This window comes from Krasilnikovia sp. MM14-A1259 (assembly GCF_047159535.1).
In the GTDB taxonomy this organism is placed as follows: Bacteria; Actinomycetota; Actinomycetes; order Mycobacteriales; family Micromonosporaceae; genus Actinoplanes.
In genome coordinates this window covers 7,529,542-7,760,227 of the sequence record NZ_BAAGAJ010000002.1, presented here as the reverse complement: position 1 = coordinate 7,760,227, position 230,686 = coordinate 7,529,542, and the positions used below count along the sequence as shown (strand labels likewise).

The 230,686-nt window shown below is 70.5% G+C and carries 171 protein-coding genes (2 of these 171 running past the window's edge); 59 read left to right on the top strand and 112 right to left on the bottom strand.

Annotation, left to right across the window (positions count from 1 at the left end; genetic code table 11):
* Positions 1–274, bottom strand: the 5' end (the start) of a protein-coding gene (locus ACMCNK_RS34990) for a PAS domain S-box protein (RefSeq protein WP_412740611.1). The gene continues 1,925 nt to the left of window position 1, outside the view; only the first 274 of its 2,199 coding nucleotides appear in the window; it begins with the start codon at positions 272–274; its stop codon lies off the left edge, out of view.
* Positions 275–790: 516 nt separating this feature from the next.
* On the opposite strand from ACMCNK_RS34990, the gene ACMCNK_RS34985 reads away from it, so the two are divergent.
* The gene (locus ACMCNK_RS34985; RefSeq protein WP_412740610.1) at positions 791–1,750 is read left to right on the top strand and encodes an AraC family transcriptional regulator; all 960 of its coding nucleotides are present in this window, start codon (positions 791–793) and stop codon (positions 1,748–1,750) included.
* 48 nt (positions 1,751–1,798) lie between these two features.
* On the opposite strand, the gene ACMCNK_RS34980 is transcribed toward ACMCNK_RS34985, so the two are convergent.
* Together ACMCNK_RS34980 and ACMCNK_RS34975 are read right to left on the bottom strand one after the other, a co-directional pair.
* Positions 1,799–3,691 (bottom strand): B12-binding domain-containing radical SAM protein, encoded by a 1,893-nt coding sequence (locus ACMCNK_RS34980; RefSeq protein ID WP_412740609.1) that lies wholly within the window; start codon positions 3,689–3,691, stop codon positions 1,799–1,801.
* Between the two features lie 89 nt (positions 3,692–3,780).
* Entirely contained in the window at positions 3,781–4,101 is a 321-nt protein-coding gene (locus tag ACMCNK_RS34975) for a hypothetical protein (protein ID WP_412740608.1), read from the bottom strand.
* A 243-nt stretch (positions 4,102–4,344) separates the two neighbouring features.
* Between ACMCNK_RS34975 and ACMCNK_RS34970 the strand changes: the two genes are divergently transcribed.
* Together ACMCNK_RS34970 and ACMCNK_RS34965 are read left to right on the top strand one after the other, a co-directional pair.
* Positions 4,345–5,079 carry a maleylpyruvate isomerase family mycothiol-dependent enzyme gene (locus ACMCNK_RS34970; RefSeq protein WP_412740607.1) on the top strand — a complete coding sequence of 245 codons (735 nt, stop codon included), beginning with the start codon at positions 4,345–4,347 and terminating at the stop codon, positions 5,077–5,079.
* Between the two features lie 162 nt (positions 5,080–5,241).
* A complete protein-coding gene (locus ACMCNK_RS34965; protein WP_412740606.1) occupies positions 5,242–10,170 on the top strand; it encodes a diguanylate cyclase domain-containing protein in 4,929 nt (1,642 codons plus the stop codon).
* 23 nt (positions 10,171–10,193) lie between these two features.
* Here the strand turns inward: ACMCNK_RS34965 and ACMCNK_RS34960 are convergent, their stop codons facing one another.
* The gene (locus ACMCNK_RS34960; protein ID WP_412740605.1) at positions 10,194–13,235 is read right to left on the bottom strand and encodes a putative bifunctional diguanylate cyclase/phosphodiesterase; all 3,042 of its coding nucleotides are present in this window, start codon (positions 13,233–13,235) and stop codon (positions 10,194–10,196) included.
* 209 nt (positions 13,236–13,444) lie between these two features.
* Between ACMCNK_RS34960 and ACMCNK_RS34955 the strand changes: the two genes are divergently transcribed.
* Both ACMCNK_RS34955 and ACMCNK_RS34950 read left to right on the top strand, forming a co-directional pair.
* Positions 13,445–15,055 (top strand): diguanylate cyclase, encoded by a 1,611-nt coding sequence (locus ACMCNK_RS34955; protein ID WP_412741081.1) that lies wholly within the window; start codon positions 13,445–13,447, stop codon positions 15,053–15,055.
* A gap of 163 nt (positions 15,056–15,218) precedes the next feature.
* Positions 15,219–16,757, top strand: a complete 1,539-nt coding sequence (locus tag ACMCNK_RS34950) for a serine hydrolase domain-containing protein (RefSeq protein ID WP_412740604.1) — start codon at positions 15,219–15,221, stop codon at positions 16,755–16,757.
* Positions 16,758–16,793: 36 nt separating this feature from the next.
* On the opposite strand, the gene ACMCNK_RS34945 is transcribed toward ACMCNK_RS34950, so the two are convergent.
* The 3 genes from ACMCNK_RS34945 to ACMCNK_RS34935 all read right to left on the bottom strand — a co-directional run bounded on the left by ACMCNK_RS34945 (position 16,794) and on the right by ACMCNK_RS34935 (position 18,741).
* Positions 16,794–17,111, bottom strand: a complete 318-nt coding sequence (locus ACMCNK_RS34945; protein WP_412740603.1) for a CopG family transcriptional regulator — start codon at positions 17,109–17,111, stop codon at positions 16,794–16,796.
* Positions 17,104–17,385 carry a hypothetical protein gene (locus ACMCNK_RS34940; protein WP_412740602.1) on the bottom strand — a complete coding sequence of 94 codons (282 nt, stop codon included), beginning with the start codon at positions 17,383–17,385 and terminating at the stop codon, positions 17,104–17,106. Before ACMCNK_RS34940 ends, ACMCNK_RS34945 begins: the two co-directional genes overlap by 8 nt.
* Before the next feature lie 273 nt (positions 17,386–17,658).
* Positions 17,659–18,741 (bottom strand): hypothetical protein, encoded by a 1,083-nt coding sequence (locus tag ACMCNK_RS34935; protein ID WP_412740601.1) that lies wholly within the window; start codon positions 18,739–18,741, stop codon positions 17,659–17,661.
* A gap of 114 nt (positions 18,742–18,855) precedes the next feature.
* On the opposite strand from ACMCNK_RS34935, the gene ACMCNK_RS34930 reads away from it, so the two are divergent.
* On the top strand, positions 18,856–19,956 hold the full coding sequence (locus tag ACMCNK_RS34930) for a glycosyltransferase family 4 protein (RefSeq protein ID WP_412741080.1): 1,101 nt from the start codon (positions 18,856–18,858) through the stop codon (positions 19,954–19,956).
* On the opposite strand, the gene ACMCNK_RS34925 is transcribed toward ACMCNK_RS34930, so the two are convergent.
* The 8 genes from ACMCNK_RS34925 to ACMCNK_RS34890 all read right to left on the bottom strand — a co-directional run bounded on the left by ACMCNK_RS34925 (position 19,957) and on the right by ACMCNK_RS34890 (position 32,209).
* Positions 19,957–20,868 (bottom strand): polysaccharide deacetylase family protein, encoded by a 912-nt coding sequence (locus ACMCNK_RS34925; RefSeq protein ID WP_412740600.1) that lies wholly within the window; start codon positions 20,866–20,868, stop codon positions 19,957–19,959.
* Positions 20,865–22,019, bottom strand: a complete 1,155-nt coding sequence (locus tag ACMCNK_RS34920) for a glycosyltransferase family 4 protein (RefSeq protein WP_412740599.1) — start codon at positions 22,017–22,019, stop codon at positions 20,865–20,867. Before ACMCNK_RS34920 ends, ACMCNK_RS34925 begins: the two co-directional genes overlap by 4 nt.
* A complete protein-coding gene (locus ACMCNK_RS34915; protein WP_412740598.1) occupies positions 22,016–23,284 on the bottom strand; it encodes a lipopolysaccharide biosynthesis protein in 1,269 nt (422 codons plus the stop codon). Before ACMCNK_RS34915 ends, ACMCNK_RS34920 begins: the two co-directional genes overlap by 4 nt.
* Positions 23,281–25,644, bottom strand: a complete 2,364-nt coding sequence (locus ACMCNK_RS34910) for a hypothetical protein (protein ID WP_412740597.1) — start codon at positions 25,642–25,644, stop codon at positions 23,281–23,283. Before ACMCNK_RS34910 ends, ACMCNK_RS34915 begins: the two co-directional genes overlap by 4 nt.
* Positions 25,641–26,756: a glycosyltransferase family 4 protein gene (locus ACMCNK_RS34905; protein ID WP_412740596.1), complete on the bottom strand. Its 1,116-nt coding sequence runs from the start codon at positions 26,754–26,756 to the stop codon at positions 25,641–25,643. The genes ACMCNK_RS34910 and ACMCNK_RS34905 overlap by 4 nt, the downstream gene beginning before the upstream one ends.
* Positions 26,756–27,904, bottom strand: coding sequence for a glycosyltransferase family 4 protein (locus ACMCNK_RS34900; RefSeq protein WP_412740595.1), 1,149 nt, complete (start codon positions 27,902–27,904; stop codon positions 26,756–26,758). Before ACMCNK_RS34900 ends, ACMCNK_RS34905 begins: the two co-directional genes overlap by 1 nt.
* On the bottom strand, positions 27,901–28,674 hold the full coding sequence (locus tag ACMCNK_RS34895; protein WP_412740594.1) for a glycosyltransferase family 2 protein: 774 nt from the start codon (positions 28,672–28,674) through the stop codon (positions 27,901–27,903). Before ACMCNK_RS34895 ends, ACMCNK_RS34900 begins: the two co-directional genes overlap by 4 nt.
* A 499-nt stretch (positions 28,675–29,173) precedes the next feature.
* Positions 29,174–32,209 carry a BTAD domain-containing putative transcriptional regulator gene (locus tag ACMCNK_RS34890; RefSeq protein ID WP_412740593.1) on the bottom strand — a complete coding sequence of 1,012 codons (3,036 nt, stop codon included), beginning with the start codon at positions 32,207–32,209 and terminating at the stop codon, positions 29,174–29,176.
* A 221-nt stretch (positions 32,210–32,430) separates the two neighbouring features.
* Here ACMCNK_RS34890 and ACMCNK_RS34885 point away from each other — a divergent pair, with 221 nt between their 5' ends.
* The 5 genes from ACMCNK_RS34885 (at position 32,431) to ACMCNK_RS34865 (ending at position 36,435) form a co-directional block, all read left to right on the top strand.
* Positions 32,431–32,592, top strand: coding sequence for a hypothetical protein (locus ACMCNK_RS34885; protein ID WP_412740592.1), 162 nt, complete (start codon positions 32,431–32,433; stop codon positions 32,590–32,592).
* Between the two features lie 142 nt (positions 32,593–32,734).
* Positions 32,735–33,436 (top strand): MauE/DoxX family redox-associated membrane protein, encoded by a 702-nt coding sequence (locus ACMCNK_RS34880; protein ID WP_412740591.1) that lies wholly within the window; start codon positions 32,735–32,737, stop codon positions 33,434–33,436.
* Entirely contained in the window at positions 33,336–33,881 is a 546-nt protein-coding gene (locus ACMCNK_RS34875) for a TlpA disulfide reductase family protein (RefSeq protein ID WP_412740590.1), read from the top strand. Before ACMCNK_RS34880 ends, ACMCNK_RS34875 begins: the two co-directional genes overlap by 101 nt.
* Positions 33,878–35,731 carry an ABC transporter ATP-binding protein gene (locus ACMCNK_RS34870; protein WP_412740589.1) on the top strand — a complete coding sequence of 618 codons (1,854 nt, stop codon included), beginning with the start codon at positions 33,878–33,880 and terminating at the stop codon, positions 35,729–35,731. The genes ACMCNK_RS34875 and ACMCNK_RS34870 overlap by 4 nt, the downstream gene beginning before the upstream one ends.
* A complete protein-coding gene (locus ACMCNK_RS34865) occupies positions 35,728–36,435 on the top strand; it encodes a S26 family signal peptidase (RefSeq protein WP_412740588.1) in 708 nt (235 codons plus the stop codon). Before ACMCNK_RS34870 ends, ACMCNK_RS34865 begins: the two co-directional genes overlap by 4 nt.
* A gap of 99 nt (positions 36,436–36,534) precedes the next feature.
* On the opposite strand, the gene ACMCNK_RS34860 is transcribed toward ACMCNK_RS34865, so the two are convergent.
* From ACMCNK_RS34860 to ACMCNK_RS34830, 7 genes are all read right to left on the bottom strand, one after another.
* Complete coding sequence (locus ACMCNK_RS34860; protein ID WP_412740587.1) at positions 36,535–36,816, bottom strand: hypothetical protein; 282 nt, start codon at positions 36,814–36,816, stop codon at positions 36,535–36,537.
* Positions 36,813–37,691 (bottom strand): hypothetical protein, encoded by an 879-nt coding sequence (locus ACMCNK_RS34855; RefSeq protein WP_412740586.1) that lies wholly within the window; start codon positions 37,689–37,691, stop codon positions 36,813–36,815. The genes ACMCNK_RS34860 and ACMCNK_RS34855 overlap by 4 nt, the downstream gene beginning before the upstream one ends.
* A 318-nt stretch (positions 37,692–38,009) precedes the next feature.
* Positions 38,010–38,132, bottom strand: coding sequence for a hypothetical protein (locus ACMCNK_RS34850; RefSeq protein WP_412740585.1), 123 nt, complete (start codon positions 38,130–38,132; stop codon positions 38,010–38,012).
* 1 nt (position 38,133) lies between these two features.
* Positions 38,134–38,466, bottom strand: a complete 333-nt coding sequence (locus ACMCNK_RS34845; protein ID WP_412740584.1) for a hypothetical protein — start codon at positions 38,464–38,466, stop codon at positions 38,134–38,136.
* A gap of 33 nt (positions 38,467–38,499) precedes the next feature.
* Positions 38,500–46,281: an RHS repeat-associated core domain-containing protein gene (locus ACMCNK_RS34840; RefSeq protein WP_412740583.1), complete on the bottom strand. Its 7,782-nt coding sequence runs from the start codon at positions 46,279–46,281 to the stop codon at positions 38,500–38,502.
* A gap of 56 nt (positions 46,282–46,337) precedes the next feature.
* Entirely contained in the window at positions 46,338–47,480 is a 1,143-nt protein-coding gene (locus tag ACMCNK_RS34835) for a Dyp-type peroxidase (protein ID WP_412740582.1), read from the bottom strand.
* A gap of 176 nt (positions 47,481–47,656) precedes the next feature.
* Positions 47,657–48,232, bottom strand: a complete 576-nt coding sequence (locus ACMCNK_RS34830; protein ID WP_412740581.1) for an OST-HTH/LOTUS domain-containing protein — start codon at positions 48,230–48,232, stop codon at positions 47,657–47,659.
* Here ACMCNK_RS34830 and ACMCNK_RS34825 point away from each other — a divergent pair.
* The 15 genes from ACMCNK_RS34825 to ACMCNK_RS34755 all read left to right on the top strand — a co-directional run bounded on the left by ACMCNK_RS34825 (position 48,231) and on the right by ACMCNK_RS34755 (position 62,225).
* On the top strand, positions 48,231–48,425 hold the full coding sequence (locus tag ACMCNK_RS34825; RefSeq protein WP_412740580.1) for a hypothetical protein: 195 nt from the start codon (positions 48,231–48,233) through the stop codon (positions 48,423–48,425). The two genes, ACMCNK_RS34830 and ACMCNK_RS34825, sit on opposite strands and share 2 nt — an antisense overlap.
* Before the next feature lie 381 nt (positions 48,426–48,806).
* Positions 48,807–49,898 (top strand): SGNH/GDSL hydrolase family protein, encoded by a 1,092-nt coding sequence (locus ACMCNK_RS34820; RefSeq protein WP_412740579.1) that lies wholly within the window; start codon positions 48,807–48,809, stop codon positions 49,896–49,898.
* 187 nt (positions 49,899–50,085) lie between these two features.
* A complete protein-coding gene (locus ACMCNK_RS34815) occupies positions 50,086–51,684 on the top strand; it encodes an aminotransferase class I/II-fold pyridoxal phosphate-dependent enzyme (RefSeq protein ID WP_412740578.1) in 1,599 nt (532 codons plus the stop codon).
* A complete protein-coding gene (locus ACMCNK_RS34810; RefSeq protein WP_412740577.1) occupies positions 51,681–52,391 on the top strand; it encodes a hypothetical protein in 711 nt (236 codons plus the stop codon). Before ACMCNK_RS34815 ends, ACMCNK_RS34810 begins: the two co-directional genes overlap by 4 nt.
* Positions 52,388–54,598 (top strand): aminotransferase class I/II-fold pyridoxal phosphate-dependent enzyme, encoded by a 2,211-nt coding sequence (locus tag ACMCNK_RS34805; protein ID WP_412740576.1) that lies wholly within the window; start codon positions 52,388–52,390, stop codon positions 54,596–54,598. Before ACMCNK_RS34810 ends, ACMCNK_RS34805 begins: the two co-directional genes overlap by 4 nt.
* On the top strand, positions 54,588–55,118 hold the full coding sequence (locus ACMCNK_RS34800) for a 3-hydroxyacyl-ACP dehydratase FabZ family protein (protein WP_412740575.1): 531 nt from the start codon (positions 54,588–54,590) through the stop codon (positions 55,116–55,118). Before ACMCNK_RS34805 ends, ACMCNK_RS34800 begins: the two co-directional genes overlap by 11 nt.
* Positions 55,115–56,425 carry a beta-ketoacyl-[acyl-carrier-protein] synthase family protein gene (locus tag ACMCNK_RS34795; RefSeq protein ID WP_412740574.1) on the top strand — a complete coding sequence of 437 codons (1,311 nt, stop codon included), beginning with the start codon at positions 55,115–55,117 and terminating at the stop codon, positions 56,423–56,425. Before ACMCNK_RS34800 ends, ACMCNK_RS34795 begins: the two co-directional genes overlap by 4 nt.
* Complete coding sequence (locus ACMCNK_RS34790; RefSeq protein ID WP_412740573.1) at positions 56,425–57,165, top strand: SDR family oxidoreductase; 741 nt, start codon at positions 56,425–56,427, stop codon at positions 57,163–57,165. The genes ACMCNK_RS34795 and ACMCNK_RS34790 overlap by 1 nt, the downstream gene beginning before the upstream one ends.
* Positions 57,162–58,382 carry a hydroxymethylglutaryl-CoA synthase family protein gene (locus tag ACMCNK_RS34785; protein WP_412740572.1) on the top strand — a complete coding sequence of 407 codons (1,221 nt, stop codon included), beginning with the start codon at positions 57,162–57,164 and terminating at the stop codon, positions 58,380–58,382. The genes ACMCNK_RS34790 and ACMCNK_RS34785 overlap by 4 nt, the downstream gene beginning before the upstream one ends.
* The gene (locus ACMCNK_RS34780) at positions 58,373–59,035 is read left to right on the top strand and encodes an enoyl-CoA hydratase/isomerase family protein (RefSeq protein ID WP_412740571.1); all 663 of its coding nucleotides are present in this window, start codon (positions 58,373–58,375) and stop codon (positions 59,033–59,035) included. Before ACMCNK_RS34785 ends, ACMCNK_RS34780 begins: the two co-directional genes overlap by 10 nt.
* Positions 59,026–59,739, top strand: coding sequence for a polyketide synthase (locus ACMCNK_RS34775; protein WP_412740570.1), 714 nt, complete (start codon positions 59,026–59,028; stop codon positions 59,737–59,739). The genes ACMCNK_RS34780 and ACMCNK_RS34775 overlap by 10 nt, the downstream gene beginning before the upstream one ends.
* The gene (locus tag ACMCNK_RS34770; RefSeq protein WP_412740569.1) at positions 59,729–60,553 is read left to right on the top strand and encodes an SDR family oxidoreductase; all 825 of its coding nucleotides are present in this window, start codon (positions 59,729–59,731) and stop codon (positions 60,551–60,553) included. Before ACMCNK_RS34775 ends, ACMCNK_RS34770 begins: the two co-directional genes overlap by 11 nt.
* Positions 60,531–60,803, top strand: coding sequence for a phosphopantetheine-binding protein (locus tag ACMCNK_RS34765; RefSeq protein WP_412740568.1), 273 nt, complete (start codon positions 60,531–60,533; stop codon positions 60,801–60,803). The genes ACMCNK_RS34770 and ACMCNK_RS34765 overlap by 23 nt, the downstream gene beginning before the upstream one ends.
* Positions 60,800–61,603: an SDR family oxidoreductase gene (locus tag ACMCNK_RS34760; RefSeq protein ID WP_412740567.1), complete on the top strand. Its 804-nt coding sequence runs from the start codon at positions 60,800–60,802 to the stop codon at positions 61,601–61,603. The genes ACMCNK_RS34765 and ACMCNK_RS34760 overlap by 4 nt, the downstream gene beginning before the upstream one ends.
* Before the next feature lie 226 nt (positions 61,604–61,829).
* A complete protein-coding gene (locus ACMCNK_RS34755; protein ID WP_412740566.1) occupies positions 61,830–62,225 on the top strand; it encodes a hypothetical protein in 396 nt (131 codons plus the stop codon).
* 48 nt (positions 62,226–62,273) lie between these two features.
* Here ACMCNK_RS34755 and ACMCNK_RS34750 read toward each other — a convergent pair whose 3' ends face one another.
* From ACMCNK_RS34750 to sbnA, 7 genes are read right to left on the bottom strand one after another with little or no spacing between them, the layout of a single operon-like run.
* Positions 62,274–63,569 carry an MFS transporter gene (locus ACMCNK_RS34750; protein ID WP_412740565.1) on the bottom strand — a complete coding sequence of 432 codons (1,296 nt, stop codon included), beginning with the start codon at positions 63,567–63,569 and terminating at the stop codon, positions 62,274–62,276.
* Entirely contained in the window at positions 63,566–64,903 is a 1,338-nt protein-coding gene (locus ACMCNK_RS34745) for a hypothetical protein (protein WP_412740564.1), read from the bottom strand. Before ACMCNK_RS34745 ends, ACMCNK_RS34750 begins: the two co-directional genes overlap by 4 nt.
* A complete protein-coding gene (gene sbnB / locus ACMCNK_RS34740; protein ID WP_412740563.1) occupies positions 64,900–65,934 on the bottom strand; it encodes a 2,3-diaminopropionate biosynthesis protein SbnB in 1,035 nt (344 codons plus the stop codon). Before sbnB ends, ACMCNK_RS34745 begins: the two co-directional genes overlap by 4 nt.
* Positions 65,934–67,196: an ATP-grasp domain-containing protein gene (locus ACMCNK_RS34735; RefSeq protein WP_412740562.1), complete on the bottom strand. Its 1,263-nt coding sequence runs from the start codon at positions 67,194–67,196 to the stop codon at positions 65,934–65,936. The genes sbnB and ACMCNK_RS34735 overlap by 1 nt, the downstream gene beginning before the upstream one ends.
* The gene (locus tag ACMCNK_RS34730; protein ID WP_412740561.1) at positions 67,193–73,693 is read right to left on the bottom strand and encodes an amino acid adenylation domain-containing protein; all 6,501 of its coding nucleotides are present in this window, start codon (positions 73,691–73,693) and stop codon (positions 67,193–67,195) included. Before ACMCNK_RS34730 ends, ACMCNK_RS34735 begins: the two co-directional genes overlap by 4 nt.
* A gap of 12 nt (positions 73,694–73,705) precedes the next feature.
* Complete coding sequence (locus tag ACMCNK_RS34725; protein ID WP_412740560.1) at positions 73,706–76,792, bottom strand: amino acid adenylation domain-containing protein; 3,087 nt, start codon at positions 76,790–76,792, stop codon at positions 73,706–73,708.
* The gene (sbnA, locus tag ACMCNK_RS34720; RefSeq protein ID WP_412740559.1) at positions 76,789–77,754 is read right to left on the bottom strand and encodes a 2,3-diaminopropionate biosynthesis protein SbnA; all 966 of its coding nucleotides are present in this window, start codon (positions 77,752–77,754) and stop codon (positions 76,789–76,791) included. The genes ACMCNK_RS34725 and sbnA overlap by 4 nt, the downstream gene beginning before the upstream one ends.
* Positions 77,755–78,106: 352 nt before the next feature.
* On the opposite strand from sbnA, the gene ACMCNK_RS34715 reads away from it, so the two are divergent.
* The 3 genes from ACMCNK_RS34715 to ACMCNK_RS34705 all read left to right on the top strand — a co-directional run bounded on the left by ACMCNK_RS34715 (position 78,107) and on the right by ACMCNK_RS34705 (position 79,882).
* On the top strand, positions 78,107–78,268 hold the full coding sequence (locus ACMCNK_RS34715; RefSeq protein ID WP_412740558.1) for a hypothetical protein: 162 nt from the start codon (positions 78,107–78,109) through the stop codon (positions 78,266–78,268).
* Between the two features lie 123 nt (positions 78,269–78,391).
* Positions 78,392–79,264, top strand: coding sequence for a carbon-nitrogen hydrolase family protein (locus tag ACMCNK_RS34710; protein WP_412740557.1), 873 nt, complete (start codon positions 78,392–78,394; stop codon positions 79,262–79,264).
* A gap of 189 nt (positions 79,265–79,453) precedes the next feature.
* Positions 79,454–79,882: a hypothetical protein gene (locus tag ACMCNK_RS34705; RefSeq protein ID WP_412740556.1), complete on the top strand. Its 429-nt coding sequence runs from the start codon at positions 79,454–79,456 to the stop codon at positions 79,880–79,882.
* A 22-nt stretch (positions 79,883–79,904) separates the two neighbouring features.
* On the opposite strand, the gene ACMCNK_RS34700 is transcribed toward ACMCNK_RS34705, so the two are convergent.
* The 11 genes from ACMCNK_RS34700 to ACMCNK_RS34650 are packed head-to-tail and all read right to left on the bottom strand — an operon-like array spanning position 79,905 to position 90,612.
* Positions 79,905–80,474 (bottom strand): TetR/AcrR family transcriptional regulator, encoded by a 570-nt coding sequence (locus ACMCNK_RS34700; RefSeq protein ID WP_412740555.1) that lies wholly within the window; start codon positions 80,472–80,474, stop codon positions 79,905–79,907.
* 49 nt (positions 80,475–80,523) lie between these two features.
* Positions 80,524–81,132 (bottom strand): methyltransferase family protein, encoded by a 609-nt coding sequence (locus ACMCNK_RS34695; RefSeq protein ID WP_412740554.1) that lies wholly within the window; start codon positions 81,130–81,132, stop codon positions 80,524–80,526.
* A gap of 1 nt (position 81,133) precedes the next feature.
* Positions 81,134–83,395: an MMPL family transporter gene (locus tag ACMCNK_RS34690; RefSeq protein WP_412740553.1), complete on the bottom strand. Its 2,262-nt coding sequence runs from the start codon at positions 83,393–83,395 to the stop codon at positions 81,134–81,136.
* Positions 83,392–84,288: a 4'-phosphopantetheinyl transferase superfamily protein gene (locus tag ACMCNK_RS34685; RefSeq protein WP_412740552.1), complete on the bottom strand. Its 897-nt coding sequence runs from the start codon at positions 84,286–84,288 to the stop codon at positions 83,392–83,394. Before ACMCNK_RS34685 ends, ACMCNK_RS34690 begins: the two co-directional genes overlap by 4 nt.
* Positions 84,285–84,920 (bottom strand): ferritin-like domain-containing protein, encoded by a 636-nt coding sequence (locus ACMCNK_RS34680; protein ID WP_412740551.1) that lies wholly within the window; start codon positions 84,918–84,920, stop codon positions 84,285–84,287. The genes ACMCNK_RS34685 and ACMCNK_RS34680 overlap by 4 nt, the downstream gene beginning before the upstream one ends.
* Positions 84,917–86,017, bottom strand: coding sequence for an SDR family oxidoreductase (locus tag ACMCNK_RS34675; protein WP_412740550.1), 1,101 nt, complete (start codon positions 86,015–86,017; stop codon positions 84,917–84,919). The genes ACMCNK_RS34680 and ACMCNK_RS34675 overlap by 4 nt, the downstream gene beginning before the upstream one ends.
* Complete coding sequence (locus ACMCNK_RS34670; RefSeq protein ID WP_412740549.1) at positions 86,014–86,922, bottom strand: hypothetical protein; 909 nt, start codon at positions 86,920–86,922, stop codon at positions 86,014–86,016. Before ACMCNK_RS34670 ends, ACMCNK_RS34675 begins: the two co-directional genes overlap by 4 nt.
* The gene (locus ACMCNK_RS34665) at positions 86,922–87,176 is read right to left on the bottom strand and encodes a hypothetical protein (RefSeq protein ID WP_412740548.1); all 255 of its coding nucleotides are present in this window, start codon (positions 87,174–87,176) and stop codon (positions 86,922–86,924) included. Before ACMCNK_RS34665 ends, ACMCNK_RS34670 begins: the two co-directional genes overlap by 1 nt.
* Positions 87,166–88,044 (bottom strand): diiron oxygenase, encoded by an 879-nt coding sequence (locus ACMCNK_RS34660; protein WP_412740547.1) that lies wholly within the window; start codon positions 88,042–88,044, stop codon positions 87,166–87,168. The genes ACMCNK_RS34665 and ACMCNK_RS34660 overlap by 11 nt, the downstream gene beginning before the upstream one ends.
* Complete coding sequence (locus ACMCNK_RS34655) at positions 88,041–88,988, bottom strand: 3-oxoacyl-[acyl-carrier-protein] synthase III C-terminal domain-containing protein (protein ID WP_412740546.1); 948 nt, start codon at positions 88,986–88,988, stop codon at positions 88,041–88,043. The genes ACMCNK_RS34660 and ACMCNK_RS34655 overlap by 4 nt, the downstream gene beginning before the upstream one ends.
* A gap of 40 nt (positions 88,989–89,028) precedes the next feature.
* A complete protein-coding gene (locus ACMCNK_RS34650) occupies positions 89,029–90,612 on the bottom strand; it encodes an AMP-binding protein (RefSeq protein WP_412740545.1) in 1,584 nt (527 codons plus the stop codon).
* A gap of 126 nt (positions 90,613–90,738) precedes the next feature.
* Here ACMCNK_RS34650 and ACMCNK_RS34645 point away from each other — a divergent pair, with 126 nt between their 5' ends.
* The gene (locus ACMCNK_RS34645; protein WP_412740544.1) at positions 90,739–91,833 is read left to right on the top strand and encodes a helix-turn-helix domain-containing protein; all 1,095 of its coding nucleotides are present in this window, start codon (positions 90,739–90,741) and stop codon (positions 91,831–91,833) included.
* Between the two features lie 57 nt (positions 91,834–91,890).
* Here ACMCNK_RS34645 and ACMCNK_RS34640 read toward each other — a convergent pair whose 3' ends face one another.
* From ACMCNK_RS34640 to ACMCNK_RS34605, 8 genes are all read right to left on the bottom strand, one after another.
* Positions 91,891–93,546: a hypothetical protein gene (locus tag ACMCNK_RS34640; protein WP_412740543.1), complete on the bottom strand. Its 1,656-nt coding sequence runs from the start codon at positions 93,544–93,546 to the stop codon at positions 91,891–91,893.
* Positions 93,547–93,637: 91 nt separating this feature from the next.
* Positions 93,638–96,388, bottom strand: coding sequence for a BTAD domain-containing putative transcriptional regulator (locus ACMCNK_RS34635; protein WP_412740542.1), 2,751 nt, complete (start codon positions 96,386–96,388; stop codon positions 93,638–93,640).
* A 351-nt stretch (positions 96,389–96,739) separates the two neighbouring features.
* Positions 96,740–97,303: a hypothetical protein gene (locus ACMCNK_RS34630; RefSeq protein ID WP_412740541.1), complete on the bottom strand. Its 564-nt coding sequence runs from the start codon at positions 97,301–97,303 to the stop codon at positions 96,740–96,742.
* A gap of 320 nt (positions 97,304–97,623) precedes the next feature.
* Entirely contained in the window at positions 97,624–99,036 is a 1,413-nt protein-coding gene (locus tag ACMCNK_RS34625) for a histidine-type phosphatase (protein ID WP_412740540.1), read from the bottom strand.
* A gap of 159 nt (positions 99,037–99,195) precedes the next feature.
* Positions 99,196–100,170 carry a threonine/serine dehydratase gene (locus tag ACMCNK_RS34620; RefSeq protein WP_412740539.1) on the bottom strand — a complete coding sequence of 325 codons (975 nt, stop codon included), beginning with the start codon at positions 100,168–100,170 and terminating at the stop codon, positions 99,196–99,198.
* Positions 100,164–101,237 (bottom strand): amidoligase family protein, encoded by a 1,074-nt coding sequence (locus tag ACMCNK_RS34615; protein ID WP_412740538.1) that lies wholly within the window; start codon positions 101,235–101,237, stop codon positions 100,164–100,166. The genes ACMCNK_RS34620 and ACMCNK_RS34615 overlap by 7 nt, the downstream gene beginning before the upstream one ends.
* A complete protein-coding gene (locus ACMCNK_RS34610; RefSeq protein ID WP_412740537.1) occupies positions 101,234–101,899 on the bottom strand; it encodes a hypothetical protein in 666 nt (221 codons plus the stop codon). The genes ACMCNK_RS34615 and ACMCNK_RS34610 overlap by 4 nt, the downstream gene beginning before the upstream one ends.
* Complete coding sequence (locus ACMCNK_RS34605) at positions 101,899–102,417, bottom strand: SigE family RNA polymerase sigma factor (protein ID WP_412741079.1); 519 nt, start codon at positions 102,415–102,417, stop codon at positions 101,899–101,901. Before ACMCNK_RS34605 ends, ACMCNK_RS34610 begins: the two co-directional genes overlap by 1 nt.
* Before the next feature lie 282 nt (positions 102,418–102,699).
* Between ACMCNK_RS34605 and ACMCNK_RS34600 the strand changes: the two genes are divergently transcribed.
* Positions 102,700–103,770: an FAD-dependent monooxygenase gene (locus tag ACMCNK_RS34600; protein ID WP_412740536.1), complete on the top strand. Its 1,071-nt coding sequence runs from the start codon at positions 102,700–102,702 to the stop codon at positions 103,768–103,770.
* Positions 103,771–103,798: 28 nt separating this feature from the next.
* Here ACMCNK_RS34600 and ACMCNK_RS34595 read toward each other — a convergent pair whose 3' ends face one another.
* Genes ACMCNK_RS34595 through ACMCNK_RS34565 form a run of 7 tightly spaced genes read right to left on the bottom strand, consistent with a single transcriptional unit; the run spans position 103,799 to position 109,760 of the window.
* Complete coding sequence (locus tag ACMCNK_RS34595; protein ID WP_412740535.1) at positions 103,799–104,305, bottom strand: flavin reductase family protein; 507 nt, start codon at positions 104,303–104,305, stop codon at positions 103,799–103,801.
* Positions 104,302–104,814 (bottom strand): NADPH-dependent FMN reductase, encoded by a 513-nt coding sequence (locus tag ACMCNK_RS34590; protein WP_412740534.1) that lies wholly within the window; start codon positions 104,812–104,814, stop codon positions 104,302–104,304. Before ACMCNK_RS34590 ends, ACMCNK_RS34595 begins: the two co-directional genes overlap by 4 nt.
* Positions 104,811–106,145, bottom strand: coding sequence for an LLM class flavin-dependent oxidoreductase (locus ACMCNK_RS34585; RefSeq protein WP_412740533.1), 1,335 nt, complete (start codon positions 106,143–106,145; stop codon positions 104,811–104,813). The genes ACMCNK_RS34590 and ACMCNK_RS34585 overlap by 4 nt, the downstream gene beginning before the upstream one ends.
* Positions 106,142–107,059 (bottom strand): TauD/TfdA dioxygenase family protein, encoded by a 918-nt coding sequence (locus ACMCNK_RS34580; RefSeq protein ID WP_412740532.1) that lies wholly within the window; start codon positions 107,057–107,059, stop codon positions 106,142–106,144. The genes ACMCNK_RS34585 and ACMCNK_RS34580 overlap by 4 nt, the downstream gene beginning before the upstream one ends.
* Before the next feature lie 13 nt (positions 107,060–107,072).
* The gene (locus ACMCNK_RS34575) at positions 107,073–107,936 is read right to left on the bottom strand and encodes an ABC transporter permease (protein WP_412740531.1); all 864 of its coding nucleotides are present in this window, start codon (positions 107,934–107,936) and stop codon (positions 107,073–107,075) included.
* Positions 107,929–108,732, bottom strand: coding sequence for an ABC transporter ATP-binding protein (locus tag ACMCNK_RS34570; RefSeq protein ID WP_412740530.1), 804 nt, complete (start codon positions 108,730–108,732; stop codon positions 107,929–107,931). Before ACMCNK_RS34570 ends, ACMCNK_RS34575 begins: the two co-directional genes overlap by 8 nt.
* Entirely contained in the window at positions 108,729–109,760 is a 1,032-nt protein-coding gene (locus ACMCNK_RS34565; protein ID WP_412740529.1) for an ABC transporter substrate-binding protein, read from the bottom strand. The genes ACMCNK_RS34570 and ACMCNK_RS34565 overlap by 4 nt, the downstream gene beginning before the upstream one ends.
* A 613-nt stretch (positions 109,761–110,373) precedes the next feature.
* On the opposite strand from ACMCNK_RS34565, the gene ACMCNK_RS34560 reads away from it, so the two are divergent.
* The 3 genes from ACMCNK_RS34560 to ACMCNK_RS34550 all read left to right on the top strand — a co-directional run bounded on the left by ACMCNK_RS34560 (position 110,374) and on the right by ACMCNK_RS34550 (position 112,884).
* A complete protein-coding gene (locus ACMCNK_RS34560) occupies positions 110,374–110,934 on the top strand; it encodes a hypothetical protein (RefSeq protein ID WP_412740528.1) in 561 nt (186 codons plus the stop codon).
* A 215-nt stretch (positions 110,935–111,149) separates the two neighbouring features.
* Complete coding sequence (locus ACMCNK_RS34555) at positions 111,150–111,314, top strand: hypothetical protein (RefSeq protein WP_412740527.1); 165 nt, start codon at positions 111,150–111,152, stop codon at positions 111,312–111,314.
* 97 nt (positions 111,315–111,411) lie between these two features.
* Entirely contained in the window at positions 111,412–112,884 is a 1,473-nt protein-coding gene (locus tag ACMCNK_RS34550; protein WP_412740526.1) for a lactonase family protein, read from the top strand.
* Between the two features lies 1 nt (position 112,885).
* On the opposite strand, the gene ACMCNK_RS34545 is transcribed toward ACMCNK_RS34550, so the two are convergent.
* Positions 112,886–113,128 carry a hypothetical protein gene (locus ACMCNK_RS34545; protein WP_412740525.1) on the bottom strand — a complete coding sequence of 81 codons (243 nt, stop codon included), beginning with the start codon at positions 113,126–113,128 and terminating at the stop codon, positions 112,886–112,888.
* On the opposite strand from ACMCNK_RS34545, the gene ACMCNK_RS34540 reads away from it, so the two are divergent.
* Positions 113,127–113,876: a hypothetical protein gene (locus ACMCNK_RS34540; protein WP_412740524.1), complete on the top strand. Its 750-nt coding sequence runs from the start codon at positions 113,127–113,129 to the stop codon at positions 113,874–113,876. The genes ACMCNK_RS34545 and ACMCNK_RS34540 overlap by 2 nt on opposite strands.
* A gap of 120 nt (positions 113,877–113,996) precedes the next feature.
* Here ACMCNK_RS34540 and ACMCNK_RS34535 read toward each other — a convergent pair whose 3' ends face one another.
* The gene (locus ACMCNK_RS34535; protein WP_412740523.1) at positions 113,997–117,203 is read right to left on the bottom strand and encodes an AfsR/SARP family transcriptional regulator; all 3,207 of its coding nucleotides are present in this window, start codon (positions 117,201–117,203) and stop codon (positions 113,997–113,999) included.
* A 535-nt stretch (positions 117,204–117,738) separates the two neighbouring features.
* On the opposite strand from ACMCNK_RS34535, the gene ACMCNK_RS34530 reads away from it, so the two are divergent.
* The 7 genes from ACMCNK_RS34530 to ACMCNK_RS34500 all read left to right on the top strand — a co-directional run bounded on the left by ACMCNK_RS34530 (position 117,739) and on the right by ACMCNK_RS34500 (position 125,427).
* Positions 117,739–118,752 (top strand): aldo/keto reductase, encoded by a 1,014-nt coding sequence (locus tag ACMCNK_RS34530; RefSeq protein WP_412740522.1) that lies wholly within the window; start codon positions 117,739–117,741, stop codon positions 118,750–118,752.
* Positions 118,753–118,975: 223 nt separating this feature from the next.
* A complete protein-coding gene (locus tag ACMCNK_RS34525; protein ID WP_412740521.1) occupies positions 118,976–119,908 on the top strand; it encodes a UbiA prenyltransferase family protein in 933 nt (310 codons plus the stop codon).
* A gap of 225 nt (positions 119,909–120,133) precedes the next feature.
* Entirely contained in the window at positions 120,134–121,000 is an 867-nt protein-coding gene (locus ACMCNK_RS34520) for a hypothetical protein (RefSeq protein ID WP_412740520.1), read from the top strand.
* A complete protein-coding gene (locus tag ACMCNK_RS34515) occupies positions 120,997–122,121 on the top strand; it encodes a glycosyltransferase family 4 protein (RefSeq protein WP_412740519.1) in 1,125 nt (374 codons plus the stop codon). The genes ACMCNK_RS34520 and ACMCNK_RS34515 overlap by 4 nt, the downstream gene beginning before the upstream one ends.
* Before the next feature lie 90 nt (positions 122,122–122,211).
* Positions 122,212–123,246 carry an NAD-dependent epimerase/dehydratase family protein gene (locus tag ACMCNK_RS34510; RefSeq protein ID WP_412740518.1) on the top strand — a complete coding sequence of 345 codons (1,035 nt, stop codon included), beginning with the start codon at positions 122,212–122,214 and terminating at the stop codon, positions 123,244–123,246.
* A gap of 134 nt (positions 123,247–123,380) precedes the next feature.
* Positions 123,381–124,412, top strand: coding sequence for an endonuclease/exonuclease/phosphatase family protein (locus tag ACMCNK_RS34505; protein WP_412740517.1), 1,032 nt, complete (start codon positions 123,381–123,383; stop codon positions 124,410–124,412).
* A 472-nt stretch (positions 124,413–124,884) separates the two neighbouring features.
* A complete protein-coding gene (locus tag ACMCNK_RS34500; RefSeq protein WP_412740516.1) occupies positions 124,885–125,427 on the top strand; it encodes a DUF1349 domain-containing protein in 543 nt (180 codons plus the stop codon).
* Between the two features lie 499 nt (positions 125,428–125,926).
* Here ACMCNK_RS34500 and ACMCNK_RS34495 read toward each other — a convergent pair whose 3' ends face one another.
* The 11 genes from ACMCNK_RS34495 to ACMCNK_RS34445 all read right to left on the bottom strand — a co-directional run bounded on the left by ACMCNK_RS34495 (position 125,927) and on the right by ACMCNK_RS34445 (position 163,558).
* Complete coding sequence (locus tag ACMCNK_RS34495; RefSeq protein ID WP_412740515.1) at positions 125,927–126,985, bottom strand: NAD(P)/FAD-dependent oxidoreductase; 1,059 nt, start codon at positions 126,983–126,985, stop codon at positions 125,927–125,929.
* Complete coding sequence (locus ACMCNK_RS34490) at positions 126,982–127,851, bottom strand: TauD/TfdA dioxygenase family protein (protein ID WP_412740514.1); 870 nt, start codon at positions 127,849–127,851, stop codon at positions 126,982–126,984. Before ACMCNK_RS34490 ends, ACMCNK_RS34495 begins: the two co-directional genes overlap by 4 nt.
* A 34-nt stretch (positions 127,852–127,885) precedes the next feature.
* Positions 127,886–128,533 carry a hypothetical protein gene (locus ACMCNK_RS34485; RefSeq protein WP_412740513.1) on the bottom strand — a complete coding sequence of 216 codons (648 nt, stop codon included), beginning with the start codon at positions 128,531–128,533 and terminating at the stop codon, positions 127,886–127,888.
* A gap of 19 nt (positions 128,534–128,552) precedes the next feature.
* Positions 128,553–130,319, bottom strand: coding sequence for a GSCFA domain-containing protein (locus ACMCNK_RS34480; RefSeq protein WP_412740512.1), 1,767 nt, complete (start codon positions 130,317–130,319; stop codon positions 128,553–128,555).
* Positions 130,316–139,000 (bottom strand): SDR family NAD(P)-dependent oxidoreductase, encoded by an 8,685-nt coding sequence (locus tag ACMCNK_RS34475; RefSeq protein WP_412740511.1) that lies wholly within the window; start codon positions 138,998–139,000, stop codon positions 130,316–130,318. Before ACMCNK_RS34475 ends, ACMCNK_RS34480 begins: the two co-directional genes overlap by 4 nt.
* A complete protein-coding gene (locus ACMCNK_RS34470; protein WP_412740510.1) occupies positions 138,997–143,010 on the bottom strand; it encodes an amino acid adenylation domain-containing protein in 4,014 nt (1,337 codons plus the stop codon). The genes ACMCNK_RS34475 and ACMCNK_RS34470 overlap by 4 nt, the downstream gene beginning before the upstream one ends.
* Entirely contained in the window at positions 143,007–153,440 is a 10,434-nt protein-coding gene (locus tag ACMCNK_RS34465) for an amino acid adenylation domain-containing protein (RefSeq protein WP_412740509.1), read from the bottom strand. Before ACMCNK_RS34465 ends, ACMCNK_RS34470 begins: the two co-directional genes overlap by 4 nt.
* Positions 153,437–156,523: a non-ribosomal peptide synthetase gene (locus ACMCNK_RS34460; RefSeq protein ID WP_412741078.1), complete on the bottom strand. Its 3,087-nt coding sequence runs from the start codon at positions 156,521–156,523 to the stop codon at positions 153,437–153,439. Before ACMCNK_RS34460 ends, ACMCNK_RS34465 begins: the two co-directional genes overlap by 4 nt.
* 7 nt (positions 156,524–156,530) lie before the next feature.
* Positions 156,531–161,900 (bottom strand): amino acid adenylation domain-containing protein, encoded by a 5,370-nt coding sequence (locus tag ACMCNK_RS34455; RefSeq protein WP_412740508.1) that lies wholly within the window; start codon positions 161,898–161,900, stop codon positions 156,531–156,533.
* 15 nt (positions 161,901–161,915) lie between these two features.
* Positions 161,916–162,134, bottom strand: a complete 219-nt coding sequence (locus ACMCNK_RS34450) for an MbtH family protein (protein ID WP_412740507.1) — start codon at positions 162,132–162,134, stop codon at positions 161,916–161,918.
* A gap of 149 nt (positions 162,135–162,283) precedes the next feature.
* The gene (locus ACMCNK_RS34445) at positions 162,284–163,558 is read right to left on the bottom strand and encodes an MFS transporter (RefSeq protein ID WP_412740506.1); all 1,275 of its coding nucleotides are present in this window, start codon (positions 163,556–163,558) and stop codon (positions 162,284–162,286) included.
* A 343-nt stretch (positions 163,559–163,901) separates the two neighbouring features.
* On the opposite strand from ACMCNK_RS34445, the gene ACMCNK_RS34440 reads away from it, so the two are divergent.
* A complete protein-coding gene (locus ACMCNK_RS34440) occupies positions 163,902–165,749 on the top strand; it encodes a DUF1996 domain-containing protein (protein ID WP_412740505.1) in 1,848 nt (615 codons plus the stop codon).
* Positions 165,750–165,786: 37 nt separating this feature from the next.
* Here ACMCNK_RS34440 and ACMCNK_RS34435 read toward each other — a convergent pair whose 3' ends face one another.
* From ACMCNK_RS34435 to ACMCNK_RS34425, 3 genes are read right to left on the bottom strand one after another with little or no spacing between them, the layout of a single operon-like run.
* Positions 165,787–166,110, bottom strand: a complete 324-nt coding sequence (locus ACMCNK_RS34435; RefSeq protein WP_412740504.1) for a hypothetical protein — start codon at positions 166,108–166,110, stop codon at positions 165,787–165,789.
* A gap of 1 nt (position 166,111) precedes the next feature.
* Positions 166,112–166,816 carry a flavodoxin family protein gene (locus tag ACMCNK_RS34430; protein ID WP_412740503.1) on the bottom strand — a complete coding sequence of 235 codons (705 nt, stop codon included), beginning with the start codon at positions 166,814–166,816 and terminating at the stop codon, positions 166,112–166,114.
* A 38-nt stretch (positions 166,817–166,854) separates the two neighbouring features.
* On the bottom strand, positions 166,855–167,355 hold the full coding sequence (locus ACMCNK_RS34425) for a DUF3224 domain-containing protein (protein WP_412740502.1): 501 nt from the start codon (positions 167,353–167,355) through the stop codon (positions 166,855–166,857).
* A 145-nt stretch (positions 167,356–167,500) separates the two neighbouring features.
* On the opposite strand from ACMCNK_RS34425, the gene ACMCNK_RS34420 reads away from it, so the two are divergent.
* Entirely contained in the window at positions 167,501–170,692 is a 3,192-nt protein-coding gene (locus ACMCNK_RS34420) for an ATP-binding protein (protein WP_412740501.1), read from the top strand.
* Between the two features lie 90 nt (positions 170,693–170,782).
* A complete protein-coding gene (locus ACMCNK_RS34415) occupies positions 170,783–171,706 on the top strand; it encodes a hypothetical protein (RefSeq protein WP_412740500.1) in 924 nt (307 codons plus the stop codon).
* 90 nt (positions 171,707–171,796) lie between these two features.
* On the opposite strand, the gene ACMCNK_RS34410 is transcribed toward ACMCNK_RS34415, so the two are convergent.
* The 8 genes from ACMCNK_RS34410 to ACMCNK_RS34375 form a co-directional block, all read right to left on the bottom strand.
* On the bottom strand, positions 171,797–172,141 hold the full coding sequence (locus tag ACMCNK_RS34410; protein WP_412740499.1) for a hypothetical protein: 345 nt from the start codon (positions 172,139–172,141) through the stop codon (positions 171,797–171,799).
* Positions 172,142–172,201: 60 nt separating this feature from the next.
* Positions 172,202–172,681, bottom strand: a complete 480-nt coding sequence (locus ACMCNK_RS34405) for a universal stress protein (RefSeq protein WP_412740498.1) — start codon at positions 172,679–172,681, stop codon at positions 172,202–172,204.
* On the bottom strand, positions 172,678–173,559 hold the full coding sequence (locus tag ACMCNK_RS34400; protein ID WP_412740497.1) for an ArsB/NhaD family transporter: 882 nt from the start codon (positions 173,557–173,559) through the stop codon (positions 172,678–172,680). The genes ACMCNK_RS34405 and ACMCNK_RS34400 overlap by 4 nt, the downstream gene beginning before the upstream one ends.
* Positions 173,560–173,702: 143 nt before the next feature.
* The gene (atzF, locus tag ACMCNK_RS34395; protein ID WP_412740496.1) at positions 173,703–175,361 is read right to left on the bottom strand and encodes an allophanate hydrolase; all 1,659 of its coding nucleotides are present in this window, start codon (positions 175,359–175,361) and stop codon (positions 173,703–173,705) included.
* Positions 175,358–177,469: a 5-oxoprolinase/urea amidolyase family protein gene (locus ACMCNK_RS34390; RefSeq protein WP_412740495.1), complete on the bottom strand. Its 2,112-nt coding sequence runs from the start codon at positions 177,467–177,469 to the stop codon at positions 175,358–175,360. The genes atzF and ACMCNK_RS34390 overlap by 4 nt, the downstream gene beginning before the upstream one ends.
* Positions 177,466–178,089, bottom strand: a complete 624-nt coding sequence (locus ACMCNK_RS34385) for an urea amidolyase associated protein UAAP2 (RefSeq protein ID WP_412740494.1) — start codon at positions 178,087–178,089, stop codon at positions 177,466–177,468. The genes ACMCNK_RS34390 and ACMCNK_RS34385 overlap by 4 nt, the downstream gene beginning before the upstream one ends.
* Positions 178,086–178,802 (bottom strand): urea amidolyase associated protein UAAP1, encoded by a 717-nt coding sequence (locus tag ACMCNK_RS34380; RefSeq protein WP_412740493.1) that lies wholly within the window; start codon positions 178,800–178,802, stop codon positions 178,086–178,088. Before ACMCNK_RS34380 ends, ACMCNK_RS34385 begins: the two co-directional genes overlap by 4 nt.
* Positions 178,799–180,328, bottom strand: coding sequence for an amino acid permease (locus ACMCNK_RS34375; RefSeq protein WP_412740492.1), 1,530 nt, complete (start codon positions 180,326–180,328; stop codon positions 178,799–178,801). The genes ACMCNK_RS34380 and ACMCNK_RS34375 overlap by 4 nt, the downstream gene beginning before the upstream one ends.
* 440 nt (positions 180,329–180,768) lie before the next feature.
* On the opposite strand from ACMCNK_RS34375, the gene ACMCNK_RS34370 reads away from it, so the two are divergent.
* The 6 genes from ACMCNK_RS34370 to ACMCNK_RS34345 all read left to right on the top strand — a co-directional run bounded on the left by ACMCNK_RS34370 (position 180,769) and on the right by ACMCNK_RS34345 (position 185,904).
* On the top strand, positions 180,769–181,404 hold the full coding sequence (locus ACMCNK_RS34370) for a GntR family transcriptional regulator (protein ID WP_412740491.1): 636 nt from the start codon (positions 180,769–180,771) through the stop codon (positions 181,402–181,404).
* Positions 181,405–181,474: 70 nt separating this feature from the next.
* The gene (locus tag ACMCNK_RS34365) at positions 181,475–182,170 is read left to right on the top strand and encodes a cysteine hydrolase family protein (protein ID WP_412740490.1); all 696 of its coding nucleotides are present in this window, start codon (positions 181,475–181,477) and stop codon (positions 182,168–182,170) included.
* Between the two features lies 1 nt (position 182,171).
* Positions 182,172–182,840, top strand: a complete 669-nt coding sequence (locus tag ACMCNK_RS34360; protein ID WP_412740489.1) for a cysteine hydrolase family protein — start codon at positions 182,172–182,174, stop codon at positions 182,838–182,840.
* Between the two features lie 9 nt (positions 182,841–182,849).
* Positions 182,850–184,469, top strand: a complete 1,620-nt coding sequence (locus ACMCNK_RS34355; RefSeq protein ID WP_412740488.1) for a regulator — start codon at positions 182,850–182,852, stop codon at positions 184,467–184,469.
* Between the two features lie 61 nt (positions 184,470–184,530).
* Positions 184,531–184,905 carry an AtzH-like domain-containing protein gene (locus ACMCNK_RS34350; RefSeq protein WP_412740487.1) on the top strand — a complete coding sequence of 125 codons (375 nt, stop codon included), beginning with the start codon at positions 184,531–184,533 and terminating at the stop codon, positions 184,903–184,905.
* An 81-nt stretch (positions 184,906–184,986) separates the two neighbouring features.
* Positions 184,987–185,904, top strand: a complete 918-nt coding sequence (locus ACMCNK_RS34345; protein ID WP_412740486.1) for an alpha/beta fold hydrolase — start codon at positions 184,987–184,989, stop codon at positions 185,902–185,904.
* 48 nt (positions 185,905–185,952) lie between these two features.
* On the opposite strand, the gene ACMCNK_RS34340 is transcribed toward ACMCNK_RS34345, so the two are convergent.
* A complete protein-coding gene (locus tag ACMCNK_RS34340) occupies positions 185,953–187,425 on the bottom strand; it encodes a diguanylate cyclase domain-containing protein (RefSeq protein ID WP_412740485.1) in 1,473 nt (490 codons plus the stop codon).
* A 158-nt stretch (positions 187,426–187,583) separates the two neighbouring features.
* Positions 187,584–187,976, bottom strand: coding sequence for a DUF1304 domain-containing protein (locus ACMCNK_RS34335; RefSeq protein ID WP_412740484.1), 393 nt, complete (start codon positions 187,974–187,976; stop codon positions 187,584–187,586).
* A 78-nt stretch (positions 187,977–188,054) separates the two neighbouring features.
* Here ACMCNK_RS34335 and ACMCNK_RS34330 point away from each other — a divergent pair, with 78 nt between their 5' ends.
* Both ACMCNK_RS34330 and ACMCNK_RS34325 read left to right on the top strand, forming a co-directional pair.
* The gene (locus tag ACMCNK_RS34330) at positions 188,055–188,708 is read left to right on the top strand and encodes a TetR/AcrR family transcriptional regulator (protein WP_412740483.1); all 654 of its coding nucleotides are present in this window, start codon (positions 188,055–188,057) and stop codon (positions 188,706–188,708) included.
* Positions 188,709–188,911: 203 nt separating this feature from the next.
* Entirely contained in the window at positions 188,912–189,736 is an 825-nt protein-coding gene (locus ACMCNK_RS34325) for a S1 family peptidase (protein WP_412740482.1), read from the top strand.
* A gap of 99 nt (positions 189,737–189,835) precedes the next feature.
* Here ACMCNK_RS34325 and ACMCNK_RS34320 read toward each other — a convergent pair whose 3' ends face one another.
* Positions 189,836–190,312, bottom strand: coding sequence for a winged helix-turn-helix transcriptional regulator (locus ACMCNK_RS34320; protein ID WP_412740481.1), 477 nt, complete (start codon positions 190,310–190,312; stop codon positions 189,836–189,838).
* A 1-nt stretch (position 190,313) separates the two neighbouring features.
* Here ACMCNK_RS34320 and ACMCNK_RS34315 point away from each other — a divergent pair, with 1 nt between their 5' ends.
* Positions 190,314–190,772, top strand: a complete 459-nt coding sequence (locus ACMCNK_RS34315) for an enoyl-CoA hydratase-related protein (RefSeq protein ID WP_412740480.1) — start codon at positions 190,314–190,316, stop codon at positions 190,770–190,772.
* An 82-nt stretch (positions 190,773–190,854) separates the two neighbouring features.
* Here the strand turns inward: ACMCNK_RS34315 and ACMCNK_RS34310 are convergent, their stop codons facing one another.
* Complete coding sequence (locus ACMCNK_RS34310) at positions 190,855–191,355, bottom strand: hypothetical protein (RefSeq protein ID WP_412740479.1); 501 nt, start codon at positions 191,353–191,355, stop codon at positions 190,855–190,857.
* 101 nt (positions 191,356–191,456) lie between these two features.
* On the opposite strand from ACMCNK_RS34310, the gene ACMCNK_RS34305 reads away from it, so the two are divergent.
* Both ACMCNK_RS34305 and ACMCNK_RS34300 read left to right on the top strand, forming a co-directional pair.
* Positions 191,457–191,873, top strand: a complete 417-nt coding sequence (locus ACMCNK_RS34305) for a MarR family winged helix-turn-helix transcriptional regulator (RefSeq protein ID WP_412740478.1) — start codon at positions 191,457–191,459, stop codon at positions 191,871–191,873.
* Positions 191,870–192,367, top strand: coding sequence for a hypothetical protein (locus tag ACMCNK_RS34300; RefSeq protein ID WP_412740477.1), 498 nt, complete (start codon positions 191,870–191,872; stop codon positions 192,365–192,367). The genes ACMCNK_RS34305 and ACMCNK_RS34300 overlap by 4 nt, the downstream gene beginning before the upstream one ends.
* A 132-nt stretch (positions 192,368–192,499) precedes the next feature.
* Here the strand turns inward: ACMCNK_RS34300 and ACMCNK_RS34295 are convergent, their stop codons facing one another.
* The 13 genes from ACMCNK_RS34295 to ACMCNK_RS34235 form a co-directional block, all read right to left on the bottom strand.
* Entirely contained in the window at positions 192,500–193,231 is a 732-nt protein-coding gene (locus tag ACMCNK_RS34295) for a DUF5995 family protein (protein ID WP_412740476.1), read from the bottom strand.
* A complete protein-coding gene (locus tag ACMCNK_RS34290; RefSeq protein WP_412740475.1) occupies positions 193,228–194,040 on the bottom strand; it encodes a hypothetical protein in 813 nt (270 codons plus the stop codon). Before ACMCNK_RS34290 ends, ACMCNK_RS34295 begins: the two co-directional genes overlap by 4 nt.
* Before the next feature lie 24 nt (positions 194,041–194,064).
* Positions 194,065–195,144, bottom strand: a complete 1,080-nt coding sequence (locus ACMCNK_RS34285) for a lactonase family protein (protein ID WP_412740474.1) — start codon at positions 195,142–195,144, stop codon at positions 194,065–194,067.
* Positions 195,145–195,357: 213 nt separating this feature from the next.
* Positions 195,358–195,669 (bottom strand): hypothetical protein, encoded by a 312-nt coding sequence (locus tag ACMCNK_RS34280; RefSeq protein WP_412740473.1) that lies wholly within the window; start codon positions 195,667–195,669, stop codon positions 195,358–195,360.
* 42 nt (positions 195,670–195,711) lie between these two features.
* A complete protein-coding gene (locus ACMCNK_RS34275; protein ID WP_412740472.1) occupies positions 195,712–197,325 on the bottom strand; it encodes an FAD-dependent monooxygenase in 1,614 nt (537 codons plus the stop codon).
* Positions 197,326–197,334: 9 nt separating this feature from the next.
* Complete coding sequence (locus ACMCNK_RS34270) at positions 197,335–198,369, bottom strand: methyltransferase (RefSeq protein ID WP_412740471.1); 1,035 nt, start codon at positions 198,367–198,369, stop codon at positions 197,335–197,337.
* 39 nt (positions 198,370–198,408) lie between these two features.
* Positions 198,409–199,623 carry a cytochrome P450 gene (locus ACMCNK_RS34265; RefSeq protein WP_412740470.1) on the bottom strand — a complete coding sequence of 405 codons (1,215 nt, stop codon included), beginning with the start codon at positions 199,621–199,623 and terminating at the stop codon, positions 198,409–198,411.
* Positions 199,620–202,829 (bottom strand): ferritin-like domain-containing protein, encoded by a 3,210-nt coding sequence (locus ACMCNK_RS34260; RefSeq protein ID WP_412740469.1) that lies wholly within the window; start codon positions 202,827–202,829, stop codon positions 199,620–199,622. Before ACMCNK_RS34260 ends, ACMCNK_RS34265 begins: the two co-directional genes overlap by 4 nt.
* Positions 202,826–204,313, bottom strand: coding sequence for a flavin monoamine oxidase family protein (locus ACMCNK_RS34255; RefSeq protein ID WP_412740468.1), 1,488 nt, complete (start codon positions 204,311–204,313; stop codon positions 202,826–202,828). The genes ACMCNK_RS34260 and ACMCNK_RS34255 overlap by 4 nt, the downstream gene beginning before the upstream one ends.
* Before the next feature lie 746 nt (positions 204,314–205,059).
* A complete protein-coding gene (locus ACMCNK_RS34250; protein WP_412740467.1) occupies positions 205,060–206,187 on the bottom strand; it encodes a nucleotide disphospho-sugar-binding domain-containing protein in 1,128 nt (375 codons plus the stop codon).
* A 451-nt stretch (positions 206,188–206,638) separates the two neighbouring features.
* Positions 206,639–207,846 (bottom strand): IS3 family transposase gene (locus ACMCNK_RS34245; protein ID WP_412740466.1). Its coding sequence is split into 2 segments (ribosomal slippage): positions 206,639–207,553 and positions 207,556–207,846, totalling 1,206 coding nucleotides; the frame shifts between segments, so codons are not numbered across the junction.
* A gap of 186 nt (positions 207,847–208,032) precedes the next feature.
* A complete protein-coding gene (locus tag ACMCNK_RS34240) occupies positions 208,033–209,610 on the bottom strand; it encodes a methyl-accepting chemotaxis protein (RefSeq protein WP_412740465.1) in 1,578 nt (525 codons plus the stop codon).
* A 304-nt stretch (positions 209,611–209,914) separates the two neighbouring features.
* Positions 209,915–212,170 carry an ATP-binding protein gene (locus ACMCNK_RS34235; RefSeq protein ID WP_412740464.1) on the bottom strand — a complete coding sequence of 752 codons (2,256 nt, stop codon included), beginning with the start codon at positions 212,168–212,170 and terminating at the stop codon, positions 209,915–209,917.
* A gap of 508 nt (positions 212,171–212,678) precedes the next feature.
* Between ACMCNK_RS34235 and ACMCNK_RS34230 the strand changes: the two genes are divergently transcribed.
* Positions 212,679–213,758, top strand: a complete 1,080-nt coding sequence (locus tag ACMCNK_RS34230; RefSeq protein ID WP_412740463.1) for an NYN domain-containing protein — start codon at positions 212,679–212,681, stop codon at positions 213,756–213,758.
* 117 nt (positions 213,759–213,875) lie between these two features.
* Here the strand turns inward: ACMCNK_RS34230 and ACMCNK_RS34225 are convergent, their stop codons facing one another.
* The 4 genes from ACMCNK_RS34225 to ACMCNK_RS34210 form a co-directional block, all read right to left on the bottom strand.
* Positions 213,876–214,514, bottom strand: coding sequence for a hypothetical protein (locus tag ACMCNK_RS34225; RefSeq protein ID WP_412740462.1), 639 nt, complete (start codon positions 214,512–214,514; stop codon positions 213,876–213,878).
* 196 nt (positions 214,515–214,710) lie between these two features.
* Positions 214,711–215,541 (bottom strand): hypothetical protein, encoded by an 831-nt coding sequence (locus tag ACMCNK_RS34220; RefSeq protein ID WP_412740461.1) that lies wholly within the window; start codon positions 215,539–215,541, stop codon positions 214,711–214,713.
* Positions 215,538–215,876: a gamma-glutamylcyclotransferase family protein gene (locus ACMCNK_RS34215; RefSeq protein WP_412740460.1), complete on the bottom strand. Its 339-nt coding sequence runs from the start codon at positions 215,874–215,876 to the stop codon at positions 215,538–215,540. Before ACMCNK_RS34215 ends, ACMCNK_RS34220 begins: the two co-directional genes overlap by 4 nt.
* 237 nt (positions 215,877–216,113) lie before the next feature.
* Complete coding sequence (locus ACMCNK_RS34210; protein ID WP_412738557.1) at positions 216,114–217,379, bottom strand: IS256 family transposase; 1,266 nt, start codon at positions 217,377–217,379, stop codon at positions 216,114–216,116.
* Positions 217,380–217,710: 331 nt separating this feature from the next.
* On the opposite strand from ACMCNK_RS34210, the gene ACMCNK_RS34205 reads away from it, so the two are divergent.
* Complete coding sequence (locus ACMCNK_RS34205; protein WP_412740459.1) at positions 217,711–218,139, top strand: TOBE domain-containing protein; 429 nt, start codon at positions 217,711–217,713, stop codon at positions 218,137–218,139.
* Between the two features lie 43 nt (positions 218,140–218,182).
* Here the strand turns inward: ACMCNK_RS34205 and ACMCNK_RS34200 are convergent, their stop codons facing one another.
* The 4 genes from ACMCNK_RS34200 to ACMCNK_RS34185 form a co-directional block, all read right to left on the bottom strand.
* Positions 218,183–219,298 carry an ABC transporter ATP-binding protein gene (locus ACMCNK_RS34200; RefSeq protein ID WP_412740458.1) on the bottom strand — a complete coding sequence of 372 codons (1,116 nt, stop codon included), beginning with the start codon at positions 219,296–219,298 and terminating at the stop codon, positions 218,183–218,185.
* Positions 219,295–220,131 (bottom strand): ABC transporter permease, encoded by an 837-nt coding sequence (locus tag ACMCNK_RS34195; RefSeq protein ID WP_412741077.1) that lies wholly within the window; start codon positions 220,129–220,131, stop codon positions 219,295–219,297. The genes ACMCNK_RS34200 and ACMCNK_RS34195 overlap by 4 nt, the downstream gene beginning before the upstream one ends.
* Positions 220,132–220,145: 14 nt before the next feature.
* Entirely contained in the window at positions 220,146–220,898 is a 753-nt protein-coding gene (modA, locus tag ACMCNK_RS34190) for a molybdate ABC transporter substrate-binding protein (protein ID WP_412741076.1), read from the bottom strand.
* An 82-nt stretch (positions 220,899–220,980) separates the two neighbouring features.
* Positions 220,981–221,406, bottom strand: coding sequence for a TOBE domain-containing protein (locus ACMCNK_RS34185; protein ID WP_412740457.1), 426 nt, complete (start codon positions 221,404–221,406; stop codon positions 220,981–220,983).
* Between the two features lie 330 nt (positions 221,407–221,736).
* Between ACMCNK_RS34185 and ACMCNK_RS34180 the strand changes: the two genes are divergently transcribed.
* Positions 221,737–224,418 (top strand): hypothetical protein, encoded by a 2,682-nt coding sequence (locus ACMCNK_RS34180; RefSeq protein ID WP_412740456.1) that lies wholly within the window; start codon positions 221,737–221,739, stop codon positions 224,416–224,418.
* A 149-nt stretch (positions 224,419–224,567) separates the two neighbouring features.
* Here the strand turns inward: ACMCNK_RS34180 and ACMCNK_RS34175 are convergent, their stop codons facing one another.
* The 8 genes from ACMCNK_RS34175 to ACMCNK_RS34140 all read right to left on the bottom strand — a co-directional run.
* Complete coding sequence (locus ACMCNK_RS34175) at positions 224,568–224,960, bottom strand: hypothetical protein (protein ID WP_412740455.1); 393 nt, start codon at positions 224,958–224,960, stop codon at positions 224,568–224,570.
* A 74-nt stretch (positions 224,961–225,034) separates the two neighbouring features.
* A complete protein-coding gene (locus tag ACMCNK_RS34170; RefSeq protein WP_412740454.1) occupies positions 225,035–225,643 on the bottom strand; it encodes a DUF4360 domain-containing protein in 609 nt (202 codons plus the stop codon).
* Between the two features lie 105 nt (positions 225,644–225,748).
* Positions 225,749–226,855 (bottom strand): DUF4360 domain-containing protein, encoded by a 1,107-nt coding sequence (locus tag ACMCNK_RS34165; RefSeq protein WP_412740453.1) that lies wholly within the window; start codon positions 226,853–226,855, stop codon positions 225,749–225,751.
* Between the two features lie 40 nt (positions 226,856–226,895).
* Complete coding sequence (locus ACMCNK_RS34160; RefSeq protein WP_412740452.1) at positions 226,896–228,026, bottom strand: DUF4185 domain-containing protein; 1,131 nt, start codon at positions 228,024–228,026, stop codon at positions 226,896–226,898.
* A gap of 390 nt (positions 228,027–228,416) precedes the next feature.
* Positions 228,417–228,908, bottom strand: a complete 492-nt coding sequence (locus ACMCNK_RS34155; protein ID WP_412740451.1) for a DUF4395 domain-containing protein — start codon at positions 228,906–228,908, stop codon at positions 228,417–228,419.
* Positions 228,909–229,286: 378 nt separating this feature from the next.
* Positions 229,287–229,721, bottom strand: coding sequence for a hypothetical protein (locus tag ACMCNK_RS34150; RefSeq protein WP_412740450.1), 435 nt, complete (start codon positions 229,719–229,721; stop codon positions 229,287–229,289).
* 158 nt (positions 229,722–229,879) lie between these two features.
* Positions 229,880–230,410, bottom strand: coding sequence for an EXLDI protein (locus ACMCNK_RS34145; RefSeq protein WP_412740449.1), 531 nt, complete (start codon positions 230,408–230,410; stop codon positions 229,880–229,882).
* Between the two features lie 60 nt (positions 230,411–230,470).
* Positions 230,471–230,686, bottom strand: partial view of an RAD55 family ATPase gene (locus ACMCNK_RS34140; RefSeq protein WP_412740448.1) — the 3' end only. Its footprint extends 1,245 nt past the window's final position; the window shows 216 of its 1,461 coding nt (coding positions 1,246–1,461); its start codon lies beyond the right edge, outside the window — the gene reads right to left on this strand; the stop codon is at positions 230,471–230,473.

The window sequence follows — 230,686 nt, the reverse complement described above, 5'->3', positions numbered from 1 at the left end:
GGCGCTGCCCGATGGCATCGTCGGTGGCGTTCGGGACACCCCGGACCGTGTCGAACGCATACCCGGTCTGCCAGCCGTTGATGTCAGCGATGCGGAACTTGGCGGTGAGCGCGTCACGCTGCAGCGCGGCGGACTCGGCGGCCTGCTGGTGGGCGTCGCGCTGCGCGAGAGTGTTGTCGACGGCAATGCCGATCATGACAATCAGGAGCAGTGCGACGAAACCGAAGGCGCCGCCGAGCCGCACGCCGATGCGAACTCGACGCAACGTCTGCATGTCTCAATCTTCCTGAGGAAGTGTCAAACATGAGGCCAGGCACGCGACGCCTCACGGGCAACCGGCGAGTTGCATGTTCAACCGATCTCCGTACCCACATCGTAACGACTCTTCACCGCTGACGCGGCCCGATCACCGCCGTCCCCGCAGTACCCATGACGGCTGGGCGCCACCGGCGCGCTCTCCCGGGGCGCCCTCTTCCAGGGGTCAGGCCTGGCCCGGGCGTATCTGTGGTCTCGTACCCGGTCAGCGACACGCGCGAGCAGGCGTTCGTCGAGGCGATGGGCGGTACGCCGGAGCCGGTCGCGGACCGGCGCGGGTGACCTCGCGTTTCGCCTTCAGACGCTCCTGCACCCGACCGGCCGGCAGCACAGGTCTCGCCGCTGCGGGCCGCACCAAGCACAATGGATCGGTCTCCACATGTTTGTCGACCCGTCACCGCTCCGGCAGGGCCGCGACACCGTCGAGCACTGGCACGCGGCAGACGAGACCGAGATCAGGAAAGGAGGGCAGCCTGTGTCTTCGGCCATCGCCGACGCCAACCAGGTGCACCGCTTCGAGGTGGCGACGGACGACCCGCAAGAAGCCGTCGAGATCGTCCGCAGCATTTACGCCGACACCAAGATGAAGATCTCCGGCGAGGAGTCCACGTTCTTTTACCGGCAGCGCAGCGTCAGCGTCGGGCCGTTGGCGGTCGACGACGTGACCAGCCCGATCGGCGTCGACATGCAGAGCCCGTCCTTCGACTTCCTGTGTTTCATCACGGCGGGACGCGCTCAGGCCAGCATCCACACCCGCGACCTGCACGTGGACATGATCGCCGGAGACACCGTGGTCGCCCCGACGGGTCAGGTCCACAGCTCCTTCGCCCGCGACCTCGACACGGTGGTCATGCGGCTGCCGATCGCGCCGGTGGCGGCCCGTGTCGGGCTCGATCCGCGCCGGTTCCGGTTCACCGCGATGACCCCGATGACGCCCGCCTTGGGTCGCTACTTCCGCGCCGCCATGCAGCATATCCACGCACAGGTGCAGCAGCCGGACACGGCACTCGCCCATCCCCTCGTCCTGGCGGGCGCGATCGACATGATCGCAGGCGCGGCCCTGGCGACATTTCCGTACGCCTGCGGCCAGAGCAGCCGGTCCGGGGCACAGGCCGCCGCGGTCCGCCGCGCCGTCGCGTTCATGGAGGCGAACCCGGCCAGGCCGCTGACCATGGCCGACATCGCCGCTGCGGCCGGGATCAGCGTCCGCGCCCTGCAACAGGGCTTTCAACGCCAATTGGACACCACGCCGCTGCTCTATCTGCGCCGGGTACGGCTCTCCCACGTCCACGAGGACCTCCAGGCCGCCGATCCGGCCAACGGTGACGAGGTGTCCTCCATCGCCCGGCGTTGGGGGTTCGGGCACCTCGGACGGTTCGCCGCCTACTACCGAGCGGCCTACGGCCTTTCGCCGCGGCACACGCTCCGTCGCTGATCTGGCCGCGTTCATCGACCCCACGCGGACAACGACGTGACCGTAGGGTCAGCTGCTGAACGCGCGCACAAGAGTTGGCTCGTGGGTCATCAGCCGTGGCAGGAGCGCCGAATCGAGGGTGTACGCCGCGAAGACGCCGGGCGCTTGCCGCGCCAGGACGACGGTTCCCTCGCGGAGCAGGTCCGCGGCCAGCCGATCCCCCGTCTGCAGGCGCTCGAGTACCGCTGCGATGTCGACATTCGACGTCAACGCCACCCAGCTGGGCCCCCGCGTGAGCGCACTCTTCGCCGGTATGGCTTTGTCCTTGACGAAGGACAAGCGACACGATTCGTAATCGAGCAGGGCACGCAGGACGTGGGACTGCCACTGGGCGAACGAACGTTGCCCGCCGATCCACGCCTCCAGCAGCGGTCGGAGCACCAGCCAGTTGCCGTGCAGATCGCCTTCCTCCCAGTCGAGCTGCTCGCGTGCGATGCCACCGCGATCGACGATCGCGTCGTAGAAGGACGGCACCAACTCCTCACCGCAGAACTGGGCGAACGCACTGATCGTCATGGGCGCCAGCGCGACGGCGTGATGGAAGAACATCTCCACCTGCGCGAGCTGTGCCGGCGTCCCCGTGCCCGTCGCAGGCGTGAAGTAGCCCGAGAAGAAACGTGGGTCCTGGGCGACCGCGGCGATGTCGGTGGCCGGGACGTCGGTGAACGGGTACTCGATCCGCAGCGCGTCGAGATCGAAGTCGCCCGCCGGTCCGGTCTGCGTCAATCGCGACGGCGGGAACAGTCGGAGCCGATGGAATTGAACGGTTTCGGCACCCAACAGCTTCAGTCGCGCTCCCAGGGCGATCGTCCCGGACAACTGCCTGGCCGACTCGGCGGGGAAGCCGATGATGAATGAGCAGGTCGCGGAGATTCCGTGTTCCCTCAGGTTCTGGACCGCGGCTGTTGCCTCGCCCGGGTCCAGGTGCTTGTCTATGGCGTGCTGGACCGACTCGTTCGCGGACTCGACTCCGAAGAAGAGCTTCCAGCAACCCGCGGCCTTCATCTTCGGCAGGATGCCGTCCAGCCGAAGGTCCGTCCGGGAGTTGGCCATCCATTCGACCGGCAACCTCGCGGCCATCATTGCGTCACACAGTTCCGCGACGTACCGCTGGTTGACCGTCAACAGGTCGTGCACCAGTATGAAGCTGCTGTAGCCGAGGCTCTCGTGGAGATGGCGCATCTCGTCGACGATCCGGCCCGCCGGCTTGACCCTGTATCTGCGCTGCCAGAAGGGCGCGGTGGCACAAAATGTGCACGCGAAGGGACATCCACGGCCCGCTTCGATGTACATGATCCTGCGCACGGCGTCCGACGGGACGGTCCGAGCGTAGCGGTGGAGATCGATGCACGAGGTCGGAGTCCGCCACATCGGCGGCAGGTCGGACATGTCGAGAAGGGTGCCCCCGGGGTTGCGGTGAATCGTGCCGTCGGTCCGGTGGCACAGACGTGGGATCCCACGCACGGGATCGCCCTGTTCAAGGGCGTCGAGCAGCTCGGCGAAGGCGAGCTCACCCTCGCCCTCGATGACGAAGTCGAGTTCGTCTATGCGTCCGAGCGCTTCCATGCCCAGCGCGCCGAAATGCGGTCCGCCCGCCACGGTCACGGCCGACGGGGAAAGCGTCTTGGCCAGTCTCAGCAGTCGCTCGGCCTGCAGGCTGTTGCTGTACATCGAGGTGACCGCCACGACACGCGGCTGGATGTGCCGCAGCGCGCCGGCGAAGATCGCGAGGTAGTCGCGCGGGCTCTCGTCCGGCTCGTTCGCCACCTCCAGGTCGAGATCCAGGATCCGGACGTCGTGGCCGAGATGCAGCAGCCATGATGCGAGAGTGCACAGGCCGAGTGGGGGTGTGACCTCGCGGCCGGGCATCAACGGCGGGTGTACGAGCAGGACGTCCGTCACGCGCGCTCCCCCACTCGACTCTCCCGTGTCCGGCCCTCTCGCCCCGGGCACGCGCACGCTGACCGACTCGGTTCCGGAGTCGCAAGGGTTCAGGAAACGATGACTTTCGCCGTGGCGGACGCGATCAACCGGGCCAGTGTCGGATCGTTCAGCCGCGCCAAGCCTTCGACGTCCGCGGTCACGGCGACGACCGTTTCGACCCGGGCGCCCTCGCGCAGGAACAGCTGCACCAATGTTTCGCCCTGCGCCGACGAGCCGACCCGCACTTCCATCACGTCGGCACTGTCGACGCGCATGGCCACGTCCCGGTATCCGCGCTCCGGCCTGATGTCGATCTGACCCGCGCGCTCCGGCAACCCTTCGGCGGCGGCGTCCGGTAGGTATCCCGTGACTGCCAGACGTTCCTCCATCACATCCCCCTATCGGGACGAACGTTACGAACGTGCACGAAATCGGGCGATGCCGCCCACACTCGGCGACTTCCGGCGCCGGGACAGCGGCGAAGACTGCGCTTTCTCCGTCGCAACATACGCGAATGACGGACGCAGACGAGGACGTTTCCGTCACGACTGGTCCGAGCCCGCCCGCTGGACGGCCGGGCCGTACGGAGCCTGTCCGTCGCGCCCGACCGCCTGCGGCGTAGGGTCTCGACCATGCTCGATGTCCTGAATGACCTGGTCGAGGAGCTGGATCGGCTGGAGGCCATCCTGTCCGCGCTGCCCCGCAGCGCCTGGGGGGCAGCCTCCGCCGCACCCGGCTGGACGGTCACCGACGTGGTGCTGCACCTGGCGCAAACCGAAGAGGCGGTGACGGCGAGCGCGGACGGGCGCGACTTCGAGTTCGAGGCCGGGACCGGCGACAGAACTCTCGACGAGGTCATGGACCGGTTGGTCCGCGCCGAACCGGCGGCCCCGGATGCCGTGTTCGCGCGCTGGCGAGCGGCCCGGCGGTCGTCTCTCGCCGCGCTGCGCGACGCCGATCCGCACCGGCCGCTGCGCTGGGCCGCTGCCGCTTTGCGGCCCCAAACCCTCGCCACGACCCGGTTGGCCGAGCATTGGGCTCACGGGCTCGACATCACCGGACCGCTCGGCATCCCGTTTCCCGACACCGACCGGCTACGGCACGTCGCCTGGCTCGCCCACGCCACCCTGCCGTACGCGTTCTCACTCACCGGCCTGACGCCCCGTGACGTGTTCTGCGAGCTGGTGGGGGTGAGCGGGCAGACCTGGCGGTTCGGACCCCCCGATGCCGAGTCGCGGATCACCGGTCCGGCCGGGGCATTCTGCCGGGTCGGTGCCCAGCGCCTGGCCCCGGGCGCTTCCGGGCTGCACACCGACGGCCCGCACGCCGCCGCGGCCCTGCAGGTCCTGCGCACCTACGCCGCCTGATCCGCGGATCATCCGTCAGACGATTTCCGGGGCCACCGGCATGGATCTCTCAGGTTCGCCCGGCCCCGACCGACCGGAATCCCTGGACCGCGTACTCCGAGCGTGGCACCGGCCGCGCGGGTCGTTTCGGAGCGCCGGTGATGGGAGCGCAACGTCATGTCAGTGGCAACGCCGACAGGGTCGTCCTCGGCCGGCCTGCGCCCCTCCGGCGTGCTGTACGACAGCGACCTGACCCGGGTCAGCCGGGTGCGGGCTGCGGACGGCGGCACGGCCGTCCGTAAGGAGATGCTCGGGGCGAACGCCGCGGCACGGGCAAGCCACGAGCACGCGATCCTGGTCCGGCTGGCCGGCGTCGACGCCGTGAGCCGGCTCGCAGGCGACCCCGCGCCCACCGACCGGCACGGGCTGACGCTCGTCGACGTCCCCGGCCGGGCGTTGACGGAGCTGCCGCCGTCCGAGCGTCCGGACATCGCCGGCCTGCCGGCGTTCGCGCTGGCGCTGGCGCGCATCCTCGGCCAGGTGCACCGGGCCGCGGTCGTACACCGCGACATCAACCCTGCCAACATCCTGCTGCGCCACGACGGCCAACCGGTCCTGATCGACTTCGACCTGGCCACCACGTTCGCCGAAGTCCGGCCCGCGTTCACCCGCCCCACCGAGATCCTCGGCCGGCTGCCGTACCTGGCGCCGGAACAGACCGGACGTACCGGGCTGCCCGTCGACTCCCGCGCCGACCTGTACGGCCTCGGCGCATCCCTGTACGAGCTGGCCACCGGGCACGCCCCGTTCGGCGACGGCGACCCGTTGCAGCTGGTACGCGACATCCTCGCCCGAACCCCGCGACCACTGGCAGAGTTCGTACCGGGAGTGTCCCGGGGCCTGTCCGACATCGTGGCCCGGCTGCTGGAGAAGGAACCGGCCCGGCGCTATCAGAGCGCCGAAGGGCTGATCCACGACCTGACCCGCCTGGTCGCCGCACCGGACGCGTCCCTGCGGCTGGGTGAACGGGACTTCCCGAGCCGGTTGTCGCCCCCCTCGACGGTGGTCGGGCGCGACACCGAGAGCGCCACGCTGCGGTCCGCGTTCGACCGGGCGGTCCACGGCCGCCCGACGGGACTGCTCGTCACCGGAGCGCCCGGGGCGGGCAAGTCCGCCCTGCTCTCCCAGCTGCGCCCCATGGTCACCGCCGCCGGGGGCTGGTTCGTCACCGGCAAGGCCGACCAGTACCGCCACGACGCTGCCTCCGGGGTGGCAGTTCAAGCGCTGCACGGCATCGGACGGCTGCTGCTGGCCGAGCCGGAGGACGAACTGGCGCAGCACCGGACGCGGATTCTCGCGGCGCTCGGCCCCAACGCCGGCCTGATCGCCGCGGCCTCGCCCGAGCTCGCCACGCTGCTCGGCGACCATGAGATCGGGGCGGACGACCCGATGGAGCTGCAGGCACGTCTACGGCAGGCAGCACTCGACCTGCTGCGCGCGATCGCGTCGCCGCAGCGGCCGCTCGTCCTTGTCTTCGACGATCTGCAGTGGGCCAGCCCGTCCGCGATCGGCATCGTCGACGCCATTCAGACCGACGATCACGTTCGCGGGCTGCTGTTGGTCGGGGTGTACCGGGACCGGGAGGTCGACGCGGCGCACCCGCTCACCGCGTTGTTCGACCGGTGGCAGCGACTGGGAGTGGCGCCCGAACGACTGCATCTGGACAACCTCGGCCCGGGAGATCTGGGCGATCTGGTCGGGCAGATGCTGCGCCTGTCCGCCGAGCCCGCGGCAGAGCTCGCCGGCGTGCTGCGCGAGCGGACCGGCGGAAACCCGTTCGACACGGTCGAGCTGATCAACGCGCTGCGCGGCGACGGCACGCTGGAACTGGGTGACTCGGGCTGGCGCTGGGACTCCTCGGCGATCCGCCGCTACATCGGGTCAGGCAACGTCGTCGACCTGCTCACCGAACGCATCGGCCGGTTGGCCGAATCCGACCGCGAGCTGCTGCGGGTCATGGCCTGCCTCGGCGGCACCGTACGGCTCGACCTGCTGGCCCGCGCCGGCGGGCTCCGTCCGGAGACCACTCGCGAGCGCCTGGCCGCCGCGCTGGACGACGCCCTGCTGGTCATGGACGACAACGGCGGAGGCACGCCCACGCTGCGTTTCCGGCACGACCGGGTGCAGGAGGCGGCCCGCCACGATCTGGACACGACGGCCCGGCCCGCCACCCACCTGGCGATCGCCCGCCGCCTGGCCGGGGCGAGCGCCTTCCACGCCGAGGCCGCCGAGCAGTACCTCGCGGCCGGGCCGCTGCTGCGCGACGTCGCACCGGCGGAGCGGCGCACGGCGGCGGAGCTGTTGGGCGCGGCCGCCGCCGCGGCGCGGCTGATCAGCAACCACTCGACCGCCGAGCAGTACCTCAGCGCGGCGCTCGGGCTCTGGACGACCCTCGGTGCGGCCGACCATGACCCCCTGCCAATCGTGTGGGAGACGCAGCGGCACGGCGCCCTCTACAGCCTCGGCCGCCTGGACGAGGCAGACGAGGCGTACGGTTCGCTGGAGCATCTCGCGGCCGACCCGCTGGCGTTGGTGGACGCGGCCTGTAACCAGATCTCGAGCCTGAGCAACCGGTACCGGCACGCCGACGCGGTCAGTCTCGGCTTCGCTCTGCTGGACCGGCTCGGCTACGCCCCTCCGGGCGAGGATGCCGGGGCCGAGTTGGAGCGCCGCTTGGACGCGATGTACCGGTGGATCGAGACCGCCTCGGTGACCGAGGATCTGGCCCGTCCGGAGCCGACCGACCCGCGAGCGCTCGGCGCGGCACGTGTTCTGCAGCGACTCGCTCCGGTGGCGTTGTTCTCCGCCGACCCGACAGGGCTGCCGTGGGTGGTCACCGAGGCGCATCGCTTGTGGACGGAGCACGGCGCCTGCGCCGCGCTCGTTCCCACGATCGCCAGTGCCGGCTTTGCCACCATCCAGATCGGTGGGAAGCACAGTGTCGGCGAACGCCTCGTCCAGCACGCTCTCGCCGTGGGTGTCGCGCGTGGCTACGAGACCGAGACCGCTCAGGCCCGGTATGTCAACGCGGTCGGTACCCTGCACTGGTTCCAGCCCCTCGAGGACGAGGTGCGCCAGGCCCGCCTGGCGCGAGAGGGCCTGCTGCGCGGCGGTGACCTGCATTCGGTCTGCATGGCCTACTGGCCGTCGCTGTTCGCGCTGGTCGACACCGGACCGACCCTCGACGACCTCGAGGCCGAGGTGGACGCGGCCTCGGCCTTCGCTGCCCGTACCGGCAACGACAACGCCTCCGCCATCCAGATCATCTACCGGCAGTTCGCGCACGCCATGCGCGGCCGGACCAGCACACCGGGCGGGTTCAGCGACGACACCTTCAACGAGCTGCAGCACTTGGAGGTCAACAAGCGGGTCGCGCTGCACTACTTCATGTACCGGGCGCTGTCCGCGGTCATCTTCGACGACATCGAAGTAGCCCGTTACACCGATCAGGCTGCACGTCTGGCCCCGATGCTGCGCGCCTGCTACACGTACGTTCTGACGCAACTGCTGCAGGCGCTGGCGCTGGCCCGGCAGGTGCGCGACGCGGAGCCGGAGGCGCGGCCCGCGCTGCTGGCGGCGTTCGACGCCTGCCGGGACTTCCTGGCCGAACGCGCCAACGACGCGCCCGAGAATTTCCGCCACCTGTTGCACCTGGTCGAGGCCGAACGGGCCTGGGCGGTCGACGACTTCCGCGCCGCCGCCACCGCGTTCGACGCCGCCCTGTGCGAGGTCGAGCCGCGTCAGCGGCCGTGGCACAAGGCGCTGATCTCCGAGCGGGCCGGCCTGTTCCACCTGGCGCACGGGATGTCACGCACCGGCCGCGGCCTGCTCGCCGAGGCGCGCGAGCACTACCGCGGCTGGGGTGCCGCGGGCAAGGTCCGCCAGCTCGACCGCACCCACCCCGACCTGCCCACCACGGGCGCCGCGCCAGCGCGGCAGGCGCTCAGCACCAGCGTCCGCGTCGACGACATCGACCTGCTGGCCGTCCTGCGGGCGTCGCAGGCGCTCAGCTCGGAAACCGACCTCGACCGGCTGCAGGCCAGCGTCGTGGAGCAGGTGGGCGCCCTCGCCGGAGCCACCGCCATCCGGCTCGCCCTGTTCGACACCGACGCGGGCCGCTGGATGCTGCCCAACCCGGGCCGGCCCGGCGACGCCCCGCTGCCCATCTCTGCGCCAGAAACCGAACGGCTCGTTCCGGTACGGGCGCTGCACTATGTCGAACGCACCCGCGAGCCGCTCCTGGTCGCCGATACTGCCGGCGACGACCGGTTCACCAGCGACCCGTACCTGGCGGATGCGCCGCGCGGTTCACTGCTCGTTGTCCCGGTGCTGCAGCAAGGTGCGCTGCGGGCGGCGCTGGTGTTGGAGAACCGGCTCAGCGTCGACGCGTTCACCACCGACCGGCTCGGCGCCGTCACGCTGCTCGCCGGACAGCTCGCCGTCTCCCTCGACAACGCCCAGCTTTACCGGCGCCTCGAAACCAAGGTCGCCGAGCGCACCAGCGCCCTGCAGGCCGCCAACGAACAACTCGCCGCGCTCAGCCTGACCGACCCGCTGACGGGGCTGGCCAACCGCCGCCGCTTCGACGACGCCCTCGATGCCACCTGGACGCGAGCCGGCAAGTCCGGCACGGCCGTCACGCTCGCCATGATCGACATCGATCACTTCAAGTCGTACAACGACTCGTACGGCCACCAGGGGGGCGACGAGTGTCTGCGTCGGGTCGCCGCCGAGATCGCCGGAACCGTCCGCCAGGGCACCGACATCGTCTGCCGGTACGGGGGCGAAGAGTTCGCCATCGTCTTCACCGGCGCGGACCACGACCGGGCCGCCGCGGTCGCCGAACGGGCTCGCGCCGCCGTGGAGGCCCTGGCGCTACCGCACGAGCGCACCGAAGCCGGCGTCATCACGCTCAGCATCGGCGTCGCTACGCATGTTCCGGCGCGGGGTGGATCCGTGCACGATCTCGTCGAGGCCGCGGACGCGGCGCTGTACCAGGCCAAGGAAGCGGGCCGCAACCGGCTGTGCATGGCGGACCCGGCCGCACACTGACCGGGGCGAACCATCCGCGTAGTTCAGGGGGCCAAGGCCCGGGGAGCCAGCAACGCGGTCAGCCGGTCCGGCGGTTCGGGCCTGGAGAAGTGGTAGCCCTGGCCGTACGGGCAGCCCATCCGGAACAGCAGGTCGTGGTGCTCCCGGTGTTCGATGCCCTCGGCGACGACCCCGAGTTTCAGGATCTTGGCCAGGCCAACGATCGCCTCGACCAGCGCGAACTGCTCGTCGCTGTGCGCGATTTCGTCGATGAAGGACTTGTCGATCTTCAGGATGTCCACCGGCATGTGGCGCAGGTAGCTCAGCGAGCTGTAGCCGGTGCCGAAGTCGTCGATGGCGATCCGGACGCCCCAGTCACGCAGCTCGCGAAGGTCTTCCCAGACGTTCTCGGCGTCGCGAAGCAGGAGGCTCTCGGTGACCTCCAGGAGCAGCCACTCGGGACGGGCGCCGGACTCGGCGAGCGCGTCGCGCACCTGGCCGACGAAGCCGGCGGTGCGGAACTGCCGCGCCGAGACGTTCACGCTCACGTAGCGCAGCGGCCCGTCCGCGGCGGCCGCGCGCAAGCCGGCGAAAGTCCGCAGCGCGTCGCGCAGCACGGCGTTGCCCAGGGACACGATGGAGCCGTTCTCCTCGGCCAGGTCGATGAACCGGTCCGGGCCGAGCAGCCCGAGGGTCGGATGCTGCCAGCGCACCAGCGCCTCGAGACCCACGACGTCCTCGCTGCCCAGCTCGACGATCGGCTGGTAGCGCAGCACGAACTGGCCGTCGGCGACCGCGTCGTTGATCGACGCCCGCAGCTCCAGGCGTTCCACCACGGCGGAGTGCAGCTCACTCCGGTAGCGCTGCCAGGTGTTCTTGCCCTCGCCCTTGGCGAGGTACATGGCGAGGTCGGCCTGACGCCGCAGCTCCGTGCTGCCCGCCGCCTCCACGCTGGTCGCCACGCCGACGCTGGCCTTGGCGCTGACCACGTGCGTGCCGCCGCTGCCGTCGCCGACCTCGACCGGCACGCTCAACGCCGCGACGACGCGGGCGGCGACCTCGTCGACGCCGGACTCGTCGTTCGCGAACCCGACCAGAACGGCGAACTCGTCGCCGCCGGTACGTGCCACGGTGTCCAAGGGGCCGATCGTGCGCGTGATGCGCTCCCCGACCGCGATCAGCAGCTGGTCACCCACGGCGTGCCCGAGGGTGTCGTTGACCTCTTTGAAGTCGTCCAGGTCGAGGAAGAGCACGCCGATCGTGGAACCGTCGTCCGCGGCGCGCACGGCCGCGTGCTCCAGCCGGTCCTGGAACAGCTCGCGGTTGGCCAGCCCGGTCAGGCCGTCGTAGAAGGCCTGATAGGTCAGGTCGCTCTCGAGCTTGCGGCGCTCGGTGACGTCGCGCATCGTGAGCACGAATCCGTTGACGGTCGGGTCGGCGCGTAGGTCCCGGCAGCCGCACTCGACCTGCAGCAGCCCGCCGTCCGCGCGTACGGCCAGCAGGTCGACGCTGTCCTGACGACCGCTTCCGAGCAGGTCGCGCAGGTCGGCGTGGTCGGTACCCGCGAACAGGCCGCTCAACGGGGTATCGACCAGCTGCGGACGCCCGAAGACGTGTTCAGCGGACGGGGACGCGTACCGGATCTGCTCCTCATCGTCGACGATCAGGATCACGTCCGAGGCGCTCTGCACAAGCGTACGGAAATAGTCCGCGCTGCTGCGGCGGCTCACCTCCTCGGTGAGGCTGATCCGGCCGATCGCCATGGCTCCCTGCGCCATGAGCGCTTCGAACGGCTGCCGCAGGGAGTGCAGGGCGCGGGGCGCGGCGGCGAGGTAGGCGTGCATGGCGCGGCCCGGGCCCTCCGCGGTCCGGCCGCTGCCGAGAACCGTCGCGTGCAGGGCGAACGCGTAGCCGGCCAGCTGGGCCGCGATGTTCTCCGGCAACGTCGCGACCTCGGACAGGACGGCCAGGTGACCGGACGGCGGGTCACCGGCGAACTCATCGACGACGAACGTCAGGCGGTACGGTTCGCCGTCCGCGACCAGGTCGGCGACGGCCAGGCGCAGGGCGACCGCGGCCTCCCGCTCGCTGGCGGCCGCGACGAGCCTCGCGCCGGCCTCCCGCAGGACCCGCTCGCGGGCGCCCGCCTCCCGCTGGGCCCGGAGCAGGTCGACCACCCGCGCGATGACCAGCAGGAACATCGAGGTGCAGGCGACGGCGATGACCAGCGCGTCGTGTACCTCGTGACGGAGGGCCTCGACGGCAAGCAGGACCGGCGCGATCAGCGCGGCGACCGACATCAGCGCGATGCGGCGGCCGCCGGTGTGCGCCGCCAGCCGGCTGGGCTGCCGGTCGAGGGTCAGCTGGGTCATCGACGGGTGCAAGGCGCAGAAACCGAGTGCGGTGTAGAAGAAGACCCAGCCCGCGTCGGTCGGGCCGCCGACCGTCCAGGTACCGGCCAGCTGGCGCAGGCCGTACACGACGTCGGTGATCAGCAGGCCGGAGACACCGGCGCCGAGGATCGTGATCGCGAGGTTCCGGCGTCCCGGCGCGATGAGCAGGCGCAGCAGCATGGCGAGCGCGAGCACGTCGCCCAGCGGATAGGCCACCGAGGTGAGCTTTTCCAGCGGATTGAGACCGGCGTCACCCACGTACGGCGCGACCAGGAAGATCCAGGACAGCAGGCCGAGGCCGGCCGTCGGCACGAGGGCGTCGAGCAGCGCCGCCCGGTTGCCGCTGTCGGAACGCGCCCGAATGAAGATCAACAGGGCGGCGGCCAGCATGGGGTACACGGCGAGATAGAAGACATCCGCCATGCCGGGAAACGGGTTCTCCCGGTGCAGGAAGTCGGTGAGGATGTTGTACGTGGTGTCACCGGCGGTGAAGCTGGCCAGGACGCCGGCGAGCAGCCACCAGGGCAGCCGCCGCGAGGGCCGGTGCTTGCGCACCCCGGCCAGGACGGCCACCGCGCCGGAGAGGCCGATCGCGGCCCAGATGTACATGCTGAACGCGGGGAACGCGTAGAAGGCCGCGGTGAGCGCGAGCATCCAGACGACGAAGCGGGCATGTGCGGTACGCGTCAGCATGTGGGCTTCCAATAACCAGGCAGAGGGAATTTGCCGTGTACTGCCCGTATCGGCGCCGGATGCCCTGCTCGAAGGTGTTGTGTCACCAGCGACGTCCTCTCAGTTTCGCCGGATGCGGGCGGCGGCGCGGCATGCACCCGGCTACCACCCCGAAATCGCTCAGCTAGGGGGTTCGCGGGGCCGATCTGGCCTTGGCGGACCTGCGGGGGGTGGATGCGTTGGAGGGCGTCGCACGGAGCGCCGAGGAGCTGTCGGCCGCCCTGCTGGCGATCGAGGACCAGATGATCGTGGAAGTCGAGGCTGCCTACACCACCGCGGTGGAGCTCGAACGCGAGGCCGCCATCGCGGGCGACGAGCACCTGCACATGCGTGCCCGGCTGTGCCGGGCCGGGTTGCTCAGGCGCATGGGTGCGGTCGCGGACGCCGCGCGGGAGTTCTCCGCCATCCACCAATGGGCCGTCGAGCAGGCGGACCGCCGGCTGCAGGCGCGCGTTCACGTGTCCTGGGCGAATTTGGAGCGGATGGCCGGTGACGCCGCCAAGTCCCTGGAGCACGCGCTGAGCGCGGTCGAGCTGCTCGATGAGACCGCCACCGCGTACATGCGGATCATGTACCCGAGCAACCTGGCCGATGCACTGGTGGTCAACGGTGAAGTGGACGCGGCGCGGCCGCGTTACCGTGAGGCCGAGCGGCTCGCCCGGCAGCTGGGACGATGGGACCTGCTCCCCACAGTGCTGAACGACTGGGCCTACGCCGAATACAGTTGCGGGGACTTCCTGCGGGCCCGCGAGGTCGCCCACCGGATGCAGGAGTATGCGGCAGAACGCAACCTCGACCTGCTCCCCTCGTGGCTCGACACGATCGGCGCGATCCAGATCGAGAACGGCGAATTTGCCGACGCTGAGCAGACGATGCAGAGGTGCATCGCCCGGCACAGGGCCGGAGACGCGGGCGACGACGACTATCTGGCCGAGTACCTGCTGACCCTGGCCCGGGCCCAGCGCGGCGTCGGCGCGACCGCCGGGGCCCAGGTCAGCCTGGACGCCTCCCGCGCGCTGTGCACCGAGCGGGAGCTGCAGGAGGTGCTGCTCCGAGTGCACCAGGAACAGGCGGAACTGCACGCCGCCCGCGGAGAACACGCCGAGGCGTTCGAGACACTGAAGGTCTACTTCGCCGCCCAGGAACAACTACGCGCGCGGCAGGAACAGGACAGCGCACTGGCGCGGCATGCGGAGTTCGAGACCGCCGAGGCCCGGGAGGAGGCCGACCGCTTCCGCGAGCAGGCCCGCCGCGACCCCCTCACCGGGCTGCACAACCGCCGGTACGTCGACGAGGAACTTCCCGCCCTGATCGCCGCCGACCCGGACCTGACCGTGGCAATCGCCGACATCGACCATTTCAAGCGAATCAACGACGAGCTGTCCCACGACACCGGCGACCAGGTGCTCGTCAAGGTCGCGAAGCTGCTGGACACCGAACTGGCCACCGCGATCCCGGAAGGGTTCGTCGCGCGGCTCGGCGGGGAAGAGTTCCTCCTCGTCCTGCCCGCCACCCCGGTCGCCCTGGCTGTCCGGCAGCTCGACGAGGTGCGGCGGGCCATCAGTGAGCACGACTGGCACGACACCACCGCAGGACTGCCCGTCACGGTCAGCATCGGGGTCGCCGGAGTCAACGAAACCTCCCCGCGCAGCCAGTCCTCAGCGCTGTCCGCCGCGGACCGCAACCTCTACGCGGCGAAGCACGCCGGACGCAACCGCGTCGTGGCCGGAACGGAGCCCGAGCCCCGCCGGCGCGCGTACCGTGACCGCGACGCGCCCTGAACGTTCATGGGACGGCAGTCAGAACGGGTCGGGCCGCCGCGGAGAACGGCGCTGCGCAACCGATGACCGTGGCTTGCGGCTCCGGAGCGTGCGGGAGGCCGCGACAGCCGCGTATACAGTGGCGACCACAATGGAGAGTGCGCATCAACGACAGGGGAAATTGATGTCCGAGCCGTTGTCACGCCGTACGCTGCTGCGCGCCGCCGCGGGCGGCGCGATGGCCGTGGCCGTGGGGGCCGGGCCCGCCACCACCGCCGCACATGCCGCCACGGGAGTGCCGGCGCCGGTGCGTGAGCTGGAGGAGAAGATCCGCGAGGCCATGACGAAGTACGCCATTCCCGGCGTCGCGTTGGGCCTGTACCACCGGGGCACCGAACACGTGCGTGGCTTCGGCGTGACGCGCGTCGACGACCCGCGGCCGGTGGACGGTGACACCGTCTTCCGGATCGGCTCCACCACGAAGACCTTCACCGGTACCGCGGTGATGCGGCTGGCCGAGCAGCGCCGGCTCGACCTGGACCGGACGGTGCGCAGCTATCTGCCGGACTTCCGTACCGCGGACGCGGCCGCGTCTGCGCGGGTCACGGTGCGGCAGCTGCTGAATCACACTGCGGGGTGGCTCGGCGACTGCTTCCTCGACACGGGCACGGACGATCAGGCCCTGGCCCGGTACGTCGCCGAGATGTCGCGGCTCCCCCAGCTCACCTCGCCGGGCACGGTGTTCGCGTACAACAACGCGGCGCTCGCGGTCGCCGGCCGGCTCGTCGAGGTGGCCGCGGGGGTCACGTACGAGGAGGCGATCCGGCGCCTGATCCTGGAGCCGTTGGCGATGGGCGGCAGCGGCTTCTCCCTCGCCGAGATTCCCGGTGCCGTGCTGGCCGTACCCCACTACATCGGCCCGGACGGTGCGCCGGTCGCCGACCCGGCACTGCTGGACATGCCGCGCAGCATCCACCCCGCCGGCGGGCTGATCGCCAGCGCCCGCGACCAGCTTCGCTGGGCCCGGTTCCAGCTCGGCACCGGCCGACCACTGCTGAGCCGCCGTTCACTGCGCCGGATGCAGACGTGTCCCGGGCCCGGCGGCACCCTGTTCGTCGAGCTCGACGGCATGGGGGTGACCTGGATGATCCGTCCCACCGCCGAAGGGCCGACCGTGATCCAGCACGGCGGCGACTGGGCCGGTCAGCACTCCGGGTTCCTGATGGTCCCGGAACGCGACTTCGCGTTGACCGTGCTGACGAACTCCGAGAGCGGCCCGGCGCTGCTCGGGGAGCTGTTCGCCGACGACTGGGCGTTGAGCCGGTTCGCCGGGGTGCACAACCTGCCGGCGGTGACCCGGGCCCGCAGCGCCGCCGGCCTCGCCCCCTACGAGGGCCGCTACACGGCCGAGCAGATCGGCCTGCAGGGCGATACCACTACGGTGGAACTGGATGTGGTCGCGGACGCCGGGCAGCTCAGCGTGCGCTTCGGCGGGCAGGAGGGGCTGCGGCTGGCGTTCTACCGCGACGACTACGTCCGCGCATTCGACCCGAGCGGCGGCGACACGTACGTCCGCGCCAATTTCGTGCGTGACGGCGGATCCGTCGCCTGGCTGCGCTTCGGCGGCCGGTTGTACCGGCGTGGTCCCGCGGGCGCGCCACGCGCCCTGCGCATGCCACACGCCACGGGGATCCCGACGCCGATGACCCTGCCGTACGCGTAGTCGAGGTGGCCGCGGCGGCACACCGTGTGCGGGGGCTCAGGATGCGACGGGCGGGGTGGTGATCCGCGCGGGGTCGGCAGCGCGTTGAGCCAACGTGTTGATCACACGATGGACGTCGGCCAGTCGGACGGTCGCGGACTCGTCCACGGTGGTCAGCCCGGCTTCGACGAGATCGCGGATCACTTCGCTGGGCGTGACACCACGTCGCTCCGCCTCGGCGAGCAGGCGTTCGGTCAGGTCGCGGGAGAATCGCACCGACTGCACCACGGTGGCGGCGCGGGGCCGGTTGTCGACCTGAGCTCCCGACCAGTCCCGATCTTCCAGAGCGGCGATGGCGTCGTCGTGCTTACTCATTCGCTCGTCCTCCCATCCGACCGACGGCTTCGATCTCCGCCTCGTCCAGGTAGCGCGCGCAGATCACCGTGTACTCGTCATCCTCGCCCTCGATCAGGGCGACTGCCAGCCAGGTGCCGGACCGGTCGCGCCCGGCCACCTGGAACGCGGCGCCGATGTGCCGGCGCACCCGGTGCCGCCCGAACAGGACGTCCGTCACCGACAACGGCCTGATGGCGGCTGCAGCCAGCCGCTGGTAGGTCTGGTCCGTGAAGACATAGACCTCCTCGGGCACCCCAGCAGTGTATACGAGCGTATACACCCTTGCGGTCCGGCCTTCGGCGGACTGCACCTCACCGAACGGGCGAACTGCACCGAAGGTCGCGAAGTGCCTTCGTGGGACGGGACGGTGGTGGCCGCGCCTCGATCGACCCACGCCAGCTGCTCTCCTCGCCTGGATTTCCCGCTCAGACGAGTCCAGATTGTATAGATGCCGGTCACATAGTTCTCAAACATCCGGTTCCATTTGGGTCCCAGACCGCCGCGCACCCGGGGAGGAGGCGCCGCGTCAGCCACCCGCAGGCCGGAACCAGGCTCGCACCGCATGGTAGGCCGGCTTCGGGGAGCCGTCGGCCCGCAGGAGGCCGAAGTGCTCTTCCCGGTCGCGGCCGCTCGTGCCGCTGTCCCGGGCGCAGTACCAGAACAGCGGCCCGGCGTAGGGGTGCGCGTACCAGGAGGTCAGGGCCGGTGCGACGAAGTCGCTTTCCTGCTGCTCACTGACGGAATGCCGGCCCCGCGTGGGGTAGCCGAACTCGGTCGCCCAGATCCGCAGGCCGCCGTCGCCGTGCGACACCATCACGCGGTGCAGGGCGTCCGGGACAGCCGTCAGCTTGTCACTGACCGACGGGGCATCCGTACCGGTGTACGGGTGCAGCGCCACCGCGTCGAAGGCTCCCCGGCCGCCGGACGCGTAGACGTCGCCGAGGAACCGGGCGGGCGCGTTGCGGCCGCCTCGGGGCACGAGCGACCCGAGCACCACGGTGACCCCGCGGCCCGTCTCGGCGGCCGCCCGCCGGACACCCTCGACGCAGGGCAGCAGAAACCTCCGGGTGTACGCCGTGGCGTCCGGCCGCGGGCGCCCGGCGGCCGGCAGGTTCACCTCGTTGCCGATCTCGTACGCGCTCACCCCCCGCGGCAGGTAGTGCCGGACCGTCCGGTAGCAGTACGCCGTCAGCAGCCCGGGATCGGCCGGCGGGGCGTGGTCTCCGGCGCCCCCATTGGCCCAGGCCGGGACGGTGTGCAGAATGCCCAGCGTGTGCAGTCCGGCCGCCGCCGCGTCGCGGACCACCGGGTCGTACAGCGGCCAGTCCCACCGGCCGCGCTGCGCCTCGATGAACCGCCAGTCCAGGTCCGTGCGCAGCCAGGTCAGCCCGGCCGCCCGCATCGCCGCGTAGTCGGCGGGCCGGCGCGGGTTCCACGGCTCCACGCCGCCCGCCGCGACCCCTCCGGCCGCGGCCGCGCCGGGCGTGGCGACCTCGGACGGGGCCGGCCGCGGCGACCGCTGTGGGGACGACGCCGACGCCGCGCCGGCGAGCATCAGACTCGCCGTGGCCGCCACCGCCGCGGCCGTGCGGCGGCCGGAAAGACGCATCGACGCTCCTCACGGACGGACGGCGACCGCCGGGGCGGAATCAGCGGCCTCTGCCGACTATTGTGGGTCGGGTCCCGGATCCGCTGCAGCCGGAGCTGAGAACTCGTGAAGATCATGCTCGCGTCGCCGTACTTCCGGCCCCGCACCGGTGGCCTCGAGACCTATGTCGAGCACCTGGCGACCGGCCTGGCCGGCGAGGGACACAACGTGGTGGTGGTCTGCGGCGACAATGTCGCACGGGTGCGCCGCGAGCGCGACGACGGGCTGACGATCTACCGGCTGCCCATCTGGCGGACGTTGTCGAACACGCCGGTCGACCCGCGCTGGCCGTGGTGGCTGCGCCGGATCATCGCCACGGAGGACCCCGATGTGCTGAACGCGCACGCCCCGGTCGTGTTCATGGTGGACGCCGTGGCGCTCGTCGCCGGGCGCCGCCCGTTCGTGGTCACCTGGCACGCCGCGACGCTGGAGAAGCCCGCCGCGCCGCTGCTCGCGGCCGTCACGCGCGGGTACGGGCTCGCCCAGCGGCTGACCTTCCGGCGCGCCGACCGGATCGTCGCCGTCTCGCCGTACGTGCAGCGGGCGCTGGGGCGGTGGTCGGCCAAGACCCGGGTGGTGTCCAACGCCGTACCGGCGGTCGGGGAACCACGCTCCGGCGCGGGCCAGGGCCTCGCGTTCGTCGCCAGCCTGCGCGCCGCCCACTCCTGGAAGGGCCTCGACCTGCTGCTCGACGCCTTGGCCGCCTGCCGCGCCCGGTTCGGCAGCGCGCCCGCGCTCACGGTGATGGGCGACGGCGACGACCGGCCCCGCTACGAACGCCGCGTCGCCGAGCTGGGGCTGGCGGACGGGACCCGGTTCGCCGGGTACGTGGCCCCGGCCGAACGCGACCGGTTGCTGCGCGGCGCCCGCGCGCTGGTCGCCTGCCCGGTCACCGCGAACGACGCGTTCCCGACCGTGCTGCTGGACGCGTGGGCGCAGGGCGTACCCGTAGTGGCGTCCGCGATCGGGCCGATCCCGTCGCTGGTCGACGACGGCCGCACCGGCCTGCTCGTCGCACCGGGTGACGCGGACGCCCTGGCGGCGGCGCTGCACCGCATCGCCACCGAGGACGAGCTGGCGAGCGAGCTGGGCGAGGCCGGACGCCGCCTGGTCCAGAGCCGCTACACCTGGCCGACGCAGATCGCGCGGATGACGGCCGTACTGGGCGAGCTGTGATCAGCTCGCCCGGCCGGGCAGGTGGAACACCGCTGCGCCGCTGGCCGTGATGTGCGCGAGGACGCGGTCCAGCACCTCGATCCGCCGATGCGTGCCGATGATCCAGTCATGCAGGTTCAGGGTGAAGTGGCCGGCGGCGCGGTCGTACATGGACGTCAGGACTTGTACCGCGTAGTCGATGTCGGCCTCGGCGCTCGGCTCGGCGGGCCGCGGGTACCCGAGCAGATCGCAGTCGAGCGGCGAGGTCAGCGGGTATTCGACAAGTCCCTCCGCGCGCCGGAACGGCTGCTGGCGGCGCAGCAGCCACCGGGCCCCGTCGAGCGGGCGCCGCCCGCCGGTCGGCCGTTCCCGCACGATCAGCGGCACGTTCAGGCCGAGCAGCAGGCCACCGCGGACCGCCGGGCGGTCCAGTATCTGCATGCCGCGGCCGATCCGGTCCGGACGGAAGAGCTCCTCCGGCTGGCGAATCTCCCGGTTGCTGATCCACCGGTAGCCGTCGGCGCGCAACATCGCGTACAGGTCCGGGCGGTAGAAGTCCGGGCCCATCAGGTACGGCATGCGAAAGCCGACCGGCAGATCGCCGGTGTGTTCCCGTACGGCGTGCGCGGCGGCGCGCAGCCGTTCACGCAGCACCGCCACCTCGTGCGGCGGGAGGCGGTGCATGTGCTCGTGGGCGTACCCGTGCAGGCCCACCTCGTGACCGCGACCGTAGATCTCGGCGACGAGCTCGGGGTGCTGCTCCGCCAGCTGCCCGACCGTGAAGAACACGGCCCGGGCGGCGTGCCGGTCCAGCAGCTCCAGCAGCCGCCCGGTGGTGCCGGTCAGGTCGTACGGCACGTCGTGCGGCATGCCCCACGAGCCCTCGTAGTCGAAGGTCATCGTCACCCGGGTCGTCCCGGCCGCGATGCTCACCGCAGCTCACTCACCTTGCGCAACGCGGCGACCAGCGGGGCCGCGCCCACCGCGGGATCGGTGACGTCGCTGCGCCCGCGGGCCGCCGCGGCCATCCGGGTCCGCTGCGCCGGGTCGGCGAGCAGCCTGGCCAGCGCCGTCCGCAACGCGTCGCTGTCGCCGGGTGGCACGAGCAGCCCGGCGCGCCCGTCGGCGACGAGCTCACGCGCGCCGGCCGCCGTGGTGGTGACGACCGGTACGCCGTGGTGCAGTGCCTCGTTCACCACCAGGCCCCAACAATCCACCAGCGTGGGCAGCACGAACACGTCCGCCCAGGCGAACAGGTCGGCGTGCGCGACGCCGGAGACGTGCCCGGGGAAGCTGATCCGGTGATCGCCGGCGGCCAGGGCGCGCAGTCCCGGCTCAGCCGGGCCGCTACCGGCCACGACAAGCCTCAGGTCCGGGTCGGTGAGCCCCCGGAACGCAGTGATCAGAGCATCGACGCCCTTCGTCGGGTTCAGGTAGCACATCGACAGAATCATGCGGCAGCCCGCGAACGGACCATCACCCTTACGGGTGACAGGCGCGGCCAGAAGCCGCGCCGGCTGCACTTGGATGCCGGTGTCGATCCGCTCGGCGGGCACCCCTTCACCGACGAGGAACAGCCGCGCCGCCTCGCTAAGCGCGACAAAGCGGACCGGCTGGCGCAGCAGGACCCGCCGGTATGCGGTGACCGCCGCGGTGAGCAGCGCCCGGGCGGCGCGGGCCGGCACCCCGCGGGAGACCACCATGGACTCGTAGTGGTTCGCCTTGTTGTCGAGCGTCTCGGACCACAGCACCACCGGCCTGCGGCGCAGCTTGGCGACCAGCACGGCGGTGAACGTGGCCGGCATCGTCTCCGGGAAGTCGCCGACCAGGTAGACGTCGTGGCGTTCGCGCAGCAGGCGGCGTAACAGGCCGGGGTTGCGCACGAACGGCCCCAGCCGTCGGGACCGCAGCACCGCGTGACGGAAACCGTACCCGTCCGTGGTCGTGTCCCAGCGGCGCCCGTCGCCGCGTTCGCGGCAGAACAGCACCTCCACGTCGGCGTGCCGATCAAGCTCGGCGAAGACCGGCAGCCGGTACGGCGCCACCTGGTTGTGCAGCAGGCAGACACGCAGCCGTTCGTTCATCGGGGATCCTCCGCGCGGGCCCGGACCATCCTCGCGATGATCGGGGTGTACGTGACGCATTGCACCAGCTCGCCGGCGAGCAGGAAGGCGCCGATCCACAGCAGACCGTGGCCGCCGAACAGGTACGCACCCCCGACGCTGATCAACGCGGCCAGGCCGGTCAGCGCACACATCACCCGCATCCGTCCGGCGATGAGCATCAGCGTGCTACCGACGAAGCTGACCGACGCCAGCGCCGCCCCGACGGCCAGAACCACCAGTAACGGATACGCCTGCGCATAGTCCGGGCCGAAGAGGCGCAGCACGAACGGCCCCGCGCCGACGATCACGAGCAGGGCGGGGATCTGGACCGCGGCGGTGAGCACCACGACCCGGCGCAGCGACCCGGGCAGCCGGCCGGGGTCGGCGGAGGCGTGCGCGAACAGACTGCGGGCGGTCGCCTGCGGGACGAACGTGAGCACGCCGGCGATCAGCGAGGCGATGTAGTAGTACGCGGCCCGCTCCGGTCCGAGACTGTGCGTGATGAGGTTGGGCATGACCAGCGCGGGCAGCAGCAGCAACACGGTCGCCACGTAGTTGCCCGCGGAGTAGCGCCACATCGTGGCGATGCGGGCGGTGTCCAGCCGCAGCCGCGTCGGCAGGCCGAGTTCGCGGTGCAGCAGTACCAGGTAGACGACGAGCGCGAGCGTCGCCGCGCTCTGGTACGCGGTGAACAGCCCGAAAGCGCCCAGCCCTACACACCCGAACGGCAGGATCAGCCGCAACGCCACGGTCGCCGTGTTGCGGCCGGCGACGTGGCCGCTGCGTTGCAAGGCGATGAGGACGTTGTCGTTGAGCAGGGTCAGCGCCAGCGACGCGGTGAAGACCACGAACAGCACGGCGTTTCCCGGCCGGTGCAGCACGGCCAGCTCGGGCGCGAACCAGTCCACGCCGGCGACGAACACCACGGCGCCGGCCACCGACGCGAGCGCGACCACCGTCACCGCGCTGTTCACGGTGGCCGCCCGGTCCTCCCAGTCGTGCAGGAAGCGGATCACCGAGTTCTGCATGCCCAGCAGCGCCAGGTTGGCGATCAGCGCCGACGCCGTGATCAGTGCGCTCGTGCGGCCCACGTCGGCCGGGCTGAACAGCCGCGCCGCAATCTGCCAGAACACGAATCCCCCGGCGGCGACCACCACCGTGGACACCAGCAGCAGCATGGAGTTGCGGACCAGCGTGTCGCGGCGCAGGGCCCGGACCCGGGTGCCGATGATGCCCGCGGTCACGAGGCCGGCCCGTACACGCGATGGCTGCCGGTCTGGAACAGCAGCGGGCGGCCGCGGGTGACGCAGGAGAGCCGGAACGTGTACGTCAGGATCCGGTCGCGGGTGATCGCCACCGCCTCGGCGCGGTCCGGGCCAACCGTGCTGACCTGCAGATACGCCGCGTCGGGGACCATGCCCGGGGCGACGCCCTCAAGCGGGTAGAGCCGGGTGGTGGCGCGCAGGGTGCGAAAGTCGGCACTGTCGGCGGACAGCAGCGCGCCCGCCGGCAGGTGGTCGCCGACCCAGCGAGCGGTCGCGAGGTCGTCCTCGCCGGTGAGGTAAGCCCGGTGATAGGCGCCGGTGTTGGCGAGGTTGAGCTGCGCCGGGAAGTCCCCGGTGAGCCTGGGTACCAGCCCCGACGTGCTGATCAGGCACCCGGTGACCACGAACGCGCCCACCACCGCGGCGGCGCGCGGACCCAGCGGGCGCGCACCCGCGGCGACCGCGAGCATCACCGCGGGCGCCAGGACGACCAGGGACTGCTGGAACAACCGCAGCAGCCCGTAGTCCACCGAGATCTGGGGAAGCACAACCGTGCCGGCCAGCGCGGTCAGCATGCCCGCGCCGATGATCGCCAGTATGCGGGCGGGACCGCCGTCGCGCCGGCTGAACAGCCACAGCAGGACCAGGCCGACGAGCGCGCCGCCCTCGTACAGCACGACGGTCAGTTGCCGCCACCATCGGTTCACCGCCGCCGGCGGCAGACCCGCCTCGGCCAGGGCGGTGCCGGCCGGCGTACGGGTGAGCACGGGTTCGGGTTCGAGGACGACGGGGCAGGTCGCGGCGATCCCGGCCTGCTCGGTCGCATCCGGCTGGGAACCGTGGGTGGTCGTGAACTCGCCGAGCGCCTGCCGGTCGGAGACCGGCGGACCGCTGCGCAGGAAGCTGTAGCCGACCGCGTCCGACTCGGTCCCGCCGGCCGACGCCACGGCGGCCACGGTGTCCCGTACGGTGCCGACCAGGCCGGCGCCGCTGCCGCTGGTCAGGCTCCACACCGCGGCGCAGGCCACCACGATGGCCACCGCGCGCCACGTGAGCAGGCTCGGCCCGTTGCCGCCGCGCGGCTGGACGAGCGGGGACGCGTAAGCCCTCAGCCGGGCCCTGATCGGTGACTCCGGGCGGCGGATCAGCCTGACCGCGGCGGCCAGCAGCCACGCGACGAACAGGACGCCGCCGGCCACGTACGTCGTGCTGTAGTGCGAAACGGTCATCCCGGCCACCATCGCGGCGAAGATCGTGGTGCGCTGCCGCCGGGAGCTGCGCCCGTCCACCAGCGTCAGCACGGCGACGGCGAAGAACAGCAGCGCAATCTCCTGCCGGTTCAGCATCGGCATGTCGTTGACGAACGTCGGGAACGCCACGTACAGCACCGCGGCGAGCGTCGCGGTTGCCATCGGCAGCAGCGTGCGCGCGACCAGCAGCACCGCGACCGGGACGAGCGCGAAGAGTACCTGGTTGCCGACCCGGAACACGTCCAGCGGAGCGATGCCGAGCAGGTGGTGCAGCAGTGTCGGCAGAGTCGTGATGCTCAGGCAGGCGTTGTAGTCGGCGAGCACCACGTCGGGATGCCACTGCCCACTGGTGAGGGTGTCCTGGAAGACGCGGAACTCCGGTTTGATGTCGTGCCCGGTGACCCCGACGCCGCGCAGCGACGTGGCCAGCAGCATCGCGAGCCCGAGCAGGTAGACCACCGCGGCGGCGGCGGGCAGCACGTCGCGGTGCGCGCGTACGCCGGCCGCGATCACCAGCAGCACGACCGCCAGGGTGCCGATCGTGAAGCCCGCCGCCGTGAGCGCGTACGACCCGCCGGCCGTGAGCTGCCGGGCCCCGGTGGCCGCCAGCACCACAGCGAGCGCGGCGAGCACGACGGCGGTCGCCTCCAGCGGTCGAACGGGACGCCGGGGCAAGCGCGGACGGGCGCCCGCGGTGCCGTCCCGCAGCACCGTCGCCACACCCAGCGTGAGCGTGACGGCGTCGAACGCGGCCAGGCACCACACCGGGCGCAGCGCGCCGAGCAGGCCGAGCAGGAAGCTGATACCGATCAGCCACAGCACTCCGAACGCGACCGTGTGCAGCAGCCGGTCCGGCCCCGACGGCCGGTGGATCCGGGCCAGGCGCCGCGTGAGGTGGCCGGGCAGCAGGATCACCAGCGGGAAGACCACCACGGCCCGGATCGGGCTGAGGACACCGACCACGATGACGACGTTGACCACGGCCACCGCGGCGAGCGGCCACCACTGCCCGGCGCCGGGACGCGTGCCCGTCCGCGGGACCGGCGCCGGGACAGCGGCCCGGTGGCGTGCCGGGGCGTACGCGGTCATCCGAGCACCTCCCGGTACAGCGCGTCGACCGTGCGGGCGATGGCCGGCCAGCCGAATGCGGCGGCCCGCACCGGGCCGGCCTCGGCCAGGCGCTGCCGCAGCGCCGTGTCGTCGAGGACCGCGGCCAGCGCGTCGGCGAAGGCGGCCGGGCCGGAGTCCGCGACCGTCAGCACCGCGTCGCCGCCGACCTCGCGGATCTCCCGCAGTGCGGTGGCCACCACCGGCGTGCCGCTGGCCATGGCCTCGAGCAGCACGAGCGGCATGCCCTCGTGGGTCGACGGCATGACCAGCGCGGTGGCCCGCCGGTACGCCCGGCACACCGCGTCCGCGTCCATCCGGCCCTCGAACACGACTGCGGGCAGGTGCAACTGCCGCGTGTACGCCTCCAGCCGGGTCCGGTCCTCGCCGTCACCGACGATCCGTACCCGAACGGCACGGCCCCGGTCGCGCAGCACGCCGACCGCGGCCAGCAGTAATCCCACGTTCTTCTGCGAGGTGAGCCGGCCGATGAACAGCAATTCGTCGGGGCGGCGTTCCACCGGCTCACCGCAGGCGCGGGCCGGATCGACGCCGTTGGGGATGACCGCGATGCGGGCCGGATCAACGCCGTACGTGTGCACGGTGGCGTCGCGCATGGCGGTGGTCAGGCAGATGACCCGGTGCGCGCGGCGCAGGCTGCGCGCGTACAGCAGCCGCTGGTACGCGGGCATGAACACGCGCCCGAGCGGCGTGGACGGCCGCAGCACCAGGTGCTGATGGGCCACGTACCGGATGCCGCGCAGCCTCGCCGCCACCCTGGCGATCTCCAGCAGCATCGCCTGACCGGTGTGCACGTGCAGCACGTCCGGCTTGGGCCGGTGCCGCAGGAGCCGGCCGAGCAACCCGGGCATCACCGGGACGTTGGCGATCAGGGCGCTGCGCTGCCGGACGACCCGCAGGCCCCCGGCAGCGGTGTCGTGTCGTTCCTCGGCAGGCATGCCGGCCGCGCCGAGGTTGGAGGTGTAGACCGTCACCTGGTGCGACTCCGCCTGCCGGGCGGCGAGCTGTTCGACGACGACCTCCTGCCCGCCGAGGTGCGGCGGGTAGAGGCCCACGACTTGCACGATCTCCATCAGGCCCGCACCGCCGCCGGGGCGTAGACGGCTTCGAGGCCGTGCCCGGCGACCACGGCCGGCCAGGCATAACGGCCGACATACGCGGCGATGCGGTCCGCGTCGCCCGGCATCTCGACCGCGCGCCGGATCGCGGCGGCGACCGCGTCGACGGTCGGCTCGACCACCCAGCCGGTCACGTCCTCCTCGATGAGCTCCGCTGCGGCGTTGCCGGGATGCCGCACGGTGATGACCGGGACGCCGCACGCGTTCGCCTCGAGCACCACCATGCCGAACCCTTCCCGTGTGCTCGGCAGCACGAGCACCCGCGCCGCCTTGATCGTCGCCAGGACCTCGTCGCCGCCCGCCAGGGTGCCGGTGAACATCACCCGGTCGGCGAGGTCGTGCCGGGCCGTACGCGCGGTCAGCGCCGACCGTTCCGGACCGTCGCCGACGATGCGGCAGCGCACCGTCACGCCGTCGGCGGCGAGCCGCGCCATCGCGTCGATGAGCAGGTCGACCCGCTTCTCGGCGATGAGCCGGCCGATGAACACGACCTCCGCGTCCGGCTCGGCCCGGCCGGCCCGCCCGACCGCCACCGGGTCGAAGCCGTTGGGCACCACGTGGATCGGCCCGCGATAGCCCAGTTCGTCGCGCAACCGCCGGGCCGTCGTCGCGGACACCGTGATGACCTCGTCCGGCAGCCGGGCCGCGAGCCGCTCCACCGCCCAGCCCACCGCGCCCAACCGGCCCAGGTACGTGCGCCAGTACGCGAGCCCCCAGACCTCGTGCCACGTGGAGATGAGCGGCTTGCGCCGCAGTGTGGCCACGAACCGGCAGGTGAACAGCGAGAAATAGGGGAACCCGCAGCAATCGATGACGTCGAACCGTTTCCACAGCAGCTTGAGGCAGGCCAGCCCGAAGATCACCGCCTGCGGGATGGAGCGGCGGCCCTGCCGCGTGTACAGGGGGCGGGCGCGGCAGAGGCCGTGGACTGGCACGCCGTCCACCATGGTGGATCGGCCGCCGCCGGGCCAGCCCCGCATGCCGTACAGTTCGACGCCGCGGAGGTGGCGGCCGATCTCGTGGAACCGTCGCTCCCCGCCGCCCTTCTGAAAGGGATAGACGGCGTCGTAGACCAGCGCGACCCGCGGTGGTGCGCCCCTCAAGCCTCGGCCCGGCCCGCGTAGTCCTCGGTCGGCCGGACGGGCTGCGCCGGGATCAGGCCCGTCCGCGGCGGGGTGCGGTGCACCTCCGGTCGGCTCCAGCCCGCGCTCAGCCTGCGGCCCACGATGTGGCCGGCCACCAGCGCGCCGTCGCGTACGGCCCGCAATTTCTTCTGTCCCCCGCGGGGCCGGTATTCGATAGGGATCTCGCGGCATGTGAAACCATTTCGGAATGCCGCCAGCTTGATCTCCTGCGAGAACGGCATGCCGCCGGAGAGGACGCGGGAGCGGTTCCACACGTACCGCCGGAAAATCCACATCCCTGATTGTGAATCGCGAAATGGCAGCTTGTCGTGGACAACTCGACACAGACCGGTCAAGGCGCGGTTGGCCCAGATATGTGACGGGGACATGGCCCTCGGATCGACATTGTGCAGCCTATTGGTCGACAAGAAGTCGATCTTCTCTCGGGCCATCAGTTCCAGGGCATCCGGCAGGATCTCGAAGGGATAGGTCAGATCGGCGTCGCCGGTTGCGATGATGTCGCCGGTACTGTTGGCGAAGCCCGCCTTGTACGCGTTGCCGTAGCCGCGAACCGGCTGCACCAGGACGCGGGCGCCGTGCTCACTGGCGATCTCCGAGGTGCGGTCGACGGACCCGTTGTCCACGACCAGCATCTCCACCTGGTAGCCGAGCTGGTTGAGCCGCCGGACGGGGATTGCCGCCAGCGTGGCCGCGATGTTCTCCTCCTCGTCCAGGGCGGGAATGACCACCGAGACGCTAGACATGCGTTCTCCTATGTCATGGGTCAGTAAGGTGTGCGCGAGCCACGGGACAGCTCCGTCGCCGCCAGGCGCAACGCGCCCGAAACATTCCCGGCACAGTGCCGGCGGACGATGTCCACGATGGATCGCAGGCTCACGAGGAAAGACCCTAGGGACGCGGCTGGTATTTGTCAGCGCATGGAGGGTTGCCGATCACGAAACTCTCCACAATGCATACCGGCAGCCGACCTCCACGTGCGCCAACGGGGTGTCCATCCCGGCCGAACGGAGGATTTCGCGTGCCTGTTCTTCAATCGATGTTCGCCAGGCGTCCTACAGGTGAATTCCGCTGGTCTCGCGGCCAAACGAGATCAAAGAAATCAATGTGTATTGCAATAATTTCGCACCTCGTGTGCGGCGTCATGCCAGCGCTCAGCAGCCTCACCTTGCCGGCCCGGTCGGGTGAGCGCCAGGCCCATCACCTCCAGCAACAGCCGCAAGGTCTGTCCTACCGCACGGCGGAGCGGTGCACGAGACGTGGGTTCACGGTGATGCCGCATGCGGTTCGCGAGGTCTGTGCCTCGAGCCGCGCCTCGGCGGCCGCCGTCCGGTCGCCGCCTTGTTCGTGCACCTCGGCCAGCACGTCCAAGGTGTCGGCAGACCAGTAGGGCGACTGGATCCGGCGCCAGGTTGCCAGGGCGGTCAGCGCGCACTCCCGCGCCTGGTCGAGCTCCCAACCGGCCAGGTGGACCCGGGCCAGGGTACGCAGTGTCGACGCCTCGCCGAACCGGTTCCCCAGGGACCGGAAGATCGACAGGCACCACGCCAGCAGCTGCTGCGCGTCGTCCTGCCGCCCCTGGTCGAGCCAGACGTCGGCAAGCCATTCGGCGGCGTGCGCGTCGAACAGGACGTTGTCGAGCTGGTGGGCGACGCTGCGGGCACGTTCGTAGTAGCCGGCCGCCACCCCGCCCTGCCCGCCCAGGCGATGCACGTGGCCGAGGCCGCGCAGTGCGGTGGCCACGCCGGGCAGGTGGTCGATGGCGGTGCTGCGGGCCAGGGACTCCTCGAAGCACAGCCGGGCGATCGAAAGGGTCCCGCGCTCCAGGTACACGGTGCCGCACCCGTTGACGGCGTACGCGACGCCGCGCGGGTTGTCCAGTTTCTCGGCGAGCAGCCGGCCCTGCTCGAAGCAGGACAACGCGCGGTCGTACCGGCCCAGCAGGCGGCTCACGTAGCCGAGTCCGGCGATCGCGGCCGCGCGGTAGGCCGGCTCGTCCGCCTCGGTCAACGCCTCCTCGAAGTAGGTCGCGGCGAGGTCGTACCGGTCCTGGATGGTGTGCAGCTCACCCAGGTTGCGCAGCAGTGCAGCCGTAATGGTGTGCCGGCCGCCGTCTGCGCGCAGAGCGGCAAGAGCCCGTTCGTGGGTGCGCCGCCAGTCGTCGAAGCAGTTGCGTGCCTCGAACAGGGTCGCGAGGGCGGCCGCCAGCTCGCCGGCCAGCTCGGGTTCGCCATGGCTGATCGCCTGGTCGACGACGGAGCCGGCCGCCGTGCGCTCGCCGTCGAACCATGCCAGAGGGTCTGCGGTCAGGGCGGTCGCGGCGTGCTCCGGCAGCGCCCAGCGGCGGCTCGGGTGCTCGACCAGGCCCAGGAAGTCGCTACCGAGCGCCCCGCCGCACCGGCGGGCGAGGTCCAGATATGCGGACGCGGCGCGCCGTACCGCGGTGTCGCGCGGCACGGCGCCGGCCTGTTTCTCGGCCTGCTCCCGGGCGTACAGGCGGACGAGGTCGTGGAACTGGTACCGCGACTCCCCGACGGTCTCCAGCAGGTGCACGTCGACGAGGCTTTCCACGACGCGTTCAGCGTCGTCCACCTCGATGCCGAGAAGCGCGGCGGCCACCCAAGCGGGGAAGCTTTCCAGGTCCAGCAGGCCCAGTCCGCAAAAGGCCTCAGCGCGCGGTTCGTCGAGGCCCTGGTAGCTCAGGCTCAGGCTGGTGCGCACGGCGAGATCTCCGGCGGCCAGCTCGTCGAGCCGGCCGCGCTGGTCATGCAGGCGTTGGGCGAGCCGGGCCAGCCGCCAGTCCGGCCGCACGACCAGCCGGGCCGCAGCGATGTGTACCGCCAGCGGCAGCCGGCCGCAGACCGTGACGATGGCGTCAGCGGCGTCCGGCTCGGCCGCCACCCGCTCGGCCCCGACGCCGCTGCCGAGCAGCGCCAGCGCCTCGTGGCGCGGCAACACGCCCAGCGAGACCCGGTGCCCCGCGAGGCCGGCCAGCCGCTCGCGGCTGGTCACGACGACGGCACACGTGGGGGACGCGGGCAGCAGGGGCCGCACCTGGCCCTCGTCGGCCGCGTCGTCCAACAGCACCAGCACGCGGCGGCGGGCGGTCAACGAGCGGTAGACCATCGCCCGCTCATCGAGTCCCTCCGGAATGGCCAGCGGGGGCACGCCGAGGACCCGCAGAAACGAGCCGAGCACATCGTACGGTTCGGCCGGTCGCGAATGGGCACCACGTAACTCGACGAAAAGCTGCCCGTCCGGATACCTGTCCGCGACGCGATGGGCCACGTGCACCGCGAACGCCGTCTTGCCCACGCCGGCTGTTCCCGAAATGACGCAGATTGCCGGTGTGGTGGACGGCCGGTCGGCTCCGGCCAGCACCGCGTCGAGGCGGGCCAGCTCGTCCGCACGGCCGGCAAAGCAGGACACGTCCAGGGGAAGCATCGCGGGAGCGGTCCGCCCGGGCACGGGTTCCTCCGGCGCAGGGCCCGCAGGTGGGCGCCGGTCGTGCTGCTCCACCGGTTCGCCGCGCAGCAGTGCCTGGTGCAGGGCTTGCAGCTCCGGCCCGGGTTCGACGCCCAGCCCGTCGACCAGCCGTTGCCGGATCCCGAGGTAGTGGTCCAGCGCCTCCGGGGTGCGCCCAGCGGTGTGCAGGGCGCGCATGAGCGTCACGGTCAGCGGTTCCACGGTGGGATAGTCGGGCAGCACGTCGGTCAGCTGGGTGATGACCGTTTCGTGGTTGCCCAGCCGCAGTTCGGCCCGGGCCAAGGCCAGCAGCGCATCCACATGCTGCTGCCGGCAGCCCTCCCGGACCCGGGCCGCCCACGAACCGGGGAGACCGGCCAGCGGGGTACCGCGCCACAATCCGAGTGCCTCGCGCAGCGCCACCACCCGCTCGTCGTCTGACGGCCGACTGTGGTGGGCCTGCTCGGCGAGGCGACGGAACCGGTGCAGGTCGACGGTGTCCCGGTCGATGTCCACCCGGTACCCGCCGGCGCAGCGGGTCAGCTGGACGGTCGTGCCGCCGGCTTTCGTGGCTGCGGCCAGCACCCGCCTGATGTGCAGGATGTGGGCGTACAGCGCGTTGCGCGCCTCGGCCGGTGGCGCCTCGTCCCAGACCCGGTCCACCAGCGTGCCGGTGGACACCGGCCGGCCAGCGTCCACCGCCAGGGCGGCGAACACCGCCCGCCGCTTCGGCGGCCCCAGGTTCATCACCTGACCGGACACCTGTAACTCCACCGGTCCGAGCAGCCGAACGCTGATCACGCTTCCCCCCAAAGCGTCATGGCGGCGGCTCAAGCGCCACATCAGCATGATCGTTTCAAGGATCCTGCCGGTTTGTCCAAAGCGCAGCAAGGTTTTCGTAAGACGGCCGACCAGGTACGACCCGCAGGCTTGGGTGCACACGGGCCGTCGGAGACCGACTCTCGTGGGTACGGCGACCGGCGCCCGATCGGGCCCGGTCGAAGGCAAACCAGGAGGTAACCATGTTCGGCAAGCTCGAAGCGCTGGGGAGCAGGATCCTCAGCCGGTTCGTGCCGCAGATCGATGCGGCGGCGTGCGGTTGGAAGCACTGGGACAGCTGCTGGCAGTGCAAGGGCAAGCCGTGCAGCGTGGACGGCTGCACCGCGAAGCTGTACTGCGGCTGACCTTCCGTCGCACGTCATCGACAGGGGACACCGGCCGACCGGGCGTGTCGCCCCGGCATCCGGTCCGGGCGGTGTCCCCTGTGCTCACGCACCGCACACACCGTCGGCGCACGAGCGGATCTGATCCGAGGAGGAATGTTCGGTGCAGTGTTTCGCGATCGCCGTACGCTGCCTCATCACGGTGGTGTTCCTGGCCGCCGTCGTCGGCAAGGTGGCCACGAGGGCCGGGTTCGCGGCCTTCGTCGAGTCGGTGCACGCCCTGCGGCTGCTGCCGTCCCCGCTGGTCCGGCCGGCAGCGCTGGGCACGATCGCCGCCGAGTTCGCGGTGCTGGTCCTGCTCTGGCTGCCGCGGTTCACCGTGGCCGGTTCGATGCTGGCCACAGCCATGTTGACAGGCCTGGCGGTGGCCATCGTGCTCGCGCTGCGCCGCGGCGTGCGTGCCCCGTGCCGCTGCTTCGGCGCGTCGGTCATCCCGCTCGGCCCCCGGCACGTGGTGCGCAACACCGTCCTCGCCGGCCTGGCGCTCTCCGGCGTAGTGGCCGGCCCGCCGGCCAGCACCACGATGCGCCCGGAGTGGGTGGTGCTCGGTGCGGCGGCCGGAGCCTTGGCCGGCGGTCTCATCGCCGCGCTCGACGGGATCCTCGCGCTGTTCCAACCGCTTGACACCGGCTTCGCGCGGGGGCCGAGCGGCCCCCGGTCAGCAGGCGTGTCGAGCCAGAAGCCGAACCAGAAGGAGCTTTCGGATGTCGTTCGTGATCGTGGCCGTGATGGTGGTGGGCGCGCTGTGCGCGCTGGATCTGGTGCTGACCCTCGGCGTCGTCAAACGGCTGCGCGAACATACTGAACTGCTGGCCGCGGGAGGCCCGGTCGGCCCGTCGACGCTGGGGGTCGGTGCGGAGGTCGGCGCATTCTCCGCCCGCACGGTGGATGGTCAACCGTTGAGCCCGCAGCGGTTGTCCGGCGAGACCCTCGTGGCGTTCTTCTCCCCCACGTGCGAGCCGTGCAAGGCGAAAATGCCGACGTTCGTGGCGTACGCGCGGACCGAACCCGGCGGTCGCGAGCAGGTGCTGGCAGTCGTGGTGGGTGAAGCCGCGACCGCGGACGCGTTCGTCACTGAACTCAGCCCCGTGGCCCGGGTCGTAGTCGAGCCGCCGGGTGGAGCGCTGGCGAGCGCGTTCCAGGCGCAGGCGTTCCCCACGATCCTGCGGATCGCGCGGAACAACGACGAGCGGCTGGTGGTGTCCGACAACCAGGTCCGGCTCGATGCACCGGCCACCGTCGCGGCATGAACACGCCGCGCCGGTCGCTGGTACGCCGGCTCGGGGCGGCCGGCCGGCTCGGCGTCACCGCCGCGCCGGGTGCGCTGGCGGCGTTCGCCACGCTCACGATGCTGGCCGGGCTCCTGCCTGTAGCCGCGGCCTGGCTGATGAAGATGCTGCTGGACTCACTGGTCGGTGGGACCGGGACCCTGGCCGGACCGGGCGCCGGTCTGGTCCTGGCGGGCGTGCTGGGCGCCGCGTTGCCGCACCTGACCCGGTACCTGCAGGCCCATCTCGAACGCGAGGTCGGGCTGTTGGCCCAGGATCGCCTGTTCGCGGCGGTGGAGCGTTTCCTCGGACTGGCGAGGTTCGAGAATCCGCGCTTCCTGGACCGGCTGCGCCTGGCCGAGCAGGCGGGCCGCACGACGGTCGGCCGGGTCCTCGAGGGCGCACTCACCACGGCGCAGGCCGCGATCACCATCACCGGCTACCTCGGCGCATTGCTGCTGATCAGCCCGGCGCTTGCCACACTGGTGCTGGGAGCCGGGGTGCCGACGATGGCCGCCGAACTGGCCTTGTCCCGCCGGCGGGCCCGGATGTTCTGGCGGATCGCGCCGGTGGAGCGCCGGGAGATCTTCTACAGCGACCTACTCACCAGCGTCGAGGCCGCCACCGAGGTACGGCTGTTCGGCATCGGCGGTTTTCTGCGGGCCCGGATGCTGTCCGAGCGACGCACCGCCAACGCCGCGAAACGGGCCGTGGACGGTCGGGAAGCGATGGTCCAGACCGGCCTGGGCCTGCTGGCTGCGCTGGTGGCGGGCGCCGGCCTGCTCTGGGCGGTGACGGGGGCGGGAAGCAATGCCTTGTCGATCGGCGACGTGACGATGTTCATCGCCGCGATCGCCGGCGTCCAGGGCGGGGTGTCGGCCCTGACCGGATCGTTGGCCGGCGTGCATCAGGCGCTGCTTCTTTTCGACCACTACATCGACGTGACCACGGCCGGTTCCGATCTGCGGGTTCCGGCGCGCCCACGTCCGCTGGCCCCGTTGCGCGCGGCCATCGAACTGCGCGACGTGTGGTTCCGGTACTCGGACGAGCATCCGTGGGTGCTGCGCGGAGTCGACCTGCGCATCCCGCACGGCCAGTCGGTTGCGCTGGTCGGGCTCAACGGCGCGGGCAAATCGACGCTGGTGAAGCTGCTGTGCCGGTTCTACGATCCGACCCGCGGCTCCATCACGTGGGACGGGGCAGACCTGCGGGAGGTGGACGTGGCCGAACTGCGCGGGCGCATCGGCGCGGTGTTCCAGGACTACATGCACTACGACCTGACCGCGGCGGAGAACATCGCCCTGGGCGACCTGGACGCGCTGGACGACCGCAGGCGCATCGAGGCAGCCGCGGAACGGGCCGGTGTGCACCCCATGCTGTCGGCCCTTCCGTACGGCTACGACACGCTGCTGTCACGGATGTTCCTCATGGAGTCCGAGAAGGACGACCCGGTGACGGGAGTGATGCTGTCCGGCGGGCAGTGGCAGCGCCTGGCGCTGGCCCGTGCGCTGCTGCGCGAGCGCCGCGACCTGATGATTCTCGACGAGCCGTCCGCCGGCCTGGACGCCGAGGCGGAGAGCGAGATACACGCCTCGCTGAAACGGCACCGCCACGGCGAGACGAGCCTGCTGATCTCGCATCGCCTCGGCGCCGTACGCGACGCCGACCTCATCGTGGTGCTGCGCGACGGCCGGATCGCCGAGCAGGGCGATCACCGTGCGTTGCTGGCCGCCGGCGGCGAATACGCCCGGCTGTTCGCGTTGCAGGCGGCTGGCTACCACGGCGAGCGGGCCGCGACGTTGCCCTGCCCGCAACCGGCGGCGACGCCATGACCGACCGTACGGCGGCGCGCTCGTCCCCGGGCGGCGTCCGGTTGCCGGGACCGTCCGATGCCGACCTCGGTGCGCTGCGGCCTCGCCGGGCGGTTCGGCGGGTGGTGGCGCCGCTCGGCGCGGCCCTGCTGTGGATCGCCGCGGCGGTGTCCTGGGCCTCCGGCGCGCCCCGGCCGGCGGTCGCATGCGGCGTCCCGGCTGTGCTGGTGAGCCTCGCCGCGCTGATGTCCGCGCTGCTGTCCCGGAGGCTGGTGATGGTAACGGTACGCGGCCACAGCATGGAGCCGATGTTCCAGGAAGGCGACCGGGTGCTGGTGCGGCGCCACCAGACCCCGGTACGCGGGCAGGTGGTGGTGATCGAGCAGCCGCGGCACGGACGGCCCGCGGAGCCGCCCGGCCCCACCGTCGGGGCGGCCGAGATATCCGCACGGTGGTGGCTCATCAAACGCGTGGCCGCGGCGCCCGGTGATCCGGTACCACGGGACCGATTCCCCGCGCTGACAGACATTCCTGGAGACCGGGTCCCACCCGGCAAGGTGATCCTGCTCGGCGACAATCCTCAGGCGAGCGTCGACTCCAGGCAGACCGGATACTTCCCGGTCGAGCGGGTCCTGGGTGTCCTCGTCGGCCCCGCGTCCCGAGTGCCGGTGCCTCCGCACATCGTTCGCGGGGAGGGATTCGTCCGCGCGGCGGGATCGGACTGACGCCGGTCCGGATTGTCGTTTGCCGTGGGTGATGGCACTTGATCGGTCGCGGTTCCACGCTGGCCGCCGTCGCGCCCCGCCGAATACGTCGCGCGGGCCTCATTCATTGTGGGGTGGGCGCGGTGGCGTGCAGTTCCGAAGGACGTATTGGCGGCCCGGCGCACCGTGGCTCGCCGGCTCCCCCGGGCGCAGCGGGGCGATCTCCACCCGGACGAGCTCGCCGGTGATCTCGACCGTCAGGCCGGCCAACGTGCCCCAACCGGCTCGGCTCTCGATGTACACCGGCGTGCTTTCGTCGACCACCAACACCGCGCCCAAGGCCGCATCGCCCGCAGTGCCGCGCAACGTCACGCGCTGGCCCACGAGATGGTCGATGGTCACGGGTGAACTCGCGCGAACGTCACCGTGAACACCTGGCGGTCGAAATCCAGCAACGGGCGGGAGTAGTGCCGCAGAGTGCTCTGGTACACCTTCATCCCCGGTTCTGCGTGGTTTGCGTGCCACCAGTTTCCGCTGCCTTCATCCAGCCAACCGTAGTCGAAGTTGACGTATCCCGGCTTCGCCCGGTAGCGGTACTCGGTCATGTCGACCTGATCGGTTGCCGGGTCTGGGCGGAACGCCCGTTCGGCCTGCTCATCCGTCCACGACGGGTCCTGCTTGGAGTAGAAGCGCTTCGAGAAGACGACCGCGGTCCACTGGGAGGTCGGCCCGCCGGGCAGCGAGGCAGTCACGTTGTCGATCTGCCTCAGCAGCGGGTGTTGTGCCACGGCCGCGACGAACTGAGAGCGGGTCGGGTTGGTCGCCAGGATGTCGTTGATGGCGTTCTGGACGTTCCGGGAGGTCTCGAACGTGCCGAAGGACATGTCGAGCGGCGGGTTGATGTTCCCGCGTTCCAGGTTGACCGTGGTGACACCGATGCAGCCCCGCGCCAGGGCGGTCCGTTCCTCCGCGGTCATCGGCCGGCCATATTTCCGCTCGAAGAGTTCGATGAACTGTTCTATCGACCACGTCTTCGTGCTGACTCCGGGAGGCAGCGCCGGAGCCAGCGGCGCCAATTCTGTGGCGGTGGCCGCGTTGGCGTTGGCCAGGGATCTTTCGGCGGGTTGCACCTCGGCGACCGGCGGTTGAGTGGCGGTCAGCGCCGGCGTCGGCGACCGTGGGTCGGATTCAGTGGCCAGTGCAGGAGTCGCTGTCACCGCAGAAAGACTCAGTCCAGTTACAACAATGACAAATGAGCGGAGAAGCCACTTTGGCATCGATACCTCCCTATGCGGACAGAAGGAACCTACACCGTATGTCCAGCCCGTGCGAGGCAGGCCGATCCACCTGGTACTGGAGGTCGCGGAATGGGTAGCCGTGGCGTTGTAATGGCTGCGGCGGGCTTGGCGCCGGGGTGACCGCCAGCAGACGTGTTTGCACTGGAGGCGGCAGACGAGCAGTGCGGCGATGAGGCGCCGGAGCTCGTGCGGTGCATCCGATCATCACCTGGCGCAGGAGCCGGAAATTCGCGTCGCCTGGAGTAGCGGGCCAAGTTTGACGACTACTGTGACTCGAACTTCGACCTGAGCGAGTGGCTAGGGGATCTGGTCGAACTCGGCCGGGTCGATGAAGCGGACGTCGGTCGACTCGTCGCTGATGGTGAGACCTCCGCCGAGGACCTGGCCGTAGCATGTGATGTTGAATTCTCGGCGGACCACTCTATTCGAGACTGTAGTCGCTGAGGCTGGGCTCTACCCAAGCGGCATACCCCAGGATCGGTCGCTGACTAAGTTCTCCCGCCGAGTCATCGATCAGGTCTCGGCGCACCCGCGGCCCATAATGGACGACATATTTGATTCCTTCAATCAAAACCGACCCACACTCAGTGGAATCAGGATTGTCGCGGTAGCTCGATTCCGCCGTCTCCCAACCCGCCTTGCGGATCTTATCTAAAAGAACCTGAAACGCTCTTTCGCTACCGCCGATACCCGGCAGAGTTCCACCAACACGGGCCAGGATCTCGACCGGATCTAGCCGATTCTCGTTTGCCATCTCTGCCTCCGAATACATGCACCCTAGCGCGGCTCATCTCGTACTCTGCCAGACTCGCACCCCAAACTCATGCTCCCAGAAGTAGGTAAAGGTTGAACCGGTGTCCTCCGCCGCGCGATTCATCGCACCTTGACAACTCGAACACGGAGGCCTAGATCCCTGGATCACGACATGCCCACCTTCCGGAACCGGCTTCTCCATAAAGAACTCATCGTCACCAACGATCCGACTTCCGTAACTCGGAACACCACCAGACATTCTCGCCACTCGATTTTCTGTATGACTCAGAGTTTCCCCACCTCGACCAACCGCAGCTTCCGAGGGCCGTTGCGCGCCACTCCGAACGGAGTAATCGTAAATAATGTTCCCCTCAGAATCATGTACCGATACGTCCGCCCAATGGGTTGTGGGAGAAACGGGACACGAATTTAGCGCACCTAGATCAACGTTATGTACCAGCACCGGCGTGGTGCCGGCGAGCACATAGTACGTGTGGAGGTCGTCGACGGTGAGGTTGTAGACCGTGGCGTGCTGACTGTGGGCGTGCGTGCCTGCCACTCGGACAAGGTGGCCGTCTGCCGTCCTCAGCCATTGGCCGCGGCGCAGCTCGCCAGCGTGGACCCATTCGCCCCCCGGGGTGTTCGGATTGCCGTCGCTGTCGACCCAGAACACGTGTCCCGCCGTGGCGGTCAACGCCTTGGACGGTTGAAGCCCGTCCAAGGTGACGTCGATCAGTCGCTTCTCGCCGTCGCCACGGATCAGAGCGGTCACGGGGTGCGCCCCGGACTCGCCTACGTGTGGATCGTTCGACTGGACGCGTTCGCCCAGTTTGATCCGGCTGATCGGCTTGGTGGTGCCGTCGGCCATGAGTACGGGCGTGTCCCCGGTGAAGCTGTTCGGAGACGGGCAAGACTCCGGATCGCCCTGGTTCTCCTCGCCCTCGGGCTTGAGTCCGAACGGGTCGGTCAGGTCGGTCGGTTGGTCGTTCACATACGCGTACGGGTTGGTTCCAGTGAGCTGGCCGAGCGGGTCGGGCGAGAGGAACCGGCCGCTGGACGGGTCGTAGTAGCGGTTGCGGTAGTAGTACAGCCCGGTGCCGTCGTCGGTGCGGCCGGTGAAGCGAGCCGTGTTGCCAGCATCGTTTCCGGTGGCGGTGGTCGCACCGTACGGCTGGTAGGTGTACTCCCCCGCGATCGTCCCGCTGCCCGTGGCCGTGGCCAGCGTGGAGCCGAGACCGTCGGTGAGCAGGGACTGGGAGCTTCCGCTCACCGGGGTGCGCACGAACGTGTCATCCAGGGAACCGGTCAGGAGGTTGGCGCTCGGCGTGGTTCCGGACAGCTCCTGCACCAGGTTGTAGCCGTCCGACAGGTAGCCGGTCGTGGCGCCTCCGGCGGTCCTGCTGGTGCGGGTGCCCACGCCGTCGTAGCCGAAGGTGACGGACAGGCCGGTGCGGTTCAGGGAAGTCAGCTGACCCCGGGCGTTCCAGCCGTAACTGGTGGTGCCGTCCGAGGTCAGATCGCCCGCGTTGTCGTACGTGTAGGTGGCCGAGCCCAGCGTGGCGAGCTGGTTGGCCGCGTCGTAGGTGGCCGGGCCGAAGGCCGCCGGAATGTCGGTGCGGGCGTAGCTGCCGCCCAGCGACACCGGGCGCCCGTCGGCGTCGTACGTGTAGGTCAGGTTTCCGAGAGTGGCCGACCCGTTGGCGTAGGTGATGCTGCTCAGCTGGCCCGCCGCGTCGTACGCGTAGGTCTGGGTGGCGGACGGCAGACCGCGGGTGATGCGCCGCCCGTCGGCGTCGTAACCCAGGGTGACCGCCGTGCTGCCCTGGTTCTCCGAGGTCAGCTCGTCGGCGTTGTCGTAGCCGTAGGTGACCCGGGGCTGCCCGGCGACGGTCATGCTGGTGCGTCGGCCGCCGCTGTCGTACTCGTAGTCGATCTGGCCCTGGGGTGAGACGACGCGGGTGGGGCGGTCGAGGTCGTCCGGGGTGACCGTGGTGGTGCCGCCGGCGCTGTCGACGACCGTGCGGACCCGGTTCCCGGCGTCATACGTGTACGCCGTCTGCGACTCGGCCGCGCCGCCGGTCGTGGCGCCGAACTGGACGAGTGTGAGCCGGTCCAGGTTGTCGTAGGTGTACCGGGTCAGCTTGCCGCGGGCATCGGTGACCGTGGCGGGGTTGCCGTTCGCGTCGTAGGTGTAGCTGGTGGCCCGGCCGAGCGGGTCGGTCACCTTCGTGACCCGGTCCATCGCGTCGTAGGTGTACGCGGTGGCGTTGCCGCGCGGGTCGGTGACCTTGGTCAGGTTGCCGTTGGGGTCGTACGTGTGGCTGGCGACCTGGTCGAGCGGGTCGGTGACGGTCAGGGCGTGCCCCATCGCGTCGTAGGTGGCGCGGGTGGTGCTGCCGGTCGGGTCGGTCGCCGTGATCACCCGTCCGGCCCCGTCAAGTACGCCGGTGGCGACGCGGCCCAGCGAATCGGTCGACCGGACCGGGTCGCCGAGCAGGTACTCGTAGCCGGTTGCCTTGCCGAGCGCGTCCGTGACCTTGGTGACCTGTCCGTCTTCCGCGGCGTCCACTGTGGTCACGTGATCGAGCGGGTCGGTGATGGTCTGAAGGGCGCCGTCGGCCGTGTAGGCGTAGGTGGTGCTGTGTCCCAGCCAGTCGGTCTGCTTGGTGAGCCGGTCGAAGGCGCCGTACGTGAAGGCGGCCGTGCGAGCGCCGGACGTGCCGGCGAGCTGGGTGACGCCGGTCAGGTTGCCGTAGGGGTCGTAGCGGAATTCGGTGCGGCGGTTCAGCGCGTCGGTCACCGCGGTGACCAGGTTGCTGCCGCTGTCCCGGGCCACCGTGGTGGTCTGGGCGCCGGGGGTGCCGTCGGCGGCCGTGTCGGTGACCGGGTAGCCGTCGGCGTTGAAGCTCACCCGGCGGACCTGGCCGCGGCCGTCGGCCAGCCGGGTTTCGGTGATCTTGCCGTCGGCTCCGGTCGTGTACGCCAGCTGGTACGTGCTGCCATCGGCCAGGGTCTGCTTGGCCACCCGGCCGGCCGCGTCGTACGTGTTGGTCAGATAGGCCGTGCCACGCGGGTCCCGGATGCTCGCGATGCGGCCGGAGCCGTCGTAGGCGTACGCGGTGGTTCCGCCGTTGACGTCCGTGACGGTGGTCAGGTGGCCGTTGGCGTCGTACGCGTAGGACACGCTGCGGCCGGTGTTGTCCGTGGCCCTGGTGATCCGGCCTGCCGCGTCGTTGCTGAACGCCACCCAGCGCCCGTTGGGTGAGGTGATCTGCGTGATCGGGCCTTTGGCGCGCACGACGCCGTCGGGGTCGGCAGCCGCCGGTGCGCGGGTGATCGTCGTGGTGTTGCCGAAGCGGTCCCGGATCGCCTGCAGCGGCGCCTCCTCACCGAAGAGGTAGGTGGTGCCGTCGCGCAGGCGGACCTCGAAACCGTTACCGTTGTACGCCATGACGGAACCGTTGAACGCGGTCGGCGTCGGGTCGGCGGCGAAGACCGCATCCAGGTAGTCGTATCCACCCAGGCCGCCGGGGGTGATCCGGTGGTAGTGGACACGGGCGGCGTTCGGCATGATCACGTAGCCGTCCAGCCATTCCCGGTCGGCGTAGAGGTACATGTTGTAGGCGAAGTTCACGCCGACGCCGAAGGCCCGTCGGCCGGTGTCGCTTTGGTCGTACGTGCGGGTCACCGAGATCGGCATGGTGTCCGGCACGGTCAGGTCGGTGTGGGCGTCGAGCAACTGGCCGGTGCCCAGGTCGACCGGGTCGGCGCCGGGCGTGCCGCCGTCGGGGGTGGGCGCGATGTCCGGCGGCGGATCCACCCCGGGCTCGACCAGCATGGCGCCGGTGAACTGGTAGACCACCGTCTTGGCGTCCGGCTGGACCTGCTTGCCGTCCGGGGTTACCTTGCCGTGGCCGTAGACGAACCAGCCGCGCCCGGCCGGGTCGTAGTGCCAGAAGTCGAACGAGGCGCCCGGCTTCGCGTGGGTGTAGTTCGGGTAGACCACGCGCGCGCCGGTCGGGAAGACGTACGAGCTGCCGGGCTGGACCGTGAAGTAGACCGGCACGTGCGAGCTGGGCAACGGGAACGGCGGCCGGTCGATCGGGATCGCGGTGATGCCGAGCTTGGTGACCACGGCGCCGTTGACATCACGTACGGTCGTGCCGGCCGGCAGGTGCACCTCCAGGCCCGGGATCGCCGGGGTGGTGATCACCGTGTCCTTTGAAGTCGGCGATGGGAACGTCACCTCGTGCGCGGTGTCCAGCCGGGTCATCCAGATCGGGTACGGCAACACCGCGGTCGTGCTCGCGGTCACGTCCACGCCGATGTCGTACAGGCCGTACTTGCCGGCGGTGGAGCCGTCGGCGCGCAGCACCCGGTGACCGGCGTGGAGCCCGGAGAGCAAGAACCGGCCGGCCACGTCGGTGGTGGTATGGGTGCTGTCGATACTGACGGCGGCGCCCTTGAGCGGCCGGCCGTCCAGGGTGAGCAGCCGGCCGGCCAGCGCGGTCGCGCCGTGGGCTGCGCGCAGCGGCGGCGGCGTCACGTCGTGCCTGGTCGGGTCGCTGCGGTGGGTCGTCCAGTCCTGACCGGAAAGGTTGCGCGGGTCCGGCGTCCAGGTGTCGGTGGTGGCGGGCTTGGGTGGCGCGGCCGTGCCGCCCAGTTGCGGCGGCTGCTTCAGCGGGCGCAGCGCCTTGGCCGTGGCACTGGCGGCCGGTGTGGGCAACGGCGCGATCGGCTGCGCCTGCGTGGCCGACCGCTTGCCGCCCGTAACCTGTGGCGCGGCCGTAGCCGAGCGGGTGGCCAGCGTGACGGTGACGGCACCGGTCGCCGAGTACGGGCTCAGCGTGACCTCGTACGTCCCGGAGCTGGGCAGCGTGGCCACGTTCACGGTCCCGGCGCCGCCCGAGCTGGTCAGGGTGCTGCCATCCGGCTTCTTGACCAGCACCGACGGGTAGTACGGCGTGGTCACGTTGGTGAAGCCGAGCGCCAGGTTCTGTCCTGCAGTGCCGGCGAACGTCAGGTACTGGCTCTGGCCGGCTCGGGCGAACGTCAGGTTCTTGCTTCCGCCGACCGTGATGGTGCCCGCGTTGACCTGTGCGGACAGCGTGAACGTCTCGGAGCCGGTGCCGAAGCCGTCCGGGGCCACGAGCAGCCGGTAGGTGCCGGCGGCCGGCATGGTCAGGTCGAGCGAGTTGTCGGGGAGCAGGTTGTAGTCGATCAGCACGGTGCCGGCGGCGTCCAGCACCCGTGTCCGCAGCTTGGTGGCGGCCGGGAACGTACGTCCGGTGAATCCGAAGCTGAGGCGCTGCCCCGCGGTCGCGGTGAAGCTGGTCTCGGCGATGCTGCCGGCCGAGCTCATGCTCAGCGTCTTCGCCGCGCCGCCCACCGTGGTGGCGCCCGCGTCGATCCGCTGTTCCAGGGTGAGCTGGGTGGATCCGGTCTGCGCGAGCGGCCCGATGATCACGGTGTAGGTGCCGGCCGTCGGGAGCGCGTCGAGGTCGAGCTGGGTGGTGCTGATGAACGTGTTCGCGAAGACGGTGCCGTCGGGCTTGATCACCAGGACGTCGACCACGCTGGCGTAGGCGTACGCGGTGAAGGTGAGGCTGAGGTGCTGCCCGGCGGTGCCGTTGACGGTGAACCTGGTGCTCTGCCCCGCGCGGGTCGAGGTGACCGTCTTGGTGGCGGCCACGGTGAGCGCGCCGCCGTCGGTCTCGACCGAGGCGGTGAGCGAGACCGCGCCGGTGCTGTGCCCGTCGGTGACCGACATCAGCAGCCGGTAGGTGCCCGTGGCGGTGGGCCGGACCCAGAGCACCCCGTTGGCGCCGATCTGGTTCTGCAGCACGACATTGCCGCTGGGGTCGGAGACGGTCGCGGTCACCGTGGCCGTGCCGGGCAGTGACCAGCCGCCGAGCGCGAAGTCCAGGGTCTGCCCGGCGGTGGCCGCGAACGTGACCGCCTCGGCAGCCCCGGCCTGCGAGAACGGCACGTTAACGGCGGCACCGGTCGGGCTGATGGCGCCCGCGTCGCCGGCGACGGACAGCCGTACCGTGAACGTGCCGGTCTGCGCCTCGGGGCTGACCCGCAGCAGGTAGGTTCCGGTGGCCGGCAGCGCCGGGAAATCCTTGTGCAGCGAGGACATGAAGCCGTGCCAGACCGTGGACCCGTCCGGTGCGGTCAGGGTCACCATCGGGGCGTACGCGAACGTGTAGTTGCCCAGGTCGAGGCCGAGCTGCTGGCCGGCCGTGCCGGTGAAGGTCAGCTGGGCGTCCTGTCCGGGCCGGTTGATCGTGATCGTGCTGGTGGCGCCGATGCTGGTCGCGACCGGGGCCAGCGGATGCGACTCGGTGACCGTGACCGTCCCGGTGTTGGTGCCCTCGACCCCGAAGATCACCGTGTAGGTGCCGGTCTCGGCCGGGGTGAAGTCGAAGTCGCCGCCGCCGTCGGTGGCGAACTCCTGGTACGTGATGCCGTCCTGGCCCCAGAAGACGGTGGTGCCGTGGGGGTCGCGCAGCGCGGCCATCAGCTTGGTGCCGGCCGGCAGGGTGCCGACGGTGAAGCCCAGGTCGACCGCTTGGCCGGCGGTGGCCGGGAACGATGCCTCGGCGAGCTGGCCGAGGCGGCCCAGGGTGAGCGTGGTGCCGGGGCCGGACGGGTCCAGGGTGCCGGTGGGCCGGGTGGACAGCGTGGCCACGACGGAGCCGGTCGCGCCGAGCGGGTCGATCACCACCTGGTAGACGCCGGTGCTGGGCAGCGGCGGCAGTTCCAGCCCGGCGCCGTACAGGTGCTGGTAGTCGATCGGCTTGTCGTAGCCGTAGTAGCCACGGGCGTACGGGGCCCCGTACGGGGAGAACGCGCCCACCGTGAAGTTGGTGGAGATCGTCGAACCGGTCAGGCCCAGGCTCAGCCGCTGGCCTTTGGTGCCGGCGAAGCGCAGCAGCGCGACCGTCCCGGCGCTGCTGATGTTCACCGTGGAGGAGGCGCCGTCGGCGGTCAGCACCGGGGTCGGGCCGATCTTGTCGGCGGTGTAGCCGCGCGGCACCACGATGAAGTCGCCGGCGCTCTGCGCGGAAACGCCGCCCGTGGCCACGGTCACTGCGCCCGAGGAGGCCGCGTCGGGCACGGTGACGGTCAGCCTGGTCGCGGTGGCCGCGGTGATCACGGCCCGGGTCAGCCCGAACGTGACCGTGTTGGCGGCCGGGGTGGTGGCGAAGCCGGTGCCGAAGATGCTGACCGAGGCGCCGGCCGCGCCGATGGCCGGAGTGAGCGCGCCGACCGTCACCGCGGCCGGGGCGGCATCCACGGTGAACGCGTCGTCGCTGGTGGCGGTGCCCGCCGAGGTGGTGACCTTGACCGTGCCGGTGGCGGCGCCACTGGGCACGGTGACGGTGAGCGCGGTCGCCGAGGCGGTCTTGACCGTGGCCGTCGTGCCGTTGAACGCGACGGTGTTGCCGGCGGTTGTGGTGGCGAAGCCGGTGCCGGAGATGGTCACCGTGGCGCCGGGCGCGGCGCGGGCCGGGACCAGGCTGGATATGGCGAGTGTGGACGCCGCGTACCGGTCGATCGAGGTGATGTTGCCGTTGGCGTCGTAGTGGTACCTGGCGGCCGAGGAGCCGCTGTTGTCCTGCGAGGCTCCCGTGAGCCGCCCGGCGGCGTCGTAGGAGTAGTGCGCTGGGTTCGACGGCAGGGCCGCGGACGCCTTGGGGGCGGCCAGCGCCGCCTTGTGACCGGAGACGGGCAGCAGGGCGGCCAGAATCAGCAGCACGGCGGTCAGGGCGAGCGAGCGGACGGGACGGTCGACGATCCGGCAGGTCATGGCGGGCTCCCCGTGTCGGTGGCGATGGCTCAGGCGGCTCGTGCGGCGGCGATGGCTCAGGTGGTGACCAAGCCGCGTCCGAGATGATCCGCGGGATCCGCGGACACACCCGGAAGGGCGAAGAAGTAGCCGCCGCCCACCGGCAGCACGTACCGGTCGAGGGCGGCGCCGGTGAGGCGGCGCTGCACTGTGGCGAAACTGCGTTCCAGGTCCTGCTGGAAGCAGACGAAGACCAGCCCCTGGTCGGCCGGTCCGCGGTCGTAGGTGAAGCCACGGCGCAGCATGGCGCTGTCCGCGGTGTCGGCGGTGCGCGGATTGGCGCGCCGGATGTGGGCGTCCAGGGGGATCAGCCGGCCGCCCTGGTCGGTGCCGTAGTCGATCTGGTCGGTCTCGTAGCGGTGGCCCAGCGGCACGTCTCCGTCCCTGGTGCGGCCGAAGATGGCTTCCTGCCGGGCCGTCGGCTCGGCCGCCCACAGCTGGGTGGCGAACCGGATGAGGCGGATCACCTGGTACGTGCCCCCGGCGGTCCAGGCGGGTTCGTCCGGTCCAGCCCAGAGCACCCGGTCCATTTCGGCCGCATCGGTGACGTCCGGGTTGCCTGCGCCCTCGCGGAAGCCGAACAGGTTGCGTTCCGTGTGTCGGCCGGTGACCGTCTCGGCCCGGTCCCGGTGCGCGCCACTCACCTGCCAGCGCCTCCGGCCCGCCGCCGCGGTCACCCGTTCGGTGACCGCGGTGACCGAGGCCGCGTCCGGGCCCCCGGCCTGCACCAGCAGGTCGCCGTGGCAGAGTGCGGGTTCGAGCGCGTCGTTGGGGAACGACGGCATGGCGCTGAGGCGGCGTGGGCGCACCGCGGCCAGCCCGAAGCGGTGATCGAAGAGGCTGCCGCCGACGGCCACGGTCACCTCCACGTCATCAGCCGTGGCGACGATCTCGGTGATCGCGCGCAGCGCGCCGGTGAGTCCGGCTCGATCGGTGGCGCGCAATTCCACCGCGGTGACCATGGCCGCGGCCGGCGGCGGCGTGAGAATGCCGGGCTGATGCGGTCCTTGCGGCGTCGGCTCGGAGACGGTCGGGGCCACCGGCGCGGCTCGTTCCGTCCCCGCGCAGGCGGCCAGCCCGCCTGTAGTGAGCGCCACAGCACTGGCCAGCACCGTCCGGCGGCTGACCGCCGTCCGGGTGTGGCAAGCATCGATGCCCACTGATCAGCCCCCGATTGCCGGCCGCATCAACACGTCGCCGCCGAACCTACGGAGGCCGGGGGGTCTCCGCACGGATTCCAATCAGGACTGAATATCTTGACAGATACGGGACGGCCGCCGGAAAATCCCGGCCCCTGGACTCGGCTCATCACGGCGGAGTTGCATGAGCGCAGCGCTCAGGCTTCCGTTTCTGCGGTGAGGAGGTAGTCCTCGGTGTCGGAGCTCCACTCCAGCTCGACGGCTCCGCTGGTCGCCGCCGCCTTGCAGAACTGGAGGAAGCTGCGGTAGCCGAGTTTCTTCTCGCTGAAGTCGGGCCGTACCTTGCGCAGCTGATTCTTGAGACCCGACAGCGCCACCGGGCTGCCACCGCAGGCCAGGTCGAGGACCACCGAACGCAGCAGGCCGAACGCTGCTTCCCGGTCGCCGTGCTCGGGCAGTGTCGCGTCCGGGTCGCCCTTGGCCCGTCCCTCGCTCAGCTCGACCACGTTCTTGTCGGCGAGATGGCGCAGGAGTTCACCGAAGGCACGAAATCCGTAATCGGCTTCATTGAAGGTCGGGTCCTTCCGGAGCAGGGTGCGCTTGATCGTCGAGGACGAAACCGCGCCGCTCGCGCCGCGCTGCAGACCGGCCACCGTTTGCGCCACGAGGACCGCGAGCGCGTCCACATCGCGGGCAGACACGTCCGCGGCCGGCTGCGGCTCGGATTCCCACTCGCGCGGCCATGCGCTGCGGGATGTCGATGAGCTCGACATGCGAGCGGGTGAGCATCCGCCGGTCCTCGTCGAAGTACGACCAGTCGGCGTATGCCCGGCGTACGACCACCCGCCCGCGTTCGGCGATCGCATCGGCGATGGGCCGCAGCTCGAACGTCATGCCGCCGAGGTGGTCACGAACACCCAGCGCCAGATTCTCGTAGTCGAGGAACAGGCAATGCGCTCTTCTTGATCCACGCCGTCGAGCGTACGCCTGGCCCTGCCACCGTGGGTCCTTGCTGCCGGACCGGGAACAGCTGATTCACCCAGGGTTGCCGTGCGGGAACAGTTGAGTCGCCGCCGATTGAACTGACGCAGCCCCGGGCAGTTGCCCTCCGCGCGCACCGATAGGCACCCGACGGAACCCGCCGCGCCCGGTTGGCCGGTGATCAATCGAACCTTGATGGGCCAGCAGGCGCGGGTGTGTCTTGGATCACCTACGCCCTCGCATTGATAGCTGTAAATATAGTTCGTAGAGTCGGCTCGCGATCATTTGTCCACAGGGTCCACATCGCGCTCTTCTCCCACACTCCACTCTGCGTCGCGTCAGTGACATCGAATGAGGGAACGTGAGATGACACCACACCATCGTCGCGGTCAACGTTGCCGCCCGCTCGCCGCGCTGGTCGCGGGAGCTTTTGCCATCACCGCGACGGCCGTCTCCCCGACCGCAGCGCATGCCGGGCCGGCACGCCCGACCGCCATCGTCGCGATGGGCGACAGCTTGTCGGCCGGCGAGGGCGGCGGCGACTACGAGCCGGGAAGCAACGACTTCGGCCATTGGTGCCACCGGTCGCCGGCCGCCGAGATCAACCAAGCCGAACCGGCCGGGGTCACCACTGCGGTCAATCTGGCCTGCTCTGCCGCCACCACCGATGACGTACGCCTCGGCGGCACCAGCCGGTACGGTGAACCGCCGCAGGCCGAGCAGCTCAAGACCACCGCCCGCCGATACGACGTCCGCAGCATCCTGCTGACCGTCGGCGCCAACGACATTCCCACGGCGGGGCTGACCATCCAGTGCATCGTGGCCTACCTGAGCCATCAGCGATGCGCGCGATGGTGGGACAAGAGGCTGCCGCAACGGCTCGCGACCATCGAGCAACGCATCATCGATGATCTGTGGGACATCCGCACGGTCATGCGTCAGGCAGGATATCGGGACGACTCCTACCAGTTGATTTTGCAGTCCTATCCGTCGCCGGCGAGCACAACGACGCGCTACCCCGGCGCAGCGCGCGCCCTGAACGGCTGCCCATTCCAGGACTCTGACATCGCGTGGGTGCACGACACCGTATTTCCCATGATTGCCGAGAATCTACGCTCGGCAGCCGTATCCGTGCCAGGGGTGCGGTTCCTCGATCTCACAGCCGCACTGGACGGCCGACAGGTGTGTGCACCGGGAATCGATCACGATCAGGAATGGATGTGGGGAGTCTTCGTGGACCTGTCGGGCCTGAGGGCAGGCGTGGGACCGCAGCTGGTCTCCCAATCCCTGCACCCCAAGGCCGTCGGCTACGGCTATCTCGCGGGATGTCTGCGGGACTTCCAGGCCCTACCCGCGCCCAGCGCCCGCTGCGTACGCGGAACCGACGGACAGGTACGCCTCATCACCGACGACGCCCACGCCCACGCCATCGACGCTCCACGGGTTGACCCGTCGTAACGGCCGCCGGCGAAGTTCGCCACCACAGCGCCGTCCATGGCTGATGCCGGGGTCCTGGACGCCGCTTTCAATCGATCTACACAACCGCAAAAATCGACAGGAAAACAACTCACACGTATATAGATGATTGTCCATTGACCGGGGTTGTGGCTACTGATAGCCTGCCATCGTCCGCAGGATTGGCCCTTTGACGGACGATTACAGCCTGCTTCTGCCCCATCATCATCCCTTCGGGGGAGAGTCGATGACCAGCAGACAATCCAACTTCTCTCAGGGCCCTGCCATCAATGACGACATATTTGCCACATTGAGGCGTCAGTTCGCCGGAGTGCTGGGCGACGCCTTACCGAATGACGCAACGCCCGAGTGCACGCTGGTGGAACTGGGGGTGTCGAGCGTCGACGCGACGACGGCCATCGCAGCAACGCTTCGAGAGTTGAGGGTGCGTATCCCGTTGTCGACCATGCGGATCGACATGCCGCTCGGGCAGCTGGTGCGGATGCTGGAGCAAGCGGTGAGTCGACGCAACCAACTGGCGCTGCTGGAAGCGGCGGCGAAAGCTCCCCCGGACCCGTACGAGCTGACGCTCGATGCGTTCGCTGTCGGAACCGGTGCCGCGCTGTCGGAGGTGGACGCGTTCTCCCGATGGCAGGAGTCCCTGAGAGAGCGGGACACGTATCCGTTCGAGGCGCCGCACGTCGCCGAGTTGCGCTTCTCGACGTACGACTACCTCGGGTATGCACACCACCCGGCTGTCATTGCCCAGGCCAAGACCGCACTCGACGCGTACGGGCTCGGGGCGGCCGCGTCCCCGGTGATCGGTGGAACGCTGCCGGTGCACCAGGCGCTCGAGGCTGCACTGATCACGCACTTCGGCCTGCCGGGCCGCGCCATCAGCCTGTTCTCCTCGGGATACGGGGCGAATCTCGGGACCGTGTCCGCGCTAGTGCGAGCCGGCCACACGGTGGTGTGCGATCGGTCTGCGCACATCTCGATCTTCGACGGCGCCAAGCTGTCCGGGGCCACGATTCGCTATTTTGAGCACAACGATCCTCAGGACCTGGCTCGCGTCCTGCAGTCTCCCGCCTGCAGGGGGACGCGTGTGCTGGTCTGCGTCGAAGGAATCTACAGCGCGGACGGCGATCACGGACGCGTCGCCGACCTGCTCGCCGTAGCGCACCGACACGGCGCGCGACTGCTTGTCGACGAGGCCCACTCGATGCTGGTCGCGGGCGCGGGCGGGCGCGGAGTCTGCGAGGAGCAAGGCGTTCTAGACGAGGTCGACATGATCGTGATGACGCTGTCGAAAGCGTTCGGCGGCGTCGGGGGCGCCTTGTGGGCCCGCGAGCCCATCGCCCGCTACGTGAACTGGTACGCGCGCTGTCGTGCGTTCTCCTGCGCACTGGACCCGGCGGTGGCCGGCGGTCTCGTGTGCACGACGACGCTGGCCGCGGGGGCCGACGGTGCTGGTCGCCGCACACGGGTGAGGGACAACGCCCGGCGGCTGCGAGCCGCTCTCGAAGGCCGCGTGGACGTGGGCACCTCACGCAGCTGGGTCGTCCCGGTCCGGTTCGGTGACGAGCGCAAGGCAATCCCGATCACCGACTGGCTCCAGCGCCGCGGGCTCGACGTCGGGGTGCTGACCTTCCCTGCCGTTCCCAGCGGCGAGGCACGTCTACGCATGTTCGTCACCTCGGAGCACACGCCCGCACAGATCGATGGCGCCGCCGGTCGCGTCATCGAGGCGGCGCGACATTTCGGATTCGGCAGGGAGGCTCTTTCATGACCGACTCCGTGCCCTGGTATGTCGACTCGGACCATGCGTTCGTCTTCGAGATGCCGACCGAACAGCTCGCTCCGCTCGTCCCGCCGCCCTTGCAGGTCGTCGAGCCCCGGCCGGGAGTCGGGCTGCTCTGGGTGAGCCTCCTGCGTTTCGAGGGGGGCAACATCGACGTACTTCCCACTTTTCACGAGATCACATGCGAGGTCGTCGTCCACCCGCGGGTGGCGGACGGGGAAGCGCGTCCGGACGTCGCAGCCTTCGCCGTGCGGACTGCCTCCGACTGCGCGCAGTTCGACGATTGGGCGCGGCGTGTCGACCGTATGCCGGTCGTGAATTGTCCCGGGCTGCGCGCCCGGGTCGATCGCCTGCATGCGTCATGTGCCGTTGCGGACGACCGTGGCCCGATCTTCACCCTGGCCTCATCGGCGTCCGGAGTCGGGTGGCGTGATGGCCTCCTCAGAGTCCAGGTGTTCTCGCACGACAGCGATGGACTCTGGCAGGGGTGGGTCGAGTGGTTCGGGTCCTATGCCGATCATCAGCGACCCCCGCATCCCGACACCCGCCTGGCCCATCACCCGTTTTTCGGCGAACTCGATGTCGGCACGGCCCGCTGTGTACGCCAGATGTACACCGCCCCCTCCGGGACATCGGTGATGAAGTACTACGCGCCCCGCCAAATGCGGCTGACGCCTTCGGGTGGATCTCGATGACCGACGCCACCGACTTCAGCCTTGCCGACTTCCTCGTCGGTTTCTCAGACGACCCCCTCGTCCCGGACGAGGAGTTCGCCCGGTGGCGGCGGGAGACGGCCTGGGCGACAGCTCAGTACGAGCCCGTGATGACGGAGGGCCCGGGTCCACGCACCCGCATTCTTGTTGACGGTGTACCGCGCCAGGTAATCAACCTCGCCTCCTACAACTACCTGGGGCTGGCGCGCCACCCTGAGGTGCTCGACGCGGCGACGGCGGCGCTGCGCCGCTTCGGGCTGGGGACGTGCGGCTCACCGCTGCTGTCGGGCCTCACCCCGTTGCACCGCGCTCTGGAGGCGAGGCTCGCGCACCTGGTCGGAAAGCCGGACGCGATGCTGTTCAACAGCGGTTTCGGTGGGGCGCTCGGCTGCCTTGGCGGCCTGTTGCGGCGTGGCGACATCGCGGTCCTGGACGCAGACGCGCACATCTGCCTGCACGATGGCGCCCGGGTCGCCGGCGCACAGGTCCGGACGTTCGCCCACAACGACCCCGAGGATCTGGATCGGGTGCTCACCCAGACCAGCGACCGCCGCCGTGTCGTCGTTGTCGAGGGCGTCTATTCGGTGTTCGGCGACGTTGTGGCACTGCCCGCGATCGCGGCGGTGGCTCGCGGGCACAAGGTCCAGGTCATGATCGACGAGGCACACTCGATCTTGGTCCTCGGCGAGCGCGGCGGAGGTGTGGTCGACCACTTCGGTCTCGAGGAGGAGACGGGGCTGATCTACGGGACGTTCTCCAAGAGCTTCGCAGCGTTGGGTGGCTTCGCTGCCGGCCCGGTGGAGACGCTGGACTATCTGCGTTGCTATGCGAATCCGTATGCGTTCTCGTGCGCGTTGTCCGCACCGGTCGTGGCGGGGGTGGAAACCGCGCTCCGCATCGCCGTCCGGGAGCCGCAGCGTCGGGCACGGGTTCTCGCCGAAGCCGACTGGTTCCGTGCCCAGCTGCAAAGCATCGGTATCGACACTGGCGCCTCCGCCGCGCAGGTGATCCCGATCATCGTCGGATCGGATCGGCGCCGCCTGTATGAACTCGGACAGGCGTTGCGGCGCGCGGGTCTGTTCCTCGCGCCGTTCGACTACCCCTCCGTGCCCGAGGCCCGCCTCTGTTTCCGGGCCTGCATCACCGCGGCACACCAGCGCGCGGACCTCCAGGAGGCGCTGGACATCCTCGACCGCGTCGTCGTGGGCCGGCCCCCGGCGGTACGGAAGACGCCCAGCGACGCCGGCCGGACCTCGGTCCTGATGTTTCCCGGTCAGAGTTCCTTCGACCCGCACATGCTCCGGGACGCACGGGTAATGTGGCCCGAACTCACACAGGAGGTTCTGGCGACGAGCTCCGCCGCCCTCGGGCGGGACCTCTCGGGGTGGCTGGACGAGGTGCGGCCGCGCGGCAACGAGGATCTGCAGGTGGCGGTGTTCCTCACCACCCATGTGCACCTGCGCGCCCTGCAGCGCGTGCACGGGGACGGCGGACGGTCGCTCGGTTTGAGCCTGGGTGAGTACAACCATCTGGTCCACATCGGCGCCCTCGACTTCGCGGACGGCGTACGGCTCGTGGCCGCCCGTGGCGCCGCTTATGACCGGGGTCCCTCCGGGGCGATGGCCGCGATGTTCCCACTGGAGCTCGGGGAGCTCGAGGAAGCCCTCGACCTCGACGAGCGCACCCGGGCCGTCGAGATAGTCAACCTCAACTCCCCCACCCAGAACGTCATCGCCGGCGAAACGGGCGCGGTGCGGGCGGCGATCGCGCTCATCGAACGCGAGACATTCGCCCGTGTGGTCATCATCGACGCCCTTCATCCCATGCACAGCTCCCTATACCGGCCGGTGGCAGACGCGTTGCGCCCGCATCTCGAAGCGACCCCCTGGCGGCCGGCGCGCCACTCCTATCTGCCCAACGTCACCGCCGAGCCGGTGACCGACCCCGGTCCCGGCCTCCTCACCGACATGCTGTGCCGGCATGTCTGCGAACCGGTGCGCTGGCGTGCATCTGTCGATCGCGCTCTGCGCGAGATTCCCGGCGGCGGCCGGGACGCTCTGTTTGTCGAGGTCGGCCCGGGTACGGTCCTCACCGATCTGTTGCGCGCGCCGTGGCGCGCCGAGCCGCGGGTGTCGACGTCGCACTGGAGCCGCACCGTCGAAGCACTCGAAGGTCTCCATGGACATTGACCACATCGCGCGTCGCCTGCGCCGCGAGCGGCTCATGTCCCCGAACGGCGACAACCTTCGCCTGGGCGTCGAAACCGTGGAGCGCATGATTCCTCATCGTGAACCCATGCGGCTGGTCGACGACATCGTAAGTTTCGACCTGGAGCACAAGACCATCCGCGGTCGACGTCATGTCGCACGCGACGATCCCTTCTTCGGCGGGCACTTCCCAGGTGCGCCGATCTACCCTGGCGTGCTGCTCCTGGAAAGCCTGGGGCAGCTCGGACTGGGTTTGGCCTGGCTCGATGCGCACGGTGGCGACCTCACCACCGGCGTCGGCCCGGTCGATGCGCGACTATTCAAGATCCATCACGCCTGTTTCCTTCGGCCCGTCGGACCCGGCGAGACGATCACGCTCGATGCCTGCGCACTGGAGCAGGACGCGCTCACCGGAGTCATCGCGGGCCAGGTCTGGTGCGACGACGCCCTCTGCGCCACCGGCGTGGTCGAGGTCTATTTCGGGCAGGGTGAGAACCAGTGACCGTGCGCTTTCCAGCTGCCTCGCGGGACGGGACACGCGTTGCCCTCACCGGAATGAGCGTGGTCACTCCGCTCGCCGATACGCTCGACGGGTTTCACGACGCGCTGGTGGCGGGACGCTCCGCGATCGCGCGCTGGCGCAGCATTCCGGTCGCGCGCAGCTATTGCAAGATCGGAGGCGACCTGGGCGACTACGATGTGGCCGCCGCGGTCCGCTGTCTCGAGGGTCTTCTCGATGAACAGACCTGGTGCCGGCTGCGCAACTTCACCGCACGCCTGCCCTGGGGCACCGCGATGGGCATGCTGTGCGCAGCGCGTGCGGCACTGGACGCGCGCTGGTTCGGCTCCACGTCGGCCGACCGGACGGCGCTTGCCGTCGCCGGCCACAACCTCACCAGCGGCCATGTCTATCGGAACGCAAGGGAGTTCGAGACGGAACCCGATTTCATCGACGGCCTGCTGTCGTTGAGCTCGCTCGACACCGATCACGCCGGCTGCGTGTCGGAAGTGTTGAACCTGCGGGGACCTATCTACACGGTCGGCGGGGCGTGCGCGAGCGGCAACCATGCCCTGCGCATGGCGGTCGACGAGATCCGACACCACGGGATGCGCGCCGCGTTCGTCGTGGCTCCGCCCGTCGACTTCTCCCCCGTCGATCTGCACGCGATGGCGCTGATCGGCGCGGTCAGCCACACCTCCTTCAACGACACCCCCGCGCTGGCCAGCCGCCCCTTCGACCGGCGGCGAGAAGGCTTCGTTCCCGCCCACGGCTGCGGCGCGCTCGTTCTTGAGGAGTGGGAACACGCGTCCTCCCGGGGCGCTCGGATCTACGCCGAAGTCGTCGGCGTGGAGGCCAATGCCCACGCACGCCGGGACCCGCAACCCTGCGCCGAGGCGCAGACCGCTCTGACCCGCCGCCTGCTCGACCTGTGTGGTCTCGCCCCCGAGCAGATCGACTACATCAGCGCGCACGCCACCTCGACCCCGCTCGGCGACATCACCGAGATCCGCTCGATCCGCGAGGTGTTCGGGGCACACGCCCCACGGCTGAAGATCAACGCTACGAAGTCGATGATCGGTCACACGACGTGGTCTGCGCCCACGGTCGAGATCGTGGCCGCCGTTCTCCAGATGCGCGCGGGCCGGCTTCACCCCTCCATCAACATCGACGACCTTGACGAGGAGATCGACCTGGATGTCTGCCGAGGCGGCGCGACGAATCATGCGATCGGACACCTCATGAAGAACTCGTTCGGCTTCGGTGGTACCAACTGCGTCGCCATCCTGCGCAACCCCGAGGCGGAGTGATGACACTCTTCGTCACCGGCGGATCCCGCGGGCTCGGGCGCGGCATCGTCCAGGCCGCCCTGGCCGGAGGTGAGCAGGTGGCGTTCACGTATCGACACGGCCGCGACGACGCCGAGGCCGTGCTCGCCTGGTCCGCCGCCGAGACCCCCGGTGTCCGCTGTCGCGCATATCCGCTCGACGTCAGCGACTCCTCAGCCGTCGACCAGGTGGCGGAGCAGGTTCTCGCTGACTTCGACACCGTTCGCGCCGTCGTGAGCAACGCCGGCGTACTGCGCAACGGGCTCGCCGCGACCATGAGCGACCAGGACTGGTCCGTGGTCCTGGACACCAACCTCACCGGCAGCTTCTTCGTCGCGCGCGCATTCCTGCCCGTATTCCTGAGTAGGCGCGCCGGTCGGTTCGTCTTCATCGGATCCGTTGCCCAGCACGGCATGAGCGGACAGGCGAACTACTGTGCCAGCAAGGCCGGCCTTGTCGGCCTTGCGAGAACGCTCGCCAAAGAGTACGGCCGCAGAAACATCACCGCCAACGTGGTCGTGCCGGGATTCTTCGATACCGACATGACCAGGAACGACATGGACGAAGAGCACAAACGCTTCTGGACCACCTACTGCCCGGCCGGGCGGATGGGCGAGCTCGACGAAATCGCCCGGGTCGTGCTCTTCCTCGCCTCGGACGACGCCAGCTTCGTGAACGGTCAGGAGTTGCCCGTGACCGGCGGATTGGATTGGACGGCATGACGTTCGGAATCGAAAGGATCCGCGTCCATCCCTCGACGTTGACCCTTCGCTTCGAGGATCTGTGCGCGGCCCGGGGGCACCACCCGGCCGAAACGCTCGGGCACCTTCTGGTCCGGGAGCGTTCGGTCATGCCTGCCTGGGAGGATCCCGTCACCATGGCGACCAATGCGGCGCGCCCGCTCGTGTCGGAGGAGGACCGATCGGTGATCGGCCTGCTCATCGTCGGCACCGAGACCCCCGTGGACCTGGAGAAGCCGATCAGCACCTGGGTACACCGCTTCCTGGGCCTGCCCACCACGTGCCGGAACTTCGAGATCAAGCACGCCTGCTACAGCGTCACCGCGGCGGTGCAGATGGCCCTCGCGTGGCTGGCCACCAACGTCGGCCGAAATAGGAAGGCGCTCGTCATCGGCACCGACGCAAGCCTGCTGGGACTGGGTACGGCCCACGAATACGTCCTCGGCGCGGGTGCGGCTGCGATCCTGCTCTCGGATCGGCCGGACTTCCTCGCGATCGAGACCGACCGTACGGGCGTGTACGCCGCCGAGGTGACCGACGTGATCCGGCCGGGCCGGAGCATCGAAACCGGCAATTCCACGGAGAGCCTCTTCGCCTATCTGGAGGGGGTCGAGGATGCCTACGACGCCTTCCAGGAGGCCGGTGAGAAGGTGGATTTCGCGGACTTCGCACATGTCGTCTATCACGCGCCGTTCGGCGGGATCACCTTCCGGGCGCACAGACGTCTGCTCGGGCGCGGGCATGCACCCTCGCGCGATGAGGCCTGGGCGGACTTCGAGCGCAGGAGCCTTCCCGGCCTGTGTTACCACCGCCGCACCGGGGGCGTGTACGGATCAAGCACGTTCCTGAGCCTGCTCGCTGCCATCGACATCCGCGACGACCTGCGCCCCGGCGATCCCATTGGGATCTTCAGCTTCGGTTCCGGGTCATGCGCGGAGTTCTACCGCGGCAGGGTCGGCCCGCGCGCCAGGGAAATCGCCGCCGAGGCACGACTCGCCGCCCTGCTCGACGAGCGGCAGACCATCGACGTTGCCGAATACGAGGCCCTCGAACGTACCCGCGACGCCTCGGTCAGCGAACCGGACTTCACCCCGGACCGGGCGATGCCGCCCGGACATTGGGAGCGCAACTGGGCAGGCCGGGGCCGTCTCGCGCTGCGGGGAGTGCGGCAATGGGTTCGGGAGTACGCATGGACGTGACACTCCCCCACGCGTTGACGTCGACGTCGTTGTGCGCTCTCGCCGAAGTCATCGACCAGGCGCAGGAGCCGATCGTGATTCGCGGCGACGAGGTGACGTTCTGCCTCGGGCTCTCTCTCGACGAGGACCATGCCGGGACGGCCGACCTGGGCTCCGCACTCGTCGATTCCTTCGTCCGTTGCGTACGTGCGATCCGTTGCGGACCTCCCGCGGTCGCCTTCGTACAGGGCGCGGCACGTGGGGCCGGGGTCGGATTGGCGGCGGCGTGTGACCGGGTGCTGGCGACGACCACGTCAAGTTTCGCCCTCACCGAGCTGTACCTCGGCCTGACGCCGGCCGCGATCTGGCCCCTGCTCGCCGAGCGCGTACCTGAAGCCAGGCTGCGCTGGCTCGCGCTCACGGCGGAGTGTCTCGGCGCCGAGGATGCCGTAGCCACCGGGCTTGCGGACGCCGTGGCGAGCGCGGAAGATCTGCACGCAGCCCTCCGCCGGTTGCGCAGAACCGACCTGGGCGCCGTCCGGCTCCTCAAGGAATCGACTGCTCCGCTGCTGGCGGTGGCGGAAGGCGCCGAGCGGACCCGGTGGCGCCTCGCCGATGCCGAGGTGCGGAACCGGCTCGCGCGATACCGGAGCGGGGAGCCGCTGTGGCGCTGATCGACATCCGCGACGACCGTGGCGTACGGGTCGTGCACCTGGTGGATTCGGCGGGCGGAAACGCGCTCGACCACGCGATGGTGGAAGCGCTGCGGGATGCGTGCGCCATCGACGACGAGGTTCGGGTGATCGTGCTGCGCGGGCTGACCGGGGTCTTCTCCCGCGGCGCCAGCGACGACGTTCTCCGGGATCTCGTCGGCGGGGTCACCAAGCCCAGCGAGCTCAACCTTCCTCGTGCCCTACTCGGTGTCGAGGTCCCGCTCATCGCCGCCATGGAAGGCCACGCGATCGGGGGTGGGCTGATCCTCGGGTTGTGCGCGGACATCGTGCTGATCGCCAGAGAGAGCCGCTACGGAACGACCTTCGTCAACCACGGCTTCACCCCGGGCATGGGCGCCACCCGACTGCTTGAGCGCGTGATGTCGCCCGTCATGGCGCACGAGATGCTGCTCACCGGCGAGCCCCGCCGGGGTGTGGACCTCGTCGCCCACGGCTTCAACTACGTGCTGCCCAGGTCGGAGGCGTGGCCCCGGGCGCGTGAGATCGCGCTGCGTCTCGCCGACCAGCCCCGTACCCCGCTCACCCTGCTCAAGCGGGAATTGAGCCGGCCTTGGCTGGCCGCGTTCGACGACGCCCACCGGGTCGAGACGGAGATGCACGCGGTCTGCTTCGCACCTTCTCCGGGGGCCCCACGTGCGCAATGAGCTCAAAGACAAGTCCGTACTTGTCACCGGAGGCACTGCCGGTATCGGACTCGCCACCGCCCTCGCGTTCGCATGCCAGCAAGCCGACGTTGTCGTGACGTACCGATGGGGAAGCGCGGATCCCGACGACATCGCGGCCGCCTTCGCTGCTGCCGGTGCCCGCCCTCCGACGATTCTCGAAGCCGACGTGACGTCGCCGGAAGCCACGGCCGAGGTCTTCGACGTCATCGGCCGGACCCATACGGAACTCTTCGCCCTCGTCTCCAACGTCGGCTTTGCGCAACTCGTTCATGGCATCGACGACTACGAGCTGAAGGGGCTGCTGCAAAGCATCGAATACAGCGCTTGGCCGCTGGCAAGCCACCTTCAAGCCGCCCGCCGCCGCTTCTCCCGCTGGCCCCGCTACGCCGTAGCGGTCTCGTCGTGCGGCGTCGACGAGTACCACAGCAACTACGACTTCGCCGCTTCGGCCAAGGCCGTGCTGGAAACGCTCGTACGCTACCTGGCGCACCGCCTCCGCGACGAAGGATGCCTGGTCAACGGCGTTCGTCCGCGCTGGGTCGAGACGGAGTCGCTCACCGCGACCGTCGGTCCGGAGTTCGTGGAGACCGCTCGTCGTTTCCACACCCCGGGACTGCTTCAGCGTACGGACGAGGTGGCGAACGTGATCCTCGCGTTGTGCAGCGGTTACCTCGACGGCATGCGCGGACAGGTCCTCACCGTCGATCACGGAACACGTTTTTACGACAACATCATGCGCCATCATGCAACGCACTCGAGCGATCGGGGAAGTGACCGTGCACAAGATCGATAAGGAACAGATCAGACGCACCGTGCTCCGTTTCCTGGCGCGGGCCGTGGACGGCGTCGATCCGGAGAACGTCGACACCTCGCGGTCGATGAAGGACCTGGGCGCAAACAGCATCGACATCGTCGAGGTCGTCTCGAGCACCATGCGCGAACTACGCATCAAGGTCCCGCGCACGGAGCTGAACGCGCTGACAAACATCGATGAGCTCGTCGATCTGCTGCACGCCCGGGCGCAGGCGACGAGCGGCTCGTGACGCCCGATCTCGACGGGCGAGTGGCACTCATCACCGGCGGGACGCGCGGCATAGGTTTGGCCACCGGACTCGCCCTCGCCGAGCACGGTGCCGGGGTGGTGCTCACGCATGCCTGGGGCAGCGTCCCCGACGAGGAGGTCGCCGCGCGATTTCGTGAGCGCCGGTTGCGTCCGCCGCTCGTCATCCAGGCCGACGTCGGGCGCGCTGAGGACACCGTCGCGTTACTGGGTCAGCTGGCCCGGCAGGTCGAGCACGTCGACGTGTTCGTCAGCAATGCGTCAACGGCTACCGCCCCGCGCTCTCTGCAGGACTACGACGAGCGTGCACTGCTGCAGAGCATCTCCCGCGGCGCCTGGCCGCTGGTGGCCTACGCCCGGGGCCTGCGCGACACCTTTGGCGTGTGGCCCCGTCATCTCGTCGCGATATCGTCGGACGGCCCCGACGCGTTCTCATTCCGGTACGATTTCGCCGCCGCCGCCAAGTCTGTGCTCGAGACACTGGTCCGCTATCTGAGCTGGCACCTTCGCGACGAGAACGTCACCATCAACGCGATCCGCTCGCGAGCGGTTCGCACCGCGTCGTTCGAGGCGCAGTTCGGCGGCCGCCTCGTCGAGACAGCCGCCCGGTACGCGTCTGAGGACCGGTTCGTCGAGGCTGAGGACGTCGCCGATGCGGTGGTCGGTCTCTGTTCCGGACTCATGGACGCCGTCAACGGACAGGTGCTGACTGTTGACCGCGGCACCGCCTTCGACGACAACCTGATGCGCCTATTCGACGCTCGCCGAGTCATTCCCGGGTGATTTGTGTTTGGGCCTGCAGACGTCGCCGACCGGCTGTCGGGCAAGTGGCGCACCTTGGCCCGGCCGCAGGCTAGCACATCGAATGTTGTGCAGGACCTGGTGCGGGAGGGGCCCTTTTGTATCTTGCGGCAACTTATATTGCCTTGAGCGGACCTCTCACCTCGACCATTCTTTCCGGCCGCAAGGCCATTTTCTTCACTGTCCCGGTGGGCTACATTCACTCGCCATGACACGACCGGACTTGCCTCGCCTCGTCGAGCAGACCCGAGCACTGCTGTTGCTGCAGATGTACCTGACGTTGCTCGTTCTGCTCTTCATGACGTTGTTGATGCAGTTTTTGACCCGCGCGATGGGGCCGGATCGTGGCGACAGGTTCGTCATCGTCTACGTGATCCTGCTGTGCGTCCCGTTCGCGCTGGGCACGTCGGCCTGGATGTTCCGCCGGGGCCTGGTGCTCGGCTGGATCCTTGCCGTCGTCGCGGAGGTGGTCAGCCTTTTCATCGCCGTCGGCTCCATCCTCGGCCCCTTCACGGGCATTGCGGCGGTCCTCCTGCTCGTGGTGGCGTCATGCATCATGGTCAACCTCCTCCGTCCAGAGGTCCGCCGGTTCTTCTTCGGATGACCGCCGTCGGACGCATCGCCGCCCCTGATCCTCCGCCGGAGGCGATTCTCAATCGGTCGCGGGTGGCGGCAGCGTCCGCATCGCGCGAAGCGGCGACAGCGCCGCCGGAATCCACGCGACGGCCATCCCGGTCACCCCGACCCAGAGCGCGGTCCTGGGGCTGGTCAGCTCCCCGACGAGCCCGGCCAGTGCGGCGCCCACCGGGATCGTCCCCCACAGCACGAACCGCATGGTGGCGTTCATCCGGCCGAGCAGCCGATGTGGTGTCACCCGCTGCCGGAAACTCACCAGCACGACGTTGTCCGCGGCGCTCTTGAAGCTCATCAGCATGTAGGTCGCCCCGGCGATCCACAGCCACGCGCCCCTGTCGGCGAGCGGGAGCAGGAAATAGAGCGGAGCGATGCAGATCGACAGGAGCCACAGCATCCGCCCGTACCCGAGTCGCTGCGCCATCCGAGGGGCGAGTGTCGACCCGACCACCGCACCGGCGCCTGAACCGGCGAAGAACACCCCGACGGCTGCCGGCGACAGGTGAAGCTCGTCCACGAAGAGCACCGGCAGCATGGTGATGTTGATGCTGACGAACAGGTTCAGCGTCGCACTGGATACCGCTACGGCGCGGAGCACGGGGTGGCGGGTCACGTACCGCAGCCCTTCCACGACCTCCCGGCGCAGGTGGGGCTTGTCCGGCCGCGGGGCGGGCGGCTCCTCCCGATGCCGGATGAACGTGACGCACAGGGCCGACCACAGGGCGGTGAGGCTGTTCACGGCGAACGCGGCCGGGCCGCCGATCCGTGCGATCAGGTAGCCGCCGAGACTGCGTCCGATCAGCCTGGACGCCGAGTTGATGCCGGACAGCTTGGCGTTCGCGTCGACGATCTCCGCCTGCCCCACGATGCTGGGCAGGTAGCTCTGTGCCGCGACGTCGAAGAACACCCGGCAGATGCCGGTGAGGAACGCGGCCCCCACCAGGTGGCCGATCGTGAGGCCGCCCAGCCACCAGGCCACCGGCACGGTGCCCAGGACGATCGCCGTACCGGTGTCGGCCGCGATCATCACACGGCGCCGGCGGTGCCGGTCCACCCAGACGCCCGACGGCAGACCAACGATCAGGAACGCCAGGGTGCCCGCCGCGCCGAGCAGGCCGACCTGGCCGGCGGATGCGTGCAGTGCGAGTACCGCGGTCAGCGGCAGCGCGAGGAACGTGAACTCGGTGCCGGTGTTGTTAACGATGGCTGCGGCCAGCAGCAGCTGGAAGTCGCGTGAGCGCGCGTTCGACCGCGGTTCGGCTTCGGCGGATCCCGGCGCGGCACTGGTGGCGGAGGGCGCGGACGTGGAGGTCATGGTTGGCCGAAGACTCCCGTGATGCGTGCCTGCGGGTTGCCGACGAGGGCGATGACGGCGCCGTGTTCGTGCGGAACCGCCCGGACGTGCGTACCCGCGTAGCCTTCGTCGGTGATGAAGACGCCCAGCACGGCGTTCCACTGTGCCGTCAGCCCGGTGGCCGGGTCCGCGACCGGTTCGGACACGGGCGTCACGCGGCGCTGGGCGATGTAGCCGCGGCCGGCGCAGTCGGTGAGGGCGCTGCGCCACCGGTCGTCGTCGACCTCCCAGCCGACGACCGTGTCGGCGCCGCCGAAGCCGACGGTCGGTTTGATGATCAGCTCGGCGCGGTGTTCGCGGCAGTACGCCAATGTCTCGGTGTGGGCGGGCCCGGTGCCCAGCATCCGGGTCCAGGGCAGGACCCGATCGAGGAGGGCGCGGTCAGCCGGGGAGAAGGAGTCGTGTGCGTGGGCCGCCGAGAGCATGGCGAGCGCGGCCTTGTTCGAGTAGAGGCCACTCTCGAAGGTGGTGAACATCAGTGTCGTGCCGGCGGTGTGTGCCGCGATCAGTGGTGCGACCAGGTCCTCACCGCGTGGGTCGTCGCGGAGGATCTGGTTGGCCGAGAAGTTGCGCAGGATGACGTCGATCGGTGTGCCGTGCAGGGTGATTTTGCCGCGGCTGGTTCTGACGTCCGCCACTTCTCCGATCCGGACATCGAGGCCGTGCGACAGCATCGTCTCGGCGAAGGACCGGCACAGATCGCCGTACTTCGTCAGGCCGCCCGTGCCTTCCAGCAGCGCCACCACCGGCTCGCCACCACCGGTCACCGGGGCTGCCACGGCCCGCAGCGTGCGGGCGATGCGCGCGGCGGTCTCCACGTACGTGAGACCCTGGCGTTCGGCGAAAGCCGCGAACTCCGGCCCGGCGAGGAAGGCACGGTTGACGGTCGCCATGTCCATGGCGCCCAGCTCGCTGCCGAGGTTGAACTCCAGCACCCGGTACGACGTGCCGTCGTCGAACGCGTCCGCCCGGCCGAGTTTCGCTGGCCGTCCGGCGGAACCCAGGCGCAGCAGCGCGGTCCGGCGGTCGTCGAGCCCCAGCGCCGCCGCGTACCGGGCGATGTCTCCGTCGAAAAGGCGATCGGGCAGCGAGGCGAGCAGGTCGAAGAGCCGACCGAGGTCCTCGGCGAAGTCCGCCATCCGCTGCTGGCGGACGAACCAGGGCCGGGACAGCAACTGCGGGCCGTACGCGGCGCGGAACTGCGGCGGTAGCCGGTCAAGGTCCAGCGGGTCGCGCAGGGCCCCCGTGCCGACGTAGTCGGCAGTGAGGTCCGTGGCCGTGGTGGGGACGGTCATGCGCTCGGCGCGTATCGGTCGAGCTCGGTGAAGAAGCCGGGAACGGTCGTGGCCAGACCACGGGCGATGGCTTCGTCGTACACGAACTGGCCGACGGCGAGGTCGAGAACGCCCAGCCCGAACGGGGAGAAGATCAGCGGCCGGTCGGTGGGCGGCGTCAGCCTGCCGCGCAGGACGTCCGCCAGCACGCCGGCGATGAAGTCCCGGGAGCCGGTGCGCTGTTCGGCCAGGTGCGGCGAGGTGTCCGCCTTCAGGCAGTGCTCCACGTCGTCGACGATGTTGGTGGAGGCGAGGATGATCTCCGGGGAGAGGTCTCGCAGGGACACGTGCAGCACGGTCGGGTTGTGCGCGAACCAGGAGGTGTCGTGCACGTGCGGCGTGCCGGCGGTCGTGGCGAACACCACCAGGTCGGCCTCCCGGATGGCCGCCTCGGCGCTGTCGTAAACGACCGTGTGGTCGCCGTCGCCGCTGTCGCGCAGGTAGCCGACGAACGCGGAGGCGTACTCGGGTGCCGTGTCGAACACGCCGACCTGGTCGAACTCCCAGCCGGTGCGCCGCAGGAAGGTGTGGATGTACCGGTTGATCAGGCCGGTGCCGAAGAAGGTGACCCGGCGGGGGCGCGCTCCGGTGCCGTGCATCCGGGTGGCGGCGAGCGCGGCGGACGCGGCGGTGCGGGTCGCGCTGATCACGGAGCTTTCCAGGCAGGCGTACGGGTAGCCCGTCGCAGGGTCGTTGAGGATCAGTACCGCCGACGCGCGGGGCAGCCCGGTACCGATGTTGCCGGGGAAGCTGGAGATCCATTTGAGGCCGTCCACCCCGGTCGTGCCGCCCAGCGATGCGGGCAGCGCGATGATCCGTGAGGTCGGCCGGTCGGGGAAGCGCAGGAAGTAGCTGGGCGGGTTCACCGTGGCGCCGTCGTCGTGCAACAGGTAGGCCTGTTCGACGACGGAGACGACGTCCTGGTGCCGGTCGCGGAGGATCTCTTGGACGCTGTCGCCGCCGATCACGGCGAAATGTGGTGCCGGGGACATCAACTCTCCTGCTGCTCGGGCGTGGGGACCGTGTCGAATCGGATGGCTTTCATGACCTGTTCGCACCGGTGTGCGGCGTCGACGGCGTCCACGCCGGAGGCGATGACGTAACCCATCCGCTTGTCCAGGCTGCTGCGTACGGCGGGTACGACGTCGCCGGGGTTCATCTGAAACTGCACCCCGACCTGCGCGCCGGACAGCTCCTCCAGGCCGGGGATGCCGAAGACCTGCTCGCCGGGCGCGGTGCGGCGGACCGCCACGGCGCCGTCGGGCGGGCCCTCGATCGCGGCGACCGTCCCGGGTGGCGGGATGAGGAACCGGATCGCCGCCGCGCCGGTCGGGCTGACCGCGATCGGCAGCGGTTCCAGGCCCAACGGCACCGACAATGTCATGCGGGAGAAGTTCAGCCCGTACACCCGCCGGACGAGTTCGCGGATGCCGCCGCCGCCCATCCGGTTGTGCGATTCGAGCACTCGTGGGCCATGTGCGGTCAGGACGAACTCGGTGTGTGCCGGCCCCTCCACGATCCCGGCGGCGTCGAGGACCTTCGCGGCCAGCGCGAGTAGTTCCGGATCGCCGGTGGCCGGACCGGGCACGGTGTGCCCGGTCTCGACGAACGTCGCGTTGAGGGTCTTGGCGTTCACCGCGACCAGCAGGTGCCGCCCGTCCAGCGAGAACGACTCGACGCTGACCTCGGGACCCACGAGTTGCTCCTCGGCGAGAGCCCGGTCGTATCCGGCAGCCACCTGCGCGGCCCAGGCCGCCTCGACGTCCGCCGCGTCGGTGACCAGGTGGACGTGCAGGCTCGCGGCCTCGGCAACCGGTTTGAGGATGACCGGGCCGCCGAGGTCGGCCTGGAACCGGCGCAGTTCGTCGGCCGAGCCCACCACCCGGTACCGGACGGCGCCGAGGCCGCGCTCGTTCAGCATCGCCCGGGTCAGCGACTTGTCCTTGAGCAGTCGCGCTGTCCGGGCGCTGTTGCCCGGGATCCCGAGGGCCTCGGCGACCTCCGCGGCGGACACCAGCCCGAGTTCCCCGGGCGAGATGACCCGCTCGAACGGCCGCTGCCGGTGCAGCGGCGCGACGACGTCCACGATGGCCGCGCTGTCGGCGACGGGGGCGTGCAGCACCGTCTCGCAGTAGCGCGCCCAGTCCGGGTCGTAGCGGCCCGGCTCGTTGACCAGCACGATGTCGACGCCCAGTTCGCGGCCGTACAGCAGGGTGTCGCGGCCGCCACCCACCATGAGTACCCGGTGCTTCATGCGAGATCCTCCGTGAGCTGGGCGGCCAGTGCGCCGGCCCGGGTTTCCTGCAGATAGTGCCCGCCGTCGGGGTAGCGGTGGACCCGCAGGTCGCTGCCGAAGCGCCCCCAGATGGCCGCGTTCCTTTCGTGGTCGCCGGCCAGCAGGTCATCCGTCGCGAAGATCGCCGTGACCGGGCAGTCGAGCGGCGGCTCCGAGGGGTCCAACGCGGTGGCGAAGGCGCGGCTCGCCTCGGCGCTGTCGTGGCGGAACGCGTCCGCGAGGTCGTGCCGTTCACCGTGGGTGAGGCCGGCCAGCCCCGCGAAGCCGGTGTTGGCGACGAGCCAGTCGAGTACCTCCGCGGTCGTCGCGGACGCGACATCGTTGCCGGCGTGCGCGTCCGGATCGTCGGACTGGAGCACCTTGGCGACCGCGTACAGGTGGCTCACCGGACGGCCGAGCCGCTGCAGGGCCCGTGCGGTGGACAGCGCTGGACCGGTGCCGGCGCAGTGCCCGAGCAGGGCGACCGGGCCGGCGACGGTGTCGGCGATCTCGGCGGCGAGGTCGCGCGCCAGGTCCGCCACGGGTACGGGGCGGCGGACGTCGGTGCTGGTCCGGCCGGGAAGCTCCACCCCGAGCAGGCGAACCGGTGCACCGGTGTCGCGCAGGGCCCGGGCGAGCGGCAGGTAGCTCACGGCGCTGCCCCCGGCGAACGGGATGCACACGACGGTCGGCGCCCCGCCCGGCACCCGGCCGGCGACGGCCCGGGTGAGGTCGACGAGCAGCGACCGGGGACGGGCGTCCTGTTCCCGGATCCGCCGGGTCAGCGTCCGGACGGTGGGATGGGCCAGCAGGTCGGTGAGGGTGAACCGGCCACCCGAGCGGGCCGCCATGGTCATTGCCGCGATGGAGTGTCCGCCGAGGTCGAAGAAGCTGTCGGTGACGCCGACGGTCGCCTCGGGCAGGCCGAGTGCCGCCGCGAACACCGCGCGCAGGTCCTGCTCGTCACGGTCGGCAGGCGGTTCCGGCTCGGCGTGCGCCGCGGTGGTGGTGAAGTCCAGCGCGGACAGTGACTTCCGGTCGACCTTGCCGTTGGGGGTCAGCGGGAAGTCGGGCACCCGGACCAGGGAGTCGGGGAGCATGTAGACCGGCAGGGTGGCGTCCAGTTGGTGCCGGACCTGGGTGAGGTCCTGTTCGGCGGGTGCCGTGTAGTAGGCGACCAGCAGCTGCTGGTTGCCTCGCTCGCGGACCAGCACCACCGCATAGTCGATCTCCGGCAGGCGGGTCAGGGCCGCCTCGATCTCGGTCAGTTCGATCCGGAAGCCGCGGATCTTCACCTGGTGATCCACCCGGCCGACGCAGTCGAGGACGCCGCCCGGCAGCCACCGGCCGATGTCGCCGGTGCGGTACAGGGTCAGGGAACGCTGGTCGAGCGTGTTGGGCCGGAACACCGCGGCCGTCCGGTCGGGGTCGTTGACGTACCCGAGCCCGACGCCGGGCCCGGTCACGCAGATCTCGCCGAGGCTGCCCACCGGCCGCAGCTGGTCGTCCGCCCCGACCACGTACAGCCCGGTGTTGATGACCGCTCGGCCGATCGGCACCCGGTCGGCCGCCACCGGTGCGGTGATCACGTGGTGGGTGACATCGTCGGCGGCCTCCGTGGGCCCGTACGCGTTGACGATCGGCACGTCGTAACGGGCGAACCACCGCTGCGTCAGGGCCGGCGGCAGCGCCTCCCCGGTCAGCAGGTTCCACCGCAGGTCCGGCAGCGGCACCGGCCGGTGGTCGACCTCCACGAGCAGCGCGTCCAGGTAAGTGGGCACCACTTCCAGCACGGTGATCCGCTCGTCCGCGGTGGTGCGCAGGAAGCGCGGCACGTCAGCGACGGTGGACTGGTCGAACACCACCGTCCGCCCGCCGACGAGCCAGGCGCAGAGCAACTGCCACACGGAGATGTCGAAGCATTGCGTGGCCACCTGCGCGATCCGGTCGTCCGCCGTGAGGCCGAGGTCCACGACCTTGGCGTACAGGTGGTTGAGCATGCCCCGATGGGTGATCACCGCGCCCTTCGGCTCGCCCGTCGAGCCGGAGGTGAAGATCAGGTACGCGGGATCGGCCGGTCCCGGGGCCGTGCCGGGCGGCGCCGACGGCGACCGCGTCTCAGCGTCCTGCACCGTCAGGATCCGGGGTGCCCCGCCGCTCATCCGGTCTCGCAGGGCAGCGGTCAAGGCGTCGGCCCGGCCGGCGTCCGTGAGGACATGACCGCACTCGCTGCGACGCAGCACGGTCACGAGCCGGTCGAGGGGGTGCGCCGGGTCCTGCGGCAGGTAGACCGCGCCGAGTTTGAGGATCCCGAGGACACTCACCGCCCATGCGACACCCCGGTCCAGCAACACGGTCACGGTGCTGCCGGCGGCGGCACCGGCGGCGGCCAGCAGCGCGGCCACCCGGTTCGCGGCCGCGTCCAGATCGGCGTAGGTGAGCCGGGCCGGGCCGTGGGTGAGGGCGACGGCCGACGGGGTACGCCGGGCCCGCTCGGTGACGAGGTCGACGAACGTCGCGTCGGGCAGGTCGAAGGCAGCCCCGGCGTATCCGCCGTCGACGAGCGCGAGTTCCGCCGCCCCCATCAGCGTCCGCGCCCGGCACGGGTCCTCGGTGCGCGTGGTCAGCAGTTCCAGCGCCCGGACGTAGTACCCGGAGATGCGGTCGATCTGCGCCGTGTCGTAAACGTCGGCGTGGTAGTGCAGTGACAGCTGGACCTCGTCGGTCAGCGCGTCCTGGAAGAACTCGGCCCGCAGCGGGAATTCGGTCTGCGCGTTGCCGACGTTGCGGACCAGCTCGAAGCCGCCCCACCGGCTCAGGTCCTTCAGCACCCGGAAGTGGGTGAAGTTGAAGACCGTCTCGAACAGCGACTCGCGGGTCTGCGCCACCCGCTTCATCTCGGCCATCGGGTAGCGCCGGTGCGGCAGCAGTTCCCGTTCCGCCTCGTAGACGCGGCGGACCAGCTCATTCCAGCTGCCGGTGGTGTCGCGGACCCGGAACGGCACAGTGTTGAGGAACAGGCCGGCGATCTGGTCGCCGCCCGGCACCTCCGGTCGCCCGCTGTGCTCGTAGCCGGTGAGGATGTCGTCGGTGCCGGCGAGGAAGGCCAGCACGGCGACGTGAGCGGCCAGCAGCACAGTTTTCACCGGGACCCGGAGCTCGTGGGCGACGCGTTGGATGTGCGCGGAGCGGCCCTCGCCGAGCGCGACGTCGTGCATGACGACGCCCTGCCCGGTGTGCTCGGCGTAGCGCGGGACGACGGTGCCCGCCGCTCCGGCGAGCACGTGCTGCCAGTAGTCGCGCTGCTCCGGCGACTCGATCGCGGCGCGTTCCAGCTCGATGATGTCGCGCGGCCCGACCTGCAGCGGGTCGTCCGCCGGCTGGTCCCCCGGCCGGTCGAGGAGCGTGAAGTACGTCTGGAAGATGTCCCGGTGGATCGTGTGCACGCTCCACCCGTCCAGGGCGGCGTCGTGGTAGCTGAGGGTGTACTGGTAGCCACGCTCGCCCAGCAGGTGCAGATGCACCCGGACCAGGTCGGCGCGCCCGGCGGTGAATCCCTCCGCCAGCTCGGTGTCGATGAACCCGTCCAGCCGCTGCTCCTGCTCGTCCTCCGGCAGCGCCGCCAGATCGTGCACAGTCAACGGGGTCGGCACGTCGTCGTGCACCACCTGCAACGGCCGGCTGAATCCGGTGAGATGGAACGCCGTCCGGAAGATCGGGTGCCGGCGCACGACCGCGGCCACCGCCCGGCGGAACCCGTCGACGTGCACGGTGTCGGCGATCCGGTACGTGAGCACGTCGTGGTAGAGCCCGACCAGGTCGGCGCCCTTGGCCATCTCGAACAGCAGCCCGGCCTGCAACGTCGACAGTGGGTAGGCGTCGACGGCGTCGTCCGGCAGCAGGTCGCGGTCCGCGGGGGTGACCAGGGCGAACGGTTCGACCGGTGCGGGCGCCGGATCCGCCGCCCGGGCGGTCACCTGCGGTGCCAGCCCCGCGACCGTCGGGTGCGCGAAGAGGTCCTGGAACGTGAAATTCATCCCCGCCCGGTGCGCGGCCGCGAGGACACCGATGAAGGTGATGGAGTCGCCGCCGAGGGCGAAGAAGTTGTCGTGAATGCCCACGTCCGGCACGCCGAGGGCGGTCGCCCACAGCCGCGCGAGCGTCCGCTCCGCGGGCGTGCGCGGCGCCTCGTACGTGGCGGCGTCGGTGGCAGGCTTCGGTGCGGGCAGCCGGGAGAGGTCCCGCTTGCCGTGGTGGCTGACCGGGATCTCCGCAACCGGCACCACGAACTGGGGCACCATGTAGGACGGCAGTTCGGCCGCGAGGCCCTGCCGCAACGCCGCTTCGTCGAAGTCCGGCCCGGGCACCACATAAGCGCACAGCGCCCGTTCGCCGCGCTTGTCCGCGGGTGCGGCGACCGCGCAGTCGAGGACGCCCGGCAGCCCGGCCGCCACGTGTTCGATCTCGCTCAGCTCGATCCGGTAACCGCGGATCTTCACCTGGCTGTCGATCCGGCCGAGGAACTCGATCGTGCCGTCGGGAAGCCATCGGGCAAGGTCACCAGTGCGGTACCGGCGGTCCCCGTCCGGCCCGAGAACGAACCGTTCGGCGGTCAGGTCGGCGGCGTTGAGGTAGCCGCGGGCCAGGCCCACGCCGGCGATGTGCAGCTCACCCGGTACGCCGACCGGCGCCGGCGTACCCGCGGCGGACACAACGTGCAGGGCGATGTTGGCGATCGGGCGCCCGATGGGCACCGGGCGGTCCGCCCGTACGTCGGCGGTGTCGTACCAGGTGACGTCGACCGCCGCCTCGGTCGGCCCGTACAGGTTGATCAGTTCCGTGCCGTGCGCTGCGCCGACGAGCTGCCGGAACAGCAGCACCTGGCCGGTGGTGAGGGCCTCCCCGCTGGCGAATACCCGGCGCAGGCTCGCCAGCTCGGTGAGTCCGCCGACCGCGTCGGCGTACGCCAGGAAGGCCTGGAGCATCGAGGGCACGAAGTGCATGACGGTGGCCCGGTGGGCCGAGACGCGGGCGGCGATCCGGGCCGGTTCCTTCTCGTCGCCGGGCGGCAGCGTGCACACCGCGGCACCGGCGAGCGACCACCAGAAGATCTCCCAGACAGACACGTCGAACGTCGTCGGCGTCTTGTGCAGGATCACGTCCTCGGAGCGCAGCGGGAAGGCGCGCTGCATCCAGAGCAGCCGGTTGACGATCGCCCGGTGCTCGATCATCACACCCTTGGGGCGTCCGGTGGATCCGGAGGTGTAGATGACGTAGCACAGGTCGCCGGGGCCGGTCACGGAGTCGAGGTCGGTGCTGTCCAGTCCGGCCGTCCGGGCCTGCTGCTCGATGTCCGCGAGGTCCACGAACGCGGCGGCGTCGACGAGGTCCCGGCTCGCCGCGTCGCCGAGCACGACGCGGACACCGCTGTGCTGCACCAGGTAGTCGACGCGGTTGCGGGGCAGGCCGGGATCGATGGGCAGGTACGCGCCGCCCGCCTTGAGGACACCGTAGATCGCGGCGAGCATGTCGGGCGAGCGCGGCAGGCAGACACCCACCACGTCGCCGGGCCGGACTCCGTGGCCGCGCAGCCATCGCGCGAGGCGGTTGGCGCGGGCGTTGAACTCGCCGTACGTGGTGGTGCCGTCGGTGATCGCGATCCGGTCGGGGAAGGCCGCCGCGGCGCGTTCGAGGTAGCTGTGCAGCAGGACCTCGGGTACGTCGGCGGCGGTGCCGTTCGCCGCGTCGACCACCTGCCGGTCGGCGGGGCCCGCGTCGAGCAGGGCCGACAGCGCGGCGTCGGGCCGGGCCGTGACCGCGGCCAAGACGTCGGCGAAGCAGCCGGCCAGCCGCCGGGCGGTGTCCGGGGCATACAGGCCCGGGTCGTATGCGACCGTGACCGCGGGTGCCGTGCCGAGCTGGACGTCGAAGTGCAGCGTGCAGCCCGCCGCGCGGGCGTCGTCGGTCGTCCGGTCGCCGTCGACCGACAATGCGAAGTCGCCGACGGAGGCCATCGTCTGGCCGATGACCTGCCACACCGGCACCGCGCGGTGGGCGACAGCGGCCTGCCACCCGGTCCGGGCCGCGCCGAGCAGGTCGCGGAACGTCGTCTCGCGCGTGACGGTCAAGGCCAGCGGGAGCACCCGGTGCAGCTCGTCGCCGGCGGGCGCCGGCAGCACCACGGCGACCCGGTCACGGCCGACGGCGCGGGCCGCCACCACGGCGAGCGCCGCACCGGTGACCAGCCGCAACAGGTCCCGGTCGCCCCGCGAGATCCGCTGGGCGGTGTCGGCGGCAGCGCCGTCCAGCTCCACCGTGACCGTTGCGGACGGGCTGGGCTCGCCGGTGGTTTCGGCCCGGAACAGGTCGCGAACGAGCAGGGACGGTTCGGGCACGGACGCCGACCAGGCTGTCCAGTGTGCGACCTGGTCCGGGTGGGCGTGCATCCGGCGGTTCTGGGCGAAGAGCGTGGACATGCGCCGTCCCTCCTAGAAGTCGAAGTCGGCGAGCTCGACGGCGGCGACGGGTGCGACGTCGCGGGTGAACACCGCGGTGGCGGGTTCGGTCGTCAGCTCGGTGAGGGAATCCACGTACTGGTCGAGCAGGTACGCCGCCGAGGCGTGATCGAACAGTTCGGCGGCGAACTGCAGTTCCAGGACCAGACGGTCGGGGTGCTGGTACGCCTGCAGGTTCAGGTCGAAGCGCGACGCCGGTGCCGGGTCGATCCGCACCGCAGCGGTCAGCTCGCCGGTGCCGAGCTCCGCGAAGTCGATGTTCTGCCACGCGAACAGCGCCTCGAAGACGGGATGACGGCCCGGCTGCGCGGCCACGCCGAGGCGGCGTACGAGCCGTTCGAACGGGAAGTCCTGATGGGTCAGCGCCGCGCGGTGCCGTTCGGCGAGCTGCCGGGTCAGGTCTGCCAGGGTCGTCGAGTCGTCGACGACCGAGCGCAGGCACACCGTACTGACGAACATCCCGACCGTGGTCTCCGACTCGGGGTGCACGCGCCCGCTGACCGGCGTGCCCACGATGATGTCGCGCTGGCCGGTCAGCCGGCTCAGGGTCGCGTGGAAGGCCGCCAGCAGCACCGGGAACGGCGTGACAGCGTGCCGGTCGGCGGCGCGTTCGACGAGCGTGAGATGCCCGGTGCCGAGCGTACGGGTGACGGTCGCCGCGGCGGTGGGCCGGCGTCGGCCACGCGGCCGGTCGGTGGGCAGCTCCAGTGCCGCCGGCGGGTCGGCGAGTTCCCGCAGCCAGTACGCCTCGGTCTCGGCCGTCGAGGAGTCCGCGAGCCGGTCGTGGTGCCACTGCGCGAGCGCGGGGTAGTCGCACGTGACCGGTGCCAGCTCGGTGCCGGCGTACGCGGCGAGCAGCTCGGTCAGCAGGACCCGCAGCGAGACCCCGTCGAAGACGATGTGATGCACGTCGATGTGCAGTTCGTGGTGGCCGGGTCCGTGGCACACCAGCAGCGCCCGCAGCAGCGGCGCTTCGTCCAGCGGGAACGGCCGCACGAACGCGGCGACGGCCGCCGGGTCGGGCTCCGCGAGGTAGGCGAAGGGTACGGTCACGCCGTCCACCGGGATCTGGCGAACCGTGTCGCCGTCGAGCAGGAACCTGGTCCGCAACGCGGGGTGCCGCTGCACGAGCGCGTCGAGGGTGGCCCGCAGCCGATCGGCTTCCAGCGGCCCGCGCAGCTCCATCCGGGCGGGAAGATTGTAGGCGAGCGATGCCGGATCGGCCTGCCAGAGTGCGTACAGGCCGAGCTGCTGCGGATGCAGGTCGCTGGCGACACCCGCCGGCACCGGAGCCGGGGTGCTCCATGCGGCGGTGTCGGCGGCGGTGACCTGCTTTGCCATGTCGGCCAGCGACGGAGCCGCCATGGCCGCGCCGAACGACATCTGCACACCGAACCGGCGGGCGATCCGGCCGAGCAGCGTGCCCAGCCGCAGGGAGTTGCCGCCGAGGTCGAGGAAGGAGTCGTCGGCGGCGATCCGGTCCGCCGGCACGTCGAGCACCTCGGCCCACAGCTCGGCGAGGCGGTGTTCCTGCGGGCTGTGCGTCGCGGGGCCCCGGCCCGACACGGCGTCGGGCACGGGCAGCCGCGGGACGTCGACCTTGCCATTGGTGTTCAACGGCAGCTTCGGCAGCACCACGATGCGGTCCGGGCACAGGTACGAGGGAAGCGTCTCCCGCAGCGCCGCCTGGACTGCCGCCTCGTCGAGTCCCGTCGTGACGGCGTATCCGAGGAGTCTCCGGTTCAGCGTCGAGTCGCCGTGCACCCGTACGTACGAGTCCAGCACCCCGTCGACGGCCCGCAGCGCGGCGTTGACGTCGGGCAGGTCGATGCGCTTGCCGCGGATCTTCACCTGGTCGTCGATGCGCCCGTGGAAGTGCAGGTCACCGGCGGCGTCGGCGTGCACGATGTCGCCGGTGCGGTAGTAGCGCACGCCGTCGATGACGGGGAACCGGGCCGCGGTCAGGTCGGCGTTGTGCAGGTAGCCCCGGGCGACGCCGGCGCCGCCGGTGCACAGCTCACCGCTGACCCCGGCCGGGACGGCCCGGTCGTCGGGGCCGAGTACCAGGACGGTACTCCCCCGGATGGCGCGGCCGATCGGGATCGGCTGGTCGTCCACCGTGGTGACGTCGTACGCGGTCGTCAGCGTCGTGTTCTCGGTCGGGCCGTATCCGTTCACGATGCGCAGCGCCGGGTTCGCGGCCCGGACGAGTGCGACGTGCCGGGGGGAGAGCACGTCTCCGGCGACCAGCAGCTCCGTCAGCGGCGCGAAGATCGTGGGGTCTTCCTCGACGATCTGGTGAAACAGCGGCGTCGTGGGGCCGATCGTGGTGATGCCGTGCTCGCGCAGGGCTGCGCCGACCCGCCACGGGACGACCGCGGTCTCCTTGTCGATCACGCAGAGGCGGCCGCCGTTGAGCAACGGTCCCCAGATCTCCAGGGTGGACGCGTCGAATTCGAGGGCGCCGAGTTGCAGGAACCGTACGTCCGGTCCGAATGTGAGGTAGTCGGTGTCCTTGACCAGCCGGACGACCCCGGCGTGTTCCACCATCACGCCTTTGGCGGCACCGGTGCTGCCCGAGGTGTAGAGCACGTACGCCAGGGGCGAGCGGTCGCCGGTCGCCGGGGGCGGGGCGAAGTCCACCGCTGCGGTTTCTCCCTGAGCCGGCAGCTCATCCACGCGGACGACGGTCAGCCCGGGTGTCGCGTGCGCCGCGATGACGGGCTGCGCCGACGCCGAGCACACCAGGACCCGGACGCCGCTGTGCCGCACGAGCTGCGCGATGCGTTGCGGCGGGAACGCGGGGTTGATCGGGACGTACGCCCCGCCCGCGAGGATGATGCCCAGGACCGTGACGACCGCGTCGGTGCCGTGCTCGAAGGCCATCCCGACCAGGGTCTCCCGGCCGACGCCCAGCCGGCGCAGCCCGACGGCAACGGCGACGGCCCGTTCGTGCAGCTCGCGGTACGTGAGCCGGGTGTTGCCGTGGACCAGGGCGATCGCGTCGGGACGGTGCCGTACCTGCTCGAGGAAGTGTTCGTCGATCAGCGTGGGTCTCATGTCGTGGTGCCTGTCGTGAGTAGTCCCGCGGGCGACCAGCGGGAAGGATCGGCGAGGGAGGCCAGCGCGTCGGGGCCGTAGTGCGCCGCGACCCAGGCGTCGTCGTAGACCGTGGTGAGGTACCGCTCACCGAGGTCGGGTGAGATGGCGACGGCCGTCGCTCCGGCGGCATCGGGTTCACTCATCCGGCGTTGCAGGCCGGCGAGGACGGTGCCGGTCGAGCCGCCGAACAGATACCCGCGACGCGCCAGGCGCCGGCACATCGCGATGGTGTCGAGCTCCTCGACGTGCACGACCTCGTCCACATAGGTCTCGTCGACCAGCTCGGGCCGCCGGCTGGTGCCGAGCCCGGGGATGAACCGTGGGCCGGGCTCGCCGCCGAACGTGACCGAGCCGACGGTGTCGACGGCGACGACGCGGGCATGGTGCCCGATGTCGCGCAGGTACCGGGCGCAGCCCATCAGGGTGCCGGTGGTGCCGGCGCCGACGAAGAGGAAGTCCATGTCGGCCGAGTGCTGGACGATCGCCGGGGCGGTCGAGTGGTAGTGCGCCAACCAGTTGTCCGGGTTGGCGTACTGGTTCATCCAGACATAGTGCGGGTTTGCCGCACACAGTTGCCGCACCCGGTCGATCCGGCTGCCCAGGAAGCCGCCCGCGCTGTCCGGCTCGGTGACCACGACGACCTCGCCGCCGGCGGCCTGGATGAGCCGCCGGGAGTGGTCGCTGCTGCGGGGGTCGGTGACGCAGACGAACGCGTAGCCCTTGGCCGCGGCCACGATGGCGAGTGCGATCCCGAGGTTGCCGGACGAGGATTCCACGATGACGGAGCCCGGCCGGAGCCGTCCGTCCCGTTCGGCCCCCTCCACCATGGAGACGGCGGCTTTGAGTTTGATGGACCCTGCGAAGTTGAAAGCCTCGCATTTCAGGGCGACCGCGAATCCGAATGTGTCAGTCAGATCCACGAATGTGTCGTCCGAACCGAAGGCGTAGGCACGCGCGACGTGGCTCACGGATATCTTGCAGTTTCCTTAGGAGAAGGTTGAGTCCTGAATGCACACTGAGACTGGCATGATTAATGCACAGTTAACTCTTTCCCCCCGGTGTCAACCTTTTCGTCACGGGCTGTTTCCGCCCGCTCCAGAACGCGCGCGCCAGCCACCCCGCTGACGGACAAAGGCAACTCTTCATGGTCCACGGTGGATCTGTCAAGCGCGCGTGCGGTGCGCGCGGCCGCTCGTCCCCGGGGCCATTCACCTGCGGATAGCGAAGCGTATCGGCGTCGTGACGGCGGGCTGTCGCGCCGGGCCGTGAGGCGTGCCGAGTCGCCTCTGGACCGCAGCCGCGTCCGCCCCGGTCGCCAGCATCTCCGACCTGCACCCCACCGATGTTGAGCAGCCGATCGGCCTGATCGTCGGGGTGCACCAGGTCGTGCACCGTTCCGCAAACGGGCGAGAAGTTGGCGATCACGACTATTGAGTGATGAATATGCGCGTAATGGGTGACAGGGGGCCCCGGCTCGTTCCACCATGGATGTATCGAAGAACACTGATTCAGCCCTAAAGGGCAGACTTTCACGAGTCCGGGGAGCGTCGGACGCCCGTGGCACAATGGGCCGTGCTCTCGTCCGCCCAGAAGTCCGCGTCGCGGCCGCCGTTACGCGTAGCCGCCGTGCAGGCGACCTCGGTCGCCGGCGACATCGACGCCAACGCTGCCACCGCGGCCGCCTTCGTTCGCCGGGCCGGTGCGGCCGGTGCGCGACTGGCCGTCTTCCCGGAGAAGTTTCTCACTGGATACGAGCCTGAGTTGGTGACGGCGCAGCCCGATCGTCACGCCGTCCACCTCGGCGACCCGAGATACGCGCCGATCGCCGACGCCTGCCGGGAGAACGGCGTGGCCGCCGTCGTGGGCACCGCGCTGCACGATCGCGGGCGGCTGACCATCTCCGCGCTCGTCATCGCGCCGACCGGCGCCCTCGCGGGCCACTATGACAAGCAGTACCTGTTCGGCTCGGAGCGCCGGCATTTCGAGCCGGGCACCGGCGGCTGCACCGTCGTGCTGGACAACTGGCGACTGGGGTTGGGCATCTGCTACGACAGCGGATTCCCGGAACATGCGCGCGCCGCCGCGCAACACGACTGCGACGCCTACCTCGTCGGTGCTCTGTTCAGTGTGGGCAACGGCCATCACGAGTCACGGACCTGGTTCCCGGCGCGAGCGCTGGACAACACCATGTACACACTGATGTCGAATCACGTCGGTGCGATCGGTGGATGGAACGCCTGCGGATCCAGCGCCGTCTGGGGTCCGGACGGTCGGCTCGTCGCCGAGGCCGATACCACGAGTACCACCATGGTCGTGGCCGACCTCGATCCCGGTGTGCTGCGCGATGTCCGGGCCGCACACCCCCAGCTCGCCGACTATCAGGTCACCCAGCGCGCGCGGGCACACCACACTCTCGCGCTGCTCACGTGATCAGCGGGTGACAGGGTCCGCTTGCCGGACGACCGGCATCCAGCGACAATCGTCTATGCAGAACCTTGGGCCGGGCGTGATCTGGTCATTTTCAGCATTCGTCAGAGGACTCGTGTGGTCGTTCTGACAACCGAAGAAGCCATACCTTCCGACAACGTCACCGCCGTCGTAATGTCGAAGGAGGTCCCCGTGGACACATCGGCCGCCAACCACGAGACCGCGTCCCGCAGCCCCGCCCGTACGCTGCTGTTCAGCGTGCTCACTGGCCTGGCGTCGCTGGCGGTCCTGCTGCAAGGTGTGTGGGCAGGCATTTTCCTGGAGCACGACGGCCGACGAGACGACGCAGGCGGCTGGATCGACGTCCATGCCCGCGGCGCCGACGTGGCGTTGGTGCTGGCCATCGCCGCCACGATCGTCGCGGTGTGGCGGCTACGATCGCGCAAGGACCTCTGGATCGGCAGCCTCGTGCTGGTGGTTCTGCTTGCGTTCGAGTCCTACCTCGGCGGCTTGATCCGCGATGACGGCAAGGACGCGCTGACCGCCGTGCACATTCCACTCGCCATGGCCATCATGGCCGTGTCGGTGTGGCTACCCTTGCGGGCACGGATACGGCGCTGAGCGCGAATCACCCACTGGTTCTTCATGGGACGGCAGTCAGGACGGGTCGGGCCGGCGCGGCGGCGAAGGATGCCAATGCGGCGCGGATCTCGGCGTTCGGTCTTGCCAGTTCGAGCTCGGCGAGGGCGGCCTCGGCAACCATTGCGACGTAGAGCCGTGCGGCGGCTGAGCTGCCCTGCATGCCGGCCGCGGCAAGGTCTTCGGCCACCAATGTGGTGAACCGGGCAACGTTACGCCGGATCTCACTGCTGATCGCGAGATCACTGCGGACGTCGAGCAACATGGCCCGGACTCCTCGGGCCGCCAGGCAGCAGCTCAGATACGCATGCGTTCCCCGGTCCAGCCGTTCCAGGCCGGGGGGACACCCGTGGACGCTGCTGGCCACCACCGCGCCGAGCTGCTCGGAGAACCGCCGGTGCAGGGCGGTCAGGAACGCGCGGCGGTCGGTGAAGTGCACATAGAACGTCCCTTTGGAGACGCCCGCGGCACGGACCACCTCGTCCACCGACATGCGGGGAAGGCTGCCCGACTCGGCGAGCGACAGCGCCGCGTCGAGCAGCAGCGCGCGTGTCGGGTGTGACTGGTCGGCCATGCCGGACCTCCTGTGATCGGCCACTGCAGGAGAGGATCAGCCCGCGGGCTCAGACGGGCGAGCGCTCGCGGTCGCCCGTCGCCGGGGCGGCGGTGACGCGACGCAGGCGCGGCAGGAATCGACCGGTACGCGTCATGTAGGCGCGGTACTCGTCGCCGAACGCCGACGCGGACAGCCGCCTCTCCTCCCGGGCCGCGGTGAGGTTCAACACCGTGACCGCGTACCCGAGTGCGACCAGCGTGGCCGGGTGCGGGAAGCAGGCCAGCGCGGCGGCGAAGGCGGCCAGGAACGCCGCGTAGAACGGATGCCGGATACGGCCGTACGCGCCGTAGGTGACGATGCTTCGCGGAGCATCGTTGTCCTGGTGCCACAGGGCCAGGGGAACCCGGTGCGTGCCGAGCGTGAAGAAGATCAGTGCGATGGCCACCGCGGCCAGCGTGACCGCGGCCAGCGCCAGCGGCGTCGTCCACCCCCGCGGGGTGAACGGTTCCAGACCCATCGCGTACGCCACGAGCAGGCCGGCCGGGGTTACGAAGAACGGCGCGGCGGTCACCCACCACATCGGGCCGAGCCAGCCGTCGCGTCGGAAGAACATCCGTGGGAGCAGTCCGATGACCGCAAACGCGAGCAGGACCGCGAGCAGCGCGGGAGCGTTCATGTCAAAGTCCTCTCGAAGCGGTGACCAGGACGGGTGTCTCGGCCTTGCGCTGCGGGCCACGCCGCATCGGCAGCCACCAGTTCCACCTGCCCATGAGCCGCATGGCGGCCGGCACCACGACCAGCCGGATGACGGTGGCGTCGAGCGCGATGGCGATCGCCAGACCGAGGCCGAGCTGCTGGATGGGCAGGATGCCGGTGAACGCGAACGCGCCGAAGACGGCGATCATCAACAGCGCCGCACCGGAGATCAGTGGCGCCGTGCGCGCCACGCCGGTGGCGACCGCGTCGGAGTCCGGCGCGCCGGCGTCGTGTTCCTCCTTGACCCGGTTCAGCAGGAACACCTCATAGTCGGTGCTGAGGCTGAACAGGATGGCCACCAGCAGCACCGGTACGAAGTTCTGCAGGTGACCGACCTGGTCGACGCCGAGTACCCCGGCGCCCACGCCCCACTGGAACACCATCACGAGGACCCCGTAGGTGGCGCCGAGCGACAGCAGGTTCATGGCGATGGCCTTGAGCGGCAGCAGCAGCGACCGGAAGGCGACCAGCAGCACGAGGTATCCGATGCCGAGCATCACGGCGAGCACCAGCGGCATCCGGTCGGTGATCGCCGCGTTGGCGTCGATCCCCTCGGCGGTCTCACCGCCGATGTTCGCGTGCAGGCCGCTGCCGAGATCCTTGCTCGCGGCGCGCACGTCGGTGAGCAGCGTACGCACCGGCGCGCTGGCCGCGTAGTCGTCCGCGACGACTTCGATCACCGCGGTACGCCGGTCGGCGGAGAGAAAGTGGTCGACGGTCTGCTGGAGCTCGGCCGGCGCGCCCGGCGATCCTGCGGCCGCCTGTGCGTCCAGGCCTGAATCGACGCGCGTGACGTGCGGCAGCCTGGCGAGCCGATCCCGCAGCTGGGTCAGGCCGCGCGCGGCGCCCGGGTCGTCGAACGCCACGGGCGAGGTGACCACCACCTCGATCGGAGCGGCGGCCCCGGGACCGTACTGAGCCCGTACGGTGTCGTAACCCCAGCGCACCGGCGAGGACGCCGGCACGATCCGCGCATCGGGAGTGAACGTGCGCAGGTCCAGCGCCGGGACCGCGAGCGCGAGCAACGCCAGCACGGCGACGGTCAGGTACGGCACCGGCCGCGCCATGATCCGCCGGGCTAGCCGGTGCCACCGGCCGCCCGACGGGTCCGCGCCGATCGGGGCCTGGCGACGGCGCAGCCGGCCGTGAGTGATCCGGTCGCCGAGCAGATACAGCACCGCCGGCAGGAGAACGACCGTGGTGAGGACGGCGAACAGGACAACCACCACGACGCCGAGCGCGATCGACCGGATGACGTTGAGGTCGATCAGGAACAGGCTGGTCATGGCGAGCACGACGATGCCGCCGGAGAACACGACGGTCCGGCCGCTGGTCCGCAGGGTCGCGGCGAGCGCCTCGACGCGGTCGTGGGTGCGGGTGATTTCCTCGGCATACCGGGAGATGACGAACAACGAGTAGTCGACGCTGACGCCGAGGCCGATCATCGTGGCCGCGTTCTGGACGAAGATCGACAGCTCGACGTGCCGGGCGAGCTCGGCGAGGACACCGAACGTCACCACGATGGAGACCGCGCCGACCACCAGGGACGCGGCCGCGGCCACGGCACCCCGGTACAGCCACAGCAGAATGAACAGGATCAGGGGAAACGTCACCAGCTCCGCGATGCGCAACCCGTCGGCGCTGAGCTGGTTGACCGCGCCCCAGAAGGAGCCGGAACTGACCAGGGCCACCCGTAGTCCGTCCCGGGTGTGCCGGGCCGTGAGGTCACGCTGGACTTCGGGCAGGATCCGGCGGGCGGTACCGTCGTCGAGGCGCAGGCCCACCTGGGTGATCGCCGTACGATGGTCGGCGCCGACGAACCGGGCCCGCGCCGGGCCGCTGAGGCCCAGCCAGCCGTAGCTGCCGGTCGTTTTCAGCCGTGGGTCGGCGAGCACCTCCCGGGTCGCATCGGCGACCCGCCGGTCGAACTCGGCGCTGGCAGCGGCGTGCCGGTCGTCGCGGACCACGATCGTGACGTTGCTGGCGCCGCGGTCGGCGAAGCCGGTACGCAGCGCCTCGGCGGCCGCCTGCGACGACGATCCGGGACGGTACCAGCCACCGCCGCTGAGCCGCTCGGCCAGCGGCAGGGCCGCCACACCGGCGACGACCAGGGCAACCAGCCAGCCGCCCACCAGCGGCCAGCGCAGCCGGGCCACGACGGCCGCCAGACGCCGCGCGGTCACGCGGGCTCCCCCTCGGCGCGTTGCTTCCGGGCCAGCAGGGCGGTCAGGTCGCCGAGTGTGTGGATGTTCTTGAGGTCGTGCTGGGTGAGCACGACGTCGAACTCCTCCTGCAGATCCACGGCGACTTCGACGAACGCGAAGCTGTCGGGAACCAGTTCGGCGATCGTGACGTCCGGGGTGAGGCGTTCGACGGGCACCGCGGCCAGCGTGCTGATCCGGTCGCGCACCTGCGGGAAGTCGACGGTCGACACGGTGGTACTCCTTCGGTCGTGGTCGTGCGGGGACAGTTCAGAACCTGGTCGGGCGGGCGCGAGGGCGACGGCGACCGTCGCGGCGCCGGTCGGCAACGCGAGGCTGACGTAGCGCAGCGCCGGTCCGGCGGACGGGACCCGGTGGGCGGTGCCGCGCCGGGCGGACGGGTCGCCCACCTCGTAGTCACGCAGCACAGTCGCGGCGTTGCCGGGGTCTGCTTTGAACAGGGCCTCCTTGACCGTCCACAGGCGCAGCGCGGCCTGCGCCCGGTCGGTGGTGTCCGCCAGCCAGGCCCGCTCGGGTGCCGTGAGGTAGAAGCCCGCCGTCCGCGGGTCCGGCGTCCGGTCCCGCTCGACGTCGATCCCGACCCCGACGACTCCGGCCGCGGCGACGGCCACAGCGGCGACGGACAGGTCACCGCTGTGCGTGAGCGAGGCCGTCCGGTCCGGAAACGTCCGGGCCGCGGTGTGCGGGGGCCGGCCTGCCGCGGCGAGCCCGCGACGCAGCGCCCGCCGGCCGGTCAGCCATCGCCGCCGCCGGTACGCGCCCGGCAGCGCCGCGAACCGCACACGTTCGCCGGCGGTGAGCTCGGCGGGGTCGAGCGGTGCGGCGCTCACGGCCAGCAACACGGTCGCGTTCATGGTCGCGTGCGGGGGAAACCGTCAGGATCATGTGCGCCTGCGGGCACGCCGTCCGAGTCGGGCTCCGGGTCGGGAACCTCGGGGCCGCGCAGCAGGGCCACCCGGTCGCCGTACTCGGCGAGGGCCTCGGCGTACACCTGCTCGTCGGCCTCGGTGAACCGGGCGACCGTCTCGGCGATGTGCTCGGCGCCGTAGCGCTGCGCCATCTCCTGCAGCGCATCGCGGACGTACCTGATGTGCCAGCGCTCGTCCACCATGATCTGCTCGATCGTGGCGCGGATCCGCGGATTCAGGTCCGGGACGAGCAGATGCCGACGGTACTGGCCGATCACCCGCTTCTCGAAGACCTGGGTGATGGCGAGCACCTCCATGAGGTTGACCGGCGCACCGGCGGCCTGCAGGTACCGGTCCTGATACGCGTCGCGCAGCCGGAGCGGTGCGGCGTCCAGGTCGTTGATGCAGTCCGTCCAGTACCGGGCATGGTTGGCCTCATCGGCGAAGTGATGGGTCACCTCGGCCTGCAGTTTGCCGGCCTTGACGGTGCGGGCGACCCGCCCGAAGAACAGGGCACCGTTGATCTCGGAGCTGCGGTAGAAACTGAGCAGCCACAGGTCGTTCTCGGTCAGGCTCACGAGGTACTCCCTCCCGTACGCCCCCAGCGGGTGCGGACCAGTTCGGTGCAGGCCGCGGCGACGAGCTGCCGCGACGGGGGCACCGCGTAGTCGCCCCAGGCCGTACGCAGGCGGCGGTTGTCGAACTCTTTGGGCAGGAACAACTGTTCGGTGAAGGGCGCCACCGAGGCGGCGGCCTGCCGCAGCGGGCCGGCGCCGAACCGGTGGGCGGCGTCGACCAGGTCCCGGAAGCTCTGCACGTCGCAGAACTCCGGGCGGAGCAGCCGGCGCCGGCGGAAGCCCGGGTCGGCGTCGAACACCTCGAACGCGGCGTCGATCAGTTCGCCGAGGGCGATCGCCTCGGCCGGCGCCGGGGCCACGTGGTAGCACCCGTCCGGGGTACGCGGGTCGGCCAGGTACGCCACACCGCGAGCCGTGAAGTCGGCCGTGGCCAGGTACATCGGGGTGGCGGGGTCGCCGGGCACGAGTGACATCAGCCCGTAGAAGAACAGCTTCAACGTGTTGTGGAACGCGTTGTGCTGGATGACCGTGCCGGTGTCGTCGTCGGCCACCACGGTGGCCAGGCGGGCCACCGTGAGCGGCAGGTCGGCGTACCCGGCGAGCAGGCGCTGTTCGGCGGTGTACTTGGACCACTCGTACCAGTTGACGAAGCCGGGGTCGACGTCGTGTGGGTCCTCGGTCACCAGACCGGACCGCCTGCCCGCGCTGAACAGGGTGGACAGCGCCACCACGCGCTCCAGGCCGGGACACCGGCGGGCGTGGTCGGCTATGCGTTCGGCGCCGGCGACGTTCACGGCCTCGGCGGTGTCCCGGTCGACCGTGAACGCGGTCCGGGCCGCGGCGTGCACGATCCGGCGCACGCCGCGCGTCTGCACCGAGGCGAACGCGTCGGGCGCGGTCAGGTCCACGGCCGTCACGGTGGCCCGGCGGGCCGCATCCGCGCCCAGCTCGGCCAGCAGTGACGTCCGCTTGGCCGCCAGCTCGGCCGGATCGGCGGCGCGGACGGTCAGCAGCAGAGCCTCGTCGCCGGTGGCGAGCAGGCGGGCCGCGATCCGGCGGCCCAGGTACCCGTCGGCGCCGGTGACCAGGGTGGTCACGACGCAACTCCGGCGACCCTGGCGGCGGCTGCCACGTCCGGCCAGTTCGCCGGGTCGGCGCCGTGCCGGCGGGTCAGCGCGTACGCCCAGCGTTCCAGGCCGAACGCCACGCAGCCGCTGGACGCGGGCACCCCGTCGCGGGTGATGTCGAAGGCGGCCCCGAACGTGTCCTCGTGCAGGTTCACCGAGGCGATGGCCAGGTCGCCGAACGTGGCCTCGTGCTTGGTCGGCCGCAGTCGTTGGGCCAGCCAGCGCGGGTTCTGGGCCGGCCGGAAGAACGGGTCGGTGGCGACCTCCCAGCGAATGGGCAGGTCAAGCTCCCGGCAGAGCGCGTCGACCGCGTCCCGGCCGCGTTTCAGGAAGGCGACCACCTCGGCGCGCCCGCCGAGGCAGACCAGCTCCCGCATCCGGAAGCTCCACTGCCGCCGCAGCGGCCGGTAGTACTTCTCCCGACGGAAGCACGTGTTGACCGTGGTCAGGTACGCCGGCGCGACCAGCCGCTCGCCTCGGTGGTGCGGGTAGAGGTGGTAGCACGCGGCCGGGGTGAGCAGTTCGCGGACGGGGGCGGTCCGGGTGAGCCGCACGGCGCCGTCGGCGTCCAGGGGGTCCCGGCCGGCGAACGTGTCCAGGTCGGCCGGGTCGAGCCCGACCGGGAACGTCGCCAGCTGCGGAAACGACTCGAGGTACGCGACCCGCTGCAACTCCCGGGCGTCGATCATGGCCGGGTGTTGTTCCGGTTCGGCACCGAACGCGGCGGCAACGGTGGCGAATCCCTGGTCGCAGTCGGCGGCCAGCCGGTACAGCGGTCCGGTCAGGACAGCGTGCCCGGACTCGCGCCATCCGAGCCCGACGGGGGCCAGCTCGGCCAGCAACTCCGCGTCCGTGACGTCGACGACGGCGTTCATCACGGTGCCTCGGCCGGCTCCGGCAGGAACCGCTGGGCGATCGTCGCCACGTCGCGGAAGTCGCCCGGTTGCAGGCGTTGCACGTCGATCGCCGCCCCGCGCAGCCGCTCCAGCAGCAGGATCAGCTCCGGGATGTGCAGCGAGGTGAGGTGGCGGCCGTCCAGCAGTGGCAGGTCGTCGGTGAGCCCTTCGGGCGGCAGCCCGCGGGCGCGCTGGGTGATCCAGACGCGCAGGGCAGCGAGTTCAGAACGCATCGGCCGGTTCCTCCGGGGACAGTAGTGCGCGGTCGTGGAAGAAGCTGAGACATTTCGCCGAGATCCGGCGCCGGTGCTCCCGCTGCGCGGGGGCGTGCCATGCGTCCTCGGCGACCTGCCAGGGGTCGTCCAGGCCGCACTCGGCGTAGACGTCCGGGTTGTAGTACTCACGCCAGGTGGCGGTGAAGAACTGACCGAGGTACGCGCGGATCTCGGCGCGCCGTTCGTCGTCCCAGCCGGGCGAGTGCGCGTCCCACAGGGCCCCGACCACGGCCCGGTTGAACGCGAGGTGCCGCGACTCGTCGGCGTGGTGTGCGCTGTTGATGAACCGGGCCACCGGGTGCAGCCGCTCGTCGCGGGACTGCAACACGTTGTACCTGTCGGCGTGCTCCTCGAAGATCAGCACTTTGCCGAAGAACAGCAGATCGTCGACAGTACGGTCGGGGCGGCCCGGGAACGTGACGTGGCGGCTGCGGTACACCTTGGCGTACCGGCGGCAGAAGCCCCCGAAGTACACGCTGTGCTTGTTCTCCTCGTCGAGGAAATGGTGCAGGTAGTCGGCCAGCTCCAGCATGTCGGGCCGGTACAGCCGGGCCGCGATGCCCTCCATCAGCGACGCCTCGCCGTGGATGTTGAGACTGAAGAAGTTGGCGGCCTCCTGGAACGCGAGCCGGTGCCGGCCCGCATCGTCCAGCGCGTCCCAGTACGGCGTGCCGTACAGGCTGGTCAGTTCGGGGCTGGTGAACCATTCGCCGTCCGGGTCGACGGTGTCCGGCCACTCCAGCGCGGTGTACGGGTTGGTGTACCTGTCGCGGGACATTTCGGTGAGCCGGTCCAGGGTGCCGGCCAGCCCGGCGAAAAGGCTCACGGGACCTCCAGGATGACGCTCTGCCAGTTCAGGCCGAACCCGGCCATCATCAGCAGCAGCCGCTGCCCGGGCCGGAGCCGGCCCGAGTCGAGCAGCGCGGTCAGGTTGACGATGTTGTCGGCCGAAATGACGTGCCCGGTGTCGGGCAGCGACGGCAGCCAGACCCGGGCGTGGTCGACGCCGAGCAGCCGGGACAGGATCTGCCACGCCTTCTCGTTGGTGTTCTGCGGCACGATCCAGTCGATGTCGCCGGCCGCCATGCCGGCTCGGTCGAGGGTTTCCCGGACCAGCCGGTGCATGTACGCGAAGTAGCTGCCGACCGTCTCGTCGTCGCTGGCTTCGCCGAGGCCGCCGTTGGTGATCTGGTGCGCGGCCACCAGCCGCAACCGTCCCGGAGCCCGGCTCACCACGCACGCCGCGGCCCCGTCGGAGATCAGGTTGTACGCCTGCTCGTACCGTGATCCGGCCGGAAACCGGTCGGCGCTGACGCAGAGGATTCGCGCCCAGCCGGGTTCCGCGCCGAGCAGGGCCCCGGCCAGCCGGATCGAGCCCAGCATCGACGTGCACGCCTGCTGGTTCAGCCCGATCGCCACGGCGCGGTCCAACCCCAGGTCGGCCTGCATCCGGCTGATCGGGAAGTCCATCAGGTGCTTCACATCCCCGGTACGCCGCCAGCCCTCGACGTCACCGACGTTGCCGTTGAGCGGCAGGCAGGTGGCGTACACGATGGCGTCGACGCCGTCGCCGAGCGACAGCCCGGCGGTGGCCCGGCGGGCCAGGTCGTAGGCGGTGGTCTCCGGCTCGCAGACGTGGTGCCAGGTGAACCCAGCCGAGGCCAGGTCGGTGGCTCGGGAGTACAGCAGGCCGGCGGCCGCGGAGTCGGTGACGTGGACCTTGCGCTCGCCGAGCGCGTAGCCGAAGTCGTCGACGTAGACATCGGTCATGCCGTCCGGAACCTCCTCACAGGACGAAGCGATCGTGACCTCACAGGACGATGCCATCGCGGCGGATCTTGCGAGTGGCGGTGCGGGGCAGCGCATCGTCGTGCACGACGATGCGGCGCGGCCGCTGGTACGGGGCGAGCCCCGCGGTGAGCCGCCGCACCTCGGCGGTGAGCGCCCGCTCCCGGTCCGCGGCGTCGGCCAGTTCGCCACGAATCCGGTCACTGGCGGTGACCACTGCCACCAGTTCCTCACCGTGCTCGGTCGGGTGGCCGAGCACACACACCTCACCCACCAGGTCCGAGCGGCCGAGGACGGCCTCGACCTGCTCGGGCTGGACGTTCTGCCCGCTCGGCAGAACGATCAGGTTCTTGCGGCGACCGGTGACGTGGATGTATCCGTCGGTGTCGATGCGGCCCAGGTCGCCGGTACGCAGCCAGCCATCCTCGTTGATGGCTTCGGCGGTCAGCTCTGGCTTACCCCAGTACCCGGACATCACACCCGGTCCTCGGGCCAACAGTTCGCCGTCGGCGTCGACGCGCACCTCGGTACCGGGAAGTGGCCGGCCGACGCTGCCGATCCGGTTTTCCCACGGGGTGTTGGTGGCCACAATGGGCGAGGCCTCCGAGAGCCCGTAGCCCTGGCAGACGTCGAAGCCGAGCTGCTGGAACGCCAGCGCCAGCCCGGGGTCGAGGGGCGCCCCGCCCACGAAGAAGCGGCGCAGCCCGGGATCGACTCGCCGCCCGGGCGCCGCGACCAACCAGCGACGCAGGGCGGCGAGCAGGGCCGGCACGGCGACCATGTCGGTGGCGCGCTGCGCGGTGATCGCGGCCGCGATGTCCGCCGGCAGGCGGGAGGCGGCGAAGTGCACGCGGGCACCCGCATACAGCGGTACCAGGCAGCCTGCGATCAGCTCGAACAGGTGGTGTCCGGGCAGGACTGACACGAAGACCGCGTCCGGCGCGACCCTCTGCCGATCGGCACCGGCGGTGACCTGGTACGCCAGGGCACCCCAGGAAACCGTCACGCCCCTGGGCGACCCGGTGGTGCCGGACGTGTAGGTGATCATCGCGGCATCGCCCGGGCTCCGAGGAACCGGCTCCACAAGCGCGACGCCCTTTCGGTGAGCTGCATCGACGCCGCCATCTGGTGCCACGACGTCCTCGACCGCCACGCCCCGACCAGGCAAGGCCTCCTGATCGGGTGAAACACACTCGGCGACCGTCACGAGGCGAGCGGCGCCGAGCAAGTCCGCCAGGCGCGGCACGTCGTCCGGCTCGGCGACCACCACGGCCGGATCGGTGTCACGCAGGTATGCCGCCAGGTCCGCTGGGGCGGCATGCCGGTCGACGGGCACCGCGACGACTCCTGCCGCCAGCGCGCCGACCAGTATGGACACCCAACGGGGTCCGTACTCGACGGCGATCACCACCCGGTCTCCGGCCACCACCCCGTACCCGGACAAGGTCCGGGCGACCGCGCCTGCGGTGGCTGCGAGCCCCGCGTACGTGAGACGATCCGGCTGCGCGTCGAGGGCAAGCCGTGCCCCGGCACCGGCATCGCCGAGACGCAACAGGCGGCACATGAAGCGGTCCGACGACCAGGCGACTCCGCTGTTTTCGATCATGACCTACCCATGGATGTCCGTCAGTGCGCGTGACCTATCGTCGAACGCGATTCGGGGACATTCCATCGACGAATGCCCAAGCTTTCGGGGCGCTGATTCGTGACTTCACCGAAAGGGCGAGGCGACGTGACACCGTCAACCGATCCGGGCTGGGCGCCCGTACGCGCCGTGACCCATCACCTTCTGGCACAGGGCGACGGACTCGCCGACGAACTGCTTCAACAGCAGTACATGCAGGTGCCCGGCCTGGACAACGCACTGACACCAGGAGTGGCCCACGCCCATGCGCGGTGGCTGACCGGCACCTTCCTGCGTGACCTGGCCGCGCGCCGCCCACCCGCCGAGACGCATGTCGTGCGCTGTCAGGAGTTCGGTGCGCTGCGGGCCCGCCAGGGCGTGGAAGCGTCGGCCGTGGTGCAGGGGCACCACCTGGCCCACCGGGAGATGTGGCAGCGGATGACCGAACGGCTGGTCGACGACCCGACCGTCACGCCGGCGCTGCTGGCCGCCAGCTTCACCCACGGCCTGCAGTGGCTGCATACGCTGGTCGGGGCGGTCAACCGCGGCTACTTCGAGCAGGACGCCGCCGACCGCAACGCCCGGGAACGCGCCCTCGACCAGTTCCTCACCCTGCTGGAGACCTCGCAGGCCACCGGCGACCCCGTACGATCGCTGGCCATCAGCCTCGGGTTCGACCCGGACGGCACCTTCTGCGCCGTGCACGGGCTGCGCGCCGGTACGGCGCCCGACGACGGGTCCGCGCCGGTGCTGCCGGAGACCCGGCTGCTGCAGACCGAGCAGCTCGCCGACGTGCTCGGCCCCCCATCGGCGGGCGAACGGTGGGGCATCGGTGCCGTCCGGTCCGGGCTGGCCGGCGCCTGCCGCAGCATCGTGGACGCCAAGCTCGCGTACGCCGCGTCCGGCGCGCACGGGGGCCGGCTCGAGTTCGCCCAGGCCTGGTGGCGCTGTCCGCCGCAGGCTCAGCGGGAGGCGGTCGACCCGCTGCTGGACGAGGCCCGGCAGGTGGCGCAGGCGCGGCCCTACCTGCTGGAGGCCGTGGTGGCGTTCGCCGAGACCGGGTTCTCGGTGTCCCAGGCGGCCCGGAAGCTGCTCGTCCACCCGAACACGCTCAGCTATCGACTAGGTCAGTGGCGGCACCTCACGAGCCTCGACCCGCGTACGGTCAGCGGCCTGGCGCAGACGCTGTACCTGGCTTCCTGAGGCGGCGCGCACTTCACCGCGTCGCTCTGCGCCGCATGTGGGCTAGGGTCGGCCCGGTCAGCCGGTGATGCCGATGTCGTCGATGTAGCCGCGGTATCCGCCACTGCCGCCCGGGCGGTCGAACCCGATGTCGATGCGGGTGATCTGCCTTCCTGCCAGTGCGCCGAGCCGGGCGGTCACGTGGTTCCACTGACCGGGCGTCAGCCGTCCGCACTGGTACTGCGGATGCAGGCGCCCGCCCCCCTGGTCGGTGATCGCACCGTTGCGCAACGCGGTGCCGTCGGTGAGGTCGGCGTCGACGGCCACACAGGTGCTGTTGTCCCCCGAGACCAGCGGCGACTGAGCTGTCCCTTGCGGGTAGATCCAGTAGGAGAGCACGGTGTCAGGTCCGATGGTCAGCGGGGTGCTCAGGTCGAAGAGCTTCAGGTACGCGTGGGCGTCCGCGGCTCCGGCGGCGCTTCCGGAGTACATCAGCGCGGTCGACCCGCCATGGACGCTCTCGGCGCGCATGCTCGCCTCGGGTCCGGTCAGCCCGTACCCGGGAATCGGGTTGACGTTGGCGATGCCGCCGGAAGAGGCCCCGCCGTCGGTGTCGACCGTGTCCGCCCAGTCGGGCAGCCGCTGGCCGGTTTCCAGGCCGGTCGAGGTGAACGGTGTCGCCGAGGGGTCGCGCAGTGGGGCGGTGGCGAGCGCCACGACGGTGTCCCCGCCGCCGTAGTTCATCCACCATTTGCCCTCGTGGAACGTGATGGTGTTCATGAAGATGGTGTGTGGTGTGAGGCCGTTCTGCTCGTATGGCGCGGCGGGACTGAGGACGGCGTCGGTGAGCTGACCGGTCGAGCGAGTCGGGTCGGCGCGGGACATGGCGATCTCGCTGACCGCGTAGTACCAGCGGCCGTGCGACATCAGGCCGCCTCCGAGGAACAGGACGATCCCGTGGTTGATGTGTCCACCCTGGATGCTCTGGTAGTCGGTGACCGCGACGCAGATCTCGACCGGCGCGTAGTTGCCGGGCAGGTGCAGGTCGATGGGGATGAAGTCGGTCCAGTGCACCATGTCCGTCGAGTAGGCGACGCCGGTACCGCATCCGGCTCCGCCACAGCCGCTGGAGGCACGGCCGCCGTAGTACATGACATAGCGGCCGTTGATGAGCAGCGGATGGTCCGCCGGGTCGGTGATCACCGCCGCGTTCTTGTTGTCCCGGACGATCGGGCCGAGTTGGATCCAGTGCACCAGATCGGTTGAGGTCGCCTCGTTCAGATCGAACGCGCCGTCGTGGACCGCGGTGAAGAAGGTGTAGTACGTGCCGTCGAGCTCGTAGAGCCGGGGGTCCTCGATCGCGGTGGTCTCGTTCGGCAGGCTGTTGGTGAGGACCGGGTTGCCGGCGTAGCGGTGGTAGGTGTGCCCGTCGGTGCTGGTGGCGTACCCGATCTGCGAGGTGTTGCCGCGCTGCCCCCGGTAAAGCATCCGGTAGACACCGTCGCGTACCAGGACGCCAGGGTTGTAGGTCTCGTCGGCTTCGAAGCCGTCGCCCTGGGGGGTGAGAAGCGGGTTTGCGTCGTACCGGGTGAAGGGGCCGATGGCCCAGTCCGGCAGGTTGGCACCGGTGTAGTCGGCGACGGCCGGGGCGGCCGCGGTGGCGACGGCGAACATGGTTGCCGCGGCGATCAACAGCACAGCAAGGAGCAGTCTGCCCGGGCGGGAAGTCTTCATCGAGGCACTCCTCGGCGAGATGGGAGTGACAACGTTGTCAATCAGTAGAGCTTCGACGCCCATCGATCGATTGTCAAACCCTGCCTGCGCCTCAGCCGCCGGATCCGGACCCGTCGTCGGTGACGGGAGCCAGCCGGGCGCGGACCACCGCCGCATCGGAATGGCCGAGTTCGTCGAGGATGGCCAGTGCCGTCAACCAGCTGTGCCGGGCGGCCGTGAGCTGGCCGGATTCGGCCTGGACGTCGCCCAGGTGCCGCAGTCCGTGCGCCTCGGAGTAGCGGTTGCCGGCTTCGCGGGCGCAGGAGACAGCGCTCTCATAGGCTGCGGCCGCGTGCGCGTACTGGCCCAGCTTGTGGTGTGCATAGCCGAGGCTGTTCCAGGACGCGTCCTGTCCGTGCAGATCACCCAGCTCTTGCTGCAACTGCAGCGCCTGCCGGCTGCAGGCGATCCCGCGCTCGTGGTCGCCGAGTTGGGCGAGGTCCCACGCCACCGCACTGAGTGCCGTGGCGTGCCCAGCGCGGTTGCCGGCGGCGGCGTACAGGTCCAGGGCGACCTGGTCCTCGGCCAGTGCCTCGCGGTGGCGTCCCTGCTGGTCGAACAGCCAGGAGACGCCGAGGTGTGCCTGTGCCTGATTAGCGGTGTCCCCGAGCTCGGCGAACAGTCGGATGGCATGCCGGAGGTGGTCGTATCCGTCGTCGTACCGGCGCAGCCAGCCCAGCGCCCGGCCGAGGCTGCGGTGGGTATTGGCCTGTCCCCACTGGTCGCCCTGCCGACGTGCCGCGGCCAGGCCGACCCGTTGAGTGTCGGCCCATTCCTGCCAGCGCCCGGCCCTGCCGAGTGGGTTGGCCATCGCCCAGGCGAGCTGCCATGCATGGGTGTCGAATCGGCCGTCGAAGCTGCGCTGTACCGCATCGAGCAAAACGGCACGCTCGTTGCGGAGCCAGGCCGTGGCGGCGGTCGCGTCGGCCAACTCCTCCGGGTGTACGCCCGGCACGGGTCCCGTCGGGGTGATCGGGATGCGGTTCGGGCTCAGAATCATCGCCGCCCGCACGGCCGTGTGCAGGTAATGATCGAGAGTGCGGTGCAGTGCCGATTCGCGTTCGGTCACCGGGTCTTCGTCAGCCGCGAGCTCGGCCGCGTACGCCCGCAACAGGTCATGGAAGGCGAACCGCCCGGGCGCCGGCTCGGAGAGCAGGTGTGCCGCGCGCAATTCCGCGAGCAGCGTCTGCGTCTCGTCGAGGGCGAGCCCGGCCTGGGACGCCGCTCCGGGTGCGGCCAGATCCGGACCCGGGTGGGAGGAGAGGAGCCGGAACAGCCGCGCCGCGTCAGCCCTCAAGGATCGGTAGGACCACGACAGCACCGTCCGGACGTTCGTCGTCGGATCATCGCCGTCCAGGGCGTCGAGCCTGTCCTGCGCAGCGCGCAGTTGATCCGCCAAGGCGCGCAGGGGAAGCCGCGGCCGCGTCGCCGCGCGCGCTGCCACCACGGCGAGCGCCAGCGGCAACCGCCCGCATCGCGCGACGAGGTCGTCCACGGCCTCGGGCTCGGCGCTGACCCGCGCGGCACCGAGCCTGTGCTCCAACAGCTCGCGGGCATCCTCGGGCGTCGGCAGGTCGAGATCGACCGGCATCGCGCCTTCGGCGGCGATCAAGCCCGTGAGATGGGTACGGCTGGTGACCACGGTGACGCATCCCGGCGAGCTGGGCAGCAAAGGCCGGACCTGGTCCGCGTCGCGGGCATTGTCGAGCAGGATGAAGATCCGGCGGCCGGCCAGTGTGCTGCGGAACAGAGCGGTCTGCGCCGGAAGGTCCTGCGGGATACTGTCCTGGGGCAACTCGAACGCATCGAGAAGGCCGCGTAGCGCCTCCGCGGCGGTGATCGCCGGCCCGTGGGGATCGAATCCGCGGAGGTTCACGTAGATCTGGCCGTCGGGGAACCGGTTCCGCGCCCGCTGTGCCCAGTGGATGGCCAGCGTGGTCTTGCCGACGCCCGCTGTCCCTGTGAGCACGATGATCGCCGCGGCGCCACCCGGCGGTCCTGCGATGGTGTCCATGGCGGCCAGCTCGGCAGCACGGCCGGCGAGGGCACCCACCGACGGGGGCAACTGAGCGGGCGCCGGGACCTTCGCTGCCTGCAATGGCACCACACCAGGGGTCGGTGCGGCGATGGCGGGGTCGTCGCGCAGGATCGCAGTTTCCAATGCCTGGAGCTCCGGCCCGGGGTCCAGACCGAGCGCGCTCGCCAGTCGTTCGCGCGTTGCCCGGTACACGGCCAGCGCCTCGGTCGCGCGCCCGCTGCGGTACAGCGCCAGCATCAGCTGCCGTACGAGGTACTCGCGCGCCGGGTTCACCGTCACCTGCCCGGTGAGCTCGCCGATGAGTTCGCGGTGCTCGCCGAGGCGCAGCTTCGCGTCGAACCGGTCCTCGATGGCGGTCTGGCGGGCCTCCTCGAGACCACAGCAGAGCCGGTCGCGGATCTCCGCCGGCGCCGATCCGTCCAGGGCCGGCCCTCGCCAGAGCAGTAACGCGCGGTCGAGCAGGGCGATCCGATCGGCGTCGGGTGCGGACCGGGCGCGCTGTACGAGCAGGCGGAACTCGTGCGCGTCCACCTGAACCGGATCGGTGCACAGTGCATACCCGTCGCCCCGGCGGAACAGCTCGGCGTCCGCCTGGCGCAGCGCCTTGCGAAGCTGGGAGATCGCGACCATCACCGCGTTGGGCGCGGTGCGGGGCGGCGATCCGGGCCAGGCCAGGTCGATCAGCCGCGCCAGCGGAACCGGCCGGTTGACCTCCAGAGCGAGGACGGCCAGGATGAGCCGGTTCTTGCGCGGACCGAGATCCACGCCTGCCCCGTTGACTGACACCTCCACCGGCCCGAGTAGCCGAAACTCCACCGCACGCCCCCGCTATGGTCCGCCCCATCGCCTGATCGCAGCCAAGGCAATATATCGGGCCTTTCGGGAACGACGAGCAGTGGTCCTCGTCGATCTGTGGCGGGATCTCACGTCGTGCATCGAGGATGCGGAACCGATCGCGGTGGAGGTGCGCGAAGATGCCCCGGCCGCCCGGTGTTCTCCGGCTGCTCGGCGAGCGGTATCGCGCCCGGTGCCGGTGAGTGCGAGTTGCCGGTATCCGGGAACCGGAGGGCGCGCGCCTGGTGCGGCGCGCTCCCCCGTTTCGTGAGAACGACGACGTCAGCTCGCGGAAATGACGATGTGCACCCAGGCGTTGCCGACGTTCTTGCACTGGTTTCCGGTACCGTCGTCGTGGCCCCAGTAGCCGTTGTCCCCATAGCCGTCGTCCTGGTAACCAAGGACGAGCGGGCCGCCGTTACCGCTGACGTACCACTTGCTGCCGTTCGCGTACTGGAACCAGGTCAGTCCGGACGTCGCCCCGGGAATGTGGAACGATCCGTGGTAGAGACCATTGTCGGCGAGCGGGTCGACGTACCGTTTCCAGGTCTTGCCACTACCGCCGGTCTGGACGCAGCCACCCCCGGTGATGGTCACGTAGTCGCCGTGCTGGAACTGGATCGAGCTGTACGTCGTGGATGCCTGGGTGACCACCGGCTCCGTGACCCAACAGTCCAGGGGCAGTGTCCGGCCCGTGCAGTACGAGTTCATCGCGGCCGGCCGTGCGGCCACGGCGCGTTCCACGGTCGGCGTGCTCGCCGAGGCGGGTGCAGCAGCAGCGCCTGCGACCAGCGCGCCCGCCACTGCGGCGATCGATCCGCGCTTGAGCAAGGCTCGAGTCCTCATTTCATCTTCTCCCTACCCGTTGATGACATCCGCAGTTCGCCTGCGGACCGCAAATCTCACCGCGCGCCACTCCCCCCCGTGGTGGGTAGCACCGTGAGATTGGGCCAACCGGTGGTTCCCGCGGCGGACAGGAGCAACGTAAAGGCAGCGGATTAGAGTCGGCTTATAGCCGGCCGGTTGCGGCTCGTCTGCTTCGGGCAGAGCGCGGACGTCTGCTCGTGCCGAACGGACAGTCATCGGGTCAGCAGCCGCAGATGCCTACCGTGGAAATGAAGAAAACCCCAGGTAGGCGCGCTGGAAACCCGGGTCCGTCACGCGGGTCAGCGTCCGTAGCAACGCTGCAGCTCGGTGAAGTCGTAGAAGTAGCTACCCGCCGTGAACGGCTTGCACTCGCTCTTGAAGTGCGTTTCCTTCTCGTTGTACAGCATCCTGATCAGCACCTGGCCGGAACCGTTCCGGAATACGTCCCACTGCATGTTCGCCGCGTACGGCGCGACGTTCGCCCCGCGCCATGGGTTTCGGGAAGGGCTGAACGTGTCGGTGCGGGGCACCTGCACCTCGCTACCGGGCAACCGCATCAGCGCGGCCAACGGGATGATCGTCTCCGCGTGCGCGAAGCGTAGCCGCGCGACGTCGGTGCTGGTGCCGCTGCGGTAGGCCGCGACGGCGTGGAAAAAGTCGTCCTCCAATACCGAGGCCATCTTGAACGTGATCGTCGAGCCCGAGAGGCCGGGACCTTTCTCGTAGAACGTCGTCGCATCATCGACGAAGGCGAAGTGCTCGGCCGTCTTGCGGTCGATGAACCGATCGAAGTGCCACACTCCCTCACGGCTGAGGCCGGGTGTGATGGCGTAGACGTTGAACAGCGCGATAGTGGCGTCGACCGCGTTGCGCGTCTGCTTCTTCCCGTCGCTGTCGGTGAACGTGTATCCATCGCTGGCCAGGCGACCAACGAAGTCGTCGGCGAACAGGGCACCCAGACACGTCACCGCGTCCTTGTCGGACTCCTTGCTGTACGTGATCTTCTTCAGGGTCGCGTTCAGTGTTGCGTCATGCTTCACGTACGTCGCGTAGTCCGCATTCACGGGTTCCTTGTGGAAATACAGCGTCCTCGTATCGGCGACCGGCTTCTTGACCAGGGGCTTCAGCGACGGCAACGCGCTCGTCATCGCCGCAGTGAAGGCCGCGCCGCTGTCGGCGGCCCGCGGAATCCCGGAGTTCACCACCGTGACGCGCCGACCGGTGGGGGCGGCCTTGGCGAACAGGTCCGGCAGCCGCTGCACCAGACGTGCGCCCAGATCCGCATGCTCTTGCTTGCCGAGTGCGCTGAGCGCGCCGAAGCCCAGCTTCCGGTTGGCAGCGTCGAGGCTCTTGAGCTCGGTCAGCAGATCGTTGGCCAGCGGTTTCACCTTGCCCGCTGCCTGCGCCTGAGCGATCACCTGTTCCAGAAAGACGATGTCGTCCTCATCGCCGAGTGCCCGCGCGCCATGTCGAGCGATCATCTCGGTGAAGCCCGGGACGAACCCGGCCGGCGCAGGCCCGTACGAACCGAGAACCGCATCCGGCCGGTACGGCGTGTTCGTGGTGAGAAAGTCCGCCGGCCCGCCGGGCTCCGCCGGCGTTGCCGCTCGGCCACGGTCGTGCCTGTCCAGCGCTGCGGACGCCGCGTGGAGGCCGGCCACCGTGGCCGGTACCGCGCACACCGCCGCCACCACGCCGATCGCGACCCGCACCCATCTCGACCTCGACATCGTTTCTCCCCTCTCGCCGCGCAGTTCTTCGGATGTGGTACGGCACCCACCGCGCTCAGCGTTCGAGTGAATCCGGACACACCCGACTGCGGCGGCGCACGCGCCGCGCTGAACGGATCAACGAGAGTCCGACGTGGACGGTCATGCCGGTGCGGTGGTGATCCGGGCCAGCAGGGACGGTGGGATGTTGCCGCCGGTCAGCACGACGCCGATCCGGCGATACCGTCCGCTCGCCGCGATCACCAGCGCACCGGCGAGCCCCGCCGCCGCCGACGGCTCGACGACCTGCCCGAGATGCGTCAACACCAGCCGTAGCGCCCGCACGATCGCGTGATCGTCGACGCGGACCACCTCCGCGACCGAACCCTGGGCGATCTGGAACGGAAGCTCGCCGACACAGGCGGGGCGCAAACCGTCGGCGATCGTGGGTCCGGGCGCAACAAGGATTCTGCGGCCCGCGGCGATGCTCCGGGCCAGGGAATCACATCCGACCGGCTCGACCCCGATCACGTCGACGCCGGTCCCGGCGGTGGCGAGGCACGCACCGGCGATGCTGCTTCCGCCCCCGACCGCGAGGACGAGGGCTTGCGGCATTTCACCCTGCTCGGCCGCCTGTCGCAGCAACTCGCGGCTGGCGGTGCCCTGTCCGGCGACGACGTCTGCCGTCGCACCGACGAGGGGATGTCCAAGCGTTTTCGACACCTCGTCCGCGACGGCCGTCCGCTGCTGCCAGGAGGTGCCCGCGAAGATGATCTGACCCCCGGCTCGGCGAATTCGCGCCACCTTCACCGGCACGGCGTCCGACGGCAGGACGACGGTCGCCGGCAACCCGTGGCGGCGTGCGGCCAACGCGATGGCGGTGCCGTGATTGCCGGTGCTCTGCGCCACCACGCCGGTGCAGCCACCCGCAGCGACGAGACGACCGACCGCCAACAGCGCCCCCCGGCTCTTGTACGACCCGCCCAGCTGCTGGTTCTCCGCCTTGATCAGAATCCTCGCGCCCGCGATGTGGTCGATGGCCGCTGAGTGCAAGAGCGGGGTACGGGTGATCTGGCCGTCGAGTTCGGCGGCAGCGTGGTCGAGGTGGTGCGGGCCGGACCTGGTGGCGGTCAGCACCGGTGTTCCCGATCCGCGAGCACGTCAGCGGCGACGGTGAGGAGCGCATCCACGGCGTCGAGCGGGTGCGTGGGCGGCAGGGGGAAGGGTTCCGGGTCGGTACACCGGTCGAGGAGGAGTTCCACGACGGCGGCACTGTCCATGATCGCGGCCGGGTCGTTGGTTCCGGGCAGGATACGGATCTCGACGGTGTCCCGGACGGGTTTGCCGGTGAGAAGCTGCGTGAGGTTGACGTCGAAATACTTGGTCAGGCGTACGTCGGCGGCGACTGCACGCAGCTCGTCGTACGACGGAACGTTGTCGGCGACGGTGATCAAGGGTTCGGGCAGCGGTGCGAGCCGCGTGCAGGCGGGATTGGTCTGCAGGATCGTGCGCAGCGGTGCACGCCAGTGGCCGAACAGTCGGATGAGGTTGGCCAGGGCATACGGGGTGCGGAACGGGCCGCCGTCGACATGCAGGTGGACCGCGGCCTCGGCCGGGACGGTGAAGCCCAGTTCGCGGGCCGGCCCGAGCAGGTACTCCAGCGCGGCGCGGTGATCCCGGACCAGCGGCGGTGTCACGATCTCGCACGGCCGTTCCCGTTCGCCGACCAGCGGGGCGGCCAAAGCGATGGTGGCGCCGTCGCCGTCGTCCAGGCGGTACACGTCGTCGACCCGATCGGCGGTGACACCCCAGAACCGGGCGGTGGCGTCCAACGCCGTGCCGATCGTGCCGCCGGGATCACTCTGCGCGGCCAGCAGCCGCAGCAGCCGGTGGTCGTCGCTGAGGATCCGGAACCAGCCCGGCGCGGCCGGTGAGTCCGGATCGAGCCCGGCGACCAGGGTGATGTCGTCGACGAGCGTGCACAGCAGGGCGTCGTCGCGGTCGTACACCGCGAAACCTTGGGTCAGGTGCAGGAACCGTCCCAGGCCCGGGACCAGGGACGGTTCGCTGTCGTGATGCCACACCGGGCGGATCCGACCCCCGCAGCGGCGGGCCAGTTCCTCGGCCAGGCTTCGGCGGCTACGGCCCGCGGGAGCCATCAGCTCGATCTCGAAACCGGTCCGCCGGTGCAGCGCCGCGGTCACGGCTTGATCGGCAACGAGTGACCGGCCAGCAGCTTCTCCCCGCCCCTGACCTTCGCCGCGTAGGCGTCCTTGGTGTGCCAGATCTTGCTGAGCTTCGCCGCGTCCTTGATGGTGTAGCCGGCCCGGAAGAACTCGTTCACCGCGCGTTCTTCGCGGGTGCTGCCGGTGTCGACGTTCGGCGGCTTGACCGGCAGCGACTCACCCGCCAGCAGCAGCCGGCCGGCCTTCGCCTTGACGTCCAGGAGGTCGTCGTCCTTCATGTTCCAGAGCTTGGCCAATTTCTGCGCCTCCGACAGGTCGTAGCCCGCCGAGAAGTACTTGTCCAGATACCTCTGCGTATCGACCGGACTCACCGACGGCACTCCGGCGGGCGCGGAAGCGGCCACGGAAGCGGGCGCGGACGCGGGCGCGGGCGCGCCGGCGGCGTACGCCGGGGCCGCGTTCCCCTGCTGGCTCGCCGCCGGCAGCAAGGCCGGCAGGTTGACGGCCGCGGCGATCAGGCCGGCGCCCAGGACCGCACCACCAGCCACCTGCGCACCCCGGCGACGCCGCCGGTACTTCTGAGACAACTCCTGTACCCGGGCGTACACGGCGCCCGAGTCAGGAGCGAGTCCCTCCTCCGCGGTGAACACCTCGTGAAGGGCGTTCGCTTGCTCGTTCATCATTTCTCCCCTGCGTGAATCTGAACCCGGTGCCTACCTGAACTGAGCCGAAGCGTGCTCAAAGCTCTCGAGGCATGACTACGGACCGTCGCCTGACTGCATCCGAGCAGGTCCGCGATCGCGTCGTCGGGCAACTGCTCGTAATACCGCAGCACCAGCACCGCCCGCTGCTTGCGCGGCAAACCCGCCAGCCGCGACCGCAACGCGTCGACCTCGGCCACACCGTCGGCGTGGTCATCAACCCCGCCGCGCGCGTCGCCCAGATCGACCAACCGCTCACCTGCCGGACGTACATTGCGTACGGTCCAACTGCGCCGCCACGACAGATACTCGTTGAGCAGCATTCGACGTACATAAGCCTCGGGGGCGTCCGCCGCCCTGATCCGCCGCCACTTCACCTGTGCGCGGGCCAGCACCTCCTGCACGATGTCCTGCGCGAGGTGGCGGTCGCCCGTCAGGACGACCGCGTACCGCAACAAGCTGGGCAGCCGGGTTACCGCGAAATCCTCGAAGCTCACATCCACCTAGATGAAAACGAGCAGCCGATCTGTGCAGCTGGTGGCGCCACATTTTCCACGCCATCTCGACAATCACCGAGCGCCGTCGATGTGCCACTGAACGCAACCCGCAAACCGTGCCAACCATGTGCTTGCTCGCACGCACGACTCACACTCGGTAAAAAGCACCAGAGTGCTCCGATGCGGTGTCATTCTTTCTCACGTCATTCATGAGCGCGGACGTACGCGTGACGCCGCGGGAGCGGACCGCGTGCGAAGTGGATGGTGGGGCAGGATGGGGTCATGTCGGTTCGCAAAGTGATCATCGCTGGTGGAGGAGTCGCGGGGACCGCGACCGCGCTCGCCCTGAAGAAATTCGGCATCGAGGCTGAGGTCTACGAGGCGCACCCGTCCGGCGGTGCGGATGCCGGCGCGTTCCTCACCGTCATGCGCAACGGCATGGCAGCACTCGCGACGATCAATGCGGCCGAGGCGGTCGACGCGGTGTCGTTCCCCGCGCGGGCCGTGGCGTTGCTCGACGCTTCGGGCCAGCAGCTCGGGCACCGGCCGATCGATGGTCCGGCCCGCACCCTCACCCGAGCCGCCCTGTACCAGGCACTGCAGGACCTCGCGATTGCGCGAGGAATCCCGGTACACCACGGCAAGTGCATGACCGGCGCCACCACGGGCCCGGACGGCGTCGACGTGAGTTTCGCCGACGGCAGCCGGGCCACCGGCGACGTGCTGGTCGGGGCGGACGGCATCCACTCCGTGACCCGTCGCCTCATCGACCCGGACGCGCCCGACCCCCGCTACTGCGGGCAGCACGTCGTGTACGGCTACACGGCCGGGAACCCAGCCGGTCTCGCCCTGGACGAGTATCACATGGTCCGCGGTAGCCGAGCGTTTTTCGGCCTCACCGTGCCCGACGGTGACGGCCGGACGTGGTGGTTCGCCCGCCTCCAGGGCGAGAGCCCGGCCGCCGGGCTCAGTCCGGATCAGTGGCGCGACCGGGCGCTGCAGATGTGCCGCGAGGACAGCACACCGGTCCATGCGATCATCGCCGCCTCCGGTGCGAATATCGTGGGCAGCGACTCCTACGACATCCCGACCACCCCGCTGTGGCACCACGGCCGCATGGTCCTGACCGGCGACGCCGCCCACGCCGCGGTCCCCGCCGCCGCCCAAGGCGCTTCCATGGCTCTTGAGGACGCTGTCGCATTGGCTGCTACGCTGCAGAACCACGACAGCCCGGCGATCGCCTTCGACGCCTACGAAGACCGCCGCCGCGCCGAGACAGAGGAAACGGTTGCCGCGAGCGCCCGCCTGAGCACCCGGTCAGCACCGGCGGACGCGGACACTCGACGAGGGTAGAGGTCAGGCCCCCCGACAGCCGCCCGCGTCAGCCAGGCTGGATCCGCCCGAACCGGCTGCGGTGAAAGACCAGCGGCGACGGGTCGGTCAGCCCGGCACGGCGTGCGGCTTGCAGACGAAGCAGCACGATGGTGTGGTCGCCCGCGAGCACCTCGCGGTAGATCGTGGTCTCGAAATGGGCGAGTCCGTCGTTGAGGATGACAGCCCCCATCGGCGTGGCGGTGAGCGACAGCCCGTCGAAACGCTGCGCCGGGGCGGCGGACAGTTGGCGGGCGACCGCCGAGTGGTGTTCGGCCAGGATCGTGACGCCGAGATGTGCCGCGCGGCGCAGATCGGGCCACGTCTTCGACGCGTTGGCGATGGAGAAGGACACCAGCGGCGGATCGAGGCTCACCGAGGTGAACGAGCTGGCCGCCAGACCAGCGGGCACGCCGTCGACGAGGGCGGCGACGGCCACCACCCCGCTGGGGAAGATGCCGTACACCTCGCGGAGCCGGTGGCGGTCGAGGTCCTGGTGGGTGTGCAGCGTTTTCATGCGATCTCCCCCCGGGTGCCCAGGTATGCCTCGACGGCCGGGCTGGTCGCCGCCAGCCAGCCGGCGTACGCATCAGGGTCGTCGTGGTGCCGGTCGATGACGAACAGCCCCCGCCCCGGGACGGTTGCGCCGAGTTCGGTGAGCACCGGCCGCAACGTCAGCTCGGCCGCGAGATGGTGCTGGGGACTCGCACCGAGCAGCAGTGGCACGGCGAGCCCACGCAGCCCCGTTCCGCCCGCGAACCGGTCCAGGAAAAGCTTCAGCAGGCCTGTGTAGGTGCCTTTGTAGGTCGGGCTCGCCACCACGACGAGGTCGGCCGCGCCGACCTCGTCCACCAGAGCGGCGACGTCCGGGTCCGTCCAGTCCAGCAGGGCCGGGCCGAGGGTGGCCAGGTCGACGGTGATCTCCGGGGTATGCCCGGCGAGCTCCCGCGCGACGTACACCGCCGCGGTGAGAGTGCGGCTGGCCGGGCGCGGATTGCCGACCACGACCGCGACCCGGACGCTCACGGCGTAACCGCCGTGTTGCGGTTCGCGGACCGGGGCAGCCCGTAGTGCTCGCGCAGGGTACGTCCGGTGTACTCGGTGCGGAACCGGCCGCGTTCCTGCAGGATCGGCACCACCCGGTCGACGAACAGTTCGAGGCCGCCGGGCAGCACCGGCGGCATGATGTTGAAGCCGTCGGCGGCGCCCGCGTCGTACCATCCGGTGATGGCGTCCGCGACCTGCGCAGGTGTGCCCGCGAAGGTGCGGTGGCCGCGGCCCCCGCCGAGCCGGGCGATGATCTCGCGGACGGTGAGCCGTTCGCGGCGGCCCAGGTTGACCACGAGCGTACGGCGGCTCTTGGCCCCTTCAAGCTCGTCCTCCTCCGGCAGGTGGGCCGGGAGTTCGGAGTCCAGGCGCAGCTCGGCGACGTCCATGCCGAGCAGCTCGGCGAGGCCGGGCAGGGCGAACTCGGGGCGGATCAGCCGGTTGAGTTCGGCGTCGAGCTCCCGTGCCTGCGCCTCGGTGTCGCCGATGACGGGCACGATCCCCGGCAGGATCTTGACGTGGTCAGGGTCCCTGCCGTGTTCGGCGGCGCGCCGCTTGAGGTCGTCGTAGAACTCCTGCGCGTCGGCGAGCCTCTGATGCGCGGTGAACACGGCCTCGGCGTACCGTGCGGCGAAGGTACGGCCGTTCTCCGACGATCCGGCCTGGACCAGCAGGGGGTGGCCCTGCGCGGAACGGGGGACGTTGAGTGCGCCCGCCACCCGGTAGAAACGGCCCTCGTGCGCCGGTGGGTAGATCAGGTCGCTGTCGCCCCAGACGCCCCGCTCCTTGTCCGCGAGGATCACGTCGTCGTCCCAGGAGTCCCAGAGCTTGAGGGAGACGTCGAGGAATTCGGCGGCCCGCTCGTAGCGTTCGGCGTGGGCGGGCAGGTGGTCCAGGTTGAAGTTGCGGGCCGCGTCCAGCCCGGCCGTAGTGACGATGTTCCACCCGGCCCGCCCACCGCTGATCAGGTCCAGCGAGGCAAATCGCCGGGCCAGGTTGTACGGCTCGTTGTAGGTGGTCGAGGCGGTCGCGATCAGCCCGATCCGCTCGGTGACCCCGGCCAGCGCGGTGAGCAGGACGGTCGGTTCCAGGGTCCCGGAGGGGCGCCGTTCCACCTGGTCCCACAGCACCGGGCCGTCGGCGAGGAACACCGAGTCGAGCCTGCCGCGCTCCGCGATCCGGGCCAGGTTCTGGTAGTGCGCGACGTCCACGTGGGCGTACGGGTCGCTCTGCGGCAGCCGCCAGGACGCCTCGTGGTGCCCGACCCCCATGAGGAACGCGTTGAGGTGCAGCTGTCCCGGCCGGGTCACGACGCCACTGCCTGCGGGGTGTAGTGGCCCGCCTCGTCACCCTCGATGACGTAGCTCGTCCCGCCGTCCGCGCCGACCGGCACGTCGCCGGCCACGGTGACCCGGTGCAGCTTGCGGGGCAGGTCGCCGTAGTCGTCGGCGGCGTAGTGCTGGGTGGTGCGGTTGTCGAAGACGACCACGTCGCCGACCGCCCAGCGATGGCGCAGCGTGTTCTCCGGCCGGGTCACGTACGCCTGCAGCAGCCGCAGGACGTCCCGCGACTCCGTGTTCGACAGCCCGAGGATGCTGCCGGCGAAGCCACCGATGAACAGGTTCGGTACCCCGGCTTCGGGGTGGATGCGGACCACCGGGTGCGCGGTGCGGTACCGCTTCGAGACGAACACCTTGTGGTACTGCTCGGCCTCATCGGTGCGGAACTGCGGGTGCGGCGCGTAGTCGTGCTCGTTGGTGTGTACCGCCCACAACCGGTCGGCCAGCGCACGCAGGTGATCCGGCAGGTCGGCGTACGCGGCGGCGGTGTTGGCGAACAGCGTGTCCCCGCCGTACGGGGGGATGACGATGCTGCGCAGTGTGGTGGCTTTGGGCGGGGCGACCACGAACGTCACATCGGTGTGCCAGGCGTTGGCCCGGGCGCCTTCTCCGCCCTCCACATTGAGCACGTTCGCGTTGTCCTCGACCGACGGCACGGTCGGGTGGGCCGCGGTGAGCGGGCCGAACACGGAGGCGAACCGGACGTGCGCCGCGTCGTCGAGTTGCTGCCCGTGGAAGACGAGCACCTTGTATTCGACCAGCGCGGAGTTCAGCGCGCCGGCGGTGGCATCGTCGAGCGGCTGGGCGAGGTCGAGGCCGACGATCTCGGCGCCGAGGCGGCCGCCGATTCGGCGGATGTCCGGGATGCTGGGGGCGAGCGTCATGGGAGGTTCCTTTCTAGTTGGTGGTGCGCCAGGTCGAGAAGCGGCGTTCGGTGAGGACGAGCAGCTGGTTCACGACCAGGCCGATGACCGAGATGGTGATGATTCCGGCGTACATGTCGGGGACCGCGAAGTTGTACTGCGCGTAGTTGATGAGGTAACCGAGGCCGGCCTTGGCGCCGACCATCTCGGCCGCGATGAGGATGAGGATCGAGTACGCCCCGGCCAGCCGGATCCCGGTGAAGATGGTCGGCACGGCGGCGGGCAGGATCACCTTCTGGAACAGCCGAAGCGGGCCGAGCCCGAGCGAACGCGCCGACTTGATCAGCAGCGGGTCGACGGTACGGACGCCGCTGACCGTGTTGAGCAGGATCGGCCACGAGCAGGCGTAGAAGATGATCGCGATCTTCGAGGTCTCGCCGAGCCCCAGCACGAGCACGAAGACCGGCAGCAGCGCCAGCGCGGCTGTGTTGCGGAACAGCTCCAGCACCGGGTTGAGCAGGTTCGCCACCGGCTTGTACCAGCCGATCAGCAGGCCCAGCGGGATGGCCACGACGACGGCGAGGCCGAACCCTGCCAGCGACCGCGTGAGGCTGGCCCGCGCGTGATCGATCAGCTCGCCGGACAGCACCAGCTGCCACCAGGCGGACAGCACTTCGGACAGCGGCGGCAGGAAGGTGGCGTCGACCAGCCCGATCCGGGGGAATGCCTCCCAAACGGCCGCCAGCACCGCGATCGCCGCCACCCGGCTGACGACCGCGCCGGCGCCACGCCGGACGCGGTGGGTCCACGGGTACGCCGGGACCGGCGGCGCCGTCGTAACGGGTGGGGTCGTCGTCGTGGTCGGCGTGCGCAGCGCGACCGGCGTGAGGCTAGACACGGGCCACCTCCAGCTCCTCGTTACGGGCCTTGTCCACCTCGGTGCGCAGCAGGCTCCAGATCTCGTGGCGGTAGTGCACGAACGCGGGGTCGGAACGCAGGTCCTCGGTGGCCGATCGGGCGACCAACGGCACCTCGACGACGCGTTTGATCCGGCCCGGCCGGGAGGTCATCACCGCGACCCGCTGACCGAGGTAGACGGCCTCCTCGATGCCGTGAGTGATGAACACGATGGTCTTGCCGGTCTTCTCCCAGATCCGCAGCAACTCGTCCTGCAGGCCGTCGCGGGTCTGCGCGTCGAGCGCGGCGAACGGCTCGTCCATCAGCAGCACGTCCGGGTCGAACGCGAGGCTGCGGGCGATCGCCACCCGTTGCTTCATGCCGCCGGACAGCTCGTGCGGATACCGGTCGTGAAATCCGGACAGGCCGACCAGGTCCAGGTACTCGCGGGCCCGGGCGGCCCGTTCCCGCTTCGGCACCCGCTTTGCCTCCAGGCCGAACTCGACGTTGCTCTGCGCGGTACGCCAGGGAAGCAGGGCGTACTGCTGGAACACCACCCCGCGGTCGAGACCCGGGCCGCTGATTTCGACGCCGTCGACCAGGATCCGCCCGCTGGTGGGCTCGGTCAGGCCGCCGAGCAGGTCGAGCAGGGTGGATTTGCCGCAGCCGCTGGGCCCGACGATGACCAGGAACTCTCCCGACCGTACGGTGAGGTCGATGTCCTGCAGCGCGCTGACGGTGGTGCCGCGTGCGTGGAACGCCTTGCCGACGCCCTCGAACTGGATCTTGGCGGTCATTTCGCCGACCCGCTCGCGGCGTACGGGTTGAACTCGTTGGTGTAGATGTCGGCGGCGCTGACCTGCTTGCCCTTGAGCTCACCGGCCCGGTCCAGCCAGTCGATCCAGGTGGCGAACTCCTTGTCGCTGATGAGGCCGCCCTGCCCCGCGACGCCGAAGCTCTTGAAGTACTGCAGGGTGCTGGTGTCCTCGTTGCGGCCGCGCGCTTTGATGATCTTCTCGAAACGGGCGATGACCTCGTCGTGCGGCGTGGTACGTGACCATTCGATCGCCTTGGCCACGCCGCCGACGAACGTGCGGACGGTGTCGGGGTTCCGCCGGATGAAGTCCTGCCGGAACACGTAGCTGCCCGCGCTGAACTCCCCGAGCAGTTCGTAGTCGGTGTACAGGGCGCGTACGCTCCCGCGGGCGACCGCCTTGTCGCGCAGCACCCCGCTGAGCGAGGCCACGTCGATCTGACCCTGGCGCAGCGACTGTTCGGTGTTCACGGGCGGCACGACGACCAATTCGACCTGCTTGATCTCGTCGTCGGTGAGCCCGTTGCGGGCCAGGTACGTCTTGGTGATCGCCTCAGCGTGCGCACCGAGCGTGTTGACGCCGATCTTCTTGCCGATCAGGTCCCGGGCGCTCCTGATCGGACTGTTGTCGAGCACGTAGAACCCGTCGAAGGTGTCCTTGTTCGCACCGTAGTAGGCGATCACCGCCTTGATCGGCGCCTTCGAGGCGGCCAGCTTGACGATGGCGCCGTTGAAGGCGCCGCCGAAGTCCACATCGCCGGTGGTCGCGGCCTGGATGTCCTGCGGGCCGCTGATGGTGTTGCCGATCCACTTGAGCTTGACGTCGCCGAGGTATCCGAGGTCGGCCGCCAGCTCCGGCAGCGTCACCTGCCCCACCCAGCCCTGGTAGCGCAGTTCGGTGGCCTGTTTGCCGGTGGCAGCGCTGCTGGCCTGGCTGCAACCCGAGAGTGCCGACGTGACGAGCAGGCCGCTCGCCAGCACGGCCGCCAGTGCGGATCTATGGAATCTCATCGGAACGCTCCTCGTGGGGATAGGTGGCAGCGACCGGCCGCCGAGGCAGTCGGTTGCAGGTGGCAGTCATCGCGCCGCGACGGGTCTGCGGCGTTCGGGCATGTCGGGGAACCGGGCATGCGTGGTCGTCGAGCGAAGATGCGGTCGCCGGGTGAACGCGGGCGCCGTCGGCGTGCGGTGCTCAGAGGTCGCTCCCGGGATCTCCCGAGGCGCTGCCGGCAGGTGGCGGGTCGGCGTTACCGGAGGGCGCAGTCCGCCACACGGATTGATCCGCGGTCGGGGGCGTCGGGTGCGCTGCGCTTCGCCGGCGAGCTCAACAGGTGCAGGTGCACACCCGGAGGAAGTCGACGAAGCGGCGCCGGGTGAGGCGCTTGCTTCGTTTCATGTCAGGAACGTAGCTGCTCACGAGCCCTGACGTCAGCAGGTTTGTGAGCCAGGTCACATATATTTCCCATAGGGGCAATAGGATTTGCCGCCTGTCCGGATCCTTGCCGGTTCCTTGAAGACCGATTGAGGCTGAGTTGACCTACACGGCCGACTTAACCGTCGACAGCACCGGCGAGCACTCAGGGCTTCCGGCCGAGGGAAGGAACTTCTGATGCAGCGTGGCGGAATGAGCATGATCGCCGCGGCCGCGACCGTGGTCGGTGGTATCGCGCTCAGCACCGGCGTGATGTGGCAGGCGTCCAGCGCCGCCTTCACGGCGTCGACCAACAACGCCGCCAACTCCTGGAACGCCGGCACGGTCGCCCTCAGCGACGACGACAGCACCACCGCGATGTTCACCGCGAACGGCCTGCGGCCCGGTTCGACGGCCGCGAAATGCATCAAGCTGACGTACAACGGCAGCCTCTCCGGCACCGTCAAGCTGTACAGCTCGGCCGTGTCCGGCGCGCTGGCCCCGTACGTGGACCTCGTGATCGAAGAGGGCACCGGCGGCGACTTCAGCAGCTGCACCGGCTTCAGCGCCGCAGGCGGCCCGACCTACACCGGCACGCTCGCCACGCTGGGCAGCACCAAGACCGACTTCACGTCGGGCGTGGGCACGTTCGCGCCGACCGGCGCCGGACAGGTCCGCACCTACCGCATCACGTACACCGTGAATGCCTCGACGCCGGACGCCCAGCAGGGCGCCACCGCCGCCGCGACGTTCAACTGGCAGGCGGCGAGCTGACCGCATAGCCGCCCGGCACCGGACCGAAGGTTCTGGACTGCCCCGTCTCCGCAACCCGGGGCAGTCCGGCAAACGGGACCGTGGCGGAGTTCCCGCGTCCCGCTGGGCCCCCGGTCCGCGACGCGGGCTGACGCTGCACCGGTCCCTGCCGGTGGCTCGGCTGATGGGCTCGGCTGATGGGCTCGGCTGATGGGCTCGGCTGATGGGCTCGGCTGATGGGCTCGGCTGATGGGGCTCGCGGCTGGTGGGCTCGCGGCTGGTGGGCCCGGCTGGAGGCGATCGGCCTGCCGGCCGCCGAGGCGGCGGTACTCGCTCGGACGCTGCCGCCGCTGACCGGGGCCTGGACCGAGCCGGAAGCATCTGGCCCGGACCAGAAATGATCGAGAACTCTCATGTCCGGCGTATCCCGGCCGACTTGGACCCGGAGGAGGGCGGATGGCTGGCGGCGGATCGTGGGCTCCCCGGGGCGGGAGCCCGGTGGCACGACCCGGTCGCACCCGCCGCGGCCTGCGTGCCGCGCTCGTCCCGCTGGTGGTGCTGAGTCTGGCCGGGCTGGGCCTGCTGCCCACGAGCCTGGCCGCCTTCTCGGCCACCACGACCGGTCCCGCGTCGTCGTATACCACACGTGCCACGTTCGGCCTGTCCCAGACCGCCGGCTGTTTCAGCAACGACGGGTCGGGCAGCTGCACCGCGGCGACCGGCATCGTCAACGGCAAGAGCGCCGTGGTCAGCCCCGACGGCAAGCACGTGTACGTCGGCACCGTCTCCGACGCCACGAACAGCGGAATCGCGATGTTCTCCCGCAACGCGACGACCGGCGCCCTGACCCAGCTCGCCAGCCCGAACAAGTGCCTGAGCAACGGCACCGTCAGCGGCTGCACCGCGGCGCCCGGCCTGCTCAACTACGTCTACGACGTGGCCATCAGCCCGGACGGCAAACACGTGTACGCCCCCGGCTACACCAGCAAGACGGTCGCCGAGCTGTCCCGCGACTCGAGCACCGGCGCGCTGACCCCGCTGGCCGGCCCGAACAAGTGCCTGTACGACAGCGGCACAGCAAGCATCAGTGGCTGCACCTCGGCCCGCCAGATCGACGGGGCCGTCGGCGTGGCCATCAGCCCCGACGGGGCCAACGTCTATGTGACGTCGTACACCTCGAACTCGCTGACCGTCTTCGACCGCAACAGCACCACCGGCGTCCTCACCCAGCAAGCAGGCACCGCGGGGTGCATCACCAACGCCGCCGTCTCCGGGTGCACCACCGGCAAAGGGCTCAGCCAGCCGCGCTACATCGCCATCTCACCCGATGGGACCAGCCTGTACGTGGCGTCGTTCGCCAGCCAAGCCGTGGCGGTGTTCCAACGCAACACGTCCACCGGCGCCCTCACCCAGGCCAGCATGCCGAACGCCTGCCTCTACGACAGCGGCGCCACCACCATCACCGGCTGCACTTCCGCCAAGGGGCTCTCCACGGCGTACGGCGTGACGGTCGCACCCAATGGTCGCAGCGTGTACGTGATGGCCCTCAACGGCGACACCGTGGCCGCGTTCACCCGGAACACCGGCACCGGCGTGCTCACCCAGCTGGCCAACCCCAACGCCTGCCTCTACCTGTCCGGCGGCACCGTGGTCCCCGGGTGCAGCAGCGCCCGCGCCATCGACGGCCCGAGCTCGATGACGTTCAGCGACGACGGGCTGTTCGCGTTCGTGGCGGGCAACAGCGGCAACGCGGTCGCCGCGTTCCGGCACGACAACACCACCGGCGTACTCACGCAGCTGACCGGCACCGCCGGTTGCATCGCGGTCAGCGGCGCGGGCGGCTGCTCCACCGGGCTCGGCCTGATGAACGCGAACACCGTCTTCACCAGCCCGGACGGGCGCGACGTCTACGCGGCGGGCGGCGCCTCGGGCGGCAACGGGTGGGTGGCTCCGCTCAACCTCACCCACTGACTCACGGGCCGCAGAAGACATCGACACGGCCTGGCAGGCCCGGCAGCGCCAGCGAGCTGATCGGCAGCGGGAGCATCTTCTCCAGTGATGAATCGTGACCGAACGTGTGCGGGAATGGTCGCTCCGTCAGCGGATTCCTGCCTTCCCCGGGGTTCTGCGGCAAGGCAGAACGCCGGCTGAGGCCGGCTTGACCTGCGCCCGGCAAGGTTGCCGGGGTCAGCAAACGTTGAAGGAGCAGGGTCATGAAGAAGCTGTCGCGCCTGATCGCCACCGCCGGTGTGGCCCTGGCCGGCGCCCTGCTCGCCGCTCCGCACGCCGCATCGGCCGCCGCCTCGGCCCAGGTCCCCGGTGCGCCGATGGGTGTGCAGCAGGTCCGCTCGGCCGGCACCGCCGGCCAGACCGACGTCTACTGGAAACCCACCACCCACGCCACCCGCTACCGGGTCACCGTCAAGGACGGCGCCGCCACCGTCGTCAGCAGCCTGGTCCCGGCCACCCAGGCCCTGACCAACGGCCTGCACCACCTCAGCGTGGCCACCCCCAACGCGTGCAGCACCTACAAGATCACCGTGCGGGCCGAAGACGCCCTCGGGCAGGGCGCCCAGGTCACCGTGACCGAGAAGACCCTCGCGCCGACCATCGTGACCAAGGCCCGCGGCTACCGGGGTGCCGACCGCACCCGGGCTACGTTCGAAATGTCCGCGCCGCAGTGGAAGGGCTACCTCGTCGCTGCCGGCGGCGGCGCCACGGGCGACGACCTGAAGAAGCCCACCATCGCGGTCACGGTCAAGATGACGCTCGTGCGGCTCGCCGACAGCAAGGTGATCACCACGGTGTCCAGCACCCAGAGCGGCTGGACGACCGCCAAGCTCGGCCAGCAGTTCACCGGCCTGGACACCAAGCGCGCCTACGTCCTGAAGGTCAGCACCGCCAACGGCTTCGGCAGCTGCGCCCGCCAGGACGGCAAGATCCTGCTCAACGCCGCCGCCTGACACCGGACCCCATCCGTCACACGGTGATTGCGATCAGAGAACTGGCTTGCGCGCGTTGAAGAGTCCACCCAATTGGCCCAGATGCCCATCCATCAGGAGCATCCACCGGTACGCCTCGCATCATCGGTAAGGTGGCCGGCGGCCGTCGTCCGCATCTGCGAGCTTGAGCTGCATTGCCTGCTGGAGGCATACCTGGGCCTCAGCACGATTCCCTATTCCGAGGTGGATATCCGCGAGCGTCTCAAGGATTTCGCCTTCGGTCACGCGGTAGCCAGCATGTCGGGCCAATTCGAGCGCCTGCTGAGCATGGTCGAGTGCCCCGTCGAGGCCGCCCAGTGCCTGCAGAGTGCCGGCCAGGCCTGTGTGCGCCTCCATCTCTTGGAACAACGATTCGATTGGTGCGACGGCAGTCAAGGCCCGCTCGTGATAGTGCCTGGCCTTCGCCGCGTCGCCGAGTGCCAGGTGCGCCCGCCCGAGCGTGTTGAGCAGCGCCGGTGCCTGGCGTTGGCGGTCGGCCTGCTCGACCAGTTCGAGCCCGGCTGCTGCCTGGTCGATCGCTTCGTGGTGTCGATCGGCGTGGTGGTGTATGCGCGCAAGCAGATTCATGGTTGCGGCGGTGCCGTCGATGTCGCCAGCCTTGCGGTAGATGTCCAAGGAACGGTCGGCGAGAGGGAACGCTTCCTGGTGTCGTTCGAGTAGGCACAGGGCGTGGGCGAGACCACCCATGGCCATCGCTTGGCCACTCAAAGAATCCGTTTCCCGATACAGCGTCAAGGCTTCCTCGAGATACTGAACTGCCTGTTGTGCACGGCCGAGCCGGGCGCTCGCCTGCCCCAGCGCGCACAGCGTGGTGGCAAGACCGGATCTGCGACCCAGCTGCCGATCGATGGCGGCCGCGGGCCGGAGCGAGTCCATCGCTGCCCGGACATCGCCGGCAGTAATCTGTGCGAGACCGATGTTGCCGAGAGCGGTGGCCTGGCCGGCCTCCCACCCGGCCCGGCGACTGCAGTCCAACGCACCCCGGTAGTGCTTAATGGCCTGCTTGCACCGACCGCGACTGTAGTGTGCAAAGCCCAGGCTTACATGGGCAGCAGCCTGCCCGCGTAGATCACCGTGCACCTGCGCGGCCGCCACGCCTACCTCCGCTGTATGCAGCCAGTCCACAATGTGCCCCCTGAGCCAGAAGTACCCGCGCAGGATCTCGGCTAGGCGCGAGGCGGTGCCGGGCTTTCCAAGGGTGGTCGCGGCGGTGACGACGGCGACCAGATTAAAACGTTCGTCGTCCAACCAGGCGATCGCAGCAGCGTGATCATCGAAGTGCACCAGAGGACGAGGCAACTCCTGGTCCGCAAGGCGCATCATGTGTGGATGGAGCACCTGCGCTGCCGCACGCGCATGCTCTATGTACCAGTCGACCAAGGCACCGACCGCCACGGCGCGGGCCTCGGGAGTCTCCTCTGCTTCGGCGCGTTGCCTGGCATACAGACGCAGAAGGTCATGTGTGGTGAACCGCTTACTGCCGCTTCCATGAATCAAGTGAGCTGCCGCCAGCCCTTCGAGAAGCCGCACCGTCCGGTCTGCATCTATTCCTGCCATCTCAGCCATGGCGACCGCGGACATGTCGGGGCCGGGTGCTAGGCCGAGTAGCCGAAAGACGTTCTTCATGTCGGCGGACAGACACGCGTAGGAGGCGTCGAAAACGGTCTGCACCGCCTGGGAGTCACCGTCCACGCGCAGTGCAGCCAACCGGTCGCCGTCACGCAGTTCCGCGGCGTACTCGGCGATGGACCGGTGCGGCTCGCTGTCGAGGTTTGCCGCGGCGATTCGTAGAGCGAGGGGAAGCGAGGCACACACCTGCACCAGACGCTCCGCGGCTTGAGGGTCGCTGTCCATCCGCGACCCACCCAGAATCTGCCTAAGTAGCTCGAATGCCTCTCCCGTCCCGAGTGGGTCCAGGGCGAGGCGGCGCGCGCCGTGGCTGGCCACCAACCCCGTCAAGCGGTCACGACTGGTGACGAGAACCACGCTGCCGGACGTGCCGGGCAGCAGAGGCCGCACCTGGTCGGCTGAGACTGCATTGTCGAGCATCAGAAGGACCTGCCGTCCCGCCAGCAACGACCGGAACAATCGGGCCGCGTGGTCCAGCTCGATCGGTGTCTGCTCGGCGCTGACACCCAGCGCTCGCAACATCGTGGCGAGTGCTTCGATCGGACGCATCGACGGGCCTTGACCATGTCCACGGAGGTTGACGTGCAATTGACCGTCTGGGAATTGATCGGCCATTCGATGCGCCCAGTGAACGGCAAGCGCCGTCTTACCGACGCCTGCCGTACCGGTGACAGCGATGATTTGCACCCCCCGGCGCCGCTCTTGGCCTTCCGCGAGAAGCTTGTCCAACGCTGCTATTTCCCGCACACGGCCGGAGAAGTCCATGACATCAGCGGGTAGCTCGGCCGGCCGAGTGAGCACCGCGGACGGGCGACTGTTGGACGGCATCGTGTCGACCTGCGGCTCGGCTGAGGGCGTCTCGTTGGGCGGGACCGACGGTTCCCCAGATGGTCTCGTCGTGGGCAGGTCGATGTCGGACGACCGGCGCAAGATCGCTTCGTGGAGCTTGCGCAACTCCGGCCCTGGATCGAGTCCAAGCTCGTCGCGCAGCAGTTCCATGTACTTCTGATAGCTGGCCAGGGCGTCTGCCTGCCGGTCCGACCGGTACAGCGCCAACATCAAGTGATGAATGAAGCGCTCCCGGAATGGCTGCGCCTCAGCGAGTGCTGCCACCTCGTCCACAACGTGCTTGTGCCGGCCCATGGCGAGCTCATGGCCAATACAGTCCTCCAGAACGGACAGCCGGTGCTCTTCCAATCGGGCCGACGCCGCATCGATCACGCCGCCTCCCACGCCGGCGAAAGCCGGCCCGCGCCACTGGTCGAGGGCAGAACGCAGGAGCCGCAGGGCAACAGGTCGGTTGTCCAGACGCATCGCCTCACGTGCGGCGGCAACCTGACGTTCGTACTCCACCAAGTCGAGCGTGTGACCTCTCAGCCGCAGCAGATAGCCGTTGCTCTCGGTGATGAGCAAGTCGTCTGGTCGTGCTATCAGGGCGGCCCAGGTGCGTCGCAGTTCAGACACCCGGTTGCGCACCTGGGTACCAGCGGTGACCGGCGGATTGTCGTCCCACACAGCCTTGATGAGCTGATCGAGCGGAACGAGCCGGTCGTGGTTCAGCAGTAGCAGAGCCAGGATTCTCTGTTGCCGGGGGCCCCGAACGGGCAGTGGCTCGTCGTCGCCATGAACCTGCAAAGGCCCGAGGACCCGAAACTTCACTGCTTGGCCACCCCCCACGCCCCGTCCGCCACCCGTGGTGACGATGTGGTGATCAAACGATCACGACCGAACATACCGTACAGACGTGTCCAGAGAACGCCATCTATTTGCAGGCTGATGTGGCCGCCCTCCACACGAGCGGTCATTGCCTCACGTCCACGCCAGATCTCAGTTGCCCACCGATCCGGAGCGCAACCGGACTGGCACCGGAGCTCCACCATCGCCCACGACGCACACCGTCCCCTTCGGTCTCTCGCTCACCGAGCACTCGGGAGGTTAGATGCATTTCGATCCTGGCGCAGCCGTCCGTGCAATGCAGCTCACGCGTCAGCACGTCGACTCCGGCTCTCCGACAGCGCCGATCGTCACGGAGCAGAACGGACCGATGAAGCAGTACGGTGACGGGTCTCGACAACCCGGCGGCTTCTGGTTCTGGATCCGTCGCGTCCTCTGGCCCGCGAGATAGGTCACCGCAGTCCCCAACGGGATAATCCGAGCGAACGACAGGCTCACTCGAGTGAAGGTGATGTGAACGATGGAACTGCGCAAACTCGGTGCTGACGGACCGGTGGTGTCGCGACTGGCGCTGGGCTGCATGACGTTCGGCCAGGAGGCCGACGAGGAGGCGGCATACGCGATCCTCGACGCCTTCGTCGAAGCGGGCGGCACGCTGATCGACAACGCCGACGTCTACGTCGATGGCCGCAGCGAGGAGATCTTGGGCCGATGGATACGTGACCGCCCGCAGCACCGCGAGACCCTGGTCATCGCTTCCAAAGGACGATTCCCGGTGACCGGTCAGCCGGATGCGGGTCTGAGCCGGGCCTATCTGCACCGCGCCCTGGATGCCAGCCTGCGACGACTCGGCGTCGATCGAATCGACATCTACCAAGCGCACGGACCGGACCCCCGGGTCGCCCTGGAGGAATTCGCCGAATTCGCCGTCGAGGCCACTATGGCAGGCAAGGTGGCACACATAGGAGTCAGCAACTTCACCGGGTGGCAGACGGCACTCATCCACTCCGAGTTGTTGCGGTCCGGCGGTGCCGCACCGATATCATTGCAGCCGCAGTACAGCCTGCTAGTGCGTGAGCCCGAATGGGAGCAAATCCCGGCGGTCCAGGCGCTCAACATGGGCACCATGGTGTGGGGCCCGCTGGGCGCAGGTTGGCTGACTGGCAAGTACCGCCGCGATGCCGATGCGCCTTCGGGCAGCCGGCTGGGCGATGACCCGAATCGAGGTCTGGAGGCATTCTCCCGGCGGGGCACCGAGCGAAACTGGCACATCGTAGAGGCCCTCGCTGACGTCGCGGCACAGCACGGTCTCACCTCCACGCACGCCGCATTGGCGTGGGTGATGGACCGGCCGGGCATCACCGCTGCCCTTGTCGGCGCCCGCACCGCCGACCAGCTACGCACAAGCCTCCAGGCCGCAGACCTCCACCTCGATCCCGCCGCGATGGAGGTTCTCACCAAGGTCAGCGAACCGCCGACTCCCGACTATCCCTACACGTTCCTGACCGAAATCTCCGCATGGAATGACCGCTGACCCCCATCTGATAGCCGGGCGGCCGGCCTTCAGATGGCCGAAGGACGTTTCGGCTTGGCCGGCCGGCCCGCATTGCCGCTCGACTGTTTCGATGTTCCCAGTTCCGCCGGACCTGTCACTCCACCGTCCGATGTGGAATACGGCCTAGAAAAGGCCGATCCGGCATCGCCGGTGTCTGCTCGTCAACGTCACGGGGGTAAGCCAAATGACTAGTCATGCCTCCATGCCAGTTTCCGACACCCTTGTTCCCGACATTCCACGACGCCCGCACTGGCGGGCCCTGCTGGCACTCATTCGGCCGGGTCAGTGGTCGAAGAACCTGTTCGCTGTTCCGTTGGCACTGCTGTCCGACCCGGTGCTCCCGTGGGACAGATATATCCGCCTGGCCTGGATCACTGGCCTGTTCCTATTGGCATCCGCATTGGTCTATGTGCTCAACGACTACGCCGACCGGCGCCGAGACCAGGCACACCCGATCAAGCGACACCGCCCGATCGCATCCGGAGAGGTCTCCCCGGCGGAGGCGATCATTTTGGGTCTCGCGCTCGCCGGTGGACTGCTCGGGATGACCATTGTCGGCCCTACCCGGGCCGCGTGGCCCGCGTACCTCTATTTGGTTCTCAACGTTGCCTACTCGTGCGGCCTCAAGAACGTCCCCCTTCTCGACGTGTTGATCGTGTCGTGCGGATTCGTACTCCGCGCCGTCGCGGGATGTGTCGTTCTCGGGATCTCCCTCTCGGGCTGGCTAGCATTGGCGGTCTTCACCGGTAGCCTTCTACTCAGCCTGGGAAAGCGCCGACACGAAATGATCCAGGCCAGCGCCGAGGGTCATCGACCTGCGCTCGGCGCGTACTCGATCCAGCTGCTGGATCACCTTATTCTGCTGAACTCCGGCATTGTTCTCATGGCCACGATGACGCTCTTCCACACCGACCTGGCCACGGAGTACGGGCGGGCCGCCATGATGTTCTCAGCCCCGTTCGCAGTGCTGCTGATCTTCCGCTATCTGCAAGTGGTCTTCGTTGTCGGCGGCGGTGCCGAGCCGACCCGGCTACTCATACGGGACCGGCCCATCGTCGGCACCGCGGCACTATGGGCAGTCGCCCTGATCGCGCTGCGGCTGGCCGAGTGGGCTGGTGTGCAGTGGGTGGGGTGACGGGATGACCAGCGTGCCACTCACGGCGCCGATGTGGACAGGGATGCCAACACCAGCGGCCGCGCCGAAGGTCGGGGACACCTGTGTCGTCAATGTCGTCGGGCTCGTGGACGGGACAGCATGAGGCGTACGACCGCACGCATCGCCAGCAACGCGACGTTGACACGCCTGGCCACTAACAATCGGCTGAGAATTGTACTGACGGTGGCCAGGTGGGCACTCAACATGGTGGCGCTCGTCTGCATCGGACTGTATTTCCTCGAGCATCGAGCGGCGATCCGCCAGGCGGCCGCGGAGGTCGATGCACAGACGATCCTGGCAGCGATGGCGGCAATCATCATCGGCCTGCTGCCGGGGGCCTGGGCCTGGCAACGGCTTTGTGCCCGAAGGCTGCACGGCGTGACCACACTGCACGGAATCCTCGTGTACCTGCGCTCAGCCGTGGGCAAATACACACCGGGCGGAGTGCTGACCTTTGTCGTCCAGCAGCGACTATTGGGCAGGCACGGCTCCAGCCCCGCCATGTTGGTGCAGACTTTCGTGGGAGCCGCCCTCGCTGGCTGTCTTTCCGCAGGTATGTTGGGTCTGCCAGCGGCCTTCGCCCTCGCAGAGGACGGCACGGATGAGCGCTGGATCCTGGCTGGGTCTCTTCTGCTGCTCCTCGTCCTGGTCTTCGCACTCCGCGCGCGTCGCTGGCCCATTGTCACCAAGATCTGGACCAACGTCGGGATGCCTCCCCCTTTACCTTTCGCCCAGGCCACAGTTCTGCTGGCGGGGGCGTCCGGGTTGACCGGAGTGCATCTCGCCGTTCTCGGCCGCCACACGGGAGGCGGCGCTCTCTTCCTCGTTTCCGCCTATGCCCTGTCCACCATCTTCGGCCTCGTTTTTGCTGTGCTACCGGGAGCTGTCGGGGTACGCGATGGAGCACTTCTCTTCATACTCGCGACGCGACTGGCGCCAGCGGACGCAGCAATGCTGGCACTGCTCAGTCGAGCATTGATCGTGGCGGGAGACGTCATCGGCGCGGCCCTGTCAGCCCTGGCACTCCGTCTCACGCCGTCCACGCTGCACTTCGGAAGGGACACCACATGACCGCCGAGAGCTTTGACGCAACGGTGGTTCTGAACTATTACGCGCCATACGTCTCAGGCCTGACCGAAACCGCTCGTATCGTTGCCGAGGGCTTGGCCAAGCGTGGCTGGCGCGTCGCAGTCGTGACCACCCAACATGACACGGCGATCCCCCGTCATGAAGTGCTCGAGGGAGTACATGTCTTTCGCGCACCCGTCCTGTTCCGGATCGGACGGGGACCGGTAAGCCCGGGCTTCGTTCCTCTGGTACGGCGAATAGCGGCCGGCTCCAAGATCGTGCATCTGCATTTGCCCATGCTGGAATCCGCCCTGATCACTCGACTGGTCTCAGGCACACCCGTGGTGTCGACCCACCACATCGACCTGTGGCTCAAACAGTCGTTGATGAATCGGATCCAGATCCAAGGCGTCAACCTTTCCGTTCGCAACGCCCTGCACAATTCCACTCATGTCGTCGTCAACAGTGAAGATCAGGCACGCCACTCGAATATGTGGCCGACTATTGCCAGGAGTGAATGGTCCACTATTCCAGCCCCTTGTCTCGACCCGAACGGCGGCGCTCCGACCTTCCGCGACGGTCCCGGTTACCATGTGGGCTTCTTGGGGCGCATAGTGCCGGACAAGGGCATCGAGTACCTCATTCAAGGTTTCCTGCGCGCTGCCAAGTCGCATGATCGCCTTCTCCTCGCCGGTGAATATGACACTGTTGCCGGCGGGAGCAACGTCGAGGAACTACGTCAACTGATCGGCGACGACAACCGCATCGTCTTCCTAGGCCTCCTCGACCGGGCCGGAACAAGAGACTTCTATGCATCCATCGACACCTTTGCCCTAACATCAGTGGCAGAGTCCTTCGGCATTGTCCAGGCAGAAGCCATGATGTGCGGCCTGCCGGTTGTCGGTTCTGACCTGCCTGGCGGCCGGGTGCCCATCCAGGAAACCGGATTTGGGCGCCTGGCCAGGCCCAGAGATGTCGATGCCATCGCAACAGCTCTCGTAGAGTTGCGCGACTTTCCCGCTGAGGAGAAACACCGTCTCGCCAAGATCGCAAGCGACCTTTACAGTGCAGACCGCTGCATCGACCGCTATGAGATCCTGTTCAAGCGCCTGCGGAACAGCTAGAACCAGCGCCAGTTCTCAACCTACACCCTGGCCTGGACCGCGACGACGCGCCGGCACCGGCGATACGAAGTAGACAGAGGGACTAAAGGAATGCACATTGCAATCACGGGCGGCGCCGGAGTTCTGGGCCGCAACCTTGTTCAGCGTCTGGTCGAGGAAGGTCACCGCGTAACGAGCCTCGACCTGTCGTTGGCTCCTGAATACACGAACTACAAGCAGATCATCGGCGACATCCGCGACGCGGACGTTGTCCGCTCTGCGATCTCCGGGGCCGACATGGTGGTCCATGCAGCTGCTGCCCTGCCGAGCTACAAGCCGCAGCAGATCCGATCAATCTCGGTCGAAGGCACGAGAACGGTGATGGCCGCTTGTCACGCTGCCCGCATCGAGCGAGTCGTTCACGTCTCGTCATCGGCGGTCTACGGCCTGCCGGACATCGTCCCCACGACCGAAGATTATCCGCGCGAACGCGTCGACCCGTACAACTGCGCCAAGATCGACGCCGAGTTGATCTGTGAGGATTACCGCGCCAAGGGGATGTGTGTTCCTATTCTGCGACCGAAGACATTCCTTGGCCCGCACCGGCTCGGCATCTTCTCGATGCTGTTCGAGTGGGCCGAGGAGGGTCACCATTTCCCGCTGATCGGCGGCGGCCATTTCCGCAGCCAGATGTTGGACGTCGATGATCTTGTCGATGTGGTGAGCACGGTCATCCGTCTACCGGATGCACTGGTGAATTCCGAATTCAACGTGGCCGCATCCGAATTCACCACGTTGCGCGACGATTTCCAGGCCGTGTTGGATGCAGCGGGTCACGGCAGGAGGGTCATCTCCCTCCCCGCGAGGCCTGCCATCGGCGTGCTGCGCGCACTGGAGATGCTGGGCGTGTCACCCGTCTACAAGCGGCTGATTTACAAGCTCAGCCGCGATGCCTTTGTCAGCACTAACCGAGCCGAAACGATATTGGGTTTCGCGCCGCAGCACTCGAATCAGGACACAATCATTCGCACCTTCCGCTGGTGGCAGAACCAGAAGTCGTCGGAGCGGGCGGTGGTCAAGGCCGGAAGAACCAGTCGTGAGCCCTGGAAACAGGGTGTCCTCGGTCTGGCCAAGGCGGTCTTCTGATGGCTGTCTCCGAGGAGTTGCGGTCGACCGGTCGCTGGAGATCGCGGATCTCGCGAACTTTCGCTCGCTGGACATCGCCGATGCCGCCATCCTCCGGTCGCTGGAGGAGACGTCTGTCTGTCTTCGTTCTCGCGATGGCGATACTCTGGCTCGTCTTCGCGGTCTCACAGGAACTGCTCACCGGAAAGGTCTGGTTCTGGGTACTTCCGGGCCTGATGCCACCGATCGTGTTCGCCGTCGCTCCACCGATTCTGATGATCGCGGCGGCTCTTCTCAGGCGGTTCCGGTTGCCCGTCCTGGTGCTTGGCATCGCCTCCTTCACCATCACCGTACCGTCGTCGGGTATCAACTTCGCGGCGTTGCTTCCACGCAATACGCCAACCGGAGAGGGCCACCATGTGCGCGTCGTACAGATGAATACCGACTACTGGGGCCAGCTCCGCGAGGGCACGCTATCCGATCCGCGCGACAAAGAGGCCATGCTCAAATATCTCCGTGGCCTGGACGCCGATGTCTACTTGCTGCAGGAGCACATGACGCGTGTCGGGGACCTGGCACTACCGGTAACAGATCTGTCGGATGTCGCCAGGGTGTTCCCGGAGTACCGGGCTTTCACGGCCGGAACGCTACTGACGCTCACTCGGCTGCCGGTAGTTGACCACAGGGTCGTCGATGCCGACACCGGGTCGAGTCTGGCCCTTCCGCCACCGCCCTACGAGTTGATGGTGAATGTTCAGGTCGGCGACCGCGTACTGTCGATGTACAACGTGCATATGCCCATCCAGATCATCATCGAGCAGAATTGGTTCACACGCGACTTCTACAAAGAGATCGAGCGCCGGCATATCATCCGGCACGATGAGTTCAGGGTCCTGACCAAAGATGTGGTCGCCAATCCCAATCCTCTCATCGTGGCGGGGGATTTCAACACGAGCCCGGCCATGGGAGATATTCGCGGCCTCCTGGATGTGACACACGATGCGGCACGATACAGCGGGAGGCTCTACCCATCCACCTGGCGTGTGGGGGGTCAGCTTCCCATGCTGTGGCGCAACGACTGGTTTCTGATTCGCAACAACATCACGGTCGCCGAGTTTCGCAGCCTTGATCCCGAGGGCAACTCGGATCATTTGGCCCAATCCGTGGATCTGGCCATCTCCAAGTAGCCCAACCCCCGCGGGAGGAGGTTCTTCACCGAGCAATTGGACGAGGGCCTACGTCCGTGCGGCATGATCGACCTGCCGGCGTAACGCGAGATGAGCCGCCCGGTACAACAGGCATGGGCCGTCAATTCCCCGCAGTCGGCCCGCCGCGAAGACGTGACGACCACCTTCCGGACGAGTTCGCCCGCTTCGCGCTCACGAGGAATACCTCGAGGCTCTCGGCTGGCCTTCAGCAAACTTTAAACATCTTCTCGCCACGATGGCCCGCCTAGCCAGAGCCCGCCTGGGCTGCCTGTACGGCGTGTCGTTCGAAGACGTCCGACCTTAATAGGCAACACATCTACCGATGCTCGTCGAAGTATGCCCAGGGCGCAACCATCCGTAGAGAACCCAGGCATGCCGCACAGCACCCCTTGAACACACGCCACCAGGACGCAACCCTCTGATCCGAACAACCGCTGATAGGAGGAACCTAATGTCCGCTAGGCAGTGGCTCAACGAGCCCGTCATATGGTCCGACGAGGGGCGGAACATCCGCGCGGTCACTGACGCAAATACAGACTTCTGGAGACAGACCTACTACGGCGTCACTCTCGACAGCGGACACTTCTACCGCCAAGAGGTCCGCGGGAACTTCACCACGGAAGTGACTCTCTCCGGCGAGTACGAAACGATGCACGACCATTCGGGCCTGATGCTACGAGTTGACGAACAAAATTGGCTTCGGGCGGGAATCGAATACGTGGACGGCACGACGCACGTCAGCACCGTGATCACCCGCGAGTTCTCGGACTGGTCGATGGCACCGTGGCCGCAGTATGCAGGATCGCTTCGCATCCGACTGACCAGACATGAGACCGCTGTCCGAGTGCAGTGCCTGGACAACGACGGGTCCTGGAAGCTGGTCCGGCTCGGCTATCTGAATCTCCCCGGCACCGTGCAGGTGGGCGTCATGTGCTGCTCCCCGGAACGCGAGGGCTTCGCCGCATCCTTCTCGAACTTCACTATCTTTGATTAGGCGACCAGCGAGTAACAGTTCTGTCGGCGCCGTGCTGCCGGGCCTCGCCCTCAGGCGCGATATTCATACCGCAGCAGCCAGCATGCCGCCGTTTGAGCACTGCTGGAGATGGCAAGCCGGATGCGCCCGGCCAGCGCTGACCCCCGGTGCCCGTGCCGCCGTCCACGAGCCCTGACGTGTCGCCCGTCTGGTGCGCTCAGGTGCTGCCCACCATGGATGGGGATCACGATTGTGGGCTATCACCGGCGGCCCGCGGCGCGCCGTGCCTAACGGCGTGGCAACCGCCTTCGGAATCACCCGCAAACCCTGGACACCGGATATCTGCCACAGCGGATGGACGGCTGCGAGTGGTGCATCATCCGGGCGCTGACATTGCCACACCGGCGGCGATGAGGCCTGTTCCATTTGAGTCGCATTGACCGGGCAAACAGGCGAGGGACGACCGCCGGGCAGCGATGTTACTCGAAGCGGCGCAACGGTCCCGCCCCCGATGCGTTCTTCACGCTCTGCAGATCTGCTCGGTCTCGTCCCATGCCTCGTCCAGCGCCGCATCGCGCTCGCCGGTCAGGCCGTCCAGGTCGAGCCCGGCGATCTGGCCGTGGGCCGCCACCCGGTCACGCAGCAGCCGCGTCGTGGTCAGGGCCGCGCGTGTCCCCTGCGCCGTCACCGGGTCGAGGTGGTAGCCGCTGTCGCCGACCAACGCCCAGCCCGGCCCGGTCATCGGTCGCCGCAGCATCCGCAGCCGCCCGGCACCGGCGATCGGCGTGGTCCGCCGTCCCTGCGCCACCGCCGGGCCGAGGAGTGGTTCCTCGTGGACCAGTCTCGTGTACGCCCCAGCCGGGTGCTCCCCCGTCGAGCCGTGCACCTCGAAGTGGACGTCGCTGGCGATGCACCACTGATTCTTCCCGCACGGCGTGGCGATCAGGATGCTCGCCCCGCCCATCGAGAAATATGCCCGGTCGGTCGGCAGTGGCAAATCCTCGTAATAGGCCAGCATCGCCGCCCACGGCGACCGAACCGTCCGGTACGGCTGGGCGCCGAGATCGGTGGCGTTGCGGGAGCGGCGGCCGTCGGCGAGCACCAGCAGGTCGGACGTGACCGGCTGGTCGCCGTCGGCGGTGCGTACCGTCGCCCCGGTGACCCGGCCGTTCGTGCGCACGATGTCGCGTACCCGGGCCGGGCGCACCACGGTCACGTTGCCGCGGCTCTCGGCGGTCTGCATGAGGGCCGGGTCGAGCACTTCGCGGGGCACACTCATCCGGAACCCGTAGTCGTCACCCTGCGGGTAGTGGTGTTCGACGACCTCGTTGCCGGTGCGAAAGTCGTGGCCGAAGGTGCGCGGCGCGCCGCAGGCGAGCACCGTGTCGAGCAGGCCCAGTGCGTCCCACTCCAGGTTGCCGGCGCGATCCCAGGTGCTCTGCTGCGCCCAGAACGTGTCGGCCCGCGACGCGTCGACGACCAGGATCCGTTCGGCGTACGGCGCGAGAGCCCACGCCGTCGCCGCTCCGGCGATTCGCCCACCGGCGACGACGACATCCCAGTGCCCGGCGACGTTCACCCCTGGGGCCGGGTGCCGTTGATGGTGATCCGTTGGCCGTAGCGGGAGTGCGGGAAGTAGTCCCAGATCGCGTGGTGCTGCGTGCAGCGGTTGTCCCAGAACACGAGCGTGCCCGGCGTCCAGCGGACCCGGCAGGCCAGGTACGGCTGGGTCTGCACCAGCCCGAACAGCAGGTCGAGCAGCGCCCGGCTCTCCGCCTTCGACAGCCCGACGATGTGCGTGGTGAAGCCCTCGTTGACGAACAGCAGCTTCCGGCCGGTGTCGGGGTGGCGCACGACCACCGGGTGCTCGCTCTTGGGCACGACGTAGTCGTCCGGCGGCTGATACCCCTGCCACGGCACAAGGCCGTCGTGCACGGCGGTCAGCCCGTCGAGGAAGTCCCGCATCGGCGGCGACAACATCTCGTACGCCAGGTGCATGTTGGCCCACATGGTGTCGCCGCCGGAGCCCGATTCCGGTGTACGGGTGATGTAGAGCATCGAGCCGAGTGAGGGCTCGGCGTCGGCGGTGCCGTCGCAGTGCCAGCCGTCCCCGGCGACGAACTTGGAGTCTCGGTCGGAGCTGAGCTCGAGGATCACCGGGTCGCCGCCCTCGTCGATCGGCTGGGTACGCAGCGTGCCGAAGTGGGCGGCGAAGCGCTTGTGGTCCTCGGGGGTCAGCGTCTGGTCGCGGAACACCAGCACGTGGTGGGCGAGAAACGCCCGCCGGATCTCGTCGAGCTGGTCGGCGTCCAGGTCGCGGCTCAGGTCCACGTCGGACACCTCGGCCCCGATGATGGGGGTGATGGGCCGTACCGTGATGAGCTTGTACTCTTCGGGCGTGCGGTCGTTGAACTGCTTCATCGCGTCGAGCGCGAGCTGGTCCATGGTGGTCTCCGCCGTGGGGTAGGGGTGGCCGGGCTCAGAGCCCGCGGTCGAGGAGTTCGGCCAGGATCAGCCGGCCGAAGCTGAGGTTGCCGTGGATCGGGTCGTCGGGCTCGCACAGCTCGGGGCGCTGCAGGCCGTGCTCGTCGGTGACTCGGGCGCGGAGGTCGACCAGCTCGACGGCGGCCGGGGCGAGTGCGCGGCACAGGCAATCCTCGGCGGCCTGGAAGATGGTCGCGTCGGAATGCACCGGCACCCGCTGTGGCGGGAGCACGGCGAGCACCCGCAGCCCGGCGCCGGCGGCGTGGCGGTAGAAGGCGAGCGCGTCGGCGGCCATGGCCTGCACGATGGCGTCGAACAACTGGCTGGTGGTGAAGCCGGGCAGATAACCGCCGGCCGGGTCGCGGTAGATGCGCCAGTTCTCGGTGGTGGCGTAGAAGTGCGCGCTGAACCCGAAGGTCAGCACCAACGGAACGGTGAGGTCGGTGAGGTCGGCGGCGCCCAGTTCATCGAGGAAACCACGGTAGAGCCGCTGGGCTTCCTCCGCGTGGAAGGTGAGCGCCCCGTCGGTGACCGCGAAGAACGAGGCGGTGAACTCGCGCCCGGCGCCCATCGGGCCGCCCACGAAGGGCAGCCCGGCGGCCGTCGCGGCCCGCCCGATCGGCCCGGCGTGCGAGTCACCCATGAGGAGAAAACGGGCTTGGTCAGTGCGCGTTGTAGTAGTCGAGGACGGCGTCGTCACAGGACGGGTCACCTCCATTCACAGTGGAATGCGCGGACGTGCGCCCGAGGAAATGCCGCATCACGAACGCGACCCCCTCGGGGCTGACCGTACGCAGGTTGGCCTGGTAGAACCGGGCTCGGAACGGCGCACCGGTGATCAGCTCGTAGGACGGGAAGTAGTCGACGTCGTCGCGCTGCGCGGCGAGCTCCCCGGCGACCGCCCGCAGCACCGACTTGGCGTGCGTGCTGGCGACGAGCGCGTGCGAGTCCGATGCGGTCGCGGTGATCGGGTGCGGTGACACGGTCAGCAGCACCCGCAGCCCGGGGTTGACCGCCTGGCACAGCTGGATAGTCGCCGCGAGATCCTCGTACACCTCGGAGAAGGTGAGGTTGCGCAGCACGTGCCGGTCGGGGTCGAACGTGCCCCGGATGGTTCCCGGGCAGGAGGGGAAGACGGTGCCGTCGGCCCGGTCGGCCCAGGCTTCGGTCTGTCCCATGGTGAACACGAAACAGACGGCCGTCTCGACCGCACGCCGGATCGCGGCGAGAGTCGTCTGCCGGGCGGCGAGCAGGTCATCCAGCGACGCAAAGCCGGCCGGGTCGACGGAGGGCCGGTACGGGTCGAAGTGCCGCCCGTCGTGCTCCCAGCTCGACGCAGGTGGCTCGGCCTTCCCGAACGCCCACTCGACCCACTGCCGCAGCAGCGCTGTCGTGTAGATGTTGCCGGTGCGGAACGAGAACTCGCCATAGTGCCGGTCGGCCCGCTCGGCGGCGCTCAGCCCGGGCGGCGGCAGCTCGGCGACGTACCAATGCATCCCTCGCTCCAGCAGTGCCCGGCCGATCTCCCGGGCGAAGCACGACCCGGCGGTGATGATCGGGTCGTCCTGGCCGATGGCGAACTTCGGCCGCCACACGTCGGTGATGTCGAGGGGATCGGGTTCGGCGACGCCGGTTCGCCAGAAGGCGCGGGCGGGCTGGTCCTGGTAGGGGTTTCTCGGGTCAGCGGCGGTGAGCCCGGCCCGCAGCAGCCCGGCGACGGCGGCTTCGTGCTCGCGCAGGAAGAAGTGTCCACCGGAGAATTCCGTGACGTGCGGCGGGTAGGTCGTCTCCCGGGTCCAGCCGGCCACCGGGTCCGTGACCACGTGCGGGTCGTCCGAGGCGTGCAACACGTGGATGGGCAGCGCCAGCGGCGGCTCGGGCCGGTAGGTGTAGTGCTCGTTCATCGCGAAGTCGGCCCGCACGGCGGGCAGGATCAGCTCGACGAGCTCGCGATCTTCGAGGAGTTCGGCGGAGGTACCGGCATACTCGCGCAGCACGTCGATCAGTTCATCGTCGGGCAGGTCGTGCACCCGCCGGCGCTGCGAGCGCAGCTGCGGCCCTTCGGCGCCCGACACCCACAGCGCGACCGGCACCGGCCCGCCCGCCCGGCGCAGCGCCCGGGCGATCTCGAATGCGACGAGCGCGCCGAAGCTGTGCCCGAACAGCGCGAACGGCCGGTCGGCAAGCCTGCTCACCGCGCCGGTGAGCTGCTCCACGAGCGGACCGAACTCGCCGATCGGCGGCTCGAACAGCCGAGAGCCGCGCCCAGGCAGGGTCGGCAGGAGCAGTTCCACGTCGGGGCCGAGCGGGCCGGCCCAGGCCAGGAAATCCGCCGGGTTGCCGCCCGCGTGCGGGAAGCAGAACAGCCGGGTGGGTCCGGCCGGTCCAGTCACCCGGCTGAACCACGGGTCGACGGTTTCGAGTATCACGGTGTTTCCTCGATGCGGTGGGCAATGGCGGTCACGTGCGGGGGCCGCACGATGCCGTAATGGGTGGTGCTGACCGGCTCCCAGGTGGCGTCGCCGGGCAGCCGGTCGCGCCAGGCCGTCCACTGCGCGGCCGGGTCGACCGGTGCGGGCAGCCCGGCGGTCGCGCCGGTGGCCAGCCACAGCCGGGCCGGAGTCGCGGCCAGCCGGGGCAGCCTCGCCTCGGCCATGGCGGCCAGGTTGGCCCGGCAGCACCGGGCCAGCCGCTGCGCGTGCTCGGCGGCCGTGTCGCTGCCCGGCGCGCTCAGCTCCGCTGCGAACACCGTCGCCAACTGCTGCTCGTCGTAGCTGCCCAGTGCCGGGCCCGCATCGGGCAGCGGCGGGTCGAGCAGGTCCAGCGCGGCGACCGGCCGTCCGGCGGCCTCGGCCTCGGCGGCCATCGCAAGGGCCACCCACGCGCCGAACGACCACCCGCCGAGCCGCATCCGCCACCCGGTGTGCGGGAAACGGGCGTCGAGGGCGGCCAGATAGCGCTTCGCCCGCTCGGCCACGCTCCAGCCGGGCGGCCCGCCGTCGCGCAGCCCGGGGTCGGCGATGAGGCACACGCTGAGCGCCGGGCCGAGCGCAGCCACCAGCGGCCGGTACGCGCCGATGTCACCGCCGACCGGGTGGATCAGGCACAGTACGTCGCGGCCGGTGCCGTGCTGCCACACGCTCACCTCGACCGCGTCACCACTCGGCCGGCCCGCCACCGCAACCAGGTCGAGGATCTCGCCGAGGCTGACCCGGTGGCTGAGGTCCGACAGGTCCAGGCCGACGCCGTAGCGCTCCTTCACCTCCGCGATGAGGTCGAGGAGGGTGAGTGAATCGGCGCCCAGGTCGTAGAGGCAGTCGGCCGGTCCGAAGTCGGTGCGCCCGAGCTGCCGGCCGAGGAACCCGGCCAGGTCATCGCCCGGTTCCGCCACGACCGGCCGGCCCGTCTCGTAGAAGCCGCGGGCCGTGTCGATGTCGGTGGTGGTGATCAGCAGCTGTGGCAGACCCAGCCGCAGCGCGTGGCCGAACTGCGTCTGCCCTTCGGCGCGGGTCAGGCCGACGGCGAGATGGGCCTGGTGCCGCTCGTCGTCGGCCAGGGCGTCGCGGGCCATGCCGGTGTCGCTCCACACGTCCCAGTTCAGCGTGCTGCGCACGGTCGTCTCGGCCGGCCCGGAGCGGTGCCGGGCGAAGCCGTCGAGCAGACCGTTCGCGGCGGCGTAATCGAGCTGCCCGACACCGCCGAGCAGGCTGGCCATCGACGAGCAGTACACCGCGAACGCCGGATCGAACCGGGCGATGAGCCGCTCGACGAGCAGCGCCCCGGCCAGCTTTCCCGCGGTGGTCGCGCCCATCGCCGCCGCGTCACGCCCGGCGATGACCGCTCCCGCCCCCTCCCCGGCCGCGTGAACGATGCCATCAAGCCTTCCGGTGTGCGCCGCGATCACGTCGTCCACCGAGGAGGAGGTCAGGTCGGCAGCGATCACGTCGACTCGGTCAGCCCACGGCCGCAGCGCGTCGGGCAGGCCGGGCCGGCGGGCCAGCAGCAGCACCCGCTCGGCGGACGCAGCGAGCAGCTGCTCGGCGACGGCCGAGCCGATCCCACCGGTCCCGCCCAGCACGAGATACACGCCGTCCGGCGAGACCGGCAGGTCGCCGCCCGACGGCCGGACCGGCAGCAACTGCGGCTCCCACCAGTACCCGGACCGCAGCGCCAACCGCCGCGGCAGACCATTGGCGTCGCCCAGCAGCGCCAGGACGGCCGCGGCCCAGGTGCGCGGATCCGGATCGGGCAGGTCGAGCCAGTGGGTGTCGACTCCGAACTCCTGCGGCACCACCTCACACGCACCGGCGAGCAGCCCGAGCTCAGGACGCGAAACCGTACCCTCGGCCGGTTGCGCCGCGTGCGAGAGCCACCAGATGCGGACCGACCCGGGCATTGCCTTGAGCAGCGCGGCCGGGGTGTCCAGGCAGGCCCAGCGGGCCCGGTCCAGACTGTACGCGTCGACCGGGCCGGTCACGGTGAGCGGGAGCGCGTGCAGCCAGTCCATACCGGACGGTCCCGGGTCGCCGATCGCGTCGACGAGCAGCCGCAACGAGGCCGGCTCGGCGGGGTCAACGGTGAACCGGTCGGCACCGAGCCGCGCAAACCGCTCCCCCACCGCGACCCGTACGAGCCGCATGCCGGGCAAATCGGGCAGGTCGGCGCCGACGACCACGACGGTCCCGGCCGGTCCTGTGGTGGTCGTGGCCCGGTGCCGACGCACCCAGTGCGGCTGGCGCAGCCACTCGTGCGCCGGCAACCGGGTGGCGCCGCCGTCCAGGAAGTCGTAGTCGGCGAGGTCGAACGTGGGCGGCGGAAAATCCCACGGCGGCTGCGCCGGACCGGCAGCCGGCGCCGCGGCAACGGTGACCCGCTGCGGCTCGGCAGTCCGCAGGAACGCCACCGCCGAGGCCACGTCCGGGCAATCGGCCGCAATCTGGAACACGTGCCGCGGCCGGCCGGACCGCAGGTGCCGAAGCACCGCCCGCAACTGCCCCGGGTGGGTCTCCAGATAGGCGGCGACCCGGTCGGCGTCGGCGCGCAGCGCGGTAGCGGACGGGCTGGACAGCACCAGCTCCGTGGAGTCCGCCACGACCGGCGCTGTGCCGGGGTCCGGTGCCGCGAGGACGAGATGCGCGTTGGTGCCGCCGATCCCGAAGCTGCTCACCGCGGCGACCCGGGGCCGCCCGGCGGGCCATGCCTGCGCGGTGGTCGGCACGTAGAACGGGGCGAGGGGTCCGATGCGCGGGTTCGGCCGGTGGAAGTCGACGCTCGGTGGCACGACCCCGTGGTGCACGGCGAGCACCGCCCGGATCAGCCCGACGACCCCGGCGGCCGCGCCGAGGTGACCGAGCTGGCTCTTCACCGTCGCCAGGGCAACCTCGCCCTCAGGAAGGTCCAGGGCCTGGCGCAGGGCGCCGACCTCGACCGGGTCGCCGAGCTCGGTGCCGGTGCCGTGCGCCTCGACGTACCCGAGGTCGCGGGCGGTGTAGCCGCTGCGGCGCAGGGCGGTGCGGATCACCTCGCGCTGGCCGGGCAGCGACGGCGCGCTGTAGCTCATCTTCGCGGCGCCGTCGTTGTTCAGCGCCGAGCCGGTGATGACGGCGTAGACGGTGTCGCCGTCGCGGCGGGCCAGCCGCAGCGGTTTGAGTACGACGACGCCGACGCCGCTGGCGCCGACAGTGCCGGTGGCGTCGTCGCTGAACGCCCGGCAGTGCCCGTCGACGGAGAAGATGTGCTGCGGCCGGTAGCGGTAGCCGTCGCGCAGCGACGGGTCGACGAGGACCCCACCGGCGAGCATCACCTCGGCGTCGCCCGAGCGCAGCAGCCCGGCGGCGACGTGCACCGCGACGAGCGAGCTGGCGCACGCGGCCTGCACGGTGAACGCCGGGCCGGTCAGGTCGAGGTGGTAGGCCACCTTGGTGGCGAGGAAGTCCTTGTCGTGGTGCAGGGCGAGCTGGAACGGGTCGGGCAGCCGGTCGGGGTGGCCGTCGCGGAGCATGGCTTGGAAGTAGGTGTTCTCCCCGCAGGCCGCGACCAGCCCCACCGACGCGCCGGACGGGTCGGCGATGCCGGCGTGGGCGAGCGCGGCGACGGCGGTCATCAGCAGGTGCCGCTGCTGGGGGTCCATCAGCCGGGCTTCCTGCGGGCTCAGACCGAATCGGCCCGGGTCGAACGCGAGCAGCCCATCGAGCTGGCTGCGGGCGCCGACGAGTCCGTCGGCGCCCGGGAAGTACTCGATGCCGCGCCGCCCCTCGGTCACCATCGCCCAGAAGGCCGCCAGGTCCGGTGCGCCCGGCAGGTTCACCGCAATCCCGACGACCGCGATCGGCTCGTCGTGCGCCGCCGCCGCTGGTGCGGGGACCGGGTCCGGCGACGCAGCGGGTGAGAGGTGGGCGGCGAGCCGACGGATCGTCACGTGTTCGAACAGCTCGCCGATGCTCACGGCCAGGTCGGGCTCGCCCGAACAGCGCAGCTGGAACCGCATCAGGTCGAGGCTGGTCGCACCTGCGTCGAAGAAGCGCTGATCGGGGTGGGGGCGCCGGCCGGTGACCGCCTCGAACAGGCCGGTCAGCCGGGCCTCCCACGGAGACAGTTCCGCGGCCGGCGCGGCCGGACCGAGTGAGCGGCCCGCAGCGGTGAGGGCCCGGAGCCGGTCAAGCTTGCCGCTGGCGGTGCGGGGCAGTTCGGCCAGCAGACGGTACCGGCCGATGTGCACGTACGCGGGCAGCAGCCCGGCCAGGTGGGCGTCGAGCGACGCCGCGTCGACGGCCGGGTCGCGGCTCTGCACGCACGCGACGAGCCGGTCGCCGTCGCGGACCACGACCGCGTTGACGATCGCCGGGTGCCGCAGCAGCGCGGCCTCGACCTGGCCGAGCTCGACCCGGTGCCCGCCGAGCTTGACCTGCTGGTCGGCGCGGCCGAGGAAGTGCAGCAGCCCGTCGCGACCGGTGTACACCCGGTCGCCGGTACGGAAGAACGAGCCGAGGCCGTCCTGGTGGGTGTACCGGGCGGTGTTGAGAGCCGGGTCGCCGAGGTAGGCGGGCCGCACGAACGCGCCGCCGATCCACAGCTCTCCGGGGCAGCCGAGCGGCACCGGGGTACCGGCGGCGTCGATCACCCGCAGGTGGGTGTTGGCGACCGGCCGTCCGATGGCCGGCCGGTCGGGCCAGCCCGCCGGGTCGCCGTCGAGCACCAGCGCGCTGACCACGTGGGTCTCGGTCGGCCCGTAGTGGTTGTGCAGCCGCGCTCCGCGCAGGCCGCTGAACCACTGCCGGATCGCCGGGGTGCAGACGAGCTGTTCACCGGCGGTCACCACGTCGCGCAGCCCGGTCGGGAAGCGGCCGAGCCGGGTGCCGGTCTCGGCGAGCAGTTGCAGCGCGACGTACGGCAGATGGATCCGCTCGATCCCGGCCCGGTCCAGGTCGTCGAGCAGGGCGGACAGGTCGTGCCGGCCGCCCGGCCCGATGAGGTGCAGGGTGCCGCCGCCGCACAGGGTGCCGTAGATCTCCTGGAAGGACACGTCGAAGGCGAGCATCGAGAACTGCTGGGTGCTCGCGCCGCCGGGCAGGTCACCGGCGCCGACCTGCCATTGCAGCAGATTGGCCAGCAGTTCGTCGGAGACGTCCACGCCCTTGGGGGTGCCCGTCGAGCCCGACGTGAACAGCGTGTAGAGCGGCCGTCCATGGTGTTCGGGCGCGATGTGCGCGGCACCGGCGGTGAGCCGCACCGGCAGTTGCGGCACGGTCCCGAGGTCCCCGCTGGACGGTGCGTCGCCCGCAACGAGCACGCACAGCGGCTCGGCCTGGTCGAGCACCTGGCGCAGCAGTGCGGGCGGGTAGGCCGGGTCGAGCGGCACCGCGGTGAGGTTCAGCCGGGCCAGGGCGAGCAGCGCGACCACGTGCTCGACGGAGGCGTCCAGGTGCAGCGCGACCCGCACCGGTCCGGGCCCGCCCGCAGGCAGCTCGGCCGCGAGCGCATCGGCGTACGCGTCGAGTTGCGCATAGGTGACCTCGCGCTCCCCGGCGACGACGGCAACCGCGTCGGGCGTACGCCGCACCTGCCGGGCGAACCCTTCGGCGATGCTCGGCCACGCCAGCTCGGTCACGGTTCCCAGGCCGGGCTCGGGCAGCGTGGCCCGGTACGGCGCGACCAGGTCGGCCAGGGTGCCCGGGCCGGCCGGGTCATCCGCGGTGAGCCGGTCGAGCCCGGCGAGCAGCAGCCCGGCCATCGCCTCGACCTCGGCGGCGGTGAACGCGGCGTCGGCGAACTCCCACAGGCAGTCGAGGCCCTCTGGGCGTTCGATCACCGACAGGGTGAGCGGGCACTTCGGCTCGGCCGGCGCCCGCCACAACGGCCGGCTCTCACAGCCGGGCAGGTCGAGCGCGGTGACGTCGGTGTTGTCGAGCACGAACAGGAAGTCGAACAGTTGTCCGTCGCCGCGCGGGCCGGTGTCGGCGAGCACGTGGGCGAGGGCGACGTCCTGCCGGTCGAGGACCGCCCGCACCGCGGCCGCCAGGCCGGTCAGCTGGGTGGCCAGAGCACCGCCCGGGTCGAGACCGAGCGGCAGCAGCACGGTGTTGGCGAACATGCCGACGCTGCCGGCGAACGCCGGATCGGGCCGCCCGGCCACCGGGCTAGCCACCCGCAGGTGGGTACGGCCGGTGACCGCGTGGACGCTCCAGCCGAACAGGCCGAGCAACACCTCGAACCGGGTCAGGCCGAGCCGGGCGCCGACGCGGACAACGAGGTCGCGCCGATCCGCGTCGAGCTCGGTGACGAGCAGCCCACAGCGGGCCCGCCCGCCGCCCGGCTCCCGCACCGCGGTCTCCGGCGTCTCGGCGTACTGCTGCGCCAGCGCCGTCCGGCGGCGCTCGTACTCGGGATGCGCGAACCATGCCTGCTGCCAGTGCGCGAAGTCCAGCGGTGTGTGCGGCTCCTCCCCGTCGGTCGGCCCCGCGGACAGCTCGGCGAGCAGCACGTTGATCGACTGGCCGTCGACGGCGATGTGGTGCGCGTTGAGCACGAGCGTCCCGCCGCTGTCCCCGGGTAGCCAGGCCACGCGCAGCAGCCGTGGATCGGCCAGGTCGAACGGGGTGCCGACGAGCCGGTCGAAGCAGGCCGTCCAGTCCTCCCCCGGCCGGGCATCGCCCCACGGGTCGTAGGGCTCGGCCACCTCCTGACGCAATCCTCCGGGTGTGCCGGCGAACGCAGTCCGCAGTGCCACATGGCGCTCGACCAGCCGCCGCACGCTCGCGCGCAGCGCCGGGACGTCGACCGGCCCGGTCAGTTCGAACGCGAACCCGACGCTGTAGGCGCAGGAGGCCGGGTCCTGCTGCTGCAGCAGCCAGAGCCGCTCCTGCTCGGAGGTGGCCGGGGCGGACCGGGCCCCCGACGGCGAGCCGGCCAACGGGTGGCCCGCATCGTCGCCCGCGGCCCGTTCGATCGCGGACCGTTCGATCGCGGCGGCCAGGGCGGCGAAGTCACCCGTGAGCACCTGGGCCTGGCCCAGCTCGCAGCCCCACCGCTCGCGGACGGCGAACCGCAGCCGCAGCGCGAGCAGTGAGTCGCCGCCGCTGCGGATCCAGGTGTCCGACGGGGTCAGGCCCGCCTCGCCGAGCAGGTCGCCGGCGACCGCGAGCACCTCACGTTCCATGGGGGTGGCCGGGGCGCCGGGGCCGGCCGGGCGCCACGGCTGCAGCCCGAGCGCCAGCAGGGCGTCCTGATCGATCTTGCCGTTGGCGTTGCGGGGCAGCGTGCTGACGAGGTGCACCCGGTGCGGTCGCATGTAAGCGGGCAGGCTGGCCCGTACGTGCTCGTCGAAGGCCGTCCACGTGAGCGCCGGGCCGGCGACGACGAACGCCACCAATTCGGCGGTGCCGAAGCGCTGGTGCCGGGTCGAGCACACGAATGCCTGGCGGACGTCGGGGTGAGCGACGATGCGCCGTTCCAGCTCGCCCGGCTCGATGCGGAATCCGCGCACCTTGACCTGCCGGTCGACCCGCCCGGTGTACTCGATGTCGCCGTCGGGGGTGGTGCGGACGAGATCACCGGTGCGGTACCACCGGCCGGGGTGCCCCGGCAGCTCGACGAAGCGCGCCGCGGACTCCTGGGGAAGGTTGCGGTATCCGGCGGCGACTCCGGGGCCGCCGAGGAGCAGTTCGGCGCCGTCGAGCAGGACGGAGGTGCCCGGCAGCGGCCGGCCGATCGGTACGACGTCGCCGGTGAAGTCCCGCGGGATCGGGTGGCACAGCGCGAAGGTGGTCACCTCGGTCGGCCCGTAGACGTTGTAGAGCCGGGTGGCGCTCTGCGGGTTGTCGCGGTACCAGCGGCGGATCAGCGGCGCGTTGAGCTGTTCACCACCGACGAGGACCTGACCCACCCCGGCGAAGCAGTGCGGCTCCTGGTCGACGACGGCGTTGAACAGCGCGACGGTGACGAATGCGACATCGACCCGGTCGCGCAGCAGCGCCGCGGCCAGCGCCGCCGGGTCCTCGCCGGTGCCGGCGTCGATGATCACGCAGCAGCCGCCGGTGAGCAGCGGCACCCACACCTCGAAGCTCAGCGCGTCGAAGGCCGGGTTGGCCAGGCAGGCGAACCGCAGGCCCGCGGAGAGGTCGAGGTAGCCGGGCTCGGCGAGGCGCAGGATGCCGGCGTCGCGTACCTCGACGCCCTTGGGCTGCCCCGTGGTGCCCGAGGTGTAAAACACGAACGAGACCCCGGCGGAGTTCTCCGTGGAGTCCGCTGGGGGCAGTACGGCGTCAGCCGGGATGAGAAGGCCGTCGACGGTGTCCTCGTCGATGAGCAGCACGCTGCCCGAGTCGGCGCGCATGTGACCGCGCCGGTCGGGTGGGCTGGCCGTGTCGAGCGGCACCGCGGTGCAGCCCAGCCGTGAAATGCCCAGCAAGACCGCCACGAGTCGCCACGACCGGGGCAGGCCGACCGCGACCGCGTCGCCGGGGCGTACACCAGAATTGCCCAGGCCATGGGCCACACACGTGGCGGCGGCGTCGAGCTCGGCGTAGGTCAGCCGGTACGCGCCGTCGAGCACGGCGAGCGCGTCGGGAGTACGCCGCGCCTGGGCCAGGACGGCGGCCGCGAGGCGGTTCATGACGTACGCATCCGCGCATCGAGGCGGTCGAGCTCGGTCTGGACGAGGCGGGCGACGCGGTGCACCGCGTCGGACTCGAGGATCTCCCAGTGATCGCGGTGCAGCTCCTCGACGGTGAGCCCGTCGGAGTTGGCGCGGCGGCCCCAGAAGGTGCGGATCTCGTCGAGGAAGTCCACACCGCGCCCGGCGGTCGCCTGCAGCAGCACCAGCCGGGCCCGTGACGGCGGCGCGAGGTAGTCGCGCATGGTGCAGCGGTTGTGGTTGTAGATGCGGTGGTACTGGGCGATCTGGCGGTCGTCGATGCCGGGGTACATGCCGTTGAACCGGACCAGCTTGTCGCGGAACTCGGCCAGGTCGACCGTCTCGATGGCGGCGCGCACCTCGGGGTCGTCGGTACCCAGCGTGTCGAGCAGAAGCACGCTGATGTCGGTGTGCCCGGCCAGGGCGAGCCGGCGGCCCATCTCGTAGGCGACGAGCCCGCCGTAGGACAGCCCGGTGAGCACGAGCGGGCCGTCGCCCAGCCCGGCGATCTGGGCCAGGTACGACTCGGCCATGGCCTCGACCGTGGGCAGGAAGTCCTCGCCGGGGTTCACCCCGGGCGACTGGATGCCCCAGACGCCGCACTCCTCGGGCATGGCCTGTGCCAGGGTGAGGTAGCAGAACGCGGTGCCGCCGGCCGGGTGGACGCACACCACGCGCTGCCGGCCGGTACCGGCGCGGAACTCGATGAGGTTGCTGGGTGGCCGACCGTCGGTGCCGCGGCGCAGTCGGGCGCCGAGTGCCTCGATGGTCGGGTACAGCATGATGTCGCGTACCGGCAGGGGCACGCCGAACGCGTCGGTGATCGCGTGGGCCAGCTTGATCGCGGAGATCGACGTGCCGCCGACGTCGAAGAAGCTGTCGCCGATGCCGATGTTCGGGTGCAGCAGCAGCCGGGTCCACAGCTCGTACAGGGTCAGCTCGACATGGTCGCGCGGGGTGCTCTGGTTGACCGCGGCAGGCGCGTCGGACTCGGCGGCCCGCAGCAGCGCGTCGCGGTCGAGCTTGCCGTTGTCGGTCTGCGGCAACCGGTCCAGTTCGACGACCAGGCCGGGCACCATGTAGCCGGGCAGCCGGCCGGACAGCGCGTCGCGCCACTCGGCGAGCGGGCGAGGCGCGCTGTCGGTGGTGAGGCATACGCCGGCGACGAGCCGGGCCTCGCCGGTCGGGGCGGTGCCGACCACGACGGCGGCCTCGCGCACGCCCGGCAGGGCGCGCAGGGCCGCCTCGACCTCGCCGAGCTCGACCCGGTAGCCACGCACCTTGACCTGGGTGTCGCGGCGGCCGAGGAATTCCAGGGGGCCATCAGGCAGGGTTCGGGCCAGATCGCCGGTGCGGTACATCCGCTCACCGGGCACGAACGGATCGGGCAGGAACGCCGCGGCGCTCGCCGCGGGCCGGCCGAGGTAGCCGCGGGCCAGGCCGGCGCCGCCGATGTACACCTCGCCGGTAACCCCGGCCGGGACGGGTTCGAGGCGTTCGTCGAGCACGTACACGCGGGTATTGGCCAGGGGTGTGCCGATCGGGCAGGTACGCCGCAGCGGCCTGGGATCAGCGTAGGCGGTGCTGTAGACGGTGGTTTCGGTCGGCCCGTACCCGTTGCGGATGCGCAGGCCGGGCAGGGTCTCGATGATGCGGTGCAGCCCGGCCTCGGGCAGCGGTTCGACGCCGACGAGCAGCTGACGCAGGGCGAGGCCGGCGAGGCGGTCGGTGGGTGCCTCGGCGAGCCACCGCACGTAGGCCGGGGGCAGGTATGCGTGGGCGATGCGGTGCTCGCGCAGCCAGTACAGCAGTTCGGCCGGGTCGTCGCGGTACTTGTCGGGGACGAGGTGCAGGGTGCCGCCGGTGGTCAACGGCAGCAGGATCTCGTGGACGGACACGTCGAAGCCGATGCTCGACCAGAGCGCGGCGGGCTCACCGGGGATGGCGCCCATCGCCGTGACCCAGTCGTCGAGCAGGTTGGCGATCGCGCCGTGCGGCACGGCCACGCCTTTGGGGCGCCCGGCGGAGCCGGAGGTGTAGATGACGTAGGCGAGGCTGTCCGGGTGCACGTCGACGGGTTCGCATGTGGTGGCTGCCTCGAAAGCGGAAATGCCCTCGCCGTCGAGAACGAGCGCGGGTGCCGCGTCGGCGACCATGGCGGCGAGCCGTTCCCGGGGCAGGGCAGGGTCGAGCGGCAGGTAGGCGGCGCCGGCCTTGAGAATGCCGAGAATGCCGACCAGCAGGTCGATCGTCCGTCCACACTGGAGTCCGACGGATTGGCCGGGCCGCACCCCGTGCTCGGCCAGTGCCTGGGCGAGTCGGCCGGAGCGCCGGTCGAGGGTGGCGTAGTCGAGGCGGTCCGTGCCGGCCACGACCGCGGTCTGCTCCGGGCGCCGCCGGGCCTCGGCGCTGAAGCGGTGGGCGATCCCGACCGGGTGGACCGGCGGCCTGGCGGTGGCGTTGCGGCCGTACACGAGGTCGTCGCGTTCGGCCGGGTCGAGCAGTGGCAGCTCGCGCACCGGCAGGTCGGGGCGGCTCGCGATACCGGCGAGCAAGGTGTCGAAGTGCCGGGCGAAGCGGTCGATCGTGGTGTCGTCGAACAGGTCGGTGTCGTACTCGAAACGCACCGACAGTGCACCGCCGGGCAGCTCGGTCACCTCGACGGAAAGGTCGAACTTCGCGGTGGCGGTGCCGGTGTCGACCGGCGTCACGGCGAGACCGGGCAGCTCGAACCCGCCGCGCGGAAGGTTCTGCAGCACCAGCATGACCTGGAACAGCGGGCTGTGGCTGGGGCTACGCTGCGGGCGCAGGGCCTCGACGAGGCGTTCGAAGGGCAGGTCGGGGCTGGCCTGCGCGGCGAGCACGGTGTCGCGTACGTCGTCGCGCAGCTGGGTGAACGGGCTGGCCGGGTCGATGCGGGTGCGCAGCACGACGGTGTTGATGAAGTGCCCGATGAGGTCCTCGACGTCGCGGTGGCCCCGGTTGGCGAAGGGCGTGCCGAGACAGATGTCGTCCTGGCCGGTGTAGCGCCACAGCAGCACCGACAGCGCCGCCGCGAGCGTGCTGAACAGCGTGGTCTGCCCCGCCCACGACACCGCGTGCAGTCCACCGGCCACGGCCGCGTCGACGGTGGTGACCCTCGACTGCCCGGCGAAACGCTGCACCGCCGGGCGGGGCCGATCGGTCGGCAGGGCGAGCAGGTCGGGGGCACCCGCCAGCTGCCTGGTCCAATAGCCGAGCTGGCGCTGCAGTTCGCCGTCGTCGAGGCGGCGGCGCTGCCAGAGCACGTGGTCGGCGTACTGTACCGGAAGTTCGGGCAGCGACCGAGCGCCGACGAGGGCGGCGAATTCGCGCAGCAGGATGCCGATCGACCAGCCGTCGGCGACGATGTGGTGCACGGTGAGCAGCAGCCGGTACCGCTCGTCGGCGCAGCGCAGCAGCCGGGCCCGCAGCAGCGGGCCGGTGCTCAGGTCGAACGGCTCGTCGAAGGCGGCGGTCGTGGCCCTGTCGATCTCGGCCGGCGGCCGGCCGCGCAGGTCCATGACCGGCAGCGCCACCGGCCGGGGCGGATGCACCCGCTGCATCGGCTCGCCGTCGCGGGCGTCGAACGTCGTGCGCAGCGTCTCGTGCCGGCGCACCACCTCGGTGAGCGCCCGGGCCAGCACCTCGGCGTCGACCGGTCCGGTCAGATCGATGGCGACCGGATTGTGGTAGACCGGGTTGCCGGGGGCCAGCTGGTCGAGGAACCACAACTGGCGTTGCGCGAACGACAGCGGCACCGGCGCGCCCGGGTCGGGCCGCCGGTCGAGTGAGACAGGATCGCCGCCGCCGGTCAGGATGGCGATCAGCTCGGCCTTGTGCTGGCGCAGGGCCGCGACAAGGTCGGGGCTGAGCCGGCCGCGCGGTGCCCGGCAGCGCAGCCGGTCGCCGTCGACCTCGATGGATATCGACGAACGGTTGAACAGGTCGAGCAACTCGTAGGCGTTCATATTTCGATGTCTTCCATGTCGTCCAGGTCCACCGTGGAGCCGGGTGCTGCCGGGCGGCCTCCGACCATCGAGTAGATGAGCTGGTGGCTGGCTCCGAGATCGAACAGCGCCTCGATGTCGGCGTCCACCAGGGAGCCGATGCCGCACAGGCCAAGCCCGTACTCGGGCGCGGTCATGGTGAGCAGCTGGGCCATCCCGCCGGCCTCGACCTGGCAGAACCCGGCGGCGGCCTCGCCGTAGAGCGGCTCGATGGCGTCCAGCTCGGCGATGAGGAACAGGGCGAAGGCGGCCTGCTCGTAGACCGGGCGGTTGACGAAGTAGTCGTAGGAGTCGGCGGACAGCTCCCGGCCGGTGCCGAGGGCGACGAGCCGGTGGCCGTCCGGATCGTGGTAGTAGGCTCCGGCGGGCACTCCATCGACCCGGCCCGGCTTGATGTAGAGGTAGGTCTGCACCGGGTAGAGGCCGCCGGCCGAGGCGTAGAGGAACTTCGGCGCGCCGTCGACATCGCGCCGGACCAGGCTGCCGAGAAGGCCGGCCAGCATCGCCGGGGCCATCGGTGCACGATCGAAGTGCCGGGTGGAGCGGAAGCGTTCGTAGCGGTCGTCGGTGCCGTCGGCGGTGCCGAGGGTGATGGCCGGCGCGGACTCCTCGACGTGGCGGCGACCGGCGGCGCGAGCCTTCAGCGCGGCCCGCTGCGACGGGTCGACGATCACCTTCGCGCCCTGCCGGGCGGTCGCGGCGATGCGGGTGTTGGTGGCGTCCTGCTGATACATGGCGAACAGCTCGGCGACGGTCGGGCGGCGCATGAACCGGGCCAGATTCGGGCGGAACGTGAGGTCCTGGTCGAGCGCGTTGGCGATGCGCACCATGTCGATCGAGGTGGCACCGAGCAGGAGCAGGTTGTCGTGCACGGGTACCGCGTCGCGGCCGAGGATCCCGGCGACGATCGTGCAGATCCGGGCGACGACGGGGTCCTGCGGGTCGGAGACCTCCGGGGCCGGCGCGGCGGGCTCGGGCAGCCGCGACCGGTCGAGTTTCGCGTTGGCCGACAGCGGCAGCGCGTCGAGAAAGGTGATCGTGGCCGGCACCATGTAGCCGGGCAACTGACCGGCCAGGTGCTCGCGCAGCTGCCCGGCCGTGACCGAGCCGTCGGTGACCACGTAGCCGGCCAGGCGTTTGGCCTCCTGCGCGGCGCCGTACAGCTTGACGGCGGCGGCCCGGACCGCCGGGTGGGCGCGCAGTGCCACTTCGATCTCGCCCAGCTCGATCCGGTAGCCCTGGACCTTGACCTGGTCGTCCTCGCGGCCAAGGAACTCGATGGAGCCGTCGGGCAGCAGTCGTCCGAGGTCGCCGGTGCGGTAGAGCCGCTCGCCGGTGACCGGGTGGGTGATGAACGCGGCGGCGGTGCGGGCGTCGTCGCCGCCGCGGTAGCCCTGAGCCAGGCCGATTCCGCCGATGTACAGCTGCCCGGCGGCCCAGACCGGCCGGGGTGCCAGGGCGCCGTCGAGGACGTGGAACGATTGCCCGGCCATGGCCGTGCCGTAGGGGATGCTGCGGGCGGCCGGGTCGACGGCGCCGACCGGGTGGTGGATCGACCAGATCGACGCCTCGGTCGCGCCACCGAGGCTGTGTACGGCGATGCCGGGGCGCAGTGCCCGGATGCGGTCGGGCAGCGGCACCGGGATCCAGTCGCCGGACAGCATGGCCAGGCGCAGCGAGGCGGGCAGCGAATGTCCGGCCTCGGCGTATTCGACGAGGAGTCCGAGCAGTGCGGGCACCGAGTTCCACACGCTGACCTGGTGGGTGTGCAGGCGATCGAGCCAGTGCGCCGGGTCGCGGGCCATCTCCGGTTCGAGCGTGACGACGGCGGCGCCGGCGCCGAGCGTGCCGAAGATGTCCCACACCGACAGGTCGAAGCTCAGCGCGGACAGGGCGAGCACCCGGTCGGTGGGGCCGACACCGAACCGCTCGTTGACGTCGAGGATGGTGTTGACGGCGCCGCGATGGTCGATCTGCACGCCTTTGGGCCGGCCGGTGGAGCCGGAGGTGTAGATGACATATGCCAGATCGGTAGCGGCGACGCTCACCGGGACCAGGGCGGGTCCGCCGGGGCTCACGTCGAGGTCGGGTCCGAGCACCAGGCGGGCCCCGGACTCGGCGACGAGCCGGTCCCGGCGCTCCTGCGGCCAGTCCGGGTCGAGCGGCAGGTAGGCGCCGCCGGCGTAGAGCACCGCGAGGGTGGCCACGACCTGGTGCCAGCCCCGCTCGGTGAGCACCGCGACGAGGTCGCCGTGCTCGACGCCCTGCGCCTGGAGCCTTCCGGCCAGGTTCCGCGCCTCGGTGCGCAGCGTGGCGTAGCTGAGCCGGCGGTCGGCGGCGAGCACGGCGTCGGCGCCGGGGCTGGCCAGGGCCTGCCGGTCGAACAGCTCGTGCAGCAGCGGCCGGTCCGCCAGGTCAGCGGGCAGCACCGGCGGGGCAAGCGGGGAGGCCACCGGCAGCAGGCGGTCCACCGTGTACTGCCAGGCGGCCGGGTCGGCGAGGGTGTCGAGCAGGCCGCGGTAGGCGTCGAACATGCTGCCGATGAGGCCCTCGGGGAACAGTTCGATGACACTGTCCCAGTTGGTCAGCAGCCGGCCGCCGACCTCGGCGACGGTGTGGTCGAGCCAGACCTGCGGGGTCTGGGTGATGCCGTGTACGACCCGGCCGCCGAGCCCGTCGGCGAGGTCGATGGCGGTGCCGTCGCCGATGTCGGCGAGCGTGCTGTTGAACACGATCGGCATGGCCGCCTGCGGGGTGCCGCGTGCCTCGGCGATGAGCCGGTTGACCTGCACCCCGCTCACCGCCGAGTGGTCGATGTCGTGCCACATCCGCAGCTGCACGGCGCGGGCGGCCTCGGCGAACGAGGCGGCCGGGTCGAGCTGCACCTCCACCAGCACCAGGGAGGTGAAGTCGCCGATCACCGCGTTGACGCCGGGGTGCAGCGGCAGCCGGTGGAACAGCGGCAGGCTCAGGGTGAATCGCGGGTGCCGGCTCCACCGGGCGAGCACCTGCGCGAACGCGGTGAGCAGCAACGCCGACGGGGTGACCGAGTGCTGCCCGGCAAGGTCCTTGAGCTTGCTCCACCGCGGCGCCGGGACTACCCCGTCGAAGCGGGTGAACCGGGGCGCCTCGATGGTCTCCGGCTGGCGGATCAGGGGCAGATCGGGTGCCGGGGCCAGTTCGGCGGCTCGTTCCCGCCAGTAGGTCAGGGCGCGCCGGTAGCGGGGGCCGTCGCGGTGGGTCCGCTCGGCCAGGACGTAGTCGCGGAAGGTGAGCCCGATCGGCGGCAGCTCGGCGGCGGGGTCCCGGTAGAACAGGGTCAGCTCGTGTTCGAGCAGCCGGGTACTGGCCACGTCGACGACGAGCGCGTCGAGGCTCATGTGCAGCCGGGTCTGCCCATCGAGGATGGTCACCGCAAACTCGAACAGCGGCCACCGCGCGGCGTCGAAGACCTGCGCGGCCATCCTGTCGCGGACGGCCGCGAGCCCGGCCTCGGCGGTCCCCGCATCGAGGCCGCGCAGGTCGGTGCGGGCCGGGCGGTATCGCGGGGCGGCCGGTTGGACCTGCTGGGTGCCGTCGGGGTGGAAGACCACGCGCAGCATGTCGTGCCGGTCGATGAGCCGGTTGACGGCGTCTTCGAACCGGTCCGGGTCGAATTCGGCGAAGCGAATCTCGGTGTAGCCGTGCGCGCCGACCCCACCCAGCTCGATGGTGCCGCTGCGCCCGACCCAATATGCCTGCTGGATGTCGGTGAGGGGGAACGGCGCGAACCGCCCGGCCGGGTCGGCCTCGATCGGCGGTGGCGCATCCGCGCGGTCGGTCGCCTCCGCCGCGGCAGCCGCGAAGTCGGCCAGGACCGGCTGCTGGAACAGCGTACGCAAGGACAGCCGGGCGCCGAGGCGCTGCTCGACGATGTGCAGCAGCCGGGTGGCCAGCAGTGAGTGCCCGCCGAGGGCGAAGAAGTCGTCGTGGACGCCCACCCGGTCGCGGCGCAGCACCTCGGCCCAGATCCCGGCCATCTGTGCCTCGTGCTCGGTGCGCGCCGCGACGTAGCGCTCGTCGTCGCCACCGGAGTCCGGTGCCGGCAGCGCCCGCCGGTCGACCTTGCCGTTGGCGGTCAGCGGCAGCCGGTCCAGGCGCACCCATCGGGTCGGCACGAGGTGCTCGGGCAGCGCCCGCCGCACAAAGTCACGGGCCTGCTCGACGGTGGCGGTACCGGCGAGGTAGCCGGTCAGGTAGGCGCCGCCGGGCTCGTCCTCGTGGCGCAGCACCGCCGCCTCGCGCACCCCGGGCGCCTGCAGCAGGGCATGTTCGACCTCGCCCAACTCGACCCGGAAGCCGCGCACCTTCACCTGGGTGTCGGCGCGCCCGACGAAGTCGATGACGCCGTCGGCGCGGCGCCGGGCCAGGTCGCCGCTGGCGTACATGCGGCTGCCGGGCGGGCCGAACGGGTCGGGCCGGAACACCGCGGCGGTCGGGCCGGGCCGGTTGAGGTATCCGCGAGCGAGCCCGGCGCCGGCGATGTAGATCTCGCCGACGACACCGACCGGTACCGGTTCGAGATGCTGGTCGAGCAGGTAGACGCGGGTGGCGGCGAGGGGCCGGCCGACCGGTGGCAGGGCGGGCCAGTGGGCTGCGTCGGCGACGGCGAGCGTGTGCTGGGTGGCGACGTGGGTCTCGGTCGGGCCGTACTGGTTGTGCAGGTAGGCCCCGCCGAGCCGGGTGAGCAGCCGGCGCAGGTCGTCGTTGACCCGCAGTGCCTCACCGGCGGTGACGATCTCACATCGGCCCGCCGCGGCAGTGGCCGGTGCGGCGGCTGTGAGGTTGGCCAGGTGGTGCAGCACGGCGGCGGGTAGGAAGGCCCGCTCGATGCGCTGCTCGGCGATGAGGTCGCGCAGCTCGCCGAGGTCCTTGCGGTGGTCGTCATCGAGCAGCACCAGGGTCCCACCGGCGCAGAGCGTGGTCCAGATCTCCTGGAACGAGACGTCGAAGCCGATCGAGGCGAACTGCAGCACCCGGGCAGGCATCGGGTTTTCCGGCGTGGCCTGGCGCAGCTGCCAGTCGATCAGGTTGTCCATGGCCCGCCAGGTCTGCGCCACGCCTTTCGGTGTTCCCGTGGTGCCGGAGGTGTAAAGCACATAGGCGAGGTTGTCGTCGACCGGTGCCCGGCCCGGAATCGGAGCGTCGCCGAGCTCGTCGCCGACGGTGAGCACCGCGGGCGGGTCGTCGAGCGCGGCCGTGACCTCGGCCGTCACCGCGTCGGTGGCCTTCTCGGCGAGCAACGCCACGGGCCGGCAGTCGCGTACGAGCCCGGCGAGGCGCCCGACCGGATGGTCGGGGTCGAGCGGGACGTACGCGGCGCCGGCCTTGAGCGCGGCGACGACCGCGACGATCAGGTCGGGTGAGCGGCGCAGACACAGTCCGACGAGCCGGTCTGGCCCGGCGCCGTGCCGCACGAGCCGCGCGGCCAGCCGGTCGGCCCGGGCGTCGAGTTCGGCGTAGCTCAGAGTCTGCTGCGCGAGCGTCACCGCAGCCGCGCCGGGTGCCCGGCGCACCTGGTCGGCGAACCGGTCGCGGATCCCGCGCAGCGGCGGTGGCACCGGCCGGTTCCAGCCGGTGACGAGGCGCTTGCGCTCGGCCGCGTCGAGCAACTCGACCGCACCCAGTGGACGGTCGGGGCGTGCGGCCAGCCCGGCGAGCGCCGCACGCAGGTAGCCGGCCCACCGCTGTGCGGTCCCGGCGGTGAACAGTGCGGTGGCGTACTCGAGGGCGCCGGTGATCCGCCCGCCGTCCTCCTGCAGCGACAGGGCAAGGTCGAACTTGGCCGCGCTCCACGGTGCGGGCCGGTCGATCGCCTCGATGCCGGGCATGGCGACCGGCGCGTCGGCGGTGTGCTGCCAGGCGAACATCGCCTGGAACAGCGGCGTATGCGCGAGGCTGCGCGGCGGGTTGACCAGCTCGACGACATGTTCGAAGGGCAGGTCCTGGTGGTCGAGCGCGGCCAGAGTCGTGTCCCGCACCAGCCGGACCAGCTCGGCGCCGGTGTACGGGCCGGTCAGGTCGATGCGCAGCGCGAGCGTGTTGACGAAGAAGCCGATGAGCCCGTCCAGCTCGGTGCGGCGCCGGTTGGCGGTCGGCGTGCCGACGACCAGGTCGGCCTGCCCGGACAGCCGGGACAACACGAGCGCCCAGCCGGCCAGCAGGACCATGAACAGGGTCGCGCCGGTGTCAGCGGCCAGCGCGCGTAAGGCGGTGGTCAGTTCGGCGTCGAGCTCGACCGGCACGGTGGCGCCGCGGAAGTCCTGTTCGGCCGGGCGCGGATGATCCAGCGGCAGCTCCAGCAGGGCCGGTGCGCCGTGCAGTGCCCGCAGCCAGAACTGCTCCTGCCGCCGAGCCGTCTCGCAGGTGATCCACTCCTGCTGCCAGACGGCGTAATCGGCGTAGCGGACCGGCAACGGCGCGAGGGTCTGCCCGGCGTAGAGGGCGCCGAGCTCGCGCAGCAGCACGCCGAACGACCAGCCGTCGGCGACGATGTGGTGCAACGTCACCAGCAGCACACACTGGTCGGGGGCGAGCACGACCAGCCGCCACCGGGCGGGCGGCCCGGCGACGAGGTCGAACGGGTCTGTCACGGCGGCGTCGACCAGCTCGGCGAGTCGCTGCTCGGCGTCGGAGCGTCCGGTGAGGTCGGTGACGGTCAGCTCCGGTGCCGGCCCGAGATCCTGCAGCGGTTCCCCGGCCCGCACGACGAACCGGGTGCGCAGCGTGTCGTGCCGTTCGGCGAGCGCGTCGAGAGCCCGGCTCAGCGCGGGCCGGTCGAGCCAGCCGCGCAATTCCAGCACGAGCGGCATGTGGTACGCCTCGGCCGCCCCGTCGAGCTGGGTGAGCAGCCACAGCCGGCGCTGGGCGAACGACACCGGCACCGGCCCGGTCCGCGGAATCGGCGTGATCGGCGTCAGCGGTTCGGCGGTTTCCTGCGGGGCCAGCCGGGCGGCGAGCGCGGCGAGGGTCGGCGCGGCGAACAGGATGGCCGGCGGGAACTCGTGGCCGAGGGTGGCGCGTACCTTCGCGGCGAGCCGCAGCGCGAGCAGCGAGTGCCCGCCGAGGGCGAAGAAGTCGTCGTGCTGGCCGACGCGTTCCACACCGAGCAGCTCGGCCCACAGCCCGGCCAGGGCAGTCTCCAGTGGACCGTCCGGAGCGGCGTACGCCCGCGGATCGGGCGGGCCCGGCACGGGCAGTGCGCGGCGGTCGACCTTGCCGTTCGGGGTAAGCGGCCAGGCCAGGACGCGCACGAGGACGGCCGGGACGAGGTGGGCGGGCAGCGCGTCGGCGAGCCAGCGGCTCAGCTCCGGTACGTCCTGCCGGGCCCGGTAGTAGCCGAACAGGTTGCCGCCGTTGACGGTGACGACGGCGTCGCGGACGTCGGGGTGGGCGGCGATGCGGGTCTCGATCTCACCGAGCTCGATGCGCAGGCCACGCACCTTCACCTGGTGGTCCCGGCGGCCGGCGAACTCCAGCTGCCCGTCGGGCAGCCGGCGGGCCAGATCGCCGGTGCGGTATAGACGCTCCCGGGCGACGAACGGGCTGTTCCGGAACCGGTCGGCGGTCAGCTCGGGCCGGTTGAGGTAGCCGCGGGCCACCCCGGCGCCGCCGATGTGCAGTTCGCCGAGGACGCCGGCCGGCACCGGTTCGCCGCGCTCGTCGAGCAGGTAGATGCGGGTGTTGGGCAGCGGCCGGCCGATCGCCAGCCGCCGCACGGCCGACGGGTCCGCCGGCACGAGATGGTAGGCGCTGTCGACGGCGGCCTCGGTGACGCCGTAGGCGTTGATGACCCGTACGGCGGGGCCGCACAGCCGCCGCAGCCGGGCCGCGTCGGCGGCGCTCCACACGTCGGAGCCGCACAGGATGGTGGTCAGGCCGGTGAGGTCGCCGCCGGTGTCCTCGAGGTGGTCCAGCAGCGGCAGCAGGGTCGCCGGGACGATGTCGAGCAGGTCGACGTGGTGCTCGCGGATGGTGGCGTGCAGGGCGGCCGGGTCGGCCATCGTCTCGCGTGGGCACAGCACGAGGGTGCCGCCGAAGCCGAGGCTGCGTACGACGTCCGCGGTGAACACGTCGAAGGAGAACCCGGCCAGTTGCAGGTGCACCAGGCCGGGGCGCAGGTCGAGGACGCGTTGCCAGGCCGCGGCGACGGCGAGGATGGTGCGGTGCTCGACGAGCACGCCGTTGGGCCGGCCGGTCGTGCCGGAGGTGTAGATGAGGTAGGCCAGCGACCGCGGCGTTCCGGCCGGCGCCAGGTCGGTGTCCGGGCCCTCGGCCCAGGTGAATGCATCCAGGTCGAGGCAGCCGGGGATGCGCCCGCCGGTGCTCAGCACGGCCACCGGGGTGCTGTCGGCGAGCATGTCGGCGAGGCGCTGCGGCGGATGGTCCCGGTCGAGCGGCAGGTATGCGGCGCCGGCCTTGAGCACGGCGAGCACCGCGGTCACGGCCAGGGCGCAGCGGTCCAGGCAGATCCCGACGATGCTGTCCGGACCGGCCCCGAGGCTGCGCAGGTGGTGGGCGAGGCGGTTGGCCCGCCGGTTCAGCTCGCCGTACGTGAGCCGTTCGGTGCCGTCGACGACCGCGACGGCGTGCGGGTCGCGAGCGGCGTGGGCCTCGAAGAGCTGGTGCAGCAGCAGGTCCTTGGGCACGGCGATGCTCTCGCGGTTGCCGTCGTCGAGCAGCTGCCGCCGTTCGGCTGCGGTGAGCAGCCGCAGGTCGCGGACCGGCCGGTCCGCGGTGCTCAGCTGGCCGAGGACGTGCCGCAGGTGGCCGGCGCACCGGCGCACGGTGGCCTCGTCGAACAGCGCCGCGGCATACTCGAGCTCACCGAAGACCCGGCCGTCACGTTCGAGCAGGCCGAGGGTGAGGTCGAACTTGGCCGTCGCCCACGGCGGCTGTTGCGCGGTGACGGTGAGGCCGGGCAGATCGAGGCCGGTGCCGGTGACGTTCTCCCAGGCGACCATGCTCTGCACGATCGGCGGATACGCCGGGCTGCGCGGCGGGCTGATCAGCTCGACGACCCGTTCGAAGGGCACGTGCTGGTGTTCGAGGGCGCCGAGCACGCTGTCACGCACCCGGCCGAGCAGGTCGCGCACGCCGATCTCGTCGTCGACGCTGACCCGCAGAGCGACCGTGTTGGTGTAGAGCCCGACGGCGGTCTCGTCCTCGGCTGTCGGCCGGTTGGCGACCGGGGTGCCGACCACGACGTCGGACTGCCCGGCGAGCCGGGACAGGACGACGAGCCAGCCGGTCAGCACGGTCATGAACAGAGTCGTGCCGGTCTCGGCGGCGAGGGCGCTCAGCGATGCGGTCAGCTCGGCGTCGAGGGTCAGCTCGATCATGCCGCCGGTGTAGTCCTGTTCGGCCGGCCGGGGCCGGTCGGTGGGCAGGTCCAGCAGGGTCGGCGCGCCGTCGAGGGCCTCACACCAGTACGTCTCGTGCTCGACCGCAACGGTCCGGCCGGCCGACGTGGTCGGCAGCTGCGGCAGTGTGTCGCCGCGGTACAGCGCACCCAGCTCGCGGCGCAGCACGGCCAGGGACCAGCCGTCGGCGATGAGGTGATGCAGGGTCAGGGCGAGCAGGTGCTCGTCGGGGCTGACCGCGATGAGCCGGGCCCGCAGCAGCGGCCCGGTCTCGAGGTCGAACGGGGCTGCTGCGGTGCCTTCGAGGATTCCAGGTTCCGGGTCGTGGACGGTGAGCACGCCGGTGGCCGGCGGGTCGATGTGTTGCCGCAGCACTCCGTCGCGCTCCGTGAACCGGGTGCGCAGGGCGGCGTGCCGGGCGACGAGGTGGTCGACGGCCCGGCTCAGCGCATCGCGGTCGAGCGGGCCGTTCAGCCGGTACACCAGCGGCATGTGGTAGGCCGCGGAGGCTGTGCCGTCGAGCCGGGCGAGGAACCAGAGTCGTTGCTGGGCGGGTGACGCCGCGACAGTGGACAGCCCGAGGGCGGCCGCGCACGCGTGGCGCAGGGCCTGCGGATAGGTGGCGGCGAGGGCGTCCGGGTCACCGGTGGCGTGGGCCTCGGCGAGCAGGCGGGCGTTGGCGGTGGTGTTCGCGGCGGTGAAGGCTGCGAGGTTGGCGTCGGTGCTGAGCGCGGCGTACGTCCGGGCGAACTCGACGGTTTCGGCCTCGGTGAAGTCGTTGTCGGTCGCGTAGCTCACGCCGCTGGCGTGGGCGAGCGCCCAGGCGTCGGCGTAGCCGTAGGCCTTGTGGTAGACGGCGCGCAGTACCGGTTCCAGGGCGGCCTGCCACTGCGGTGCGGTGGCGCTCGTGCCGTGCAGCGCGGTGAGACGGTCGGCGTCGGCCGGTGCCACGATCCCGGCCTCGACGAGGCGCGGCAGGTCGTCGATCATCGCAGCAGTTCCTCGACGTCGGCATCGGTGAGCACGTCGAGGAAGTCATCCCCCGCCGGCACCTCGATGGCTTTCGCCAGGGCGGCCATCGTCGGGTTGTCGAACAGTGCCCGCACCGGCAGTTCGACGCCGTAGCGGGCACGCAGGCGGGTCATCAGCTGCGCGGCGGTGAAGGAATGCCCGCCGAGGGCGAAGAAGTTGTCGTCGACGCCGACCGGTCCGGCCCGGCCCAGCAACTCACCGACCAGCGCGGTCAGCTCCCGCTCGACCGGGGTCTCGGCGGCCCGGCCCGGCCCTTCGGTCCGGCCGGCGGCACCCCACTGCGGCTCGGGCAGCACGCTCGGGTCGACCTTGCCCCGCTCGGTGCGCGGCAGCTCCGGGACCGTCACGAACGCGGCCGGGACCATGTACCCGGGCAGGAACCGGTGCAGGTGCTCCAGCAGACCGTCCGGCGGGTCGCCCGCGCCTTCCCGTACGACGAGGTAGGCGGCCAGGCGCAGGTCGCCGCTCGGCCCACTGCTCGCGGTGACGAGTGCGTCGACGACGCCGGGGTGGCGGCGCAGCACTGCCTCGATCTCGGCCGACTCGACCCGGAAGCCGCGCACCTTGAGCTGCCGGTCGGCGCGGCCGAGGATCTCCAGCCGTCCGTCCGGGCGCCAGCGGCCCAGGTCGCCGGAGCGGTACAGCCGCTCGCCCGGGGTGAACGGGTCGGGCAGGAACTTCTCCGCCGTGAGGCCGGGCGCCCCGCGGTAGCCGCGGGCAAGGCAGGCGCCGCCGAGGTAGATCTCGCCGGTGACCATCGGTGGGACGGGCCGCAGCTGCTCGTCGAGGACGTAGGCTCGGCTGCCGGGGAACGCCACGCCGACGTCGAGCGGCCCGGTGCGGTCGGTGACGACGGCGCCGGTGCAGTAGACGGTCGTCTCGGTCGGCCCGTACAGGTTGCACAGCGCGACCTCCGGCCCCTCCATCAGCGCGGTGGCCAGGTCACGGGCGATCGCTTCGCCGCCCGTGACCCGCACCCGCACCGTGTCCGGCACGCCGCCGGCCGCGGCCAGCATGCGCCAGGTCGTCGGGGTGGCCTGCACAACCGTGACCTCGTCGGCTTCGAGCATGCGGCGCAGCAGCTGTCCGTCGATCGCGATGTCGTCGGGTACGACGATGCGCGTTGCGCCGGTCAGCATGGGCATCAGCTGCTCGACCACGGAGATGTCGAAGGCGAGCGTGGCCAGGGTGGCCATGCGGTCGCCGGGCCGGATCGGCAGCAGGTCGCGCAGTGCGAGCAGCAGCGCGCCGACCGCTCCCTGGGTGACGGTGACCGCCTTGGGGCGCCCGGTGGTGCCGGAGGTGAACAGCTCGTAAGCCGCGGCGGTCGGCGGTACGGCCACCGGCTCGGTTCTTCCCGCGGACCCGGCCAGGTCGGCCAGGTCGAGCACGTGTTCTGCCTCGAGGTCGGACGTGAGCAGAGCCCGGTGGGTGATGAGCGTACGGACGCCGGCGTCGGCCAGCATGCCGCGCAGCCGCTCGACCGGGGCGGCCGGGTCGAGCGGCAGATAGGCTCCGCCGGTCCACCACACGCCGAGCACCGCCGGCAACGCCCAGGCCGAGCGGGGCAGCAGGATCGCCACCGTGTCCTGCACGGCAGAGCCCCGCTCACGCAGCGCGGCGGCGATTCGCTCGACGGTGTCGCGCAGGTCGCCGATGCACGCCGGCGCCAGCAGTGCGGTGGCGGTGGTGTCGGCGGGCGCGGGCCCGGTGCCGGGTGGCCACGCCACGGCCACGAGGTCACGGGTCGCCGGGGTAACGACGTCCACATCGGACACGCGTACGGTGCTTTCCGTGGCCAGCTGCTCCAGGGTGAGCCGTATCGCGTCGGCGATCCGCCGGGCGCCGTCGGGGCCGAACAGGTCGGTGAGGTAGTTGAGCCGCCCGGTCAGCACGCCCGGGCCGTCGGTGACGGTCAGCTCCAACTCGAACTTGCCGGTGCCGTTCGCAATGAGCTCCGGCTGCCAGCGCAGCCCCCCGGTAGCCGTGGCCGACCACGGGTCCTCCACGGCGCAGAGCACCTGCACCAGGGGCAGCCGGGTCTGGCTGCGCTCCGGCCGGCACAGCTCCACCACCCGGGCGAACGGCACCTCCTGGTGAGCCAGGGCCCGCGTGGTGGCGGTGTGCACCCGGTCGACGAGCGTGGCCAGGCCGGGGTCGCCGCGCAGGTCGACCCGGACGGCGACGGTGTTGACGAACAGGCCGGCGACAGTCTCGGTCTCGGCGCGGGTGCGGGCCGAGACCGGTACGCCGATGAGCAACTCCTCGGCGGCGCCGAAGCGGGCCAGGACGGTGGCGTAGGCGGCGGCCACCATGGCGAACAGCGTGCCGGACCGTTCCCGGGCCAGCGACCGGAGCCGCTCGGCGGTCTGCTCGTCCACCGTGAACGCGACCTCGTCGGCGGCGAAGCGCTGCCTGGCCGGGTAGGGCCGTTCGACCGGCAGCGTCAGCTCGGCGGGCGCGCCGGCCAGCTCGGCGGTCCAGAACCGTTCGGCGTCGGCGAACCCGCCGGCGTCGGCGTGCTCGAACTGCCACTGGGTGAAGTCGGCGTACTGCAGCGGCGGCTCCGGCGTCACAGCCCCATCGGCCGCATAGTCGGCGACCAGTTCCTGGAACAGCTGCCGGAACGTCCAGCCGTCGGCGACGATGTGGTGCACGACGACGGCCAGCACGTGCCGCCCGGTGCCCAGGCGCAGCAGCACGGCCCGGACGAGCGGCCCGGCGGCCAAGTCGAACGGCGTTGCCGCGAGCGCCCGGATCCGGTCGCGGGCGGTCTGCGGGTCGGCATCCTCCGCGCGAAGCCGGGCGGCGGCGGTGTCCTCGTCGATGACCTGGATGGGTTCCCCGGTGTCGTCCCGCACGGTCGTGCGCAGCGCCTCGTGCCGCTGCACGGCAGCGTCCCAGGCACGGGCGAGGGCCCCTTCGTCGAGCGGGCCGTCGAGCCATACCGCCCAGCCGATGACGTAGTTGGCCTGGCCCGGGTCGAGCCGGTCGAGCAGCCACATGCGCCGCTGCGCGTACGAGGCCGGGAATTCGAACATCGCCACGTCAGTTCCTCCGCCTGTCCACCGCGACGATGCGCAGTTCCGCCGCGTACCGTTGCCCGGCAGCGTCGGTGAGCCACAGCTGGTCCGGCGCCGGGAGCATCTCCACGACGGTCACCGCCGCGGCAGGCCCGCTGTGCCGGGCCGCGCGCCGGACCGCGCGGGCGAGCAGGTCGGCCGACGCGAGACTCGTGAGGTCGGCGTAGATCGGTTTGCGCTCCCCGGCGCAGCGCACGAACACGTGCCGGGGCAGGTCGTGGGCGGCGACCCAGGCCCGCATCCGGCGGTATCGGTCGGCCTCGTCCCCGACGGTGGCGAAGCTGATCGCGGACGCCTCGAACGTCCACGACTCACGGCTGACGACGAGACCGTCGAGGGTGACCCGAGGCGTGTGCTCGGCCGCAGGCAGCAGCCGGAACTGCTGCACAAGACCGGCGGCGACGGTATCGCCGAGCACGGCCATCAGGTCCATGTCGAGCCGGCCGTCGCGGCGGCGCACCCGCAGCCCGTCGCCGGTGTCGACCAGGTCGCACGCGCCGACCGGCAGAGTGCGCTCCGGCGGGTGGCCGAACGAGTCGGCGGCGAATACCAGTCGCACGTCGTCAGCGCCGACGAGGGCATTGCTCTGCCGGGTCGGCACGCCCTCGTCCTGCCCGGTCTCGGCCGGGTAGGCCACCGGCCGGCCGATGTCGGTGGCCTGGGCGGCCCGCAGCGCGGCGGGGTCGTCGTGAAATTCCAGCCAGGTCGCGTAGCGGATCGTGTTGACGCCCGGGTGCAGCTCACCGAGGACCCACTGGTCACCGGCGCGCATGAGATCCGGGCTGTGCTGCACGGCGGTGGGCCAGCCCGGCTCTCCGGGCGGGAACGCCTGCCGGGCTCGTTCAGCGAGGTCCGTTGTGGACAGCTGGACCCGCCGGGCGTCCGCCGGCAGCCGCAGCACGCCGGCCCAGCGCTGCTGCAGGGCCCGGCCGAGCGCACCGGTGAGTCGTTCCGGCGGTGTGAACAGCGTGGGGCCGACCCGCAGCCAGAACTCGGCGAACGGTACGACCGGGGTGCCGAGGTCGGCGGCGAGCCGCTGGTAGGTCTGCGCGAACACCCGCCGGTAGATGGCCGCACCGGCCGCGGTGAACCAGCGGGCGCTGTCCAGCACGAGCCCCAGCGGGGCGCGGACCGCGTCGAGGGTGCCGACGCCGATCTGTACGGTGTCGGCGCGGCGGCACTCCTCGTAGGCGATGGTCCGCCCGGCGTAGAGCTGCCCGGCACGCCGGGTCGCCGGCTTGCCGGTGAGCCGGGTGAAGGTGGACTCCAGAGCGCTGGTCGCGGTGGCCAGCAGATCCGGGTCACCGGCTGCCGCAGCGACCGCATCGCGCGCCGTACACAGGCCGTCGAGGGCATCGCTCGCCGCCACCCGCACCGCCTCGTCGGTGACCCGGTCGAGCATCGACCGGGCGGTGCGTTCCGGCCGGGTGTCGTGCGGCGCGATCTCCGGCCGCCACACCAGCCGGTGCTCGATGGTTAGCTTTTCCAGGACGGCGTACACCTCGTCCGGCCCGACCGGCAACGCCGCGGCGACGGCGCGGGCGTCGCGCGCCCCGTCGCACGCGTGCAACACGGCCGCGGTCAGCGGGTCGAGCGCGATCGGCGGAGCGCCCGGCACCCGTAGCAGCGACCCGTCGACGTCGAGAAACGCCGGCCGGCGGGGAACCAGCCACGGCCGCAGCGCCGCGGTGAACGGCTCGAGCACGGCCGCGACCGCCCAGCCCTCCAGGTAGACGGTGCGCCGGTCGACGAGCCGGGCGAGCGGCGACGGTTGAGCGTGCTCGACGGTCACGGCGTCGCCATCGGCGAACGTTGCCCAGCCGACTGGGCCGAAGAACCCGATCGTGTCGTTCTTGGCGCAGTACCGCTGGAGGTAGCTGGCGACCAGGGCCTCGTGCTGGCGGTGTTTGGTGGCCCGCCGGGTCGGAGCGGGCCCGGCACGCAGCAGCGGGTCGACGCCGGTGGTCAGGGCGTGCCGGTTCTGCCAGGTGATCGCCTCGCGAATCGCCGGGTCGGCGGCGACAGTGTGCAGGGCGGTCCCGAGCCGGGCGACCGCCCGAGCGAACTCCTGCGGGTAGTCGGGGCGGTCGACGGCCGCGGCGAGCGCCGGGTCGCCCAGCGGGGTGAGCAGCTCGGCGGGGAACCCGGCGGCGCGCAGACAGATCGTCGACCACAGCGCCCAGTCGCCGACGAGCGGCACCAGGTGCGAGCCGGTGCGCGGTGCCACCCGGTTGGCCGACCGGTCACGGCGGCGCAGCACCGGCCCGTCAGTGGCCGGTCGAGTGGCGACGGCAGCGTCGACGGCGGCGGCGACGCCGGACAGAGTCGGCTGCGCGTACAGCGCGGCCAGGCTGAACGGCACCGCGAACTCCTGCTGCACCCGAAACGTCAGGCGGGCAGCGCTGAGCGAGTTCCCGCCCTCGGCGAAGAACCCGGCGTTGCGGGCGAGCCCGTCGGCGGTGCGCCCGCCGGGCAGCACCGAGGCCCATATCTCGGCCAGCCGCCGCTCGGTCGGTGTCGCCGGCCCGGCCTCCACCGTGGACGGCTGCGGGGCCGGCGCGGGCAGTGCTGCCCGGTCGACTTTGCCGTTCCTGCCCAGCGGCAGCCGGTCGAGGATCACGAACGCGGCGGGCACCAGGTAGGCCGGCAACCGTACGGTGAGGTGACGGCGCAGCTCGGTGGCGTCGAGCGACGGGTCCGCGGCGGTGACGTAGCCGACCAGGTGCCGCTGCTCGTCGCCGCCCCGGGCGACGACGACGGCCTCGGCGACGCCGGGGTGCCCGGCGAGCACGGCCTCGACCTCGCCCGGCTCGATGCGAAACCCGCGGATCTTCACCTGGTTGTCGACCCGGCCGAGGAACTCGACGACCCCGTCGGCGCGCCAGCGGGCCAGGTCGCCGCTGCGGTACAGCCGGGCACCGCCGCCGGCCGGGTCGGGCAGGAACCGGTGGGCTGTTGCGGCAGGTTGGGCCAGGTAGCCGCGGGACAGCCCGGCGCCGCCGGTGTACAGCTCCCCCACCGCCCCGATCGGCACCGGCCGCAACTGCCCGTCGAGGATGTGCACAGTAGTGTCCGGGATCGGCCTGCCGATCGGCACCCGCTCACCCGGCTCGTCCGGCGTGCTCATCGTGTAGGTGGTGGTGAACGTGGTGTTCTCGCTCGGCCCGTACCCGTTGACGAGGGGGCGGCCGGAGCGGGCCGTGAGGGCGGCGCGCAGCGCTTCGGGTCGCACGACGTCGCCACCGGTGACGATCTGGTCGACGCCGGCGAGGGCGTCGGGCGCGGTCTCGGCGAGGTGGTGGAACAGCCCGGCGGTGAGCCACGCGACGTCGGCCCGGCCGCTGCGCAGGAGGGTGGCGAGGTTGGCCGGCGCGATCGGGTCGGGTGGCGCGGTGACGACCGCCCCGCCGGTACACAGTGGGCCCCAGATCTCGAGGGTGCTGGCGTCGAACGCGGGCGGTGCGGCGTGCAGCACCCGCCGGCCCGGGCCGAGCGTGACGAACGCCGCGTCGGTGACCAGCCGGGCGATGGCCCGGTGCGGCACGGTCACGCCCTTGGGCACACCGGTGGAGCCCGACGTGAACGTCACATAGGCGAGGTTGTCGAGGTGTACCGGCGGCAGCACCTCGGCCTCGGCGGCTTCGTCGGCGTCGAGCGTCTGCGGGTCGACGACCAGCATCCCGGATGGCTGTTCGGCGAGGGCGCCGACCACGACGCGTACCTTGGCGGTTTGCAGCAGGGCGCTCGCCCAGACCGGCGGGCTGGCCGGGTCGACGCACAGGTAGGCCCCGCCAGCCTTCAGGATGCCGACCAGTACCCGGATCAGCCCGGCGCCGCGCCGCATGACGACGCCGACCGGCTCGTCGGTGCCCACCCCGTGCCGGCGTAGCGCGGCGGCGATCCGATCGCTGTCGATGTCGAGCTGCGCGTAGCTGAGCGTGGTGGCGCCGTCGAGCACGGCCGGCGCGGCGGGGTCGGCCGCGACCCGGGCGGCGAACATGTCCACCACGGTGTGCAGGCGCTTCGCCGGTGACGCGTTCCAGCGGTCTCGCAGCGCGGCCTCGTCGTCGGTGCCAAGGCGCAGGTCGGCCACGCGCGCATCGGGTCGGTCGGCGAGTTCGAGCAGGGTGGCGCGGACCTGGGCGAGCATCCGGTGGGCGGCGGCATCGTGCACCTGGCGACCGTCCCAGAACAGGGCCAGGCACAGCTCGGGCTCATCGAAGGCGTAGAGCGTCACCGGATGAGCGGGCGAGCGATGGATGCGCACCTGGGGAGCAGTGCCGTTCTGACCGAGCGGAGCCAGGCCGTGCTGGAGCCGCTGCCGCTCGACGACCAGCAGGCTGTCGAGGGTGCCGGGGGCCAGACCGGTCCAGTCCAGCACCGAGGCGAGCGGGGCCAGCTGGTGCTCGCGCACCTCCAGCATCCGGGCCGCGGTGTCGGCCAGCAGCTCCCGCACCGTCCACTGCGGAGCATTTCGACTCCGGAACGGGACCGTGTTGATGAGCATGCCGACGATCGCGTCGGCGCCGGGCACGCTGCCGTAACGGCATGACCGGGTCACGCCGAAGACGACGTCACCGGTGCCGCCCCACGCACCGCGCAGCAGGGCCCACGCGGCGGTCACCATCGTGCTCGCGCCGGCTCCGAGTTGCGTACCCAACGCCCGGATCCGGTCTGACTCGTCCCTGGTCAGCACGAGCTCGGCGGTGGCCGCGGCGGCGGGCCCGTCATCCGGCTCGCCGAGCCGCCCGGGCAGCGGCCACGGGTGCGCCGCGCCGGCCAGGTAGTCGCGCCAGAACATCTCGGCCGCGGCCCCGTCGACCCCGTCCCACCAGCGCACGAACGACTCGAACGAGGGTCGCCGCGGGTGTTCGGCACGCTCGCCGGCAACCCGCGCCCGGTATTCGGTGAAGACCTCGTCGAGCACCAGCCGGGTGGAGCGCCCGTCGAGCACGGCGTGGTGGAACGTGAAAACCACGTGGTCAGACCCGCCGAGCAGGGTGATACGGGCGAGCGGGGCCTGCGCGAGGTCGAACGGCTCGATCCGGTCGGCGGCAAGGAACGCGTCGAGCGGCAGGTCGCTGTGCCGCACCGGGCAATCGACGCGGCCGGCGACGGTCTGCACGAGACCGAGGTCGCCGTCGGTGCGGAACGCGGTGCGCAGGGCGTCATGCCGGTCGAAGGCGCTCTGCCAGGTCGCGAGAAACGCGGCTCGGTCCACCGGGGCCGGCCAGTCGATGACGATCTGCTGCACGTCGATGCCGCTCGCCGGGCGTCGCAGGCTGCCGAGCACCATGCCGCGCTGCACGCCGAGGGCGGGGTAAATGTCATTCATGAGCGTTCGCCGGGGTCAGGCCTGCGCCGCGTTCTCGTCCATCCAGACGCGCAGTGACTTGGGCCGCATGTCGGACCAGACTTCGTCGATGTGGGCGAGGCACTGCTCGCGCGTGCCGGTGGTGCCCTCGCGGCGCCAGCCGTCGGGCACCTCGCGGTCGTCGGGCCAGATCGAGTACTGCTCCTCGTCGTTCACCACAACGGCGAGTACAGCGGTGTCGTCATCAGCAAACACGGAGCCCCCCGAAACCACGTTCGATCTGAGAGCCCCCCGAACCCACGTTCGACTGACACACCCCCAAACTTCCGGTTGAGTATGCACATCAGTCGATCTTTCGTCAAGGAATTCCCAGATCATTTTTCCGGCCCGAACCCGTGGTCCGATCAATGTGTCTGGACCGCCGGATTTGCCTGCTCATGGTGCTGGACCCCATCAACGCGCGGGGTACGACACATCAGCCCGACCACCGGCCCGGCGGCGATCGTGCAGCCCAGGAAGATCGCGGCGATCACCCACCACCCCCAGCCGCCCGTCTGGATGGCGAGCAGGGTGAGCCCGGCCGGCGCGAGCGTGCCGGACACCGACCCGACGAGCTGCCCCAGTCCGATGTAGGCCCCGCGCATGGCGGGTGGTGGCACGTTCGTCTGCACGTACCACTCGGCGGCGGACAACCCGAGCTCGGTCGCGGTGACGAGCACGATGACCAGCACCAGCACGGCGACCGTCAGCCACCCGCTGGTCAGCCCGCTGACCAGCGCCACCGGGCAGGCCAGGGCTGCGGTGAGCCCACCGAGCCGCAGCCGCCGCAGCGTACCCGGCATCGACTCGGACCCCCGCGAGGCGGGCACCTGCAGCAGGATCACCAGCGCCGTGTTGAGCGCGAACAGCAGCCCGAGCACCGGCTTGGGGGCGTCGGTCCGGGTGATGATCCACAGTGGCAGGACCTCGGTCATGAGGTAGGCATGGACCAGCAGCACCCCGGCCAGCACCGCGTAGCCGAGATATCCCCGGTCCGTGAGTACGGCGAGCCGGCTCACCTTCGGCGCGTCCGCCGCCGTCCCCGGCCGGACGGCGACCGGCAGCCGGCTCACGACAACCGCATTGACCAGCTTCAACGCGGCCGCGAAGTAGATCAGCGCGATCAGCGCCTCGGCCCCGTTGGCCGCAAGTACGAGCGCCCCCAGCCCGGTCCCGACGGAGAGCCCGATGTTGAGGTACGTCCGGACGAACGCCATCGCCCGCACCCGCCCCTCGGCCGCAATCGCGTCTGACGTGTGGATCGTGCGACCGGCCCCGGCCAGCGTGTCGGCGGCCGCCGACCCGACCAGCACGGCGAGAAAACCGGCGAACGCGTGCACGAACGGCAGTACCGCCAGCGACACCGCACCGGTCACCGCCCCGATCGCCCACGCGGCCCGCCCCCCGAGCCGGTCGGCGACCATCCCCAGTGGCAACGCTCCGGCCAGCCCGGTCAGTCCGGCGACGGACAGCCCGATGCCGACCTGCACCGGGGTCATCCCGAGCACGTGGACGAAGAACACCATCCCGGCGGTGAGGAACGCCCCACTCCCGACGGCGTTCATCCCGGATTGGAACGCGATGGTGCGCGGCAGCCCGGGCGGCGGCAGCAGTTTCTCGGCGAACCGCCCAGCACTCATGCCGGGATCAAACCAGCCCGCCACGGACTCCCGCAACATCAACTTCGGCCACGGCGGTGGCCGGATCGACGGCGAACCCGGTTGCACCGACGCCACCCGATCAGGTGCGGAAGTCGGCACGGCTGTCGTAGACGCAGAGTGATCGCAAGGCGCGATATGACCGGATAGCCGGTTGTGAGGCAATCACGCGGGGTCCGGCGGGTGCGGGAAGAACGCGGCCCTGGACTTCTTACCGAACGATGACGTACCCGTCCTGAGTCGACCGTCCGACGCATCGCGGCCCGTACCCGATGGCGCCGGCACCCGACCGAAGCCGGCCTCTCACGACCATGAGGAGATCCCCATGAACCGCAGGGAGAAGCAACCCTGGCTGGAGTCCCGGCCGGCCAGGCTGACCCTGGTGGCGGCGGTGCTGGCAGCGACCGCGGCACTCACCGTCACGTTCGTGTCCAGCGGCGGCAAGGGCACCGCGGACGCCGCCACCACCCTCGACCAGTACGTCCCGATCCAGAAAGTCGCGCCGAACGTGAACGACCCGAAGCCGTTGCGCGGCGCGTCGACCGGCCGTTTCGCCGTCGACTGCGGCACCAACGGCAACGGCAAGTTCAGCCCGGACAACCCCGTGGCCCAGCCCGGCATCCGCAACGGCGCCGAACATCTGCACGATTTCGTCGGCAACCTGGCCATCACCGCGAACTCGTCCGACGCCGACCTCGCCGCCTCCGGCACCACGTGCCGCAACGGCGACCGGTCCTCGTACTTCTGGCCGGTGGTCCGCATCGACCGGTCCGTTCGTAGCGGCAGCCAGGTCCGGCAGGCACTCGCCCGGACCCAGCCGGTGATCGCCTGTCCCCGGGTCGGTGACCGGCTGCCCGCCGTGCCCGCCGAGGTCCGGGCCGTCGTCGTGCGCCGCCTCGCCGAGCTGGACCGCCTGGAAGCCACCGCGAACCAGCGGATGACCACCAGCCGGGGCCGCATCGACGCGGCCCTCAACAACCGCATCCTCGACGGGCTGCGCGCGCGCCGGGCAACCCTGATCCGGAGCATCAGCGCCAGCATCGGTACGGCCGGCGGCGCCCGGTCCACCGGCCTGGTCTCCCTGGTCGACTGCGACGTCAGCTACGACGGGATGCACGCCGCGATGCCGGGCGCCTCGCACGCTGCGAGCGTCCAGGCCGCCCGGGCGGCAACCCCGCAGGTACGGTGCCCGGGCGTCCGCGACAAGCTGCCCGGCGTGCCCGCACAGGCCCTCGCCGAGGTGAACCGCGACCTCGACGAGCTCGACCGGCAGATCTCCGAGGCGAACGAACGCCTCGTCACCGCCCGCGGCCAAGGTGGCCCGGACTTCATCGACAACGCGATCCTCGGGCCGCTGCGCGCCAAGCGCAGCGCCGTGCTCGACCGCATCGCCATCGCCGTCGGCCGGCAGGCGGCCCGACCGCAGGGCCTCGACGCGCTCGCGTCATGCACCCTGAGCCAGGCACCCGCCACCGGCCTGGCCACCGGCACACCCGCCACCGCGAGCGGCGCGCCCACGGCCAGCTCCACGCCACCGAGCGGTGCACCCACGGCCAGCTCCGCGCCGCCGAGCGGTGCACCCACGGCAAGCAACGCGCCGCTGCCCGACCCGCAGGGACCCAACCTGGAACTGCCCGGCAACACCGGCGGCATCGTCCGCCCGGCGAAGGTCCTCATCGAGTACCGGGGCAACGCCGCCGGCCGTGTCGTACCCATGCCGAGGTTCCTGCGCGAGCTGACCGGCGACGCCAAGCCCACCAGCCGCGGCCCGGCCAACGCCCGCGCCACCTGGACCTGCTCCGGCTTCACCGACCGGCTCTCCGACAAGTACCCGATCTGCCCGGCCGGCAGCCAGGTGCAGCGGGTGCAGGACTTCCCCGGCTGCTGGGACGGCAAGAACGTCGACAGCGACAACCACCGCCGGCACGTCGCGTTCGCCGACAAGGCCACCGGCGCCTGCCCCGCCGGGTTCGTCGCCATCCCGCAGCTACGGATCACCATCTCGTACAACATTCCCCGCGACGTGCAGGTGAAGGGCCAGTACGCGCTCGACTCGTTCCCCGAGGAGAACCACAACCCGTTCTCCGACCACAACGACTTCGTCAACGTCAACTCCACCCGGACGATGCAGCGCATCGCCGCGTGCCTCAACACCGGGAGGGCGTGCCGCTGAGCCGTCGACCGGGAGCCGGGTACGCCCCGGCTCCCGGTCAGTGCACCTCGATCGGGTAGCTGGTCACGTAGATCTCCAGCTGCTCGAATCGTTGCAGTAGGTGGGTCTTGAAATGGGCGATCCAGGCCCGGTGCTCCGCGGTGTCGTCGACGTCGACGACCAAAGCGAACAGCCGGTCGGAGTAGCGGCGGCCGTCCGCGGTCCAGTTGCCCAGGGCGGCGTCGGGCCGGAACGTGAACGCGCCGAACGTGTCGCCGACCTCCTTCAGCGAATCCGGCACGCATCTCGGGCAGGAGTCCATGACGAGCCGGCCGTCGTTGAACTCGGCCGGCAGCAGGATCTCGTAGCGCCGGGTGCTCACGTCACCGGTGTTCCGGGTTGGGCAGGTCGAAGCGGCAGCCGGCGTCCCATTCGCTGCGCTGGTTGCCGTGGGCGGGAACGCCGCCGGCGTCCTTGAGCATCCGGGCCAGGTGCAGCAGGTTCCAGGTCATGAACGTGGTGTTGCGGTTGGTGAACTCGTTTTGCGGGCCACCGGAGCCGGGGTCGAGGTAGGACGGGCCGGGCCCGGCCTCGCCGATCCAGCCCGCGTCGGCCTGGGGCGGGATGGTGTAGCCCAGGTGCTGCAGGCTGTAGAGGATGTTCATGGCGCAGTGCTTGACGCCGTCCTCGTTGCCGGTGATGAGGCAGCCGCCGACCCGGCCGTAGTAGGCGTACTGGCCGCGGTCGTTGAGCAGCGACGAGCAGGCGTACAGGCGCTCGATGACCTTCTTGGTGACCGAGCTGTTGTCGCCGAGCCAGATGGGTCCCGCGATGATGAGGATGTCGGCGGGTTGCACCTTGTCGCGGTAGAGGGCCGGCCACTCGTCGGTGGCCCAGCCGTGTTCGGTCATGTCGGGCCACACGCCGGTGGCGATGTCGTGGTCGACGGCCCTGAGCACCTCGACCGCCACACCCTGCTTCTCCATGATCGACCGGCTCAGGTCGATCAGCCCCTGGGTGTGGCTCAGTTCCGGGGAGCGTTTCAGGGTGCAGTTGATGACCAGTGCGCGCAAGTCGCCGTACGACATGGAGGGACCTCCTGGGGTCGGGGGGTGTCACACCCTACCTAGTGGAAACACACGGTGCCGGTGTAACGGGAACGCCCGCCGTCGGGGAACGAGAACGTGCCCTGCGCCCGGATCGCCCCGGTGACTCCGGCGAGGTATCCGGTGCCTCCGGTGATCGTCTGCAGGTCCACGATCGAGCCGTCGCCGCCGGAGGCGAACGCGCCGGCGTTCTTGATGAGCAGGGTGCCGGTCCGGCCCCGGGTCTTGCCGGTGAGGGTGGAGTCGGAGGTGAACAGCTGCACCGTGGTCGTGGGCGTGTCCGCGGTGGGCACGATGGAGGTCGCACGCCCCTCGGCGACACCGCTGATGTCGCCGCGGTAGGTCGCCTCGATGCACAACCCGACCGGGGAGGTGCAGCTGGGCCCGGTGACCGGCCGCTCGACATAGCTGCCGGCGACCGGCGTGCAATGGGCCGCCGCCTGGGTCGAGGTGGCGGGTCCGAGCACGATGGCCAGCACCCCCAGCGTGACGCAGACACGGATACCGCGGGCTGATGACATGTCGGTCTTCCTTCGCGAGTGGCGATCATCGGGCCGTCCGGATGCAGTCTCCACCCGCGAATGCAGCGTTATGGGACGATTAGGGGCAAATTAACCCGCTGTGTGAATGTCGCGGTCGACGAAGAACGTGGGCGACAATGGCGGCGTGTCGGTACCCGTCGCCGCCGCCGACCTCGTGGGCCGGGAGTCGTCCACGGATCGACTGCGCCAAGTGGTCGACGACATGGCCGACGGACGCGGACGGCTGGTCCTGATCTACGGCGAGCCCGGCGTCGGCAAGAGCGCACTGGCCGAGTACGCCTGCGGCCATGCGACCGGTCTGGGCGCCACGGTGGCCTGGGGGGCGTGCTGGGAGGGCGACGGCGTCGCCGGCTTCTGGCCCTGGCAGCAGATCGTCCGCGCCGCCGCCGGTAACGGCCGGTCCGACCTGGAGCCGCTGTTCCCGGACCGGCCCACCGCCGCCGCCGATGCGGACGGGATGCGGTTCCAGCTGTTCACCGCGGTGGCCGACGAGTTGCGGCAGGCCGCCGCGCGGGCGCCACTGGTCGTCGTGCTCGACGATCTGCAATGGGCGGACGCCGGGGCGGTGCGGCTCCTGAGCTTCGTCGCCCGGCAGGTGCTGCGGGACCGGATACTGCTCATCGGCACCTGCCGCGACGCCGACATCGGTTCGGACCATCCGGTCGGCGACCTGATGGCCACGCTGCCGCCCGATGCGGAACTGGTATCGCTGGAGGGGCTGGATCAGGACGCCACGGCGGAACTGCTGCGACGAACCGCGGGCGGGCAGCCCTCCGCGGAACTCGTGGCGGCGGTCCACCGGCGTACCGGGGGAAACCCGTTCTTCATCACCCAGCTCTCGCGGCTGACCGCCGGCGTGACCCGGCCGGTGCCCGGCAGCGGGCTCCCGGCGGTGGTCGGCGACGCCATCCTGCGGAGGATGGCCCGTCTGCCCGAGCCGACCGTCGCGACGTTGTCGGCCGCCTCGGCCATCGGAGCCGAGTTCGACGTGGCGCTGCTGTCGGCGACCACGGGCATCGGGTACGCCGACACGCTCGCCCGGACGGAGACCGCGGTGCGGGCCGGCGTACTCGTCCCGGCCGGTGTGGGACGGCACCGGTTCGCTCACGACCTGTTCCGCGAGTCGCTGTACGGCGCCCTGTCCGGCGACGCCCGCTCCCGGACCCACCTGGCGATCGCCACCGCGCTGCAGGAGCGCGCCGCGCGCGGCGGTGACGTGACACCCGGGGAACTGGCCCACCACTACGCGCTCGCCGTACCCGCAATCGCACCGGCCGTGGCCGCGGAGTTCGCCGTCGCCGCTGCCGAGCACGCCGGGGCGCGGCTGGCCTACGAGGAGGCGGTGCGGCACTGGCGGCAGGCGCTGCGCCTGCTCGAACAGGGCGGGACCGTGCCCCTGCCGGTGCGGCTGAGTGCCGCCGAGGCCCTGCTGTGCGCGGGCGACCGCGCCGCGGCGTGGGCCGCGTTCACCGACGCGGCCCGGCTGGCGGCGAGCACCGGGGACGCGTCGGCGCTCGGTGCCGCCGCGCTCGGCCTGCACCGGCTCGGCGCCGGTTCCGAGGGCGCCCGCCGGGACGTGATCGGCCTGCTGGATCAGGCCGCCGACGCGCTGGAGGCGGTGCCCGACGACGCCGCGGTCGCCCTGTACGCCCGGGTGCTGGCGGCACTGGCCCGGGAGCACCACGACGGGCCGGGCGCCGACCCGCAGCGCGCCACGGCGCTCGCCTACCGGGCGTGTGCGAGCGCCCACGCCAGTGGCGACAAGGCCGCGATGGCGTGGTGCCTGCACGCCCGCCACGACGTGATGTGGACGCCGGGCAGCGCACCGCAGCGGCTGGCGATCGCCGACGAGATGGCCACGGCCGCCGATGCGGGCAACGTGCCCGACCTGATGTTCCGGGCCCGCTTCTGCCGGTTCGTGGCCATGGTGGAACTGGCCGATCCTCGGGCGCTGGCCGCCATCCGGGAGCTGGAGCAACTCGCGGCCGAGCTGAACCTGCCCACCCCGCGTTACCTCGTACTGTCCCGGCAGGCCGCCCTCGCCCACCTCGACGGTCGCGACGCGGACGCCCGCAGCCTCGGCGAGCAGGCGGCCCGGTTCGCCGACCTGATCGGCGAGTCGGCGGGCTTCGGGGTGCACGCCAGCCAGCGGCTGGTGGCCGCGCTGGACCGGGCCGGGTGGTCCGGGGCCGCCGAGCTCCGCGCGGAACTGGGCGACCGGGCGGTCCGTCCCGAACTCACGCCGCTGTTCCACGCGATGGTCGCGCTCGGCCGCGGCGACCGGACGGCCGCCGGGGAGATCCTGCGGGCGTTGCCGTTGCAGACCGACGAGCCCGCGAACCGGTCGCACACCCTGGCCGGCGCCGCCTTCGACATCGAACTGGCCGCCGCCACCGGGCTGTCCGGACGCTGCGCCGACTACTACGAACGCCTGCTGCCCTACGCCCAGCAGATGGTGGTCCTGGACGGCGTGATCAGTGTGCTCGGGCCGGTCTCGCTCTACCTCGGACTGGCCGCGGCCGCCCAGCAGCACTGGGACCTTGCGGTCACGCACCTGGAGGACGCGCTGAGCGTCACCGAGCGGCTGGCTGCGCGCCCGATCGCCGCGCGGGTCCGCGCCCACCTCGGCTTCGCCCTGCGCGGCCGCGGCGGCCCCGGCGACCACGACCGGGCGAGGACGCTGCTGGCCGACGTGGCCGAGTCCGCCGCCGAACTCGGACTGCGGGCACTGCACGACGAGACGGTACGGGCCCTGGCCGAGGAGCCGGTGGCCGATCCGGCATCGGCGGTCTTCCGCCGCGAGGGTGAAGTGTGGACACTGCGCTACGCCGGGCGCAGCGTCCAGCTCCGGGACGCCAAGGGCCTGCGGGATCTCGCCACGCTGCTGGCCGTACCCGGGCAGGAGGTCCCGGCGGCACGCCTGCTGGCCGGGGTCGAGGCACCGGCGCAGCAGCTGGGCGGCGACGAGGTGATCGACCAGCAGGCCCGGGCGGCGTACAAGAAACGGCTCGCCGAGCTCGACGAACAGATCGCCGAGGCGGAGGACGACAACGACGCCGGGCGCCTCGAACGCTACGGCGCCGAGCGGGCCGCACTGATCGACGAGCTGGCCCGGGCGTACGGGCTCGGCGGGCGGGTACGGCGTCTCGGCGACACCGGCGAGCGGGCCCGCAGTACGGTCACCGCCCGCATCCGCGACGCGCTGCGCCGCATCGACCGTACGCATCCTGAGCTCGGCGCCCACCTGCGCGCCTCCGTGATCACCGGCCGGGCCTGCGCCTACCGCCCGGCCGCCCCGCTTCGCTGGGAGTTGTGACCTCACCGGCGGTGAGCCGTTTCCTCACGCCTGTCTCTGCGAGAGGCATGCGCGGCCCGCGCATCCCGGCGACACGAGGAGACGAACACCGTGAACGACACCAAAGCACCCCAGACCTCCCGCCGTCCCCGCCTGATCGGCCTGGCCCTGGCCGGCGCCGCCGCTCTGACCGCCGGCCAGCTGGCCCTGTCCAGCCCCGCATCGGCATCGGTCGGCACCGACCTGCGCCTCGTGCCCGGGCAGAGCACCACGGACTCCGGGTTCTCCAAGCAGGCCGTCGCCACCTGCCCGGCCGGCACCGTCGTCTACGGCGGCGGCGGCGACATCGTCGGCGGCGGCCACGACGTGATCCTCTACGAGCTCGACAGCCGCGGCGACCGCACGCACTTCTACGCCAGCGCCCACGAAGCCGTCGGCGGCTACACCGGCACCTGGACCGTCTACTCGTGGGCCGTCTGCGGACCCGACCGGCCGGAACTCGGCCTGGCGTACACCTCCGCCGTCAACTCCACCAACACGGGGGCGCGGGGCGTGCGGACCACGGTCACCTGCCCCGCCGGCAAGAAGGTGATCAGCGTCGGGGGCGCCGCGGCCGGGCCGTTCTGGTACTTCCAGCACCAGGCGCCGGGCATGATCCTCGACAGTCTGGTGCCCTCCAGCGACCTGCGCTCGGTCACCGTCGACTCCTACCAGGAGGAGCAGGCCAACAACAACGACGCGGGCACCCTGGCCTCCGCGATCTGCGGCTACGCACCGGCCGGCCTGCAACTCGTACCGCGCACGGTCAGCGCCAGCAGCACCGCCGACAAGGCAGTCACCAAGGAATGCCCTGCCGGTACCCGGGCGATCAGCGCAGCGGGCGGGCTGGACGGCGCCGGCGGTCAGGCCTACCTCGACCGCCTCGTCCCGCATTCCCAGTCGCTGCTCACCGGCGGTGACATCGACACCCGCCACGACAGCAACGGCTCCAGCAGGTCGTGGACCGCATCGGTGTCCCTGATCTGCGCCCAGTAGCCCTTCGGACCGGGGCGGCCGCGCGAGCGCGGCCGCCCCGGTCCACGTGGTGTCCAGCCGCCGTCACGCCCGCGGCAGTGAAATGCGCTGTCAGTCGGTGGGCGTGGGGTCGTTCCACCGGGCGAGCTCGTCGTCGATCTCCCGCTGGTCCAACCGGGCTTCGCGCCGGTTGGCGGCCCGTTCACGCTCGTCCGCGTGGCGGTCACGCCGATTCGCGGCCCGTTCGCGTTCGTCTGCGGCCCGGTCGCGTTCGTCCGCGGCCTGCTCGCGTTCGTCCGCGGCCTGCTCGCGGATGGCTGCGCGCGAGTCGCGCTGCTCCGCGTCGATGTCGCGTTGATCCGCGTCGCGCTGCTGGATGTGGAACGCGGCGTCCCTCGCGTCCGCGAGGCTTTCCCGTTGCGTCAGTTCGTCGCGGCGGGCAGCGTCATCCGTCACCACAGGATCATAGGCGCGTCGCGTCCGTGACGGCACGCGCGGATCGCTGCCCGTGAAGCCTCAGAAAGATCGCCGGGTCACGAGGGTGTCGGGCGTGGCCGGCGGGTCGGGCCAGACGATCAGGACCGGGCAGGGCGCGTGGTCGACGACAAAGCGGGTGGGCGGGGCGAAACTGTGCGGCCCGAGATGGCGGTGGTCGCCGTCGCGGACCACGATGAGCAGCTCCGCGTCCGCCGCCGCTGCCGTCACCTCGCGGTCGGCGCGTCCGCGCAGCAGCAGCGGGCGGGCAGGGCGGCCCAGACGCGTCTGGGCGGCGTGCAGCAGGGCCCGTTCGGCGTCGTCGATCGCGGTGATCATCTCTCCGTGACCCGCCGGGGGCCGGCCGCGGCCGAGCAGGCCCGCGCGGGCGGCGTCGACACCCGCGGCGAGCGCGGGGTCGACGACGTGCAACAGGATGATCTCGGCGTCGGCCGGGCCGCTCCGGGCGGCGTCCACACCGGCCTGCCAGGTGCCCTCCGCCAGCCACACCAGGATCTTCATGACACCCCCGAGGTTGTCAGGACCAGCCACAGCATGACCGTTCCGGCGAGCAGACACGCCGGTACGGTTGCCGCGCCGAGGCGCAGGAACTCGCCGGTGGCCGGTGCCGCGTCACGCCGGTGCAGGATCTGCCGCCACAGCAGGGTGGCCAGCGACCCGACGAAGGTCAGGTTGGGCCCCACGTTCACGCCGATGAGTACGGCGAACACCAGGCCGGTGTGGTGACCGACGGCGGGCACGAGCACCAGGGTGGCCGGAAGATTGTTGATCAGGTTGGCCAGGAGCGCGGCGAGCCCGGCGGCGGCCAGCATCCCGGCGAGGCTCGCCTCGTGTGGCGCCAGCACGGTCACGACCTGGTCGAGCCCGTGACGGCGTACCGCGAGCACCACGACGGCGAGAGCGAACACGAACACGCAGAACGCCGGGTTCGCCTCGCGCAGCAGGCGGCCGGCCCGGCGCGGTGCGCGGCGCAGCTCGGGTGCGGCGAGCAGTACGACGCCGGCGGCGGCGATCCACGCCGGATGCACGCCGAAGGGTTCGGCCACGGCGAACCCGGCCACGGTGGCGGCGACCGCGAACACCGCCGCCAGTAACCGGCCGGGACGCCCGCGGCTGCCGCGGGCGGCCACCGCCGCCGCGTAGCGGAACACGCCGTGCGTGTCGGCCAGATGCGCCAGCATCAGCACCACCGCCAGGAACACGACCGTCGGCGTCAGCCCGACGACCTCTCGCCACGCGACCGACGCCGGCACCAGCCCGGCGGCGACCGCCAGCACGGCGGCGGGCGCCGCGGCCACGGCCTCCGGCAACCCGCCCGGACGGGCCACGGCGAACCCGAGCACCGCCAGCAGCAGCCCCAGCGAGATCACCGTTTCCACGCGAGACAGCCTACGAACGCCCCGCGGCTCGGTCCGCCCGCCCGGGCGGACGTCGAGAGGTCGAGACATCCCGTGAAGCGGTCGCTGTACCCCCGCCGGATGGCGAGGACGCCCAGCTCACCGGCGGGCGCGGCGGTGAGCGTTCACCTGCAGGCCGCACGCCAGCCGCCGGATGCGGTGACGTCCACCGCGTCGCGCACCCCGTGCTCGCCGGCCAGGAAACCGGTGACCGAGGTGCCGTCGTCCAGCCGTACGGTGCCGAGGCACAGCGGCGGCGGCACGGTGTCGAGCAGCCGTCCCACCGCCTGGTGCGGCAACTGCCACACCTCCAGCGCGATGCCGGTGGCCGGTCCGTCGCCGGTGAACACCAGTCCCGGGCGGGCCACCCCCGCCCCCGGCAACCGGTACAGCCGGTACCCCGGCGCCGTGCGGGCCCGGGCGTGCAGCAGCCCGCCCATCTGCACCAGCTGCGGGTTGAGTGGCATTCCGCTCAGGTGCGCTCCTGCGATCGCCACCAGGCTGGTCCCGGCATCCGGGGAAAATGAGGCGACCGGTTCGCCGCACCACGCGGCGGCCAGGTCGAGCAGGGGCCGGTCGGCGAAGGCGGGCGCCACGAACTGCACACCGAACGGCAGCCCGTCCGGCCGGGTGCCGGCCGGAACGGCGACGGCGCACAGATCCAGCAGATTGACGAAATTCGTGTACGTCCCGAGCCGGCTGTTGACCCCGACCGGGTCGGCGGCGACCTCGGCCAGAGTGGGATGTCCCGGGGTGACCGGCAGCATCAACGCGTCCACGTCCGGCCACACCGCCTCGGTCCGCCGCCGCAGCCCCGCCAGCCGGTCGAGCCCGCGGAACACCTCCGGCCCCGGCACGTCCCGGCCGGGCGTGACGACGGCCCGCACGGTCGGATCCACACCGGGCGCGGACAGGTACGCACCGAACGCCGCCCACCGCTCGGCCAGCCAGGGGCCGCCGTACAGCAGCCGGGCCGTCTCCAGGAACGCCGTCACGTCGACCGGCACGACGTGGGCTGCCACCGTGTCGAGCCGGCGCAGCGCCGCCTCCCACGCCACCCGGTGCACCGGGTCCAGGTCGAGGCCCCCGTCGGGCACGGCCACCACCCGCATCCGGGCCGCCACCCCGGGGGCGGGGGCCGGCGGCGCGGGCCGCGACCAGGGATCGCCGGGATCCGGCGAGGCGAGGACCGCCAGGGCCGCCGTACCGTCGGCAACCGTACGGGTGAAGGTGGTGACGCAGTCCAGCGACCGGCAGGCCGGCAGCAGTCCGCGGGTGGAGATCAGCCCCCGGGTCGGCTTGATCCCGACGATGCCGTTGAATGCGGCGGGCACCCGGCCGGAACCGGCGGTGTCGGTGCCCAGGGCCAGGGGTACCTGCCCGCTCGCCACGGCGACCGCACTGCCGGAGCTGCTGCCGCCGCTGACGTGCTGCGCGCTGTGCACGCTGTGGCAGGCACCGTACGGGCTGCGGGTCCCGACGAGCCCGGTGGCGAACTGGTCCATGTTGGTCTTGCCGACCGGAACGGCACCCGCGTCGACCAGCCGTTGCACCGCGACCGCGGAGGTCGCGGCGATCGAGTCGGCCAGTCCGGGACAGGCCGCGGTCGTGGGATGTCCCGCGAGGTCCAGGTTGTCCTTGATGCCGAACCGTACGCCGGTCAGCGGCCCGTCCGGGGCGGCGGCCGCGAACGCCGCCACCTCGTCAGTGGGCAGTTCCGTGATCCAGGCGGACTGCCCGCTCGCCGCCAGCGGCGCGGCGCCCTGGGGGACGGCCGCCGTCACGCCACACCCGCCGTGGCCGGCTCGGCGATCGCGGACGCCGGGACCGGTTCCCCCACCGTGGAGGCCTGGATCGGCTCCGCGATCGCGGATGTCTGAGCCGGCGCCACAGCCGCGGTCGCGGCCGCGGTCGCCTGAGCCGCCCACCGGTCCCGCTCGGCGGCGAACGCCTCGGCGCGCCGGGCGGTGAACTCCGTCGCGTCCGCGGTGTCGAGCAGGTCCGCCAGCCGCAGTGTCACCGGCCGGGTCTCGAGCCCCGACCGGCCCGCGGCGACGTCGGCACGCAGCTCCGCCAGCCGCTGCGGCGTCACCGGGGTGAAGTGCAGCACGTCGAACTGCCGCAGCAGCCACGGGGGATCGGTGCTGTCCGGGTCGTAGCGCCACACCGGCACGGTGCGGCCGACCAGCTGGTACCCACCTGGTCCTTCCATCCCGTACACGCACAGGTACACGCCGCCGATGCCGACCGCGTTGGCCGGCGTCCAGGTACGCGGCGGGTTGTACTTGGTGGTGACCAGCCGGTGCCGCGGGTCCAGCGGCACCGCCACGGGCGCGCCGAGATAGACGTCGCCGAGCCCGACCACCAGATACGCCGCCGAGCTCACGATGTCGAACACGTCCGCGCGCCGGTCCAGCCCGTTGATGCGCCGGATGAACTCGACGTTGTCGGGGCACCACGGGGCGTCGGGCCGTACCCCGGACTGGTAGCGGGCCATCGCCTCGTGCACCGACGGGTCGTCGAACGCGATCGGCATGGTGACCTCGCGGGCGGTCAGCTCCACCGTACGTGGATCGGGCAGTGCGGCCCACGCGGCCGCGACACGCTCGGCCAGTGCGGGCAACGGCAGCCGTCGTTCGTCGACCGCGAGCAGCAACGAGCGGACCCCCTCCACGGCTTCGACGATGCGGTCGTCGCCGGCCAGTGCACCGGCCAGCAGGTGGATGCGCAGGCGCACGGCGAGATCCAGGGCGGCCGGGCCCGCCTCCACCAGCGCGTGGTGGTCACCGGCCCGCCGTACGGTCAGCGCCGGCCGGTCCCCGTCGGCGGGTATCTCGGCCAGCGGCGCGGGCCGCCGCCCGCCGCGGACGGCGAGCCGGCGCGGCCGGGGCTGCTCCCCCGCGAAGGCGGCCTGCTGTCCGCCCGGGCCGCTGATGTTGTCGTCCCCCGCGAGCCGGGCCCGGTGGTCCTCGTTGGCCGCGTCGGCGTCCTCGGGTGACACCGGGACCAGCCGGATCCGGTCGCCGGGACGGGCCTGGGCGAGCTTCCACCGGTCCGCCCGGATCACCACGGCCGCCACCACGAAGCCACCGAGGCTGGGCCCGTCCGGCCCGACGATCACCGGAGTGTCCCCCGAGATCATGATTCCGCCGACCGGGTATGCACTGTCGTGGATGTTGCTGGGGTGCAGTCCCGCGTCGCCGCCGTCGCTGCGCGCCCAGCGCGGGCTCGGCCCGGCCAGGCGCACCCCGGTACGGTCGGCGCGGTGGTCGACCCGCCACTGCGCCGCGAACAGCTCGGCGATCCCCTCCTCGGACAGGTGCTCAGGCGCGCCGTGCGGGCCGGGCACCACCCGCAACTGCCAGTCGCCGGTCAGTTCGGGCAGCGGCACCTCGGACGGCTCCGCCGCACCCGCGGCTCCCGCGTGCAGGACATCGCCCTTGGCCAGCGCCCGCCCTTCGTGCCCGCCGAACCCGCCGAGCAGGAACGTGGCGGCGCTGCCGAGGGCCACAGGCACCGTGAGCCCACCCCGGACGGCCAGATAGCTGCGCAGCCCCGGCCCCCTGGCCGGGCCGAGGTCCAGGACCTGCCCGGCCGCGACCGGTGTCGGATGCCCGGGCGTCACCGCGACGCCGTCCAGGGTGGCCGCGGTGGCTGCACCGGTCACACAGACCACCGCGTCGGTGAGGGCCCGCAGCTTCGGTCCGCGCAGCACCGCTTCCAGCCCGGCAGCCCCGGCCGGGTTGCCGACCACCCGGTTGGCGAGGCCGAAGGACAGGTCGTCCCAGGCGCCCGACGGCGGCACCCCGACCCCCCACAGCCCGGTCCGGCCGGGCAGGTCCTGCACGGTGGTCTGGATGCCTGGCACGAGGACTTCGAACGCGGGCGTCATCGCGTCCACCCCAGCAGCCGTACCGGGGTCGGGTCGTAGCCGTTGCAGGGATTGTTGAGCTGCGGGCAGTTGCTGATCAGCACCAGGATGTCCCGTTCCGCACGCAGTTCGACGTGCTTGCCAGGCGCGGACACCCCGTCCGCGAAGGTGAGTCCACCGTCGGGGGTGACCGGTACGTTCATGAAGAAGTTGATGTTGTGGGTGAGGTCGCGCTTGTCCAGCCCGCGGGTGACCGCGTAGCGCAGGAAGGTCGCGCGGCAGGCGTGCTGGTGACGGGTGTGCTCGCCGTAGCGGACCACGTTGCTTTCCTTGGCGCAGGCCCCGCCGAGGGTGTCGTGGCGTCCGCAGGTGTCGTCCACGATGGTCGCCAGCGGGTCGTGCCGGACGCTGCGCAGCACCGATCCGGTGCTCAGGTAGACCGCCCCCTGCGCCCGGACCGTATCCACCGCGCTGTATCGGTTGGCCGTGTCCCGGGCGTCGTAGATCAGCGTGTCGACGGCCTGGTTGCCGTGCAGGTCGACGATGCGCAGCCGGCCACCGGCCGGGATTTCCCCGATCCAGCCGTCCCCCGCGGCCACGGTCACGTCGAGCAGCCTCACGGTTTCCCGGGTACCGGTCACAGCAGGCTCCTCTCGGCGGCGGCCAGCGCGCGGGCGGACTCGGCACGAAACGTCATGCTGGGGTCGTCGGCGCAGATCGGGTCCGGTGCACCCGCGGCGACGTCGGCGCGGACCGGGGCCGGGTTCCAGCGCGGTGCCGGATCCAGGGGATGCGGCGCGGTGGCCAGCACCACCAGCAGATCCTGTTCGGCGCGCAGGCGCACCCAGTCGCCGGTGCGGGCGTGGCCGGGCACGTACGCCAGCGCCGCCCGCTCGCCGGATGCGGGCGCCACCTTGGCGAAGAAGTTCACGCACGCATGCAGATCCCGCTCGCCCAGGCCGTGTACGTAAAGCTCGTCGAGCAGCAGGCTGCGGGCGCTGCGCCGCCAGCCGTTGCGGTCGCGGCCGAAGTCGGACGCCCCGAAACGGTCCAGGTCGGCGTCGACGCTGTGCCCGGTGATCGCGTCGTGCCAGTCCAGCGAGGAACCGGTGACGGATGCCAGGGCCCGGCCCACGTCGGACATGAGCACCATGGGCGGGGTGATCCGGGCGGACATCTGCGCTTTCAGCGTGTCCGGGACGTTCAGCCGCTCCACCGGGTCCGGCGCGGCGAACAGCAGCACACTGGCCACCGCATCGGTACCGAGGGCCTCGAACCGCAGGGTCGAACCGCGGCGGAGCGTCACCGACCAGGCGGCCCCGCCGGGCACGTCGTGCCGATATCCCTCACTCACGAGGCACCACCCGGCATCGCGGTCGCAGCCTGCGGGCGCCGGTGGCGGGCAACGTACGCGACCATGCCCAGCCCCACGATCACGGCCAGCGCGATCCCCGCGAAGTACCGCAGGTACGCGGGGCCGGCGGTCGGGTTGTACACCTCTTCCCGCGGCCACGCCATGTTGACGACCATGAAGGCGCCGAACCCCACCGCGACCAGATTCACCGGCAGGCCCCAGCGCCCCAGGCCGAAGTGCCCGTCCGGAACCGCCGAGGCCCAGCCGCCGCGCATCCGGCGCACCAGCACCGGCACGGTGACCAGCAGATACGCCAGATACACCACGACGACCGCGACGCTGGTCAGCGCTGTGAACAGGGCGCCCTGACCGACGTTGACCAGCAGGATCGCGACGGCCAGCACCCCGATCACCACGGCCGGCAGCAGCGGGGTGCCGGTCCGGTCGTTCACCGTGGCCAGCCGCGCGGAGAACGGCAGCACCCCGTCGCGGGACATCGAGAACATCAGCCGGGTGGCGGCGGTCTGGATGGCCAGGGTGCACACGAACACCGCGATCGCCACGTCGACCAGCAGCGCCCGGCCCAGACCGGTGCCGAGCTGACTGGTCACCACGTACGGCAGGCCACCGGCGACCAGGTCGCCGTCGGTGAGACTCGGCGCGGCCATCAGGCCCGCGATGAGCAGCAGACCGCCACCGATACCGGACACCACCAGTGCCCGGATGATGGCCCGCGGCGCCGTACGGCGCGGCGCACGGGTCTCCTCACTGAGCTCACCGGCGCTGTCGAAGCCGTACATGACGTACGCGGCCATGAGCGCCGAAGCGAGAAACGCCATGGCGTATCCGCTGCCGCCCGCGTGCCCGGTGTCCATGACCACGGACGGGCCGCGCTCGGCATGGGAGAACAGCAGCGCCACCAGCAGCACCACGCCGGCGATCTCGCAGACCACACCGATGCTGTTGACCAGCGACATCACCCGTACCCCGACCGCGTTGATGACCGTGGTCAGCGTGATCAGCACAGCGCCGAGCAGCACCGCGTTGGTGGCGCCGCTCGTCGACGAGAGCGCCGGGTCCCCGGACACCACCTGGAAGCCCGGCCAGATCGACGGCAGGACGACCTGCAACGCGATGGCGGCCGCGGCCACGCTGACGACTTGGCCGATCAGCATGAACCAGCCCGCGAACCAGCCGGTGACGCCGTTGGACAGCCGCCGCGACCACTGGTAGATGCAGCCCGAGATCGGGTACCGCACGGCAAGCTCGGCGAAGACCAGGGCGACCATCAGCTGGCCGGCCAAGACCAGCGGCCACGTCCAGAAGAAGGCGGGCCCGGCGAAGCCGAACCCGAACGCGAACAGCTGGAAGACCGTGGTGAGGATCGAGACGAAGGAGAACCCCGAGGCGAACGCCGCGAAGGGGCCGAGCTTGCGGTGCAGCTGCTGCTGGTACCCGAATTCGGCGAGCACCGAGCTGTCGGTGTCCGTACGGTCCGGTGCGATCGTGGGGTTGACGGCGACCATCTGCCGGCCTTTCTGTTGCGGGAAGGCGATGGGCCCCGCCGCACGGCGGGGATTCAAGGCCGCCGGACGACGGCGGCGGCCGCCCTCACGGCGGCCCAGGGCATGCGGCATCGCCACGCGAACCGGCCACGCGTGACGGGTGTTCCGAGGGATCAGCGGGAAAGCATCGGCGACACTCCACGGGACCGGGACCCGCCACCTGCCGGGTCGACCTGGCCTCCCGGGTTTTTGTCCCGCCGTGGAACGGGCCCTGCGTCGGCCCGCCTGCCCCTCTCGGTCGCGGACCCGTCGTCGACGGCGGAACCCTAGGGGCGCCCCGCCGCGCGGCGGGTCGTGTTCCACTCCACCGGCCGCCGGTCACCTCGGCGGGTCGCGGTTGTTACAGGCAGGTAAGAAACGTCTCACCGCGCGACCGGGCGGACGACTGGCACACTCGGGGAGTGGGCGACGGGAAACTGCAGAGTCAGAGCCTCGTCGATCTCGCCCTCGAGCGGCTCAGCCGCGAGATCCTCAGCGGTCGCATCTATCCTGGCGAGCGCCTGGTCGAGGAGCAGTTGACCCGGCGGCTGGGCATCAGCCGAGGACCGCTGCGCGAGGCCCTGCGGCTGCTGGCCCAGCGGGGGCTCGTGGAACACTTCCCGCGGCGGGGCGCGCGCGTGGCCACACTGTCCGACGACGACGTCCGTGAGCTCTACGAGATCCGCACCGTCCTCGAACAGCACGCGGCGGCGAGCATCCCGCCGGACGCCGACCTGTCCGCACTACGGGAGGCGCTGGACGCGATGCGCAAATCCACGGAGGAGGGCGACCGTCCGGCGATCGCCGACGCGCACCGCAGCTTCCACGTCGAGTTGGTCGCGCTCGGCGGCAACCGTCAGCTCTGCCGGCTGTACGAGTCGGTCCTGGTGCGACTGCAGCTCTACATGGCGGCGAATCTGCACCGGGAGGCCGAGGTCGCCGCGGCCGCCGACGGGGTGCACCGGCACGAGCGCCTCCTCACCGCGGTCGCCGACAACGATGCGAACGCCATCATCTCGACCCTGAGCGCGCACGGATCCCGCACCTATCTGCTGTAGATCACGTCAGGACATCTTTCCGACACACGCTGTGAAGTCCGTCGAAACAGAACGGTCGACAATCGACAGGATGACGGACGTTACCATCGGCCCGGTCAAGGCCACCCCCTACCTCTGGCCGTACGACGGCACCGTGCCGGTCGAGCGCACCGCCCTGATCTGCATCGACTGGCAGACCGACTTCTGCGGCCCCGGCGGATACGTCGACGCGATGGGCTACGACATCGCGCTCACCCGGGCGGGTCTGCCCGCCACCACCAGGCTCCTCGCGCACGCCCGCCGCCTCGGCATGCTCGTCGTGCACACCCGCGAGGGCCACAGCCCGGACCTGTCCGACCTGCCGGCGAACAAGCGGTGGCGATCCGCCCAGATCGGCGCCGAGATCGGCGGCCCCGGCCCGTGCGGGCGGATCCTGGTCCGCGGAGAACCCGGCTGGGAGATCGTCCCCGAGGTCGCCCCCGCGCCGGGTGAGGTGATCGTGGACAAGCCCGGCAAGGGCGCTTTCTACGCCACGAACCTGGACCTCGTACTGCGCACCCGGGGCATCACCCACCTGCTGCTGACCGGCATCACCACCGACGTGTGCGTACACACGACGATGCGCGAGGCGAACGACCGCGGTTACGAATGCCTGATCCTCTCCGACTGCACCGGTGCCACGGATCCGGCGAATCACGCCGCCGCCCTGCACATGGTGACCATGCAGGGCGGGGTCTTCGGGGCCGTCGCCACCAGCGACGACGTCATCGCCGGAACGGAGGCCTGAGATGCCCACCGTCGAGGCGCAGCCGTCGGCCTTCACCTTCACACCGCAGAGTGCGGCGCTGCTCGTCATCGACATGCAGCGGGACTTCCTCGAACCGGGCGGCTTCGGCGAGAGCCTCGGCAACGACGTCACGCAACTGCGCCGGACGATCGCGCCGCTGGCCGCCTTCCTCGCTCGGTGGCGCACCGCCGGCCTGCCGGTCATCCACACCCGGGAAGGCCATCTGCCCGACCTGTCCGACTGCCCGCCCGCCAAACTCGCACGCGGCGCGCCCCGCAAGCGCATCGGCGATCCCGGCGCGTTCGGCCGCATCCTCATCCGCGGCGAATACGGCCACGACATCATCGACGAGCTGAGCCCGGCGCCGGGCGAGGCCGTCGTCGACAAGCCCGGCAAGGGCGCGTTCTACGCCACCGGACTTCAGCAACTGCTCGATGAGCTCGGCATCCGCAGCCTGCTCGTGGCGGGCGTGACGACCGAGGTGTGCGTGCACACCACGGTCCGCGAGGCCAACGACCGCGGCTACGAATGCCTCGTGCTCGCCGACTGCGTCGGCTCCTACTTCCCCGAATTTCAGCGCGTCGGCCTGGAGATGATCGCCGCCCAGGGCGGCATCTTCGGCTGGGTCGCGGAGTCCACGTCGGTCCATCTCGAGGAGCACGATCTCTAGGAGCACACGATGAAACTTCCTTATTGGGTACGCGGCGACACGAACGCGTTCTTCGGCTTCGGCATCAACGTCCTGGTCAATGTGCTGACCCTGACCGGCCTGTGCATCGGTGTCGTGAAAATGCCGGCTGGCGACGTCTTCGGCGTGATCCTGCCGGCCCTCGGCATCGCGCTGGTGCTGGGCAACATCTACTACACCCACCTCGCGCGGCGGCTGGCCCGCCGGGAGAACCGCACCGACGTCACGGCGATGCCGTACGGGCCGAGCGTCCCGCACATGTTCATCGTCATCTTCGTCATCATGCTGCCGATCTACCTGCGCACCAAGGATCCGATCCAGGCGTGGACAGCCGGCATCGCGTGGGCGTTCATCATCGGCGTGATCGTGCTGATCGGCGCGTTCGTCGGCCCGTTCATCCGTAGGTACGCACCCCGGGCGGCGCTGCTGGGCACGCTGGCCGGTATCTCGATCACGTTCATCTCGATGAACCCGGCCGGCCGGATGTGGCAGGCCGCCTGGATCGCGCTGCCCGTCTTCGGCCTGCTGCTGGTCGGCCTGCTCACCGACGTACGGCTGCCGTTCAACCTGCCCATCGGCCTCGTCGCGCTGCTGGTCGGCACCGCGATCGGCTGGCTCGGTGGCGCCATGTCGGTGCCGGACGTCAAGGCCGCCGCCGAGGACATCGCGTTCGCCTTCCCGCATCTGAAGGTCGACCTGCTCGTCGACGGCCTGCGCGACATGGCCCCGTTGCTGGCCACCGCGATTCCGCTCGGCGTCTACAACTTCACCGAGGCGATGACCAACGTGGAGAGCGCGGCGAGCGCGGGCGACCGGTACAACCTGCGCAGCGTGCTGCTCGCCGACGGCGGGGGCGCGGTCATCGGCTCGATGCTCGGCTCCCCGTTCCCGCCCGCCGTGTACGTCGGGCACCCGGGCTGGAAGGCGGCGGGTGGCCGTACGGGATACTCCATGGCGACCGGCGTCGTCATCGCGCTGCTCTGCTTCTTCGGGATGTTCGGCCTGCTGGGCACGATCTTCCCCACCGCGGCCATCGTGCCGATCCTGCTCTACATCGGCCTGCTCATCGGCGCACAGGCGTTCCAGGCCACGCCCCGGGCACATGCGGCGGCGGTCGTCGCCGCCCTCATCCCCAACATCGCCGCCTGGGCCACCGGCCTGCTGGACAACGCCCTGGCGGCGGCCGGCACCAGCGCGGCGCAGGTGGGCGTCAGCACGCTGGCCGGCGCGGGCGTCGTCTACGACGGCCTCAAGACCCTCGGCGAAGGAGCGATCCTGGCCGGCCTGGTGCTCGGCGCGATCGTCGCCTTCATCATCGACAAACGGTTCTGGCAGGCGGCGATCTTCTCCGGCGCGGGCGCGGTGCTGACCTTCGTCGGACTCATCCACGCCGAGAAGGTGCAGTGGAACGCCGACGGCCCGGTGACCCTCGGCTATGCGTTCCTGACGGTGGTGTGCGCGCTGTTCGCCCTGGGCCGGCCCACTCCCCGGCAACCGGACGCCGAGGAACTGGCACTCGAACGCCTGCACGCCGGCGGCAACGAGTTCACCGAAGCACCCGAGGGCGGCATCCCGGAACCGCGGGAGAAGGCCACCATCACTCCCGTCTGAACACCAGCCGGGACCGGTGGTCCGGGTCACCCGGACCACCGGCCCGCATGTCGGAGGCGCCATGCAGGTCAACCAGCCCGCCATCGTGGCGGAGGTCGGCGCGATCTTCGAGGCCTACGAACAGGCCCTCGTCGCGGGTGAGGCCGACCGCATCGTCGGCTTCTTCGCGCCGGACGCCGTACGCTTCGGCATCGCGGACCGGCAGATCGGCCTGGCCGAGCAGGCGGCCTGGCGGCGCGCGCAACCGCCGCTGCCACCCGGCCGCCGCCTCAAGGACACGATCATCACCACGTACGGCGCGGACATCGCGGTGGTGACCACACTGTTCGGCTACCCGGACACGGACATCCTCGGCCGCCAGTCCCAAACCTGGGTACGCCTGCCGCACGGCTGGCGCATCATCACCGCCCACGTCAGCAACCCCGGGCACACCTGAGACGGCGGCCGGGCGCGAACCGTGTCCGGATGACGAGGAAACGGTTACTACGGTGAAACGTCGGCTATCTACGCTGCGTTGATGGACGAGCAGCGGACGATCACAGTGCACGGGCACGCTCGCGCCTTCCGGATGCTGGGTACCGGCCCGACCGTCCTGTTGCTCGTGCACGGCATCGGATGCGACGGCACCACCTGGGACGCCGTCGCCCCCGCGCTCGCCGAGCGGTACACCGTGATCGCGCCCGACCTGCTCGGCCACGGCCGGTCGGCAAAGCCGCGGGCGGACTACAGCATCGGCGGGTACGCCAACGGCATGCGCGATCTGCTCGGCTCGCTCGACATCGACCGGGTGACCGTGGTCGGTCACAGCTTCGGCGGCGGCGTGGCGATGCAGTTCGCCTACCAGTTCCCGGAGCGGACCGACCGTCTGGTGGTGGTCGCGGGTGGTGGCCTCGGCCCGCAGGTCAGCGTGACGTTTCGCGCGCTGACCCTGCCGGGCGCTTCGGTCGCGCTGAGGCTCAGCCACCTTCCGCCGTCCCGCCTGGCCCTCGCTTCGCTGCGCGCGGCCGCGGGGCTGATCGCGCCGGCCGCGCTCGCGGCCGACCTGAATGAGGCGTACGCCGTCCACACCGGGCTGCGTGACCCAGCCGCCCGGTCGGCTTTCCTGCATGTGCTGCGGCACGTCGCGGATTGGCGCGGCCAACTGATCACCATGCGGGACCGCGCCTACTTGACGCAGGGTCTGCCGACGCTGGTCGTCTGGGGCGACCAGGACCATGTCATGCCCGTCGAGCACGCCAAGGCGGCTGCCGAGCTGATGCCCGGGGCGCAGTTGGTGGTTCTGCCCGGCGTCGGGCACTTCCCCCACCGCGAGGCGCCCGAGGAATTCGTCCGTGCGGTGACCGACTTCGTCGAGGGGACACGACCGACGCGCTGGGACGCCCGCCGCTGGCGCCAGCTTCTACAGACCCGCTCCGGGGCGTCCCAAGCTGCGTGACCTTCCCGAAGGTCCGGGCCAGCCGGCCAGGCTGGCCGTCCACGAGCCCTACGAAACACCGCCCAGTACGGCGGGCACGTCGGCGTCGAGCTGCGCCTCGGTGGCAGCGGGGTGATCCAGGTCTGTGGTGTATCGGCGGTGGGTGCCGTCGGCCGCCTTCGCGGCGTACATGGCAACGTCGGCGCGGCGGAGAACCTCGACCGGGTCGCCGGTCCCGTCGGAACCGGCGATGCCGATGCTTCCGCCCACGTGGAGCTCCTGCCCGTCCACCGTGGCGGGCTGACGGAGCACCCGCGACAGGCGGGTCGCAATGGCGTCGCCCTCGGCGATGGTGGCCTCGGGAATGAGGATGGCGAACTCGTCGCCGCCCATCCGGGCCACCATGTCGCTCTCGCGCAACTCGCCGGTGAGCCGCTCGGCAACCACGACCAGGAGACGGTCACCGACCGCGTGCCCGAGCCGGTCGTTGACCGCCTTGAAGCCGTTGAGGTCGAGCATGCATACCTGTGGGGAGCCGGTCGTGACCGCCTCGGTGAGCCGCTGCTCGAACTGGCGGCGGTTGGCCAGGCCGGTCAGCTCGTCGTGCATGGCCAGATTTTCGAGCTGCGCGGCCTGCTGCTGGACCTGGCCGACGAAGCCGTACATGCGGGTCAGCACGAGCAGGAAGAGCACCACCGCGCCGATGCCGACCGGGGCCCAGGCGACCGGCTCGTGCCGGAAGCCCTGGAGGAACAGCACCGCCGGCACCAGCAGCGTGGCGGCGGCCAGCACGATCAACCGGCCGCGGCCGAAGCGGCCTCCCGCCACCGGTTCGTCGGCGGATTCGCGGCGCATCGAGGGGTGCAGTGCCGCACCGGCCCAGCAGACGTACCCGAGCAGGAAGCCCGCGTTGATGATGCTGCCCACCTGGCCGTCGGAACTCATGTCGATGGTCCACACCACGTCGCAGCCGAGCGTGAGGGAGCTGCCCGCGGCCAGCATCAGCACGCTGGGCGTGCGCCCACGCGAGCGGGTGAGCATCCGGGCCACGACCGCCAGCATGATCACATCGCTGACGGGGTAACCGGCGCTGACCAGGCGTTCGAGCAACGGCGTGGAGTCGTCGCCGAGGACCGGATTGACGAGGAACACCCAGTTGACCAGGGCGGCCGCCGTACCGATGATCGCGGCGTCGATCAGCCCGGCGGAGTCCCGGCTGCCGCCGCGGCGGCGGGCCACGAGCAGCAGTCCCGCCCAGAGGAACGGGTACCCCACGAAGTAGAGCGCGTCGTTCCAGTACGGGTACGGGCGCTCGCCAAGGAACCATCCCGTGACCTCATACAGCAGGTCACCGACGACGAAGCAGCTGATGCCGATCGCGAAGACGTACCACGACGAGGGATCGGCCGGCCGGTGGCGTCGCACGCCGACGAGCGTGGCGATGACCGTGGCGACGCCGATCGAGTAGTAGATGATGCTGGTCGGCAGGGAATCGGACGGCATGAAGGCGGCCGTACCGCACAGCAGCGCCCCCGCGGTCATCCAGCTCCACCACACTCGCATGTCCGTGCGATCGGTCGCGGCATGGCGGCTCTGAGGCTTCCCGGGTTGCAGGCAGAGTGCCGTCCCGTCGCCCCGCGGGATACTCCGGGAGCCGGCAAGCGTGTTGCCGGTCACACCATGGTAACCGCGGGGCTGGGTCAGCCGGCCAGTCCGAGGGCCAGCAACGCCAGTGCCGGCGGGACGGCCTGGATCAGGACGGCGCGGATCATCTCCCGGCTGGTGGCCAGCAGGACCATGCCGGCACCGACCATGCAGGCGCAGGCGAAGATGAGCACGGCATGGCCGGCGGTGTTCATGTCGGCCGACCCACCGGCCACCAGGACCACCCCGGTGAGCGCGCCCAGGGCCAGAAAGAGGTTGTAGAAGCCCTGGTTGAAGGCGAAGGCCCGGACCGCCGCAGCCTCCTCGGCGGAGTTGATCTGGAACCGCCGGTAGACCCGGGGGTGGCGGAACCACAGGCTCTCCAGGCCGAAGAAGAGCACGTGGATCAGGGCGGCCACGGTCGCGGCGGCGAGAGCGAGGGCGGTCATCGGTCCTCCAGTTCTGTACCGTCCGGTGCAAAATGATAATGTACCGATCGATACAGAACTGTCAACGAGGTGCGCGCCATGGCCCGACCCAGAACCTTCGATGTCGACGCGGCGGCCCGCGCGGCCCGCGACGTGTTCTGGCGCCGCGGGTATGAAGCGACGTCCCTGGCCGACCTGGAACAGGCCACCGGCCTCAACCGCTCCAGCCTGTACCAGGCGTTCGACAGCAAGCACGGGCTGTTCCAGGCCGCGGTCCGGCAGTATCTGGACGAGGTGGCCACCCCACGGCTGGCCGTTCTGGAGTCGCCCGGCGCCGGACTCGCGGCACTCGTCGCGTACCTGCGCCAGTTCGGCGAGGCGTTGCGGGCCACCAGAAACACCGGCATCCGGGGCTGCATGATCGTCAACGCGATCGCCGAGGTCAGCGACCGCGACCCCTGGCTACGTGAGTACGGCGCGGAATACCGTACCCGGATCCTCGACGCGCTGACCGGCGCGCTACGCACCGCCGCCGGTCACGGCGAGATCGCCCCGGAGCGCACCGACCAGCGGGCCCGGACGATCACCGCAGTGGTCATGGGCGCCCTGGTCACCGCACACCTGGACGCCCGGCAGGCGGCCGAGATCCTCGAGGACACCGCCGACGAGGTCGAAACCTGGCGCATCCGAAGGTCTGCCCAGGCCGGGCTGGAGCCGGAACCCGTCCGAAGCCACCACAGCGAGTTCCGTTAGGCCGAACCTGCCGCGCCACCCGAAGGCTCCACTCAGGGTTTCCGGTGATCCATCCCGGACCGGCAGCGGTCCATTGCAAGGGTTTCCCCTCAGGACGTTTCCGTTTACATGGATGACTCTGGATGCGAAGATCGTCCGCACCAAGATCGATCCCGTGTCGCGAATCGCCGGCCCGGCCTTGGCATCCAGCAGAAGGGACCCTCATGCGTCTCCGCCGTACACTCGCCCTCGGTGCCGCTCTCCTCGCGACTGCCGGCGGCCTGCTCGTCGGCCCCACCCCGGCACAGGCCGCCACCGCGGTCACCCTGGCCTCGACGATCAGGCTGAACGACTGCTCCGCCTCCCTGGTGCGCTACCCGAGCTCGGTCAGCACCGACCGGGCGATGATGCTCACCAACGGCCACTGCTACGAGGGTGGTTTCCTCGGCGCCGGGCAGGTGCTGCAGAACCGAACCAGCAACCGCACCGGCACACTGCTCGGCAGCTCGGGCAACTCGCTGGGCACGGTCCGCGCCGACCGCGTGCTGTACGCGACGATGACCGGCACCGACGTCACCCTCTACCGCCTGACCAGCACCTACAGCACGCTGCAAAGCCGCTACGGGGCCACCGCGCTGACCCTGTCGAGCGCACGCCCGGCCGCCGGAATTTCGATCACCATCCCGTCCAGCTACTGGCGCCGAACCTGGAACTGCAAGATCGACAACTTCGCCGACACGCTGCGCGAGGACGAGTGGACCTGGCACGACTCGATCCGGTACGACACCGCGTGCGACACCACCCACGGCACCTCCGGGTCCCCCATCGTCGACGCGGGCACCGGCCGCATCGTCGGAATCAACAACACCGGAAACGACGACGGCCAGATGTGCACGGAGAACAATCCCTGCGAGGTCGCCGCCGACGGAACCACCCGGGCGTACCAGGGACGCAGCTACGGCGAGCAGACATACTGGTTCACCACCTGCCTGACCAGCAACCGCACGATCGATCTGACCATCGCGGGCTGCCTGCTCACCCGGCCGTGACTCCCGGGGCCCGGCGAGTGACAACCCGCCGGGCCCCGAGTGGGGTGTCTCGACGCGTAACGCGCCGATCGAGACGACAGCGGGTGGCGACCCCTCAGCTCAGTGGTTGGTGACGCGATCCGGGTGTCGGCTGAGCGCAAAGCGCGCCTGAACGTCCGGGTTGTCGAGGAGCTCGGCCGGGTAGCCGGGGCCGGTCCGCACGGTCACGTCCTCGTGCCGCAGCGGATCGCCGCAGCAGGAGCAGACAACGTTGGCGTGCATGTCGTGGCCACAGGTGGTGTGGCGCAGGACAACCGGGACACGCTCGTCGGCCAGCCACCGGTCTCCCCAGGCGCTGATCGCGGCGAGCACCCCGAAGAAGTCGCGGCCCTTGTCGGTCAACAGATACTCGTGGCGAACCGGATCGCTCTGGTAGGCGCGCCGGTGCAGCAGATCTGCGTCTTCCAGTCGCCGGAGGCGGTCAGTGAGGGTGCTGCGGGCGATGCCCAGCGAGTCGATGAAGCCGTCGAAGCGTGATTCGCCGTAGAAGACCTCGCGCAACACCAGCAGTGTCCGGCCGTCGCCCAGGATGTCCACGGTGCGGGCGATCGAACAGGGCCAGTTGCCGAACGAGGTCCGTCTCACGCTGCCACGCTTCGCCCAGTACGAGGTCCGCCGCGGCATCTACCCCTTCGGCGGCGCCACCTTCCGCTTCCCCGCACAGGCCGGATGGGGCAACGCCATGCGCTGGATCCTGACCGGCGAGCAGTTCGACGCCGCCGAGGCCCACCGCATCGGTCTGGTGCAGGAGGTCACCGCGGACGGACCGGCCGCCATCGCCCGCGCCATCGAGATCGCCACCGCCATCGCCGAAAAGTCGGCACCGCTGGGCGTGCGCACCCTCCTTGCCTCCGCCCACCTGGCCCACGCACATGGCGAGAACGCTGCGATCCAGCGCCTGCGGCCCGACATCGCGCGGCTCACCGCCACGGCCGACGGCGCCGAGGGCATCCGGTCCTTCCTCGAACGCCGCGATGCCGTCTTCACCGGACACTGACCGGCCCTTCCGTCACGTCGTCAGGGTTCCGTGCCCCGACACCACCGAGCATGCCGGGCAGCAACCAGAAAGGTCCCTGCGGTCAGTGCCAGGGCTCGGTGGTGAGTACGTCGACGACCATGATCGGTTCCTCGCGCCAGGCGCCAGTGCCGGACAAAGCGAGTGCCAGGTCCAGTGCGCCCTGGTAGTCGTCCGCGTGCCGCGCATCCCTCAGCCGTTGGACATGCACGACCAGCCGTGGTGGCCTGACCGGTTCGGACGGCGCGACGGGACAGCGTGGCCATTCGGCGATCAGCCGACCCCGGTGCACGACGGCCAGCTTCTCCAGCAACGACAGGGTGGTGTACCCCATCGGGACCGCCTCAGAAGCTCCCCGCTCGTCGGACTCAGGCCGGGCGCCGTCCGATGCGGGCCAGGCGCGAGTGAAGCCTCCGGAGGCGAACATCATCCGTTGGGTACGGCGGTCCGTCACGTCGAAGGGGTCCAGGCCGGCCCGGGGCCAGTCCGCGCACAGGTTGGTCGTGGGGGCCAGGGCCGGCAGCGGGTCGACCGCCCATGCCTGGGTAGCAGGCTCGGCATGCACCAAATGATCATAGATGCTGCAGGATCTTCAAGACACTCCAGGCACGGAACTCCGAGCGTGCACTTGCCGGGTCTTACTTCGGAAACGTATAGTACGGAATCGTGAAGAACGATTCCGTGATACTCGAGTTGCAGCGGGCAACCCATGCGACGCTCCACCTGCTGGCCACGGAGCTGGCGGATCTCGACCTGACCGCCTCAGAGATCAACGCCTTGGGAAACCTCGCGGACGGTGCCAGCCGCACGGTCTCCGAGCTGGGGGCCGCCATAGGTACGCGGCCCGCGACCCTGACCGGGATCCTCGACCGCTTGGAGCGCCGAGGCCTGATCACGCGCGCCGCCCGGCCGGGCGACCGCCGTGCCGTACTGATCACCCTCACCGACGACGGGGTTCGGACCGCGGCGCAGATCCGCCATACCCTGCGCACGGTGGAGCAGCGGGCGCTGGCCGGCCTGCCGGCCGATGTCGTGCACGGGGCGCGCGCTGTGCTGCGTGCCCTGACGGAGGCAGCGCGATGAGCCGCCCGCGACCGGCAGGGCCCGCTGCGGCCGCCGGTGACTTCGATGCGCTGATGGCCGAGGTCATGGCGCACACGGACCGGTTCGGCCACCGCCAGCACATCCACTTGACCTGGCTTGCCGTACGCAGATGCGGCATCGACGCCGCGACCGCATTGATCAGCGACGGTATACGACGTACCGCGCGCTATGCCGGGTCACCGCAGAAGTACCACGCGACCATGAGCCGGGCCTGGGTCGAACTCGTCGGCCACCACGCAGCGCACAGCGACGACGACACCTTCGACGACTTCGCGGAACACCATCCTGCGCTGCTGGACAAGCGTCTGCTGGCCCGCTATTACCGATCGTCGACCCTTGCGACGGCCGCGGCGAAGTCCGGCTGGGTCGAACCAGACCTGACGCCACTCCCCCGGTCGACCGAAGCCGATGTCGCAAGAGCCGCACACCAGACCGCTTCTGCGGGCCGAGTGGACCTCCGCACACGATCCTGAGGCCACTCGTGTAACGCCGGTCAGTCCCAGCGCCATCAGCAATACCAGGACCTCGTACGCGCCGGTCAGGCGCCGCCGCTCAGTTGGTCGGGTATTCGCTGGTGGTCGCCGCAGTCGGGCCGGCCGAAGAGTTCAGCGGGGCAGCCGTACCCCGAATCCGCGCCGGGCTAGCTTCAGCAACACCGGTCCGGGAGCCACCAGATCACGTACGCGGTCGGCGCAAAGCCGTTCCAGTTCCGCAAGCACGGTGTCGTAGGTGCGGGTGCGCCGTGCCTGATCCAGCACCTGGGTGTTGTGCCAGACCTTCGCACGCGCCTCGGCGAGGAACTTTCGGCTGGCGGCGCGGTTGGCCGGCCGCAGCAGACGATCGAGCAGGCCGACCCTGGACACGGCGCCGAGCTCGCGGGCCTCGGCGCTGACCCGGGCCTGCAAGACGACGTCGACGTGCCGGTGGTCGGCGTCGCGGCTGCGCAGGATCGCGGCGTCGTCGAAGTCGTCAGGGCTGATCACCGCGATCAGCGCCTGCGGAAGGTCGAAGTTGATGTGCGCGTTCAGGCCGAGCAGGACGTGCTGCAGGGGTGGCATGTCCGGCCGGTCGTGAGCTGCCGCGAACGCGACCTGCCAAGGTTGCGTCACCGGGTGGCCGGCGCGGTCGGCGTCGAGCGCGTCCAGGTACAGGGTGGCGAATGCCAGATCCCAGCGCCGTACCCAGTCACCGTCGGCGAAGCCGCCACGCTCGATTTCGGCCGCGACCGCCTCGGTCGTGCGCAGATAGACGCCGTGGAAGTACCGCTGGGCCCCGCGGAGGGTGGCGAGGTCGGCGCGCATCCGATCCAGCAGCGCGGGGATCGACCCCTCGGTCACCGTGCCCGCTCCATCACGGCGTACACAAGAATGACCGAGACCGTGAGCCCGCCGAACCCGGCAGCGAAAACCCAGGTCAAGGCGTTGGACGGGTCGAATTCGGCATGGGCGCGGAGGCCCGCGACGACCATCAGGGTCAGCATGACCGCGGCGACCTGAAACGGCAACCGCGCGCTGCTCCATCGACGGTCGAGCGACGCCCCGATCCCGGCGAGACCGAGGCAGAAGATCGCGCCCAGGACACGCGCGGTCAGCGGTGTGAGGGGCCACGGCCAGATCCGCATCGCGACGGCCGGTGTGAGAAAGAGGAACAGCCCGGTGCCGAGCGCGAGCACGCCCACGGCGGCCGTCGTCGTCGCGGTGACCGCGGGCAGCAGCCGGTCGTTGACGGAGGCCGGCCGGCCGGTCCGGCCGTTGCGCAGGTAGACCCACACGATCAGGAACGGCGTGGTGAAGTAGAGCAGCGCCCACAGCCAGAACGCGACGTGCATGTGCCGGAAGCGGTCCCAGTGGATGATCGTGGCAAGGCCCAGCAACGACGCGAACGTGGCCACGGGCGGGAAGCCGCCCTTGACGGTGTGCCAGCCCGACGCCCGCGCGGCCCGGATGAAGAAGTAGGCCCCGCCGAGGTACGCCGCGCCGAGGACCATCGACGTCATCGTCGGCGCGATGTTCCACGCGAAGAGCCGGCCGGCGTGCGAAGGCACCGGGAAGAGCACAGCGAACGCCACGATCAAAACCGGCGCGATCGTGTACGAGACGCCGCGCGTGAGCCGCTGGATGTGGTCGTCACGATCCACGACACGCACGGCGCCTCCTGAGCCTGGGTCGCGTCAGCTGGCCGCGATGCCTTCCATGCCGTGGCCGTTGGCGAACATGGGCAGCCCGGTGACCGTGGCGACTTGTTGCAGCGTGCCGTCCTGGGCAGCCCGGTATCCGTCGAGGCGACCGGCGACCGGGTTCTGGACGTAGAGATAGCTGCCGCTGGACGCCATGTCGATGGGGGCACCACCCGGCTGCGCCACGACGCCACCGTCATGACCGGACAGCGCGACTCGCCCGTCGGGCGCCAGGTCGAACGCCGAAATCGTGCCGCTACCGGCATTGGCGCCGTAGAGGCGGCCACCCAACGGCTGAATCCAGCACAGTGCCGCCTGACCGTCAGCCACCGAGCCGAGCGGGGTCAGGGTGCCGTCGGCATGAAGTTCGTAGTGGGTCACCGACGAGGTTCCCACCTCGGTCACGGCGATGCCCTGCCGGGTGAAAGCGAACGAGAACGGCACCGGATTGGCGGTGGGCGTGACCACCGGTTCACCCCGCGGACAGCCGTCCGAGTCGAGGAGGAACACCTTGATCGTGTTGTGGTTCTTGGTCGTGACCACCAGATGCCGTGCCTCCGGGCTGATACCGACCTGCGCCGGAGCGCTGATGAACACCGGCGGATTGGCGTTGCCCAGATCCAGGGATCGGCGTGACTGCGGCATCGGCACGAGGCCGTCCAGGCTGATCCGGAAGCCCTGTACGGTACCGTCGCCGCCCGCGTTGAGCGCGTACAGCAGGTCGCCCTGCACGGCGAGGCTCACCGGGAACGTGCCCCCGGAATCGATGACCTGCCGGCGGGTGAGGCGGGCGCCGTCAACATCGAACACGGTCAGCGAGTCGCTGCCCGCGTTGACGGCGTACAGCCGGCTGTGTCCCGGGTCGTAGACGAGTGACCCCTGGGAGGCCAAGGCATCCACGGGAGCCTGCAGAGCGGCGCCGCCGTTCCCTCCGGTGGGATACCGGCCCGCCTCGTTCAGGCGGCCGTCACCCGACCGTTCGTACGCCAGCACACTGTTCCCCATGGGATCGTTCATCTGGACGAACACCGCGTGACGGACGGAATCGGCGGACTCCGCACGAGCCTCGCTCATCGCTGCTCCTTCGCACTCGAACTGCCCTCCACGCCATCCTGCCGCCGCTGCGGTCCGTACCGCAGGCGTCCGACTGTTTGATCACCCACGGGTGAGACCACCCGCCTTGGACGTGGATTGATCGCCTCGAACCGGTGAACTGATTCCGGTAAGAACGATCGCGAGCACGTGCGGGCCGGACGGCATGCCGGCCACGAGTCACCTGGGCGGGCGTCAGGCGTTGCAGAACCAGCCATTGAGGACGGAACCGTGGGCGTTGACGGTGCCCCAGGCAAAGCCGTACACCCACTCCTTGTTGGCGCCGTCGAACCCCTCCACGGTGAACGTCTGCGGGTAGTGCAGCTGGCCGAGGAAATTGTGGACATCGAGGCTGTCCGCACAGACCGTGAGCCGCCGTCCGACGTCGTTGTTTCCCGCGTACGGATAGGGCCCGCCGGCATAGGCGACCCCACTCGAGGCGACGAGCATGGCCATCGAAACGCCGACGGCCACCGCCGCTTGTGCGGTGCGCTTACGAAGCTTCACGACACGGGAGCCTAGAACAACGACCAGCGGCTCGCGACACCCTCAAGGCTGAACCTCGTCGGCATCGGACGGTCGCTCGCCGGGCATGCCCGCGCACAGGAACCGGCGAAGGTAGTTCCGGAGGTCCTGTGGCCGGTCCAGCCGTGCGACCAGGCCGAGGTGCCCGTCCGGGCGGACCAGCGCGAATTCGCGGCGGCGACCCATCTGCCGTGCGGCGTGCGCGCTGGCCGGCACGACCGGCACGATCCGCACCGGTGCCGGGCAGCTCATCCATGCCTGTTTCAGCGCGTGCAGCGTGGCGGCGTCGGCCTCGGCGGAGGCGACCAGCAGTGTCCACCGGTCGAACGACAGCAGCTGGTGCGATCGCGTCGGCCGCCCGCCCGCCGGCTGCAGCGCGACGTCGGGCAACCGGTCACCCGCGCGCGGACCGCCCCGGAACCGGCCCGCCCGGTGCCACGAGAGCGGGCTGGCCCGGTGGTGACGGCCGAAGTCGCTCATCATCCACTCGGTGCGCCGTTGCACGCCGGGCAGCGGCATGGTCGCGGCGAGCAGGACGCTGCGCAGCGTGTGGGCCAGCGGCGGCAGCACCATCTCCATCGGACTGCGCCGCATGTCCCGGATCACCTGGTGTGCCAGCCGGCGCTGTTCGAGATCGTACGTGTCGAGCACGACGTCCGCGGCCTGACCGCGGTGCACCGCCGCGAGCTTCCACGCCAGGTTGTACGCACCGAGGATGCCGACGTTCATGCCGTGCCCGCCGAGCGGCGCCCACGCGTGTGCCGCGTCGCCCGCGAGCAGCACCCGGCCGTGGCGCAGCCGCGACGCGACGCGGTCGGCGAACCGTGCCCGGCTCAGCCACACCGGATCGGTGAGGGCGAGCCGCAGCTCCGGCAGGTGCGCCGCCCCGGCGACCAGGTCACGCAGTTCGTCGAGGGTCGGCGGGGCGGTCCTGCCCGGATCGGGGTCGTCGCGGACGCAGAAGATCCGGTACCCGCCCGCGGGTGTGGGAAAGGCGATGACCGACCGGTACGGCGCGAGGAAGAAATAGCCGTGCCCCGGGTTGTCGCCCAGCGGCCAGGACGGCACGACGTTGCCCTGTACCACCTGCATGTTGGCGCGCGGCTCCCCCTCGTACGGGATCCCGAGCAGTTCCCGCACGGTGCTGCGGACCCCGTCGCAGGCGACGACCCAGGCGGCGCCGGCCCGTTCGGTGCTCCCGTCCGCCCGGCGCAGGGTGACCTCGACGCCGTCCGGCCGAGGGTGGAGCCCGGTCACCGCCGTACGCCATTGCACCGTGGTGTCGTGCCGCGCCAGTTCCTCGGTGAGCAGCCGTTCGATGTCGTGCTGTTCGATCGTCATGGCCCGGGGATACGCGGACTCCAGCCGGCCGACCCGGAACGAGCAGAGGCGGCGTCCCAATCCGAAGACGTTGGCGCCGCGCATCTCATAGGAGTTCTTCCGGATCGCCTCGCCGGCGCCGAGGGCCCCGAGGGCTTCACCGGCGCGGGGGAACAGCACGTCGGCGCGGGGTTCCCGGCTGGTCCCGGGTGCGCGGTCCACCAGCCGGACCCGTAGGCCCAGGCGGCGCAGGCCGAGCGCCGCGGTCAGGCCGACCGGTCCCGCGCCGACCACGATGACGTCCGTTGCTTCCCGCATGGTGGCCGGTCACCGTTGCCCGGAATCGTCGGCGGGCACCGCTTCGATGACACTCAGCGGTGCCGCGGCCTCCACGACCCGGGTGAACCGCAACCCCGCTTCGGCCAGCAGCCGGCGGTGTTCGGTGAGGGTCCGTTCCCGTCCGCCGTAGACGATCAGCATGGCCAGGTCGAGCAGCCTGCTGGGATGGAACGCGTCGCCGTCGGGGACCACCGCTTCGATCATCAGGAGCCGGTCCCCCGGCCGCATCGCGCTGCGGCAGTTGCGCAGCAGGGTACGGGCGTCGTCGTCGGCCCAGTTGTGCAGGATGCCCTTCATCAGGTAGACGTCGCCGCCGCTGGGCACCCCGGCGAGGAAGTCACCGCCGACCGCGGTGCACCGTGTCGAGAGTCCCTCGGCGGCGAGCCGTTTGCGGGCGATGTCGGCCACCTCGGGCAGGTCGAATACGAGCCCGTGGGCATCCGGGTACGCGTCGAGGAGCACCGCGAGCAGGCTGCCGTCGCCGCCGCCGACGTCGACGATCAGGCGGGCGTCCCCGAGGTCGTACCCGGTGGCCAGCGCGCCGCCCATCAGCCGGCTGTGTTCGGCCATCGCGGCGTGGAACAGGCGGCCGCGCTCGTCGTGGCGGGCCAGATCCTGGAAGATCGGCGCACCGTGCACCCGCGGGTAGGTCGGTTCGCCGGTACGGATGCTGTGCGCCGCCGCGGCGTACACATCGGTGAGCATCGCCTGGAAGCCGACCCACGACCGCAGCGATCGCGGGTGATTCGTGCGCAACCGCTCGCCCATCTCGGTCAGGTCGAACCGGTCCGGCTCGGTCTCGGTGCACAGGCCGAAACCGGCGAGCGCCCGCAGCAGCCGGCGCAGGGCGTCGGGCTGGGTGCCGGTGTCGCGGGCCAGGGCGTCGACGGTGCGCGGCCCGTCGCCGAGCCGATCGGCGACGCGCACCTCGACGGCCAGCTGGATCACCCGGGCCGCGTCCAGCGCCTCCGCCATCCGCAGCAACTGCAGGCCGGCATCCCGGTCGTTGCGGGTGTCGTCCATCGGCTCTCCTCGGCTTCTCACCCGGCCCGGTCGGGCCGGTCATCGGGTACGGATCGGCACCCGGCTCGGCCCGTGGAAGACCAGGTCGTCGGCGTACGCCGGCGGGCCGGCCAGGGCGAGCCCGGGAAGGTCACGCAACAGGGCGGTGAGCCCGATCTGGGTCTCGGCGCGGGCCAGCGCGGCACCCAGGCAGTAGTGGATGCCCAGCCCGAAGCCGAGGTTGCGGCCCGCGGTGCGGTGCAGGTCGAGGCGATCCGGGTCGGCGACGTACGCCGGGTCCCGGTTCGCGGAGCCGAGCACGAGGACCGCCTTGCTTCCCGCAGGGATCTCATGACCGTCCACGGGCACGGGCTCGCGCACCCACCGGCTGACCATCTGCACCGGGGCGTCGTAGCGGATCAGTTCGTCCACCGCGTCCAGGGTCAACCCGCCGCAGCGCACCTGCTCGGACAGATCGGTACGGGCCAGCAGGGCCGGGACCGCCTTGCCGATCAGGTTGGTGGTGGTCTCGTGGCCCGCGGTCAGCAGGTGAATGCTGGTCGCTGCAATCTCGTCATCGGTCATCGATGAGTCGGCCCTGACCAGGTGAGTGATCAGATCGAACCGCGGCGCGCGGCGACGGCGGGAGATCTCTTCGGCGAAGTAGTCGAGCAGTTGCCGGGCCGCGCTCTGGGCGGCGGTGAAGCGGCGGTCCGGGTCGCCGCCGCGGGAACTGTTCGCTCGTTGCAGGGCCAGCGCTTGCGTGCGGACGAAGCTCCGGTCGGCAGCGGGGATGCCGAGCAGTTCGGAGATCACCAGGATCGGCAGGGGTGCGGCGAAGCCCTCGACGAGGTCGGCGTGATCGTGGCGGCGCAGCTCGGCGGTGAGCGTGTGGGCGAGCCGTTCGATGCGGGGCCGCAGGTCGTCGACCATGCCGGTGGTGAACCGCTCGGCGACCACCGTACGCAGCCGGGTGTGCCGCGGCGGGTCGAGGAAGACGAGCCAGTCGGCGACGACCCGGCGCAACGCGCCGTAGCGCGCGGGGATGAGCGGGGTCGCGCCACGCGGCGGCTGCCGTCCGGTCTGTCTGGCGCGCAGCAGGCGGGCTACGTCGTCGTACCGGAACAGGTACCAGGTGTCGGGCCTTCCATCCTTTGTGGACGGCACCCGCAGCGCCGGGTCCGTCTCGCGGTAGTGCCGGTACCGCGGATACGGATCGGCGATCTGCGCGGGATCGGTGAGCGGGAACGGCGCCGCGCGGGTTCGGGTGGTCATCGTGGTAACCGCCCGAACGCGTCGGCGTAGAAGGCGAACATGTCGGCCACCTTCTCCGGCACGCTGGCGCATTTGCGCGCCGCCGTGGCCAGGTGGTCGAAGCGCAGCGCGATCGAGCGCATCGCGACGTCCGGCCGGGACAGATAGACGGGTGCGGTCTCCAGCTCGAACGACGGGCCGGCGGTCCGGCCGCGCCGTCCCGACGGCAGTGTCACCAGGACCTCGGCGAGCGGGCCCATCATGCCGGTCATCACGTCGATGGCGGCGTTCATCAGGGTGGACCGGCGCAGGCTCGCGTCGGGCTGCTGGCCGAAGTGCTGGACCATGAGCTGGAACATCATGAAGAAGGACCGGTTGAACAGATGGAGCACCGTACGGGCCTCCGGCGCCGTGACGGGCTCGGTATTGGGGTTGCCGGTCCGCAGGGTGGGGTTGCGCGGCACCGGGTAGGCGGGAGTCCAGACCTCCGCGCGGGGCGAACCGGCGGGCCGTTGCGCCATCAGCGCGTCCGCGATGCCGAGGAACGTCTCGTAGTGCGAGTCCCCGGCCGGCTTGACCGAGCTGAGTTTGCCGCCCTCGCCCTGCTCGGTGACGACGTCGATGGCGAACAGGGCGCTGGCGAGGTCGTCCACCTCCAGCTGGTAGTCCGGATGCACCGCGTTGACGGATTCCCGCAGGAACAGGTGGTGTTCGCCGCCGCCGCGGCCGCGGTCGACCAGGAACAGATCCGGCACGCGCCGCAGTCCGTCGCGGACCGCGTCGTACAGTTCGCTGAGTGAGCCGTACCGGTGGGTGGATTCGGGATCGGGTGGTTCCGCGTCGGTGAGCCGCCCGGTCTGCGAGTAGGGCCGCTCGATGGCGATGAACCGCTGGGTCGTGCCGAGGTTGAAGGGCTCAAGGGCAAAGTCCATCGGTACGGGCAGAGAATTGTTGATCATTCCAAAGTCGAGCATCGGGACGTGGAACGCCTCGCCGAGCGCCATGATGATGTTGTTGATGACCAGGAAATGGATCATCTCCTCCCGGGCGACCGTGAGCAGGCTTCCCCGGACCCCACCGGCCAGACTCTTGCCGCCGTCGCCGCATGCCAGCCGTGCCTGCTCCGGGGTCCACCGGCCGCGCCGGCGGTATTCCTGCGCCGCTCCATAGGTGGGGATGGAGTAGACGGCGTACAGGTACTGCAGCATGACCGCCAGCTCGATCGCGGCGGCCTGGCGCAGCGCGTCGAGCAACTGCCCACGGGTCGCGATCCGCGGTTCGGGACGCTCACCGGCGGGTACGAAGATCGGCACCCGCGACTGTTGCTGCTGCCGGCGCAGGAACGTGAGGAGCAGGTGGGCCTTCGGCGCGGAAAGGTCCCGGGTCGGCGGCATGTAGTACGTGCGTGCCTTGTTGCGCGGGTCGCACATCTGCCAGATCAGCCGGGCGTACGTTTCGACCTTCGGCCGGTCGGCAAGGCTGAACACCTCGGCCCGCATGAACGAGTAGAGCAGCTCGTAGTAGGCGAACACCTCCCGGTAGACCAGGTCGAACGTCACGGCCTCGTCGGGTGTCCCGGCGAGGTGCCAGTCGTCGGGCAGCGTGCGCACCGCGAGCGTTCCGGCCGCCGACCACCGGCCGAGGGCGTCGTCGTTGTCGTACGCCTCGGCGGCGTCGCCGGGCACCGGGTCGGCGCGCGTATCCAGCACGAGCCGGGCCGCGCCGCCGTGTGCCCCGCGCATGCTGAACCAGCCGCGGCCGCCGGCGTCCGTACGGGTCACGCAGGACGCCCCGAACTCGCCGTCGGCGTCGAGCCGCCCCGCCCGCAGACGGACGACGTCGGTGCCTTCCCGGTCGTACGGTCGTGACCGCGGGTTGGGGAACTGCCGCACGTGCACGGCCTCCACGGCGGCCGGCCGGCCGCGGACGAACGACCGGATCTCCACCTCCACCGTGTGCTCGTGCTCGTGTGCGGGCCTGGGATGCTCGACGAACCAGCAGGCGTCGTCCGCCTGGATGCTCACCTGTTCCTCGCTCAGCAGCGTGAGCCGTTCGTCGGCGGCCGTGGCCACCAGGCACAGCGGTTCGGAGTCCACACCGCGGTCGTGGAGGATCGTGGGCACCCGCACCACGCCGCTGGTCAGGTCGAAGGCCTCACCGAGGTACGCGTCCCGCGGGATCAGCGCGACGACCCGGTCCCGGCTACGCAGCTCCAGCTCGCCGAGGTCGGCCCGGGGACCGAGCCGGTGCAGCGGTCCCGGGCCGGGCGTGTCGGCGCGTACCGTCACCGGCACAGCGTTGATCATGTTCAGCGTCGTCCACCGGGGAGTGACGGCGACCGTGAGGGTGCCCAACGGCGCGGGCCGGTCCGCCGCGGGTGCCAGCAGCCGGCCCGCCGGGTACGTCCGCGGCTCGTCGTGCCGCCAGGGAGCGATCGTTCCCCACACCGCGCAGTGGTTGGGGGCGTCGGGCGCGACCGGTGCGGCCATGTTCCCCAGCGCGAACTGCACGACCAGGCCGTCGAAGCGCGCCGACTCCACCGCGGCGCACAGCAGGCGGGCCGCCGGCGACGCCGCCGACTCGGGCAGCCAGTGCAGCCCCTGCCCCGCCACGACGAACTGGTACACCGCCGATCGCCGCAGGTACGGCGCCAGGTGGTGCTCCCCCACGTCGCGAATGTGCGCGAAGTGGTGCCACCGGGGCGGCTGGATCCCGGTGACGTCGCCGACCGCGAGGTAGCCGTTCTCGTGCGAGCGTCCCCGCCGCCCGAAACAGAACTGGCCGATCATCACCGCGGTCGTCCAGTGGGAGGTCGGATCCACGTCGAAGATCCGGGCCCGGTTGAACGTGGTGCCCAAGTATTCGTTGTAGTGCCCCCAGAAGTCGACCGGGCGGCCCACCACCGGATCGCGGACGTCCACGCCGTCGCCGATCTCCACTGCGGCCACCGTCGCGTCGATCCAGAAGTGGCCGTTGCCGGCGAAGTTCCAGCCTTTGCCCACGCTGAAAGGGCCATCGGGCGTCACCCGGCCCGCGGTGTCGAACCGGGGGCCGTGCTGGTCGAGATAGCGGTGGTAGTCCTCGACCGGCTGATCCACGGGGAAAGGCCCCGTGTCGGTGAGCGCGCGGTTGGTGGCCAGGTCGACCAGTCCGCTGCGCGGTCCGGTCGGCAGCTTCATCGTGGCCACCCCGCGGAAATGCACGCGGGGTACGTCGAGGACACTCATCGGACCGCCATCCCCACGGCGGCCAGCGAGGCCCCGGCCGGTATCGGCAGCGCCGCGTCGAAGATGCGCCGCGTTATCTGGCCGACCGCCGTCAGGGCCGACTCGATCGCCCCGTCGATCCATGCCGGTGTGGCCGAGCAGTGCTCGCCGGCGAAGAAGAGCGTGTGTTCCGGCCGGCTGGCCTGGGCCTGTTCCGCCTCGCTGGCCCGGGCGTCGGCCCCCCACCGGACGGCGCAGCCGCCGCGGCTCCAGTTGTACTGCCCCCAGGCCAGGCTGGTGGCGTTGTGCACCATTCCCGGTTGCAGCAGCTCGGGATGCATGGTGCCGAGATCGGCCAGCACGGCGGCGTACCGGGCGGCGGCCGGCAGCCGGCCCAGCACGTCGGCGTCCGCGTCGATGTTGTAGCTGGCCAGCAGCACCGCGCCCAGCGCGGGATCACCCTCGACCGGCGGATAGTACGTCTGCCGCACCCGGCCGCCGCTGGACGACGCACCGGCGTTGATACCGGCCTTCTGCCAGAACGGTTCCCGGCAGTGCAGCGCCACCTTGGTGGCCGGAACGTAGCGGAGCTGGTGAATGACGTCGAGCTTCTCCGGGCTGAAGCCGACCAGGCGCATGGTCCGCACGATCGAGAACGGGACCGTGCACAGCACGTGCCTCGAATGCCGGACCACGATGTGCCGCCCCTCGCGGACCAGCATGCTCACCCGGTCCGGTGCAACCTCGAAGCCGATCACCTCCCGGCCGCAGACGATGGGCCCGGTGATCCGTCGGGCGAGCCGGTGCACCATCCGGTCCATGCCGCCCCGGATCCGCAGCAGGTCGGTGCTCGTCTCGGCCAGGATGTCGTCCAGGAAGCTGCGCAGCGGTTCGTGGCACCCAGTACGCAGTTCGGGATGCGCCGCGAACAGTGTGTGCAGGTCCATCCGGCCCTGTTCGCCACGGTACGGACGCAGGTCGATGCCGGCGGCCAGATCGAGGAGCCGGTGTCTGAGGTCGTCGCGCAGGGCCGAGCGCTGGCCGGGTGGCGCGATGGCGTCCACGATGATGGCGAGCCAGGCGCCGAAGAGCAGCACGTCGTCGGGGTAGCTGACCGGCTCACAGGCCCGGCGGAGTTCCTCGACCGTCGCCTGGGCCGCGTCGGACAGGCGTTGGTAGCCGCCCGCGGTGTGGACGAACGCGTTCGGTTCGGCCAGCAGGCTGTCGAAGGGCCGCAGGTCGGGACTGAGGCCGAGGTGGTCGACGTAATGCATCGTGTGCCGATGGCTCGACGGAATGCGCATCGCGCCGAGTTCGACGAAGGGAGATTCGATGTCGCTGCCGAACCGGTAGGTGAATATGCGGCCGCCGATCCGCCGGCTCGCCTCCAGTACCTCGACCGCGCAGCCCAGCCGCTCCAGCTCGTACGCGGCCACCAGGCCGGCGATCCCCGCTCCCACGACAGTGACGTGCCTGTCGTATTCGCCGTCTACTACCGAGGCCATCGGACCATCTCCAGCAGTGGGTGTAGCCTTTTCTTGACGGTCGATTCTCGTCATTCCGGTCCCACGGTGCGCCGATGCCCGGATGCCACACATTACCGACCGACGCGTCAACGGCCGGCAGTTCCTGGCCTGGCCCGGCGCATACTTTCCACGCTCGCCTCGGGCGCATTGCGGTACTCATGAATGGTTCTGCGTCGTTGTTTCGGCCATGATGGAGCGCGGGCCGGTACTGTCAACGGTGGCGGGCGAGCCTCGCCGGACCCCATACCCAAGTACAGGACGAAGCTACTGGTGAAGCACGGGCGACATCGACCGAGCCGACATCGAAGGCTTCACCGGCCCGCGTTCAATCGTCCGCAGGTGAAACCATTTATCCTTGGACTTCGTTTCTTCACGCATACGCTTCCTCCGCATCAACGAAGTTAGCCGCGACCCGACCGCACGTCAACCGCCACCACGCGCCACCGTGCACCCGAATTTCATATTCTGCCGACTGGGATTTTTCCAAATACCGATCTTCGAAACCGCCACTGCCTGCCGTATGATGCATCTGACCTGACGACGTCCCGGCACATTCTCCGATGCCACAAAGCTTGCCGGACGGATACGTCGAAGAGGAAATTCCATACCTAAACCAGGCCTTCTTGGACTGCGATTCCCCAGCATGCCAACAATGGTTTCATGTTTTCGACACGAATGACCAAACCGCGAAACATTCGGGCTGCGCGACTCTTTCGGTCTTTGATTCACCGCCAGCGAATCAGCCGCGACGCGATCTCCGCCGGCGCGGGCAGATTGCTCCACTCGGTCCGGACCTCGGCGGCGGCGCCCCGCAGCTCGTGATCGGTCAACAGTCGTTGCAGCAGTGCCGCGTCCAACTCGTCCGGCTCGGCCACAAGCCCGACGCCGCGACGTCGCGCCGCGTCGGCGGTGATGTAGCGATCCGCTCCGTTGGGCACGACCAGTTGTGGCACACCCGCCGCGATCGAGGTGAGCGCGGTGCCGGCCCCGCCGTGGTGGATGATCGCGGCACATGTCGCCAGCAGCGCGCTCATCGGCACCCATTCGCATACCCGCACGTTCGGTGGCAGATCGCCCAGGACCGCGGCGGGCCGGCCACCGAGCGCCAGCACGAACTCGGCGTCGATGCCCGCCGCGACGCCGACGATCCGTCGCATGAGGCCGGGACCCTCCACGGCCGGCGTCACCGTTCCCAGGCTGACCGCGACCCGGCGCCGCTGCGGCGACTCCGACAGCCAGTCCGGCAGCACAGCGCCGGTGGAATACGGCACACACCGCACCGACCAGCCGTCGGGCTCCGGGACCATGCTCGGCGGCGCCGGATCCAGCGTCACCGCCGGCTCGGCGGGCGCCGTCAGGCCGTACTCGTCGTACAGATCAAGCAGCGCCTGCCGGAAGCCTTGCCAGAGCGGACGGGTACGGACGAAGCCACAGTCATGCAGCACACCCGGCACGCCGAGGGCGGCGGCGGCCACGGCCCCGACCGCACCCAGCTCGTCGTACACCACCAGATCCGGACGCCACCTGCGCGCCAGCCGTATCGCATCGGCGGCCATACGCCGGCTCACCGGCGCGAACAGCGTGACGGCGAAGTGGACACTGTGCCGGCGAGCGGCCGCATGCTCCTGGGCGGGCAACTCCGGCCGTTGCGCGAAGAGCTGCCCCAGGTAGTCCCGCACCCGGAAGCCGGGGGCGACGTCGACGACCGGCAGGCCCGCCCCCGAGGCATGCGCAAGACCCTCGCCGCACGTGCCGAACAGCACCTCGTGACCGCCGGACCGGAACGCCCAGGCGAGCGGCACCAGTGGAAACACGTGCCCGGCACCGGGCATCGCGAGGAAGAGAATCCGCATGTTCGCCAGCCCTTCTTCCGCAGCTCAGTTCACGGATCGAGCAGATCGAGCAGCCGCCGGGCCACCTCCGACGGCGCAGGCAACGCACAAAGCTCGGCGTGGACCTCGCCGGCCGCGGCCCGCAACACGGCGTCGGAGCAGCCGCCGCAGCCGTCCGGCGTTTCAGATCCACCGGCGCGGCGACCAGGCCGATCCCCCGGTCGCGGGCGGTGTACGACGAAGTGGGTGTGGTAGGACCAGGCAGAACACATGCCCGGCTCCAGGGGACGACACGAAGAACACGCGCATTGCCAGAGCATTCGGTCGCGGCACTTGATCGGTCCTGTTGAGAAGATCGATCTGGGTGGATATCACGGCAATGATAAGAGCGTCAATCGCTCGATTGTCAAGAGACCACCAAACGCATCCGTAGCACGCAGGGTGAGCTTCCCCCCGGGGTGTGGACACCGGGTTATGCCGCGACTTGGAGCAGCGTAGCCGGGTCGGGGGTTTGTTCGTAGTCGGCGGGGCTGCGGTAACCGAGGGCGGAGTGCCGGCGGCGATGGTTGTAGAACGCGATCCAGCGGAACACGTCGCGGCGGGCATCGGCCTCGCAGGCCCAGCGGCGCCTGTCGACGTCGAGTTCGCGTTTGAGCGACGCGAAGAACGCCTCGGCCAGGGCGTTGTCGAACGACGACCCGATCCGGCCCCTCGACCGGCGTACCCCGTAGCGGCGGCAGGCGTCCGCGAAGGCGGTGCTGCCGTATTGGCTGCCGCGGTCGGAGTGGAACACCACGCCGTGGACGCGGTGTCCGCGAGCCGCGACCGCCGCGTGCAAAGCGTCGATGACCAGCTCGGCGCGCATGTGAGAGTTGATGGACCAGCCGAGCAGCCGCCGGGAGTGGATGTCGATGACGGTGGCCAGGTAGATGAATCGATCCCCGACCCGCAGATAGGTAATGTCGCCGCACCACCGCTGATCCGGTGCAGGGGCGGTGAAGTCGCGACCGAGCAGGTCTGGCACCGGCGCCGCGGCCAGGTCCGGGATCGTGGTCCGTTTACGCCGGCGCAGGTGCCGGCCGACCACCGCACGCTGACGCATGATGCGCTCGACCCGTTTGCGGTTGACCCGCAGACCTTGCTCGCGCAGTTCGACGGTGACCCTCGGTGAGCCGTAGGCGCCGCCCGAGGCGGTGTGCACCGTGGTGATCGCGGCGGCCAGCGCGTCCTCGGCGGCGGTCCGCGCGGCCCGGCCGGGTGCGGCGGCGGCCCACCGGTAGAACCCGGAGCGCGACACCGCCAGGACCCGGCACAACCGCTTCACGCCGTGCTCCCCACGGTGGGTGGAGATGAACCGGAAGCGGCTGGTCACCGATCCATCTCCTTCGCGAAAAACGCGGCGGCCTTGCGCAGGATCTCCTTCTCCTGCCGCAACTCGGCCACCTCACGGCGCAGCCGGGCGATCTCAGCGTCCTTGTCCGCCACCGACAACCCGGCACCCGCCGCCGAACCCGCGCCTGGGCCTGAGGTCTGCTGCTCGTGCTTGCGGACCCAGTTGCGCAGCGTCTCGTGACTCAGGCCCAACTCGCGGGCAACCTCGTTGATCGGCCGGCCGGACGAGCGCACCAGCTCTACCGCATCGGCCCGGAACTCTTGCGTGTACTTCGATGGCCTCCCCAACGGGGACACCCCTTTCCTCTGGACTCAAGATCCAGTTTCAGGGTGTCCACACCGCCGGGGGAAGCCCAGACCACCAAACGCATCCGTAGCACGCAGGGTGACCAAAGTCAGCCGTGTGTCAGCCAACGAGCCGGACGGGATCCGCACGGCCGAGGCGGATCTGCCTCCCGGCACCCGCCCGGCCGGTCAGAGATGGAACTGGGTGACGAGGCCGCGGAGTTGGTCGGCCATGGCGGCCAACTCCTGAGCGGTCTGCTGGGATTGCGCGGTGTCTCGGCTGGTGGTCGTGGTGGCGTCGGCGACCCCGGCGATGGTTCCGGCGATCTCGGTGCTGGCGCTCGCGGCGTGGGTGACGCTGCGGCTGATCTCGGCGGCGGTGGCGCGTTGTTCCTCGACGGCGGCGGCGATCATCGTCTGGAATTCGTTGACCTGGCCGATGACGTCGCTGATCGCGGCGATGGCGGCGACCGCTGCGGTCACGTCGGCCTGGATGGCTGCGACGCGGTCGGTGATGTCGGCGGTGGCCGTGGCGGTGTCCTGAGCGAGACTCTTGACTTCGCCGGCGACGACGGAGAAGCCTTTGCCGGCTTCGCCGGCGCGGGCGGCTTCGATGGTGGCGTTGAGCGCGAGCAGGTTGGTCTGCTCGGCGATCGTGGTGATCACGTGGACGACGTTGCCGATCTCGGTGGAGGACTCACCGAGGCGGGACATGATCTGCCCGGCGGATCGGGCGTTGGCGACGGCGTCGGCGGCCACGGTCGCGGCGCGCATGGTGTTTTCGGCGATCTCGCCGATGGAGGCGCCCATCTCGTCGGTGCCGGCGGCGACCTGGGTGACGCTGTCGGAGACCTGGGCGGCTGCGCCGGCCACGACTGTGGCCTGGGCGTCGACTTCGTCGACCGATCCCGCGATGCGCTGCGAGACGGTGGACATCGTGGTGGCGGACGCGGCGACGGTGTCGGCGGAGGCGGCCAGGCTGCGCACGGTGTCGCGAACGCTGCCGACGGCGGTGTTGAGCTGGGTGGCCATGCGGCCGAGTTCGTCGCCGGAGTGCACTGTGGCTTCGCGGGACAGGTCGCCCTTGGCGAGGGTGGCCAGGACCGCGCCGACCCGGTGCAGCGGGCCCAGGATGCTGCGGGCGACCAGCCAGGTCACCACCGCCAGCAGCGCAATCCCGATGAGGGCGACCGCGCTGAGCAGCCAGGTTGCGGTACGTCGTTGCTGGCCGATCGCTTGCGACGCCGCCTTCCCATGGATTTCCAGGGCGTCACCGACGGCGGGCAGGTCCGCCTCGACGGTCTTGAAGGATGCCTGGAAGTCGGCGTAGGTCGCGGGCGTGTGGTTGCCCGCGAGCGCGGTGTCGAGGGTGGCGCGGGCGAGGTCGAGATACGTGGTGATCTCGGGGGTGACGCGGGTGGCGGCGGTGCGGACGTCGGTGAACATGCCCGGCGCAGCCAGTTCGCGGACCCCGTCGCGCAGGATGGCGGAGTGTTCGTCCAGGTCGGCGCGGATCTCGCCGGCCTCGGCGCTGCCGGTGGCGAGCAGGGCGCGTTGAACGTCGCCGCGGATGGCGTCGTGGGCCATGTCGGCGGCCATCTGCACCCGGGAGAGGCGGCCCATCCGGTCCAGTTCCTGGCCCTTTACCGCGGCCCGCCCGAGTGCGGTCACCCCGGCAGCGGCGATGATCACCATGCCGAGCAGCCCGATCCCGGCCAGCGCGGCCAGTTTCGTGCGCACGGACCGGTCCGCCACCCACCTCGCCACCGCACGCATGCTGCATCCCCCTGACGGCGGGGCACGATGCCCCCTTCACCTCAATATCGCCACCGGTCGAGGAGGGCTGAGGACCGTCGGGTGTGGCGGCGGCGGTTCACTGCACGCGATTGTCACCGGGCCCCACGCAGCAGGTGTGCCGTTAACGGCTGTGCCAGGAGCTCGCGAGGAACCCGCCGCGTTCGATCCTGACGGCTACGCCGGTTTCGGCGGCGAGAGCCTGCGCGAGTGCGGCGTCCGGTCACCGCGGCCACCAAGATCCCCACGCGATGTCGGCGGCGTTCCGGCGGACTGGTCAGGCGGCGAATCGGGCGGGTGCCGCCACGGTAGACGCATGGTTCGTGTGCTGGCGGGTGGCGGCTGTTTCGGGCGCGGTGACCACGGCTCGCGGCGCCGCGTTCGCGTCGGTCGGGGCGCTGATCGGGTCGGCCGCGGGCAGGGTGAAGGTGAACCGGGCGCCGCCGCCGGGGTTGTCGCCGGCGTGGATGGTGCCCCCATGACGGGTGACGATGCGGTGGCAGATGGCCAGGCCGAGGCCGGTGCCGGCGTAGGCGGCACCGGGGTGGGCGCGGTGGAAGTTGTCGAAGATGGCCTCGTGCTGTCCGGCGGGGATGCCGATGCCGTTGTCCGCGACGGTGACCTGCACGAAGCCGCCCGAGTGGGTGCTCGTGACCCGCACATGCGGGGTGGCCGCCGGGTCGGTGTATTTGATGGCGTTGCCGATCAGGTTCTCCAGCAGTTGCCGGACCGCACCCGAGTCGGCGAGCACCGGGTGGAGCCGGCCGAGAGCGACCTGCGGCACCGGCTGGCCGGCGGCGGCCGCGGTGTCGGCGCGTCCCGCGGCGATGTCGCCGACCATGGCGGTCAGGTCGACCTGGGTGAGGTTGAGGTCGGCGTCGCGGGCGGAGGTGTAGGCGAGCAGGTCGTTGATCAGTCCGCGCATGCGTACGGCCGCGCGGGTGACCCGGTTCATGCCGTCGCGGGCCAACCCGATCGCGGGCTGGTCGCCGTCCAGGGCATCCGCGGCGGCCTCGGACCAGCCCTCCACGGTGGTCAGCGGGCTCTGCAGGTCGTGCGCCACGGCGCCGGCGAAGGTCGCGAGCTGGTCGCGGTGGCGGCGTTCGACAGTGACGTCGTGGTAGAGCACGACCGCGTTGCGGGTGCCGTCGCAGCCGGGCAGCGGGGTCGCGGAGACCCGCAGGATCCGCCCGTCACGGCCGTCCGGGTCGGTGAACAGCAGGTCGATCGGGTCGACCTTCTCCCCCGCCAGGGCCCGCGCCGGCGGCAGCGTCTGCGCGGTGACCGGGCTGCCGTCGAGGTGATGGACCCGGGGCTGCACGTCGTGCATGGCCCCGGCGGGCCCGAGCAGCCGCACCCCGGCGGGGTTGCGCAGCACGACCTGGCCGTCGGCGTCGACCAGGGACAGGCCGTCGGCCATCGAGTCGATGACCGCGCTCATCATCGCGGCGTGCCGGGTCTGTTCTTCCTTCTGCCGGGTCAGTTCGGCCATCAGCGTGATGCGTTCGTCGCGGCCCAGGGCCAGCGCCAGGCCGATGGCGGAGATCAGCACCACGTACGCCTGCGCGGTCATGGCCCGCAGGTGCGGATCCGCGACGGCCGCCATCGGTCCCTCGCCATGCAGGGTGAACAGCATCGCCGCCGCGCCGAAAATCAGGTGATGCAGCACCAGGAAGCTGGTGCGCAGCCGGACAGCGGCCCACACGGTCAGCGCGATAAGCGGGAACGCCAGCGGCAGACCGTGGTCGAAGACGAACCCCATCAGGTAGGCGACGGTGGAGCACAACGCCACGGCCAGATACTCGGCGACCCGCCATGCCGGCATCGCCCGCAACGCCTTGTCCGTGGCCTGCCACCAGCCGGCAAGCGATCCGTGCCGGGCCTGGAATCCGCTGATGGCGGGGCCGAACCAGAGCCCGGTGGTGCCGACGACGAAGATGCTGGCGACCTGCCGGGCCATCCACTCCGCCGCAACGAGCCACGACATCGGGGCGGCGGCCAGCCACAGACCGGTGAGGCCGAACGCCGCGCTCGCGGCGGCGGCGGCGGCGACGACCGTGACAGCGAGCAGGTAGGCCAGATCCCGCGGCGCGGACAGCCGCGCGTTGCCATCGGCGCCCCACAGGGTCGGCCGCCAGCGTCCCAGCAGCCACACAAACACCACGGCCTGCACAAGATTCGCGGCCGCCAGCACCACGCCCGCCGGTACCGCGACACCCGTGGCCACGTTGCCCGCCAGCGCGATCAAGGACAGGGCGCACACGTCCACCCACCGCGTACGGGCGTGACGCTGGACGCAGAACCACACCACGGCGACACCGGCGGCGGGCCACACCAGCGCCATGCCGCTGCCGTCGATCACCGTCATCCGGCCCGCCAGCAGCGCCAGCGCATACACGACCGCGAACCCGGCCGTGCGCGCCAGCGACACCCGCACGGACAGCAGGCCGCGGCCGGTACGGCTCGACGCCGTTGCCGGCGTGCCTGCCGGTGCTGCTGTGGTGCTGGTGACTGTTGCGCTGATGCGCTCCACGTGATGTCCCCCGTTTCACCAGGCCACGTCTGCAGGCCCGGCATCCAAGGTTCGGGGAGCATCGGTGTGGACCCGGTGCGACGCGGTTGCCGGCAGGTTGCAGCTCATACCTTCAGCCCAGCCCAAGCCTCCGGACGGTCGACGCCGGCCTGCCGAATCGGCCGGGCAGCCGTGGGCCGCCCGGCCGACCGGGGCCGGACTGTGGTGTCAGCCACCCGGCTCGCAGGGCTGCTGGACGTTCCCGGCCTGCCGAGCCCCGGCCGAAACCGTGTCCCTTGCCTGCCGCCTACTCGATTCGCTGCGGATCGGCATCCGACCGGCTCGGTGCGGCGCTCATCGCTCGCCTGTCCGATGAGGTGGGAACTGCCCGCGGGTCACCACCGGTTCCAGGGGTACGCGCTGGACGGCTCGCCTGCGTCGCATGTGAACGCCCGCGGCGCGGGCGCACTGGCTGCCCGGGTCAGGAGGAGGAGCCGCCGGCGGCAGGGCCGGGCGTACCCTGATCTGTGTGGATCAAGAAGAGCGCATCGCCCTGTTCCTCGACTACGAGAATCTCGCATTGGGAGCGCGTGACCACCTCGGCGGCATGACGTTCGAGCTGCGGCCCATCGCCGATGCGCTCGCCGAACGCGGGCGGGTGGTCGTACGCCGGGCATACGCCGACTGGTCGTACTTCGACGAGGACCGGCGGATGCTCACCCGCTCGCATGTCGAACTCATCGACATCCCGCAGCGCATGGGGGCCTCGCGCAAAAACGCCGCCGACATCAAGATGGCCGTGGACGCGCTGGAGCTGGCCTTCGAGCGCGACTACATTTCCACCTTCGTGTTCGGCACCGGCGACAGTGACTTCACTCCGTTGGTGCACAAGCTTCGCGCGCTCAACAAGCGTGTCATCGGCGTGGGGGTCGAACGGACGACATCGGCCATGCTGCCGCCCGCCTGCGACGAGTTCCTCTTCTACGACCGCCTGGAGGGCGTCGAGGTCCCGCCCTCGCGTACGCGGCGGAGTCGCCCGGCCAGAACCCCGGAGGCAGAGCCGCCACCGCGAGAACAGGAACCCGAAGCGCAGCCGCCCGCGGACGCAGCGGCACGCGATGTCGATACGCTCGCCGTACTCGTCGCGCAGACCGTGGCCGGCCTGCAGCGCAGCGCCAGCGGAGCGGTGGCAGCCTCGATGATCAAGCGCACCCTGCTCCGTAAGGACCCCACGTTCAACGAGGCCGACTACGGATTCCGTGCCTTCGGCGAACTCTTGCGCCATCTTGCCGAACAGAACGTGGTCGAGCTGACCGAGGGACCCGCCAAGGGCGACCCCGACGTGACTCTGCCCGAACATGGGGCCCGGGAGGCGGCGTTCGGCCTGCTGCGCTCGGTGATTCTCGACCTGGCAGGCAGCGATAGCCCGGTGGCGCTGTCCGGTCTCAAGAACCAACTGCGCAAGGTACGGCCCGACTTCAGCGAGAAGAAGCTCGGCTACCGCAGCTTCCTGCAGTTCAGCAGGGCTGCGGCGACCAGCGGAGCCGTCGGCCTGAAATGGAGCGCTGACGCCGAGGACTATCTGCTGACCGCCAAGGCCGGAACCTGAGCGCTGCCGGGCAATTGCCGCGGAGTCCCGGCCGATCAGTATCTGATGCAACCACTGAGATCAGCACGCCTTACGCGGCTACCGGATCCGGATTGTCACGTGCGAGCCGAGGGTTCGTCAGAGCAGCGTTTCTCCCCGCCACGGCCGGTACCCGGGGATGCCGGCGTCCGCGGTCTGTACCCGGTCCGTCAACCATGATCGCAAATAGTCTGCATCACGACGACCGGCATATATGCCCCACGCTGTCAGCCCGACGAAGAAGGCCAAGAAGCCCAGCGAAACGAGACAGGGAACGAACACCTCGCCGCCGACGTCGCCGCTCCACGCCGAAACAGCAGCGTGGATCACACCAACCAAGAAGACGCATACCACGCCAGCGAGCCATAGTGCGCTGAACGCCCTGACGAACGGTGACCAGCCGAGCCGTCCGACAAGCCGGGAACCGGTACCGTCCGGTTCGAGATGGCCCCGCATCACCGGCCGCCACGAGTTTCGGACTCCCACCGTGACGGCTTCCAGCGAGACTCGACGGATACCCACGCGGCCGATGACACGGTGTTCACCCCAGCCACCGAACATGAAGGCAGCGCGCAGATAGGACGTATGGCCAGCGATCAACCGCGCCCGCACCGTCTCCACGGGCAACAACGACACCAACACCAAAGGTTCGGATCGCCACCCCCGCAACCAGATCCTGATCCACCGCCCGACAGCCGCGAGGGCCGGCTTCTTGAGGGGGCTGTCGGCGGACATCATCCCGGGAGTACAGCACCGGTCATGATCAAAGCGAACCGGCCGAAGGGGCAGCGGGCGCCGACCTTCGGGTGTGACCGAATCCGTCGGCGACGGGTGGGCCGGTGCCGCCGAGGTCCAGGCAGAGCTGGGCGACCGGGCCGTGCGCCCGGAACTCGCCCCGCTGTGACACGCGATGACAGCGTTCGGTTCCGGTGCCTCACAGAGGGCGACGGCCGGTTGTGACATCGACCGGCGCACCGGCGCCGGGCCTGGTGTCCGGGCGCCGGCGCCGCACGGCGACCCCGATCAGCTGAGTGATCAGCACACCGGCGACGGCGACACCGAAGGCACCGGCAACGCCGAGCGGGACGAGCAGCACCGCAGTCAGGAAGCAGAACACCGCGAAGCCGACCAGCCCCTGCACCACCCCGGCCAGCGTCCGGATCACCGCCGGCGGGCCCTGCTGGGCCAGCACGAACGCGGCGACCACGCTCGTGGCGATCGGGAACGGCGCGAGGATCCCGGTCACGACCGGACCCGCGGTAGCCGCGAGCCCGGTGACCGACAGCACCAGCGCGGCAGTGGCCGCCGCCCTCGCCGGCAGGTCCCACCACGGCGGTCTCGCTGCGCCGGCACCGGCAGGAGCGGGGCCTTCGATGGCCCTGGTCAGGCGGGCGGCAGCCCACACCGCCATCATCACCAGCAGCAAGGCCCAACCCGCACCGACCGTCAGACCGGCCAGGGCGATGTCGGCCACCACCGTCGCCGTCCACGACACGACCACCGTGACCGGCCACGGAAAACGGCGACCCGTGTAGGCGAACACCACCGCGAACACCGCGAGCGACACCAGCCCGAGCAGCGACGCCGCGGCCGAGCGAGCCCCGAACCGCACTCCCTGCTCCAGACAGGTGATCAGCAGGATCGGGCCGGCGACGATCGGGAACGCCACCAAAGTGCCGGCCACCCGAACACCCCATCGGCGGCCCGCCAGCGACGACCCCACCACCAGCAGCGGCGCCAACGCCAGCTTCAGCAGCAGCGTCAACCCGGCACGCTCACATAGACCCACGCCTGCGCACCGGAGGCCATGGGCAGCAGCACCCGGTGGTAGTCGTCGACCTCGTAACCGTCCGCGGCGATCAGGTCCTCCTCGGTGACGTCGAAGACCATTCCCGGCACCGTGTCGGCGTCGTCGCCGGTCGCCACGACGATCGGGTGCTGCGTTTCGCCGCTGACCGCGAGCACCTCCGGATCAGTGATCTCCAGCATCCGGATCGCGTACCCGGGCAGAGCGTCGGGGCGGCCGCCGAGTTCCCGGCCGAAGTTGGCCCGCTGCACCGCCGGGTCCCGCAATGTGCCGTACGAAAAGAGCAGAGGCATACTGCGATCATCCCCGTCCCGCCGCCACCGCCCGGCGCGGGCTCGGACGCTCTCCCGGTATCCGAGACCGGGCCGCCCTGGGCTCGCGCAGCACGGTCAGCTCACGACCGGCTCGCGCTCCGACCGCACAGCGATCGGCGCCTGGGCGCTCTCGGGGCCGGGATGAGGGGAACCTCCGATCCGGTCAGTGCCTGCGGGACTGTCAAGAAAACGGTGTAACTCGATCTTTGTTGAGCGTCAGTTGCGGCCTGCGGTGAGTCGGCCTTCGAAGGCCAGGTCGAAGGCGTTGAGGGCGGGTTTCCAGCGGGTGATCCAGCGGCGTCGGCCGGTGCCGGTCGGGTCCAGGGCCATCACGGCGAGGTAGACGCATTTCAGAGCGGCTTGCTCGTTCGGGAAGTGCCCGCGGGCTCGCACGGCCCGGCGGATCCGGGCGTTGACCGACTCGATCGCGTTGGTTGAGCAGACGACCTTTCGGATCTCGGTGTCGAACGCTAGGAACGGTACGAACTCCGCCCAGGCGTTCTCCCACAGCCTGACGATCGCCGGGTATCTGTCGCCCCAGGTCTCGGCGAACTCGAGGAACCGCTGCTCGGCGGCGGCCTCGGTCGCCGCGGTGTAGACCGGCTTGAGGGCCTTCGCGATCGCGTCCCAGTGCTGGCGGGACGCGTACTTGAACGAGTTCCGCAGCAGATGGACCACGCAGGTCTGCACCACTGTCCGGGGCCATACGGTGTTGATGGCGTCGGGTAGGCCGGTGAGGCCGTCGCAGACGGCCATCAGCACGTCGTCGGCACCGCGGTTCTTCAGTTCGGTGCACACGGTCAACCAGAACTTGGCGCCCTCACCACCGTCACCGGCCCACAACCCGAGGATGTCGCGGGTGCCTTCGGTGGTGACCGCGAGGGCGACGTAGATGGGCCGGTTGGCGACTTTCCCGTCGCGGATCTTCACGTTGATCGCGTCCAGGAACACCACCGGATACACCTTGTCGAGGGGCCGGTTCTGCCACTCGGCCATGCCGTCTATGACCTTGTCGGTGATCGTGGAGATCGTCTGGCGAGATACGTCGGCGCCATACACCTCTGCCAGGTGAGCGCTGATCTCCCCGGTCGTCAAACCCTTCGCTGACAGGGACAGGACCATGTCCTCGACGCCGGTCAGCCGGCGTTGCCGCTTGCGGACGATCTGCGGTTCGAACGAGCCGTCGCGGTCGCGCGGCACGGTGATCTCGACCGGCCCGACGTCGGTCAGCACCCTCTTGGCCCGAGAACCGTTGCGGGAGTTCCCGCCGTCTTTGCCGGCCGGGTCGTGTTTGTCATAGCCGAGGTGGTCGGTGATCTCGCCGTCCAGCGCGGCCTCGATCACTCGCTTGGTCAGCTGTTGCAGCAGACCGCCCTCGCCGGTCAGCTGCAGGCCCGCGGCGCGGGCCTGCTCAACCAACCGGCCGACCAACTCGGCGTCCACGGCTTCCGGCGAGACCGCCGGGTCCTTCTTCATCGCCACCGCGGCAGTATCCACGGCGGCTTCGATCGTCACGGTCATCAGGCGTCTCCTTGATCAGGAGTTACACCGTTTTTCTTACAGTCCCGTGCCTGCGGCCGATTCCGTATGGGAAGAGTCGGCCGGTGTCCTGGACGTCCAAGGCGATCCGGGCCCGGGCGGCGGCATCGATCAGCAGGTCTCCCTTTCTCATGTCGGGCTGATTGCCGGAGTCGGGGGCGGCATCGTTGCCGACCGATCACCGGGCGGGCCGACGGGCCGCGTGGTTAGGTGAGTCGACAGGGTCGTTCCGTCCGCGGTCTGCGGGGCGGGGGGTAACGAAGGGGTGGTGGCGGTGCGGTTGAGCATCCGTAACCAGTTCGCCGGCACGGTGGTGGCCGTGGCAGTGGGCGAGGTGATGAGCACGGTGAAGGTGCGGCTGACCGGCGGCCAGGAAGTCACCGCGGCGATCACCGCCGAGTCCGTCCGCGACCTCGGCCTGGCCGAAGGTACGTCGGTCCTCGTTCTGGTCAAGTCGACGGAGGCGTCGGTCGCCACCGGTGCGGTGGACCGGATCAGCATCCGCAACCGTCTGACGGGCGTGGTGTCCAGCGTCGACCACGGACATGTGATGACCACCGTGAAGATCACTTTGGACGGTGGTGAGGCGCTGACCGCGGCGATCACCCGCGACGGCGCGGAAGACCTCGACCTCGCGGACGGCACCCAGGTCACCGCATTGGTCAAATCCACCGAGGTCAGTATCGCCCTGCCGCCGGGGTGACGTGTCCGGTCCGTCAGGGACGGCCGACCACATTCAGGTCTTTTCACTGCGCGTCGCGGAGTGGTGGGTTGGGCTCGGCGGGGTAGGCGCGGGTTTCGGTGGCTTTGACGGCTACCCACACGTGCTGGCCGGGTTCGAGGTGCAGGTGGGCGGCGGCGGCCTGGGTGATGTCGGCGGCCACCGTGATCGGGCCGGTGAGTTGCACGCGGAGGCTGTCGCCGTGGCGTTGCAGGCCGGTGATGGTGGCCGGCCAGGTGTTGCGGGGGCTGCCCTCGGGGCGCAGCAGATGGACGGCGACCGCGGCGGGTGGGAACGCGACGAACACGTCACCGTGCAGCGGATCGGCGATCGTCAAGGCGAAGTCGTCACCGACCTGGACGGCGTGCCCGGCGGCGGCGCCGCGGTACAGGTTGAGGCCGACCAGCCGGGCGACGTAGTCGGTACGCGGCTGCGCGGTGATGGTGGCGGCGTCGCCTTCCTGCACGACCCGGCCCTCCTCGATGATGACCAGCCGATCGGCTAGCACGAGGGCGTCGAGCGGGTCGTGGGTGACCAGCAGCGTGGCGCCGGCGTGCTCGGCGAGGTGGCGATGCAGTTCGGCGCGGGTGTCCAGCCGAGTCCGGGCGTCCAGCGCGGCCAGCGGCTCGTCCAGCAGGAGCAGGGTCGGGTCGAGCGCCAGGGCGCGGGCCAGCGCGACGCGTTGCGCCTGCCCGCCGGACATCTGCCGCGGTTTGGCCCGGGCGTGCTCGGCCAGCCCGACCCGGGCCAGCCAGGCGCTGGCCCGCTCGCGGGCGGCGTGGCGGTCGGCGCCGTGGCGGCGTGGGCCGAACGCGACGTTGTCCAGGGCGCTCAGGTGCGGGAACAGCAGGTAGTCCTGGAACACCACGCCGATCGGACGGCGTTCGGGGGGTGTCCACAATCGCCGGTCGGGGTGGTCCAGGTCGGCGCCGCCGAGAGTGACCTTGCCGCCGGTCAGTGGTTGCAGCCCGGCCAGGGCGCGCAGCGCGGTGGTCTTGCCGGCACCGTTGGGGCCGAGCAGCCCGACGACCTCACCGGCGTGGATGCGCAGGCCGATGTCGAGGCGGAAGGCGCCGCGGTCCACGATCAGGTGCGCGTCCAGGACAGGTCCCGGGCCGCGGTGCTGCCGGATGTCGGTCATGGGCTGGTGAGCCATTTGTCGCGCAGCCCGGCGAGGATGGCCACGGAGACGGTGAGCAGGATCAGGCTGAGCACGATCGCGGACTGCAGGTCGGTCTCCAGGGCCAGGTAGACGGCCAGGGGCATGGTCTGGGTGCGGCCGGGGAAGTTGCCGGCGAAGGTGATGGTGGCGCCGAACTCGCCGAGGGCGCGGGCCCAGCACAGCACGGCCCCGGCGGCGATGCCGGGGGCGACCAGGGGAAGGGTGACGTGGGTGAAGGTGGTCCACCGGCCCGCGCCGAGGGTGGCCGCGGCCTCCTCGTAGCGGACGTCCGCGCCGCGCAGGGCCCCTTCGACCGCGATGACGAGGAACGGCATGGCGACGAACGCCTCGGCCACGATGACCCCGGTGGTGGTGAACGGCAGCGTGATCCCGAACGTGGCGTCCAGCCAGCTACCGAGGATGCCCTTGCGGCCGAAGACGAGCAGCAGCGCCACCCCGCCCACCACCGGCGGCAGCACGAGCGGCACCGTGACCAGCGCGCGGACCAGGCGCCGGCCGGGAAAGTCGACGCGGGCCAGCAGCCACGCCAGCGGCACCCCGAGCAGCACGCAGGCTCCCGTGGCGGCGGTGGCGGTCAGCAGCGACAGCCGCAGCGCGGTGAGCACCCCGGGCTCGCTCAGGTGCTGCCACATGCTCCCCCACGGTGCCCGGATGAGCAGCCCGGCCAGCGGCAGTACCAGGAACGCCAGCCCGAGCGCGGCCGGTACCAGCAGCGGGACCGGCACGCGCTGGGTGCGCCGCCGCAACGGCACGGCCTGCTGGGGCCGTGCCGCCGGGGCGCGCTTGCCGATTGCCGCCACGACCGTTACGGGGCCTGGAAGCCGGCTTCGGTGAGGACCGTTTTGCCCTTGTCGGACAGCACGTAGTCGACGAACGCCTGCGCCGTGGCCTTGTTCGGGGCGTTCTTGAGCACCACGATCGGGTAGTTGTTGATCGCGCTGGACGACTCGGGGAACTCGACCGCGTCCACATCGGCGGCGGCGGCCTTGGCGTCCGTCCGGTAGACCAGGGCGGCGTCGACCTCGCCGAGCTTCACCTTCGACAGGGCGGCCTTCACGTCCTGTTCGTAGGTGACCGGGGTCACTTTCACGCCGGCGGTGTCGAGGACCGCCTTCGCGGCCGCCCCGCACGGCACCTGCTCGGCGCAGAGCGCGACCTTCACTCCCGGCTTGGCCAGGTCGGCCAGCGTCTTGATGCCCTTCGGGTTGCCCTCCTGCACGGCGATGACGAGCTGGTTCTTGGCGAACGTGGTGGGTGTGCCCGCGGCGTTACCCGCGTCCGTGACCGTCTGCATGTTCTTCGGCGCGGCGGAGGCGAACACATCCGCCGGCGCGCCCTGGTTGATCTGCGTGGCCAGTGCGGAGCTGCCGGCGAAGTTCAACGTCACCTTCGTGCCCGGGTTCGCGGCCTCGAAATCCTTTCCGATCTGGGTGAAGGACTCGGTCAACGACGCCGCCGCGAACACCGTGGCCGCCCCGGTCGCGCTGCTCGCCCCGGTCGTCGGCGCGGAACCGGTGCTGTTCTTGCTGTCGCCTCCGCAGCCGACGAGACCCACCATGGCCAGGGCCGTGACCCCGGCCAGCACACCACGAACGAACCGCCTGCCCACCTATGTCCTCCTCAGTTCACCCTGCATGCGTTCAGGCGCCAGTACGCGCCCGAGATACCACAGCGGGGGTGGATCGCTCCACCACTACCGTGGTCGACTTGATCACCGCGACCGCGACCGATCCGACCTGCAGGTCGAGCTCATCGACGGCCTCCCTGCTCATCAACGACACGATCCGGAACGGCCCGGCCTGGATGTCGACCTGCGCCATCACCGTGTCCTTCACCACCGCCGTGACGATGCCCCGTAGCCGGTTACGTGCCGAGGACTCACCCGAGCCGCCGTCCGCGCCGCCGGTCTGGTCACGCACGAACGCAGCCAGGTCGGTTCCGTCGATCGCCCGATGGCCGTGCTCGTCGCGGATCGCGGCCAGCCGGCCGGCGTCCACCCAGCGGCGCACCGTGTCCGCGCTGACCCCCAGCAACTCCGCGGCCTCACCGATCCGAAACACCGTCACGAGAGCACCCTACCGGCACGCAAGTACGGCAGTGCACGGCTGTTCGTCCTGGCACTCGCAAGGCCTGTGGCCCTGCAAGGCCATCTTTTGCCTGACGCACGTTCGAGTGACATCCGGCCCCGCGTCCGCAGGCTGGCGGACGCGGCCGCGGCGAGGACCAGCCCTCGGACATGTGGTGTTCGGAAGTACGGAAGGTCCGAGTATTCGGTGCGGGAAGTGCTCAAGAGTGCTTCCAGTGCCGCCGATGGCTGGTGCATGTCGATCTCCGCACCGCCACCGAAGCGATCTCCGGTCCGCCTCGCTTCCCGGCTGACCACCCACCGCGCTGCTGTGCTGGCAGTGCTGGGGATCACGGCGCTTGCTGTCGGAATGCTGCACGCCGGTGCCGGTGTACCCGCCAAGGTGCTGCCGGAGGCGATCCACGTGCACGGTGCGGAGAACCCGGTGACCGGCCCGTCCTACTCCGGTCTGCGGTCGGACCCCGCCTGCGGCGCGCACGGCCTGGTCACCGACGCGCAGGCGGGACAGGTCCCCGCTCCCTGCGTACACATGGACAAGGCGCCGCCCGGCGTGGACCTGCGGGTCGCCGCGAGCACCGCCGACCTCAAGACCCGAGTGGGCAGCGGCCCGGCGGCAGCCGCCGCGGCGGACATGCTCGGCGTCGCGGCCCCGGCGGGCAGCGTGACCGACCCGTCGGTGCCGTGCGACGGTGATGGGACCAGTGGCTACCGGGTGCAGGCCATGTACGTGGTCGAGGCGGGCCAGTCCAACCGTTATGACGCGCTGCAGACATCGCTCAAACTCTGGGCCGCCGGCGTGGATGACGTGTTCAACAGGTCAGCCGCGCTGACCGGCGGTGTGCGCCACGTTCGGTTCGTGACTGACGGCTCCGGCACGTGCACGGCACGGGTACTCAACATCACCGTCCCGGTGGGCGCGACGAAGGACTTCTCCTCGACGATCTCCGCCGTGCAGAACATGGGGTACACGTCCGGCAGCCGCAAGTACCTGATGTGGGTGGACGCGGCCGGCAAGGGCATCTGCGGAATCGCGAGCATGTACCCCGACTCGTCAGCCGGTCAGGCGAACCCCAACAACGGCGGCTACGCGATGTACGCCCGGATCGACAACCCCTGCTGGGGCTCGTCGAACTCGGTGGAGGCGCACGAGTTGGAGCACAACCTCGGTGCGGTGCAAAAGGACGCGCCGCACGCGACTCCGTACGGCCATTGCCGCGACGACTCCGACCGCATGTGCTACGTCGACGGGCCGGGCATCACGATGATGAATGTCTGTCCCGCCGAGATGGAGTCGCTGCTCGACTGCAACAACGACGACTACTACTCCACGTACCCGCCGGCCGGCTCGTACCTGGCCACCCACTGGAACACCGCGAGCAACCGATTCCTTCTCGGTGGCGGGGACGGCACGAACGGCGGCAGCCCTGGTGCGCCGACGCGCCTCGCCGCGACCCTGCAGGTCAACGGCCCGGCTATCGCTGGCCTCGCCACTCAGGCGCAGGTGAGTACCGAGGTGCCCGCCGGCCGGACCGTCACCGCGATCGCGTGGACGCTGGGCCGTAAGGACTGCTTCCTGTCCGCGCCCACCGCCGAGCAGACGACGATCACGTGCCCGGTCACCGCGGCCGGGTCAACGACCGTGACCGCGGCAGTGACCGACAGCGCCAACTCGACGATCAAGGTGAGCGGGACTCTCGCGTTCGCGCCATTGACCGGTACGAAACGAGCCGTCACGCTCGACGCGACCGTCAACGGCAAGACCGGCCCAGCGGAGGTCTGCCTGTCCGCCGCGACTCCCGTACGGATCAGGATGCGTGACGCCGCGACCGGGCAGCCGGTGATGGGTTTGACCGCCACCGTGGCTCGCCGGACCGGAACCCTGTCACCGATCGTCACAGCCGGGACGATCAGCGGCGCCGACGGCGTCTCCGCGCCGGCTTTGACCGTGGCCGCGGCGACCGATTCGACGTACACGCCGGGAAGCAAGCCTGGCGGGTTGTTCCTCGCCGCGGCCGGGGACACCAACCAGGTGACCGCGAGCCAGTGCGCCCCCAGCATCACCGCGAACATCGACCGCTCCAGCGTCTACTACGCCGACCCGGTCACCGTGACCGGTACCCTCACCCGCCCGCTGTCCGACGGCACAGTCGTGCCCGTCGCCGGCGCGAAGGTGAACGTCGTTGCTGCCACCCAGGTCATCGGGTCCGGCACGCCGACGACAAAGCTGACGACACTGGCCAGCCCGATCACCGACAAGGACGGCCGCTACACCACGATCGTCACACCGACGTCCTCAGCGGCCTGGTCCGTGCAACTGCCCGCGGCGCCGTCGTACAAGCCGGCGAGCGCTGCACTCGGCGACGTCGCCGTGGCCATCCCGGCGACCCGGCTGACCGCCTCAGTGAACGCCACCGCGGTCGGCTACGGCACTCCGATCACGATCACCGGGACGCTGCGCCGCGCCGCCGGCGGGAACCTGACCGCGCTGACCCGCTCGACCGTCACGGCGACCATCACCCCTGCCGGCGCGGGGGCGAAACCCGTCACGCTGGCAAGCGCCACGGTCTCCGACACCGGGACGTTCACGATCACCGGGCCAGCGCGAACCGCGGGTGCCCTCACTGTCAGGTACGCCGGGACGGCGGGCCAGCCCGCCAGCACCCAGGACCTGGGCACACTGACCCTGCAGACGTGGCAGACGACGGTCACGCTCAGCGGGCCGGCGCTGCGCACCGGCGTGAGCGCCTCGGTCAGCGGGAACGTCACCAAGCAGGCAGCCGGCGACCCGATGGTCGCGGCGGGTGTCCCCGTACGGCTCTACCTGCGTCCGGCTGACGGCACCGCGCAGGTGCTGCTGAATGCCGCAACGACGAAGACAGACGGCACTTTCGTCGCCACGGTCCGCCCCGGTAAGACCGGCACGGTCGTCGCGGTGATCACCGGGGTGGCCGGGTACGCGGACAACGCCTCAGCCGCGCTGACCGTTCGGTAGTGCAAGGGAACCCGCCACGTCCATCGCTACGGGGGCGCTGCGGTCAAAGGTGGCCGTTGCTTGTCGGAACGGTGGTTCGTCGGCCGATCCGCTGCGCACGTTGTCGTTAGCGCCCGCCACGTGGGGACCGGCCGAGCTGGTTCGTGGTGTCAGGATGTCGCGACTGACAGGGGGCTGGAGCTGACGTTCATGGCGTTGACATCCACTCCGGACCACCATCGTTCGATGCATGTGGTGGTGGTCGCCTGGACCTCTATGAACTCCGCGGTACCGCCGGGTCGAAGCTGTTGCAGCCGCAGCAGGCCATACTGCCTGCCGAGGTTCGAGACGCACAGGGTCGTGGGAGCCCACGCCTGGGTGGACAGGTTGACGTTGTCGTCGAAGTTTGCCAAGACCACTGGTCCGGAACCCGCAGCGGTCGACGTCGTGGAGCGGTCCGCCGGCATCGCGGCTTCCGCGTGTGCGGTGCCCGCCAGCCCGATGAGGATCGCTGTGGACAGTGCCATGGTGGCGCCGGCTCGTCGGATAACTGATCTGGTCACGCATAGTCCTCTCGTGGCTGCGGTGGTCTTGGATGCCCGGCGCGGGGAACGCTGACGGGCAGTAGGGGTGGTTTTCAGCACGGTCGCCAGGTGAGCCGGTACATCACGACGGCACTCAACTCCAGGGAGCTGACCTGGTCGGGGGAATCCGACCGGACCCGCAGCTCGGTGTTGACGTTGAGGTTGCGTGTGGTTCCGCACGGGCTGAACAGCGGCGTGGCGAACGTGTCCGAGGACTGCCACGTGCCGTGAAGCGGTCCGGTACGGGTATCGCTGACCTGCGTCTGGGCGGCTTCGCCCGCGAAGTAGGCCGTCGTCCGGTGCATGCCGACCGCCTGGCTTTGCAGGTCGGCATACCCGGCGGCCTCAATACCCTCGAGGGCGAAACTCCAGTCGGCCGGATTGTCGACCCGAAGCCCGACCTGGCAGTTCTTGCGCTGATCGATGGGGGAAACGCCGCCGCCGGCCCGGGCGGTGAACTGATCGAAACTCACCATCACGGCGTCGCCGTCCGGGGTTGACCAGGCGGTGGCCGTCCCGGCGGGACAGCCCGACCCGTTGATGGCGGCCACCTCGATGCGCGGCGCAGCGACCGTTCGGTCCGTTGCGGTCGGCGTAGGAGCGCCCAACGGCATGGCAAGCATGGCGACGACCGAACCCACGGCAGTGATCACATCTACCACGGTGCCTCCTCAGTTCTTTGGCCCAGTCTGCGGTTGTCCCGTCGCGTTCTCGTGACTGGGCCATGGTGGTTTCCGGGACCGGCGGCGGCGAAGCCCAGCCGTCGGTCAGCAGCGGCGCCAGGAGAACTGGTAGACGGTGCTGATGCCGGCGTCCGTGGAGTCCATCGTCATGAAGCTGACGGGTGCGGTCGCCGACGAACTCGATACCCGGAGCTCACTGTTGATGTTGATGTTGCGGGTCGTGCTGCAGGGCGCCCAGACGTACGACTCGGCTTGGTGCGTGACGCTCCAGTTGTCGGCGTTTGGCCCCTGGAAGGATTTCTGCACCTGTGCGGTCGCCGGGTCACCGGCGAAGTAGTAGGAGGCCTTCTGCAGGCCGGTGGCGTCAGCTCCCAGCTGCATGTAACCGCGGTAGGTGACCTGGGCGATGGCGTACGTGAAGCCTTGCGGCACCTGGGCCTCGACCGCGAGCTGGCAGTTCTTGCGGTTTTCCAGCGGGCTGACGCCGCCGCCCGCCTGCGCCGTGTACGCACCGTAGGTCACTGTGAAGCCCTGATTGTCCTGGAAGGGTGCCACGGTGGTGGTGCCCAGCGGGCAACCCGTGCCGTTGGCGGTCACCAGCCGCACGGTGATCCGTCCCGGAGGCGGCGTGTTGGACGCGGGAGCCGCGGAAACCGGCGTGCTGACGCCGATTACCCCCAGCGCCGCTGCGGCGGCCAGCAACGACTTGAGCACCTTCGACATTCGTGTCCCCATATTCTGACGGTGAACGTTGGACCGGGCCATGCGGTGGGGATCAGCGCTCGCGGCAGAAACGCAGCGAACGACAATCCTTGCCCACCACCAGGACACGCCGCTGCGGATTCGCCGTAACATCACGGCGAGCGCCTGCTTCGCGGGATCAGCGGCGAAGCGGGCTCCACAACAAGGCGGAGGAATGGCTCCGGTTCCTGGAGCCGAACCCCCGTGATGCCTCACGCTTCGACAGCGCCGGCCGTGCCTTCGAGCTCCATCATGGACACGTTTGCGTCGGGACGCCATGCTTGATCGAAGATCTTCAATATCGTCATAAACGACGGAATATTTCGCCGCCACGGGGCCGCCGCCGTCGAGAAAGGGGGTGAACTGGTTCGCCAGGTCGACGCCGAAGCTTCCGACGTCGAGCTGGTGCAGGGTCCGCGACGGCCTCTCGACGTCGTCGGAGATCTCCACTCCGGACGCTCGTTCACCGAGGACGTCCTCGAACTCCCCTTCACACCGTCCCGGCGTAGTGGGACACGTGGTAGGCGTGCGACGTGCCGGGTGGGTTCTGCTGCCACGTGCTCACCATCAGGTGCAGGTCGCCGACCCCGCTGGTGGAGTACGGATGGATGAACCCGCCGTACAGAAACGGCTCCTGCGCCCCCGTCACCTGCACCTTGGGCTCACTCCACGGGCCCTCGGGCCGCTCGGCCCGCCGGGAGACGATCCGGCCGGGCAGCGAGTACGTCATCGCCCACACGCCGTCGCGCAGCAGCCGGACCGACGGCTCCCCGAAAGGCTCCTCGGCAAGCACGGAGGTGCACGGTTGCCCCCACCGCCACCCGGTGTCCTGGCGCCAGCCGAAGGGCTCGTACGCCTCCGGCTCGAGAACGCGCTGCCACGGCACCCGTTGCAGCATCATCGGGCCATGCTGCCGGCCGGCGCGTACCGAGTACACGTACACGAATCTGCGGTCCCGCTGCATCGTCCACATCTGGAAGGCGTCGAGGTTGGCCGCGTCGTTGGCCCATGCCGCGCCCGGCACATCGGTGAAGTCGTTGCCGTTGTCGGAGTATGCGAGCCCGGCCCGGCCCGTGCGCCACGGCTGTTTCTCAGGCCAGTCGTAGACCGCCATGTACGACAGCACCTGGCGTCCCGTCTCGGGGAAGGAGACGGCGTCGTTGGGGATCCGGGTGATCTCAGCGTTCGGGTTGGCCAACGGCTGGGGAAAATGGATGTAGTCCATGAGCTGCGGGGCGCGGCCGTCGCCCCGCACCCGCGCGGCCGAGTCGAAGACGATCCCGCCCGGGGCGGCGGGATGGACGTTCGACCGCAGCATCACCGGCGAGCGCCAGTCGTCACCCTGCTCCGGCCAGGCAGACGCGAATGTGTCTCCGAAGAGGAATCCGACGGACCCGTTCTCCAGCACGTACGGGATGCCCAGGTCGGTGCCGGCAACCCGCCACCGACGTGCCGGTTCGAGATCGGCGCCGGTCAACCGTTTCACGAAATGCGCGGGTTGCCGCGCCAGCTCCTGCCACGCGTCCCGCAGCGGCGGCGCGGGACGCACCCGGTCGGTGCCACCGGTGAGAATGTCCTGCCACGGCCGATCATGTTCCAGCCGATCCCCGCCCCCGCTCATGAGTTCCGACCTTTCGCCGCCCACCCGATGGACACGTACGGCCGCGTCAAAGCGACCTCAGCTCCGTGCCCCGTCCAGTGTTGGGCCTGGCATGGACCAGGTCCAGCGTTTCGGCTGGCTGGGGATGTCGGATTGCCGCCAAGGCACCTACCTGCTGATGAGGAGTTTTCGCACCACGACCACCTGCCTGGCGCTCTGCGTGGTCGGCACGCCGGCGGTGAAGTCGATGGCGTTCCGATTCACGCCCCGGAGCCCGACGGGGCGCCGGCAATGGTGGAATCGAGGGCATGCGATCTCTACGGTTCGGTCTGGTGTGGCAGGGCGACGGCTCCCCGGCGGAGGCGGCCCGGCGGGCAGAGGACGCGGGCTACTCGACGCTGCTGTTGCCGGCTATGGATTGGTCGGAGCGTCGTACCGTCGGGTGATGTCGTTGCAGGCCTCGCAGACCGCCTCGGGGATCAGCCCCATCCGCGTCAACCTGGCGAAAATCGCGCAGCCCAGGCACACCCCGAAGAACGCCTCCAGCGCGGCGGCCGAGGCGAGCAGAACCAGCACGGCGAACGCCACGCCGACGTGGTGCAGGCCGAATGCCAGCACCACGGCGATCAGCGACATGGCCGCCCCGATGCCCTGCGCGAACCGCTTCGGCGGCCCCGGCACCGGCCTGGCCGGGATTCGGAGCAGTGGCCGGACACCCCGGGTGACGAGCTGCCCGAGCGGACTCAGCGTCGGGCCGGTCAGCACCCGGGCCAGAAACCCGTACGCGATGACGACGATCAGCCACGGTTGCCGCAAGGCGACGGCACACACGCACATGAGTACGACCCCACCGGCCACGAGCCGGGCAGACACCTCGTCTACCGGATTGGGGAAGCTGAACATCGCTGCGGCACCTTGATCTCGACTCGGCGTGCCGCCGTCGTCAGCGGCCCGCGGGTAGGGGCGTCACCTTAGTCGACTAAGCCCATCGGATCAATAGGCAATCGGTCGGGCCCGGAGCGGGGTGTTGCCCTGAACCGACGCCGACCGGGACCTCGTGGCCGGCTGGGTGGACACCTGTTCGTCAGCACTCCGAAGGCCGTCGCCGGGCAGGGCGACCACCTTGCAACTCGTCACCGGCGCCGACGAAACGCTGGCCACCATTATCCCCCACGACCACGCCGACCGGGTACGTTCCTTCGCGCTCCCCGAGGAGAGGCGTTCGGATGCTTTTTCGAGCAAGCGAGGACTTGCGCGCGAAGAACCTGAACCGGGTGGCGGCTAGGCACGTGTGGTTTCGCTGTCGGAGATTGCCTCCGCGAACTGCATTCCGTCGCGGCGGGTGAAGATGAAGGCCAGCCGCAGGGCCTGCCGCTGGCCATCGATCGCCAGATCGAACTGGACTTTTGTCAGTCGCTTCTTCAGCCGCGTGACCGTAAGCAGTCCACGCGGCAGGCTGCCGCCGATGCGTACCTTGCGGATTCCGGGACTCACCACCAGCAGCCGCTGGTTCGTGAGGATCACTACCCGTAGGGAGGGCTGCACGGTCGCCGCCATCATGCCTCCGGACAGCACTGCGGTGGCCACCGCCAGGGCGACCTGCGTCTTCACCGACACGGTGCTGACCATCGCCTGGCCTACCAGCATCACGCGTTCGCCGGGCTCCAGCAATGGCTCCACGGCAGCGGTCAGACGCTGGCGCTCCTTCTCCCGCATTCCCTCTCCTCCCAGGCGTCGTATTGACGGGAAAAGATACCGCGGATGGCGCCGGGCGTGGGGACCTCCCCCGTTCGCAACGGCGTCACCGAGGTCGGGGATGCTGGGTCATCCACCGAGGGAGCTTTGGGGCTCCGCCGGTGGATGATCGGTGGCCGCTAGATGTCCAGGTCCTCGATGGTGGGCTGGCTGACCGCGTCGAGTACCAGTTCGTACAGTTCGCTCGGGATGATCTCGCGTAGCGCGTCGAGGTTGTCGGCGATGCGCAGGGTGGAGTCCGCCGGGATGCGCGTCCAGGACTGGTTGGCGCTCCAGTCGCCGACCCACGCGCGCCAGCCGGTGCGGTATTTCTCCGCGTTCGGTCCGGTGTTCACGTGGGCTTCGGAGCGCTCGTGATGGACGACGAACTTCTCCGTGCGGGTGCGGTAGACGCGGTAGGTCTCGTCGCGCTCATTGCCGCTCTGTTCCATCTCGGCCAGCAGCATGCCGGCGAAGCGCTGCCTGCGGCCGAGTCCGGGGCCGACGCGCACGATCACCTCCTCGAAGCCTTGCTGCCGGCCTTCTTCGACCTCGACGTAGCGATGCAGTGCGGCGGCGATGGCGGTGGACAGCTTGCCGCCGGCGATCTCCTGGGCGCGCTGGAACAGCGGCATGTCGTCGTCGGACACGTAGATGGTTTTGTTGGGCACGCCCTGACTATACGCATACGTGTACGTAGCCGCAACGCCTTGGTCGGTGCGAGTGCTGGTTCATTGCTGTGGATCGTTGGGGCTGGAGGTGTAGAGGCAGTCGCGCAAAGGGGTCCCGCCGAGCATGCCGGTGACCTGTTCGAGTGCGTTGCCGATGGTGACGCCGTGGTCGGTGATGTGGCAGATGTGCATGGCCTGGTCGTGGCGGCTGCTGCGCATCTTGATCACGTTGATGGCCCGGCCCAGTTCGGCGCAGTGTTCGATGTAGCGGAGCTG

Bases quoted from the DNA above. Each gene is read 5' to 3' on its own strand.
- ACMCNK_RS34975 (WP_412740608.1), bottom strand. From the start codon at position 4,101: ATGGAGGAACGTCTGGCAGTCACGGGATACCTACCGGACGCCGCCGCC.
- ACMCNK_RS34970 (WP_412740607.1), top strand. From the start codon at position 4,345: ATGCTCGATGTCCTGAATGACCTGGTCGAGGAGCTGGATCGGCTGGAG.
- ACMCNK_RS34960 (WP_412740605.1), bottom strand. From the start codon at position 13,235: ATGCTGACGCGTACCGCACATGCCCGCTTCGTCGTCTGGATGCTCGCG.
- ACMCNK_RS34950 (WP_412740604.1), top strand. From the start codon at position 15,219: ATGTCCGAGCCGTTGTCACGCCGTACGCTGCTGCGCGCCGCCGCGGGC.
- ACMCNK_RS34945 (WP_412740603.1), bottom strand. From the start codon at position 17,111: ATGAGTAAGCACGACGACGCCATCGCCGCTCTGGAAGATCGGGACTGG.
- ACMCNK_RS34935 (WP_412740601.1), bottom strand. From the start codon at position 18,741: ATGCGTCTTTCCGGCCGCCGCACGGCCGCGGCGGTGGCGGCCACGGCG.
- ACMCNK_RS34930 (WP_412741080.1), top strand. From the start codon at position 18,856: ATGCTCGCGTCGCCGTACTTCCGGCCCCGCACCGGTGGCCTCGAGACC.
- ACMCNK_RS34920 (WP_412740599.1), bottom strand. From the start codon at position 22,019: ATGAACGAACGGCTGCGTGTCTGCCTGCTGCACAACCAGGTGGCGCCG.
- ACMCNK_RS34910 (WP_412740597.1), bottom strand. From the start codon at position 25,644: ATGACCGCGTACGCCCCGGCACGCCACCGGGCCGCTGTCCCGGCGCCG.
- ACMCNK_RS34905 (WP_412740596.1), bottom strand. From the start codon at position 26,756: ATGGAGATCGTGCAAGTCGTGGGCCTCTACCCGCCGCACCTCGGCGGG.
- ACMCNK_RS34885 (WP_412740592.1), top strand. From the start codon at position 32,431: ATGTTCGGCAAGCTCGAAGCGCTGGGGAGCAGGATCCTCAGCCGGTTC.
- ACMCNK_RS34875 (WP_412740590.1), top strand. From the start codon at position 33,336: ATGTCGTTCGTGATCGTGGCCGTGATGGTGGTGGGCGCGCTGTGCGCG.
- ACMCNK_RS34870 (WP_412740589.1), top strand. From the start codon at position 33,878: ATGAACACGCCGCGCCGGTCGCTGGTACGCCGGCTCGGGGCGGCCGGC.
- ACMCNK_RS34865 (WP_412740588.1), top strand. From the start codon at position 35,728: ATGACCGACCGTACGGCGGCGCGCTCGTCCCCGGGCGGCGTCCGGTTG.
- ACMCNK_RS34855 (WP_412740586.1), bottom strand. From the start codon at position 37,691: ATGCCAAAGTGGCTTCTCCGCTCATTTGTCATTGTTGTAACTGGACTG.
- ACMCNK_RS34845 (WP_412740584.1), bottom strand. From the start codon at position 38,466: ATGGCAAACGAGAATCGGCTAGATCCGGTCGAGATCCTGGCCCGTGTT.
- ACMCNK_RS34840 (WP_412740583.1), bottom strand. From the start codon at position 46,281: ATGACCTGCCGGATCGTCGACCGTCCCGTCCGCTCGCTCGCCCTGACC.
- ACMCNK_RS34825 (WP_412740580.1), top strand. From the start codon at position 48,231: ATGCGAGCGGGTGAGCATCCGCCGGTCCTCGTCGAAGTACGACCAGTC.
- ACMCNK_RS34830 (WP_412740581.1), bottom strand. From the start codon at position 48,232: ATGTCGAGCTCATCGACATCCCGCAGCGCATGGCCGCGCGAGTGGGAA.
- ACMCNK_RS34820 (WP_412740579.1), top strand. From the start codon at position 48,807: ATGACACCACACCATCGTCGCGGTCAACGTTGCCGCCCGCTCGCCGCG.
- ACMCNK_RS34810 (WP_412740577.1), top strand. From the start codon at position 51,681: ATGACCGACTCCGTGCCCTGGTATGTCGACTCGGACCATGCGTTCGTC.
- ACMCNK_RS34805 (WP_412740576.1), top strand. From the start codon at position 52,388: ATGACCGACGCCACCGACTTCAGCCTTGCCGACTTCCTCGTCGGTTTC.
- ACMCNK_RS34800 (WP_412740575.1), top strand. From the start codon at position 54,588: ATGGACATTGACCACATCGCGCGTCGCCTGCGCCGCGAGCGGCTCATG.
- ACMCNK_RS34790 (WP_412740573.1), top strand. From the start codon at position 56,425: ATGACACTCTTCGTCACCGGCGGATCCCGCGGGCTCGGGCGCGGCATC.
- ACMCNK_RS34785 (WP_412740572.1), top strand. From the start codon at position 57,162: ATGACGTTCGGAATCGAAAGGATCCGCGTCCATCCCTCGACGTTGACC.
- ACMCNK_RS34780 (WP_412740571.1), top strand. From the start codon at position 58,373: ATGGACGTGACACTCCCCCACGCGTTGACGTCGACGTCGTTGTGCGCT.
- ACMCNK_RS34755 (WP_412740566.1), top strand. From the start codon at position 61,830: ATGACACGACCGGACTTGCCTCGCCTCGTCGAGCAGACCCGAGCACTG.
- ACMCNK_RS34750 (WP_412740565.1), bottom strand. From the start codon at position 63,569: ATGACCTCCACGTCCGCGCCCTCCGCCACCAGTGCCGCGCCGGGATCC.
- ACMCNK_RS34745 (WP_412740564.1), bottom strand. From the start codon at position 64,903: ATGACCGTCCCCACCACGGCCACGGACCTCACTGCCGACTACGTCGGC.
- sbnB (WP_412740563.1), bottom strand. From the start codon at position 65,934: ATGTCCCCGGCACCACATTTCGCCGTGATCGGCGGCGACAGCGTCCAA.
- ACMCNK_RS34735 (WP_412740562.1), bottom strand. From the start codon at position 67,196: ATGAAGCACCGGGTACTCATGGTGGGTGGCGGCCGCGACACCCTGCTG.
- ACMCNK_RS34730 (WP_412740561.1), bottom strand. From the start codon at position 73,693: ATGTCCACGCTCTTCGCCCAGAACCGCCGGATGCACGCCCACCCGGAC.
- ACMCNK_RS34725 (WP_412740560.1), bottom strand. From the start codon at position 76,792: ATGAGACCCACGCTGATCGACGAACACTTCCTCGAGCAGGTACGGCAC.
- ACMCNK_RS34700 (WP_412740555.1), bottom strand. From the start codon at position 80,474: ATGGCCGACCAGTCACACCCGACACGCGCGCTGCTGCTCGACGCGGCG.
- ACMCNK_RS34695 (WP_412740554.1), bottom strand. From the start codon at position 81,132: ATGAACGCTCCCGCGCTGCTCGCGGTCCTGCTCGCGTTTGCGGTCATC.
- ACMCNK_RS34685 (WP_412740552.1), bottom strand. From the start codon at position 84,288: ATGAACGCGACCGTGTTGCTGGCCGTGAGCGCCGCACCGCTCGACCCC.
- ACMCNK_RS34670 (WP_412740549.1), bottom strand. From the start codon at position 86,922: ATGAACGCCGTCGTCGACGTCACGGACGCGGAGTTGCTGGCCGAGCTG.
- ACMCNK_RS34665 (WP_412740548.1), bottom strand. From the start codon at position 87,176: ATGCGTTCTGAACTCGCTGCCCTGCGCGTCTGGATCACCCAGCGCGCC.
- ACMCNK_RS34655 (WP_412740546.1), bottom strand. From the start codon at position 88,988: ATGACCGATGTCTACGTCGACGACTTCGGCTACGCGCTCGGCGAGCGC.
- ACMCNK_RS34650 (WP_412740545.1), bottom strand. From the start codon at position 90,612: ATGATCGAAAACAGCGGAGTCGCCTGGTCGTCGGACCGCTTCATGTGC.
- ACMCNK_RS34640 (WP_412740543.1), bottom strand. From the start codon at position 93,546: ATGAAGACTTCCCGCCCGGGCAGACTGCTCCTTGCTGTGCTGTTGATC.
- ACMCNK_RS34630 (WP_412740541.1), bottom strand. From the start codon at position 97,303: ATGAGGACTCGAGCCTTGCTCAAGCGCGGATCGATCGCCGCAGTGGCG.
- ACMCNK_RS34610 (WP_412740537.1), bottom strand. From the start codon at position 101,899: ATGAACGAGCAAGCGAACGCCCTTCACGAGGTGTTCACCGCGGAGGAG.
- ACMCNK_RS34600 (WP_412740536.1), top strand. From the start codon at position 102,700: ATGTCGGTTCGCAAAGTGATCATCGCTGGTGGAGGAGTCGCGGGGACC.
- ACMCNK_RS34595 (WP_412740535.1), bottom strand. From the start codon at position 104,305: ATGAAAACGCTGCACACCCACCAGGACCTCGACCGCCACCGGCTCCGC.
- ACMCNK_RS34580 (WP_412740532.1), bottom strand. From the start codon at position 107,059: ATGACGCTCGCCCCCAGCATCCCGGACATCCGCCGAATCGGCGGCCGC.
- ACMCNK_RS34570 (WP_412740530.1), bottom strand. From the start codon at position 108,732: ATGACCGCCAAGATCCAGTTCGAGGGCGTCGGCAAGGCGTTCCACGCA.
- ACMCNK_RS34565 (WP_412740529.1), bottom strand. From the start codon at position 109,760: ATGAGATTCCATAGATCCGCACTGGCGGCCGTGCTGGCGAGCGGCCTG.
- ACMCNK_RS34560 (WP_412740528.1), top strand. From the start codon at position 110,374: ATGAGCATGATCGCCGCGGCCGCGACCGTGGTCGGTGGTATCGCGCTC.
- ACMCNK_RS34555 (WP_412740527.1), top strand. From the start codon at position 111,150: ATGGGCTCGGCTGATGGGGCTCGCGGCTGGTGGGCTCGCGGCTGGTGG.
- ACMCNK_RS34540 (WP_412740524.1), top strand. From the start codon at position 113,127: ATGAAGAAGCTGTCGCGCCTGATCGCCACCGCCGGTGTGGCCCTGGCC.
- ACMCNK_RS34545 (WP_412740525.1), bottom strand. From the start codon at position 113,128: ATGACCCTGCTCCTTCAACGTTTGCTGACCCCGGCAACCTTGCCGGGC.
- ACMCNK_RS34530 (WP_412740522.1), top strand. From the start codon at position 117,739: ATGGAACTGCGCAAACTCGGTGCTGACGGACCGGTGGTGTCGCGACTG.
- ACMCNK_RS34525 (WP_412740521.1), top strand. From the start codon at position 118,976: ATGCCAGTTTCCGACACCCTTGTTCCCGACATTCCACGACGCCCGCAC.
- ACMCNK_RS34520 (WP_412740520.1), top strand. From the start codon at position 120,134: ATGGTGGCGCTCGTCTGCATCGGACTGTATTTCCTCGAGCATCGAGCG.
- ACMCNK_RS34515 (WP_412740519.1), top strand. From the start codon at position 120,997: ATGACCGCCGAGAGCTTTGACGCAACGGTGGTTCTGAACTATTACGCG.
- ACMCNK_RS34510 (WP_412740518.1), top strand. From the start codon at position 122,212: ATGCACATTGCAATCACGGGCGGCGCCGGAGTTCTGGGCCGCAACCTT.
- ACMCNK_RS34505 (WP_412740517.1), top strand. From the start codon at position 123,381: ATGGCGATACTCTGGCTCGTCTTCGCGGTCTCACAGGAACTGCTCACC.
- ACMCNK_RS34500 (WP_412740516.1), top strand. From the start codon at position 124,885: ATGTCCGCTAGGCAGTGGCTCAACGAGCCCGTCATATGGTCCGACGAG.
- ACMCNK_RS34490 (WP_412740514.1), bottom strand. From the start codon at position 127,851: ATGGACCAGCTCGCGCTCGACGCGATGAAGCAGTTCAACGACCGCACG.
- ACMCNK_RS34485 (WP_412740513.1), bottom strand. From the start codon at position 128,533: ATGGGTGACTCGCACGCCGGGCCGATCGGGCGGGCCGCGACGGCCGCC.
- ACMCNK_RS34475 (WP_412740511.1), bottom strand. From the start codon at position 139,000: ATGAACCGCCTCGCGGCCGCCGTCCTGGCCCAGGCGCGGCGTACTCCC.
- ACMCNK_RS34470 (WP_412740510.1), bottom strand. From the start codon at position 143,010: ATGAACGCCTACGAGTTGCTCGACCTGTTCAACCGTTCGTCGATATCC.
- ACMCNK_RS34465 (WP_412740509.1), bottom strand. From the start codon at position 153,440: ATGATCGACGACCTGCCGCGCCTCGTCGAGGCCGGGATCGTGGCACCG.
- ACMCNK_RS34460 (WP_412741078.1), bottom strand. From the start codon at position 156,523: ATGTTCGAATTCCCGGCCTCGTACGCGCAGCGGCGCATGTGGCTGCTC.
- ACMCNK_RS34455 (WP_412740508.1), bottom strand. From the start codon at position 161,900: ATGAATGACATTTACCCCGCCCTCGGCGTGCAGCGCGGCATGGTGCTC.
- ACMCNK_RS34445 (WP_412740506.1), bottom strand. From the start codon at position 163,558: ATGAGTGCTGGGCGGTTCGCCGAGAAACTGCTGCCGCCGCCCGGGCTG.
- ACMCNK_RS34440 (WP_412740505.1), top strand. From the start codon at position 163,902: ATGAACCGCAGGGAGAAGCAACCCTGGCTGGAGTCCCGGCCGGCCAGG.
- ACMCNK_RS34430 (WP_412740503.1), bottom strand. From the start codon at position 166,816: ATGTCGTACGGCGACTTGCGCGCACTGGTCATCAACTGCACCCTGAAA.
- ACMCNK_RS34425 (WP_412740502.1), bottom strand. From the start codon at position 167,355: ATGTCATCAGCCCGCGGTATCCGTGTCTGCGTCACGCTGGGGGTGCTG.
- ACMCNK_RS34405 (WP_412740498.1), bottom strand. From the start codon at position 172,681: ATGAAGATCCTGGTGTGGCTGGCGGAGGGCACCTGGCAGGCCGGTGTG.
- ACMCNK_RS34390 (WP_412740495.1), bottom strand. From the start codon at position 177,469: ATGACGCCCGCGTTCGAAGTCCTCGTGCCAGGCATCCAGACCACCGTG.
- ACMCNK_RS34375 (WP_412740492.1), bottom strand. From the start codon at position 180,328: ATGGTCGCCGTCAACCCCACGATCGCACCGGACCGTACGGACACCGAC.
- ACMCNK_RS34365 (WP_412740490.1), top strand. From the start codon at position 181,475: ATGACGGACGTTACCATCGGCCCGGTCAAGGCCACCCCCTACCTCTGG.
- ACMCNK_RS34360 (WP_412740489.1), top strand. From the start codon at position 182,172: ATGCCCACCGTCGAGGCGCAGCCGTCGGCCTTCACCTTCACACCGCAG.
- ACMCNK_RS34355 (WP_412740488.1), top strand. From the start codon at position 182,850: ATGAAACTTCCTTATTGGGTACGCGGCGACACGAACGCGTTCTTCGGC.
- ACMCNK_RS34350 (WP_412740487.1), top strand. From the start codon at position 184,531: ATGCAGGTCAACCAGCCCGCCATCGTGGCGGAGGTCGGCGCGATCTTC.
- ACMCNK_RS34345 (WP_412740486.1), top strand. From the start codon at position 184,987: ATGGACGAGCAGCGGACGATCACAGTGCACGGGCACGCTCGCGCCTTC.
- ACMCNK_RS34340 (WP_412740485.1), bottom strand. From the start codon at position 187,425: ATGACCGCGGGGGCGCTGCTGTGCGGTACGGCCGCCTTCATGCCGTCC.
- ACMCNK_RS34335 (WP_412740484.1), bottom strand. From the start codon at position 187,976: ATGACCGCCCTCGCTCTCGCCGCCGCGACCGTGGCCGCCCTGATCCAC.
- ACMCNK_RS34330 (WP_412740483.1), top strand. From the start codon at position 188,055: ATGGCCCGACCCAGAACCTTCGATGTCGACGCGGCGGCCCGCGCGGCC.
- ACMCNK_RS34325 (WP_412740482.1), top strand. From the start codon at position 188,912: ATGCGTCTCCGCCGTACACTCGCCCTCGGTGCCGCTCTCCTCGCGACT.
- ACMCNK_RS34300 (WP_412740477.1), top strand. From the start codon at position 191,870: ATGAGCCGCCCGCGACCGGCAGGGCCCGCTGCGGCCGCCGGTGACTTC.
- ACMCNK_RS34285 (WP_412740474.1), bottom strand. From the start codon at position 195,144: ATGAGCGAGGCTCGTGCGGAGTCCGCCGATTCCGTCCGTCACGCGGTG.
- ACMCNK_RS34275 (WP_412740472.1), bottom strand. From the start codon at position 197,325: ATGCGGGAAGCAACGGACGTCATCGTGGTCGGCGCGGGACCGGTCGGC.
- ACMCNK_RS34270 (WP_412740471.1), bottom strand. From the start codon at position 198,369: ATGGACGACACCCGCAACGACCGGGATGCCGGCCTGCAGTTGCTGCGG.
- ACMCNK_RS34265 (WP_412740470.1), bottom strand. From the start codon at position 199,623: ATGACCACCCGAACCCGCGCGGCGCCGTTCCCGCTCACCGATCCCGCG.
- ACMCNK_RS34260 (WP_412740469.1), bottom strand. From the start codon at position 202,829: ATGAGTGTCCTCGACGTACCCCGCGTGCATTTCCGCGGGGTGGCCACG.
- ACMCNK_RS34255 (WP_412740468.1), bottom strand. From the start codon at position 204,313: ATGGCCTCGGTAGTAGACGGCGAATACGACAGGCACGTCACTGTCGTG.
- ACMCNK_RS34250 (WP_412740467.1), bottom strand. From the start codon at position 206,187: ATGCGGATTCTCTTCCTCGCGATGCCCGGTGCCGGGCACGTGTTTCCA.
- ACMCNK_RS34225 (WP_412740462.1), bottom strand. From the start codon at position 214,514: ATGATGTCCGCCGACAGCCCCCTCAAGAAGCCGGCCCTCGCGGCTGTC.
- ACMCNK_RS34215 (WP_412740460.1), bottom strand. From the start codon at position 215,876: ATGCCTCTGCTCTTTTCGTACGGCACATTGCGGGACCCGGCGGTGCAG.
- ACMCNK_RS34200 (WP_412740458.1), bottom strand. From the start codon at position 219,298: ATGACCGACATCCGGCAGCACCGCGGCCCGGGACCTGTCCTGGACGCG.
- modA (WP_412741076.1), bottom strand. From the start codon at position 220,898: ATGGTGGGTCTCGTCGGCTGCGGAGGCGACAGCAAGAACAGCACCGGT.
- ACMCNK_RS34160 (WP_412740452.1), bottom strand. From the start codon at position 228,026: ATGAGCGGGGGCGGGGATCGGCTGGAACATGATCGGCCGTGGCAGGAC.
- ACMCNK_RS34155 (WP_412740451.1), bottom strand. From the start codon at position 228,908: ATGTTCAGCTTCCCCAATCCGGTAGACGAGGTGTCTGCCCGGCTCGTG.
- ACMCNK_RS34150 (WP_412740450.1), bottom strand. From the start codon at position 229,721: ATGCGGGAGAAGGAGCGCCAGCGTCTGACCGCTGCCGTGGAGCCATTG.